This is a genomic window from Streptomyces sp. AMJ-169 (genome assembly GCF_055597585.1).
Map to the genome: position 1 here is coordinate 115,344 of NZ_JBVLTJ010000001.1, position 230,686 is coordinate 346,029.

Genomic DNA, 230,686 nt, shown 5'->3' on the forward strand with positions numbered 1-230,686 from the left:
GCGCGGCCCTCCTCGGCGCCGACCTCCTCGACGCCTTCGCCCGCCCCGGCGGCGACGCCCTGCGCGCCTGGGCGCGGACCCTGCGCGGGGCGTTCCGCCGCGAGTTCTGGGCCGACGACCTCGGCGGCGGTCGCCCCCTCGCCGCCCGCCTGCCCGACGGCCACCCCGTGGCGCACCTCGGCGCCGGCGCCGTGCACCTCCTGGACACCGGGCTGCTCGGCGGCGGTCGGCTCGCGGACGGGCTGCTCGACCGGGTGCAGACCGAGCACCTCGCGCGGCTGCTCGGCGGGCCCGCCATGGACTGCGGCTGGGGGCTGCGCGGACTGGGCGCGAAAGAGGCCGGGTACAACCCGTTCGGGCACCGCGGCGGGGCCGTGCGGGTCCACGAGAGTGCGATCGCCGTCGCCGGGCTCGCCGCCGCCGGGTACGAGAAGGAGGCCGGCGCCCTGCTGCGCGGCGTCCTCGGCGCCGCCGAGGCGTTCGGGTACCGGCTGCCCGAGATGTACGCCGGGGAGCAGCGCACCGACGGCGGCGCGCCCCTGCCCCACCCCGCCGCCTGCCGCCCCGCCGCGGGCTCCGCCGCCGCCGGAGTCCTGCTGCTGACCGCCCTCGCCGGCATCCGCCCCGACGCCCCGGCCGGGACGGTCACCCTGCGCCCCGTGCACAGCGCGCCCCTCGGCGAGATCGGCCTGAGCGGACTGCGCGTCGCGGGCGAGCCGTTCTCCGTCCGCGTCACCAGACTCGGCCTCGCCATGGTCGAGGAGGCCGCCCAAGGACTTCAGCTAGGGGTGTGAGAGCCGGTGCGCAGAACGACCAGAGGTGACCGTACGACATCGATGTCCGGCCGAAGCCGATCGGCCGGCGCCCGGTCCCGCGAAGGGAGTGTTTATCGTCAGGGAGACGACTAAGATCGCCGCCATGCCCTACGACCCGTCAGCCTTCCCGCCCTTCGCCGTCACCGTTGACCTGGTCGTACTGACCGTGCGCCGGCACGCCCTGTGCGCGCTCGCGGTCCGCAGGGGCGAACCCCCGTTCCAGGGTCGGTGGGCGCTGCCCGGCGGGTTCGTGCGGGACGACGAGGACCTCGCGCAGGCCGCGGGCCGCGAACTGACCGAGGAGACCGGACTGCGGGCCCACGACCCGGCCGCCCCCGTCCAGGACAACGGCGCCCACCTCGAACAGCTCGCCACCTACGGCGACCCCGGCCGCGACCCCCGGATGCGTGTCGTCAGCGTCGCCCACCTCGCCCTCGCCCCCGACCTGCCCGCGCCCCGCGCCGGCGGCGACGCGAGCAACGCGCGCTGGGCCCCCGTCGAGGAACTGCTCCAGCACAGCGGCTACGGCCGCGAAGGCGACCCCGTCGCGCCCCTCGCCTTCGACCACGCGCAGATCCTCTCCGACGGCGTCGAACGCGCCCGCTCGAAGATCGAGTACTCCTCGCTGGCCACCGCGTTCTGTCCCGCCGAGTTCACCGTCGGAGAGCTGCGCCGCGTCTACGAGGCCGTCTGGGGCGTGGCGCTCGACCCGCGCAACTTCCACCGCAAGGTGACCGGCACCCCCGGCTTCCTCGTCCCCGCCGGCGGCACCACCACCCGCCAGGGCGGCCGTCCCGCCCAGCTGTTCCGCGCGGGCGGCGCCACTCTGCTCAACCCGCCCATGCTGCGCCCCGAGGTCTGACCTCCGCGCGCCGCCGACTCCGCTGTCGCGCGCGGAGGTTGGATCACCCCCCCCATAGCGGTCCGCGCGGTACTCCGGTCGGCCGCGCGATGTCCCAAAAGCCCTAAATGGGGCGCTATCTTGCTGTGGGTGATCCAGGCCTTCGGACTGACCAGCATCCCCCGCAAGGACCTCCCGCCCGCCCTCGACGACGTCTCCTTCGAGGCCCGCGCCGGGCAGGTCACCGCGCTGCTCGGGGCGGCCGGCGCGGGCAAGACCACGGCGCTGCGCCTCATGCTCGAACTCCAGCGCGGCCGTGGCGTCACCTACTTCAGAGGCCGCCCCCTGCACCGCGTCGCCCACCCCTCGCGCGAGGTCGGCGTCCTCCTCGGCGACGTGCCCGGACACCCCTGGCGCACCGTCCGCGGCCATCTGCGGATGCTCTGCGCGGCGGCCGGCGTCCCCGCGCGGCGCGCCGACGAGGTCCTCGAAGCCGTCGGCCTCGTCAGCCTCCGCGAGGAACGCCTCGGCACCCTCTCGCGCGGCATGGACCGCCGCCTCGGCCTCGCCTGCGCCCTCCTGCCCGACCCGCACACCCTCGTCCTCGACGACCCCGCCGCCGGCCTCTCCCCGCGCGAGAGCCGCTGGCTGCACGACATGCTCAAGGCGCACGCCGGGCACGGCGGGACGGTCCTGCTGACCACCGCCGACCCCAAGGAGGCCGCCCGCGAGGCCGGCCACGTCGTCACCCTGGACGCCGGCCGCCTCGTCGCCGACCAGCACGCCCCCGACTTCGCCCGCACCCGCCTGCGCCCCCGCGTCGCCGTCCGCACCCCCCACACCGCCCGCCTCGCCGCCGCCCTCACCCAGGAGGCCCGCGAGACCCGCCGCTCGGTCGAGGTCGTCCAGGAGGACGGCAACCGCCTCTCCGTCTACGGCGGCACCTGCGCCGGCATCGGCGAGACCGCCTTCCGCCACGGCATCCTCGTCCACCAACTCGCCGACGAGACCGGCGACATGGGACCGGGGGCCACTGACCGGGACACCCCGCTGCACGTCGCTCCGCCCGCGCGCGGGGACGGCGCACATCCGGCCGACGGCACCGACGGCGTCGTCACCCAAGAGCCGCCCGGGCCAGGGGAGTTGTGCCCGCAGGCGCCCTCCCCGAAAGCGGCCCTCCAGAGCAACGGCCCGCGCCTGAAAGGCCCTTCACCCCTCCCACCCCCCATCTCCGTCCGCCCCGCCCCCTCGCCGCTGCGCCCCCTTCGGTACGAGATCCGGCGGGCCGCCGGGATCAGTACCGGATTCCTCGTCGGGGCCGGGGCGTTGGCCGTCTCCGTGGTCATCTCGCTGCTGCTCGCCCGGGTCGGGCACTCCTCGCAGGCGCGGTTGCTGGCCGGCTGGCCCGTCCAGTCGCCGCTGCCCCCGGCCGGGGTCGGGGCCGGGCTGCTCGGCGCGCTGGCGTTCGGCGACGAGTTCCGCCACCCCGCGCTGGCGGCGGACCGCGGCACCGTGCCCCGTCGGCTGGGGCTGCTGGCCGCCAAGCTCCTCGTCACCGCGGGCGCCGCGCTGGCGCTGGCCCTCCTCGCGATCGGCTGCGACGCCGAGGCGCTCTACCTCCTCTACGGACGGGAGCTCGTGAAAGTTCCCGCCGACTGGATGGCGCTCGGCGCGAGTTGGGCCGCGCTGGTCGTGGGGTGCGGCTGGGCCGGGGTGCTGGCCGCCGGGGTGTTCCGGTCCACGACGGCGGGGCTCGCCGCCGTCGTCGCCGTACCCGTCGGCGTCGTACCGCTCGTGCACAAGATGGTGTCGGGCACATCCGTGCGGACGGCGGCCGGGATGCCCGCGCGCGTGCGCGAGGCGTTCCTGCCGCGCTGGCCCTTCGGCGGTGAGCGCTACCTCGACGCGGCGGCCCGCGTCGTCGCCCAACCCGTGGGCGGCGCACTGGCGTTGTCGCTGGCCACGCTGTTGTGCGCGTATCTCCTGACGACGCTGCGCAGCAGAGTCAGATGACTACCGTCCGTGCTCATCGAGGCGGCGCTGGCCACAACTCCCCGTAGAAAGCCCATTTCTTTCCGATAAGGCGTCAATTGCGACGGGGTGAGCGATCACCCTTTCGTGTGCTTTTCACCAAAGCCCTCAAGGGAGTTGGGGACGGCGCCGACACAAAAGGCGTGAGTACCCTTGCGCACACCATGATGACCGCCGCCCGCTCCGCCGACTCCGGTCTGGCCGGCCCGGGTGAACTCGACCGTTACCCCTATGCCGATGGCCCCGCCGACCGTGTCGGCATTCCCGCGTGGGAGGGCGCCGACCCCGAGCTCGGCCGCGTGGGCCGGCGTGCCGCGGGTAGCCGTGGCCGCGGGCTGCACGGCCAACTCGTCCAGCAGCTCGGGCAGATGATCGTCTCGGGCGACCTGGGTGCCGACCGCCCCCTGGTGCCCGAGGAGATCGGCCAGCGCTTCGAGGTCTCCCGCACCGTCGTGCGCGAGTCGCTGCGCGTGCTGGAGGCCAAGGGACTGGTCAGCGCCCGGCCGAACGTCGGCACGCGCGTGCGGCCCGTCAGCGACTGGAACCTGCTCGACCCGGACATCATCGAATGGCGTGCCTTCGGTCCGCAGCGCGACGACCAGCGTCGCGAGCTGACCGAGCTGCGCTGGACGATCGAGCCGCTCGCCGCTCGCCTCGCCGCGGGCCATGGCCGTGACGACGTCCAGCAGCGGCTGTCCGACATGGTCGAGATCATGGGCCACGCGATGGCGCAGGGTGACGCGCTGACGTACTCCCGCGCGGACGCCGAGTTCCACACCCTGCTCATCCAGGTCGCCGGCAACCGCATGCTGGAGCACCTCTCCGGGATCGTCTCGGCGGCCCTCCAGGTCTCCGGCGGTCCGGTCACCGCGTGCGACCGGCCGAACGACGCCTCCCTCGCGCACCACGGCCGGATCGTCGACGCGCTCGCCGCGGGCGACGGCTCGGGCGCCGAGGCGGCCATGCGGCAGCTGCTCACCGTCCACCCCGAGGTGGAGCGCGTGGTGCCCGCGCCCCGCGAGCACTGACCCCTCCCGCCCGTCGTCCCGGTCCCGGCGCAGCGCCCGTCGACCGCCTCCGCGGGCGGCGTCCGCCGGGGATGCCTTCCCCTCCCGCGTCATCCTCCGGCCGGCCCGCCCACCCCCGGACCCCGCAGGGCCCCGCCCCGGTCCTGCGGGGTCCGGCGGCGCGGCGCGGCCCTCCGGTTCCTCGGTGCGCTCCCGTGCGTCCTGGCGCGCCCCGGCGGCCCGTCTTCCTGGCTTCCCGGCCGGTGCGGTCCGGCGGCCGTTTCGGCCTCTTCGGCCGCTTCTGCCCCCACGGCGATCATGGCCGACCTCGTCTGACCGTATCTGACCGTTTTTGAGCGCTTACGGGGTGTGACCCGGGCCACGCAGATTGGGCGTAACGCTCGCGGGAACAACGCGATGACCTAAGAGGTGACAGCCGAGGAAGGAATACGGACGCCGTTCAAGGCGCTGTGCATCTTCCCGGCCCCCGCCCGCACCGTCGGCCCAATCCCCAGGCCGGTGGTCGGCTCCTGTCCGCACCCGGACGGGGCCGGAAGCCGTTTTCCAACGTTCCGAGAGGTTGTTCGTGTCGGCCAGCACATCCCGTACGCTCCCGCCTGAGATCGCCGAGTCCGTCTCTGTCATGGCGCTCATTGAGCGGGGAAAGGCTGAGGGGCAGATCGCCGGCGACGATGTGCGTCGGGCCTTCGAAGCTGACCAGATTCCGGCCACTCAGTGGAAGAACGTACTGCGCAGCCTCAATCAGATCCTTGAGGAAGAGGGTGTGACGCTGATGGTCAGTGCCGCAGAGCCCAAGCGCACCCGAAAGAGCGTCGCAGCGAAGAGTCCGGCCAAGCGCACCGCCACCAAGACGGTCGCGGCGAAGACGGTGACCACCAGGAAGGCCACCGCCACCACAGCCGCGCCGAGCGCCACCGCGGCGGACGACGCCGAGGAGACGTCCGCCAGGAAGGCCGCCGCCAAGAAGGCCGCCCCCGCCAAGAAGGCGGCCGTCGCGAAAAAGGCGGCCCCCGCCAAGAAGACGGCGGCCAAGAAGACCGCCGCCAAGAAGGGCGACGACGTCGAGCTCCTTGAGGACGAGGTCCTTGAGGACAGCAAGCCCGGCGACGAGCCCGAGGGCGCCGAGAGCGCCGGTTTCGTCCTGTCCGACGAGGACGAGGACGACGCGCCCGCGCAGCAGGTCGCCGCCGCCGGTGCCACCGCCGACCCGGTCAAGGACTACCTCAAGCAGATCGGCAAGGTCCCCCTCCTCAACGCCGAGCAGGAGGTCGAGCTCGCCAAGCGCATCGAGGCGGGTCTGTTCGCCGAGGACAAGCTGTCCAACGCCGACAAGCTGGCCCCGAAGCTCAAGCGCGAGCTGGAGATCATCGCCGAGGACGGCCGCCGCGCCAAGAACCACCTGCTGGAGGCCAACCTCCGCCTCGTGGTCTCCCTGGCCAAGCGCTACACCGGCCGCGGCATGCTCTTCCTGGACCTCATCCAGGAGGGCAACCTCGGTCTCATCCGCGCGGTGGAGAAGTTCGACTACACCAAGGGCTACAAGTTCTCCACGTACGCCACCTGGTGGATCCGTCAGGCCATCACCCGCGCGATGGCCGACCAGGCCCGCACCATCCGTATCCCGGTGCACATGGTCGAGGTCATCAACAAGCTCGCGCGCGTGCAGCGCCAGATGCTCCAGGACCTGGGCCGCGAGCCCACCCCGGAGGAGCTGGCCAAGGAACTCGACATGACCCCCGAGAAGGTCATCGAGGTCCAGAAGTACGGCCGCGAGCCCATCTCCCTGCACACCCCGCTGGGCGAGGACGGCGACAGCGAGTTCGGTGACCTCATCGAGGACTCTGAGGCCGTCGTCCCGGCCGACGCCGTCAGCTTCACGCTCCTCCAGGAGCAGCTGCACTCGGTCCTCGACACCCTGTCCGAGCGCGAGGCGGGCGTCGTCTCCATGCGCTTCGGTCTCACCGACGGTCAGCCGAAGACCCTCGACGAGATCGGCAAGGTCTACGGCGTCACGCGCGAGCGCATCCGCCAGATCGAGTCGAAGACCATGTCCAAGCTGCGCCACCCGTCGCGCTCCCAGGTGCTGCGCGACTACCTGGACTAGCGGTTCCCGTCTCACCGCGCGGAAGGCCCGGTTCCCCCTGAGGGGCCGGGCCTTCCGCGTCCCGCGCGCGTGCGAGGCGGGCGGTGCTGGATCACTCTGGGTTTTCCACGTTCACCCCAGTGTGAGGAGCATGCATGCGTCGTCCCCTGGTCCGGGTCCTGGCCCGGCCGTTGGCGCTGGTGACCGCCGCGGTCGCCATACCGCTGCTGTCGGCCGCCCCCGCCGCCCCGGCGGTCCCCGACAGCGTCATCGTCGGCGGGTTCCCCGTCGACGTCTCCCAGGCCCCCTGGACGGTCGCGCTCTCCAGCCGTGACCGGTTCGGCGCAACGCGGTCCGGGCAGTTCTGCGGCGGCGTCGCGGTCGCCCCGACCATGGTGCTCACCGCGGCCCACTGCGTCGGCGAGGACGTCCTGGGCGGGGCGCGCGACTTCAAGGTGATCACCGGGCGCACCGACCTCTACACGAAGGCCGGCCAGGAGATCGCCGTACGCGACACCTGGGTCAACCCCGAGTACGACCCCGCCACCAACTCCGGGGACTTCGCCGTCCTCACCCTCGCCGAACCGGTGCCGTCCGCGTCGCTCGTCGCCACGGCCGGGGCGGGCGACCCCGCCTACGCGGCGGACACGGAGGCCGAGGTCTACGGCTGGGGCGACGTCACCGGGTACGGCGAGTACGCGCACAGCCTGCGGGCCGCGCGCGTGCACGTCCTGGCGGACTCGCGCTGCGAACGGGCCTATCCCGGGAACGCCGAAGGCACCTACATCGCGCGGACGATGGTCTGCGCCGGGGAGGTGCGGGGCGGCAAGGACGCCTGCCAGGGCGACAGCGGGGGACCGCTCGTCGCCCAGGGGAAGCTGATCGGCCTCGTGTCGTGGGGGAGCGGCTGCGGTCGGCCGGGGAGTCCCGGGGTGTACACGCGGGTCTCGGACGTCGTGCGGGTGCTCACGGCGAACGGGGCGCCGGACGCGGGCCGGCAGAGTCCCGGCACGGGTCCGGGCGGCCCGGGTGCGGCCTCAGGAGGGCCCGTCTAAGGGGTCTGGCGGGCGCTGAGGGGCTCGACAGGGTGGAACCGGCCGGGAGGGTCGGAAGCCCCGGCGGGGGCGCCTGGCAGGCCGTCAGGGGCCTTCGCGGGGTCCGGCGGGTGTCCGGGCCGCGGTGTACGAGTGCGGGCGGGCCGCCCCTGTTTCGGGGGCGGCCCGCCCGCTGACCGGGCTCATGCCGGTACCGGCTCGTCGTCGAAGGGCGAAAGGTCAGCGCTCTTCTTCGTCGGTGGACGCGGGAACGGCCGTCAGCCGCTCCGACTCATCCTGTATTTCAGCGGCGATCTTCTTGAGTTCCGGCTCGAACTTGCGGCCGTGGTGGGCGCAGAAGAGCAGTTCTCCGCCGCTGACCAGGACAACGCGCACGTATGCCTGGGCGCCGCAGCGGTCGCAGCGATCGGCGGCCGTCAGCGGGCTCGCGGGGGTCAGAACAGTAGTCACGTCGCCTCTTCTCTAGCTCGACGAGCTGTCGTACCAGGGTCAACATCCAACCAGCCCCAAACGTTCCCGCTCGTGGCTTTTCCTCGAAAAAATCTTTCGAGGCGGCTGTCTGCTGCCGGGTTGGCGGCGAATGTGCCGTATTGCGTGTCGCGCTGCTTACGGTTTCGCTCGGTCGGTCATCGGGTCGGTCCTCCCGGCAGGTCGCCGGTTTGTTCTTGAGGACGTGCCCGGAGCCTAAATGGTTCATGCCTCGAAGGGAACGTGATATGTGCATCACCCCATCGGGGGATCGAACACGCATGCGACTCTGGACTAGTCTGACTTCAGACGAGGGTGGCGTGACAACGGCTCTACCAGGCCTCGGTACCCTCTTGACGGCGACCGAAGCCGTGCCCTTTACCCAGAAGGGCCCCACCTGAAATTCAGCGAGGAGCGAACCGCGTGACCGCCGACACGTCCGTGCCGTCCACTGCGCTGCTGGCAGGAGCAGACCGGGACGGCTCCAACTACACCGCGCGGCACCTGCTCGTCCTCGAAGGACTAGAGGCCGTACGCAAGCGCCCCGGAATGTACATCGGATCGACCGACAGCCGCGGTCTGATGCACTGCCTGTGGGAGATCATCGACAACTCCGTCGACGAAGCGCTGGGCAACTACTGCGACCACATCGAGGTGATCCTCCACGACGACGCGTCCGTGGAGGTCCGCGACAACGGCCGGGGCATCCCGGTCGACGTCGAACCCAAGACCGGCCTGTCCGGCGTCGAGGTCGTCATGACCAAGCTGCACGCCGGCGGCAAGTTCGGCGGCGGCTCCTACGCCGCCTCCGGCGGTCTGCACGGCGTGGGCGCCTCCGTCGTCAACGCCCTCTCCGCCCGCCTCGACGTGGAGGTCGACCGCGGCGGCAGCACGCACGCGATCAGCTTCCGCCGCGGCGTCCCCGGCGCCTTCGCGGCGACCGGGCCCGACGCCAAGTTCGAGCCGGGCGGGCTGCGCAAGACCAAGCGGGTCCCCAAGACCCGTACCGGCACGCGCGTGCGCTACTGGGCCGACCGCCAGATCTTCCTCAAGGACGCCAAGCTCTCCCTGGAGACGCTCCACCAGCGCGCGCGCCAGACCGCGTTCCTCGTCCCCGGCCTGACCATCGTCGTACGCGACGAGTTCGGTCTCGGCGAGGGCGGCAGCAAGGGCGAGGAGTCCTTCCGCTTCGACGGCGGCATCAGCGAGTTCTGCGAGTACCTGGCCGCCGACCGGCCGGTCTGCGACGTCCAGCGCCTCACCGGCCAGGGCACCTTCCGCGAGACGGTCCCGGTCCTCGACGAGCACGGCCAGATGACCCCCACCCAGGTCACCCGCGAACTCGGCGTCGACGTCGCCCTGCGCTGGGGCACGGGGTACGACACCACGCTCAAGTCGTTCGTGAACATCATCGCCACCCCCAAGGGCGGCACCCATGTCGCCGGCTTCGAGCAGGCCGTGACGGCCACGATGAACGAGGTGCTGCGCGCCAAGAAGATGCTGCGCGTCGCCGAGGACGACATCGTCAAGGACGACGCCCTCGAAGGCCTCACCGCCGTCGTCACCGTCCGCCTCGCCGAGCCGCAGTTCGAGGGCCAGACCAAGGAGGTCCTCGGCACCTCCGCGGCCCGCCGCATCGTCAGCCAGGTGATCGCCAAGGAACTCAAGGCGTTCCTGACCTCCAGCAAGCGCGACGCCGCGGCCCAGGCCCGGGTCGTCATGGAGAAGGCGGTCGCCGCCGCGCGCACCCGCATCGCGGCCCGCCAGCACAAGGACGCCCAGCGCCGCAAGACGGCCCTGGAGTCCTCCTCGCTGCCCGCCAAGCTCGCCGACTGCCGCAGCGACGACGTCGACCGCAGCGAACTCTTCATCGTCGAGGGCGACTCCGCGCTCGGTACGGCCAAGCTCGCCCGCAACTCCGAGTTCCAGGCGCTGCTGCCGATCCGCGGCAAGATCCTCAACGTCCAGAAGTCGTCCGTGACCGACATGCTGAAGAACGCCGAGTGCGGCGCGATCATCCAGGTCATAGGAGCGGGCTCCGGGCGGACCTTCGACCTCGACGCGGCACGCTACGGCAAGATCATCATGATGACCGACGCCGATGTGGACGGCTCCCACATCCGCTGCCTGCTGCTGACGCTGTTCCAGCGCTACATGCGGCCCATGGTCGAGGCCGGCCGCGTCTTCGCCGCCGTGCCCCCGCTGCACCGCATCGAGCTGGTCCAGCCGAAGAAGGGCCAGGACAAGTACGTCTACACGTACTCCGACCGCGAACTGCGCGACAAGCTCATGGAGTTCCAGACCAAGGGCGTGCGCTACAAGGACTCCATCCAGCGCTACAAGGGCCTCGGAGAGATGGACGCCGACCAGCTCGCGGAGACCACGATGGACCCGCGCCACCGCACGCTGCGCCGCATCAACCTCTCCGACCTGGACTCCGCGGAGTCCGTGTTCGACCTGCTGATGGGCAACGACGTGGCGCCGCGCAAGGAGTTCATCTCCAGCTCGGCAGCGACGCTGGACCGCTCCCGCATCGACGCGTAGCCACCGCGCCGGGCCTGGGCCGTGCCGGTTCGTGGGGTACGGCTCGGGCGTGCTCGGGCCGCGGGCTCCGCTGTGGTCTCCACCCCCGGGTGGAGACCACAGCCGCAGGAATCCACCCCTGATCCACCCCCACGCCGATCTCCCGGACCCCGGATCTCCGTAGCGTCGTAGGTGTCGGCGGCGCCCGTCGCCGGCTTCCCTTCCCGCTCGCGGAGGCAGTGATGTCCGGGCTCGTCAACATCTTGGTGACCGTGACCGTGATCGCCGTGCTGGTCGTACGCCAGTTCCGTACGGCCAAGGTCGACGCGGACCGCCGCTGGTGGCTGCTGCCGGGGATCCTCGCCGTCATAGCGCTGCGCAAGCCCGATCTGCTCGACCCCGCGCACCACATCGCCTCCGGCGTGCTGCTCGCCGTCGAGGTGCTGGTCGGCCTGGCGGCCGGCGCCGGCTGGGCGTGGACGACGAAGATGTGGACCGAGGCGGACGGCGCCGTCTGGAGCAAGAGCTCCAAGGCCAGCGCGGGCGTCTGGATCGGCAGCTTCGCCCTGAGGGGCGTCCTCTACGCCGTGGGCGCGGCGTTCGGGATCCACCAGCACAGTGCGGCCATGATGCTCTCGCTGGCGGCCATGCTCCTGGCCCGCTCCGGGATCGTCGCCTACCGGGCCCAGCGCCTCGCGGGCGACCCGGCGCTCTCCGCGCCGTACGGTGACAGGGTGCCCCGGTACTCGAAGGAGCGCGTGTGACGGAGACCTCGTGGACCCGCTGGCCCTCCAGGGAGGCCCTCTCCCGGGAGGGCGTCTCCTCACCCCGGCGGGCGCTGGCCTGGGCCGTACGGCTCCTGGTGATCGGCGTCCTGCTGTGGAGCACCCTGCACGACAACGCGGCCCACGGCTGGACCCTGGCGGCCGGCGCCGGGATGCTCGCCGCCGCGGGCGCTCTGGCCTGGACGTACTTCCGCACCACCCTCGCCCACCGGCTGGTGCCCTCGCTGCTGATCCTGACGCTGCTGCTGGGGATCGCCATGACGGCCGTCGCACTGGGGTTCCACGGACCCGGCATCGTCCTGTGGTGCGCATGCGCCGTGACCGCCCTCGAACGCCTCCCGCTGGGCGCGGCGCTGCCCGTCGCGGCGGTCAGCCTGAGCGCGTTCGCCGCCGTCAACGAGGACATGTGGCTGACCACGGCGGCCACGCTCGGCGCGCTGGCCCTCGCCGGCTACACGCTGCGCCTGGACGCCGAGGCCCGTGGCAACGCCGAGCGGCTGCTCGCCCAGGAGCGGGCCGCGCGGGCCGCCGAGGCGGAGTCCGCCGCGCTGACCGAGCGGGCCCGGATCGCCCGGGAGATCCACGATGTGCTGGCCCACAGCCTCTCGGCCCAGCTCGTGCACCTGGAGGCGGCGCGGCTGCTCATCGAGCGGGGCGCGGACCGGCAGCAGATCCTCGAACGGGTCGTCGCGGCACGGGGGATGGCCCGGGACGGCCTGGAGGAGACCCGCCAGGCGCTCTCCGCGCTGCGCGGCGACCTCACCCCTCTGGAGGAATTCCTCACCGGCCTGGTCGCCGCTGCGGACGGCGCGGAGGTCACCGTAGGGGGTGAACGCAAACCCCTGCCCGCCGAGGCCTCCCAGGCCGTCCGCAGAGTCGCCCAGGAAGCCCTCACCAACGCCCGCAAGCACGCCCCGGGCGCGAAAGTCCGCCTCCGGCTGGAGTACGGGCCCCACGAAGTGACCCTGGACGTACGGGACTCGGGCGGCTCACCGGGTGAACTCGCGGGCTCCGGGGGCGGATACGGTCTGCTGGGTATGCGGGAGCGTGCCGAACTGCTCGGCGGCTCCCTGGAGGCGGGGCCGGACGAGGAGGGGTTCGTGGTGAGGCTGAGGGTGCCTGTATGACCGAGGGAAGCCAGGGGGGTCAGGAGACCGAGGAGCCGAGAACGGCGCGGGTGGTGGTGGCCGACGACCAGACCGTCGTACGGGAAGGCATCGTGATGCTGCTCGGGCTGCTGCCCGGGATCGAGGTGGTCGGGGCCGCGGCCGACGGGGAGGAGGCGGTGCGGCTGGTGGCCGAACTCCGGCCGGACGTCGTGCTGATGGACCTGCGGATGCCGCGCTGCGACGGCGTCGAGGCGACCCGGCGGATCAGGGCGGAGCATCCGGGAACCCAGGTCGTGGTGCTCACGACGTTCGCGGACGACGACTCCCTCTTCCCGGCGCTCAAGGCCGGCGCCCGGGGCTATCTCACCAAGGACGCGGGCGGGGAGGAGATCGTCAGGGCCGTGCACAACGTGCTGTCCGGGGAGGCGGGCCTGTCGCCGGGCATCCAACTGCGGCTGCTGCAACGGCTGTCGGAGCCCGAGCCGGAACCCGAGGCGCCCCCCGGGCCGCCGGACGGGCTGACCGCGAGGGAGGCGCAGGTCCTGACGCTGATCGGCGAAGGACTCGACAACCAGCAGATCGCCCGCGCGCTGCACGTCTCCGCGGCCACGGTGAAGACCCACATCAACAACTTGTTCACCAAGACAGGGCTCAAGGACCGTGCGGGAGCCGTGCGTTACGCATATCGGAAAGGACTCGTACGACCACCAAATGTATAAATGGGAAATTTGGAAAAGTCCGCCTATTGTCACTTGATGGGGTGAAGAATACGGGAAAAAGAGTAGGCGATCTTTCCGTTCTGTCCATCATTGAGTATGCAGTTGAGCAACGACCGTGCCCGCAGTGCCGGAGGCGGTCCCGAGAGAGCACGCGAGCACCAAGAGGTGCCGCCCCCGGTCTCCGAGGAGACCGCGGCGGGCGTGCGGTACGACGACCCCTGGTACGACGCACCGGCCGCGGACTGGACCGGCCCGGTGCCCGCGGACACGGCCAAGGCGGTGGTGCCGGTGCCCCGGCCGGAGCCGGACGCGCAGGCCATGGCCCGGATCTATCTGGACGTGCAGCGCAGCGCCGCCTTCCAGGAGGTCCGCAGCAGATACCGGCGGTTCGTGATCCCGGCCTGCATCGGATTCTTCCTCTGGTACGTGGCCTATGTGGTGGCCGCCACCGTCGCCCCCGGCTTCATGGCCCAGCCCGTCTGGGGCGCCGTGAACGTGGCGCTCGTCGCGGGCCTCGGCCAGTTCCTCACCACGTTCCTGCTCGCCTGGGCCTACGCCCGGCACGCCCGGCTGCGCCGCGACCGGGCCGCGCTGGACCTGCGCTGGGACACCCAGGAACTGACCCGCGGCGCGAAGGGCGGTGCGGCGTGAGCGGCAACCATCAGACGCTGGCACTCGTCCTGTTCAGCGCGTTCATCGCGGTCACCCTCGGCATCACGACCTTGGTCAGCCGCAACCGGCACGGCTCGGCGGAGGAGTTCTACGCCGGCGGCAGGCTCTTCTCCCCGATGGAGAACGGCTTCGCGATCGCCGGCGACTACATGTCGGCCGCCTCCTTCCTCGGCATCTCCGGCATCATCGCGCTCTTCGGCTACGACGGCCTGCTGTACTCGGTGGGCTTCCTCGTCGCCTGGCTCGTGGTCCTCCTGCTCGTCGCCGAACTCGTGCGCAACTGCGGCCGGTTCACCCTCGCCGACGTCGTGGCCGCCCGGATGGCCGAGCGCCCGGTCCGGATCGCGACCGGCGCCTCCTCGGTCACCGTCTCCGTCTTCTACCTCGTCGCCCAGATGGTCGGCGCGGGCAGCCTCGTCGCGCTCCTGCTGGGCCGCAGCGGCGCGGCGGCCCAGATCTGGGCCGTCATCGGCGTCGGCGTCCTCATGGTGATCTACGTGTCGCTCGGCGGCATGCGGGCCACCACGTGGATCCAGATCGTCAAGGCCGTCATGCTGCTCGGCGGCACCATCGCGCTGACCGTCCTCGTCCTCGTCCGCTTCCACGGCGACTTCAACCGGATGCTGCTCACCGCGGCCGACCGCAGCGGCCACGGCCTGTCGTTCCTCGCGCCCGGCCTGAAGTACGGCGCGGACTGGACGTCCCGCTTCGACTTCATGAGCCTCGGCCTCGCCCTCGTCCTCGGCACCGCGGGCCTGCCGCACATCCTGTCCCGCTTCTACACCGTCCCCACCGCGCGCGCCGCCCGCCGTTCGGTGGTCTGGTCGATCGGGCTCATCGGCAGCTTCTACCTGATGACGATCGTCCTCGGCTTCGGCGCCGCCGCCATCGTCGGCCCCGAAGCCGTACGGCAGTCCAACGCGGCCGGCAACACCGCGGTCCCCCTGCTCGCCCTCGACCTCGGCGGCGGCGCCGACTCCACGGGCGGCACGGTCCTGTTCGCGGTCGTCGCCTCGGTCGCCTTCGCCACGATCCTCGCGGTGGTCGCCGGCATCACCCTCGCCTCCTCGGCGTCCGTCGCCCACGACCTGTACGCCTCACTGCGCCGCAAGCACGCCAGGCAGCGCAGCGAGGTCGCCGTCGCGCGGGTCGCCGCCGTCGGCATCGGCATCGTCGCCATCGCCCTCGGCATCCTGGCCCGGGAACTCAACGTCGCGTTCCTCGTCGGCCTCGCCTTCGCCGTCGCCGCCTCCGCCAACCTCCCCGTCCTGCTCTACTCGCTGTTCTGGCGCTCCTTCACCACCCGCGGCGCGGTGTGGTCGGTCTACGGCGGGCTCGTCCCCGCGCTGCTCCTCGTCGTGCTGTCCCCGGTCGTCTCCGGCAGCCCCGAATCGCTCATCCCGGGCGTCGACTTCCAGTTCTTCCCGCTACAGAACCCCGGCATCGTCTCCATCCCGCTGGGCTTCCTCGCCGGCTGGCTCGGCACGGTCACCTCCCGCGAGGTCGCCGACGAGGCCAAGCACGCCGAGACGGAGGTGCGTTCACTGACCGGAGCGGGAGCCGTGTGACGCGGCTGCGACGGCGTCGTACGGCGGAAGGCGGTCGTACGGCTCATCCGCCGGGCCCGGGTCATGGCGCGACCCAGGCGTAGCGGTGTTCCGGGCGGCCGGTGTCGCCGTAGCGCAGGGACAGGCGCAGTCGGCCCGCCTGTTCCAGGTGGCGCAGGTAGCGCTGGGCCGTGGAGCGGCTCAGGCCGGTCTCGGCGGCGATGTCCTGGGCGGACAGCGGGTGGCGGGCGCGGTGCAGGACGGCGCAGATGAGGTCGCTGGTGGGCTCGGAGTGGCCGCTCGGCAGACCGGGGGCGGCGGGCGCGGGGGAGGTGCGCAGCGCGCCGAAGATCCGGTCGACCTGCTCCTGCCCCGCGATGCCGTGGCCGCCGACCCGGTCGACGGTGCGGCGCAGCGCGGCGTACGACTCCAGACGGGCGCGCAGCGCGGCGAAGGTGAACGGTTTCACCAGGTAGTGCAGCGCGCCCAGGCGCATCGCGGAACGCACGGTGGTGATGTCGCCCGCCGCGGTGATCATGATGACGTCGGTGCCGTGGCCCTGCTCCCGCATCCGGTGGATCAGCGTCAGGCCCGTCTCGTCGGGCAGATAGTGGTCGAGCAGGACGAGATCGATGCCGCCCGCGCTGTCGGTGCCTGCACGGTGGGTGCCGGCGCTGTTGGTGTTGGTGTCGGCGCGTTCTACGGCGGCCAGGGCCTGGGCGGCGCTGTGGGCGCGGGCGGCGACCCGGAAGCCGGGAACCTTTCCCACGTAGGCGGCGTTTATCTCAGCGACGCGGAAGTCGTCGTCCACGACCAGGACGTCAATCATCGGGCCTCATTCCGTCAAGGCCTGGCGGGCGGGTTACACGCGCGTTTCGGCTCCGTGTGTTGTAGCGCGCGCAAAACGAGCACAACAGCCTTCAGTGAGCAAAAGAAGCGCATGTGCCCGTAAGACTGCTGCTGTGGCGCGGGTCACCTCTACCGTCCCCGGCCATGAGCGCAGACAACAGCCCCGCCATCGAGCTGCGGGGCGCGAGCAAGGTCTTCCGGACCCCTTCGGGTGCGGCGCACACGGCCGTGCGGGATCTCGATCTCACCGTCGGGCGCGGTGAGTTCGTCGCCGTCGTCGGGCCCACCGGCTGTGGCAAGTCGACCACGCTGACGCTGGTCAGCGGGCTGGAGGAGCCCAGCGGGGGAGAGGTCCTGGTCGGCGGGGAGCCGGTGCGGGGCGTCGGCGACAAGGTCGGCTTCGTCTTCCAGCAGGACGCCACCTTCCCCTGGCGGACCGTGCTGTCCAACGTCATGGCCGGGCCGCGCTTTCGCGGGGTGCCCAAGGCGGAGGCGAAGAGCCGGGCGCGCGACTGGCTCGGACGGGTCGGGCTCACGGCCTTCGAGGACCGCTATCCGCATCAGCTCTCCGGCGGCCAGCGCAAGCGCGTCGCGCTCGCCGCGACCTTCGTCAACGACCCCGAGATCCTGCTGATGGACGAGCCGTTCTCGGCGCTCGACGTCCAGACCCGGGCGCTGATGTCGGACGAGCTGCTGGAGCTGTGGGAGGGCACGGGCGCCTCCGTCGTCTTCGTCACCCACGACCTGGAGGAGTCCATCGCGCTCGCCGACAAGGTCGTCGTGATGACCGCCGGGCCCGCCACCGTCAAACACGTCTTCGACATCGACCTGCCGCGTCCGCGCAAGGTCGAATCCGTGCGCCTGGAGCCGCGGTTCATCGAGATCTACCGCGAGATCTGGGAGTCCCTCGGCGAAGAGGTCCGCATCACGCGGGAAAGAGGTGCAGTCAATGTCGCCTGAGGTCGTCGGTACAGGTGATACACCTGTCGTCAATACGGTCAATACCGTCAATGTAAGCAATGTGGTCAATGTGGATGGTGCGGTAAAGGCGCCGGATCATGCTCAGACGCGTGCGCTGGCCGCCCGCCGGCGCAAGATTGTGGTCGGGGTGTCCCGGGTGCTGCTCCTGGTCGTCGTCCTCGGGCTGTGGGAGGTGCTCTCCCGCGCCAAGGTCATCGACCCGTTCAACTTCTCGATGCCGTCGAAGATCTGGGACCAGATCATCACGTGGATCAACCATGGCACCGCGCTTGGCTCCCTGGGCGAACAGATCTGGTACACGCTGTACGAGGCGCTGCTCGGGTGGGTCTTCGGGGTGATCGCCGGTGTGGTGTGCGGGATCGCGCTGGGGCGGATCACCTTCCTCGCCGACATCGTTGGTCCATACATCAAGGTGCTCAACTCGATCCCCCGGATCGTCCTGGCGCCCATCTTCGTGATCTGGTTCGGCCTCGGACCGGCCTCCAAGGTCGCCTCGGCCGTCGTCCTGGTCTTCTTCCCGGTGTTCTTCAACGCCTTCCAGGGCGCCCGCGAGGTCGACCGCAACCTGGTCGCCAATGCCCGCATCCTCGGTGCGAGCGACCGCCGGGTGACCTTCCAGGTGGTCATCCCGTCGGCGACCTCCTGGATCTTCACCAGCCTCCACGTCAGCTTCGGTTTCGCTCTCATCGGCGCGATCGTCGGTGAGTACATCGGCGCGACCAAGGGCATCGGGCTGCTCGTCGCGCAGTCCCAGGGGACCTTCAACGCGGCTGGGGTGTATGCCGCGATGGTCATCCTGGCTGTGGTCGCGCTCGTCGCCGAGGGGCTGCTGACCTTCGCCGAGCGGCGGATTTTCCGCTGGAAGGCGACGGGGGCGGACGGCTGATCCGTTTGTGGGGACGGCCGGTTCGTTCGCCGGAGCGGGCGGTTCGTCTGTTGGGACGGCTGATCCGTCTGCCTGGGTGGCCGGTTCGTCTGCCGGGTGGCTGATCCCTCCGCCGGGGCGGCCGGTCCGTCTGTGGGGCGGTCGGTTCGTCCGCCGGGGGCGGCTGGTCCGCCTTCTTCTTCCTCTCCTTCCTCCACTTGTCCCGCCTGCTCACAAGGACGTGAAACCGCATGCGTACAGCCGCTCGACACGCCGCTCTGGCCGCCGCCGGCCTGCTCGCCCTCTCCTCGCTCACCGCCTGCGCCAACGACGCGGCCGGCACCGCCGCGGCGAGCGGCGGAGGCGGCAAGGGCACCAAGGTCAAGATCATGGTGGGCGGCCTCGACAAGGTCATCTACCTGCCCGCGATGCTCACCCAGCGGCTCGGCTACTTCGACTCCGAGGGCCTCGACGTGGAACTCCTCACCGAGCCCGCCGGCGTGCAGGCCGGGACCGCGCTCGTGGCCGGGCAGGTCCAGGGCGCGGTCGGCTTCTACGACCACACGCTCGACCTCCAGGTGAAGGGCAAGGAGGTCGAGTCCGTCGTGCAGTTCGCGCGGGCGCCCGGCGAGGTCGAGATCGTCTCCACGAAGAAGGCCGCCGACATCACCTCGCCCAAGGACTTCAAGGGCAGAAAGCTCGGCGTCACCGGGCTCGGCTCCTCCACCGACTTCCTCACCAAGTACCTCGCCGTCAAGAACGGCGTGAAGGTCAGCGAGTTCACCCCGGTGGCCGTCGGCGCCGGACCCACGTTCGTCTCCGCGCTGCAACAGGGCTCCATCGACGGCGGTATGACGACCGATCCGACTGTCGCGACCGTCCTGGCCAGGGGTGCGGGCAAGATCCTCGTCGACATGCGGACGCCGGAGGGGTCGCAGGCGGCGCTCGGCGGACCGTACCCGTCGTCAAGTCTGTACATGCAGACGTCATGGGTGAACGGGCATAAGGACACCGTCCAGAAGTTGGTCAATGCATTCGTCAAGGCGCTCAAGTGGATGTCCACCCATAGCGCCACCGACATCGCCGCGCAGATGCCGGCCGACTACGCGCAGGGGGACAAGGCGCTCTACGCGGAGGCCATCAAGAGTTCGCTGCCGATGTTCACCAGTGACGGGGTGATGCCGCAGAACGGGCCGGAGACCGTGGAGAAGGTGCTCAAGGCGTTCAATCCGGTGATCCAGAACGCGGATGTGGATCTGGCGAAGACGTACACCACGGAGTTCGTCAAGAACGCGGGGTGAGGCTTCTTGTGTGTGGGGCTCTCTTGCGGGGGTTCTTGCTGGAGGCTCCCCTTGCCGGACGGGCTCCCTTGGCCGGACGGGCCGGGGCTTCAGATGCGGGTCACCCACACGTAGCGGTGTTCCGGGCGGCCCGCGTCACCGTACTTGAGGGTGAGGCGGGCGCGGCCGGTGCGCTCCAGGAGCTTCAGGTAGCGCTGGGCGGTCTGGCGGCTCACCCCAGTGCGGTCGGCGATCTCCTGGGCCGACAGCGGGCCGTCGTCCTGCATCAGGGACTGCCGTACGAGCTCGGCGGTGGTGGGGGAGTGCCCTTTGGGCAGGCCGGGCTCCGAGGGGGCGGACAGGGCGCCGAAGATGCGGTCCACGTCCGCCTGTTCGGCCTCGCCGCCGCCGTCCAGGGTGCGCCGCAGCTCGGCGTACGCCTCCAGCTTCGCGCGCAGGCCCGCGAACGCGAACGGTTTCACCAGGTATTGCAGGGCGCCTTGGCGCATCGCCGCCTGCACCGTCGTGACGTCCCGCGCGGCCGTCACCATGATCACGTCGCTCTGGTGGCCGCGCCGGCGCATCTCCTGGACGACCTCCAGGCCCGTCTCGTCGGGCAGGTAGTGGTCCAGCAGGACCAGGTCGAGCCCGGGCAGCAGCTCCAGGCGGCGCAGCGCCTCGGCCGCGCTGTGCGCCTCGGCGACGACACGGAAGCCGGGGACCTTCTCGACGTAGGCGGCGTTGACCCGGGCGACTCTCGTGTCGTCGTCCACGACCAGGACCTCGATCATCGCGACTCCTCCTCGGAGCGGGCGGCGCGGGGGTCGGGGGCGGGCGAGGACGGGGGCTGAGGGGCCGTCAGGGGGGTTGTGCGGGGCGCGGGGACGGCGGTGGGGACGTCGGCGGGGTCCGGTGTGTCCTGCGGGCCTCTCGCGGCTTCTGCGCCCGCTGGGGCACCGATGCCGGCCGGGCTCGCCGTGCCGTCGGCGCCCGCCGTGTCCGCCGGGCTCTCGGAGAGCGCCTCGGGCAGCACCACCGTGAACTCCGCGCCGCCGCCCTCGGCCTCCCCGACCGACGCGTGCCCTCCCTGCCGCTCCGCGAGCCGCCGCACCAGCGGCAGCCCTATGCCACGCCGCCCGTGCGCGGGAGGCTTCTTCGTGGACCACCCCTCGGTGAATACCGCCTCACGATGCGCCGCCGGGACCCCGGGACCGGTGTCCCGCACGCGCAGGACGGCGGTACGGCCCTCTGTGCGCAACTCGACCTCCACGCGCGCGTGCGGGGTGCCCGCGACGGCGTCGAGCGCGTTGTCGACCAGGTTGCCCACGGCCGTCACCAGACCCCGGGGGTCGACGAGCCGGTCCGGGAGCCAGGTGAGGTCGGACACCCACAGGGCGACGCCCCGCTCGGCCGCGACCGTCGCCTTGCCGACCAGCAGGGCCGCCAGCAAAGGGTCCTGGATCTTCTCCGTGACCTGCTCGGCGGTCGCCCGGTGGTCGCCGACCACCTCGCCGACGAACTCGACGGCGTCCTCGTACATCTCCAGTTCGAGCAGGCCGAGGAGCGTGTGCATGCGGTTGGCGTGTTCGTGGTCCTGCGCGCGCAGGGCGTCGATCAGCCCGCGCGTGGAGTCCAGTTCCCGGCCGAGCTGCTCTAGTTCGGTGCGGTCGCGCAGGGTGGCGACGGCGCCGCCGTCGTCCGTGGGCATGCGGTTGGCGACCAGCACGCGCGGGCCGCGCACGGTGAGCAGGTCGGTGCCGGTGACCCGGCCAGCCAGGACGTCGGCCGTACGGCCCCCGCCGAGGGCGTCGTCCGGGGAGCGGCCCACCGCCTCGTCGCCGATGCCCAGGAGGCGCTGCGCCTCGTCGTTGAGCAGCCGCACGCGGCCCGCGCGGTCCAGGGCCACGACGCCCTCACGGATGCCGTGCAGCATCGCCTCACGCTCCGCGAGCAGCGCCGAGATGTCCGAGAAGGCCAGGTCCCGGGTCTGCCGCTGGACCCGGCGGGAGATCAGCCAGGCCGCCAGCGCGCCCACCGCGAGCGCGCCGCCCGCGTACGCGAACAGCCCCGGTATCGCGTGGATCAGCCGGGCCCGCACGCTGTCGTACTCGATGCCCACCGACACCGCGCCCACGATCCGCCCGTCCGCGTCCCGCAGGGGCACCTTCCCGCGCGCGGAGCGGCCCAGGGTGCCCTCGTCGATCTCCATCACGTCCTCGCCGGCCAGCGCCTTGCGGGGGTCGGTGGAGACGACGGCTCCTATCTCGCCGGGGTCCGCGTGCGACCATCGGACCCCGGCCGTGTTCATGATGACCACGTACTCGGCGCCGCTGGCCTTGCGGATACGTTCCGCCTCCCGCTGGACCGGCCCGTCGGCGGAGGGCTCGCTGTCCTGGAGGTCCCGCGCGATCTGCGGCACGGCCGCCGTCGTCTGGGCGATCGCCAGCGCGCGGCGCATCGCCTGGTCGTCGAGCTGATCGCTCAGCGGTGCCAGGAACAGTCCCGTCGCGAGCACCACGACGCCCGCCGCGATCGACAACTGCATCAGCAGGACCTGCGAGAACACCTTGCGGGGCAGGCCCAGGCGCAGGCGGCGGGCAGGGGGAGCGGGCGTCATACCCTGACGGTACGTCGAGGTGGCGGCGCCGCTACAGGGGTGTGGTGGGGATCTCTTGACTGGACGTTGGGATATGGATGGGGTGGATCAGGTTGATCAACTATTGATCGACTTGATCAGCTCGCCAGCGCAGTCCCCGCCGGAATCAACTCCCGCACCTCCACGACGTCCATGCGGGCCGGTGACCCTAGGACCGACGCCCCGCAGCTCTCCGGGCGGGGTGGCAGAGAAGCGGTTTGGGCGACCGTCACCCGCCAGTGCCGCCCGTCGACATGGGCGACGGTCACCTCCCAGCGGGGCGCCTCCCCGGCCGTACGGACGATCCAGAGCGACTCCGCGGCGTATTCGCCGACCGCCGAACGGACGGCCAGCTCGGCGGCCTGGCCCGGCCGCTCCCAGGCGGAGCACCCGCGGCAGCCGTCGAGAGCGATCCGGCCCTCCCGGGCGGCGTGGAGGGCGGCCTCGACGGTGCGGGCCTCGGCGCGGCCGTAGGCGTAGCCGTACGGCAGGACGAGGACCGTGGGGGAGAAGCGATGACCACCCAGATGAGTGACCTCCCAGACACCCGGAACGCCCGAGGTGGCGAGTTCGGCGGCCAGGGGGCGGCCCAGGAGGGCGCAGCAGCGGTCGCGCTTGCCGTTGGTGCACACCAGGGCGAGCGGGTCGGTGTGGGCGCGGGCGCGCAACGTGGTGTCGAAGCCGCGGTGGTCGCCGCGGCCCAGAGCCGCGAAGTCCAGGCCGAGCAGCTGCCCGGGGTCGTGGGTCGCCGCGCCGCGCAGCCACACCCGGCCGGGCACGGTGTGGGCGGCGAAGACCCGGCGCAGCGGCTGCGTGCCGAAGTCGGCGTGGCGTCCGGGGCGCCGGATGAGCGCGATCCGTACGCCGGTGCCCTTGGCGGCGCGTTCCAGGGCGCGGCCGAGGGCCGGGTCGAGGTGGCTCGCGGTGAGCGCCTTGGCGCCCCAGGGGCCCGGCTGCTCCAGCAGGAGCCAGGTAGTCGCCGTGGCCGCGGTCCCGGAAACAGGCTCGTCGGAGTCCCGCGAGACGGTCGTGCACGTACTCACAGAGGTGAGCCTAACCTGACTTGGCGCAGGGTGACTTACCGAAGGTGATGTGTCCCGGTTAGGTGCGCTTCGCGCGCGCGGGTGCGCCGCCGGTCAGGCTCACTTCCTCACTCAGAGTGCGTGCTCGATGCGTGTCCGTGGTCCGTCGGCAGCGGCTGGGGCGGCCTCGGGCCGACGTACAGGCCGCTCGGGCGCATCCGTAGGGGGCGTTCGCCGTACTCCTCCAGAGCGTGCGCGATCCAGCCCGCCGTACGGGCGACGGCGAAGATCGTCTCGCCGGCCGTGGGGCGCATCCCGAAGGAGTGGCTGAGGACGGCCAGGGCGAGGTCGACGTTGGCGTGCAGGGGCGTGTGCCGCGCGGTCGTCTCCACCACGTGACGGGCCGCGGCGAGCGCGGGGTACGCCTCAGGAATGTCCTCCAGAAGGGTGAACAGCACTCGCGCGCGCGGGTCCTCACCCTGGTACAGCCTGTGCCCCAGGCCTGGGATACGCCGTCCCGCGCGCAGTTCCTCGGCGATCACAGGGCCCGCGTCGCCGCGCTCCAGGATCTCGTCCAGCAGCCGGTGGGCGAGCCCGCTCGCCGCGCCGTGCAGGGGACCCTCGAAGACGCCCAGGCCCGCCGAGACGGCCGCGTACGCGTGCGCGCGCGCCGACGCGGCGACCCGCACGGCGAGCGTCGAGGCGGCCAGGTCGTGGTCGGCCAGCAGACCGAGCGCCACGTCCAGGACGCGCAGCATCGCGTCGTCCGGGGGCCGCTGAGTCAGCCGCGGCCACAGCCGCCGGGCCAGCGGGCCCGTCTCGCGCGGGCGGCGGCGCGACGGCAGGGCGGCGACCAGGGTGGGGATGAGGGCGCGCGCGGTGCCGAGGACGGCCTCCTCGGAAAGGTCGAAGCGCAGCGGGTCCGCGACGGACGCGGCGACGGCCGCCACCCTCAGCCGGTCGGCGGGACCGGCGTGCTCCGGCAGCGCGTCGACCGCGCGGCGGGCGGCCTCCACGGCGGCCTGGGGTGCGGTGAACGTCGCCCCGGCGTGCAGCCGGCCCGTCCACAGCCACTCCGCGACCTCCTCGTAGGAGTGGCTGAGGGCGAGCTCGGTCGCGCTCACGCCCCGGAAGTAGTACCGGTCCCCTTCGATCAGGGTCAGCCGGGTGCGCACGGCCTGCTCGCCGCCCGCCCCCGGACTCCCCGCGCTCTCCCGTCTGCTGCGCCGGGCCAGCGCCTCCACCTCCTCGGCGGCGAACGTGCTGCTCCGGCTGCCGGGTACGCGGCGGCTGTTGAGCTGGCCGCGGCTGACGTACGCGTAGACGGTCTCCGGCTTCACGCCGAGCAGTTCGGCGGCCTCCTTGGTGCTCAGTCGCCGATCGAGATCGAGGTGGCCGGGGGTGGGTTCCTGGTCGCGCATGGGGGTCACCGTATCCGGGTTGACGACATATTGATTCAATCAATATTGACAGGGATTGAGTCAATAGTGGACAGTCGAAATCAAGTTCAGGGAGGCACATTCATGTCTGTCAACAGGTCCAGCGCCCCACGGGTCGACGTCCCGCGCGGACTCGCCGGCGTCGTCGTCACCGACACCCAGGTCGGCGACGTACGCGGCCTCGAAGGCTTCTACCGCTACCGCCAGTACTCGGCCGTCGACCTCGCGCAGACCCGCGGCTTCGAGGACGTCTGGCACCTCCTCGTCCACGGTGAACTCCCCGGCCCCGAGCGGTCCGAGGCCTTCGCCGCCGAGACCGCCGCGCTGCGCCGGCTGCCCGCCGAGGTGGCGGCCGTGCTCCCCGCCGTGGCCGCGGCCGGCGGCGGCCCGCTCGCCGGGATGCGGACCGGGCTGTCCCTGCTGGGAGCGGTCAAGGGGTTCCGGCCCGTGTACGACATCGACGCCGAACGGCGCCGCGCGGACACCGTCGTGGCGGCCGCCGCCGTCCCCACACTGCTCACCGCGCTGTACCGGCTGGGGCAGGGGCTCCAGCCGGTCGAGCCCCGGGAGGACCTGTCGTACGCCGCGAACTACCTGTACATGTTGACCGGAGAGGAGCCTGATCAACGTAAAGCGCGAGCCGTCGAGCAATACTTGATCTCAACCATTGATCACGGATTCAATGCATCAACCTTCACCGCGCGCGTCATCGCCTCCACCGGCGCCGACGTCGCGGCCTGCCTCGTCGGAGCCGTCGGCGCCCTCTCCGGCCCGCTGCACGGCGGAGCCCCCAGCCGTGCCCTGGACACCCTCGACGCCATCGGCACCCCCGACCGCATCGACCCCTGGATCAGGGAACACGTCCTCGCCGGCGAGCGCATCATGGGCTTCGGTCACGCCGTCTACCGCACCGAGGACCCCCGGTCCCGCATGCTCCGCGAGACCGCCCAGAGCTTCGGCGGCGCCCGCGTCGAGTTCGCCGTAGAGGTCGAGCGCCAGGTCGAGGCGATCCTCGCCGAGCTCAAGCCCGGCCGCGAGCTCCACACCAATGTCGAGTTCTACGCCGGCGTCGTCATGGAACTCTGCGGTCTGCCCCGCGAGATGTTCACGCCCACCTTTACCGCCGCGCGTACCGTCGGCTGGAGCGCCAACATCCTTGAGCAGGCGGAGGATTCGAAAATCATCCGTCCGTCGGCGCGGTACGTGGGGCCTGTGGCGCCGGTTGCGGTGCCGCTCGCGAGCTGAGTCCGGTTGAGTCGAACTGGGCTGAGCCGGAGGGCGGGGGCGGGCAGGCAGGGCCGGGGTGAGGCCGACTGAAGCAGCCCGAGGGCGGCTGAACCAGGCCGAGTTCCGGCTGGACCCGGCCGAGCCTCGCTGAACCGGGCCGAGCCAAGCCCAGGCGAGCCGGTCCAGCTAGGCCAAGTCCGGCTGAACCAAGTCCAGCTGGGCCAAGCTGAACTGAGCGATCGTCAACTGCACTCACGGGCACGGACGTTCGGGCCGCAACCCCGCCCAGCCGCCCCCACCGGCCCCGTCAAGCCCTTCGCCCAAACCTCACCCGTTCGCCGACCGCATTCGCCCCACCCCGCTCCGGCCCAGTGGATATCTTGGCCTCGCCCGCTCCGGGCGCTCCGGCGACCACCCTTGCGCGCGGAGAGCGCACTCCGACGCACCACCACGAACCACCGCGGCCGACATCGGAGGGCAGTCCATCCCTCTGATCCACAAGGCGGTATCCATCCGTGAAGATCGTGCGACGTGTCGGGGCGTCCCCCCGGGAGCGCGGCAGCACCACCGGGCAGACCTGCCCCGATATCTTCGAGCTCAGCAACGGCGACTTCGCCGTCATCGGGCGTGAGGCGACCGAGGAACTCGACCCCGGGCTGCCGTCGGACGCCGCACGAGCGGACTACGAGCGGATCGTCGTCATCACGCGCGAGACCCTGCTGCGCGCCAAGCAGGACATCCCGGACGCCTGAACCGGCGCTCCGCTGCCTGAACCGGCGTCTCGCCAGGCTGACGCTCCGCCGCCCTAACGCCTGAACCGCTGCCCCGGCTGACACCCGGGGCACAAGGCCAAGCACCGCCCGCCCAGCGCCACTTGAAGCTCCAGTTCACCCGGGCTCACTTCAGCTCCCGGCCCACCCGGAGTTCACTTCGGCTCCTCGGGCGGCGCCCCCAACTCCTCGGGCGGCGCCCCCACCACCCACCACTCATCCCCGTCAACATCGTCCATATCCCGAATCAACCCATCCGTCATCCGCCCCAGAAGAAACTCCTCCGACGCCTCAGGAAGACTCTTCCGGTGATGCCGGGTCGCCTCCCAGTACTCACGGAACACCTGGTTGCGGCACAGCACCCGCAGATGCCCGTACAGCTCCGCGCGGTTGAGCGCGCCGATCCGATAGAAGTACAGGTTGTTGACGTAGAGCGCGTTGGCGAAGAGGAACTGGCGCTGTTTGTCGGGCGGGACGTCGGACTCGTAGGTGTCCAGGACCTCCGCCAGCCGGGGATCGTCCATCGCCTTGCACAGCAGGTCGAAGGAGAGCCGGTGCTGCTCGGTCAGGGCGGCCCGGCGGCGCCGGCCGGCGCGCGGCAGCCCGAGGGCGGCCGTGAGTCTCACCCGCGCGGCCGATGCGAACCCGCGTACCCGTGCGCGATGTGCGGCCATGTCAACCCCCGGTCCAGGCGGCCGTGCGCCGGTCGGCGGGGCGGGGGCGGTGTGACGGGACCGGCGGGCGGTGGGCGGCACCCCCGCATCCCAGGGTGCCGAGCGGCTCCGGCCCCCGGGGAGGCGGAGAGGCGGCGCACAGAAGGAAGCGAGGGTCGCACACTCCGGCGCTCACACCCGGCGCCCACGCTCACGCCTGGCACCCAAGCCCACGTCCAGCGCCCACGCTCACACCTGGTGCCTACGCCCATGCCGGCACCCAAGCCCCCGTCCAGCACCCATGCCGCCGCCCAAGCCCCCGCCCAGCGCCCATACCCCCGCTCACCGTCCCCGCCCAGCACTCACACCCCCACCCCGGCAGCCACGCCCCGCGCGGACACTCCCCGGCGCCCACGCCCGACGCCCGCCCGCCGCCGCCCACCTCACCGCGCCCCGCCCCGCCCGCCACAGCCCCCTCACCCCACCCCGACCCGCCGCCCCCTAGCCCCCTCCCCCTGACCCCCCGCCCGTATCCTGGGCCGCGTTCAGATCCCCGTCCGTGCCCGGCCCCTGAACCGGCGTACGCGTAGGCGTGAAAGAGGTCGTACGGTGCCGCAGGGCCGTCCTTTGCAGCAGATCCCCGTCGTCGTGCTCGCCGGATTCCTCGGCTCGGGCAAGACGACGTTGCTCAACCATCTGCTGCACCGCAGCGGCGGCAGCCGGATCGGCGCGATCGTCAACGACTTCGGGGCCGTCGAGATCGACGCCATGGCGGTGGCCGGCGCGCTCGGCGACTCCACGGTCTCCCTCGGCAACGGCTGCCTGTGCTGCGCGGTGGACGCGAGCGAACTCGACACGTACCTGGAGCGGCTCGCGGCCCCCGAGGTCGGCATCGACGTCATCGTCATCGAGGCCAGCGGTCTCGCCGAGCCCGGCGAACTCGTCCGGATGGTCCTGGCGAGCGAGCACCCGGCCATCGTCTACGGCGGTCTCGTCGAGGTCGTCGACGCGGCCGAGTTCGACGCCACGCGCGTGAAGCACCCCGAGATCGACCGCCACCTCGGCCTCGCCGACCTGGTCGTCGTCAACAAGCTCGACCGCGCGGCCGACCGGGAACGAAGCCTCGCGCTCGTTCGTTCCCTGGCCGGGAGTGCGGCCGTCGTACCGGCCACCTACGGCCGCGTCGACCCGGAGTTCCTCTTCGACTGCCGCCCGAGCGAAGAGCGCGTGGGCCAGCTGTCGTTCGACGATCTGCACCGCCACGACGAGGACCACGCGGACCATCTGCACACCGCCTACGACAGCCTCTCCCACGTCACCTGCACCCCGCTGGACCCCCGCCGCCTCATGGACTTCCTCGACCGCCGCTCCGAGGGGCTGTACCGGATCAAGGGGTACGTCGACTTCGGTCCGTACGACGTCCGCAACCGCTACGAGGTGCACGCCGTCGGCCGCTTCCTGCGCTTCGTCCCGCAGCCCTGGGCGCCAGGGGAGGACCGCCTCACCCAGCTCGTGCTGATCGGCTCCGGCATCGACCGCCAGGCCCTGGACAAGGCCCTCCAGGCGTGCGAGGACGCCGCCCTGGAGGCCGACGAGCGCGGCATGTGGGGGGTCCTGCGGTACGTCCGCGACCCGGAGGAGCCCGAAGCGCCCGAAGACCCCGTGTACGACGAAGAGGCCGACCCCGGGGAGGAGTTCCCCGGAGCCGGCCTCCCTGAGGACGCCGACGAGGCATAGAGCCCCCTGAGGCTCCCTTAGATCGGCCCCGCCATCACCGCCACCGTCTTCGCCAGCGAGACCCCCGACCCGTCCCGGCGCGGATCCATCTCCGGCAGCTCGGCGGGCAGCCCGTTCTTCTGCGCCGCCCGCGCGGGAGTCGCCCCGGCCCAGGCGAACGACAGGCAGTCCTCGCCCTTCAGGTACCGCTGGCAGCGCACCCCGCCGGTGGCCCGCCCCTTGCGCGGGTACTGGTCGAACGGCGTCAGCTTGGCCGTCGTCTGCACGGAGTCGTCCAGGGTGCCGCGCGAGCCCGCGACGGTGAACACCACCGCGTCCACGGCCGGGTCGACCGCGGTGAACGAGATGACCTTCGCGCCGTCCGTCAGCTTGATGCCCGCCATACCGCCCGCGGGACGGCCCTGGGGACGCACCTGGGAGGCCTGGTAGCGCAGCAACTGCGCGTCGTCCGTGATGAAGACCAGGTCCTCCTCGCCCGTGCGCAGCTCGATCGCGCCGACGATCCGGTCGCCCTCCTTGAGGGTGATGACCTCCAACTCCTCCTTGTTGGTGGGGTAGTCGGGCACCACCCGTTTGACGACGCCCTGTTCGGTGCCGATCGCGAGCCCCGGGGAGGACTCGTCGAGCGTGATCAGGCAGACGACGCTCTCGCCGTCCGTCAGCGACACGAACTCCGTCAGCGGCGCCCCGCCCGCGAGGGTGGGCGCGGCGGCCGTCTCGGGCAGCTGGGGCAGGTCGACCACGTTGATCCGCAGCAGCCGCCCCAGGGACGTCACCGCGCCGATCTCGCCGCGCGCGGTGGCGGGCACCGCGGAGACGACCACGTCGTGCTTCGCGCGCGGGGCGTCGTCCACGGCGAACGGACCGCCGTTGGCCGTCCGCGCGAGCAGCCCTGTGGACGACAGGAGCACCCGGCAGGGGTCGTCGGCGACCTGGAGCGGTACGGCGGACGCGGTGGCGCCGGAGGCCTCCAGAAGGACCGTGCGCCGCTCGGTGCCGAACTTCTTGGCGACCGCGGCGAGTTCGTTCGAGACCAGCTTGCGCAGCTCGGAGTCGGACTCCAGGATGCGGGTCAGCTCGGCGATCTCCGCGTTGAGCCGCTCCTTCTCGGCCTCCAGCTCGATCCGGTCGAACCGGGTGAGGCGGCGCAGCGGGGTGTCCAGGATGTACTGGGTCTGGATCTCCGACAGCGAGAAGCGCTCCATCAGGCGCTCCTTGGCCTGCGCGCTGTTGTCGCTGGAGCGGATCAGCCGGATGACCTCGTCGATGTCGACGAGCGCGGTGAGCAGGCCCTCCACCAGGTGCAGCCGGTCACGGCGCTTGGTGCGGCGGTACTCGCTGCGGCGGCGCACGACCGTGAAGCGGTGGTCGAGGTAGACCTCCAGGAGCTCCTTCAGGCCCAGCGTGAGCGGCTGGCCGTCCACCAGCGCCACGTTGTTGATGCCGAAGGACTCCTCCATGGGCGTCAGCTTGTAGAGCTGCTCCAGGACCGCCTCGGGCACGAAGCCGTTCTTGATCTCGATGACCAGACGCAGGCCGTGCGCACGGTCCGTCAGGTCCTTGACGTCGGCGATGCCCTGGATCTTCTTGGACCCCACCAGGTCCTTGATCTTGGCGATGACCTTCTCGGGGCCGACGGCGAAGGGCAGTTCGGTGACGACGAGGCCCTTGCGGCGGGCCGTGACGGTGTCGACCGAGACGGTGGCCCGGATCCTGAACGTGCCGCGGCCCGACTCGTAGGCGTCCCGGACACCGCCGAGGCCGACGATGCGCCCGCCCGTGGGCAGATCGGGGCCCGGGACGAACTTCATCAGGGTGTCCAGGTCCGCGTTCGGAAAGCGGATCAGATGCCGCGCGGCGGCGACGACTTCGCCCAGGTTGTGCGGCGGCATGTTCGTCGCCATGCCGACCGCGATGCCCGAGGAGCCGTTGACCAGGAGGTTGGGGAAGGCGGCGGGCAGCGCCACCGGCTCCTGCTCCTGGCCGTCGTAGTTGGGCGCGAAGTCGACCGTGTCCTCGTCGATCGACTCCGTCATCAGGCTCGTCGCCTCGGCCTGGCGGCACTCCGTGTACCGCATCGCGGCGGGCGGGTCGTCGTTGCCCAGCGAACCGAAGTTGCCATGGCCGTCGACGAGAGGCACGCGCATGGAGAACGGCTGCGCCATGCGCACCAGGGCGTCGTAGATCGACGAGTCGCCATGGGGGTGCAGCTTGCCCATGACCTCGCCCACCACGCGGGCGCACTTGACGTAGCCGCGGTCGGGGCGCAGGCCCATCTCGTTCATCTGGTAGACGATGCGGCGGTGCACCGGCTTCAGGCCGTCGCGGGCGTCGGGCAGGGCGCGGGAGTAGATGACCGAGTAGGCGTACTCAAGGAAGGAGCCCTGCATCTCGTCGACGACGTCGATGTCGAGGATGCGCTCCTCGAAGTCGTCGGGCGGTGGGGTCTTCGTACTGCGGCGGGCCATCGCTGCCGGCTCCTCATTTCTGGTCGCTCGGGGTCGGGCGCTGACGGATCTTAGAGTTCAGACGCTGACCATTGTGGACCGCGGCACTGACAACGCGGCCGAGGCCCGGCATCGGCGGGCCCGGCCCGACGGGAGTGAACAGCCCGTCCGCGGCTGCCCGCAGGCTACGCGATCCGCTCTCGGCGTACGCGAACCGGGAACTTCGACCGCCCCGCGCACGCTTGCATACAGTGACAGGACCGGTTACAGACATCGCGGTTCGACGACCGCGTCCGCGAGCGAAGGGACGTACATGCCCATGGGTCACACGGCCACAGCCCAGGCAGGCTCCGGGGGCCTGACAGCGACCGAGCACCGCTTGGCCAACGGCCTGCGCGTGGTGCTCTCCGAGGACCATCTGACCCCCGTCGCGGCGGTGTGCCTGTGGTACGACGTCGGCTCGCGCCACGAAGTCAAGGGCCGTACGGGTCTGGCTCACCTTTTCGAGCACCTGATGTTCCAGGGCTCCGCCCAGGTGAAGGGCAACGGCCACTTCGAGCTGGTGCAGGGCGCGGGCGGTTCGCTCAACGGCACGACGAGCTTCGAGCGCACCAACTACTTCGAGACCATGCCCGCCCACCAGTTGGAGCTCGCGCTCTGGCTGGAGGCCGACCGTATGGGCTCCCTCCTCACCGCCCTGGACGAGGAGTCGATGGAGAACCAGCGCGACGTCGTCAAGAACGAACGCCGCCAGCGCTACGACAACGTCCCCTACGGCACCTCCTTCGAGCGCCTGGCCGCCCTCGCCTACCCGGGCGACCACCCCTACCACCACACGCCCATCGGCTCGATGGCCGACCTGGACGCGGCGACCCTGGAGGACGCGCGCGCGTTCTTCCGGACGTACTACGCGCCGGGCAACGCGGTGCTGTCCGTGGTCGGCGACATCGACCCCGCGCAGACCCTCGCGTGGGTGGAGAAGTACTTCGGCTCCATCCCGGCGCACGACGGCAAGCCCGCCCCGCGCGACGGCTCGCTGCCGGAGACCATGGGCGGGCAGCTGCGCGAGGTCGTCGAGGAGGAGGTCCCCGCGCGGGCGCTGATGGCCGCCTACCGCCTCCCCGAGGACGGCACCCGCGCGGGCGACGCCGCCGACCTGGCGCTCACCGTCCTGGGCGGCGGCGAGTCCTCCCGCCTGTACAACCGCCTGGTGCGGCGCGACCGTACGGCCGTCGCGGCCGGCTTCGGGCTGCTGCGGCTGGCCGGGGCGCCGTCCCTGGGCTGGCTGGACGTCAAGGCGTCCGGCGACGTGGAGATCCCGGCCGTCGAGGCCGCCATCGACGAGGAGCTGGCCCGCTTCGCCGAAGAGGGCCCCACCGCCGAGGAGATGGAGCGCGCCCAGGCGCAGCTGGAGCGCGAGTGGCTGGACCGGCTCGGCACGGTCGCGGGCCGCGCGGACGAACTGTGCCGCTTCGCCGTCCTGTTCGGCGACCCGCAGCTCGCCCTGACCGCCGTACAGCGTGTCCTGGACATCACCCCCGAGGAGGTGCGGGAGGTCGCCCAGGCCCGCCTGCGCCCCGACAACCGCGCGGTGCTCGTCTACGAACCCCTCGCCCCCGAGCGGGCCGAGGACGCCGACGTGCCCGAAGACCCCGAGGCCGAGGCGACCGTGACGGCCGGCGGCGCCACCGACGAGAACGAGGAGGCGGCCAAGTGAGCGAGACGGCCACCATGGACTTCCACCCCCAGCCGCAGGCCGGCGAGGCCAGGCCCTGGGCGTTCCCCGCCCCCGGACGCGCCGCGCTGGACAACGGCCTGACGGTCCTGCACTGCCACCGCCCCGGCCAGCAGGTCGTCGCCGTGGAGATCCTCCTGGACGCGCCTTTGGACGCCGAGCCGGCCGGTCTGGACGGTGTCGCCACGATCATGGCGCGCGCCTTCTCCGAGGGCACCGACCGGCACTCCGCCGAGGAGTTCGCCGCCGAGCTGGAGCGCGCGGGCGCCACCCTCGACGCGCACGCCGACCACCCCGGGGTCCGGCTCAGCCTGGAGGTCCCCGCCTCCCGGCTCGCCAAGGGCCTCGGCCTGCTCGCCGACGCCCTGCGCGCGCCCGCGTTCGAGGCCGGCGAGATCGAGCGGCTCGTGGGCAACCGGCTCGACGAGATCCCGCACGAGCTCGCCAACCCCTCCCGGCGCGCCGCCAAGGAGCTCTCCAAGGAGCTGTTCCCGGCCGGCTCGCGCATGTCGCGCCCGCGCCAGGGCACCGAGGAGACCGTCGCCAAGATCGACGCGGCGGCCGTACGCGCCTTCTACGACCGGCACGTGCGCCCCTCGACGGCCACCGCGGTCGTCGTCGGCGACCTGACCGGCATCGACCTCGCGGCGCTGCTCGGCGAGACCCTGGGCGCCTGGACGGGCACCCCGGGCGAGCCCCGCCCCGTGCCGCCGGTCACCGCGGACGACACCGGGCGCGTCGTCATCGTCGACCGCCCCGGAGCCGTCCAGACACAGCTGCTGATCGGCCGGATCGGGCCCGACCGGCACGACCGCGTGTGGTCGGCCCAGGTGCTCGGCACGTACTGCCTGGGCGGCACGCTCACCTCCCGGCTGGACGCCGTCCTGCGGGAGGAGAAGGGCTACACCTACGGGGTGCGCGCCTTCGGGCAGGTCATGCGCTCCGCCCCGGACGGCTCGGGCGCGTCCATGCTCGCCATCAGCGGCTCCGTCGACACCCCGAACACCGGGCCCGCGCTGGGCGACCTGTGGACCGTGCTGCGCACCCTGGCCGAGGGCGGACTGACCGACGCCGAGCGGGACTTCGCGGTGCAGAACCTCGTCGGCGTCGCCCCGCTGAAGTACGAGACGGCCGCCGCCGTCGCGGGCACGCTCGCCGACCAGGTCGAGCAGTACCTGCCCGACGACTACCAGGCGACCCTCTACCGCCAGCTGGCGGCCACCGGCACCGTGGAGGCCACCGCCGCGGCCGTCGCCGCCTTCCCGGTCGACCGCCTGGTGACCGTCCTCGTGGGCGACGCCGCCCAGATCCGCGAGGAGGTCGAGGCCCTGGGCATCGGCCCGGTGAAGGTCGTACCGGCGGAGTAGGCGTACGAGGGCACGCGCGCGTGGGTGAGCCTTTGGGGGTTCACCCGCGCGCGCGTTCCCGCACGGCGGCTCCCTTTACAGATGTCCGTATTGGTGTGAACCCTGCCCCTCTGCCCTGTGGCATGTTTAACAAATCCCGGTGTCCGCTTGGGGAACCGAGGGGCCCCGCTCTAGCGTCGTCCGGGCTGTTCGTCAGGCAGTGCGCCGCAGCCGCGGCACCGGACAGCGATCGCCGAGTCCCCCTACGGCGCGAGCCAGGGGAGCCGGGGACCCACCGTCCCTGGGGTGAATCGGGCGCCCTCCCAAGGGGAGCCCGTAGGAGACCTTCCTGCTCCGAACCCGTCAGCTAACCCGGTAGGCGAGAGGGAAGGAAAGGACGAACACGACCCTATGGCGTTCACCTGCGCCACCACCGGGAAGCACCGCAGGCCCGGCCGGATGCAGCGCACGACCGCCCGCGCGGCGGGCATAGCGGCGCTCACCACCAGCGGCGTCATGGCGAGCGTGGCCTCCCCGGCCCTCGCCGCCGACACCTCCCTCGAACACACCGGCCTGATCCCCGTGGTCACCGTCGGGGACGACGTCGCCGAGCAGATCGACGACCAGGCCGCCGCGCAGAAGCAGGCCGCCCAGGAGGAGGCCGCGCGGCAGCGGGCCGCCGCCGAGGCGAAGGCCGCGCGCGAGGCCGAGGCCCGCGCCGCCCGCGAGGCCGAGCGCGCCCGCCTGAACGCCTTCGTCATCCCCGTCACCGGCTCCTACGTGTCGACCGGCTACCGCGCGAGCAGCTCCCTGTGGTCGTCCGGCAGCCACACCGGCATCGACTTCCACGCGGCGACCGGGACGACCGTCCACGCGGTGGGCTACGGCACGGTCGTCGAGGCCGGCTGGGGCGGCTCCTACGGCAACCAGATCGTCCTGCGCATGAACGACGGCACGTACACCCAGTACGGCCACCTGTCGTCGATCACGGTGTCCGTCGGCCAGAGCGTCACCCCGGGGCAGCGGATCGGCCTCTCGGGCGCCACCGGCAACGTCACCGGACCGCACCTGCACTTCGAGGCCCGCACGAGCCCCGAGTACGGCTCGGACATCGACCCGGTCGCGTACTTGCGCGGCCACGGCGTCACCGTCTGACGTTCTGCGCGAAACCGTCCAGCCCCGGCCCTTCCGGCCGGGGCTTTCGGCGTTTCGGGCGCCCGCTGTCCAAAAAATATCCATGGATTCCGGCTCGCCATCGGAAATTCCCGCTGATTGCAATAGAGTCACGGAACAGACGTCGAATGGACGGCGTTTCACGGGGTTAATGCGGAGGTCGGTCATGCGTATTCCGGCGCACTCGGTGTGCACGGCCATCCGGGACGACATCGTCGCGGGTGTCTACGAGCGCGGCAGCCGTCTCACCGAGGAACTCCTCGCCCGCCGCTACGGCGTCAGCCGCGTCCCCGTGCGCGAGGCGCTGCGCACCCTGGAGGCCGAGGGCTTCGTCGTGACCCGCCGCCACGCGGGCGCGTGCGTGGCCGAGCCGACCGAGCAGGAGGCCGCCGACCTCCTGGAGATGCGGCTGCTCCTGGAGCCCCTCGGGGCCGCGCGGGCCGCCCAGCGGCGCACGGAGGCCCACCTGAAGGTGCTGCGCGGGCTCGTCCGGCTGGGCCAGGAGCGCGCCAGGAGGGGCAACAGCGAGGATCTGCGCTCCCTGGGCGGCTGGTTCCACGAGACGCTCGCCCAGGCCTGCGCCAGCCACACCCTGACCGCGACGCTGACCCAGCTGCGCCACAAGATCGCCTGGATGTACGCCGTGGAGGCGCCCGTGAGCCCCGTGGAGGCCTGGGCGGAGCACGGCGCGATCGTGGACGCCGTCGCGCGCGGGGACGCCGAGCGGGCCCGCGCGATCACCGCGCTGCACACCGAGCGCTCGACCGCCGCGCACCGGCTGCGGTTGCCCGGGGCCGACGGCCGTGTGAGGACTTCGCAACACGCCGTAAACATGTCCGGCCTGCGTCATTAACACGGGCGCCGTATACAAAGAAGAGATATTCGGCGGAGGTGTATTTCCGTCGGCCTTTTCGGTGCGCGCCGTGAATTCATCGGGTGCGCTCCTGCGGTGTGCTTCCGCGCACTCCGAATCCTTTGCGGGGCAAATCATCCGGGAAAGGGTCCGGGAGGTTTCGTGAAGCTCGGGGAAACGGCGAAGCCGCGCCGCCCGGACGGGCTGACGCGGCTTCACGCACGCACGCGCGGGCTGAACGCCTCCCGCGCGGGTGATGGCTCACACGGTCTCGGGAAGCTCCTCAAGACCCTCGGCGACCAGCTTGGCCAGCCGGTCCAGCGCCGCGTCCGCGCCCTCGGCGTCGGAGGCCAGGACGACCTCTTCGCCACCCTGGGCGCCGAGGCCGAGGACGGCCAGCATGGAGGCGGCGTTGACCGGGTTGCCGCCCGCCTTGGCGATCGTCACCGGGACGCCTGAGGCCGTGGCGGCCCGGACGAAGAGGGAGGCGGGGCGGGCGTGAAGGCCCTCCGCCCAGCCGATGTTGACGCGGCGCTCAGCCATGTGTTGCTGCCCTTCAGTGTCTCAGGGTTGTCTAGACCATTTTTCCACACGTGAGACGTCCCCGGAGGATCGACAGACCCTTCCGGGACGGCTGCCGGGCCGCGGCCTCGGACCGGCTCCACCGTGTGACGTCCTTCCCCAGACTGCCTCGCGCCGTTGTCGGACGCGAGCCGTACGCTGGGCCCCATGCGAAGCGCCGAGGAGCGGCACGAGTACCCCGCCCACTGGGAAGCCGACGTGGTGCTGCGCGACGGCGGCACCGCGCGCGTACGGCCCATCACCGTCGACGACGCGACCCGCCTGGTCAGCTTCTACGAGCAGGTGTCGGACGAGTCGAAGTACTACCGCTTCTTCGCGCCCTACCCGCGCCTGTCGGCCAAGGACGTCCACCGCTTCACGCACCACGACTTCGTGGACCGGGTGGGACTCGCCGCCACCGTCGGCGGAGAGTTCATCGCAACCGTACGCTACGACCGCATCGGCCCCGACGGCATGCCCGCCTCGGCCCCCGCCGACGAGGCCGAGGTCGCCTTCCTCGTCCAGGACGCCCACCAGGGCCGCGGCGTCGCCTCCGCCCTCCTGGAGCACATCGCGGCCGTCGCCCGCGAGCGCGGCATCCGCCGCTTCGCCGCCGAGGTGCTCCCCGCCAACAGCAAGATGATCAAGGTGTTCACGGACGCCGGGTACACCCAGAAGCGCAGCTTCGAGGACGGTGTCGTCCGCCTGGAGTTCGGCCTCGAACCCACCGAACGCTCCCTCGCCGTCCAGCGCGCCCGCGAACAGCGCGCCGAGGCCCGCTCCGTGCGCCGCCTGCTCGCGCCCGGCTCCGTCGCTGTCATCGGCGCCGGACGCGCCCCCGGAGGCGTCGGCCGCGCCGTCCTCGGCAACCTGCGCGCCGCGGGCTTCCAGGGCGCCCTGCACGCCGTCAACAAGGCCTTCCCCGACGACCTCAAGGAGCTCGACGGCGTCCCGGCCCACCGCTCCGTGCGCGACATCGAGGGCCCCGTCGACCTCGCCGTCGTCGCCGTCCCCGCCGACGACGTCCCCGAGGCCGTCACCGAGTGCGGCGAACACGGCGTGCAGGGACTGGTCGTCGTCTCCGCCGGGTACGCCGAGAGCGGGCCCGAAGGGCGCGAGCGCCAGCGGGAACTCGTGCGCCACGCGCGCGCGTACGGGATGCGCATCATCGGCCCCAACGCGTTCGGCGTCATCAACACCTCACCCGAGGTACGGCTCAACGCCTCCCTCGCCCCCGAGACGCCCCGCCACGGCCGCATCGGCCTGTTCGCCCAGTCCGGCGCCATCGGCGTCGCCCTCCTGTCCCGGCTGCACCGCCGGGGCGGCGGCGTCACCGGGGTGACAGGGGTGTCCACCTTCGTCTCCTCAGGCAACCGCGCGGACGTCTCCGGCAACGACGTCCTCCAGTACTGGTACGACGACCCCGACACCGACGTCGTCCTCATGTACCTGGAGTCCATCGGCAACCCCCGCAAGTTCACCCGCCTCGCCCGGCGGACCGCGGCGGCCAAGCCCCTGGTCGTCGTCCAGAGCGCCGGATCGGCCCCCCAAGGGCACGCCGTGCGCGCCACCCGGCTGCCGCCGGCCACCGTCTCCGCGCTGCTGCGCCAGGCCGGCGTCCTGCGCGTGGGCACCATCACCGAACTCGTCGACACCGGCCTCCTGCTCGCCCGCCAGCCCCTGCCCGCGGGCCCGCGCGTGGCCATCGTCGGCAACTCCGAGTCCCTGGGCCTGCTCACCTACGACGCCTGCCTCGCCGAGGGCCTGCGCCCGGCGCCCCCGCTCGACCTGACGACCGCCGCGAGCGCCGAGGACTTCCGCCGAGCCCTCACGCGCGTGCTGGCCGACGAAAGCTGCGACGCCGTTGTCGTCACCGCCATCCCGGCCATCGGCGAGACCTCCACCGGTGACGCCGAACTCGCCGAGGCCCTCAGCTCCGCGGCGGCGGCCGCCCCGGCCAAGCCCGTCCTCGTCGTCCACGTCGAACTCGGCGGCCTCGCCGAAGCCTTGTCCGCCGCCACCAGCACCGCCCCCGCGCGCGCGACGGCCCCCGAGGCCGCCGTACCGCCCCACGCGCGAGTGGAGGACGCCCCCGCGCGGGACGCCGTCCGGCTCATCCCCGCCTACCCCGCCGCCGAACGCGCCGTACGCGCGCTGGCCGAGGCCGTCACCTACGCGCGCTGGCGCCGGGAGGCCGCCGACCCCGGGAAGGTGCCCGAGTACGAGGACATCGACGAGAAGGGCGCCGCCAGGATGATCGGCACACTCCTCGCGCGCGGGCAGGGCCTCACCCTCGGCACCGAGGAGACCTGCGACCTGCTCGGCCGCTACGGCATCACCGTGCGCCGCGCGCTGCCCGCCCCCACCCCCGAGGACGCCGTACGGGCCGCGCACACCCTGGGCTACCCCGTCGCCCTCAAGGCGACCGCCCCGCACCTCAGACACCGCGCCGACCTCGGCGGCGTCCGCCTCGACCTCACGGACGAGGAACAACTCAGGCGCGCCTACGGCGAGTTGACCGACCTGTTCGGGACGCCGCTGGAACTGCGCCCCGTCGTCCAGGCGATGGCCCCGCGCGGGGTCGACACCGTCGTCCGCGCGGGCTACGACCCGGCCGCCGGAGCCGTGCTCTCCTTCGGCCTCGCCGGAGCCGCCTCCCAGCTCCTCGGCGACATGGCGCACCGCCTGATACCCGTCACGGACCGGGACGCCACCTCCCTGGTCCGCTCGATCCGCACCGCCCCCCTGCTGTTCGGCTGGCGCGGCTCCACCCCCGTCGACACCCCGGCGCTGGAGGAACTCCTGCTGCGCGTCTCCCGGCTGGCCGACGACCACCCCGAGATCGTCGCCATCACCCTGGAACCCGTCGTCGTCGCCCCGCACGGCCTCAGCGTCCTCGGCGCCTCCGTCCGCCTCGCCCCGCCGCCCGCCCGCGACGACCTCGGCCCGCGCACCCTGCCCGCCTACTGAGCGTCCTCCCGGCCTCACCCATCGGGTGCCTCGCTGTCAGTGGGCCCCCGTAAGATGAGGGCATGGCCAAGACCAGTACGACGACCCAGGGGCTGCGCGCGGCGATCGAGCGCAGCGGCTACTACCCGGCCCTCGTTGCCGAGGCGGTGGAGGCCGCGGTGGGCGGCGAGCCGATCCGGTCGTACCTGGTCCACCAGGAGACCACGTTCGACCAGAACGAGGTGCGCCGGCACGTCACGGTCCTGGTGCTCACCGGCAACCGCTTCATCGTCAGCCACACCGACGAGCAGGCCGCCGACTCCACCTCGCCCACCCCGTACGCCACGACCTCCACCGAGTCCGTGAAGCTCGGCCGGATCTCCTCCGTCGTCGTCAGCCGGGTCGTCGCCAACCCCGAGTCGTACGCGCCCGGCACGCTCCCGCGCGAGGTCGTCCTCACCATCGGCTGGGGCGCCGTCTCCCGCATCGACCTGGAGCCCGCCGCCTGCGGAGACCCCAACTGCGACGCCGACCACGGCTACACGGGCAACTCGACCGCCGACGACCTCAGCCTGCGCGTCAGCGAGGCGGGCGACGGCCCCGAGACCGTGCGCCAGGCGCTCGCCTTCGCGCAGTCCCTCTCCGAGGCGACCGCGGCCCTCTGATGTCTCAGCTCGCCCCGTGGGACCACCCCGAGCCCCTGCCCCTCGACACCGCCCCCGTCCCGCGCTACGGCACGGGCTCCCTCGCCGACCTGCTGCCCACCCTGGCCGCCGGACTCGGCGTCCCGGGCCTTGACGCCACGATCCCCGAACTCGCCCCGGCCGACCGCGTGTGCGTCTTCCTGGTCGACGGCCTGGGCTGGGAGCAGATCAAGGACCACCGCGACGAGGCGCCCTACCTGCACAGCCTGCTGGCGTCCTCGCGCGGGGGCAGCGGCCGGCCGATCACCGCGGGTTTCCCGGCGACCACCGCGACCTCCCTGGCCTCCGTCGGCACCGGACTGCCCCCGGGCGCCCACGGCCTGCCCGGGTACACCGTGCGCGACCCCGGCACCGGCGAGCTGATGAACCAGCTGCGCTGGCAGCCCTGGACCGACCCGCACGCCTGGCAGCCGTACCCGACGGTCTTCCAGCGGGCCGACGCCGCGGGCGTGCACACCGCGCAGGTCTCCTCGCCCGCCTTCCAGCAGACCCCGCTGACCAAGATCGCGCTCAGCGGCGGGACGTTCCACGGCCGGCTCTCCGCCGACGAGCGCATGGACCTCGCCGCCGCCGAACTGGCCGCCGGGGACCGCGCGTTGGTCTACACGTACTACGCCGAGCTCGACGGCGCCGGCCACCGCTACGGCGTCGCCTCCGACACCTGGCGCGGCCAGCTCATGCACGTCGACCGCCTCGTCCAGCGCCTCGCCGAGCAACTCCCGCCGCGCAGCGCCCTGTACGTCACCGCCGACCACGGCATGGTCGACATCCCCTTCGACGAACAGCACCGCATCGACTTCGACGAGGACTGGGAGCTGCGCGCGGGCGTCGCCCTCCTCGGCGGCGAGGGCCGCGCGCGGCACGTCTACGCGGTGCCCGGCGCCGAGAACGACGTCCTCACCTGCTGGCGCGAGGTCCTGGGCGAGCAGTTCTGGATCGCCTCGCGCGAAGAGGCGATCGCCGCGGGCTGGTTCGGCCCCGACGTCGACGCGCGCGTGCGCGGGAGGCTCGGCGACGTCATCGCGGCGGCGCGGGACGACGTCCTGATCATCGCCTCGGAGCGGGAGCCCAAGGAGTCCGCGATGGTCGGCAACCACGGCTCGATGACCCCGGCCGAGCAGCTCGTCCCTCTGCTCGAAGTACGCTCCTGACCGTTCCTGTCTGCTCGTGACCGTTCCTTCGGCCTTGTCCGCTGACCGTTCCCGACCGTTCCTCCCGCCGAAAGGTGCTCTCCTCCCCATGCCCGAGCTGGTGTTCTTCTCCGGAACCATGGACTGCGGGAAGTCGACCCTGGCGCTCCAGATAGAGCACAACCGCTCGGCCCGCGGCCTCACCGGCCTGATCTTCAGCCGCGACGACCGCGCGGGCAGCGGCAAGCTGTCCTCGCGCCTCGGCCTCGTCACCGACGCCGTCGAGGTCGTCGACGGCCAGGACCTGTACGCCTATCTGGTCGACCACCTCTCCCAGGGCGCCCGCGCCGACTACGTCATCGCCGACGAGGCGCAGTTCCTCGCCGAGGAGCAGATCGACCAGCTCGCGCGCGTGGTCGACGACCTGGGCCTCGACGTCTACGCCTTCGGCATCACCACCGACTTCCGCTCCAAGCTCTTCCCCGGCTCCCAGCGCCTCGTCGAACTCGCCGACCGCGTCGAGGTCCTCCAGGTCGAGGCCCTGTGCTGGTGCGGCGCCCGCGCCACCCACAACGCCCGCACCGTCGGCGGCGTCATGGTCGTCGAGGGCGCCCAGGTCGTCGTCGGCGACGTCAACCAGGCCGACACCGTCGGCTACGAGGTCCTGTGCCGCCGCCATCATCGCCGCCGCATGACCGCGGCCACGGCGAAGGCGGCGCCCCTCTCCCCGGACGTGCTGCCCGTCCAGCCCGTCTGACGCCTCAGACGGCCCGCTGCTGGAGCAGCGCGAACCGGGCGCCCTCCGGGTCCGCCGCGGTCGCCGTACGGCCCTGAGGGGCCTCGCGGGGCAGCGTGAGCGTGTGCCCGCCGAGCGCGTTGACCCGCTCCAGGGCCGCGTCGACGTCCGCGACCGCGAAGTACGTCAGCCAGTGCGGACCCCGGTCCCGGGGCAGCGCCGAGCCCAGGCCGTGCAGCGCGGCCACCGGACGGCCGTCCAGCCGCAGCGTCACCACGTCGCCCGCGGGCTCGGGCGTGTAGCCGAACAGCGTCTCGTAGAACTTGACCACGCCCTCCGTGTCGTAGGTCAGCAGCTCGTACCAGACCGGGGTGCCCGGCACCCCGCTGACCGCGATGCCCAGATGGGCGTCCGCCTGCCACAGCCCCAGGACCGCCCCCGACGGGTCGGAGCCGATCGCGAGCCGCCCGGCGTCGGCGGCGTCCAGGGGACCCACCCCGACGGTCCCGCCGCAGTGGCGCACCGACCCCGCGGTCTCGTCCACGTCGTCCGCGGCGAAGTACGGCGTCCAGGCGACGGGCAGATGACGGTCCGCCGGGAGCTGTCCGACGCCGGCGACCTCCCGGCCGTCGAGCAACGCGCGCGCGTAGGGGCCCAGTTGCCGCGGGCCGGGCCGGAACTCCCAGCCGAACAGCTCGCTGTAGAACTCCTGGGTCGCGTCCAGCCCGTGCACCATCAGGCTCACCCAGCAGGGCGTCCCGGGCGCGTACCGTCCGCGTGTCCCGCCGTCCCGGTCGGCGAAACCCCGTGCCTCGGTCATCGTCACTCTCTCCTCGGCCCGCCATGGTGGGCCGCGTCGCTTCCGCCCTGAACCCCCGTGCCGATGCTCGCACCCCCCGCGCGGCCACGCGCCCCGGGCGCGCCGCCGCGCGCGGGCCGTGACCGGCCGGAGCCGGAGCCGCGGTTGCCTGTCCGTTTCGCCATGATTGCCGTCGTGTGCCGACCTGGTGTACGCGGTGTGTCCGCCCCCGTACACCTGGTGATCAGGCCTGTCCGGCGGAGGACATTAGCCGGACCGGGCCTGGGCGGCCACCCTGTGCGCGAGGATGGGCGCCATGAACGCCATCATTTCCGCACCCGCCCTCGCGCGTGAACTGGCCGGAAACCGCCCGCCGGTGGTCCTCGACGTCCGCTGGCAGCTCAGCGTCCCGGGCTCCGGGCAGCCGCGTTTCGACGGCCGCGCGGCGCACGCCGAAGGGCACGTCCCGGGCGCCGTCTTCGTCGACCTCGACCGGGAGCTGGCAGGCGCCGCGGGCGCGGCCGGCCGCCATCCCCTGCCCGACCTCGGGGAGTTCGGCGCGGCCATGCGCAAGGCGGGCGTCTCGGCGGACGTCCCCGTGGTCGTGTACGACGGCGGCCAGGGCTGGGCCGCCGCGCGCGCGTGGTGGCTGCTGCGCTGGACGGGTCACCCGGACGTGCGGGTCCTCGACGGCGGGTTGCCGTCCTGGGAGGGGGAGATCTCGGCCGACGTACCCGCGCCCGCGGAAGGCGACTTCACGCCGGTCCCCGGGGCGGCCGGCCTGCTCGACGCGGACGGGGCCGCCGCCCTCGCCCGCTCCGGAGTGCTCTTCGACGCGCGCGCGGGGGAGCGCTACCGGGGTGACGTCGAGCCCATCGACCGGGTCGGCGGCCACATCCCCGGCGCGGTCTCGGCGCCCACCACGGAGACCGTCGGACCCGACGGCCGCTTCCTGCCCGCGCAGACCCTCCAGGGCCGCTTCAAGACCCTGGGCGCCGCTGAGGGCACCGAGGTCGGGGTGTACTGCGGTTCGGGCGTCTCCGGGGCGCACGAGGTCCTGGCCCTGGCGGTCGCGGGCATCGACGCGGCGCTGTACGTGGGCTCCTGGTCGGAGTGGTCCTCGGACCCGTCCCGTCCGGTGGCGGTGGGGGCGGAGCCGCAGTAGGACGGGGCTGTTTGCGGACTCCGGCGCGTGCGCGGCTCTCACCAGGGGCGCCGCGCACGGCTGTTGACGCGGTGCTCGCCGTCGGCCACGCGCGCGGGCGTCCCGGCGCCGCATCCACGCGCGCGGGGTGCCCCCGGATCGCATCTACGCGCGCGGGCGCCTCGTACCGCCCTGCTACTCCTGCTTCTTGCGCCGCGTCCCGAAGACGATCTCGTCCCAGCTGGGTACGGCCGCGCGGCGGCCGGGGCGGACGCCGTCGGCCTCGGCCTGGCGGTCGGTGGCGCCGGTGAGGCGGTCGCGGTGGCTGCCGACGGAGCGCGGCATGAGCACGTCGGCGTAGGCGGAGCCGGCGGACGCGGCGGGCGCCGGGGGCTCCTCGGCCTCGGCCTCCTGCTCGCCCTCCTCGACGCCGTCCTCCGCCACCCGCTCGGGGACGACCATGTCGCCCCGGAAGCTCGGCACGGCCTCCAGCAGGCTGGTCAGCGAGTCCCGTTCGCCCGCCTCCTCGGTCTCCTCGTCCGGCCGGTCGGCGGGCGCGGGGCGCTCGCGGTCCAGCGGCCGGTCGCGGGGCAGCCGCGCGATACGGGGCACGAACGGGAAACTGGGCTCGGGCGCGGCCAGGTCGTCGGACTCGCCGATCAGGGAGCGCGCCTCCGCGTCGACGGCCTGGACGAGCCGCCGGGGCGGGTCGTACGTCCAGCTCGCCGCGTGCGGCTCACCGGCGACCCGGTAGACCAGCATGACCTCCCAGGTGCCGTCGTCACGGCGCCAGGAGTCCCACTGGACGGTGTCCTTCTCGGCGCCGCGCAGCAGCAGCCGCTCCTGGACGGCCTCGCCGAGCTGGGGGCCCGCGTTCTCACCGGGGCGGCGTACAGGGGTCTTGCGGGCGCGCTCGGCCATGAAGGCGCGCTCGGCGAGGACAGGGCCCTCGAAGCGGCGGACCCGGTCGACGGGGATGCCCGCGAGCTGCGCGACCTCTTCCGCCGTGGCACCCGCGCGTATGCGCGCCTGGATGTCGCGGGGCCGCAGATGGCTCTCGACCTCGATCTCGATCTGGCCGAGGCGGGGGCGGTCGCCGCGCACGGCGGCACGCAGCCGCTCGTCGATGGGGAGGGTGTACTCCGTCGCGTCGGCAGCTTTGAGCACCAGCCGTGTACCGTCATTCGAGACGGCCACGACACGCAGTTCGGGCATGGGGACCTCCCGGGTGGTGCCTGCCGACGTCACGTGCGTCGCTGCTTCCGCTAGACGAGTGTGGCCTGCCCGGGTGCAGCCTGCCACAACCTTGCCGAGTTGCCCGGCGTGTCGGGCACGGGCCCTGGATCGCCGTTATGGCACGGTTACCTATTCGCCACGCTAAGTGACTGAGCCTGTCACCCTGTGCAACTAGTTCCCCTCCTGGCGGTCCAGCAAGGCCCCGGACACCCCGAAGGGAGGCCGGGCCCAGGGCTCGCAACAGTACTCCATTTGGGCCACGTGCGTGGATTGCCGCGCCTCTAACTTCCGACGAGATGGGGGAGTTGGTCGCCGATTCCCGCAATCCGGGGATCTTGAAGGTGGCGTACTTCACGCATCACCCGTAATCGGAACTATCGGTTTCATCCCGACGTCACCTTGATGTGTGGAACACGGATCAATAGATCGGTAACCCGTCAACTGTTGATCATGTACGGGAAAGGCAGGCAAGGTTCCGGGATGCGCGAAAGGCCCGATGTCGTCGACGTGTTGAACGATTCCGAGGAGGTGAAGAAGAGGAAGCGGCCCGACCTCAGCGTCCCCCAGGTCGCCGGCAGCGCGCTGGCCGCCGTGGTCGCCGCCAAACTCGCCTCGTCCTTCGGGGTGTACGGCACCATCCTGGGCGCCGGTGTCGTCAGCGTGATCGCCACCTGCGGCGGCTCGCTCCTCCAGCACTTCTTCAGCCGCACCGGCGAGCAGCTGCGCGAGTCGAGCGTCCCGCCGGCCGCCCCGGTGGCCGCCGCGCCCCGGCCGCACGCTCCGGCGGACCCGCCGCCCGCGCCGGGGGAGTACTCGGCGGGCACGGTCCACCGCGCGCGGGGCATCCGCTGGAGGCGCCCGCTGATCGCCGCCGCCCTCGTCTTCGGCGTCACCATGGGCGGCATCACGACCTACGAACTGGCCTCCGGCACCGCCTTCAGCGGCGGTTCCGGCACGACCGTCAGCGACGCGGTCAAGGGCGGCGGCACCTCGTCCACCCCGTCGTCCCCCAGGCCCTCGGCGCCCGGCGGGGGCGGCCAGGGCGCCGCACCCTCGCAGGAGGGCTCCCCGGCGGCGGACGGCGGCGGTACGGCGGACACGGGCGGCACGGCGGGTACGGCGGCCCCCGGCGCGACCCCGTCGCCCTCCCCGAGCGGCACCCCGGCCGGGAGCGGCACGGCCGCGGGGAGCGGGGCCGGGGAGAGTGCGGCCCCCTCGCCAGGCACGTCCGCTACTGACCCAGCACCCTCCGCAGATAGTCGTTCTGGAACAGCCGGCCCGGGTCCAACCGGTCCCGCAGCGCCGTGAACTCGCCGAAGCGCGGGTACACGCGCGCGAAGTACTCCGCGTCCCGCGTGTGCACCTTCCCCCAGTGCGGGCGCCCCTCGTACGCGGTGAAGATCCGCTCGGCGGCCGTGAAGTACCCCTGGTAGGCCGTGCCGCGCACCATGTGGGCGGCGACGTAGGCGCTGTCGCGGCCGGACGCGGTGGACAGCGCGATGTCGTCCGCCGGGGCCGTGCGCACCTCCACGGGGAAGCTGACGCGCAGTCCGGAGCGGTCGACCACTGCCTTCAGCTCGCGCAGCACCTCGGTGACGGCCTCGCGCGGGACGGCGTACTCCATCTCCACGAACCGCACCCGGCGCGGGGAGGTGAACACGCGGAAGGGGATGTCCGTGTAGCTGCGCGCGGACAGGGCCCTGCTGGAGACCTGGGCGATCGCCGGGACCGTCGCGGGCACCGCCTGGCCGACCCACTGGGCCGCCTGGAAGACGCCGTTGGAGAGGAACTCGTCGTCCAGCCAGGCCCTCGCCCGGCCGACCGGCCGGCGCGGGCCCGCGCTGCGGTTGTTGCGCTTGGTGTTGGTGTTCCCGGTGTGCGGGAACCAGTAGAACTCGAAGTGCTCGTTCTCCGCCCAGAGCTGGTCGAAGTCGGCGAGGACCTTCTCCAGCGGCATGGGCTCCTCGCGCGCGCTGAGCAGGAAGAGCGGCTCCACGGCGAACGTGATCGCCGTGACGACGCCCAGGGCGCCCAGGCCGATCCGGGCGGCGGCGAAGACGTCCGCGTTGCGCTCCGCGGAGCAGGTCAGAACCGAGCCGTCGGCCGTGACCAGCTCAAGTCCCTTGATCTGGGCGGCGATCGAGGCCGACTCGCGGCCCGTGCCGTGCGTGCCGGTGCTGGTGGCGCCGGAGACGGTCTGCTCCATGATGTCGCCCATGTTGGTGAGCGACAGGCCCTCGCGCGCGAGAGCCATGTTGAGTCTCTTGAGCGGAGTGCCGGCCTCAACAGTGACAGTCATGGCATCGCGGTCAATATTGCGTATACCGGTCAACAGTTGAGGGCGTATCAATACTCCGTCGGTCGCCGCGATCGACGTGAAGGAGTGCCCCGATCCGACGGCCTTCACCTTCAGGCCGTCCTCCGCGGCCTGCCGCAGCGCCGCCGCCAGCTCCTCCACGGACGCGGGCTCCACCTCCCGCGCGGGACGGGCGACGACATTCCCGCCCCAGTTACGCCACGTGCCGCTCTTCCCGCTCAGTGTGCTGCTCAACGGTGCCTCCCCGACCCGTAGCCGGCCTGCTGAGCCGGCGGTACCCCAGGAAACCGACCGCGACCGCGACGGCCCCGGCGACCGCAGGGACCCCGTACCCGGCGCGGGCCCCGGCGGCGTCGATCACCCAGCCGGCCACCGAGGAGCCGAGCGCGACCCCGACCGCGAGCCCGGTGCTGATCCAGGTCATGCCCTCGGTCAACTGCGCGCGTGGTACGTGCTCTTCGATGAGGTACATCGTCGTGATCATCGTGGGTGCGATGGACAGGCCCGCGACGAAGAGCGCCACGGCCAGAAACGGCAAGTTCCCGACCAGTAGGAGGGGGATCATACTCACGGCCATCGCGCATATGCCCAGCAGCCAACGCCTTTGCGGGGCACCGGAGAAGCGCATCAGCCCGAAGACCAGACCGGCCACACAGGAGCCGGCCGCGTACACCGCGAGGACGACACTGGCCGCGCTCTTGTGGCCCTGCTCGTCCGCGAACGCCACGGTCACCACGTCCACCGCCCCGAAGATCGTCCCGGTCGCCACGAACGTGCTCACCAGGACCCGCAGTCCGCGCGAGCGCAGTGCCGTCCCCCCGCCGCTTCGCGCGCGCGGGTGCGGCGCCGGCTCGGTGGCCTTCTGCGCGGTCAGCCAGAAGACGCCGACCGCGAGGAAACAGGCCGCCAGCAGCGGCCCCGCCTCCGGGAACCAGGCCGTGGACAGGCCGATGGAGATGATCGGCCCGAAGATGAAGCACATCTCGTCCACCACGGACTCGAAGGAGTACGCGGTGTGCAGCTGCGGCGTGCCCCGGTACAGCGCGGCCCACCGCGCGCGGATCATCGCGCCCAGGCTCGGCACCGCGCCGATGCCCGCCGCGCACACGAACAGCGTCCAGTCCGGCCAGCGGAAGTGCGCGGCCAGCAGCATCCCGGCCGACGCGACGAGCGCGACCAGGGTCGCCGGGCGCAGCACCCTGCGCTGGCCGTGCCGGTCCACCAGCCGGGAGACCTGGGGCCCCAGGAGCGCGACGGCCAGCGCGATGGTCGCCGACAGGGCGCCCGCGAGGCCGTAGCGGCCGGTCAGCTGGGAGATCATCGTGACCACGCCGATGCCCATCATCGACAGCGGCATCCGGCCGAGGAACCCCGCGGCGGCGAAGCCCTTGGTGCCGGGGGCGGCGAACAGGGCGCGGTAGGGGCTGGGCAAGGCGGGCTCCGGTCAGGGACGGGGCCGCACGCGCGCGGGTCGGCTCGGCGCGGTGCGGACGGTGCGGCTCTTCGGGGGGCGGGGCTCGAAGCGGTGTCCAGGGTGGCGCGCCAGAGGGGTCCTGACGGCGCCGTGCGGTCTCCGGACGGCCCCACGGGGAGGGTCGTACGAAGATCGTAAGGTGCGATTGGGGCCTATACAGCTTACGAGCCGGTTCACCCGGACGCACCCCTGTTCCTTGTCGCGGAAACCCCGTCCTCCAAGCGCGGGAACCTTCCCGGACACCCCGCCGTTTCCCGGGTGTCAGTGGCGGGTGGCAGGATCGAGACATGCCAGACGCGCTCGATGCCACCCCCTACGACGCCCTGCTCCTGCTGTCCTTCGGCGGCCCCGAAGGACCGGACGACGTGGTCCCGTTCCTGGAGAACGTGACGCGTGGGCGAGGCATCCCCACCGAACGCCTCAAGGAAGTCGGGCAGCACTACTTCCTCTTCGGCGGGGTCAGCCCCATCAACGACCAGAACCGCGCCCTCCTGGACGCCCTGCGCAAGGACTTCGCCGAGCACGGCGTGGACCTGCCGATCTACTGGGGCAACCGCAACTGGGCCCCGTACCTGACGGACACCCTGCGCGAGATGACCGCCGACGGCCGCCGCCGCGTCCTCGTCCTCGCCACCAGCGCCTACGCCTCCTACTCCGGCTGCCGCCAGTACCGCGAGAACCTCGCCGAGTCGCTGGCCGCCCTGGAGGCCGAGGGCCTGGACCTCCCCCGAGTCGACAAGCTGCGGCACTACTTCAACCACCCGGGCTTCCTGGAGCCGATGGTCGACGGCGTCCTGGAATCGCTCGCCGAACTCCCCGAGGACGTCCGCGCGGGCGCCCACATCGCCTTCTCGACCCACTCCATCCCGACCGCCTCCGCCGACACCTCGGGCCCCGTCGAGGACCACGGCGAGGGCGGCGCGTACGTCGAGCAGCACCTGGAGGTCGCGCAGCTGATCGCCGACGCGGTCCGCGAGCGCACCGGCGACGACCACCCCTGGCAGCTCGTCTACCAGTCCCGCTCCGGCGCCCCGCACATCCCCTGGCTGGAACCGGACATCTGCGACCACCTGGAGGAGCTCCACGCGGCGGACGCCCCCGCGGTCGTCATCGCCCCCATCGGGTTCGTCTCGGACCACATGGAGGTCCTGTACGACCTCGACACCGAGGCCAAGGCCAAGGCCGAGGAGCTGGGCCTGCCGATGCGCCGCTCGGCGACCGTCGGCGCCGACCCGCGCTTCGCCGCCGGCGTCCGCGACCTCGTCCTGGAGCGCGCCGCCGCCGAACGCGGCCAGGAGGTCACCCCCTGCGTCCTCGGCGGCCTCGGCGCGAGCGCGAACCTCTGTCCGGTCGGCTGCTGCCCCGCCCGCGCCCCCAAGCCGGCCGCCGCGGGCGCCGACAGCCCCTACGCGTGAGGAACCCCATGACCGACCTGTACGACGACCTGCTCCGGATCGCCCAGGAGGCCGCCTCGCGCGCGGGCGCGCTGCTGCGCGACGGCCGCCCGGCCGACCTCGCCGTCGCCCACACCAAGTCGAGCCCCATCGACGTGGTCACGGAGATGGACATCGCCGCCGAGAAGCTGATCACCGGCCTGATAACCGAGCAGCGCCCGCACGACGGACTGCTCGGCGAGGAGGGCGCCTCCGACGCGGGCACCAGCGGGGTGCGCTGGATCATCGACCCCCTGGACGGCACGGTGAACTACCTCTACGGGCTGCCGAGCTGGGCCGTGTCCATCGCGGCCGAGCAGGACGGCGAGACCGTCGTCGGCGTCGTCCACGCACCGCTGCGCGGCGAGACCTACCAGGCCGTGCGCGGCCGGGGCGCCTGGGTCACCGGTGCCGGGGGGAGCGAGCGGCCCCTGGCCGTCCGTCCCGCGCCGCCCCTGGCGCAGGCGCTGGTCTCGACCGGGTTCGGCTACCTCGCCGAGCGCAAGGCCGCCCAGGCCGCCGTCGCGGCCCGGGTGATCCCCCTCGTGCGCGACATCCGGCGGGGCGGCTCGGCCGCGATCGACCTGTGCGACGTCGCCGCGGGCCGCCTCGACGGCTACTACGAGCGCGGTCTGAACCCCTGGGACTACGCGGCGGGCGACCTCATCGCCCGGGAAGCGGGCGCCCTGACCGGTGGACGGCCCTCTGAGCGCCTTTCGGGCGAGCTGGCGATCGCCGCCGCCCCGGGCGTCTTCGAGCCCCTCCAGGGCCTCCTGGAGGACTTCGGCGCCTGGCACGACTGAGCGCGGCAGGACCGCACGACGACACGAGGGTGCCCCCGGCGCTGGACCCGCCGGGGGCACCCTCATCTCTTCGGCTCACCGTCCTCGCCGGCTACGCGCCGATCTGCACGCCGTGCTCCGCCGCCAGGCGGCGCAGGTCGTCGAGTTCCGCCTGCTCGACCTCGGCGAGGTAGTCGTCGCCCTCGTCGCGCGCGCGGGTCAGGTCGGACTCGGTCGTCCTTATGCGCTGGAGCAGTACTGAGGTGAAAGCGTCCATGCTGCGCCCCCTCGTCCTGGGTCGTGGGTCGATGGCACGGGGGTGTGCCCTTCGGGGGGCGATCACGTCTGCGACAGATGCCCGGCGCACCACCCACCGGGCGGCGACGGTGCCAGGCACCCACGCGCGCGCTCCGGCGAGACCAACAGCGGCACCGTGCCGCATGGTGGTACGGCACGAGCAGAGCGTGATCGCGGGGTGTAATGCGTCCTCCCCCCGCTCCCGTCCGGGGAAACCTCGCCCGGACGAGAAAATCCGGCGTTCGCGGGCCCCACACCTCCGCTTCATCCCGCTCTCACCCGTCTTACAGCCGACTTATGGCCGAAAAGGGCAGGATGGAGCCCACATACCATCGAGCCCCCGCCCCCGGCGCGCTCACCGAAGCGGTCGCGGGCGGACACAGGAAGGACAGCGACGTGCGCGTACTCGTCGTCGAGGACGAGCAGCTGCTCGCCGATGCGGTGGCCACCGGACTGCGCCGGGAGGCCATGGCCGTCGACGTCGTGTACGACGGCGCCGCGGCCCTCGAACGCATCGGCGTCAACGACTACGACGTGGTCGTCCTCGACCGCGACCTCCCGCTCGTCCACGGGGACGACGTCTGCCGCAAGATCGTCGAACTCGGCATGCCCACGCGCGTGTTGATGCTCACGGCCGCCGGGGACGTCAGCGACCGCGTCGAGGGCCTGGAGATCGGCGCCGACGACTACCTGCCCAAGCCCTTCGCCTTCAGCGAGCTCATCGCGCGCGTGCGGGCCCTGGGACGGCGTACGAGCGTGCCGCTGCCGCCCGTCCTGGAGCGCGCCGGGATCAAGCTCGACCCCAACCGCCGCGAGGTCTTCCGCGACGGCCGTGAGGTGCAGCTGGCGCCCAAGGAGTTCGCCGTCCTGGAGGTGCTGATGCGCTCCGAGGGCGCCGTGGTCTCCGCGGAGCAGCTCCTGGAGAAGGCCTGGGACGAGAACACCGACCCGTTCACCAACGTCGTCCGCGTCACCGTGATGACCCTGCGCCGCAAACTGGGCGAGCCGCCCGTCATCGTCACCGTCCCCGGCTCCGGCTACCGGATCTGATCCACCGTGGCCTCGACCCCCGCGCCCCCTCAGGCGCCCCCGAAGCCCACCTGGGACCCCCGGCGCCCCGAGGTGCCCTTCCCCTGGCTGCGCCCGACCATCCGCATACGGCTCACCCTGCTGTACGGCGGCATGTTCCTGATCGCCGGCATCCTGCTGCTGTCGATCATCTACCTGCTGGCCGCCCAGGCGATCAACACGGGCAACCGCCCGCCGTTCAAGATCGTCGGCGGGGACCAGATCAACGTCTCCAGCGCGTACTGCCCGGCCATCAACAACGCCTCGGGGCTGTCCCTGTCGACGTTCAACACGGCGATCAGCGACTGCATCGACCACCGCCGCCAGGCCGCCCTGGACAACCTCCTCAGCCGCTCCCTGCTGGCCCTGCTCGGCCTCGCGGTGATCGCGTTCGCCTTCGGGTACGCGATGGCCGGCCGGGTGCTCACCCCGCTCGGGCGGATCACCCGCACCGCGCGCGCGGTGGCCGGCTCGGACCTGTCCCGCCGTATCGAGCTGGACGGCCCGGACGACGAGCTGAAGGAGCTCGCCGACACCCTCGACGACATGCTGGAGCGCCTCCAGAGGGCGTTCACGGCCCAGCAGCGCTTCGTCGGCAACGCCTCGCACGAGCTGCGCACCCCGCTGGCGATCAACCGGACGCTGCTGGAGGTGCACCTCTCGGACCCGAACGCGCCCGTGGAGCTCCAGCAGCTCGGCAAGACGCTGCTGGCGACCAACGAGCGCAGCGAGCAGCTCGTGGAGGGCCTGCTGCTGCTCGCCCGCAGCGACAACCAGATCGTGGAGCGCAAACCGGTCGACCTCGCGGAGGTCGCCGGGCAGGCGATCGACCAGGCGCACGCCGAGGCGGAGGCCAAGGGCGTCGAGATCCGCGGCGAGCGGGTCAGTGCCGTCGTCCAGGGCAACGGCGTGCTGCTGGAGCGGATCGCGCTGAACCTGGTGCAGAACGCGGTGCGCTACAACGTGCCCGAGGACGGCTGGGTCGAGGTCACCACCGAGGTGCAGCACGGGCAGGCGGTGCTGGTGGTGTCCAACACCGGTCCCGTGGTTCCCGCGTACGAGATCGACAACCTCTTCGAGCCGTTCCGGCGGCTGCGCACGGAGCGCACCGGCAGCGACAAGGGGGTGGGGCTCGGGCTGTCGATCGTACGATCGGTGGCGCGGGCCCACGGCGGGCATGTCACGGCCCAGCCGCGTGAGGGAGGGGGCCTGGTGATGCGGTTTACCCTGCCGCTCTGAGATCATGATCGCGACACACGCGGGAGTGTTCGCTTCGCGCGGAATTTTCGGGGCCCCGGCTCCGCTCCCGTGTGTGTGATCGATCACAAAGGCGAATTTCCGGCCATCTACCTACTGTGATCATGCCGACCGCTGTATGGCCCGGAAAATCCGGGTTTTCAGGGGTCCTGATCACGGGAAGTACAGGGTGGGACGCCTTTGGAGTGCGACATTCGGACCGTGTACGGTCCCGATCGCCATCCAACCCGATCACCCGTGAGGAGTCCGGTTGGGTGTCGATTGAGTAACAGACCTTGATGTGAGGCAAAATCTCCGCCTCGAGGCGGGCACAAGTCCGGCCTCTCACGCGTTACGTGCGCTGGAGACACCGCATTCACCCAGAGGGGGAGAGGCGAAATGGCAACCGATTACGACACCCCACGCAAGACCGACGACGACGTCGACTCCGACAGTCTCGAAGAGCTGAAGGCCCGGCGTAACGACAAGTCGGCGTCAGCCGTCGATGTCGACGAGTTCGAGGCCGCAGAAGGCCTGGAGCTGCCCGGGGCCGATCTCTCGAACGAGGAGTTGGCCGTCCGGGTGCTGCCGAAGCAGCAGGACGAGTTCACGTGCATGAGCTGCTTCCTGGTGCATCACCGCAGCCAGCTGGCCCGAGAGAAGAACGGCCAGCCGATCTGCCGCGACTGCGACTGAGGCGGGGTCGGCCGTGACTGGCTCGACCCCACCTCGGAAGCGCCGTCTCCTGCCGAGGAGGGCAAGAGAGGCGGACAACGGGCCCTACGGCGGCCCGCACGGCGTGCGTGACGACGAGCGAGGCTCCTCCGGCACGGGAGCGGTCCCTGAGGGACCGGCCTCGCTCGGACCCGCGGGCGACGGGAGCGATCTCCCGGCGCCGGCACAGAACACCGCGGCCGTCGCCCGGCGGCGGTCCGCGGTGATCGGTACGAGGGCCCGGCAGTTCGCGCGAGGAGGCGTCCGCAAGGGCGCCGACCGGGCCAGGGCGGGCCTCGGGTACCTCGCCGACCGGATCATCGACAACGCCCCCAGAATCCCCGTACGCGACCTCAGGACGCTTCGCGCGCAGTTCCCCGGGCTCGGACCCGAGGAACTCGCCGACAAGCTCGTGGCGGGCGCCTCGAAGGCCACCGCGACCGTCGGGGCGGGCGTCGGGGCGGCCGCCATGCTGCCCGTGCCGCCCGCGATGCCCACGGAGCTCGCGGCGGAGATCACCGGCGTCGCCGCGATCGAGCTCAAGCTGATCGCGGAACTCCACGAGGTCTACGGGCTGCGGCCCCCTGGCGGCCTCAAGGACCGCAGTACGGCCTATCTGCGCTCATGGTCGGGCGAGCGCGGCGTCGACGTGATGAAGCCGTCCTCGGTGAACTCCGCGCTCGGCGGTCAGATGAAACGCGAACTGCGCCAGCAGATCATGAAACGCATGGTGCGGGATCTGCCCAACCTGATCCCCTTCATGGTGGGCGCCGCCGTCGGTGCCGTCATGAACCGGCGTGACACCAGAAAAATCGCCGCGAAGATCCGCGCGGACCTCCGCAAGCACCAGATCCCCTGGGACGCGCTGCCTTCTCTCCCGCCCCTGGAACATCCCAAGGACCCGCTCGCGATCGGCGACGGAACGAAAGAAACAGGGCACTGAGAGGTCGTACTGCGAAACCGCTGCTTCGGGAATGCGCACAACGTGCACGGAACGCGGTGCCTTAAGGGCGACGTTTTCGGACAGATTTGAACGCCGCCCTTTACCGTACGGAAGTTTTTGTACGGAACGGGGGAAAGCTTTGCCGCCGCCCCTGCTCGGGCCTCAGCGGCTTCCGCTCAGGCCTCGGCGGCTTCCCGGGCCTCCTTGAGGGCCTGGGCCAGCCGCTCCGGCTCACGCGTCGACAGGTACAGGTACGGCGTCGGGTCGTCCGGGTCCGTGACCATCACGCGCAACGCGCGCGGGACGTACGCCCGCAGCATCAGGAACGCGCGCGTGTCCGCCTTGTACGTACGCCACGCACGCGCCTCCTCCGGGTCCAGCACCTCGGCCTCGCCGAGCGCCGTCACCGGGATCTTCGCGTCCCCCGCGACGAGGAAACCGCCCACCACGCGCAGGCGCGGGGAGCCGTACGCGCTCACGACCACCGATGCGACCGCCGTACCGCCGGCGAGACCGCCCAGCAGCGGCAGGGTGCCGAACGGCAGCATCACCAGGGCGGTCGAGACGCCGATCAGGAAGGCCATGAACCACCAGGAGCGCGGGGCGGTGAGACGTTCTTCGTACGGGGTCGCGGAGAGCTGCATGGGGCCAAGCTTGGCACGGTGTCCTGGATGTGCGGACGCGCGGGTAAGGTCTGCGGCTGTGAGTGGTACTTCCGCAGCTCCTCAGCCTCCGGCGGACGCCGGGACACCGGTGCGGCACCCCGATGCGCCCGCACCCGCTGCGCCGGCCCGGAACGACCCCGCCCAGATCATGCGCGCCCGCGCCTTCGAGGTGAACCCGTGAGCCGTCAACCCCTGGACGTGCTGATCAAGCGCGTCCACCCCGGCGTACCGCTGCCGCAGTACGCGCAGCCCGGTGACGCCGGGGCCGATCTGCGGACCACCGAGAGCTGCGAACTCCAGCCCGGCGAGCGGGCCGTGCTGCCCACCGGGGTGTCCATCGCCCTCCCCGAGGGGTACGCGGCCTTCGTGCACCCCCGCTCCGGCCTCGCGGCCCGCTGTGGCATCGCCCTCGTGAATGCCCCCGGGACGGTTGATGCCGGGTACCGTGGGGAGATCAAGGTGATCGTGGTGAATCTCGATCCGCGCGAGGCGGTGCGGTTCGAGCGCTTCGACCGGATTGCCCAACTGGTCGTCCAGCAGGTCGAGAGGGTCCGCTTCCAGGAGGTCGCGGAACTTCCCGGGTCGGCTCGGGGCGAGGGGGGCTTCGGGTCCACCGGCGGACATGCCGCCGTGGCGGGCCCGGACAGCACAAGCGGTGACGCCGCCGAGGGCGGCACAACGGGTGGGAATCGATACGCTTCGGTCGTATCCGACCGGGAAGGACAGTGACGTGTTCGGACGTCGCAAGAAGAAGGGTGCCGCCGAGGACGCGGCCGGCGAGGCCGAGCAGGTCGTCGACAGTGTCGACACTGAGGCGGACGACGAAGGCGGCCCGCGCGAGCGCGTGAGGCTCGAACCCGAGCCGCGCCCCGACGGCCCCTGGGACAGCACCGAGGTGGGCGACCCCGCAGAGGGCCGCGTCGACCTGGGCGGACTCTTCGTGCCCGGCGTCGACGGCATGGAACTGCGGGTCGAGGTCGCGGGCGACGCGATCGTCGCGGCGACCGTCGTGCTGCGCGACAGCGCCATCCAGCTCCAGGCCTTCGCCGCCCCCAAGCGCGAGGGCATCTGGGGCGAGGTCCGCGAGGAGATCGGCTCCGGGATCACTCAGCAGGGCGGCATCATCGACGAGGTCGAGGGGCCGCTGGGCTGGGAGCTGCGGGCACAGGTGCCCGTGCAGCTGCCGGACGGCACGAGCGGGTTCCACGTCGTGCGCTTCGTCGGCGTCGACGGGCCGCGCTGGTTCCTGCGGGGCGTCATCTCCGGGCAGGGCGCGGTGCAGCCGCAGGCCGCCGGGCTGCTGGAGCAGATCTTCCGGGACACGGTCGTCGTCCGCGGCGAGGGTCCCATGGCGCCCCGCGACCCGATCGTCCTGAAGCTGCCCAACGACGCCCAGATGGTGCCGGAGGGGGTTCAGCAGCAGGAGGCGGAGGGCTCGCGGTTCTCCGGCGGCATGGGCCAGTTGCAGCGGGGGCCGGAGATCACCGAGGTGCGCTGAGAGGTTTCGGCCGCGTGGGTTTTCGAGGACCGCGTCCCGGTGGGGCGCGGTCCTTCGCCGTTTCCGCGGGGGTTGTGTGAGGGGCCGCGGCAGGGTTCGTGCGGGCGCCGCGGCGGGGGTTCGTGCCGGTGGCGGTGGGGATGCTGAAAAAAATCCGCGAAGTGTGAACCGGGGCGGGGGGCTCGTGCGATGAGGCTGGTGTAGGGCCTTTCGGGGCGGGAAGCGAGCAGCAGGCGGAGCGTCGAGGGCTCCGCACCGGTCGCCGGTACGGGCGGCGGGTGCGGGGGTACGCGGGGAGAAAAAGGGGAGGGCGCATGAGCGGAACTGCCGAGGTGACGATCACCGAGACGATGGTGCGCGTCGAAGAGGTCCACAAGTCGTACGGGCACGGGGCCGCGGCCGTGCACGCCCTGCGCGGCGTCTCGTTCGAGATCCCGCGCGGGGAACTGGTCGCCCTGAAGGGGCGCTCGGGTTCGGGGAAGACCACGCTGCTGAACATCGTGGGCGGGCTCGACACCCCCGACCGGGGGCAGGTCGTCGTCGACGGCCTCGAGCTGGCGGGGCTGGCCGAGGAGGGGCTGCTCGGGCTGCGCCGGGACCGCATCGGCTTCGTCTTCCAGTCCTTCGGCCTGATCCCGATCCTCACGGCGGCGGAGAACGTGGGCGTCCCGATGCGGCTGCGGCGCACCGACCCCGGCGAGCGCGAGGAGCGGGTCCGTCTCCTGCTCTCCCTGGTCGGCCTCGCCGACCACGCCGACCGGCGCCCCGGCGAACTCTCCGGCGGCCAGCAGCAGCGCGTCGCCCTCGCCCGCGCCCTCGCCAACAGCCCCTCCCTCCTCATCGCCGACGAGCCCACCGGCCGGCTCGACGCGGAGACGGGACACGCGGTGATGCGGCTCCTGAAGGCGGTGGTCCGCAGCGAGAACGTGACGGCGCTGGTCGCCACACATGACGCGACACTGCTGGACCTGGCGGACCGGGTGCTGGAGCTGGGGGACGGGGGGATACGGGAGGCGTGAGGGGGGCTCCGCCGGGAGGAGGGGGAGTCGGATCTCGGGCGGGGAGGGGGCCGGAGTTCGGGGCTGGGGCCGGAGGGTCTGGCCAGGGGTCGGCCGGCTGGGCTGAGCGGTGGTCCGGTCGAGCTGAGCGGGGCTGGGTCGGGCTGAGCGGCGGTCGGGTCGGGCTGAGCGGGGCTGGGGCCGGCTGAGTAGCGGTCGGGTCGGGCCGAGTGGGATTGGGTCGGTGAGCCCGTGAGCCCGTGAGCCCGTGAGTTCGTGGCTGGTGAGTCCGTGGCTGGTGAGCTGGAGGTTCTGGAGTGAGGCCCCCCGGGGCCGGAGTGTCAGGGGTGTGTCAAAGGTGGGGGAGGTGTTCGGATCTTGTCCGGTTTGTCCGGGGTGGGGGTCGTAGGGTCGTCGATGGGTGGGTTGGAGCCGGCGGAAGACAATGGGGCTATGGGACGCGGGAAGCTTCGGATCTATCTGGGGGCGGCGCCTGGAGTCGGGAAGACGTACAACATGCTTTCCGAGGCGCATCGGCGGATCGAGCGGGGGACGGACTGTGTGGTGGCGTTCGTCGAGCATCATGGGCGACCGCGTACCGAGGTGATGCTGCACGGGCTGGAGCAGGTGGAGCGGCGGGCCCTGGAGTACCGGGGGGCCGGGTTCGAGGAGATGGACGTCGACGCCGTGCTGCGGCGGGCGCCCGCCGTCGCTCTGGTGGACGAACTGGCCCACACCAATGTGCCGGGGTCGCGCAATCCCAAGCGGTGGCAGGACGTGGAGGAGCTGCTGGCGGCCGGGATCGACGTGGTGTCGACCGTCAACATCCAGCATCTGGAGTCCCTGGGCGACGTCGTCGAGTCGATCACCGGGGTGCGCCAGCGGGAGACGGTCCCGGACGAGTTCGTCCGGCGGGCCGATCAGATCGAGCTGGTCGACATGTCCCCGGAGGCGCTGCGGCGGCGGATGGCGCACGGGAACATCTACCGCTCGGAGAAGGTCGACGCGGCGCTGTCGAACTACTTCCGGCCGGGGAACCTCACGGCGCTGCGGGAGCTGGCGCTGCTGTGGGTGGCGGACCGGGTCGACGAGTATCTGAACCGGTACCGCAGCGAGCATCAGGTCTCGGCGATCTGGGGCTCGCGGGAGCGGATCGTCGTCGGGCTCACCGGCGGTCCCGAGGGGCGGACGCTGATCCGGCGGGCGGCGCGGCTCGCGGAGAAGGGGGCCGGCGGCGAGGTGCTGGCGGTGTACATCTCCCGCAGCGACGGCCTGACCTCGGCCTCCCCGAAGGAGCTGGCCGTGCAGCGCACGCTGGTGGAGGACCTGGGCGGCACCTTCCACCACGTCGTGGGGGACGACATCCCGGTGGCGCTGCTGGACTTCGCGCGGGGGGCGAACGCGACGCAGATCGTGCTGGGCTCCTCGCGGCGCAAGGCGTGGCAGTACGTGCTCGGGCCCGGTGTCGGGGCGACCGTCGCCCGGGAGTCGGGGCCCGACCTGGACGTGCACATCGTCAATCACGAGGAGGCCGCCAAGGGCCGGGGGCTGCCCGTCGCGCGCGGGGCGCGGCTCGGGCGGGCGCGGGTCGTGGCGGGCTGGCTCGTCGGGGTCGGCGGCCCGGTGCTCCTCGCGCTGCTGCTGAACAGCGTGCCGCTGGGGCTCGCCAACGACATGCTGCTCTTCCTGGCGCTGACGGTCGCGGCGGCGCTGCTCGGCGGGCTGCTGCCGGCGCTGGCCTCGGCGGCGCTCGGCTCGCTGCTGCTGAACTACTACTACACCCCGCCGCTGCACCGGTTCACGATCGCGGACCCCAAGAACATCGTCGCCATCGTGATCTTCGTCGGGGTCGGCGTGGCCGTCGCCTCCGTCGTGGACCTCGCGGCCCGGCGTACGCATCAGGCGGCGCGGCTGCGGGCGGAGTCGGAGATCCTGTCGTTCCTCGCGGGGAGCGTGCTGCGCGGCGAGACCGGTCTGGAGGAGCTGCTGGAGCGGGTCCGCGAGACGTTCGGGATGGAGTCGGCGGCGCTGCTGGAGCGGGCGGGTGACGCCGAGCCGTGGACCAGCGCGGGCCGGGTCGGGCTCGGGCGGGCGGCGGAGCGGCCGGAGGAGGCCGACGTCGACGTGCCGGTCGGGGACCATATGGCGCTGGCGCTGACCGGGCGGGTGCTGCCGGCCGAGGACCGGCGGGTGCTGGCCGCGTTCGCCGCGCAGGCGGCCGTCGTCCTGGACCGCAGACGCCTCCAGGAGGAGGCCGACCGGTCGCGCGCCCTCGCCGAGGGCAACCGCATCCGTACGGCGCTGCTGGCCGCCGTCAGCCATGATCTGCGCACCCCCCTCGCCGGGATCAAGGCGGCCGTGTCCTCCCTGCGCTCGGACGACGTGGAGTGGTCCGAGGAGGACCGGGCGGAGCTGCTGGAGGGGATCGAGGAGGGCGCGGACCGGCTGGACCACCTCGTGGGCAACCTCCTCGACATGTCCCGGCTCCAGACCGGGACGGTCACGCCGATCATCCGGGAGACCGACCTCGACGAGGTCGTGCCGATGGCGCTCGGCGGGGTGCCGGAGGACAGCGTCGAGCTCGACGTCCCCGAGACGCTGCCGATGGTCTCCGTGGACGCCGGGCTGCTGGAGCGGGCGGTGGCCAACCTGGTGGAGAACGCCGTCAAGTACAGCCCCGGTGGCCAGACCGTCCTGGTGGCCGCGAGCGCCCTGTCGGACCGGGTCGAGGTGCGCGTCGTCGACCGGGGGCCCGGTGTGCCCGACGCGGCCAAGGAGCGCATCTTCGCCCCCTTCCAGCGCTACGGCGACGCCCCGCGCGGGGCGGGCGTGGGGCTCGGGCTCGCCGTGGCCCGCGGCTTCGCCGAGTCGATGGGCGGCACGCTGACCGCCGAGGACACTCCTGGCGGGGGGCTCACGATGGTGCTCACGCTGCGGGCGGCGGTGGGCGCCCCGCCCACCCCCGGCGCCCCCGGTGTCGTATCCGAAGAACGTCCGTCCGAAAGGCAGGCCTCATGATGAGCATGGCCGGGGGGAGTCCCCAGAGCCCCACTAGGGTGCTCGTGGTCGATGACGAGCCGCAGATCGTGCGGGCTCTGGTGATCAACCTCAAGGCGCGCAGGTACGAGGTCGACGCGGCGCACGACGGAGCGAGCGCGCTTCAGCTGGCGGCGGCGCGGCATCCCGATGTGGTGGTGCTGGATCTGGGGCTGCCGGACATGGACGGCGTCGAGGTGATCAAGGGGCTGCGGGGGTGGACGCGGGTGCCGATCCTGGTGCTGTCCGCGCGGCACTCCTCGGACGAGAAGGTGCAGGCGCTGGACGCCGGGGCCGACGACTACGTCACCAAGCCGTTCGGGATGGACGAGCTGCTGGCGCGGCTGCGGGCGGCCGTGCGGCGGGCCGAGCCGGCCGGGGGCGGGGAGGACGAGGTGCTGGTGGAGACCGAGGAGTTCACCGTCGACCTCGCCGCGAAGAAGGTGCACCGGGGCGGGCGGGACGTACGGCTCACGCCGACCGAGTGGCATCTGCTGGAGGTGCTGGTGCGGCACACCGGGCGGCTGGTCAGCCAGAAACAGCTGCTCCAGGAGGTGTGGGGGCCGTCGTACGGGACGGAGACCAACTATCTGCGGGTGTACATGGCCCAGCTGCGGCGGAAGCTGGAGGCCGACCCCTCGCATCCGAAGCACTTCATCACCGAGCCGGGCATGGGATATCGGTTCGAGAGGTGATGGGAGGTGGGAGGGGCGGGGGCGGTGTGGGCGCGGGTTCGGGGGTGTCGGTGGGGGCCGGTACGCTTTCCGGTATGAGTGCCGTACCGCGTTCCGAGAAGCCGGTGGGCCGGCTTCGGCGGATGTTCGACCGGCTCTCCTCGTCGCAGGAGGACCTGGAGTCCGAGGAACTGCGGGAGGACGCCGAGACCGCCGGCTGCACGCGCATCGGCGACTGCCACGACCGCCAGATCGTGACGGTTACTGGTACCTTGCGCACGGTCACGCTGCGCCCGCGGGCCGGAGTGCCGGCGCTGGAGGCGGAACTGTTCGACGGGTCCGCCGCGTTGGACGTGGTGTGGCTGGGGCGGCGCTCCATCGTCGGTATAGAACCGGGACGCAGGCTCATCGCGTCCGGGCGGGTCTCGATGAGCCGGGGCCGCCGTGTGCTGTTCAACCCCAAGTACGAACTGAGACCCCTTGGTAGGGAGTAGCCGGTGACGTCGCTCGACAAGCCGACCGAAGACACTCAGCAGGATGCCCGGGCGGTGACGGAGGCCGCGCTGTTCGAGGCGTTCGGCGGCGTCCGGGGCATGGTCGAGACGGTGCTGCCCGGCCTGCTGTTCGTCACGATCTATACGGTCAACCAGGATCTGCACTGGTCGGCCATCGCCGCGCTGGCGGTCTCGCTGGTGCTGGTCGCCGTGCGGCTGGTGCGGCGGGACACCGTCAAGCACGCGTTCAGCGGGGTCTTCGGGGTCGCCTTCGGTGTCGTCTTCGCGATGATGACCGGCAACGCCAAGGACTTCTATCTGCCGGGGATGCTGTACACGCTGGGGCTCGCGCTCGCGTACATCGTCACGACGCTGTGCGGGGTGCCGCTGATCGGGCTGATGCTCGGGCCGGTGTTCAAGGAGAACCTGTCCTGGCGGACGCGTAATCCCGGGCGCAAGAAGGCCTATTCCAAGGCGAGTTGGGCCTGGGGGCTGATTCTGCTGGGCAAGTGCGCGATCCTGTTCCCGCTGTACTGGTGGGCCAACACCGCCCAGCTGGGGTGGGTGCTGATCGCGCTGAAGATTCCGCCGTTCCTGCTCGCCGTCTGGCTGACCTGGGTGTTCCTCGCGAAGGCGCCCGCGCCGATCGACGTGTTCGCCGAGATGGAGGCCGAGGAGCGGGCGGAGGAGGAGCGCAAGGCCGCCCGGGCCGCCGCGGAGGGCTAGCCCCTACCGACCCGCATACCGAGAGGGCGCCCCATGCAGCATGGGGCGCCCTTCGCCGATCACGCGTCCGTGTCCTCCCGGCGCACCGACAGCAGATCCTCCAGCTGCTCCTCCCGCGCCTGCGCCGCCACGAACAGCAGCTCGTCGCCCGCCTCCAGGGAGTCGTCCGGGGTCGGGGTCAGGACGCGGGTGCCGCGGATGATCGTCACCAAGGACGTGTCCTCGGGCCATTCCACGTCGCCGACCTGCGTGCCGGCCAGGGCCGACTCCTCGGGGAGGGTCAGCTCCACCAGGTTCGCGTCGCCGTGGCTGAAGCGCAGCAGGCGGACCAGGTCGCCCACCGACACCGCTTCCTCCACCAGCGCCGACATCAGGCGCGGTGTCGAGACGGCCACGTCCACGCCCCAGGACTCGTTGAAGAGCCACTCGTTCTTGGGGTTGTTGACGCGGGCGACGACCCGGGGGACGCCGTACTCCGTCTTCGCGAGCAGGGAGACGACCAGGTTGACCTTGTCGTCGCCGGTCGCGGCGATGACGACGTTGCAGCGCTGGAGCGCCGCCTCGTCCAGGGACGTGATCTCGCAGGCGTCGGCCAGGAGCCACTCCGCCTGGGGGACCCGTTCGACCGAGATGGCGGTCGGGGCCTTGTCCACGAGGAGGACCTCATGGCCGTTCTCCAGCAGCTCGCCCGCGATCGAGCGGCCCACTGCGCCGGCGCCGGCGATGGCGACCCTCATCGGTGACCGCCTTCCTGCGGGCCCTCGGCGAACGCCGCCTCGACCTTCTCGACCTCGTCGGTGCGCATCATCACATGCACGAGGTCGCCCTCCTGGAGGACCGTCTGGGACGTCGGCAGGATCGCCTCGCCCAGCCGGGTGAGGAACGCCACACGGACGCCCGTCTCCTCCTGCAACGTACTGATCTTGTGGCCGATCCAGGACGGTGAGGTGTGCACCTCGGCGAGCTGGACGCCGCCGGTGGGATCGCGCCACAGCGGCTCGGCGCCGGACGGCAGCAGCCTGCGCAGCATCTGGTCGGCGGTCCAGCGGACCGTGGCGACCGTGGGGATGCCCAGGCGCTGGTAGACCTCGGCGCGCCGGGGGTCGTAGATCCGCGCCGCGACGTTCTCGATGCCGAACATCTCGCGGGCCACCCGGGCCGCGATGATGTTGGAGTTGTCACCGCTGGAGACGGCGGCGAAGGCGCCGGCCTCCTCGATGCCCGCCTCGCGCAGCGTGTCCTGGTCGAAGCCGACGCCGGTGACCCGGCGACCGCCGAAGGAGGAGCCGAGGCGCCGGAAGGCGGTCGGGTCCTGGTCGATCACCGCGACGGTGTGCCCCTGCTGCTCCAGGGTCTGCGCGAGGGCGGAGCCCACCCGGCCGCAGCCCATGATGACGATGTGCATGGCGTTACACCACCACGCTTTCCGCAGGCCCTCTGACCTGCGTCGATGTCGTGCTCATGTTCCTCTCTCGGCTCACTGGGCGGGGGCGTCGCGGCTGGTCGCCCTCCGGATCGCGGCTGGTCGCCCTCCGGATCACGGCTGGTTCCAACCGTCGCGAAGTAGACCATCATGCCCGCCGGGCACCCCATCATGCCGGTCGGTGCCCGCCTTGCCGTTGTCCGGGAGCCGAGACGCGCCTCACTTCTTTCAACGCGGCGCACGGCCCGTGAGTGCCCGTTCGGCGAGAAGCGGTACCGCAGGTGGCCGGGCGCCAGTTCGAAGGCATACGATTCCCTGTTGTGTCCAAACTGACCGACGTGCCCAAACGCATCCTGATCGGGCGCGCTCTGCGTAGTGACCGGCTCGGAGAAACGCTCCTGCCGAAGCGCATCGCCCTCCCCGTCTTCGCGTCCGACCCGCTGTCCTCCGTGGCCTACGCGCCGGGGGAGGTGCTGCTGGTCCTGTCCATCGCGGGCGTGTCGGCGTACCACTTCTCGCCCTGGATCGCGCTCGCGGTGGTCGTGCTCATGTTCACCGTGGTGGCCTCCTACCGCCAGAACGTGCACGCCTACCCCAGCGGCGGCGGCGACTACGAGGTGGCGACCACCAACCTCGGCCCCAAGGCCGGGCTGACCGTCGCGAGCGCGCTGCTCGTCGACTACGTCCTCACCGTCGCCGTCTCGATCTCCTCCGGCATCGAGAACCTCGGCTCCGCGGTCCCCTTCGTCGTCGAGCACAAGACGGCGTGCGCGGTCGCCGTCATCGTGCTGCTGACCTTGATGAACCTGCGCGGTGTGAAGGAGTCCGGGAAGCTCTTCGCGATCCCGACGTACGTCTTCGTCGCCGGCGTCTTCATCATGATCGTGTGGGGCGCGTTCCGGGGTCTGGTGCTCGGGGACGACATGCGGGCGCCGACGGCCGGCTTCACGATCAGAGCCGAGCACCAGGGGCTGGCCGGCTTCGCGCTGGTCTTCCTGCTGCTGCGGGCGTTCTCCTCCGGCTGCGCGGCGCTGACCGGCGTCGAGGCGATCTCCAACGGCGTGCCCGCCTTCCGCAAGCCGAAGTCGAAGAACGCCGCGACGACCCTCCTCGCGATGGGCCTGCTGGCCGTGACGATGTTCTGCGGGATCATCGTCCTGGCCCTGGTCACGGACGTGCGGATGGCCGAGAACCCGGCGACGGACCTGCTGAGGAACGGGGTCGGGATCGGGTCCGGATATGTCCAGAACCCGGTCATCACCCAGGTCGCCGAGGCCGTCTTCGGCAAGGGCAGCTTCCTGTTCGTCGTCCTCGCGGCGGCCACCGCGCTGGTGCTGTTCCTCGCGGCGAACACCGCCTACAACGGCTTCCCCGTCCTCGGCTCGATCCTGGCCCAGGACCGCTATCTGCCGCGCCAGCTGCACACCCGCGGCGACCGGCTCGCCTTCTCCAACGGCATCGTCCTGCTCGCGGGCGCGGCGACCTTCCTGGTGTGGATCTACGGCGCCGACTCCACGCGGCTGATCCAGCTGTACATCGTCGGCGTGTTCGTCTCCTTCACGCTCAGCCAGACCGGCATGGTCCGGCACTGGAACCGCCACCTCGCGACCGAGACCGACCCCGCCAAGCGGCGGCACATGGTCCGCTCCCGCGCGATCAACGCGTTCGGCGCGTTCTTCACCGGGCTCGTCCTGGTCGTCGTACTCGTCACCAAGTTCACCCACGGCGCCTGGGTCGCGCTGCTCGGGATGGTCATCTTCTTCGCGACGATGACCGCGATCCGGCGGCACTACGACGGGGTCGCCGAGGAGCTGACGGCGACCGAGGAGGCGGGGGACGACATCGTGCGGCCCTCGCGGGTGCACTCCGTGCTGCTGATCTCGAAGATCCACCGGCCGACCCTGCGGGCGCTGGCCTTCGCCAAGCTGATGCGGTCCGACAGCCTCGAGGCGCTCACCGTCAACGTCGACCCGGCCGAGACCAAGCTGCTGCGCGAGGAGTGGGAGCGGCGCGGGATCGACGTACCGCTGAAGGTCCTCGACTCGCCCTACCGGGAGGTCACCCGGCCGGTCATCGAGTACGTCAAGAGCCTGCGCCGGGAATCGCCGCGCGACGCGGTGTCGGTGATCATCCCGGAGTACGTGGTCGGGCACTGGTACGAGCACCTGCTGCACAACCAGAGCGCGCTGCGGCTGAAGGGGCGGCTGCTGTTCACGCCCGGTGTGATGGTCACGTCGGTGCCGTATCAGCTCCAGTCCTCGGAGGCGGCGAAGCGGCGGGCCCGGCGACGGCAGGAGTGGTCCGCGCCGGGGTCGGTGCGGCGGGGGCCGATCGCGGAGAGGGAGTCCCGGGAGCCTCGGGAGGAGGGGGCGGGGAAGTAGCGGGCGGTTCTTGCCTACGACGGTCCCGGCGGCCGGGGTCCCTCACAGGGCCTAGACTGGACGGCTGTCGTCCCGTGAGCGTGTCGTACGGCGGCTGCCCGGTGTGCGCGGCTCTGTCGGCCGCCGCCGGGACCCGTGAGACCGTTCCCCACCTTTCCCGTCTGGAGTCACCCCGCCATGCAGGCAGAACCGAAGAAACCGCAGGCGGGGGAGGCCCTTACGGAGGCCCTCACCGAGGCCCTCACGGAGGCTCCCGCGGACTCTCTCGTGGGGCGGGAGTTCGAGGTCGAGGTGGGGCCGGTCGCGCACGGCGGGCACTGCGTCGCGCGGACCGAGGACGGGCAGGTGCTGTTCGTGCGGCACGCGCTGCCCGGTGAGCGGGTCGTCGCGCGGGTGACCGAGGACGGGGCGCGGTTCCTGCGCGCCGACGCCGTCGAGGTGCTGACGGCGTCCAAGGACCGGGTCGCGGCGCCCTGCCCCTACGCCGGGCCCGGCAAGTGCGGCGGCTGCGACTGGCAGCACGCCAAGCCGGGGGCGCAGCGGCGGCTCAAGGGCGAGGTGATCGCCGAGCAGCTGAAGCGGCTCGCCGGGCTCACGCCCGAGGAGGCCGGCTGGGACGGCACGGTCATGCCGGCCGACGGCGACAAGCTGCCCGCCGGGGAGGTGCCGCAGTGGCGTACGCGCGTCCAGTACGCGGTCGACGCCGACGGGCGCGTGGGGCTGCGCCGGCACCGCTCGCACGAGGTCGAGGTCGTCGACCACTGCATGATCGCGGCGCCCGGGGTCAGTGAGCTGGGGGTCGAGAAGCGGGACTGGGCCGGGATGGCGTCCATCGAGGCGATCGCGGCGACCGGTTCGCAGGACCGGCAGGTCATCCTCACGCCCCGGCCGGGGGCGCGGCTGCCGATCGTCGAGCTGGACAAGCCGGTGTCCGTGATGCGGGTCGAGGAGAAGGACGGCGGCGTCCACCGCGTCCACGGGCGGCCGTTCGTGCGGGAGCGCGCCGACGGGCGTACGCACCGGGTCGGCAGCGGCGGGTTCTGGCAGGTGCACCCTCAGGCCGCGGACACGCTGGTCACGGCCGTCATGCAGGGGCTGCTGCCGCGCAAGGGGGAGATGGCGCTCGATCTGTACTGCGGGGTCGGGCTGTTCGCGGGGGCGCTCGCGGACCGGCTCGGGGAGAAGGGGGCCGTGCTCGGGATCGAGTCCGGGAAGCGGGCCGTCGAGGACGCGCGGCACAATCTCGCCGAGTTTCCGCGGGTGCGGGTGGAGCAGGGGAAGGTCGAGGCGGTGCTGCCGCGGACCGGGATCACCGAGGTCGACCTGATCGTCCTCGATCCGCCGCGGGCGGGGGCGGGACGGGGGACCGTCGCGCAGCTGGCGGCCCTCGGGGCGCGGCGGATCGCCTATGTGGCTTGCGATCCGGCGGCTCTGGCCCGGGATCTGGGGTATTTCCGGGAGGGGGGGTATCGGGTGCGGTCGCTTCGGGCGTTCGATCTGTTTCCGATGACTCATCATGTGGAGTGTGTGGCGGTGCTTGAGCCTGCTTCCAAGGGGGCTTGAACGTTGGGGAGTTGGGGGCGTTCGTTTCACTGATCGGGGTGTGTGGCCCCGAGCTTTTCGCTTCGGGGCCACACAGATCCGTTGTGTTGTTACTGAGTGATGTTTCCTTGAGAGGGACCTGGGTCCGTGTCGGGGTTCACGGCGTACAGGGGTCGCTCCTGCACTCCGAGCACCCGCATCAGCTCAGTCGTCGGAATGCGGTACCGACCGCCGACAAGGAGCACGGTGCAGGGGAAGGTACCTTCCTGGACCAGCCGGTACGCGGTCGCTGATGAGATGCTGAAAGCGCGGGCGGCGGTTTTCACATCCACCGCGGTCGGCAGTTCGAACATCTCGGTGAAGCTGAGCGGACCGCGTGCTGTGTTCTTCATGGTCTCCTTGTGGACTGACGGAGAGGCAGGGAACCGATCTTCTGGCGCCGCCGTAGGGGCCCGTTGCCGTGACTCGCTTTGCTCGCCTCGTGTTCGTCGATGAGCTCGGTGAGCGCTTCGTGCCGGATCTGATCAGCGCGGACACGGAAACGCAGTGGAGCGTACGGTCCGTCCGGACCGTCAGGTCGGGCGACCTCGATCTCCAAGATCTCTGACGGGTCGAGGTGGTCGGCCGTTTCATCCGATGCCGGCCATAGGCTGTCCCGCCCGATGTTCTCCAGATGCATCGAGGGAATCTCCTGCAGACCTGCGCGGGCAAAGAGCCACCCGCTGCTGCGCGCCTTTTTGATCAGGGTCTGAGGGGAGAGCGGGTCCGTCAGATCTGTGTTCTGCAGCCCTTCCAGAAGGGCCAGGATCATCTCTGCCTCCACATCGGCGTGGTCGGCGCGGAGGCGTCGGCGGATGAGGTGTGCTGTCCTGACCAGCTGTGGCATGGCCAGCCAGATCACCAGGAGCTTCGCGGAGCCGTCAGCGGTCTGCTCGGCTTGGGCGTCGTGAAGTGCCGCCCTCCAGATCGCCGCGATGAACTCGGGAGTGGAGGAGTCCGCCCCGTGCACCGCCTGCCATACCTCGTCGGCGGTCAAGCGGATTGTTTCTCCGCTGTCTACATCTGTGGTGACCGTCAGATGCGTCGAGTCCTTGGTGCGCGGGTTCTCGAAATGGCGCCTGACCATGGCGAATGCGTTTGAGGGAGGGGGATATGCCATGCAGTCGTCCTCTCCCGGCGCCGGCAGAGGACCGGCGCCGGATGGGATGGAGTGAAGCGCGGAGGGATTGACCACTCCCGAATAAGCGAACAAATCGGGCGCAATTCTCACGGGGTCTCACTTGTCCGTGAATGCGTGAGATGTTCGATGTGGCGTACCCGGATTTACCGTCGCGGCTCCTAGGTGCTCAAGTCGCCAGCAGGAGCGGGAACTTGAGTCTTGAGCGGATACACCGCGAGGCCGTCGGGAGTGTGAAGGGGGGTGCCCGCCCGTAGGAGGGCACCCGGTGACGCATCCGGATCCGGATGCGTCCGCTCAGATCGTCTCGGACGGCTTGGTGTCCGGCGTCTCGACCGGCGCCACGGGGTTCTTCACCTCCGTCTGCTCGGGCGTACGGCGGCGGCGCTGGCTCGGCGGGTAGTCGGGGGAGTTGCGCAGGCGGCTCGCCCGGCTGCGTCGGCGCTTGTTCATGAAGTGAGTTCTCCTTCTTGGCTGGCTGTGCCGGCATCGCGTTGTCGCGAGCGGCTGAAGCCATCGTGCCCAGTCGGCTCGGATCGTCGTAGCTCGAAATCTGAGGGCAATCTGAGTTCGGTCTGAGCGTGAGAAGGCGAACGGGTGTGAAGAGGGGGGCCCTTGTGCATAGATGTAGGAGCGCCGTTCGGGGGCCGGCCGCCGTCGTCGATCTTTGGAAGGAGGAAGGTGCTGAACGGCTGCGTGTTGGGCCCGATCAAGGTCGAAGTGCCTGGTGGCAAGGGGTTTTCTGGTACTCATCGGGCGGCTTCCCTGTTCGCTCTGCTGGCTACATCGCCAGGGGGGCAATGCACTAATGAGGAAGCCATGGAGTGGCTTTGGGAGGGGGAGAGCGGCGTGGCCCAGCGCTTGTATGAAGCTCGAACGGTTCTGCGTCGCGCGTTGGGTAAAGATATTTTTCCTGGCGGCAAGAAAGGGTATTGCGTGATCGACTTCCCGCCAGGGAGTATCGACCTTCTGCGGTTCCGCGAGAAGCGGGAGAAGGCGCGTCGTCTGCGTGGGATGGAGAAGGTTGAGCAGATCGATGAGGCCTTGGAGGAATGGTCTGGCGGCGAGCTGTTGAAGGGGTTGACCGGACGCAGGGCCCAGGTGCGGAGGGAGGAACTGCAGGCAGAGTTGATGGGAGCCGTCTGCGATCAGTTGGAGACGGCATGGAGCGCGGATGAAGAGAAGTGGCTCCGCGAAGCGACGGAGAAGTGGCACAAACGTTTTCCGGACGACTCCCGGATCTTCCGCTACTACTTGTTCGCCCACGGCCGGGAGCTGCCGCCCGCGAAGCTGAACAAGCTGATCAGGCGATGGGCGAAAGACAACGGACCGCTGGATGCCGAGCTGAAGGACGCCCTCGACCAGGTGAGAGGGAAGCCTTCTCGCACTCGTGGGACCATCCCTTACATCCCGAACCAACTGCCTAGGCCGGAGCATTGGCCCATCGGCAGGGACGGACTGATGCGTTCCCTCAGTGACACAGTGCTGGAGCGGCAGGCCTATGGAGCTAGCACGTTGGTCGTTTTCAGCGGTATGGCTGGTGTCGGGAAGAGCACCATTGCCCGTCAGCTGGCATGGCAGCTGAAGGACCGGTTTCCGGACGGAGTCCTGTACCACGAGCTCCAAGGGTTCGCGGACGGTGTAGAGCCTGTCGATCCGGAGCAGGTTCTGGACTCGTTCCTGGCGGAGTTGCTGCCCAAATCCAAAGCGGTCGGGGTGAGCGGTAAGAGCGCGGCGCTGCGTTCGGTCCTGGCTCGTCGGTCCGTCCTCATCCTGCTTGACGACGCGGTCAGCGCCCAGCAGGTGCTGCCAATGCTTCCCGCGACCGGTACCAGCGTAGTGATCATCACCAGCCGCAATGCTCTGGACGGTTTGCGTGACCAGAAGGGCGTGCAGTTCTGCACGGTGGAGCTGCTGGGAGACGAAGCGGCCATGGAACTGCTCCAGGAGAAGGTCGCTGTGGAGGACCGCCGGAAGCATGACCGCGCGTTTTTCCGGATCGTGGAGTTGTGTGGCGGTCTGACTCTCGCTCTTGCCGCGGTGGCCCGGCGCTTGCAGGACCGCCGCCGTCCGATGAGCAGCGTTCCTGACCTCGCACGGGAGTTGGAAGAAGAGCGGGACAGGTTGACGGCGCTGCACCTTCCCTCAGAGCAACTGTCCGTTCGAGTGGCCCTGAACTGCTCGGTGCGGGCTCTCTCGGGGGAAGCAAGGCGTCTGCTGTGGCAGCTAGCGGTGCACCCTGGCCCCAGTATCGGCTGGAGCGCCGTGTTAGATCTCGGCCTGGCGGGCGAGGAGATGCGCGCGGACCGGGCTGTGGAGGAACTCGCCGTAGCGAATCTCGTGGAACTCCGCTCCGAACGTTACTGCCTCCACGACCTGGTGCGGGCCTTCGCCCGGTACTGCATGGAATCTGTAGTGCAAGGAGACCTGCGCGACTTCGAGCAGGCGACCGTGCGGCAGGTGCTGGAGCATCAGTTGCAGAACGTCCGTGCTTGTGACCGGTTGCTCGACCGCCAGCGTCACCTGCCCGTCGGTGAGCCGGACGGGGTCACGGTCGCAGAACTGACAAGGGTGGAAGAGGCGACAGAGCTACTGGACACCGAATATGAAGCTGTCCAGCGTGGCATTCAACTCGCGGTCAGACAGGACCTCGGACGTTACGTGTGGCTGCTGCCGATGGCTCTGGTCACTTACCAATGGCATCGTCGGCGCCTCCGCGACGCGAAACTAGGGCTTCGGCGTGCTGCCGAATCTGCGGAGGCTTTCGCTTCTCCGGCCGACCACGCGATGGTCTACCGGATGTTGGCGGGGACCGAATGGCGGATGGAGGAGTTCAATCTCGCCGTTGTGCACCTGAAGCGAGCCGTCCTGTTGAGTGAGGGAGACAGCAGCGATGCCGGCCTGCTCAGTCTCGCCCGTTCCCTTCACGCACTCGCGATCACTTTGCGCAAGCAGGAAGACGCGGCAGGAGCCGAGGAACACCTGATGCGGGCCCTGGGGCTGTGGCGTCAGTTGCTCGACCCGGTGGGAGAAGCGGCCACCCTGAACTGTATCGGCATGCTGTACCACGACCGGGGCGAGCACGACGAGGCCCTCCGCTGGTGCGCGGACGCGTTCTACGCGATCAACAGGACGGCAGAACAAAACGGCCGCGCTGATGTGTTGTTCACCCTCGCCAAGATCCACTTCGCTCGCTCCGAACGGGACGTTGCCATCCCTCTCTACCGGCAGGCCGCTCAGATCTTCCAGGAACAGGAGTACTGGCCCAACGAGGAAAAGGTGCGCCGGCTCTTCGCGGATGTCCTCATGACCGCTGAATGCCGGTCTGAAGCAGTGGCGGAACTGGAGCGGGTTCTGGAATTGCGAGAGCTGATGGGAGGAGCAGGGGTTCAGGAGATCCGGGACCGTTTGGAGGGATTGAGGTGAGGGGCCGGTGCCCGCTTCACAGCGCTGGAGCGTGGGTGCGGTAGTACTCCGCCGGGTCGGGCTTCAAGGGCTTCAGTGGTTGTGAGGAGCTGAGAACGGGCAGGTACCGGCGGATCTGTTCGAACACTTCCCGTACGTCGGCCGGGCGCTTCTCGGCCTCCCACTCGACCATGCGGAGCGCGAGAGACTTGAACTCGGCGGGGAGTTCCGCGAGACGGTCGGGTGGCAGCACAGGACATTGTCGGGTGGGGCGTTCATCCATGCTTGTGATATAGGGCAGTTGCAGGACTGTCATCTCGATCAGAATGCAGCCCAACGCGAAGATATCTGCTTGCCCGGTCAGCCCAGCAGAGTTGTGGTCCCACTGCTCAGGAGAGGCGTAACCGAGTGTGCCTACCTCCCCCAATGTTTTTTCTCCCGTCCGGGAAGCGTGGCCCATGTCGATCAGGCGGAGTCTTCCGTCCGGCTCCACGATGATGTTCTCGGGCTTAACGTCGGCGTGCACCAGATCTGCTTGGTGCACGCTGTGAAGGATCTCGCAAAGCTGACCGATGATAGAGGCGACAGAGCCTACATCTCTGACTGGCCGCCTTTTCAATAGGAGGTCCTGCAACTGTACTCCTTCGATGAATTCCATGATGAGGCATCGGCGGTTTCTGTACTGTCCTGTGCTGAATACTTCGGGGATCCCTTTTACTCCGGACAGTAGATGCCGGTGGCCTTCCTTGACGAGATGCTCCCCAGCTGAATCAAATCGCCCCCAAGACTGGAGCCCCCACGGCTTCTGGACCTTGAGTGCCACAGTGCGGCCGCTCCTCCGGTCGCGGGCAGCGAAAAGATCACCCTGGCCGCCGTCACCGTGTAGCTGCATCACCTCGTAACGCCCCTCTACGTTGCCGATTTCCTCAAGCTGTTCCATGGCTTCCTCCCGATCCTTCAGAGAAGGGAAAGTGGATTGACTCAGACGTGGCTGCCCCCGGACGGGGTCCGTCGTGCATCGAAGGTCATCAAGGTATCTGTCGGGATGTTCAAAGGAGGTGAATTCCGCTGCCCTGCCGCAGATTCGCTCAAAGCTCGGGGCTACAAACCCGATGGGCCCGTGTCACGGCGCTATGAGGAGCTGGAGAACTTTTCCTTCGGACCTTTCATGGCCGCCTGTGATGCCCGCAACGCACGCCCGGGCAGCCGACCACGCAGTGCGCTCCTCCATGACGGCCTGCGGAACTGGTCGGAGCACGCCGTGGCGATGTATGACAGTGCCTTCCCTCCCGACCCTGACTGTCCGCTCGCCGAGGTACCGGTCCCATGGGTCTACCGTCACCAGCCGCCGGACAAAGATCCGCGAGCCGCGGAGGAGTACCGGCTCACGGTATGGGGCCGTTGCCTGGCATCCGCCGACGGGACGATGCGGGAACTCCGCCTGCCGGTGAACCGTCTGAACCGGAAGTCGCCGCCTGATGGCTTCATCGCGGCGGCGGCTCTGGTGCTGGCCGAGGGCGTCCCGGGGCCGCTTCCGGAGCGAGTGCGGATCGTGGAGTTCGCGCTGCTCGACGGCAAGGTACGTCCGCTCTTCGACGGCACCCGGGCGGAGGCGCTCTCGCACTACCGCACGCACGGGCGCGACGCGTTGACTGCCGTACTGGACAGTCAGGAGTACCGGCCGGGCGCTTCGTGCGCGGACTGCGCCTATGTATCTGTCTGTCCGGCTCTCGGCAAGGCACCAGGCTTGCTGGGAGTCGACACACCGGGGCGCCCACGACGTACCTGGTCCGTCACCAATGGGCGCAACTATCGCGTCTGTCCGGCCCGTGACCACTTGCGCCGGCTGCACCTGCCCGCCGCGGATGCCGTCGAGCGTGATCCGACGGCCGAACGTGGTCGCGCGCTGCACGCGTACCTCGCCGAACGCCATGGGTACGGTTCGCCACGACCGTGCACCGTGGACGTGCCGGAGCAGTGGGTACCCGACGGCTTCGATCTGCCCGAGAACGAACGTGCCCTCGGTACCCGGCTGCTGCGGCGGCACGCCGCGGTCTGCCCGATGCGATGCGTACGGGACGGAACCGACGTACGGACCGAGCCGCGCGTCGTACGCCATGACACCGCTGCCGATGTGATCGTGATCGCCGCACCCGATCTGCTCTACCGGGACGGGGACTCGTGGGTATGGCGGGAGACCAAGACTTCGGTCGTCGATCGGAGATCGAGGCGTTCGCTGCTGGAGCGCTATCCGCAGCTGGCTCTGGCAGTCCTGCTGGTCGCCCGTGGCGATCTGGGCGGTACGCAGGCGCGCGCCCGAGTCGAACTGGAGGTGCTTCGTCCGGACGGCGCCGACCTCGAGATCATCGACCCCTTCATCCCCGTCAACAGGGCCGAAGCGGAGCGGATACTGCGGGAGATGGCGGCCGGATGGCACGGCGACGACCATTTCCGAGCCACCCCTGGACGTCCCTGCACCCGCTGTGAGATGGCGCGCTGGTGTTCCGATTCGGCTGCCGGAAAGGCGTCCGCATGAGGGCCCGGGTGCCAAGATCCCGGGCAGCCGGGCTCAGGGAAACCCCTGCGCTCGGCGACGAGGGAACGAAGATGTTTCATCAACTGGCCCTGGCGGTCGCCGTACTGGCAGAGCACGAGAGTCTCCGTTCGTTCACTCTGCCCTACCCGCCTTATGCCCAGCGCGTGCTGGATCACATGGTGCTGCACTGCCTGGAGTCGGGGGAGACACCGCCGAACAGTCTCCCGGAGCTTCTGGAATGGTGCCGCTGGCGGCCCGCCGGTGACCGGCTCTTTCAGGTTCCGGCCTCCTTGGTCACTTCTGAGGCGACGCTGGTGGACAAGGTCGGGCTGATGCCTACCCGGACCTGCCTCGAACTGGCTTCCCACGGGCCGGAAGGCGTGGAACAGGAAGCCCGAGCGCTTTTGGCGGACCTGGCGGCGAGATGCGGCGCCCCCGACCGGTTCGGCCGATGCCGGCAGTTCCTCGTACGTCATCCAGTGATCCTGCAGCGGGACCGCTTCCAAGGGGGATGGAGCACGAGCGTCTGGACACGTGTCAAACACCTCTACCGTCCTTTGCCGCAGTCTTTCTGGAGCGATGACGTCTTCCTCCGCTGTCTCGCATGCGGACTCCCCGCTCTGCTGCGGGACCGGAAGAAACCTGTTCAGGGGCCACCGGTCTTCGGACCGGATGCTTGGTGCGAAGGCGAGATGTGCCCACGCGGCGACGACCTCGACCTGATCCGCGACCCGAACCAGGTATGGCTGCTTCGGCGCCCGCTGCGTGCTTTTCTCGCGCTGCCTAGGCGGACAGAGGAAGCGGCCCTGGACGAGCTCGACCGGGCAGGGATCAGTCACACGCCCGTCCCGGAGGACTTGTGTGCCCACCACCTGCCGGACACGGGCGCGGGAACCGTGGGCATCAAGGTGTACGACCGACTGCAGCCCGCGCTTCTGGCCGCCCGTTGCGCGGATACGGCCATGCCGCTCTGGGATCTGACCTTGGTGGTCGTGCCGCAAGGACTGGCCGAACGCGACGACTACGGCGCGAACTTCACCGCGGCCCTGCCTGCCGCGCTGCGTACGCGGCTGTCACTCACCACCCCCCAAGACCTCGTACGCCACCTCCGCGTGCTCCGTGGCTCCGAAGCGGAGGGACGGAACCCGGACCAGAAACGAAAGGAAGACGATGCGTAGTCTGATGCCGCCTTTGAACGACGTCCTCTCCGAACTCCGGACGTTCGTCGGGCCGCGTGTGCCCAAGCCCGTGCTGGAGATGTTCTGTCAGGTCGAACTCGGCCTGCTCCTCCAGCAGAAGCTGATGCCGGGCACTCCCGCCGGAGAGGCGTGGGTACTGTTCAGCGGGTACGGGTTCGCGGAGGCGCACGGCGTGCCGCTCCCGCCTGATGCCAACAGGACGCTTCGCGTCGCCCGGTATTCGCTGTGGACTCTGCGCCGGCCCAGGGCATGGCGCGAAGAGCTCGAGCGGTACCAGCAGTTCGACCCGCTGCTGCGAGGCTATGACGTACCGGAGACCGAACGTCCGGCCATCCGCCAGGAGACCTCTGTCGGGGCCGATCGCTGGCACGTCTACGACGACCTGCTGCGAGTCGCTCCGCCGCTGGCGGGAAGGAGCCTTCCGGTCGCGGGCCCGGGCCTGCATGCTTTCCCCGTCAGCCGGTCCATGGCGGTGGTCGACCTGCCGGAGGTATCCCCCGCGGCCCTGGTCGCCCACGATCTGGGGCTGCCCCCGGCCGGTGGCGGTGAACCGCTCGTTTTCTCCAGGGAAAAGCTGGAGAGAACCGCCGCGGAGATGGACGCGTTGCACACACTGGACGATGCCCGCGGTACACCTCAGTGGCTGCACCGGCTCCAGACCTTCGAGGTGTCCGTCAAGAGGGCCGGAGGATTCCGCAAGGAACACGACTACAGGTTCACAGTGGACGGGATCCAGCATCTGCTCGGCATCGTCGGGGCGGGTAAAAGCACTCTGCGTGACATCATCGCCGTCCAGCTCGCGAAACTCGGCAAGCGCACGACGGTCGTCGTCTCCGACGTCGCGGAGGTGCTGAAGCTGGTCGAGCAGTACAACTTCTACACCGATGGTGCCGCTGCCCCGGTACTCGGAGCTTCGGGTCGTGAGCGGCACGCGCAACGGATGCACCGCAGGCTGGCGGGACGTGGTGAACACCGGTTGCTGGCCCACGACGATAAGGCTTTCACCTATCTCGGCACCTCCTGCGTGCTGAACGTCCTTCGCACAGGTGCTCCGCCGCCTGAGCCGCTGGCCTTCGGAGAAGCCCCGTGCACGCGGCTGCATCCGCCGGCCGACCCGAAGCGCAGGACAGGCAAACAGGGGTCCGAGTGGCAGAAGCAGCGGATGAGCTGTCCGTACTGGCCCGTGTGCCCCCGGCACCACAGCTCCCGTGCCCTGGTCGATGCCCTCATCTGGGTGACGACGCCACAAGGGCTGATCGACTCCGCCCCGCCCCAGCCGCAGAACGGTGAGCGCATCCGCTATCTCGAACTCGCCTGCCGCCGCAGCGATCTCGTGATCGTCGACGAGGCCGACCGCGTCCAGATGCAGCTCGACCGTACCTTCGCACCCGCAGTGGTGCTCGCCAGCGAGGAGGACAAGGGACTCATCGACCAGTTGACCCGGCACAAGATCCGGGAACTTGCGGCGAGCGGGCGTACCCAGCTCTCCGACCGGGACGTGGAGAACTTCTCCGCAGCCCTCAACACCGCGGGAGCCGCGACGGACCGTCTGTACGCGATGCTCGTCGCCCACCATTCCCTGCGCAGATGGGTACGGACCGGCTACTTCAGTGCCTGGACTCTGCAGCTCGGCCTGCTCGACGAACGTTATCCGCTGCCCGATGACAGTGGGCCGGGTCATGAGAACCGCGAGCCCAGGGAAGCGCTCGGCAAGTTGCTCGACGCGTTCCGCGACAATCCGTTCGGAGACCGTCGCCGACGGACCGACCAGGACTTCACACACCTGACAGGGCTGCTCAACGAACTTCTGCACACAGGGAATCCGGACAATACCCGGCATCACCTGGTGACTGTCATGACGGATGCCTTCGGAATCGACGAGGCCTTCATGGCGAAGAAGCAGGAGGTTTACGAGGATGAGCTGGCCAAGTGGCGGCAGAAGAAGGAGGAACAGCAACGGAGGAAGCGGAAAGGAGGACGGGAACGCAAGGAGTTGCCACCGCCCCAGACGCCCGAGAAATGGCGTGAAGAACTCGCCAAGCGCTTCGAGTTCACGCTGCTGCTGAGTGCTCTGGAACCACGGCTCGCGATGATCAATGCCATGTGGCCCCGCGTCGATGCCGCGCTCAGCCTGGGCTACAACGAGATGTACCGTCGGCCGCTCGACTACGGGCCGATGGTGCCTGAGGCGCCGATGGGCAATGTGCTCGGCTTCCAGTTCCGCGTCCACGGCGAGGACGAAGAAGGCGTCCGCAGCGGGGAGCTGACCTTCTTCCGCTGCAGCGGCGTCGGCCGGGAACTGCTGCGCACCATGCCTCATCTGGCTTCCGTGGACGATCGGCCCGGCGCGCACCTGCTGCTCATGTCCGGCAGCAGCTGGGCGGGCGACTCAGGCCGCTATCACGTTCAGGTGCCCGTCGGCCTGGTCATCGAGCCCCTGGAAGAAGTGACTGAGCGGATCGCCGCCGAGAGCCATATGCGCTTCGAGTTCATCGACGACGGTGACGGGAAGATGCGGGTCTCCGGAACCGATCCGGACGATCGGCCCGAGAAGCTCCGCCGTATCGCCATCTGGCTCGGTGCGGGAGAGTACGAGGCGGAGAACGGCGGCCCGCTCGAGCGGGAATTCGTGTCGCTTTCACAAGGGCGCGACCAGATTCTGCTGCTGGTCGGCAGCTATGAAGAGGCGCGCGTGGTGGCCGACACTCTGCACAACCTCAATTCCCGCTGGCGGGACCGGGTGCTGTGTCTGGTGTCGGACGACGAGGAACTGGACGCGGAGGATGAGACCCCGCCCGCCTACCGGGCTCGGTCCTTGCGCCGTGGGGATGTCGAACACCTCAAGGATCTCAATGCGGACATCCTCGTGGCGCCTCTGCTGGCTGTGGAACGCGGCCACAACATCCTCAACACCGCCAACGAGGCCGCCATCGGCACGGTCTATTTCCTCGTCCGCCCGAATCCGCACCCCGACGATCTGTCCATGGCGGTTCACGCCATCAACGACTGGGTCGTACGCGCGCTCGTAGACGGGGAGTTCGCTTCCTGGGTGCAGAGCGGGGACACCGTGGAGAAAGGAGCGGAGGAAGTCCGTCGGCGTGCCCGGTCCCGTTGGTACGAAGTACTGCAGCGGTCCATGGCATGGAGTCGGCTCGGCGACGAACGGGAGCGGGTCACCTGGGACATCTTGGTGCTGATGTGGCAGGTGATCGGGCGGCTGGTGCGTGGTGGCGTGCCGGCACGAGTGGTGCTCGTCGATGCCGCCTTCGCCCCGAACCAGGCGGCGTCCTCACCGTCTCCCGACAATCCGGAATCCAGTCTGTTGCACAGCATCCTCGACGTGCTGAACCCCTACTTCGACGGTGGCATGAAGCCCGCGGAGGAGCAGTTCATCGTCAGTGCCCTCTACGCCCCGCTGCGGAGCATGCTCGCCCGCTGCCTGGCACAGACCCCGCCCGCGGTTCAGCAGGCAGAGCTGCACCCGATTCCTTAGGAGGTATGCGTGTACCACGCGATCCGCTCGACGGCCTATGAACCGGACCCCCAGCACGGGCCGTGGCAGGAAGAACTTCACGTGCTGCGGCTCGGTGAGGAGCTGCTCACCGAACTCACCCGCCGCCACACCGAGAAGAAAGGCGGCACCGACTGCTTCATCCAGCTTCCGGTGCGCCGGCTCAACTCACTGCTCCAAGCCATGGCGCCGGGAGTGCTCGCCACCGGTCGCGGCGCAGGGACGGACGGTCGGCTGCCGTGGCTGTACGCACGGGAGACCGTGCCCCGTGAGGTTCTCGCGCCGTTGATCGGCACCTGGGCGTCCGGACTCTTCCGTACGGATGACGAGGACGGCGAAGGCGAAGACCTCGACCTGGAGGAGCAACTGCTCACCGATGACCCGGACACCGCGGTGCGGCTCCCGGTCTGGGAGTCCGAGCCGGTAGACCTCACAGAGACCGCGATGTCGGCCGGTGGTACGGCTGAGCCTCTTCGGCGGCTCTACAGCCTCCTTCCGGAGACCGTCGCTTTCCGCCTGGCGGCGCGTCCGTTCCGTACCGGCGGCGCCACGCTCCACTTCCGCGTCGTGAGCACACCGAACGGTGCCGAACTCGTCTCCTGGCCGCCCCAGCGGTACGAACACCGGAAGCAGACCTGGTACTACTCGGCGCTGGTGACCATCACCGTTCACACGGTGCCCTTCTCCCCCCGGTTCCGTGTGCATGTGTCGACCGGGGTGCGCCGGTGGGCCACCCGGATGGATGTGCTCCCGCACAAACTGAGCGGAGCGACCGTCTTGCTCGACGCTCCTCTGCCGTGGCCGGAAGGCCCGGACCGCGGGTACCGGCTGGCGATGAACACGCTGGGATACGACCGCCGGAGCAAAGAGCTCGCCTGGCGTCGTCACAGCCCCATCCTGCTGCTGCCCGAACTCGACATCGTGCGGGGCTACCCGGAGGCCACGGAACTGTTCACGGCCCCGGAAAAATGGATCAGCGGACGAGGAGATGTGGCCGCCGGGATCGTGTACCACCCGGCTGTCGGCCCGCATGAAGTGGGTACCGGGCTGATGCCCCGTGAACGAACTGAACTGGATGCCTGGGTCGAGGAAGGGCTGCGGCCGGTGCTGCGCCGGGTCGCGGACCGCACGAGGGCCACCCGGAGCAATACTCCTTTCCTGCTGTCGGCCACGGCCAAGAAGACCGCCCCCGGTGTCAGGGAGGCCCGGCTGTCCCTCCGAAGGCGTGCGGCGCTGGCCCGTGTGCTGAACGGTCGCCCTTTGGAGGTCGAGATCTTCTGGCAGTCTCCGCAGACCAGGGATGCCCTGCTCACGGAACTGCCGAAGCTCGTAGGCCTTCCCGTCGGGAGCGGGACTGAACCGGACGGCGACACCTGGTCCTGGCAGGCCGACGGTATCGAGATCAAGGTACGGACTCGGCCCGCCGGCCCTCTCGCGGGTGCTCTGTCTGTCTCCCGGGACCGCAGGCGCCGACGAGACGTCCGGCTCGCCACAGCGATCGCCGACCGTTGCGCGCTCGTGGCCGAGCAACTGGACCCGCCTCGAGGTGGTACAGGTGTCGTCGTCGCGGAGATCGCGGGGAAGGACCGTTTTACCGCCGCCCCGGACACGGATCCCAAGCATGCACTGCGTATCGCCACGGCGAAACGGGGGTGGCTCAGCCAGTTCGTCAATCCACCTGATGACACCGATGGCACCCTGACGCACCGGGCCCGCTCGACATGGCTGGACGTGCTTCGGCAGCTCGGCGCGATCAGCCCGCCCGCTCACCGGGTCGGCACGGCGATCCCGAGCGATCTTCAGTACGCCGCGCTCTGGATGGTGCGCTACACACGGAAGGGACCCACGCGGCGTCCGGCCCAGCGTCTGGTCGCGGTACGTGTCCGCCCGGGTGACGGCCTCCACACCGTCGAGGGCTGGGACAGTGAACGGGCTGAGTGGGTGCCGTATGCGCAGTTGCTGCTTCTGCTCTCCAGGAGCACCGAGACGGTCGCCGAGACTGACGGTGACGGTGACGGGGACAGCCGGGCTACGGGACAGCGGCAGAGCGCCCACCGTGCCGGTGTGCGGCAGCGGTGGCAGCAGGAGACTGAGCGGCAGATCCGGGCCCTTCTTTTCCAGCTCCGGGACCGCCCCACGCTGTTGCTGGCCGACGCGGGCAATCTGCGTCAATGCTGGCCTCGGTTGAGCAACGGCTCGCTGGCCCGGGACTCACTCGGCTTCGGTACCGAGCCGGACCAGCGGCTCACGGCCTACGGGCACGAGCTTCGAGTGGTACTCGTGCGGGACGGAAACGGACGGGACGAAGTACCGGAGTGGTACGCGCACGATACTCACGGGAAGATCGGTTTCGCCGAAGGCGTGTGGGAGACATCCGAGCCGGACAACAGGGTTTTCACCAGCACGGCGAGTACTCCGCACACAGCGGCGAACCTGCCGAGAGGGCTCATGAAGCTGGTGCCGACCACGAAGGGCCGCAAAGCACCTGGAAAAACCGCATGGAACCCCATGCAGCTCGAGATGACCGTGCTCGGTTGCCTGTCGGAGAAAGCGTTGGCGGACTCGGGACGGGAAGGCGAGTCGCCCGATCGTCCTGCCGAGTGGGCGACTTTGGTGCATCAGCTGCGCTACCACGACGACTACTCGCCTGTCTCCCGCCCGCTTCCACTGCGCCTTGCGGCTCTGGCCGGGCAGTACGTGCTTCCCCTCGCCGCAACTGAACAGAACGGCGACCCTGGGACGCCTCGGCGGCAACCGCCGGGAACTGCCGCACGTCTGACAGCGTCACCACGCTTGTCTGGGCCGCTATGAATGGGACTGGATCGTCAACATGCGTTGTGGCCCCTGCCTGTCCAGCGAGAGGCCACGACGCTCGTTCTGGCGGTGACAGGGTCAGGCCGCCGTACCCCCCGCGTAGTCGCTCGCGAACGTCGTCTCGATCGTCGACGCCACCGACTGGGCCACTCCGGTGCCCGTCAGGATGATGCCCAGCTCCCGGTTGTTGGAGAGGGAGTTGGAGCTGAGGTTCATCGAGCCGGCCTCCACCTCCTGGGTGGAGAGGCCGTAGTCGGCGACGATCGCCTTGGCGTGGATGTAGAAGCCGTTCGGGTCGGAGTAGCCGACGACCGTGCCGCCCGCGGACTCGATCTCCGAGACCTCGGTGGCGTAGCTGGAGGGGCTCTCCAGGACCACGCGGACCTTGACGCCCGCCTGGGCGCGGGCGGCGATCGCGTCGATGACCGCGCTGTCGCTGAACTCCAGTTCCTCCACGTCCAGCGTCGTCGTCGCGCTGTTGACGACGGACAGGAGCCGGCTGCGGGAGTCGGTCGGGGACCACAGGAGGTGGTCGCCGTCGCCGGGGGTCACCGCGGTGCCCGCGTAGTCGGCGGCGAAGACCTTCTCGATCGCGGCGACGTCACGGCTGTCGTCCGTGAACACCCCGTAGTCGCGGCCCGTCGCGTAGTACTGCGACGTCAAGTTCCCGGTCAGGACGAGGGACTTGGCGGCGTCGACCGTGATGGTCTTCTGGTGCGTGTAGACGTACGAGGCCGACGACCACACCACGCCCACGCCCGCGTTCGTGAGCGCCGTGTACGCCGCGTTGTTCGCCGACTTGTGCTGGCGGTCGAGGATCACCCGTACCGTCACGCCCTTGTTCTCCAGGGCGATCAGGTCGCTCACGGCGGTGGTGTCCTCCAGCTCGTACATCGTCATGTCGAGCGAGCTGGTGGCCGAGTTGATGAAGTCGTAGACCGCGGGCTGGCCGCCGCTCTGCGAGAAGGCGAACGCGGAGTAGGTGGCGGCGTTCGCGGGGACCGCCGCGGCGACGACGGCGGCGCCGGCCGCCAGGGTGACACTCGCGCGTCCGAAGACCTTCCACAACATACGTGACTCCTGGTCGAGTTGGGGCCCGCCAGGGTGGGGCTCGGCGGGCGGTGAGCAGGACACCACGCGCGTAGAACGCGACAGAAGAGGCGTGCGGTTAACTCGTGGTTACCAGACGGTAGTTGGGGCCGGGCAAAGCGGACTCGGCGCAGCTCAGGGGTGGTTCATGGGCTTCCCGTGAGCGCGCAAAGAGTTCCCTTTGGGGGGTGGGTGGTTGGGGAAAACCGGCTCCAGGGCGGCTAGTTGAGGCTGACGGAGTCCTCCCCCGAGAGGTCCGGCAACAGCCCGCACATCGCCTTCAGTTCACGCGGGCCCATGAACCGCGCCAGCGCCTCCCGCACCGTTTCCGCGAGGGCCGCCGAGGAGTCCTGGAGGAGGGCGCGGGCCTTGTCCGTGAGGGTCACCGTGATGCCCCGTCTGTCGCCGCACGTCGAGGCCCGGGTCGCCAGGCCCGCGTGCTGGAGGCAGGCGATCTGGTAGGTCAGGCGGGTTTTCGGGCGGCCCAGGAGTTCGGCGATGCGGGTCATGCGCAGGCCCGTCGGATGGTCGGCCAGTAGGCAGAGGATCAGGAACTCGTCGTGCGAGACCCCCAGCCGCTCCTTCACCGCCGTGTGCAGCCGCTGCTCCGCCGACCCCGTCGCCGCCAGCAGCAGCACCCAGCCGCGCAGCTCGGGCGGGAGGGTGCCGCCCTGCCCGGCGGAGGGGCATTCAGGCAGGTGGGCGGGGGTCTCGTCGTGCTCGGCCATGGATTCGAGTGTATCGGGGGTGATGTGTGTGGCCCTCTTGGTTGTCCAGATTTGGATAACCCGCTAGCCTGCACTCATCCAAATTTGGACTACCAAGCTCGTGCGCATCCTCTCACCTGGAGTTCTGACATGACCGCCGCCGTGGAAACCGGGCTCTGGCAGCTCGACCCGACCGCCTCCGCCGTCGCCCTGAAGCACAAGACGTTCTGGGGTCTGGTCACCGTCAAGGGCGCTTTCAAGGGCGTCACCGGCGGCGGCGAGGTCACCGCGGGCGCGAGCGCCACCGGCACCGTCACCCTGGACGCCGCGTCCCTCGACACGGGCAACGCCAAGCGGGACGTCCACCTGCGCTCGGCGGACTTCTTCGACGCCGGTCAGCACCCCGAGATCACCTACACGGTCCGCTCGGCGGAGCTGCGGGACGGCGCCGTGCATGTCACCGGTCAGCTGACCGTGCGCGGCGTCAGCCGGCCGCACAGCCTCACCGCGACCCTCACCGGGACGGACGCCACCGGGCTCACCCTGAGCACCGAATTCACCGTCGAGCGCGGGGAGTTCGGGATGGAGTGGAATCAGATGGGGATGCTGCGCGGGGGTGCGGTCATCAGTGCCGAGCTGCGGTTCGTGCGGGCCTAGAAGGGGCTGGCGGGGGCCTGTCTAGGGCTTGCCGCTCCGCAACTCAGGCTCACCCAAAGCAACATGACGACCCGTCAACTCCCGTGCCCCATCCACAACTTGACCGGCACATCCTGACTGGACAGCGTCTGCGGACCGTCTGTGAAGGCCCGCAGCCGTACCCGTACGTTCCGTTCGGCCGAGGGCAGGGTGAACGGGCCGTCCGGCGGCCGGAGTTCGTAGCGTGCCGTCGCGTGCGCGGCCAGCGTCGCCGGGCCCGAGACGACCGTCCAGTACTTGGACATGCCCTGCCCCGTCGTCACCATGAAGTGCGGTGCGAGCGCGGTCCCTTCGGTGTTGCGGACCTCGGCGACGACCCGCGTCACGCTCAGCGGCCTCGGCATCCGCAGCGCCGTCACCGTCATCCGCAGCGGCGGTGAGCCCGTCGCCGCCAGCAGGGAAGCGCCCAGCGCCGGGAGCAGGACGACCACCGCCGCCGCGAGCCGGGCCGTACGCCGTTCGGGGCCCGCGAGGAAGCGGGGTCTCGGCTGCCAGGCGCGGGCGAACTCCGGGAGCGGCGCGGTCACCGCCGACAGCAGCCACAGCGGCGTCATCAGCAGGTAGTAGCCGTCCTGCGAGCGGGTCGCGACGTAGAAGGCGAGCCACGGCAGGACCGTCGCCGCCGGGCCCAGGCGGCGCGCGAACAGGACGAAGACCGCCAGCAGTCCTGCCGCCAGCAGCATGCTCGCGTGCGAGTACCAGGACAGGCGGTCGCTGCCGTCCGTGAGGTACAGGGCGACGCCCACCAGGCCCTGCCCGTGCAGGACCGCGCCCTGCGTCAGCGGCAGCGCGATACCGCCCAGCCAGGTGCGCGGCTCGTGGACGATGAAGTACGCGTTGATCAGCAGCCACGTCAGCGCCGTCGCGCCCGCGAAGCGCGCCAGCACCAGACCGCCCGCCCGCCGGCCCAGCTCGCCCCGGCGCACCGCGTAGAGGCCGGCGAGGAGGAACGGCGTGACGAACCAAGGCAGTTGCTGCGCCGCGCAGGCCGCGCCCAGGCAGACGGCGCGGGCGATGCCGGGGGCGCCGAGGCGTCCGCCCCGGCCGATGCGGGGCCAGCCCGCCACCACCGGCATCAGCAGCGACAGCGCCAGGATCGCCGGGTAGCCCTGCCGGCCGTACATCGTCAGGAAGCCGAAGCCCAGGCAGGCCATCGTCACGGCGGAGCGCCAGCGCGGGGGGACCAGGCGCCAGGTCAGAGCCGTGGAGATGACCAGCGCGGCCGTCGCCATCGCCGTCGCGGGCATGCCGCCGTGCCCCAGCCACAGGAAGGGGGCCGTCAGCAGCGGGGAGAGCGGGGGGTAGCCGTATGTGTAGTCGTAGCCGCCGGAGAAGGTCTGGGTCAGGGCGATGCCCGGCTTGAACAGCTGGGGCCAGGGCTGGCCGTAGATCGCGTGGCCCTTGAGGAGTTCGTGGGCGGCCTGGGTGGTGAGGGTCGCCTCGTCGCCGCCGTCGTGCGCGACCGCCCAGGCCGCCAGGGCCAGGGTGACGCCCGTGATCAGTACGGCGAGGTCGACCCGGGCGAGGGCGCGGGTGCCACGGACCGTCGTCGCCAGCACCCCGCAGACCAGGATCGCCGCATAGCAGAGCGAGATCGCCGCCGCGAGCGTCAGGTGGTGGGTCGCCGCCTGGGTCCAGATGGTGCGGGTGTTGATGAAGAGGCTCACCGCGGCGAGCAGGGTCAGGACGCGGTGCCACTGAGCAGGAGCGTCGAGGGAGGAAGGGTCCGGGGCGGCGGACACCGCCGACTGTGTCCGCCGGCCGGATGCCACCGGCTGCGTTTCTGCCAAGTGCACGGGACCGGACGCTAACGGGCCCCGATGAACAGGGCGTCGCCGGGCGTGAAGAGCCAGGTGTGGGGGCGGTAAGAAGGGCCGAAAACGTTTTCCCGCCGGTCGCCGTACGTGTCGCTGTTGGGCCGAACGGGTGACTTGGCGTAAGAATTGGCTGGTGCAGGCATGGAACGCGAGTCAGTTCGGGGGGAACCGGTGAACCGATACGACGTCACCGACGAGCAGTGGGAGGGGCTCGCCCAGGTGGTGCCGCTGCGGGGGCGCGACGCCTGGCCGTCGGCGGTGGACCACCGTACGCTGCCCGACTCGGAGACCGAGGAGCGGCGCCGGTTCGTCGTCCTGCGCGTCAACGTGTTCGCCGACGCGCGCGAGGTCGCCGAGACGCTGATGGCCGGCATCCCCGTCCTCCTCGACCTCACCAGCGCGGAGTCGGAGGTCGCCAAGCGGGTTCTCGACTTCTCCACGGGCGTGGTGTTCGGGCTGGCCAGCGGGATGCACCGGGTGGACCGGAACGTGTTTCTGCTCACGCCGCCGGGGACGGAGGTCAGTGGGCTGATGGAGGGGGCGGGGGTCTGAGGGGTCTCTTGGGGTGCCCCTAGGGGGTTTCACAGGGTGTCCCTAGGGCTCCTCGGGGTCCCTCGTGTGAGTTACGGGGTTTCCCTTAAGGGGCCGCGTACGGTCCCCCGATCGTAGGAAGCCCCGTCCGCCGGAACGGTTCGCCCGGCGTACGCCCCCCTACGGTCCCCGTATGACCGTCACCCACCCCCCGTCGGCAGCCGCTTCGGCAGCCCCTTCGACAGCCGCCGAGCCGCTCCCGTACGACACCCCCCGGCCGCCGCTGCGCCCCTGCCTCACCGAACTGCGCCTCTCCGCGTTCGCGGGGCATCTGCGCGGGGTCTACCCGCTGGGGCCGGTCACGCTCTTCGCCGGGCGCAGCGGGAGCGGGAAGAGCAGCGCGCTGCGGGCGTACGAGGCGCTGGCGCGGCTGGCCGGCGGGGAGCCGCTGCGGGAGGCGTTCCCGGACCCGGCCGGGTGCGTGCCGCGCCGCTCGCGGCCCGACGCGCGCCGGCGGCGGGGGTTTCGGATCGGGTGCACGGCTGACGGGCCCGCGGGGCCGGTGCGGCTCGACGTCGCGGTGCAGGCCGAGCCCCGGCTGCGGGTCGTGGGGGAGCGGCTGAGCACCGGCGGGACGGTCCTGCTGGAGACGGCGCTGCTCGATCCGCGCCGCACGACGCTCGCGGCGACCCTGTACAACGGCGGCGCGTCCGTCGTACGCGGCTCCTTCCCCGACGACCGGCTCGGGACCGCGCTGCTGCCGCTCAGGGTCGGGGGGCGGACCGACGGGCAGCGGACGGTGCTGGCGGCGGCCGAGCAGATGGTCGTCGCGCTGCGGTCGGTCTTCGTCTGTGATCCGCGGCCGGAGCGGATGCGGACGCCCGTGGCGCCCGGCGGGGGGCGGCTCGCGCGGGGCTGCGACAACGTCGCCGACGTCCTGCACCGCACCCGCGCGGAGTGCGCGGTCCGCCACTCCGCCCTGGTCACCGCGGCGCGCGCCGGGTGCGCGGGGACGGTCGCGGAGCTGCGCGCCGAGTCCCTGTACGACGGCCGGCTGCGCGCGGTGCTCGACCGCGGGGACGGTACCGCCACCGCGCTCGGTGATCTCGGGGACGGTGAACTGCGGTATCTGGCGCTCGCGTTGGTGTTGCTGACCGGGCCGGGGGTGCTGGAGATGGACGGGCCAGGGGAGGTGCCGGCGGCGATGTGCGCGCTGACCGTGCTCGCCGACAACTTCGCCCGCGATCTCGATGTGCGGCAGCGGCGGGAACTGCTGGAGCTGGCCGTGCGGATGGGGCGGCGGGGGCATGTGCGGTGTGTGGGGGCGGTGAGCGACGCCTCCTGGGTGGGCGGGGTGAGTGGGGTCACGGTGGTAGATCTGGGGGTGTGACAGCACAGAACGAATCACCTGATGTGTACGAACTCCAGCGGCGGCTGGCCGAGTTCGCCGCGGCGCGGGAGTGGCAGCGGTTTCACACGCCGAAGAACCTCGTCTCCGCGTTGGGGGTGGAGGCGGCTGAACTCATGGAGATCTTCCAGTGGTTGACGCCGGAGGAGTCGGAGGGGGTGATGGGGGATCCTGCGGTGGCGCATCGGGTCAATGACGAGGTGGCCGATGTTCTTGCCTATCTTCTTCAGTTCTGTTCGGTGGTGGGGGTGGATCCGCTGGGGGCGTTGGCGGCGAAGATCGAGCGGAATGAGGGGAGGTTTCCGGTTGCGGGGGGTGGGGCTTCGCCGGGTGTTGAGGGGGGACCGGCGGGTGTGGGGGATGGACCGGCGGGTGTGAGAGGTGGGCTGGAGTGAGGGGGGAGGTGGGTCGGAGTGTGGGGGAGGTGGGCCGGAGTGTGGGGGAGGTGGGCCGGCGGTCGGGAAACGACTTCTGGGAGCGGAAGGGGGCGCAACCGGAACGCGGGTAGACCCGGAGTGATCTCATCCGGTATCGCTCTGAGTAATCGTTCAGCCGTCCGAAACCGATTTGTTGTCCACAGATTTCCGTCTTCCTCTGGCTTTTGGTCTCACATTCCCTCACTCTGGGTAGTGAATAGGGGAGTTAATGGGAGGCGTGCGGAGCGCGTCGGAGACGGACGGGGGTGGCCCATGGAAGCGGTGCGGCTCATCCTGGCGAGCAGGTGGGCTCTGGCGCAGGGTGGTGATCAGGCGCAGGTTCTCGAAGAGGTCTGGCAGGCGCAGGCCCTCGCCCAGGCGATCGGCAGCCGCCTCGCGGTCTCGGGGCCGCCTGAACTGCGGGGTGAGGCGCTGGGGTTGACGGAGTTGGCGGGGCGGGGGTGCGGGGTGCTGGACACGCCGGATCTCGATCCCAAGGATCTGCGGGCGGCTCAGCTCACCGAGTTGGACGACGCGAGGCAGGCGTTGCTCTGTCTCGGGGGGCTGCTCGGGGAGGTCGGGATCACTCTTGTGGGGCTTGCCAGTGCGGCGGCTGATGAGGCGACGTATTGGCAGTGCATGGAGGCCATTGACGCGGCCGATGAGTCCAGGGACCGGGTCATGGAGATGCTGCGCAAGCTTGCGGCTCGGGAGGAGGCTTTGCCGGAGAGGTGAGGGGGGAGGGGGGTGTTGTTTGGGGTGCGGTTCTTTCGGGGGTGGGGTCTCTTCGGGGGTGCGGCTCTTTTTTGGGGCTGTGCTTCTTGGTTGGGGTTGCTCCTGGGGGGCTTGTTCGGGCGGTGCTTCCAGGGGGGCTGGTGCCAGGGGTGGAGTTGGTGGTGGGGAGCCTGGCGGTGGACAGTGCTGGCGGTCTGCGTGGACCGGTGCCTGGAGGTGCGGGTGAGGGTGAGGGGGAGGGTGAGGGTGACGGCAAGGGCGAGGGGTGTCGGGGAAGGTGTCGGGGTCGGTCCGGTGGTTGCCGGTGGGCCGGTGGGCCGGGGAGGCCGGGCCCCGGCATGCTCTCAGTCGGGCTCTTCGAGCATGCGGTGCTTCCTGGGGTTGCCGTCGGGCAGGAGTTGCGCCCGGCCGCCGATGCCCTCAGCTTCCGGTTGGGAGGTAGGGCTGCGCCGGCTGCCGCAGGAGCCTGATGCCCGGCGTCCCCTCCGCCTCGCGGGCGACGGCGCGCACGGCATACCGCTCGCGTCTGCGGGAGGGGCGGCGCAACTTTTCGGGGGGGGCTGCTCCGCTGACCCGGCGTCGGTCAGGCGCACTTGCCCCCGGCCTGATCCGCCGGACCGACATCGACTGAGCCCGCTCCTCTGCCGGACCGGGATTCGCTGGACCGGCGTCGGCCGAGCGCGCCTGTCTTCCAGTGCGGTCCGCAGGACAGGGCCCCGGCCGAGTGCGCCTTCCGGGCCCGATCCGCTTGACCGGCGCGGGCCGGACCCGTTCCGATCCTGGCCCCCAGCCCGATCCGCCGGACTGGCACCGGCCGGGTCTGCCCCCTCCCGAGCCGATTCGCCGAAGCCGACGCCGACCGAGTCCACCCCCTCCGGCCTATCCCGGCCCGATCCGCCGGACCGGCATCAGCCGACCCCCGCCCCCGCCCAGCCCCCTGCCGCCCCGCCGGACCAGCAGCGCCGACCGGCCAGCTCCCCCGCCCCTCCGGACCGGCACCGGCCAAATCCACCCCCTCCAGCCTCCCCCACCCCCCTCCATCCCGATCCGCCCTAGCCGACCCCGCCCTCCTCAACCCCCGCCGGCTGGGCGGAAGTCGTCGGCTGGATGGGCGCTGGCTGAGAGGAAGCCGTCGGCTGGGCAGGCGGCGTCGGTTGAGGGGCAACCGTCGGCCGGGCAGGCGCCGTCGGTTGAAGGGAGGCCGTCGGCTGGATCGGGGCCGTCAGTTGGGAGGAAACCGTCGGCTGGACAGGTGCCGTCGGATCTGTGGAAGCGGTCGATGCAAAGTCTGCGTCCAGTGCGGAGAGATCCGCGTTCAACGCCGCCATCAGCTCCTCCATCTGCTGAAGCAACCCCTTCGGCTGCCCGGTGGAGCTCATGGTTTCCTCGGACATGACGGCCTCCTACGGCCAACCGGCCCCGCTCAAGGAGGGCCGGCACGGCTGACGCGCCGGCAGGTGTGGCGCGGGCGCCGGGCGGTCCGGCTCCGAGGGGCCAACGATCATCGAGAAGGGCGGTCACTGGCCCGCCGCGCCCGGCACCCCGTTTTTCACCCGACAGGGGATCCCCCGGCCCCTCGTGACCAGCGGGGTTGACGTTCGCACACCCGTCCGGGATGCAAGCATGGACCTATGGAACTCCGTATCTTCACCGAGCCCCAGCAGGGCGCGAGCTACGACACCCTCCTCACCGTCGCCAAGGCCACCGAAGAACTCGCCTTCGACGCGTTCTTCCGCTCCGACCACTACCTCAAGATGGGCGGCGCCGACGGCCTCCCCGGCCCCACCGACGCCTGGCTCACCCTCGCCGGACTCGCCCGCGAGACCAAGCGCATCCGCCTCGGCACCCTGATGACCGCGGCCACCTTCCGCCTCCCCGGTGTCCTCGCCATCCAGGTCGCCCAGGTCGACCAGATGTCCGGCGGCCGGGTCGAACTCGGCCTGGGCGCGGGCTGGTTCGAGGAGGAGCACCACGCGTACGGCATCCCCTTCCCGAAGGAGAAGTTCGGCCGCCTGGAGGAGCAGCTGGAGATCGTCACCGGCCTGTGGTCGACCCCGCCCGGCGGGACGTACGACTTCAAGGGCACCCACTACACCCTCACCGACTCGCCCGCGCTGCCCAAGCCGGTCCAGCCGAAGATCCCCGTCCTCATCGGCGGCGGCGGCCCCAAGCGCACCCCGCGTCTGACGGCCCGCTACGCCGACGAGTTCAACATGCCGTTCGCCTCGATCGCCGACACCGAGGCCCAGTTCGCCCGCGTCCGCGCGGCCGTCGCGGAGGCGGGCCGCGCGGCGGACGAACTGACCTACTCCACCGCCCTCGTGGCCTGCGTCGGCAAGAGCGACGAGGAGATCGCCCGCCGCGCCGCCGCGATCGGCCGCGAGGTGGACGAGTTGAAGGCCAACGGCCTCGCCGGCTCCCCGGCGGAGGTCGTCGACAAGATCGGCCGGTACGCCGAGACCGGCGCCACCCGCTTCTACCTCCAGATCCTCGACCTCGCCGACCTGGACCACCTGGAGCTGATCTCCGCCGAGGTGCAGTCCCAACTCGGCTGAGCCCAGGGGTAGTTACCGGGACCTGTGACACGGCTGTGACCGGAGGCGTGGCTTCCGTCACGGTCGTACGGCGCCGTTCCTGGTGAGGTGGGCGGATGCGCCTCCTCCCCGTCCCGGTCCTCGCCGTCGTCCTGCTGACCGCCGCCTGCGGGAACCAGGGGGCGGCCGGGGCGGGGGCGCCGTCTCCCTCGCCCGTCGCCGATCCCGGCATCGACGGCGCCCGGGTCACCTCGGTCACCCACTCGCGGGGGACGTCCGCCGCGTACGAGGTCGTCAACAAGGCCGCCGCGCCCATGAGATACACGTTCCTGGTCGAGTTCACCATGAGCGGCGCGTCGGTGGACCGGCAGGAGGTCGTCGTCGACGTCCCGCCCGGCCGCCCGGTCACCGGGACCGCCCAACTCGACGCCCTGCGAGGCGAGTCGGCCACCACCAAGGTCACCACCAAGGTCACCGCCAAGGTCTCCCGCGTCACCAAAGTCCCCCTCGCCGAGGCCCCCTCCGAGGGCGGCGCCTGTCCGGCCTCCGGGCTGCATGTCTACGCCGACGACGGCGACGCCGCCATGGGGCTGCGGGCCGTCGGCGTCCACCTCGTGAACTGCGGCGACAGGGACTACACGCTCGACGGTTTCCCCCAACTCGCCCTGCTCGACGGCGAGTACGAGCCCATGACCGGCGTCGACGTCCAGACCGGACCCGGCTCTCCCGCCACCGCCGTCGGCCATCCCGCCGAACCTGAGCCGCTCACCCTGGCCCCCGGTGCCGCCGCCGTCTCGGTGATCGTGTGGCGCAACACCACGGAGCTGGGGGAGCCGGCCGTGAACGTGCCCTACGTCCGGATCCGCGCCAAGTCCGGTGCCGCGCCCGTGATGCTCACCCCGCGACTGGACCTCGGCACGACCGGGAAACTGGGCGTCAGCCCCTGGGAGCCGGCCGACCCGAACGCCGGCGCCGAACGGCCCGGACAGCGCCCGCGATGACCAAAGGCGCCGCCCCCGCGATAACCAAAGGCGCCGGTCGCGACAGGTGTGCGAAGGTGATCCGAGATCCTTTGCACCACCTTCGCCCACCCCTTCGTACACGGCCGGAGAGGCCCATGTTCCTGACCGTCACCACCACCGGCACCCCCGAACGCCCCGCGACCGACCTCGGCCATCTGCTGCACAAGCACCCCGGCAAGGCGCAGGCGTTCTCCACCTCCTACGGCACGGCGCACGTCCTCTACCCCGAGGCCGGGCCCGACCGCTGCACGGCGGCGCTGCTGCTGGAGGTCGACGCGGTGGCGCTGGTGCGGCGCGGCAAGGGCAAGGGCCGTGGCGGCGCCCCCGACGCGGCGCTCGCCCAGTACGTCAACGACCGCCCGTACGCGGCCTCTTCGCTCCTCGCGGTCGCCCTCAGCGCCGTCTTCTCCACCGCGATGAAGGGCGTCTGCGCGGCCCGCCCCGAACTCCCCGGCCAGGCCCGGGAGTTGCGCATCGAGGTGCCCGCGCTCCCGGCCCGCGGCGGCCCCGATCTCGTCCGCGCCCTCTTCACCCCCCTCGGCTGGAACGTCACCGCCGAACCGGTCGCGCTCGACGCCGGGTTCCCCGAGTGGGGCGACTCGCGCTACGTCCGACTCACCCTGGAATCCCAGGAGTTGACGCTCGCCGAGGCGCTGCGCCACCTGTACGTGCTGCTGCCGGTCCTGGACGACGCCAAGCACTACTGGGTCGCCGCCGACGAGGTCGACAAGCTGCTGCGCGCCGGGGAGGGCTGGCTGCCCGCGCATCCGGAGCAGAAGCTCATCACCAGCCGCTATCTGTCCCGGCGTTGGTCGCTGACCCGGGAGGCGCAGGAGCGGCTGGAGTTGCAGCGGCTGGCGGAGAGCGACGACAGCGAGGTCGAGGAGATCGACAACGCGGTCGCGGACACCCCGGGCGACGACGCCGAAGCCACCGACGCCCCTGAAGCCGCCAGTACCGAACTCACCGGCGCCCCCGGAGAAGCCGCCGCAACTGAAGCCGCCGGCACCGAAGTTACCGGCACCCCCGCCAAACCCGTCCCCCTAGCCGTACAGCGCCGCGAAGCCATCCTCACCGCCCTCCACACCTCCACCTCCACCCGAGTCCTCGATCTCGGCTGCGGACAGGGCGAGTTGGTGAAGGAACTCCTCAAGGACCCCCGCTTCACCGAGATCGTAGGCCTCGACGTCTCGATGCGCGCCCTCACCATCGCCGCCCGCCGCCTCAAGCTCGACCGCATGGGCGAGCGCCAGGCCTCCCGGGTCAGCCTCCTCCAGGGCTCGCTGACCTACACCGACAACCGGCTCAAGGGCTACGACGCGGCCGTGCTCAGCGAGGTGATCGAACACCTCGACCTGCCCCGGCTGCCCGCCCTGGAGTACGCGGTGTTCGGCGCGGCCCGCCCCCGCACGGTCCTCGTGACCACCCCGAACGTCGAGTACAACGTCCGCTGGGAAACCCTGCCCGCCGGACACGCCCGCCACGGCGACCACCGCTTCGAGTGGACCCGCGAGGAGTTCCGGGACTGGGCGCGCAAGGTGGGCGAACAGTACGGCTACGAAGCCGAGTTCACCCCGGTCGGCCCGGACGACCCCGAGGTCGGACCGCCCACCCAGATGGCGGTCTTCACCCAGCGGCCGGCACAGGAAAAGACCCCGCACACAGCACAGGACAAGAAGGAGGCGCGGGCAGCATGACCGAACAGCAGACAGCACAGCCCCCCAAGCCCCGCGAACTCCCCGTCACCGACCTCTCCCTGGTCGTCCTCATCGGCGCCTCCGGCTCCGGCAAGTCCACCTTCGCCAGGCGCCACTTCAAGCCCACCGAGGTCATCTCCTCCGACTTCTGCCGGGGCCTGGTCTCCGACGACGAGAACGACCAGAGCGCGACCCGGGACGCCTTCGACGTCCTGCACTACATCGCCGGCAAGCGCCTCGCCGCCGGCCGCCGCACGGTCGTCGACGCCACCAGCGTCCAGCCCGAGGCCCGCCGTCAACTGGTCGAGCTGGCGCGGCAGTTCGACGTGCTGCCGATCGCGATCGTGCTGGACGTGCCCGAGGAGGTGTGCGCGGCGCGCAACGCGGACCGCGCCGACCGGGCCGATATGCCGCGCCGGGTCGTCAGGCGGCACGTCGGTGAACTCCGACGCTCCCTGCGGCACTTGGAGCGCGAGGGGTTCCGCAAGGTGCACGTGCTGCGCGGTGAGGCTGAGATCGAGGCCGCGAGCGTCCGCACCGAGAAGCGGTTCAACGACCTCACCCACCTCACCGGACCGTTCGACATCATCGGCGACATCCACGGCTGCGCGAGCGAACTCGAAACGCTGCTGGGCGAGTTGGGGTACGCCGACGGCGTCCACCCGCAGGGCCGCACCGCCGTCTTCGTCGGGGACCTCGTCGACCGGGGCCCGGACAGCCCCGGTGTGCTGCGCCGCGTGATGGCCATGGTGAAGTCGGGCGCCGCGCTGTGCGTGCCCGGCAACCACGAGAACAAGTACGGGCGGCACCTGAAGGGCCGCAAGGTCCAGCACACCCACGGACTCGCCGAGACCGTCGAGCAGATGGCGGGGGAGAGCGAGGAATTCCGGTCCGAGGTAAGGGAGTTCATCGACGGGCTCGTCAGCCACTACGTCCTCGACGGCGGGAAGCTCGTCGTCTGCCACGCCGGACTGCCCGAGCGCTACCACGGCCGCACCTCAGGACGGGTCCGCTCGCACGCCCTGTACGGCGAGACCACCGGTGAGACCGACGAGTTCGGGCTGCCGGTGCGGTATCCGTGGGCGGAGGAGTACCGGGGCCGCGCGGCCGTCGTGTACGGGCACACGCCGGTTCCAGAAGCCAGCTGGCTGAACAACACCATCTGCCTCGACACCGGCGCGGTCTTCGGCGGCAAGCTGACCGCGCTGCGCTGGCCGGAGCGGGAGCTGGTCGGCGTACCGGCCGAGCGGGTCTGGTACGAGCCGGCCCGGCCGCTGCACTCCGCCGCGCCCGGCGGCCAGGACGGCCGGCCGCTGGACCTGGCCGACGTGCACGGCCGCAGGGCCGTCAGCACCCGGTACGAGGGCGCCGCGCGGATCTCGGTGCGGGAGGAGAACGCGGCGGCGGCCCTGGAGGTCATGAGCCGGTTCGCGATCGACCCGAGGCTGCTGCCGTACCTGCCGCCGACCATGGCGCCCACGGCAACTTCCCAGCAGGACGGCTATCTTGAGCACCCGTTGGAGGCGTTCGCGCAGTACGCCGAGGACGGGGTCGCGCGGGTCGTGTGCGAGGAGAAGCACATGGGCTCGCGGGCCGTGGCCCTGGTGTGCCGGGACGCGGCGGCGGCGCGCGAGAGGTTCGGCGTCGAAGGGCCCACGGGCTCGCTCTACACCCGCACCGGACGCCCCTTCTTCGACGACCTGACGGTCACCGAAGAGATCCTGGGCCGGGTCCGCGCAGCCGCCGACGCGGCCGGGCTGTGGGACGAACTCGCCACCGACTGGCTGCTGTTGGACGCCGAACTGCTGCCCTGGTCGCTCAAGGCGGCCGGGCTGCTGCGCAGTCAGTACGCGGCGGTCGGCGCGGCCTCCGGCGCGGTGTTCCCCGGCGCCCTCGACGCGCTCGCCAAGGCAGCCGAACGCGGCGTGGAAGTCGGCGAGTTGCTGACCCGGCAGCGCGAACGCGCCCAGGACGCCGCCGCGTTCACCGAGGCGTACCGCCGCTACTGCTGGCCGACCGAGGGCCTGGACGGCGTACGCCTGGCGCCCTTCCAGCTGCTCGCCGTCCAGGGGCGCAGCCTCGCCGGGCTGCCGCACGACGACCAACTAGCCCTGCTCGACCGGCTGGTGGAGCACGACCCGACAGGGCTGCTGCACACCACGCGGCGGCTCCACGTCGACACCGGCGACCCCGAGTCCGTGCGGGCCGGCGTCGACTGGTGGCTGGAGCTGACCGGGCGCGGCGGTGAGGGCATGGTCGTCAAACCGCTCGGCGCGCTCGTGCGCGGGGCGGACGGGCGGCTGGTGCAGCCCGGGGTGAAGTGCCGGGGGCGGGAGTATCTGCGGATCGTCTACGGTCCGGAGTACACCCGGCCGGAGCACCTGGCGAAGCTGCGCCACCGGTCGCTGCACCACAAGCGGTCGCTGGCCCTGCGCGAGTACGTCCTCGGCCTGGAGGCCCTGGACCGGCTGGCCGAGGGCGAGCCGCTGTGGCGGGTGCACGAGGCGGTGTTCGGGGTGCTGGCCCTGGAGTCGGAGCCGGTGGACCCGCGCCTCTAGTTCCCCTTTGCCGGAATCGGGGGCCAAGCTTTCATGATCTTGGCCCCCGGAAACCGGGTGAACCGCCGCTTCTGCGGTCAGGATGGAGGCATGGGATTCCACGTCGACTCCGAGGCCGGGCGGCTGCGCCGCGTCATCCTGCACCGGCCGGACCTAGAGCTCAAAAGGCTCACCCCCAGCAACAAGGACGCCCTCCTCTTCGACGACCTGCTCTGGGTGCGCCGGGCGCGCGCCGAGCACGACGGTTTCGCGGACGTCCTGCGCGACCGGGGCGTCGCCGTCCACCTCTTCGGCGATCTGCTCACCGAGGCCCTGGAGATCCCGGTGGCCCGCTCCCTCGTCCTGGACCGCGTCTTCGACGAGAAGGAGTACGGCGTCCTCGCCACCGACCACCTCAGAGCCGCGTTCGAGAACCTGCCCTCGCCGCAGCTCGCCGAAGCCCTGGTCGGCGGCATGACCAAGCGCGAGTTCCTGGAGGCGCACCCGGAGCCCACCTCCGTCCGCTTCCACGTCATGGACCTCGACGACTTCCTCCTGGCCCCGCTCCCCAACCACCTCTTCACCCGCGACACCTCCGCCTGGATCTACGACGGCGTCGCCGTCAACGCCATGCGCTGGCCCGCCCGCCAGCGCGAGACGATCCACTTCGAGGCGATCTACCGCCACCACCCCCTCTTCCGCGACGAGCGCTTCCGCGTCTGGTCGGAGGGCCAGGCCGACTACCCGTCCACGATCGAGGGCGGTGACGTGCTGGTCATCGGCAACGGCGCGGTCCTGATCGGCATGAGCGAGCGCACCACCCCGCAGGCCGTCGAGATGCTCGCGCACAAGCTCTTCGCGGCCGGCTCCGCCGAGACGATCGTGGCCCTCGACCTGCCCAAGCGGCGGGCCTTCATGCACCTCGACACCGTGATGACGATGGTCGACGGCGACACCTTCACCCAGTACGCCGGCCTCGGCATGCTCCGCTCGTACACCATCGAACCGGGCGTCGCCGACAAGGAGTTGAAGGTCACCGACCATCCGCCGGAGCACATGCACCGCGCGATCGCCGCCGCCCTCGGGCTCAGCGAGATCCGGGTGCTGACCGCGACGCAGGACGTCCACGCCGCCGAGCGGGAGCAGTGGGACGACGGCTGCAACGTGCTCGCCGTCGAGCCCGGCGTGGTCGTCGCCTATGAGCGCAACGCCACCACCAACACCTATCTGCGCCGGCAGGGCGTCGAGGTCATCGAGATCCCGGGCAGCGAGCTGGGGCGGGGGAGGGGCGGGCCGCGCTGCATGAGCTGTCCGGTGCAGCGGGACGCCGTGTAGCCGGACCCGGGGTCGCACATAGGGCCGTATATAAATTCTGAGAGTCGTATAGACTTCCAAGGGTCCTTGTGTTCACGTACCCCTGGAGCGCCCCCATGGCGACAGTCCCGACCGCCCTCGCCGGCCGCCACTTCCTCAAGGAGCTGGACTTCAGCGCCGAGGAGCTGCGCGGTCTGCTCGGGCTGGCCGCCGAGCTGAAGGCCGCGAAGAAGGCGGGTACGGAGACACGGCACCTGGCGGGCAAGAACCTGGCGCTGATCTTCGAGAAGACCTCGACGCGCACCCGCTGCGCGTTCGAGGTCGCCGCCGCCGACCAGGGCGCCTCGACGACGTACCTCGACCCGTCGGGCTCGCAGCTCGGGCACAAGGAGTCCGTGAAGGACACCGCGCGCGTGCTCGGGCGGATGTACGACGGGATCGAGTACCGGGGCGACAGCCAGGCCAAGGTCGAGGAGATGGCCGTCCACGCGGGCGTGCCCGTCTTCAACGGGCTCACCGACGACTGGCACCCGACGCAGATGCTCGCCGACCTGCTCACCATGACCGAGCACTGCGCGAAGCCGCTGACCGGGATCTCCTTCGCCTACCTCGGCGACGCCCGCTTCAACATGGGCAACTCCTACCTGGTCACGGCCGCGCTGCTCGGCATGGACGTACGGATCGTCGCGCCCGAGCGGTACTGGCCGGCCCCGGAGATCGTCGGCCGGGCCCGGGAACTCGCCGTCCGCAGCGGCGCCCGGATCACGCTCACGGAGGATCTCGCCGAGGGCGTCGCGGGCGTGGACTTCGTCGCGACCGACGTCTGGGTCTCCATGGGCGAGCCCAAGGAGGTGTGGGCCGAGCGGATCGCCGCGCTCGCGCCGTACGCCGTGACCATGGACGTCCTGCGCGCCACCGGCAACCCGGACGTCAAGTTCCTGCACTGCCTGCCCGCCTTCCACGACCTGGGCACCAAGGTCGGCCAGGAGATCTTCGAGACGTACGGTCTCGCGTCGCTCGAAGTCACCGACGAGGTCTTCGAGTCGGCCCACTCGGTCGTCTTCGACGAGGCGGAGAACCGGCTGCACACGATCAAGGCGGTGCTGGTCGCGACGATGGCCTGAGCCACAGGAAAGCAGGGCCGGCCCGCGGAGACGGGCCGGATGAGCAACACCAGAAACGAGCACCACCCGCATGTCCCGCATCAAGTCCCCGGCTCTCCTGGTCGCCGAATCCGGCGCCGACCGGGCCGGTCACGGTCTCAGAAGGACCATGGGCCGCTTCCAGCTGATCTGCTTCGGCGTCGGCGCGATCGTCGGCACCGGCATCTTCGTCGGCCTCTCCGACTCCGTCGCCCAGGCCGGCCCCGCCGTCGTCGTCTCCTTCGTCCTCGCCGCCGTGACCTGCGCCGTCACCGCGCTCGCCTTCGCCGAGCTGGGCGGCGCGATCCCGGTCTCCGGGTCGTCGTACTCCTTCGCCTACGCGAGCCTCGGCGAGACGCCCGCGTTCCTCGTCGGGTGGTGTCTGCTGCTGGAGTACGGGATCTCCGTGTCGGCGGTCGCGGTCGGCTGGAGCCAGTACGTCAACGAGCTGCTGGACAGCGTCGTCGGACACCAGCTGCCGCACATGCTGTCGGCGGGGCCCGCCGACGGGGGCGTCGTCAATCTGCCGGCCGTGCTCGTCATCGCGATGGCGGCGGCGCTGCTGGTGCGCGGGGTGCGGGAGAGCGCGACGGCGACGGCGGCCATGGCGGTGCTGAAGATCGCGATCCTGGTGGCGTTCTGCGTGATCGGGTTCAGCGCGTTCCGCGACGGCAACCTCACCCCCTTCGCGCCGGCCGGGCTCGGCGGGATCGGCGCCGGGACGACGGCCGCGTTCTTCTCGTACATCGGCTTCGACGCGATCACGACGGCCGGCGAGGAGGCCAAGAACCCGCGCCGGGACATCCCCGTCGCCATCATGGTCTGCCTCGGCGTGGTCACACTGCTGTACTGCGCGGTCGCGCTCGCGGCGATCGGGGCCGTCGGCGCGGACCAGGTCGGCGGGCGGCCGGCGGCGCTGTCGTACGTGGTGAACGCGGTGACGGGGTCGGCGGTCGGCGGCGGGATCGTCGCGTTCGGGGCGGTCGTCGCCATCGCGTCGGTCGTCCTCGCCGTCACCTACGGCCAGACCCGCATCCTCATGTCCATGTCCCGCGACGGGCTGATCCCGGCCGTCTTCGGGAAGGTCTCGCCGCGTACGTCGACCCCGGTGGCCGGTACGGTCATCGTCGCCGCCGTCTTCGCGGTCCCGGCCGCCTTCGCCTCGCTCGACGTGGTCATGAACCTGTGCACCATCGGCACCCTCGCGATCATGGCCGTCGTCAACGTCTCGGTGATCGCCCTGCGCCGCCGCGAACCGGAGCTGGCCCGCACCTTCCGCGTCCCGCTGTTCCCCGCGCTGCCGCTGCTGGGCATCGGGTTCTGCCTGTATCTGATGTACGAGACCGGGTTCGCGACGTGGGTCCAGTTCGCCGCCTTCCTGGCCGCCGGGCTCGCGCTGTACGCCGGGTACGGGCGCCGGGGCTCGCGGCTCGCGGCGGCGGAGGCTACGCAGGCCGCCAGTGCGGCGGAACCGCTGCGAGTCTGAACCACACCGCCTTGCCGGTCTCGGTGAGGCGGTGCCCGCAGGACGAGCTGAGCGCGCGGATCAGCAGCAGCCCGCGGCCGTGCTCCTGCCAGGGGTCGGGCGCCTTGCCCAGGGGCCGGGTCAGCTCGCCGGGCGGCGCCGGGTCCGGATCGTGCACCTCGACCTGGCAGCCGGTCGGCAGCAGCCGTACGACCAGCTCTATCGGGTCCTCGCCGGCCGTGTGCTCGACGGCGTTCGCGACCAGCTCGGCCGTCAGCAGCTCCGCGGTGTCGCTGTCCGCGCCGTGCTCGACCTCCGCCAGCGCGGTCCGGACCAGGGCACGGGCCACCGGGACGGCGGCGGCTGAGTGCGGCAGCGCGATGCGCCAGGAGGCGGAGGCCGGTCGTTCGTGCAAGGTGAGTCCGTTCTGGGCGCAGGTTCCCGTGTTCGACATCAGGCAGTCCTGCTTTCAACTTTCTGGAATGGTACGGCGGCCTCCGGCTCAGACGCACCAGGGGCGCCGTGCGGGATCTCCGGTCCCGCCACCGAGGGCTTACCCGTTCCAACGGCCCCACCCGACCCGCCCGTTCCGTTGTTACCGCGTTATTGACGGGCGGTGACGATGCCGTCGACCGGCGTATGCCGCACTCGTGACGACAGTCATACTTCGGTGATAACTTCGAGGCGTGAGCCCCTTCACCGGATCCGCCCCGCGCACCCCGCGCTGGGAACACCTCCGCGTCGAGCGCGCCGACGGGGTCGCGGTCGTCACCCTGTCCCGGCCCGCCCGGCTCAACGCCCTCACCTTCGGCGCCTACGCCGACCTGCGCGACCTGCTCGCCGAGCTGTCCCGGGAACGGGCCGTGCGGGCGCTGGTCCTCGGCGGCGACGGCGACGGCTTCTGCTCCGGCGGCGACGTCGACGAGATCATCGGCGCCACGCTGGAGATGGACACCGCCCAGCTCCTCGACTTCAACCGGATGACCGGGCAGGTCGTGCGGGCGGTGCGGGAGGCGCCGTTCCCGGTGGTCGCCGCCGTGCACGGGGTGGCGGCGGGCGCGGGGGCCGTGCTCGCGCTGGCCGCCGACTTCCGGGTCGCCGATCCGACCGCCCGGTTCGCTTTCCTCTTCACGCGGGTCGGGCTGTCCGGCGGGGACATGGGGGCGGCCTATCTGCTGCCCCGGGTCGTCGGGCTCGGGCACGCGACGCGGCTGCTGATGCTGGGGGAGGCGGTGCGGGCGGCCGAGGCCGAACGGATCGGGCTCATCAGCGAGTTGGCGGAGGCGGGGCGGGCCGACGAGGCCGCGCTGGCGCTGGCGCGGCGGCTCGCCGGGGGGCCCGCGCTGGCTTACGCGCAGACCAAGGCTCTGCTGAGCGCGGAGTTGGACATGCCGCTGGCCGCTGCGGTCGAACTCGACGCGGCTACGCAGGCGTTGCTGATGAACGGGGCGGATTATCGGGAGTTCCACGCGGCGTTCGTGGCGAAGCGGGCGCCGAAGTGGCAGGGGCGGTGAGGGGGTTGGGGGCGCCGGATGGGCGGGGACCGGGCGGGTCGGCCATGCGGGTGGCGGTCGTAGGTGGTGGTCCCGGCGGTCTGTACGCGGCCGCGCTCCTCAAACGGCTGCGCCCCGAGCGGGAGATCACCGTCTGGGAGCGCAACGCCCCTGACGACACCTTCGGGTTCGGCGTGGTCCTCTCCGACGAGACCCTGGGCGGCATCGAGCACGCGGACCCGGTCATCTACGCCGCCCTGCGCAAGGAGTTCGTCCGCTGGGACGACATCGAGATCGCGCACCGGGGCCTGACCCACACCTCCGGCGGCCACGGCTTCGCCGCCCTCGGCCGCCGCAAGCTGCTGGACATCCTCCAGAAACGCTGCCAGGACCTGGGCGTCGACGTCCGCTTCCACACCGAGGCGCCGTATCCGGAGTGGCTGGCCGAGACACACGACCTGGTCGTGGCGGCCGACGGGGTGCACAGCCCGACCAGGGAGACGTTCGCGACGGTCTTCCGCCCTTCGCTGACCCCGCACCGCTGCCGCTACATCTGGCTGGCCACCGACTTCGCCCTGGACGCGTTCCGCTTCGAGATCGCGGAGACGGAGTTCGGGGTCATGCAGCTGCACGGCTATCCGTACTCCTCGGACGCGTCGACCGTGATCGTGGAGATGCGCGAGGAGGTGTGGCGGGCGGCGGGTTTCGAGGGCACGGACGACGCTGGTGTCCGCCTGGCTGAGATGTTCCCCGGCACCCTGCGCGGCCACCCCCTGTACTCCAACAACTCGGCCTGGACGACGTTCCGTACGGTCGTCAACGACCGCTGGTCGTACGGCAATGTCGTCCTCCTCGGCGACGCCGCCCACACCGCCCACTTCTCCATCGGCTCCGGCACCAAGCTCGCCGTCGAGGACGCCCTCGCGCTGGCCGGCTGCCTGGACGAACAGCCCGATCTGGCAACGGCGTTGACGGCGTACGAGGAGGAGCGCAAACCGGTCGTCGCCTCGACGCAGCGTGCCGCGCGGGCCAGTCTCGAATGGTTCGAGAACCTCGCCGCCTACACCGGCCAGCCGCCCCGCCGGTTCGCCTTCAACCTGCTCACCCGCAGCCGCCGCGTCACCCACGACAACCTCCGGCTGCGCGACGCCGGGTTCACCGCGTCCGTGGAACGGGAGTTCGGCTGCCCGCCCGGGACCCCGCCCATGTTCACACCGTTCCGGCTGGGCGAACTGACCTTGCGGAACAGGGTGGTTGTGTCGCCGATGGACATGTACTCGGCGGTCGACGGGGTGCCGGGTGACTTTCATCTGGTCCACCTCGGCGCCCGGGCGCTCGGCGGGGCGGGGCTGGTGATGACCGAGATGGTGTGCGTCAGCGCGGAGGGGCGGATCACGCCGGGCTGCACCGGCCTCTACTCGGACGTCCAGGCGGTCTCCTGGCGCCGGATCACCGATTTCGTCCACGCGCGGAGCCCCGGTACGGCGATCGGCGTCCAGCTCGGGCACTCCGGCCGCAAAGGGTCGACGCGGCTGATGTGGGAGGGGATGGACGAGCCGCTGGAGGAGGGCAACTGGCCTTTGGCGGCGGCTTCTTCGCTGCCGTACCAGCGGGGGAGCCAGGTGCCGCGCGAACTGTCCGTGGCCGAACTCGCCGATGTCCGCGAGCAGTTCACGGCCGCCGCCCGCCGCGCCGCCGACGCCGGCTTCGACCTCCTCGAACTGCACTGCGCGCACGGGTACTTGCTGTCGGGCTTCCTCTCGCCGCTGACCAACCGGCGGACGGATGCCTATGGCGGTTCACTGGACCGGCGGCTGCGGTTCCCGCTGGAGGTCTTCGACGCGGTACGGGAGGTGTGGCCGGCGGGGCGCCCCATGACGGTACGGATCTCGGCGACCGACTGGGCCGAGGGGGGTACGGGGGTGGCGGACGCGGTGGAGATCGCCCGTGCGTTCGCCGCGCACGGGGCTGATGCGATCGACGTCTCGACGGGGCAGGTCGTCTCCGACGAGCGCCCGGATTTCGGCCGCTCGTACCAGACCCCGTTCGCCGACCGGATCCGCAACGAGGTGGGGGTGCCGGTGATCGCGGTGGGCGCGATCTCGTCGTGGGACGACGTCAACTCGCTGATCCTGGCGGGGCGGACGGATCTGTGCGCCTTGGGGAGGCCGCATCTGTACGACGCCCAGTGGACGTTGCACGCGGCGGCGGAGCAGGGGTATGAGGGGGCGGGGGTGGGGTGGCCGGTGCAGTACGGGGCGGGGAGCCGGGCGCCGAGGACAGGGAGAGGAGACGGGGTCAAGGGGAGGGGGAGGAGCTGAGCTTTCGGAGCTGGGCCGGGAGGCCGGGCTGACTTGGCGCCGTCCCTTTGCCGGGGCTCAGCTCCTTGGCGCCGCCCCTCTCAGCCCCCCAACTCCACCATCCCCGCCGTCAACGTCGTCCCGTCCGCCGCGTCGAGCAGCAGGAACGCCCCCGTCCGCCGGGACGTCGCGTAATCGTCCACGGGAACCGGCTCGGCCGTGCGCAGCGTCACGCGGCCCAAGTCGTTCGTCGTCAACTCCGCCGGTCCGCCCAGGTCGTCGACGATCGCCTTCACCGTCCGCGTCGTGTGCTTCAGCAGCACCCGATCGCCCACCCGCAGCGGGCGGTCCGCCAGATGGCAGACGGAGGCCCGGATCTCCCGTGTGAGCGTGGGGACTTCGGGGCCCGCCGTCAGCATGTCCCCCCGGGATACGTCGAGTTGGTCGGTCAGGCGGACGGCGATCGACTGCGGGGCGTGGGCTTCCTGGGCGGCGTGGCCCAGGGCGTCCAGTGCGGCCACCGTCGACACCGCGCCGGACGGGTGGACCGTCACCCGGTCGCCGACCCGGAGTGTCCCGGACGCCAACTGGCCCGCGTACGCGCGGAGTTCGCCGTGCCGGATGACGTACTGGACGGGGAAGCGGACGGGGGCGTCGGCGGGGTCGGCGGCTACGGGGACCGTCTCCAGGAACTCCAGCAGGGGCGGTCCGTCGTACCAAGGCGTGTGGGGTGAGCGGGTCACCACGTTGTCGCCGGTCAGGGCCGAGACCGGGATCGCCGTGACGTTCTCCAGAGCCGTCTCGGCCTTGAACTGCCCGGTTATCTCGGCGAAGACGGGCTCGCTGTAGCCGACGAGGTCCATCTTGTTCACGGCCAGGACGAGGTGCGGGACGCGCAGCAGGGACGCCACCGCCGCGTGCCTGCTGGTCTGTTCGACCACCCCGTTGCGGGCGTCCACCAGGATGATCGCCAGCTCGGCGGTGGAGGCGCCGGTGACCATGTTGCGGGTGTACTGCACATGGCCCGGGGTGTCGGCGAGGATGAACCGCCGCTTGGGGGTGGCGAAGTAGCGGTACGCGACGTCGATCGTGATGCCCTGTTCGCGTTCGGCGCGCAGGCCGTCCGTCAACAGGGCCAGATCGGGGGCGAGTTGACCCCGGCTCTCGGACACCCTTGCCACGGCTTCGAGTTGGTCGGTGAGGACCGACTTGGAGTCGTGCAGCAGCCGTCCGACGAGGGTCGACTTGCCGTCGTCCACGGAACCGGCCGTCGCGAAGCGCAGCGTGTCGATCGTCATGACTAGAAGTACCCCTCGCGCTTGCGGTCTTCCATCGCCGCTTCGGACAGCTTGTCGTCGGCGCGGGTCGCCCCGCGCTCGGTCAGCCGGGACGCGGCGATCTCCGTGATCACCTGCTCCAGTGTCACCGCGTCGGAGTCGACGGCGCCCGTGCAGGACATGTCCCCGACGGTCCGGTACCGCACTTGTCGTTTCTCGACAGTCTCCGACGCCTTCGGCCCGCCCCACTCCCCGGCGGTCAGCCACATGCCGCCCCGCCGGAAGACCTCGCGGTAGTGGGCGAAGTAGATCTCCGGCAGCTCGATGCCCTCGCGGGCGATGTACTGCCAGACGTCGAGTTCCGTCCAGTTGCTGAGCGGGAAGACGCGTACGTGCTCACCCGGCGCGTGCCGGCCGTTGTACAGGTTCCACAACTCCGGGCGCTGCCTGCGCGGGTCCCACTGCGAGAACTCGTCCCGCAGCGAGAACACCCGCTCCTTCGCCCGCGCCTTCTCCTCGTCGCGGCGGCCACCCCCGAACACCGCGTCGAAGAGCTCCTTCTGGATCTTCTCGGTCAGCGGGAGGGTCTGGAGGGGGTTGCGGGTGCCGTCGGGGCGCTCGCGCAGCAGCCCCCGGTCGATGTACTCCTGGACGGACGCGACGTGCAGCCGCAGCGCGTGCTTCTTGACCACCCGGTCGCGGTACTCGATGACTTCGGGGAAGTTGTGCCCGGTGTCGACGTGCAGCAGGGAGAAGGGGACCGCCGCCGGGGTGAACGCCTTCAGCGCGAGGTGCAGCATGACGATGGAGTCCTTGCCGCCGGAGAACAGCAGCACCGGGTTCTCGAACTCCCCTGCCACTTCACGGAAGATGTGCACGGACTCGGACTCGAGCGCGTCCAGGTGGGACAGCGCGAAACCGCTCGGGCTCACACCAGCCCCCGCCCCGCCAGCAGCGCGAACACCGCGTCCGCCGACTCTTCCGGTGTCTGCTCCCGGGTCGTCAGCGCCAACTCCGGGTCCACCGGCGGCTCGTACGGATCGTCGACCCCCGTCAGCCCCTTCAGCCGGCCCGCCGCCTGCCGCGCGTACAGCCCCTTCACGTCCCGAACCGCGCACACCTCCACCGGAGTTGCGATGTGCACCTCCAGATACGGCGTCCCGCTCTTCTCGTGCCGCAGCCGGACCGCCTCGCGGCTGTCGGCGTAGGGGGCGATGACGGGGACGACGGCCAGCACGCCGTTGCGGGCGAGGACTTCGGCGACGAGGCCGATGCGCTGCACGTTGGTGTCGCGGTCCGCGCGGGAGAAGCCGAGCCCGGCGGAGAGGAAGCGGCGGACCTCGTCGCCGTCGAGGACCTCCACCCGGCGGCCCGCCGACTTCAGCCGCGCGGACAGGAGTTGGGCGATCGTCGTCTTCCCGGCGCTGGGCAGGCCGGTGAGCCAGACCGTGGCTCCTTGGGGCCTGGTCGTGCTGGTCATGCGTAAGGTCCTTTCGCGGCAGCCGAGTTGGGGCTCGCGCGGCCGGAGGTGCGGGGGAGTCAGGCGTGTTGTCGCTGAAGGCGGTTCAGGCCGCGTATCCCCAGGAGCGGCAGGTCGGCTTCAGGTCGGTGTGGATCTCGTCGTCGCCGGGGAGTTCGCGGCCCGGCTGGACCGTGCCGGTGCGGATGTTGTCCCGCCAGTCACCGAGGCCCCGGCGCAGTTCGGCGTCGCCCTTGCGGCCGTACTCGATCATCTCGGGCTCGTAGGCCAGGTCCAGGAAGTCGCAGACGCGGCGCATCTCCTTCTCCGGGTCGGCGGTGATGTCCTCGTAGCGCACGGTGTGGCCGTCGGCGAGGCGGGCGCGGGCCGCGTCGACGGCCTCGACGTGGCGCCGGGTGTCCTCGACGGCCTTCTCGTACGGCCGCTTGACGGGGTCGGACTCGTGCCAGGAGCGCGCGATGGACTCGGGGTGGCGCAGCAGGAAGAGGAAGCGGGCGTCCGGCCAGGAGTCGCGGATGCGTTCGTGGCAGAAGACGTTGCCGGGGGTCTTCTCGACGATGAACTCCTTGCCGGAGCGCAGCAGTTCGCGGTGGAGCACGCGGTCCCACAGCAGGTGCTCCAAGTCCCCGCGCGCCAGGCCGAGGTTCTGCATCGCGTACTCGGAGACGCTGCTGCCGTAGCCCACTTCGAGCCGGGAGATGTGCAGTTCGTGCGGGGCGCGCAGCCGGGAGTGGGTGTCCAGCATCATGCGCAGCAGCGTCGAGCCGGAGCGGACCGAGGAGATGATGAACACCGGGCGGCGCAGCAGCCGGTCGACCGGCAGTTCCTCGGCCGAGGGGCGGCGGTACGCCGGGGCGGCGGGCTTCGCCGCGGGCTTCTGGGGGGTGGACCGGGGCGCCCGCCGGACCTGGAGGCCGGTGGTGGCGGTGAGCGCCCGGTTCAGGCTGCGCTTGAGGCTCATGACCCGCAAACCTAGGTAAGGAGTCTGAGAGGAACTGTTAAGAAGGCTGAGGATCCGCTGAGGGGGAGGGGGCGTCGATTAATTTCACATGATGTTCATGCGGGGCCCTCTGGGGCCGGAGGGAGCGCGGGGGTCACGAAGGGGTCGGCGGGGATCACGAACTCCGCCCCCGCGTCCCGCAGCCGCCCGTGCAGTGCCCGGAACACCTCCGCCGAGCGCACCCCGGGCCAGTCCGGGGGCAGCAGCGCGGGCGGCAGGCCGGGGTCGGTGTACGGCAGCCGCCGCCAGGAGTCCAGCGCGAGCAGATAGTCCCGGTACGCCTCCTCCGCCGGGGTGTCCGCCCGCCGCCGCCAGGCCCGCAGCACCGGCTCGTGGGCGTCGAGGAACGCCCCGTGCTCCTTGGCGATCGCCGTCAGGTCCCACCAGCGGGTGACGGTCAGTGCGGTGGGCGCGAACCCGAGGTGCTCGCCGCGGAACAGGTCGACGTACGCGTCGAGGCCGAGCCGCTCCAGGGTGTGCCGGGTCTCGTCGTGCAGCCGGGCCGGCGCGATCCACACGCCGGGCGCGGCCGTGCCGAAGCCGAGGCCCGCCAGCCGGGAGCGCAGGACGTGTCGTTTCTGCCGCTCCGACTCGGGCACGGAGAACACGGCGAGCACCCAGCCCTCGTCGGCCGGCGGCGCGCTCGCGTAGATGCGGCGGTCGCCGTCGTCCATCAACTGCCGGGCCTCGGCGGACAGTTCGTAGCCCGCGGCGCCGCGTGCGGTGCGCGCGGGCAGCAGCAGGCCGCGCCGTTTCAGCCGGGAGACCGACGACCGTACGGAGGGCGCGTCGACGCCGACCGCGGCGAGCAGCCGGATCAGTTCGGAGACGGGTACGGGACCGGGGATGGAGCGGCCGTAGGCGCCGTAGAGCGTCACGATGAGAGACCGCGGTGCATGCTGGTCGGACACGTTGATCATCTTAGGTCTTCGGCATCAGCGCTGGTCACCTCCGGTGTCGTCAGGAAAACGCAGCCGGAACCGCTGGAGTTTCCCGGTCGCCGTGCGCGGCAGCGCGGCCGTGAAGCGGATCTCGCGCGGGCACTTGTACGGCGCCAGTTCCTGCTTCACGAACCCGCGCAGGGCTTCCGCGTCCCGCCGCGCGCCGGCCCGCAGGACGACGTACGCGACGGCGATCTGCCCGCGCTCGGCGTCGAGTTGACCCACGACCGCCGCCTCCAGCACGTCCGGATGGCGCAGCAGCGCGTCCTCGACCTCGGGCCCCGCGATGTTGTACCCGGCCGAGATGATCATGTCGTCGGCGCGGGCGACGTACCTGAAGTACCCGTCGGACTCCCGGACATACGTGTCCCCGGTGATGTTCCAGCCGTCGCGTACGTACTCCCGCTGCCGGGGGTCGGCGAGATACCGGCAGCCGACCGGGCCGCGCACGGCGAGCAGCCCGGGTGTGCCGTCCGGGACCGGCCGCCCGTCCGCGTCCTGCACCCGCGCCCGCCAGCCGGGCACGGGCAGCCCGGTCGTGCCCGGCCGGACCAGGTCGTCGGCGGCGGAGATGAAGATGTGCAACAGCTCTGTCGCGCCTATGCCGTTGATGACGCGCAGGCCCGTGCGCGCGTGCCACTCCCGCCAGGTCGCCGCCGGCAGGTTCTCGCCGGCCGAGACGCAGCGGCGCAGCGAGGACACGTCGTGCCCGGCGAGCCCGGCGAGCATCGCCCGGTACGCGGTCGGCGCGGTGAACAGCACACTCACGCGGTGCCGCCCGATCGCGGGCAACAGCTGTCTGGGGCCCGCCTGTTCGAGCAGCAGCGCACTCGCCCCGAACCGCAGCGGAAAGACGACGAGCCCGCCGAGCCCGAAGGTGAACCCCAGCGGGGGGCTCCCCGCGAACACGTCGTCGGCCGTGGGCCGCAGCACGTGCCGCGCGAAGGTGTCCGCGATGGCCAGCACGTCCCGGTGGAAGTGCACACACCCCTTCGGCCGCCCGGTGGTCCCCGACGTGAACGCGATCAACGCCACGTCGTCGGCGGCGGTTTGAACGGCTTCGTACGGTCCCGCAGGCGCCGTCCGCCGCAGCAGGTCGTCCGGCGCGTCCCCGCCGTACGGGGTGATCCGCAGCCCCGGCACCTCCGCCTTGACGAGATCGTCCAACACCCTTGCGTCGCACAGCGCGTGACTCACCTGCGCGATCTCACAGATGGCCTTCAGCTCATGCGCCCGCTGCTGCGCCAGCACGGTCACCACGACCCCGCCCGCCTTCAGCACCGCCAGCCAACAGGCCACCGTCCAGGGGGTGTTGGGCCCGCGCAGCAGCACTCTGTTGCCGGGTACGACGCCCAGGGGGCCGCTGAGGAGGTGCGCCAACCGGTCGACGTGGGCGCGGAGTCGGCCGTAGGTCCAGGTGGTCTCCGGGGTGTGGAAGGCGGGGCGGTCGTCGGGCTGTCCGGTCAGGAGGGTGGCCGCGCAGTTCAGGTGCTCCGGGTAGGCCAACTCCGGGAGGTCGAAGTGGAGTTCGGGCCACTGGTCCGGTGGGGGGAGGTGGTCGCGCGCGAAGGTGTCGAGATGTGCGGAGTGATCCATGACGGTTCCCCCCTTGCCTTGGCCGGCCTCGTGGTGGGGTCGCGGTTCGAGCGTAGCGGGTTGGTGACGATGGTCACCAGGGCGCGATAGTCTCGTGCGGGGGCTTCATGTCGGCGTGCGTGGAGAGGGGTTGTGCGATGTCGCTCGGACTCGACCGGGAACAGGTCGCCTGGAGCGCGGAGTTGAGAGAACTGGCGGCCGGTCGGCTGCGCCCGCTGGCGGAGAAGGGGGAACCGGGCCGCGTCAACCGCCCGTTGGTCGCGCACCTCGGCGAACTGGGCCTGCTGCGGCGGCTGTTCACCTCCGGTGCGCTCGAACTGTGCCTGATGCGCGAGTCCTTGGCCCACGGCTGCACGGAGGCGGAGACCGCACTGGCGCTCCAGGGGCTCGGCGCGTATCCCGTGCACGCGTACGGGAGTTCGGGGCAGCGGGGGCGCTGGATCGAGTTGGTGGCTGAGGGCCGGGCGGTGGCCGCGTTCGCGCTGAGCGAGCCGGGGGCGGGGTCCGACGCGGCTGCGCTGGAGCTGCGCGCGGAGCCTGATGGGGGTGGGGGGTGGCGGCTGAGCGGGGAGAAGAGCTGGATCTCGAATGCGCCGGAGGCTGATTTTTATACGGTGTTCGCGCGGACGGGGGAGGGGGGCGCTGGAGGCGGCCCGGCGGTGGCCGGTGCCGGAAGCCGTGCGGGCCGCAAGGGTGCCCGCGCGCGTGGCATCACCGCCTTCCTCCTCCCCGCCGGCCGCCCCGGGCTCACCGGGCGCCCCCTCGACATGCTCGCCCCGCACGCCATCGGCACCCTGTCCTTCGACGCCGTACCGGTCACCCCCGACGACGTCCTCGGTGAACCCGGCCACGGCTTCCGCGTCGCCATGGGCACCCTCGACCGGTTCCGCCCCAGCGTCGGCGCCTTCGCCGTCGGCATGGCCCAGGCCGCCCTCGACGCCACCCTCGACTGGACCTCCCGGCGCGACGCGTTCGGCGGCAAGCTGAAGGATCTCCAGGCCGTCGCCCACCAGGTCGCCGAGATGGCCGTACGCACCGAGGCGGCCCGCCTCATGGTTCACGCGGCGGCCCGCGCGTACGACGCCGGCGATCCGGACGTACCCCGCCGCTCGGCGATGGCCAAACTCCTCGCGACCGAGACCGCCCAGTACGTCGTCGACCGCGCGGTACAGCTGCACGGGGCGCGGGCGCTCCAGCGCGGGCACCTGCTGGAGCAGCTGTACCGGGAGGTGCGGGCGCCGCGGATCTATGAGGGGGCGAGCGAGGTGCAACGGGGGATCATCGCGCGGGAGTTGTACAGGGGGTTCGATGCGGGGAGGGGTGGGCCGGGTGAGCGTTGAGCGCCAGGAAGGGTGTCTTCGGTGAGCCTCGAACGCGTCAACCCCGGCGAACTCTCGCCCCCCACCGGCTTCTCCCACGCGGTCGTCGCCACCGGCACCCGGCTGGTGTTCCTCGCCGGCCAGACGGCCCTCGACGGTGACGGCAAGGTCGTGGGGGAGACGCTGCCGGAGCAGTTCGGGCGGGCGCTGGGGAACCTGCTGGCCGCGCTGGCGGCGGCGGGAGGCACGGCCGCGGAGCTGGCGCGGATGACGGTGTACGTCACCGACGTGGCCGCCTACCGGGCCGCCGCGCCGCAGCTGGGGCGGATCTGGCGGGAGCTGGCGGGGCGGGAGTACCCGGCGATGGCGGTCGTCGGGATCGTCCGGCTGTGGGACGAGCGGGCGGTGGTCGAGCTGGAGGGGGTCGCGGTGCTGGGGTGAGGGGGGCCGGGGGCCGGGGCGCGGATCAGGTACCGGGGTCGCAGGTCAGGCGGCCGGCAACCGGCCGCACCCGTGGTCACACCGCGACCAGCCGCACCGCAGGCGCGACCACCCTGCCGTCGGGCAGCAGCTCCCCGCAGTCGTCGAAGACCACGCGGCCGTCGCTCAGCAGGCTCCAGCCCTGCTCCGGGTGGGCGGCGACGACGTGTGCGTGCCGGGTGCCTGCGGGGCCGGGCTCGGAAAAGGGGTGGGAACTCATGGCGCACCTCCGCGTCTGGGGGAACGGTCCCCGCGGACCCTCCCGCATGTACAGACCATGCCCCTCCCACTAACGCATCGGAACAGATCCGCCGCGAGTGTGACAACTCCAGGACAACTCCGGGACGGACCCCCTATGTGCGGGGGCGCGGGGCCGGCGCGGCCGTTCAGTCGTACGACCATCCAGTCGCACCACCGTCCTTCGATGGTGTGGAACCCACGGGGTGCGGTTGACGCGCGGGGCGGTCGCGGGGCAGGCCGCCGGTACGAACCCCCGACCCTGGAGGCCCCCTCATGTCCCTGCGCCCCGCTCTCGGTGCGGCCGCCGCCGCGCTGCTGCTGTCGGCCGCCCCGGTGCCGGCCCTGGCCGCCCCCGGTGAGACCGTGACCGTCGACTCCGTCGGACAGGTCACCGCCGACGGCACCGTCACCCTCTCCGGCACCTACCGCTGCCTCCCCGGCACGGGCCCCGTCTTCGTCTCCTCCTCCATCAGCCAGGACTCACCGAACGTCCGCTACGGCATCGGCGGCGTCGCGGCCGTGTGCGACGGGGCCGAGCACGTGTGGCGCAACACCGGGAAACCGTCGCCCGTCGTCCTGCACGCCGGTCCGGCGAGCGTCGAGGGCACCGTGATGGAGCTGAGGGCGCAGGGAGGGCTGCCGCTGCCGTACTTCCATGCGAGGGCGGCGGCGCGGACGGTCACGTTGACGGCGAGCTGACCTGACCGTACGGCTCGGACGCTCTCGCGCGCAGCAGCCGCGGCGCCCACCGCCGCGCGAGCAGCATGCACGCGATGGCGCAGGCGGCGCCCAGGAGGAGGCCGGCCGCCGCGTCGTGCGGGTAGTGGACGCCCACCCAGACGCGGGAGACGGCCATCGCCAGGGCCGCGAGGACGGCCAGGGCGCCCAGCGCGCGGGAGACGAAGAGCAGGGCGACGGCGGCGGCCGCCGCGATCGTCGCGTGGTTGCTCGGGAACGACCAGTCGGTGCGCGCGGGGCAGGCGTCCAGCGTCACGGTGTGCAGGGTCCGGCAGGGCCGCACCTCCCGCACCGCGAGCTTCACCACCGAGGAGACCGCGAAGGCCGCGACCACGGCGACCGGCACGGCCATCGCGAGCAGCCCCGCCTCGGCGCCCGTACGCCGCGCGCGCCACCACGCGAGGACGGCGAGCAGCGCGAACAGGGCGAGGCCGAAGGACGACCAGGCCGACACCAGGCTGTCCAGCCACCCGGGGGAGCGCCCCGCGAGGTCCACGACGTCCCGGTAGACCCCGCCGTCGATCCCGGCGCCGTCGAGCGCGAGCGTCATCCGCGCGCCTCCCTGGGGGCGGCGGGCTGCGACCATGGGAGCGGAGATGCGGTCATAGGCGTACGTTCCTTTCCTGCGGACCTTGCGGGTCTTGCGCGCGGACGGACACCTGACGGGCCCGGCCACCGACTGACTACAATTCTGTAGACGGTCTACGACAATGTAGACGATCGCAGGGTGAGGATCGTTCCCATGAGAGACACCACCGACGAACGCCGCCCCCCAGGCGAGCTGGAAGCCGCCGTCCTGGCCGCGCTGTGGGCCGCCGGCGTGCCGCTCACGCCGTCCCAGGTCCAGTTCGAACTCGGCACCGGACTGGCCCGCACCACGGTGACGACGATCCTCACGCGGCTGCACGAGAAGGGCAGCCTGGAGCGCGAGCGCAACGGCCGAGGCTACGCCTACCGGCCCGCCCAGGACGCCCACGGACTCACCGCGCGGCGCATGCACACCGAACTGGACCGCGACGCCGACCGCGAGACCGTCCTCGCCCGCTTCGTCGCCCAGCTCAGCCCGGACGACGAGCAGGTGCTGCGCCGGCTGCTGGAGGAGGGGGACGTGCCCCGGTGATCGTCACATTCCTGCTGCTGCTCTCCCTGGCCCTGCCCTGGGCCGCGCCCCCGCTCGCCCGCCGCGTCCTGGACCGCTGCCGCCCCGGCGCCGCCCTGTGGACGCTCACCGCCTCCGCACTGCTCCTCGCGGGCGCGACGCTCGCCGCGCTGGGCACCCTCGCGCTGACGGGCCTGCTCGGGCTCCCGCCGTTCGCCGCCCTGGGCGAGCTGATCCACCCGCTGCGCGCCCCCTCGGGGCCCCTCACGTACCCCCTCGCCGCCGCCGCGACCGCCCTCCTGGCCTGCGCCGCCGCGCGGGTGTGCCGCACCGCCCTGAGGCAGACCGCCGCCCTGCGAGCAGCCCGCGCGCGGGCCGACGGCGCCGCCGCCGCGGGTGACCTGCGCGTGGTCGACGACCCGGCCCCCGACGCGTACGCGCTGCCCGGACGGCCGCCCCGGATCGTCGTCACCAGCGCGATGCTGCGCACGCTCTCCGCGCGCGAGCGCGAGGTGCTGTTCGCCCATGAGCGCGCCCACAACGCCGGCGGCCACCACTGGTTCCTCGCCCTGGCCGAACTGTGCGCGCCCGTCCACCCCGCCCTCGGCGCCCTGTGCGACACCGTCCGGCTGGCCGCCGAGCGCGTCGCCGACGAGGAGGCCGCCGCCGTCGTCGGCGACCGCAGGCTCACCGCCCGCGCCATCGCCCGCGCGGCCCTGGCCTCCGGTACGGGCCCGCGCCCGGTCGTCACGCCCGCCATGGCCACCGGCCCGGTCCCGCACCGCGTCACCGCCCTGCTCGGCCCCGTACGCCGCCCCACCCGCTGGCTCGCCGCCGCCCTCACCGCCTGCGCCCTGCTGACCTGCGCCACGGCCGCCACCTGTGCGGTCCGGGTGCATCAGAACATCGAGGTCGCGCAGGGGGAGAGGGGGCGCTGAGCCGGGCCCTGCGAGGCTGCCGGGCTGTCTCTCCGGCGGCCGCCGGAGAGCCCGTTCGGGTCACCTCGCCGGGTGCGGGAACTTTCCGGAACCCCGGACCGTCTACAGTGTCGTAGACCGTCTACAGGTTTGTAGTCGTCTGGAGGGTCCGGGCGGCCGCAGGGAAGGGACTCGTTTCGATGACCTCACTCGTGGGAGCCGCGTCGCAGCTCGCGGTGAACCCGCTCGACGCCCGGTCGCTGCTGGCCGCGTTCGGCGTCGTGGGCGTGGGCGTGGTGATGTTCGCCGAGACAGGGCTGCTCATCGGCTTCTTCCTCCCCGGCGACTCCCTGCTCTTCACGGCGGGCCTCCTGTGCACCGGCAGCGGACAGTACGGCGTACGGCTCTCCCTCGGCCCGCTGCTCGTCTCCGCCGCCCTCGGCGCGCTCCTGGGCGCCCAGTTCGGCTACCTGATCGGCCGCCGCGCGGGAGGCGCCCTCCTCGCCCGCTCCCGCTCCGCGCGGCTGCACGAGGGGGCGAAGCGCGCCGAAGAGCTCCTCTCGCGCTACGGGCACGCCAAGGCCGTCGTCCTGGCCCGGTTCGTCCCCGTCGTGCGCACCGTCCTCAACCCCCTCGCCGGCACCCTGGGCGTGCCCCTGAAGGTCTTCACCCTCTGGCAGGTCATCGGCGGCCTCGTCTGGAGCCTCGGCCTCACCCTCGCCGGGTACGCGCTCGGCTCCTCGATCCCCAACGTCGACCGCTACCTGCTGCCGATCGTCGCCGTGATCGTCGCCGTGTCCCTCCTGCCGCTCGCCGCCGAGCTGTACCGGGGGCGCAAGCAGGCGCGGGGGTGAGGGGGCGGTGACCCAAGGAGAGGTGGAGGAGCGTGCTGTGGACCGGGACGATGCCGCGCGGAAGGCCGCCGACGGCTCCGGCGGACGCCCGGTGAACCGCAAGGACCTCACCGAGCTGGCCGGCAGCGTCGGGCTCGGCGCGTGCGCGGGGTTCGCGATCCTCGCCTTCTTCGTCGAGGACGCCGCAGGCCCCCTCTCGCCCGACCAGGGCCTGTACGACTGGTCCGTCGCCCACCGGCCCGCGTTCGCCCTCGCGCTGGCCCGCGCGGTGACCGCCACGGGTACGGGCGCCGTTCCGTACGTCCTCGTCGTGCTCGCCGCCCTGATCGCCGGCCGGAGCCTGCGCGGGCGGCTGCTCGCGGCCGTGCTCGGCGCACTCTGCCTCGGCGCCGGGCAGGCCGCGCGCTACGGCGTCATGGAGTTCGCCCACCGGGACCGGCCGCCCCAGGCGGGCTGGGCGACCGGCGCGAGCGGCTGGGCGTTCCCCTCCGGGCACACCACCACATCCGCGATCGCCGCCGGCCTCCTCATCGGCGCCCTCACCCTGCGGGCCCCGCGCGCGGTCACCCCCCTGCGGATCGCCGTCGGCGCCTGGGCGGTCCTGGTCGGGCTGAGCCGGATCTATCTCGGTGTGCACTGGTTCACCGACGTCGTCGGGGGGTGGCTCTTCGCGACCGGGTGGCTGGCGTTGTGTCTGTACGGGGGCGCGCACCTCATCGGCGGGGGCGCGCAGCTCATACGGCTCACCGGTCCCGATACGCCACCTTCTCCGCCATCCGCGCCAGCCGATCACCCCAGCCTGCCGCCAAAGGAGCCTCCTCCAGGGCGACTTGAGAAGTGACGACCAGGCCGTCGATCTGGCGCTCCACCTCCTCGCGCACCCCCGACGCGTGCACGGCGGCGAGGAGGGCGGCCGGGTCCCAGGCACCCGCGCGGGCCTCGCCGACCAGGCGGGCGACCTCCGGGTCCCGGTCGGCGGCCAGGGCGAGCAGCAGGGTCATCTTGTGCTCGCTCACGTCGAGCCCGGCCGGCTTCCCCGTCGCCGCCGCGTCCCCGAACGCGTCCAGGAGGTCGTCCCGCAGCTGGAACGCCTCGCCCGCCGCCACCCCGTACCGCTCGAACACCCCGTGCAGATCGGGCCGTCCGGCGAGGGCGGCGCCCAGGGCGAGCGGGCGGTGGATCGTATAGCGGCCCGACTTGCAGACGGCGACCCAGCGCGCGAGGGCGGGGTCCGGGACGAACTCGGCGGCCAGCGTGATGTCGAGATGCTGGCCGATGATCATCTCGTTGACGAGGTCCGTCCAGATCTCCAGGGCGGGCCCGGGCAGCCCCGCGACGAGCCGGCCCGCGTACCCGAGCGCCAGGTCGCCCGCGAGGATGCCGACGCCCTCCCCGAAGCGGCGGTGCTCGCCGGCCCAGCCGCGCTCGGCATGCAGGGCGGCATGCTTGGCGTGCGCGGTCGGAACTCCGCGCCGGGTGGGGGAGTTGTCCATCACGTCGTCGTGCAGCAGCGCGAACGCGTGCAGCAGCTCCAGCCCCGCCGCAGCGGCGACCACCGCGTCCTCGTCCGGCTTCCGCGCCGTCCCGCCCGCCGCGAGATAGCCGCTGACGCAGAACGCCGGCCGCAGCCGCTTCCCGCCCGCCGCGACCAGCTCCGCGACGGCCTCCACCGGCACCGCGACCCGCGCGTCCACCGCGCCCCAGCGGGCGGCCTCGGCGCTCAGGAGGTCGTCTATACGGGCGCTCGCGCGGGCGAGGAGGCGGGTGAGGGTTTCGTCGGTGCTGGTCGGTTGCGCGGGGATCTTCGCGGCGGGCTCCTCCGGCTCTCCTTCCGCAGCAGCCCCCGCACCGCCCAACTCCCGTACCTCCCCCGCCCGTTCCAGCCCCGAAGGCATCCTGAACACCACGTCCTCCACCGCCGTCACCTCCGTCTCCACCTCCGTGAACCCCAGCCCGGACAGCCGTTCCAGGACCTGTTCCACCAGGATCTCCGGCACGCTCGCCCCCGCGCTCAGCCCGACCGTGCCGACGCCGGACAGCCACGCCGGGTCCAAGTGGCCCGCGTCGGGCAGGAGTCGGGAGCGCGTACCGGCGGCCCGCGCGACCTCGACCATGCGGACCGAGTTGCTGGAGTTGGGCGAGCCGACGACCAGGACGAGGTCGCTGCGCCCGGCGATCGCCTTCACCGCGTTCTGCCGGTTCTGGCTGGCGTAGCAGATGTCGTCCCCGGCGGGCCCCGCGAGCGCGGGGAACCGCTCGCGCAGCACGGCGACGATCTCGGCGGTGTCGTCGACGGACAGCGTGGTCTGCGTGAGGTACGCCGCCGAGGTCCCCGGCGCGAGTTGGAGCCGCCGCGCCCCCTCGACGTCCTCGACGACGACCGTCCGGTCCGGCGCCTCCCCGTACGTCCCCTCGATCTCCTCGTGGTCGGCGTGCCCGATGAGGATCAGGGTGTGATGGTCGCGCGCGAACCGGCGGGCCTCCTGGTGGACCTTGGCGACGAGCGGACAGGTCGCGTCGATGACGGTCAGTCCACGCCGAACCGCGTTGTCCCGCACCTGAGGTGACACACCGTGAGCCGAGAACACGCACACGGCGCCCTCGGGCACATCGCCCTCCGGCTCGACGAACCGGGCGCCGAGCGCCTCCAGTTGGTGCACCACGTACTCGTTGTGCACGATCTGCTTGCGGACGTACACGGGGGCGCCGTGGATCTCCAGCGCGCGCTCCACGACGGCGATGGCCCGGCGCACACCGGCGCACGAACCGCGCGGTTCGGCGAGGAGGACGCGGCGTGGGGTGGGCGGCATGGTTTCCTCTCGATGACTCGGAATGGTTCGAACGGGCGTCAGGTGAACCGGAGTTGGCGTGCCCGGCGTGAACAGGCGGCGCGGCGGGCCGAGTCGGCCGAGAGACTCCGGCCCCCTCACCCACCCCCCAGCGGATCGATCCCCATCTCCTCCGCGATCCGCATGGCCTCCTCGATCAGCGTCTCCACGATCTTCGACTCGGGCACCGTCCTGACGACCTTCCCCCGCACGAAGATCTGCCCCTTGCCGTTCCCGGAGGCCACCCCGAGGTCGGCCTCGCGGGCCTCGCCGGGCCCGTTGACGACGCAGCCCATGACGGCGACCCGCAGCGGCGCGGGGAAACCCGAGAGAGCCGCGTCGACCTCGTCGGCGAGCTTGTAGACGTCGACCTGGGCGCGCCCGCAGGACGGGCAGGACACGATCTCCAGGCCCCGCTCGCGCAGCCCCAGCGACTCCAGGATCTGAAGGCCCACCTTGACCTCCTCGGCGGGCGGCGCCGACAGGGACACGCGGATCGTGTCGCCGATGCCCTCCGCGAGCAACGCACCAAAGGCGACAGCCGACTTGACGGTCCCCTGGAACGCGGGCCCCGCCTCGGTCACCCCCAGATGCAGCGGATAGTCGCAGCGCGCGGCGAGCATCCGGTAGGCGCCCACCATGACGACCGGGTCGTTGTGCTTGACGGAGATCTTCAGATCCGTGAACCCGTGCTCCTCGAACAGCGAGCACTCCCACAACGCCGACTCCACCAGCGCCTCGGGCGTCGCCCGCCCGTACTTCTGGAGTAAACGCCGGTCCAGGGAACCGGCGTTGACCCCGATCCGGATCGGCGTCCGCGCCGCCTGCGCCGCCGCCGCGATCTCCTTGACCCGGTCGTCGAACTTCTTGATGTTCCCCGGATTGACGCGTACGGCGGCGCAGCCCGCGTCGATCGCGGCGAACACGTACTTGGGCTGGAAGTGGATGTCGGCGATCACCGGTATCCGCGCCTTGGCGACGATCCGCGGCAGCGCCTCCGCGTCGTCCTGGGTGGGCACGGCCACGCGGACGATCTGGCAGCCGGCGGCGGTGAGTTCGGCGATCTGCTGGAGGGTGGCGTCGACGTCGGACGTACGCGTCGTCGTCATCGACTGCACCGAGACGGGATGGTCCCCGCCGACGCCCACGGACCCCACCTGGAGCGGCCGGGTCCGGCGCCGCCTGGCCAGCGGGAGCTGAGGTGTTCCGAGGTCAACGTTCGGCACGGACGGCGCTCCTCGTGAGATGGCTTATGGAAAGGGCGAGTTGAGGGGCCGTCAGGCCCAGTTCGGCCAGGATCTCGGCGCGGTCGGCGTGCTCCAGGAACTCCTGGGGGATGCCGAACGTCCGTACCGGCACGGTGACTTCGGCGTCCCCCAGCGCGCGGGCCACGGCGTCGCCGACGGCGCCGACATGGCCGTTGTCCTCGATGACCACGACCCGGCCGTACGCCCGCGCCGCCGCGACCAGCGCGGGGTCCAGCGGCTTGACCCAGCGGGGGTCAACGACCGTGATGCCTATGCCCTGTTCGGCGAGGAGCCGGCCCGCCTCCAGGCAGACGGCGGCCATGGCGCCGACGCCGATCAGGAGGACGTCCGGCGGGCCCTCGTCCAACAGGACGTCACAGGAGCCGAGTTGGCCGACCGCCTCGATGCCGGGGCCGACCGGACCCTTCGGGAAACGCAGTGCCGTCGGGCCGTCGGTCACGTCCAGGGCCTCGCGCAGCAGCTCCCGCAGCCGGGCCCCGTCGCGCGGGGCGGCCAGCCGCAGGCCCGGGACCAGGTGGAGGATCGACAGGTCCCACATGCCGTTGTGGGAGGGGCCGTCGTTGCCGGTGACGCCCGCCCGGTCCAGGACGAAGGTGACGGGCAGCCGGTGCAGCGCGACGTCCAACAGCACTTGGTCGAAAGCCCTGTTGAGGAAAGTCGCGTACACCGCGAGCACCGGGTGCAGACCGCCCATGGCGAGGCCCGCCGCCGACGCCGCCGCGTGCTGCTCGGCGATCCCGACGTCGAACAGCCGCTCCGGATAGGCCTCGGCGAAGCCCGCGAGTCCGGTCGGGTGCAGCATCGCGGCGGTCAGCGCCACCACGTCCTCGCGCTCCGCCCCGATCCGCACCAGCTCCGACCCGAACACCGAACTCCAGGACTCAGACGGCTTGTTGAGCGGCTCGCCGGTCAACGGGTCGAAGGCGCCCGGCCCGTGGAAGCAGTCCTCCGTGTCCCGCACCGCCGGCGGATAGCCGTGCCCCTTCTCGGTGACGCAGTGCACGATCACCGGCCGCCCGAAGTCCCGTGCCGCGCGCAGGGATTCCTCGACCCGGCGCACATCATGGCCGTCGACCGGACCGACGTACTTCAGCCCCAGGTCCTCGAACATCGCCTGCGGCGCGAACGCGTCCTTGAGGCCCTTCTTCAGCGCGTGCAGCGCCTCGTACACGGCCGCCCCCGCGACCGGCGCCCGCGGCATGACGCGCTTCACGAACCCCAGCGCGCTCTCGTAGCCCGGGTCCAGCCGCAGCGCCGCCAGATGCGCGGCGAGTCCCCCGATCGTCGGCGAGTAGGAGCGGCCGTTGTCGTTGACGACGATCACCACCGGGCGGTCCTCGCCGGCCGCGATGTTGTTCAGCGCCTCCCACGCCATGCCCCCGGTCAGCGCCCCGTCCCCGACCACCGCCACCACCCGGCCGTCCAGACCGCGCAGCTGATGCGCCTTCGCCAGCCCGTCCGCGTACGAAAGGGCCGTCGACGCGTGCGAGTTCTCGATCACGTCGTGCTCCGACTCGGCGCGGCTCGGATAACCGGAGAGCCCGCCTTTCATCCGCAGCCGGTCGAATCCCGTGCGGCGGCCGGTCAGCAGTTTATGGACGTACGCCTGATGACCGGTGTCGAAAAGCAACCGGTCCCGGGGGGAATCGAATACCCGGTGCAGGGCGATGGTCAGTTCGACCACTCCCAGATTCGGTCCGATATGGCCTCCGGTACGGGACACCGAGGTCACCAGGAAGTCGCGGATCTCGGCGGCGAGTTCCGGCAGGAGGCCGGGTTCGAGCGCCCGTACGTCGGCCGGACCGTGCATCTTCTCTAGAATTCCCATGAGGATATGGCTCTTCCGTCGGGACTGCCGGGCTGCGGCCCCCACCATCGGCGGCGGGACTTGCCCCGGACTGCGCGGCGGATTGGTTTCGGCTTGGCGCCGGACGTACCGGGAGCGAAAGCCGGTCCGGCCCGCTGCGTTCGCGCCGCGCACCGCCGGTCACAGCCGCAAAGCGGAACGGAAGCGCCCCAGATAGCCGGGGGAGAACCCCCTTGACGGGCGCTGTCCGTCTCGGTGAATCTCTCCCTTGGAACGTGTCCCGACGTTCCGTGAACGGGGGGCGTGAATACACGCCATAGGGGGAACGGTGACAAGTCACCAGCCATGCCGAGCCGCACCGTGCCGCAATACGAGAAACGGAAGAAGAACACCAGAGAACGACGGCGGCTCCGGGTGATCCGGAGGACCGCCCGGAAGAGCAATACGGCCGCCGTCTCGTCGGCCGGGCTCTTGACGGCCCCGCCGCGAAGAGTCTATGAATAAGCTCGTCGCCCACGAGTGCGTCTCCTCGCGGACAGCGTTCTCCCCCTGAGAACCGTCCGCCGGAGCACAACCCCCTCGTCTTCAGGGCGACTTCACGCAGGAGCCCCCGTCCCCGCGGGCGCCGCTCCTGCTTCCCCCGGCGCCCGGGCCTGCCCGGCGCGCGCCCGCGCGCTTCCCCGCAGCGCGACAACTCCCCCTGTACCAGGGGCCTTTCACGGCCCGCACCGACCGCCGCGACCGGCTTTCGGCCGAACGGCAGCGCACAGGAAGTGAGTCGTATGAGCGGCCTCATCGTCCCGCCCGGTCAAGGGCGCAAACTGGTCACCCGCGCCCAGGAGGTGACCTTCAAGGTCACCGGCGCCGCCGGGTCGGCCATGTCCTGCTTCGAAGTCGTCGTCCCGCCCGGCTTCGACGTCGGCGCCCACACCCACGCCCGCGCACAGGAGTTCTTCTACGTCCTGGAGGGCCGGCTGGACCTCCTCGCCTTCGAACCCGTCGAGCGCACCCCCGACACCTGGCACGACTGGCACTCGCCCGACGGCGAACGGGCCGTCCAAGTCGCCGCCGGCGGCTGCATGTTCGTCCCCCCGGGCACCCCGCACGCCTTCCGCAACGCCACCGCGCGCCCCGTCCGCATGCTCTTCCAGAGCCTTCCCTCGCCCGACCACGAGCACTACTTCGAGGAGATCGCCGAACTGTTCTCCGCGCACACCGGCGTCGACCCCGAGGCGGTGCTGAAGATGCGCGAGCGCTACGACGTCCACCAGATCACCCCGCTGCGTTACACCCCGCCGACCCTCCAGCAGAGCGGAGCCTGACCCCTCATGGAACCGATCCCACTGGTCCACGCGAGCCTCGGCGAACGCGAACTCGCCGCCGTCGCCGAGGTGTTCGCCTCCGGCTGGCCGGCCGGACAGGGCCCGCGCGGCAAGCTCCTGGAGACCCGCCTCGCCGAGCGCTACGGCGCCGCCGACGCCGTCGCCCTCAGCAACTGCGGCGCCGCCCTGCACCTCGCGATGCTCGCCCTCGGCGTCCAGCCGGGCGACGAGGTCATCGTCGCCGACTACACCTTCCCCGCCCCCGCCCACGCCGTGCGCTACGCCGACGCCGTCCCCGTCTTCGCCGACGTCCGCGCCGACACCGGCACCGTCGACCCGCGAGCCGTCGCCGACCTCATCGGACCGCGCACCGTCGGCATCATCGCCGTCGACACCGTCGGCCTCCCCGCCGACTACGCCGAACTGCGCCAACTCGCCGACCACCACGGCCTGTTCCTCGTCGAGGACGCCGCCTGCGCGGTCGGCGCCAGCTATCAGGGCCGCGAGGCGGGCGCGCTCGCCCCTGTCGCCTGCCTCTCCTTCCACGGCCGCAAAGGCGCCACCAGCGGCGAGGGCGGCGCCCTCGTCACCACCGACCCGGCCATCGGCGCCGACGCCCGGCTGCGCTCCTCCTTCGGCATCGGCAGCATCTTCGACCAGGCCCAGATCGTCGGCCTCCCGATCCCCGTCTTCACCGAGATCGGCCACAACTACAAACTCTCCGACATCGCCGCCGCGATCCTCACCGTCCAGCTCGACCGCGTCGGCGAACTCCTCGCCCGCAGGCGGACGGTGGCCGACCGGTACGCCGAACTCCTCGCCGAAGAAGAGCTGCTGACCCTGCCGCACGTCCCCGAGGACCGCACCCACGCCTGGCAGTCGTACCTGGTCACCCTCGACCCCTCCGTCAACAGGGCAGCCCTGGCAGCCGACTTGAGGGCCCAGGGCATCGGCTGCGGCCACGGCACCTGGGCCAGCCATCTGCAACCGGTGTACGAGTCCCGGCAGACCTGCCCGGTCTCCGCCGACCTCTTCCGCCGCAACCTCGCGATACCCATGCACGCCGAACTCACCCCGGACCAGACCGAACGCGTCGTCCGCACCCTCCGCACGGCGCTGCGGGCCCACGCCGGCGTTCGGGTGTGACGGTCCGCTGAGACGGGGCGAGGGCGGCGGCTTGTGCGGCGATACTCGAGCCGGCGCGGCACCGCCACCCTCGTCTGACCACCAACTCCCCTTCAGCGACCGGAACTTGACTCGACGTCAGAGACCGTGCAACCCACCTTGAGGAGTGTGCAGGTGCTTACCGTCTGTCTTGTCGGCGCCGGACCTCGGGGCCTCGCCGTCCTGGAACGGCTCTGCGCGGCCGAACGCAAGTCCCCGTCCCACCCGGCGGTGACCGTCCACGTCGTCGAGCCGTACGAACCCGGCGCCGGCCGCGTATGGCGCACCGAGCAGCCTCGCCGGCTGCTCATGAACACGGTGTCCTCGCAGGTCACCGCCTACACCGACGACAGCGTCCGGATGGCGGGCCCCGTCGAGCCGGGCCCCGGCCTGTACGAGTGGGCCGCCCGCCTCACCCGGCACCCCGACCCCGCCACCCTCGCCGAGGCCCGCCGCCTCGGCCCCGACGACTACTCCAGCCGCGCCTTCTACGGCGCCTACCTCGCGGACGCCTACCGCACGGTCGTCGCGAACGCGCCCGGCCATGTGACGGTCGTTCACCACCGCAGCCATGCAGTGGAGTTGACCGGCGGAGGAGGACCGCAGCACGTCGCACTCGCCGACGGCACCCGGCTCACCGGCCTGGACGCCGTCGTCCTCGCCCTCGGCCATGTGCCCACCGAACTCACCGGCAAGGAACAGGAGTTGGCCGACAGCGCCGCCGTGCGCGGGCTGACGTACCTTGCGCCCGCCAACCCCGCCAACCCCGCCGACACCGATCTCACCCGGATAGCGCCCGGCGAGACCGTCTTCGTGCGCGGGCTCGGGCTGAACTTCTTCGACGTGGTCGCGCTGCTCACCGAGGAGCGCGGCGGCGGCTTCGAACGGGACGGGGACCGGCTGCGCTACCGCCCTTCCGGCCGCGAACCCCGTATCGTCGCGGGCTCCCGGCGCGGAGTGCCCTACCACGCGCGCGGCGAGAACCAGAAAGGCCCCTACGGGCGGTACGAGCCGCAGTTGCTCACGCTCGACGCGGTCGCCCGGCTGCACCGCCGGGCCGAGGACGGCGAACGGCTGCACTTCCGCACGGACTTGTGGCCGCTGATCGCTAAAGAGGTCGAAAGTGTCTATTACGGGGGCTTGTTGGCTGCGCGGGGACATCAACGCGAGCCGTTCGTACGACAGTTCTTCGCCGCTCAGGGCCACGCCGAAGAGGCTCGCCTCTTGACCGCCGTAGGCATCGAGCCCGCCGACCGCTGGGACTGGGAGAAGCTGCAACGCCCGTACCCGCAGGCCGCCTTGAGCGGTTCCGTCGCCTGGCGGGACTGGCTGTGCGGCCATCTCGCGGCGGACGTGCGCGCGGCGCGGGACGGCAATGTCGGCAGCCCGCTCAAGGCCGCCCTGGACGTGCTGCGCGACCTGCGCAACGAGATCCGCGCGGCCGTCGACCACGGCCGCCTCGAAGGCAACTCCTACCGCGACGACCTCCAGGCCTGGTACACCCCGCTCAACGCCTTCCTCTCCATCGGCCCGCCCGCCGCACGGACCGCCGAACTGCTCGCGCTGATCGAGGCGGGCGTGGTCGAGATCATCGGCCCGAAGCCGCGCGTGCGGTTCTCGGCCGACGGCTTCACGGTCACCTCGAACGCCGTACCGGGCCCGGCGGTTCACGCGACGGCGCTGATCGAGGCGCGCCTCCCCGAACCGGACCTGCCGCGCACCGCCGACCCCTTGCTGCGCGGCCTCCTCCGGCGCGGCGAGGCCGCCCGCCACCGCATCCCGGGCACCTGCGGCACCGAGTACGAGACCCGGGGCCTGGCCGTCACCGAACGCCCCTACCGCCTGCTGGACACCACCGGCCGCCCGCATCCCCGCCGCTTCGCCTACGGCGTCCCCACCGAGTCCGTCCACTGGGTCACCGCCGCGGGCATCCGTCCGGGCGTCAACTCGGTGACGCTCGCGGATGCGGACGCGATCGCGCGGGCGGTGCTCGGGTTGTCAACGGCGGTACAGGACGGCGCTGTTGCCGTGTCGACTTCTGTGGAGGTGCGCGTATGACGAGCGAACTCGGGGGAGTTGCCGGGGAAGCCGGGCGAACTCCCGTCAAGGCGAAGGGGATTCCGGCGGGCGGGGTGCCAGCGGGAGCCAACTCCGGTGCCGGGCAGGCCCGAACTCCCGCCCCGGCCGCAGCAGTTCCCCCAGAACGCCGAGCCGCCCCCGACGCCGCCCTCCTCTCCCCCGTCCGCGCCGGTACCCCCGCCGAAGCGGCCACCTCCGACGCCGCCTGGCTGCAAGCCATGCTGGACGCCGAGGCGGCGCTCGCGCGGGCGCAGGCCAGGGTCGGGGCCGTGCCCGCCGGGGCGGCCGAGGTCATCACGCGGGTCGCCCGCGCCGAACTCCTCGACGTGCGTCAACTCGCCCTGGAAGCAAGGGAGACCGCCAATCCGGTGGTCGGGCTGGTGCGGGCGTTCACGCGGGTCGTGGCCGTCGAGTCCCCGGAGGCCGCCGAGTTCGTGCACCACGGGTCGACCAGCCAGGACATCCTCGACACCGGCGCGATGCTGGTCGCCGACCGCACCCTGCGGCTGATCCAGGCCGATCTCCGGCGCGCGGCAGACGAGTTGGGCGCGCTCGCCGCCCGCCACCGCGACACGGTGATGGCCGGCCGCACCCTCGCCCTGCACGCCGTCCCGACCACCTTCGGCCTGAAGGCGGCCGGCTGGCGCCGCCTCCTCCTGGACGCGCACACCCGCGTGACGGCCCTGCTCGCCGGCGGCCTGCCCGTCTCCCTGGGCGGCGCGGCCGGAACCCTCGCCGGCTACCTGGAGTTCGGTACCTACAACGACGCGGGCGACTACGCCGACCGGCTGCTGGACGCCTTCGCGGCCGAAACCGGCCTGGCCCGGCCGCCGTTGCCGTGGCACGCGCTGCGCACGCCGGTCGCGGACCTCGCCTCGGCGCTGGCGTTCGTCACCGGCGCGCTCGGCAAACTCGCCGTGGACGTGCAGTCGTTGACCCGCACCGAGGTCGGCGAGGTCACCGAACCCCCGGTCGAGGGGCGGGGCGCGTCCTCGGCGATGCCGCACAAACGCAACCCGGTCCTGGCGACCCTGCTGCGCAGCGCCGCGCTCCAAGTGCCGGTGCTGGCCGCCGGGTTGACCCAATGCCTCGTCACCGAGGACGAACGGTCGGCCGGGGTGTGGCACGCCGAGTGGCTGCTGCTGCGGGAGTGCCTGCGGCTGGCCGGAGGAGCGGCGCACACGGCCGTGGAACTCGCCGAGGGGCTCGTCGTACAGCCCGAACGGATGCGGGCCAACCTGGAGTTGACCGGCTGGCAGGTCGTGTCGGAGCGGATGTCGGCCGTGCTCGCACCCCGGGTGGGGAAGGCGCGGGCCAAGGAGCTGCTGACGCTCGCTTCGGCGGAGGGCGGTTCTTTGGGGGAGGTGCTGGCTCAACTTCCCGAGGTGGCCGAGCAGTTGCCGCCCGAGTGTGTCGACGCGCTGCTCGATCCGGCCGGGTACACCGGCGCTGCCGCCGCCCTGGTCGACCGTGAGTTGGAGCAACGGCCCTGATGAGCAAAGGACATGAGAAATGCGGCTCCCTCTTTCATGGAGGGAGCCGCGTCATCGGTCGACTCGGTGTCGAGCGCTGCCTACTTGGCGAAGATCAGCGTCGTAGGCGAAGGCGTCTCCCGGAACACCACGTCCTCGAACCCGCTCTCGTTCAGCCACTGTTGATAGTCGGCGCGCCGCCACGTGCTGCCGTGCCGGCTCTTCAGCAGCATCTCGGCGGCGAAGGTGAGGGCGAACGGCGGGCCGGAGCGGTCGTCGTCGACGACGTAGTCCGAGACGACCAGCGTGCCCCCGGGCCGCAGCGCCGCCCGCGCCTTCGCGAAGACCGCCAAGTTCTCCTGCGGGCCCTCCTGGTGGGCGATGTTGGAGTACATGACGAGGTCGTGGACGGCCGTGCCGAAGCCGGTGGTGTGGAAGTCGCCGTCCACGAAGGCGACTCGGCCGGCCACCCCCTTCTCCGCCAGCAGCCGGCGTGCGATCGCGTTGATCGGCGCCCAGTCCAACTGGGTCGATCGGGCAACGGGGTTGAGGCCGAGCCAGACCGCCGAGCAGACCCCGGAGCCGCCGCCGACGTCGAGCACGGAGATCTCGCCCGCGTCCGCCAACTTCAGCTCCTCGGCGACGAGTTGGGCCACCGGAACCGCCTGTGCGGCGAGCGCCTGCACCAGGTTCTCCCAGTGCGGGTTGTCGGCGACCTCGACGACCGCGTCACTCAGCGGTCCCCCGGCCCGTACGACGTCCGGGAGCCCGCCGAGCGCCGCCATGTGGCCCGCCTTGACCTGGGCGAACCCGGTCAGCGAGGTGGGCTTGCCGTCGACCAGGAAGGCGGCGGCCTCCGGGGTGTTGCGGTAGCGGACGCCGTCCGTCGTGAGCAGGCCGAGGCCCGTCAGCCCGTCGAGCAGGGCCCGCGCGCCCCGCTCGGCGATCCGCGCGCGGGCCGCCAACTCGGCTGCGTCCAGGGGGTGTTCGTCGAGGTGGGTGAAGACCTGGAGCCGTGCGGCCGTGCCCAGCAGGCCAGTTGCCCAATAGCCGTTGATCAGCCGCATGATCCGGTCCGACGCCGGAGGGAAGTCGTTCATGCTGTCCGTCCCAGGGAGGAGGTCGACGCGGTGACCCGCGCCCCGTCGGTGGTCCAACTGCCCAGCGCCATCTCGGCGGTGATGCCAGGGCCGAAGCCGGCGATCAGTCCCCGCGCGCCCTCGGTGAGCTCAGGCTCCTCCTCGAACTGGCGGCGCAGCGCCTCCAGGACGACGGCGCTGGCGATGTTGCCGTACTCGGCGAGCGTCGCCCAGCTGTGCCGGAACACCATCCGGTCGACGTCGAGGAACTTCGCGAGGTCGTCGAGGATCCGCGGACCGCCCGCGTGGACGACGTAGAAGTCGAGGCCGCCCGCGTCCCAGCCGTAGCCGGCGGCCAGGTCCCGCAGCACCGGCGCGAGCGGTTCCATCGTGCCCGGCACCCTGCGGTCCAGCCGGAAGTGGAACCCGGTGTCACGCACCTCGTAGGAGATCCAGTCCTCGGTGTGCGGAATCAGATAGGAGGCGTTGCGTTCCAGCCGCACCCCGGTGCCGCCGCTGCCGCGTACGACGGCCGCGGCGACCGCGTCGCCGAACAGGCCGTCGGACAGCAGCGAGCCGATGCCGTCGTCGTCCGGCTGGTAGCACAGCGAGCACAGCTCGCAGGAGACGATCAGGACGTTGCTTTCCGGGTGCGCCACGCAGAAGTCATGGGCGCGGTTGATCGCCGCGCCGCCCGCCGCGCAGCCCAGTTGGGAGATCGGCAATTGACGGGTGTCAGGGCGGAAGCCCATCGTGTTGATGAGCCACGCGGTCAGGGACGGCATGAGAAATCCCGTGCACGACACATAGATGATGGCGTCGATTTCGGCGGCCGTCACACGGGCGTTCGCCAGTGCCTTTTCGATGACCTCGGGGCAGCGTTTCTTCGATTCCAGTTCATAGATCCGGTTGCGTTCCTCGAAACCGGGGTGGCGGAGTGTCTCCGCGATGGGCCGCACGATGTGCCGCTTGCGCACTCCTGTGTTCTGTATCAGCCGAAGCGCCAGCGGGAGCTGCGGTTTTCCCGCGTGGGCGCGCTCGGCAAAAGCCAGGGTTTCCTCGACCGTGATGATGTTTTCCGGCACGCTCACCGATGGCTTGCACAGAGTCGGCATACCCGGCGTCCGCCTCTCAGGGATAGAGAATGCTCCATCGCCCACACGGCGTGGGCATTCCCCAATATCGCGCCGCGCACTTGCCACGGGCTTGGTGCCGGCTTGGTTCACCGAACCGAAGAAAAAAGGAGCGAAATGCATAAGATTTCCGAACTCACGGAACGCGAACCACGCGCCGCCGAACCCCGCCGCATCGCCGAACTCGAACGCGAGGTACGGGAACTGCGCCGCACCAACCAGGCGTTGAAGCTGTACTTCGCCAAGGCGCTCGAACTCGACCTCCCGCTCCCCGAGGAGACCGCGCAGCCGCCCGCCCCGCGTACGGCCGCCGCCGAACCGCCGTGCCCCACAGTCGAGTTCAGGGTCCTCGGCCCGGTCGAGGCGAGCGTCGGCGGCCGGCGGGTCGACCTCGGCGCGCCCAAACAGCGCGCCGCCCTCGCCCTCCTCGTCAGCCAGGTCGGCCGCCCGGTCTCGGTGGACGTCCTGCTGGAGGAGCTGTGGGACGGCCGCCCGCCGCCCTCGGCGATGACGTCGCTGCACGCGTACGTCGCCAACCTGCGCCGCGCGCTGGAGCCGGAGCGGGCGCCCCGCAAACCGGCGACCGTGCTGCGCACCCGGGGCCGCGGCTACCTCCTGGACCGGCGGGCCGCCGAGGTCGACGTGCACCGCTTCGCCGCGCGGGCCACCGCCGGCTGGCAGGCCCTGGACCGGCAGGAGCCCCAGCGGGCGCTCGCCGAGTTCGAGGCGGGCCTCGCGCTGTGGCGGGGCCAGGCCTACCCGGAGGTCGCCGACGCCGTCCATGTGGCGCCGGAGGTGGCCCGCCTGGAGGAGCTGCGGCTGTCGGTGACCGAGGGGCGCTGCGCCACGCTGATCGCGGTCGGCGCCCATGAGGTCGCCGTGGCCGAGCTGGCGGCCTTCACGCAGGCCCATCCCCTGCGCGAGTACGGCTGCGAGCTGATGGGGCTCGCGCTGTACCGCGCGGGGCGTCAGGCCGACGCGCTGACGGTGCTGCGCGCCCATCACCGGCGCATGGCGGAGGAGCTGGGCATCGACCCCAGCCCCGGCCTCCAGCGCCTGGAACGGGAGATCCTGCACCAGGCCCCGGCCCTCGGCTGACGGCCCGGCCGGAGACCGCCCCACGTGACCAACGGGAGAGGCCACGTGAACCGGACCCCGGCACACCGAAGGCCGTACGCCCCACCGGGACGTACGGCCTTCGGATGGTTCTTAAAGCGCTTGAACCCGTGGGTTCTTAAAGCGCTTTAACCCGCCTCGGCTCGGGCTCCCTGTCCGCCACCCCCGTGGGGGACAGGGAGTCGTCCGCGCGGTGGAACAGTCGGCTCGGCCACCACATCCAGCGGCCGACGTCCAGGGTCAGCGCGGTGACGAGGACCGAGCGGACGACCAGGGTGTCGAGAAGGACCCCGAAGGCGACGGCGAAGCCGAGCTCGGCGGCGAACACCAGGGGCAGCGAGCCCATCGCGGCGAACGTCCCGGCGAGGACGAGCCCCGCGGAGGTGATGACGCCGCCCGTCGCGGACAGCCCCGTCAAGGCGCCCTTCCTGGTGCCCTGTTCGGCGGTCAGCTCGCGCACGCGCGTGACGAGGAAGATGTTGTAGTCGATGCCGAGCGCGACCAGGAACACGAACGCCAGCAGCGGGAACGACGCCTCGGCGCCCGCGAAGTGGAAGACGTGGTCGAAGACCAGGCTGCTCACGCCCATCGCCGCCCCGAAGGACAGCACCACGGTCGCCATCAGCAGCAGCGGCGCGACGACCGCCCGCAGCAGCAGCGCGAGGATCAGGAAGACCACCGCCAGCACGATCGGGATGATCACCTTGGAGTCCCGGGCCGCCGCGTCGTTCGTGTCCAGCAGCACCGCCGCGTTGCCGCCGACCTCCGCCTCGGCGCCCTGCACGGCGTGTACGGCGCTTCGCGCGCGGGCGACGGTGTCCATGGCGGCCGTACTGCTCGGATCGTCCTTGAGGACGCCCAGGAGCAGCGCCTCGCCGTCCTTGACGACCGGCGCCGACACGGACGCGATGCCGTCGACGCCGGCCAGCGCCGCCCTGACCTGATCGGCCGAGGCCGCCTTGGAGACGACGTACACCGGATCGCCGGAGCCCACGGGGAAGTGCGCGGCCTGGATCTCCTCGCCGGTCGCCGACTGGGGCTTGTTCGTGAACTGGTCACTGCTGGCGAGCCCGTCCGCCTTGAGACCGAGGGAGCCGAGCGCCATGGCGGCCAGGACCAGCGCGGTGCCGATCCACACCACGCGCGGGCGCGCGGAGACAGCCGTACCGACCCGCGTCCACACGCTCTCCTTGGCCGCCGCCTCGGAGCCGTACGACGGTTTCACCGGCCAGAAGATCCACCGGCCGCAGATCACCAGGAGGGCCGGCATCAGCGTGACCATGGCGAGCAGGCCCACCAGGATGCCGACCGCGCAGGCCGGACCCATGCCCTGGGTGGAGCCCAGGGTGGCGAGCATCAGCAGCATCAGGCTGACGGCGACGGTCGCGGCGCTGGCGACGATCGCCGGGCCCGAGCGGCGCAGGGCCACCGCCATCGCCTCGTGCCGGTCCTCATGGCGGCGCAGCTCGTCCCGGTAGCGCGAGGTCAGCAGCATCGCGTAGTCCGTCGCGGCGCCGAAGACCAGGACGGTGAGGATGAAACTCGTCTGCTTGTTGACGACCAGCCCCGCGTGTTTCGCCAGCAGGTAGATGACGGCCTCGGAGGTCATCAGCGCGGTGCCGACCGTGACCAGCGGCAACAGGGGCAGCCAGGGACTGCGGTAGGTCACCAGGAGCATGATCACCACGACCGCCGCCGTGATCATCGTCAGCCCGCCGCCCTGGCTGAACCCCTTGATCGAGTCGGACGCGGTCCCGGCCGGCCCCGCCACATGGAACCCGAGCCCGTCGGCGCCCGCCTTCCCGACATCGGTCATCTTGTCGACGACCTTGCCGATCCCCTCCCAGCCGGTCTTGTCCTTGTGGACCTGGACGACGGTCTGGATCGCCTTGCCGTCCGCGGACCGCACCGGCCCCTGGGGCTGCCCGACGACCCCGCCGAGCGACTGGAACGCCTTGGCGTCGGCCGCGGCCTTCGCCAGGTCGGCGCCGGTGACCCCGCCCGGACGGTCGTAGACGACGATCGCGGGAACGGTGTCCGAGGGCAGGAACTTCTCCGCCCGCTGCACGATCTTCGTGGACTCGGCATTGCCCGGGAGCCAGGCCGAGTTGTCGTTCTGCTCGGCGTCCCCCAGCTTCCCGGCGAGCATGAGCGCCGGGACGAGGACGACGGCCCAGACGGCGAGGACGACCCACTTCGCCACCCTCCCGCCGGGCACGGAAGCCAGTTTGCGCAACACGTTCGTTTCCTTACGTTTCACTTGACGCGGGCGAGCTTGTCGGGGTTGGTGACGGTGTAGATCCCGCACACCCGGTCGCCGTCCGGCGTGAGGTCGAGCACCAGCACGGCGAAGGGCGTGTCACCGGTGAGCAGCAGCGCCGACGGATCGCCGTTGACGCTGCGGTAGGCGACGTCCAGACCCTTGCCGGGGGCGACCGACGACAGCAGCCTGGCGACCCTCTCGCGGCCCTGTACGGGCCGCAGACCGGCCGTACGGACCAGACCGCCCCCGTCGCCCCACAACGTCACGTCGGGCGCCAGGAGCCGCATCAGGGCGTCCAGGTCGCCGCCGAGCGCGGCGGCCAGAAAGCGTTCGGTGACCTGGCGGCGTACGCGCGGGTCGGGCTCGTAACGCGGCCTGCGGGCGTGGACGTGCTCCCGCGCGCGGTGCGCGAGCTGGCGGACGGCGGCCGGGGTGCGGTCGAGGATCTCGGCGATCTCGCTGTGCGGGTAGCCGAACACCTCGTGCAGCACGAACACACCGCGCTCCAGGGGCGTCAGCGTCTCCAGGACCACCAGCAGCGCCATGGACACCGACTCCGCGCGGACGGCCGCGTCGTCCGGGACCGGCGGGTCGCCCAGCGGGCTCACCAGCGGCTCGGGCAGCCAGGGGCCGACGTAGGCCTCCCTGCGGCGGCTGACGGTCGCCTGCTGGGCGAGGGCCCGGTTCACGGCGATCCGCACGAGGTACGCGCGCGGGTTCGCGACCGGCACCGCGCCCGGCGCCCGGTGCCGCGCCGCCCAGGACAGCCAGGTCTCCTGGAGCACGTCCTCGGTGTCGGCGACGTTCCCGAGCGTGTTGTAGACGATGGAGAACAGCAGCTCACGGTGGCGCTTGAACACCTGTGTCGCGGTGTGCGCCGCCTGATCGGACACCGCCGGGCCGCCTTCCGGCAAGGCTCCCCGTGAATCCGGCGGAGGGTGGGACATCGTAGGACCTCCCGTTGCGGATGCTTACGACAGGCTGAGAGCGGTCCGAGGCCCCGGAGTGTGACATCGGACCCGGTGAATGTGACCCAGGTCTCATTTCTGGCGGACTTCTTGGCGGGCTCCCTGGCGGGCTCCCTGGCGGGCTCCTTGGTGAGCTTCTTGGCGTACGCCGCCGGCGGGCTGGCCGCTCACCACACGCGCGCGCAGGTGACCGAACGCCAGCAGCACCGGCGCGTCCGTCAGCACCGGGAAGTGGTAGTCGAACGGGCGCGGACCGACCATGTCCGGCGGCCCGCTGTAGCCGCCGTCCGCGTCCTGGTGGTCCAGCAGCCAGGCCGCGGCCCGCCCGATCGCGCCCAGGTCGGCGCCGTAGCACAGCGAGATCAGCCCGTACGCGGTGCTGATGTCGTCGCTCGGGTCACCGGGCCGCATGCCCCAGCCGCCGTCGCCGTTCTGCGTCTCGCGCACGGTCCGCTCGATCCGTGCGGCCATCTCCGAGGTGCGGGCGTCGCGGGGGTCGGCCGTGCAGGCCGCCAGCCGGGCCCTGAACAGCGTGTGCAGCCGGCTGCGGGACCAGCCCGGCTCGAACCCCCCGTCGGCCCCCTGGCGGTCCGCCAGGAACCCCAGCGCCCGCTCACGCGCCGGAGCCGTCGCCGGATGCGGCGCCAGCGCGCCGACCGCCGCCGCCGTCATGCACGGTTCCGACGACGCCCCCGCGACGTACGTCGGGAAACCGCCGTTCGCGCCCTGCACGGCGAGCAGCGCGTCGACGCCCCGCCGCACCGGACCGCCGAACGCCACCGGGTCCACCCGCTGAAGGAACTCCAGCGCGCACGAGGTGTCGTCCACGTCGTTCTGGGCCACCGCCGGGGACATCGACCAGCCGCCGCTGAGCGTCGCCCCGCGCGCGAGGGACGGCGGCGGGGTGCCTTCCTGGTGAGCGGTGCTTCCCTGGTGTGCCGCGATGAACCCCGCCATGCGGCGCACCACGCGCGCGGGAGCGCCCGCCGCCGTCAGGGCGATTCCCGCGGTGGCCGTGCACCAGTTGTCCATCTCCATCACGAACGGGAAGCCCCCGTCCGCCCGTTGGCACGTCAGCAGCGTCGTGAGCGCTCTCCGCGCGGTGTCGCGTTCACCAGGGACGCCGGCCAGGGCGTGCAGCGTCAGGATGTGCATCAGGGTGTAGCCCTCCCAGACCCTGGTCTCGGGCTCGGTGGCCTTCAGGGTGCGCAGGGCGGCTTCGGTGGCCGAGGTGGGCCGGTCGGCCAGGATCAGCGTGATCGCGGCCTGCTGCACGGCCGCCCAGGAGTGGATCGGGTCGGTCGGGGGCGGCCCGGAGTCCGCCGGGACCGCGTCCGCCGGCAGCGGGCAGCCCAGCACCTTCAGGACCGCGCCCACCATCTTGCGCCGGCGCGCCGAGATGAAGCCGGGGGCGGCGCCCAGGACGCTCTCCGTGAGCTTCGCCGCGAGCGCGGGATCGGCCGTGGGGGCGGCGGGAGCTGCGCCGGCCCGGCGTATCGCGAGCCCGGCCAGCACGCGGTCCAGCCGGTGCGGCGAGTCCAGGTGCGGGGTCAGGAAGCCGAGCAGGCGGTCACGCCCCGGGGCGACGTACCCGAGGCGGTCCATCAGCGCCAGCGCCAGCGCCGACTCCAGCACGCGGCTCTCGCAGCGGTCGCGGATCGCGCCGTCGGGGGCGGTCTGGGAGGTGATGTGCCGGATCAGCCGGGAGGTGGCCCGGCGCACGCGCGCGCGGTCGACGTCCGGGGGCCAGGACAGAGGGGTGGAGTACAGGGAGTCGGGTACGCGCATGAGGTTCTCCGCAGGTCAGGAAGAGTGTCGAGAAGAGGCTTAAAGCGCTTTAAAAAGGGCCGCCGAGGGCTCGTGGAACCCTCGACGGCCCTGCGGACACGGCGGACCCGGTGCGTCAGCGGATGCTCTGCGCGAACCGGAACAGCCCGTGCCGGTCGTACTCCCGCTTCACCCGCACCAGCCGCCCGTAGTTCTCGGCGTAGTACGACCGCTTCCAGTCCGGCAGCCGCGGATCGATGAAGTTCTGGTACGTCTCCCCGTTCGAGTACGGATCGACCGCCTTGAACCCGGCGTCCACGAACCGCCCGGCGGCGGCCCTCGCCTCGGCCGCGACCGGCGCGGACGCGTTGGAGGTGAGGAAGCTGACCGAGTAGAGGCTGTCGCGGTGGACGTACGCGGTCTCGGTGCGCGACAGCGTGTTGACGGCCCCGCCGAGCGCGGAGATCTGCAACTGCCGCGCCTGGCCCGCGAGTCGGTCGGCGTCCATGACGTCGAGCGCCTTGGCCCACCCCTCGCGCGGCATGGCCGCACCGAACAGCCGGCTGCGCCACACCCCGAACGCAGGACGCGGCAACTGCCCGCCGTCGTCCACGCGATGACACTGCGCCGCCGACAGATCCGCGCACCGGTACAGCGACATCAGCACCGACCGGTACGGCGCGGTGAACCCCTGCCGGAACGCGGGCTGACGACCGACCAGCGAGATCAGCCGCTCGACCTCGGCCGCGAACGCCGGGCCGGTGTCGACCGACCCGAGGAACACGGTCGTCGCCGGCACCTTCCCCGGCGCCGCGTCCTCCAGCGTCACGTTCATCCCGCTGCCGATCGACACCGGCGCGTCCGCCAGCCACCGCGTCCAGCCGTCCAGCATGTCCTGCGCCTGGTCGTAGGGCCACGACAGATTGACGGCCGCGATATTCGTCAGCGCGGTCGGCGTGAACGTGTACGACGTGACGATCCCGAAGTTGCCGCCCCCGCCGCCGCGCAGCGCCCAGAACAGGTCCGGGTGCTCCTTCGGCGAGGCCGTCACGACCCGCCCGTCGGCCAGTACGACCTGCGCGGACGTCACCTTGTCCGAGGCCATCCCGATGCTGCGGGTGAACAGGCCCATGCCGCCGCCCAGCAGGAACCCGCCCGCCGCGACCGTCGGACAGTAACCGCCCGACACCGCGAGCCCCTTCGGCGCCAACGCCTCCAGCAGATCGACGAGTTGGGCGCCGGGGCCGATCACCGCGCCGCCGCTGCCGACGCCGATCGAGTCCAGCCCCGACACGTCGACCACGAGCCCCGGCGTCGTCGAGTACCCGCCCGCGCTGTGCCCGCCGCTGCGCGCGGCGACCGGCAGGGCGTGGTCCTGGGCGAACTTCAGGCACAGCGCGACATCGGCGGCCGACGTGCAGTACGCGACCCCGCGCGGCGAGGTGTCGTCGAACTGGATCTGGTACAGCTGCTTGGCAGTTGAGTAACCGCTGTCGGCGGGCAGCACCAGCCGCCCCTGGAGATGCCGGCGCAACTGGCCCCAGCTGCCCGGGGAGTTGGCGCGAGCGGCGGCCGACGGCAGTACGACGCCGGCCAGCGCGGCCCCGCCCGCACCGGCGAGGAAAGCTCTGCGGTTGAGCATGTTGGGAGGTCTCTTTCGTGGTTCGGGATGGGTGAAAGGTGGTGCGCCGACCGGCCGTTGGGGCGTCAGCCCTCGGACCGGTCCAGCAACTGCCCCAGCACGGCGCCCAGTTCGGCCGCCGGATCGGCCACCGCGCCGGCGCTGCGCCAGGCGACGTGGTTGTCCGGGCGGACCAGCAGCGCGCCCTCCTCGCCGATGCCGGCGACCTCGCCCCAAGTGCCGTCGGCCGGGATGTAGTTGTCGCCTATACGGGCCGTGGCCAGCGGCACCGACAGCTTCTCGGCGACCTGCGCGGCGGCTTCCGTCCAGGCGGTGCCCTGGGCGCCGGTGAGCAGGGCGAAACCGGTTCCCGCGAGGTCGTGCGTGGACAGGCGGCGCCCGCCGTGGTCCAGCCAGGCGTGCGGGAGGCGGTGACCGGGGCGGCCCGTCGGCTCGTACACGTCGCCCAGGGGCGCGCGGGCCGGCGGGGCGGTGCCGTCCGGGACGACGGCGCCCTGCGCGTAGGCGTAGCCCAGCTCGACGTCGTGCGCCTGGCACTCGGCGCGGTGCGTCGCGAAGATCTCCGCCGCGCGCGCCCGTTGGGCCGCCCCGGTCGGCGCGGGCGCGAAGTACCCGAAGAACACCGGGGTCCGGCGCTCCGGCGGGACGTGCGCGCCGAGGCCGACGGCCGCATCGATGACGACCTGGTGGTGCGAGGCCGCGCCCATCGCCCAGCCGAGGTTGAACTGCCCGACCGGCCTGCGCTCGGCCTCGTAGGTGTCCAACAGGTCTTCCGTGGCACGCCCGTTGAGGATGGCGGCCAGCTTCCAGGCGAGGTTGTGGGCGTCCTGGACGCCGGTGTTGAGACCGAGCCCGACGGCCGGCGGCTGGCGGTGCGCGGCGTCACCGGCGAGCAGGACACGGCCGTACCGGTAGCGCTCGGCGAGCACCGCCTCCACCGTCCAGCTCGTCACCTCGTGCAGCGTCAACTCCAGCTCGGGCAGGCCGAGTACCTCGCGGACGCGGGCGGTGACCGCCTGTCCGTCGGTGCGGTCGACGCCCGTGAGGGAGACGTGAAGTCCCCACTCCTCGCAGTGTTTTCCCCATGTCGGGCCCATCTCGATGAGCGCGCTGGAGAGGTCCTGGCGGTAGGGGTTGAGGAACCAGGTGATGATCGAGCCCTCGGTCCACCACGGCGACAGGTCCGCCGAGAAGTAGACGGTCGTCGCGTCGAACAGGGCGGGCAGGCCCTGCATTTGGACGCCCAGCGCGGGTCCGACGGTCCGGCCGCCGTCGGCCGCGACGACGTACCGCGCGTGGACGGTCGTCGTCCCGCCGCTCGCCGTGTCCCGGAGCTCGGCGGTCACCCGCTCGCCCTCGTCGGTCAGCGACAGCAGCTCCGTCCCGAACCGCACACCGCCCGGATTCTGTTGCTCCGCATGGCGTTTGAGGATCGGCTCAAGCCGCACCTGCGGCAGCTTGGCCGGCAGCTCGGGCCCCGCCGCCGTGTACCGCTCGCGCAGCGCGCCGCCGCCGAAGCCGTCGAGTTCATGGATGACGCGCCGGTCCAGCGGGCCCGCCCCGGTGAGCGTCGTCTGCCAGCGGACCGTGCCGAACTCCTCGGGCGGGGCGGCGACTTGGGCCACGGAATCGGCGATGCCGTGCTGGCGGAAGATCTCCGCCGTGCGCTGGTTGAGATAGTGCGCCTTCGGCAGGGCCGATGTCTCCGCCCGCCGCTCCACCAGCAGATGACCGACCCCGTGATCCGACAGGAACACCGAGGCGGACAGACCGCACCCGCCCCCGCCGACGATCAGAACCGGGACGTCGAGAGTTCCCATGACTGTCCTTTCTCCTGGAACAGGGTTCACACCGGATTCGCGAGCGCGCCGTCGGACAATTGCATGATGTCCATGACCTCGTCCCGCCATCGGTAATAGGACTGGAGCTTGTAGTACTCGCCGTCGGGAAGAGAAGCGACCGCGTACACGAATTTCGGCTGCGGGGTGGACCGCATCACGTGCGCGACGAAACGCTCCACCTTCGGATCGAGGGCGACGGGAAGTTCCGCCGGATTCGCGGTCGCCACGGCGAAACAGATCCGCTCCACCTCCGGCTCGTCCCAATTCAGCGTCACATACACCCCGAACGCCTTTTCCCCGAGCGCCAGCATCTGCGCGCTCGGCGCCGCCTGCCCGGTCTCGCCCAGCACCGCCCGCGTCACCTCCGGCGCGACGCCGGCCGCCGGGAGTTCGCCGAAGTAGATGTTCACCGTGCGGCTGCGGTAGTCGATCCCCAGCAGCCCGGCCGAGTCACCCAGCGCGTACCGCCCGAAGAAGCCGAGGCTCTCCTTCAGCGCCCGGGGCATCGAGGGCAGCTCCGCGAGTTCCGTGAGCGGCTGGAGCGCGTCCCTGGGGAAAACCACCCAGATCTTCTTGAATCCGCCGACGACACCGAAGTCGATTCCGTAACCGTCGACGGGGAAACGCTCACCGATCTCCGCGAGCAGTTTCCCGGCGGGGTGCTCGGTCTCTTCGATCAGGCCATTCCGTACGGCGGTCTCATAAGGGTCGGTGGACGTCGGGACGGTGAACCGGCAGTCGAGTTCTCCCGCCCCGCGCGTCCCGGTGGAGACCCGGAACGCTATAACGGCGTCGGCGAGCCCTTCGCCATACACCCGGAGAAGGGGCAGGACTTTCTTCCGCTCGCACGGGACGTCCAGCAGTGCGGCCGATTCCTCGACCGCCGCATAAAGCAGTTCCACCGAATCCTCCATCGCGCTGCCTTCCACTCGACGCTCCATACGGAAAGGCTGGGGGAGGGGGCTTGGGGGTGACTTGCCGTCGGCTTGGCGGGAGTTGGGGGAGGGGGCGGCAAGTTGGGCTGAGGGAAGGGGAGTTGGTGGCGGGCGACAAACAGGGCTGAGGCGAGGGGAGTTGGGGGAGGCGGAGGCAAGCAGGGCTGAGGGAAGGGGAGTTGGGCTCGTAGTCATTTGCCGCGTGGCGAGGGGGCGGGCATGCCGACGACGGACGGGAGCCGCCGGCCACGGCCCCCGCCCGTCATCTCCCCGAACCACCGGCCACGGCCCCCGCCCGCCATCTCCCCGAATCAGACGCCCGCCCGCCCTCCGGCTCCCCCTGGATCTCCCGCCGGCGTCCGCCGACCGAGGCGTGAACTCCCCCCACCCCAGCCCTAGTTGCTCAAGAAGCCGCCGCCCCCTCCGCCAACCGCCGCGACAACTCCACCCGCCGCGTCTTCAGCGTCGCCGTCCGAGGCAGCTCCGCCAGTGGTATCTGGACCGGCTCGCCCAGCTGCGGATACCCGGCGACGGCCGCGCGCCAGCGGTCGAGGTCCAGCGGCCGGTCCCCGACCGTACAGACGACCGGCACCCCCTCCCCCTCCGGCCCCCGTACGACGACCAGTTCGGCCAGTTCCGCCAGCCGGTCCAGAACGAGATCCTCGATCTCCAGACTGCTGCCGACCCCGGGGATGACGTCGAACTCCCGGTCCAGCATGTGCAGACAGCCGAACCGGGTCCGGTACCCGACATCACCGGTGCGCCACCAGCCGTCGTGCACGTTCTCGTCGTACCGCTCCTGCTCGCCGTGGTACGACTTGGCGATGCCGTCCCAACGGGCCTCTATCGCACCGGGGTTGGCCGGGGACGGGCGTCTGCCGTTCTGGCTGACCAGGCGGACGCGGGCGCTGCCGGGCAGCGGGTAGCCGACGCAGCGGCCGTCCATCCGGCCCATGTGGCGCCGGAAATAAGGGCGTCCGACGGCGGGACCGACCTCGCTCTGGCCGTAGATCTGGAAGAACTGCGGCGAGCGGCGCCGGGAGGCGTCGAGGAGGCGGCGCATGGTCCGCGGGTGGATCGCGTCGAACGTGCTGCTGAAGTACTTGACCGAGGCGAACGGCTCGCGCGGGTCGTCGGCCAGACTCTCCCACGCCAGAAAGGAGTTGGGCAGCGCCTCGATCAGCCCGGGCCGGTGCCGGGCGAAGAACTCGGCGACGTCGTCGGGGGCGCCCTTGTTGACCAGCAGCACCGGCAGCCTCTTCGCGAGGCACAGGGACATCGCCGCGAACATCCGGGAGTGGCCGAACGCGATGTGGATGGCGACGGTCTCCTTCCGCCGCGGCAGCGCCAGCAGGAAGAGCTGCGGGCGCAGCCGGGCCCGCATGGTGCGCGGGGTGTGCACGACCAGCTTGGGCAGTCCCGTCGTACCGGAGGTGTGGGTGATCATCGCGGGTTCGTCGAGACCCTGGAACACGGGCCTGATCACAGGGGAGTTGAGCAGGTCGCGCAGTGAGGTCACCCCGGGTCCGGCCGCGTCGACGCTGAGCACGCTCGCGGTGAGGCCGGCGAGCGGGACGCCGGAGAGTTCCGTCAACTTGCCTGCGTCCGTGAGGAGATGGGGTTTGTCCAGACGCTCGAGCAGGGCGGCGATCGTCGCCGGGTCCAGCGCGTGCGACAGCATCACCGGCACCGCGCCGGCCCGCGCGATCGCCGTCGCCAGCAGCCATACGTCGAAGTTGGCGCCCTTGTGCACGACGACCCGTTCCCCGGGACGCACCCCGGCGGCGGCGATCCGGTTCGCCAACTCGGCGACGTACCAAGCGAGTTCACCGACGGTCAGCCGCCGCCCGGCGTCCGGCAGCACATCCAGGTCATGGTCCAGAGTGAGCGGTACAGAGCCGTCCCGCGCCGCCGCCCGCTCCGGCACGACCCCGAGATACAGCCCACGCTTGTCCAGCGGATCGCGCCTCATAAGACCTCCGTCCGGCCCCCACCCCTCCCGAAGCGAGGGCCCCCTTCTTCCCGATGCCGTGCGGCGCGGCCAGCATTGGGTGGGGGGCTTGGGCTTGAGTGGCGGGGGAGTTGGCGAGGGCTTGGCGCGAACCTCGGCGTGAACCTCAGCGCGAACCCCAGCGCGAACCTCAGCGAAAACCCCGGCGCGCTTCCGAGCGCGGGCGGCGAAACGGGCGGGACCCCGGAAAGAGGCCCCGCCCGCGACGGACAACTCAACCACCCCCAGCGGGAGTTGGCTCAGATATCCCGAAAGATCTCGATCTGCGCCCCGATCGAATTCAACCGCTCCGCCAGATCCTCGTACCCCCGATTGATGACATACACATTCCGCAGCACCGACGTCCCGTCCGCCGCCATCATCGCGAGCAGGACCACGACGGCCGGCCGCAGAGCCGGTGGGCACATCATCTCGGCGGCCCGCCAGCGGGTCGGGCCCTCGACCAACACCCGGTGGGGGTCGAGGAGTTGGAGGCGTCCGCCGAGGCGGTTGAGGTCGGTGAGGTAGATCGCGCGGTTGTCGTAGACCCAGTCGTGGATGAGGGTCTTGCCCTGCGCGACGGCCGCGATGGCCGCGAAGAAGGGCACGTTGTCGATGTTGAGGCCGGGGAACGGCATCGGGTGGATCTTGTCGATCGGCGCCTCCAGCTTGGAGGGGCGGACGGTCAGGTCCACCAGGCGCGTACGGCCGTTGTCGGCGACGTACTCGGGGCTGCGGTCGTGGTCCAGCCCCATCTCCTCCAGGACCGCCAGCTCGATCTCCAGGAACTCGATGGGTACCCGGCGGACCGTGAGCTCGGACTCCGTGACGACGGCGGCGGCCAGCAGGCTCATCGCCTCGACCGGGTCCTCGGAGGGGGAGTAGTCGACGTCGACGTCGATGGTCGGGACGCCGTGCACGGTCAGGGTCGTCGTACCGATCCCGTCGACCCGCACGCCCAGCGCCTCCAGGAAGAAGCACAGGTCCTGGACCATGTAATTGGAGGAGGCGTTGCGGATGACGGTCACGCCGTCGTGGCGGGCGGCGGCGAGGAGGGCGTTCTCGGTGACCGTGTCCCCGCGCTCGGTCAGCACGATCGGCCGGTCGGGGCGCACCCCCCGGTCGACCTGCGCGTGGTACTGCCCCTCGGTCGCCGCGACGTCGAGGCCGAAGCGGCGCAGCGCGATCATGTGCGGCTCGATCGTGCGGGTGCCGAGGTCGCAGCCGCCGGCGTACGGCAGCTTGAAGCGGTCCATCTCGTGCAGCAGCGGGCCGAGGAACATGATGATCGAGCGGGTGCGTACGGCGGCGTCCGCGTCGATCGCCGCCATGTCCAGCTCGGCCGGGGGGATCAGTTCGAGGTCGACGCCTTCGCTGATCCAGCGGGTGCGGACGCCGATGGACTGGAGGACCTCCAGGAGCCGGTAGACCTCCTCGATGCGCGCGACCCGGCGCAGCACCGTACGGCCCTGGTTGAGCAGCGAGGCGCACAGCAGCGCCACGCACGCGTTCTTGCTCGTCTTCACGTCGATCGCGCCGGAGAGGCGGCGGCCGCCGACGACGCGCAGGTGCATCGGGCCGGCGTAGCCCAGCGACACGATCTCGCTGTCCAGCGCTTCACCGATTCGGGCGATCATCTCAAGGCTGATGTTCTGGTTGCCCCGCTCGATCCGGTTGACGGCGCTCTGGCTGGTGCCGAGGGCTTCGGCCAGCTGAGCCTGTGTCCAGCCACGGTGTTGCCGGGCGTCACGGATGAGCTTGCCGATGCGTACGAGGTAATCGTCTGCCATGAGGCCGAGGTTATCTCAGATATGAGATGCCGCATCCCGAGTGGCCTGTCCGGGTCACGACTTTGACGGACCATCAATGAAACAGCATGAAAAATCCGTCAAATCCCGCCAATTAGTACGCCTGCTTCGGGCTCTCCGCCACCTCGGTACCCCCTTACGGGTGATTCCGTCCCGAGGGGCCGACCGGGTGGCTGGGGCTCAGCGCGGTGTGAGTCGGGCGACCGTTCCGATCTCCAGGGCTGTCCAGATCGCGCCGTCCGGGCCCAGGGTGATGCCGTGTGGTTCGGAGGCCGGGCTGGGGAGGTCGTGTTCGTCGATCCGGCCGTCGGGGGTGATCCGGCCGATGCGGTTGGCTCCCCATTCGGTGAACCAGCAGTTTCCGTCGGCCCCGGCCGTGATGGCGTGCGGGCGGGACGCGGGGTCGGGCAGGGCGAATTCGTCGATCTTTCCGTCGAGCGTGATCCGTCCGATCCGACCGGCGCCGATCTCGACGAACCACATGGCTCCATCGGCGCCGGCGGTGATGCCGACCGGGGCTGCGGCCGGTGTGGGCAGAGGGTGGACGGCGACGTGACCGTCGAGTCCGATGGCGCCGATCGCGTTCGCCTGGTTCATCGTGAACCACAGTCGGCTGTCCGGGCCGGTGGCGATGGCGGACGGGAAGGCTCCCGAGAGCGGGAGGGGGAACTCGGTGACGTCACCGTCGAGTGTGACGCGGCCGATGCGGTCGGCGCTCGCTTCGGTGAACCACAGTGCCCTGTCGGGGCCCGCGGTGATGCCGAACGGCCCGGCGTCCGGCGTCGGCAGCGGGAACGAGCTGATGTCTCCGGCCGTGGTGATGCGGCCGATCCGGTGGCCGCGGAATTCGGTGAACCACAGCGCGTCGTCGGGTCCTGCGGTGATGATCGACGGTCCGCCGGAGGCGGGTTCGAGCTGGTAGGAGGTGGTGTCGCCGTCGGTGGTGACCCGGCCGATCCGTCCGTGGTGGACCATGGTGAACCACAGCGCGTTGTCGGGGCCGCAGGTGATTCCGTAGGGGCCGGCGTCGCTGCCGGACACGGGGAATTCTGCGATCGGATGGGCCGGACGGCGCGGCATAGGGCGGGTTCCTTCGTCGGCGGGCGGGGTGGAGTTCGGGGTCCGCGGATGCTATCCAGAGCGCTCCCGTGGCCGCCTCTGGTTAATGCCGGGGTGCTTGGGTGGCGGGTGCGGTCTCAGTCGGTCTGGTTCGGCTCTGGGGATGCAGGTCGGCGATGCAGGGTTCCGCATCGCGCGCTCCATCGTGGCGAATCGGTGCCGAGCGAATCGGACTCGTTCACCTGAGGCCGGCGTCGGTGGAGGAGCAGGGCACGGATGGTCGCGCTCCCGGACCGGGCGGTCTCGCGGATATGGAGGGCCGGTTCAGGGCGGTCGGCCGGACGCGCGTTCACCGGCCGGCTTGTCGAACAGCAGGTAGAGCGTGCGCTGCGAGGGCGCCTCGATGCCCTCCGCGTCTTTCGCCGGCGAAAGACGAACGGCTGCGAAGCGATCCCCGCGACCCCGGGACCGAAGTCCGTCAGCACCGATGACAGCGGTCACCCCCACCCGGGCATGACCAATCACCCCCCATGTACTAGAGTTATCTCGACATCGAGATATCTGCCGAGGCGCACCGCGAGCCGCCCCCCGTAGTAAGGGTTACCTAACTTAGCCCTACCTTAGCGGATCGGCCAAGTAGGTGTGGCGGCAGGATGCGGTGGTACGCGCACATCAATGAAGGAGACTGTCGTGTCGGCGAACAGCTTCGACGCCCGCTCCACGCTCAGCGTGGGCGACGAGTCGTACGAGATCTTCCGGCTGGACAAGGTGGAAGGCTCGGCTCGCCTTCCGTACAGCCTGAAGGTCCTGCTGGAGAACCTGCTCCGCACGGAGGACGGCGCGAACATCACCGCCGACCACATCCGCGCCCTCGGCGGCTGGGACTCGCAGGCCCAGCCCAGCCAGGAGATCCAGTTCACGCCGGCCCGCGTGATCATGCAGGACTTCACCGGCGTCCCCTGCGTCGTGGACCTCGCCACCATGCGTGAGGCCGTCGCGGCGCTCGGCGGCGACCCGGCGAAGATCAACCCGCTCTCCCCGGCCGAGATGGTCATCGACCACTCCGTCATCGCCGACAAGTTCGGCACCAACGACGCGTTCAAGCAGAACGTCGACCTGGAGTACGGCCGCAACAAGGAGCGCTACCAGTTCCTGCGCTGGGGCCAGACCGCGTTCGACGACTTCAAGGTCGTCCCCCCGGGCACCGGCATCGTCCACCAGGTCAACATCGAGCACCTCGCCCGGACCGTCATGGTCCGTAACGGCCAGGCGTACCCGGACACGCTGGTCGGCACCGACTCGCACACCACCATGGTCAACGGCCTCGGCGTGCTCGGCTGGGGCGTCGGCGGCATCGAGGCCGAGGCCGCGATGCTCGGCCAGCCGGTCTCGATGCTCATCCCGCGCGTCGTCGGCTTCAAGCTGACCGGCGAGCTGCCCACCGGCACCACCGCCACCGACCTCGTGCTCACGATCACCGAGATGCTGCGCAAGCACGGCGTCGTCGGCAAGTTCGTCGAGTTCTACGGCGAGGGCGTCGCCGCCACGAGCCTCGCCAACCGCGCCACCATCGGCAACATGTCCCCGGAGTTCGGCTCCACCGCCGCGATCTTCCCGATCGACGACGAGACGCTGAACTACCTGCGCCTGACCGGCCGTTCGGCTCAGCAGGTCGCCCTCGTCGAGGCGTACGCCAAGGAGCAGGGCCTCTGGCTGGACCCGAAGGCCGAGCCCGACTTCTCCGAGAAGCTGGAGCTGGACCTCTCGACGGTCGTCCCGTCGATCGCCGGTCCGAAGCGCCCGCAGGACCGCATCGTCCTTGCCAACGCCGCTCAGCAGTTCGCGCTCGACGTGCGCAACTACGTCGACAGCGCCGACGAGTCGGGCAAGGAGTCCTTCCCGGCCTCCGACTCCCCGGCCGGCGCCAACGGCGTCCCGTCCAACCCGGTCACCGTGACGGCCCCCGACGGCTCGACGTACGAGATCGACCACGGCGCGGTCACCGTCGCGGCGATCACGTCCTGCACCAACACCTCCAACCCGTACGTCATGGTCGCCGCCGCGCTCGTCGCGAAGAAGGCCGTGGAGAAGGGCCTGACCCGCAAGCCCTGGGTCAAGACCACCCTCGCCCCGGGCTCCAAGGTCGTCACCGACTACTTCGACAAGGCGGGGCTCACCCCCTACCTCGACAAGGTCGGCTTCAACCTCGTCGGTTACGGCTGCACCACCTGCATCGGCAACTCAGGACCGCTGCCGGAAGAGGTCTCCAAGGCCGTCAACGACCATGACCTCGCGGTGACTTCGGTCCTCTCCGGCAACCGGAACTTCGAGGGCCGCATCAACCCCGACGTCAAGATGAACTACCTCGCCTCCCCGCCGCTGGTCGTCGCGTACGCCCTCGCCGGCTCGATGAAGGTGGACATCACCAAGGACGCCCTCGGCACCGACCAGGACGGCAAGCCGGTCTTCCTCGCCGACATCTGGCCCTCCGAGGCCGAGGTCAACGACGTCGTCGCGAGCGCGATCGGCGAGGACATGTTCGCCAAGTCCTACTCCGACGTCTTCGCCGGCGACCTCCAGTGGCAGTCCCTGCCCGTCCCGACCGGCAACACCTTCGAGTGGGACGCCGAGTCGACCTACGTCCGCAAGCCCCCGTACTTCGAGGGCATGGAGCTGGAGCCCGCGCCGGTCAGCGACATCGCCGGCGCCCGCGTCCTCGCCAAGCTCGGCGACTCGGTCACCACCGACCACATCTCCCCGGCCGGCGCCATCAAGGCCGACACCCCGGCCGGCAAGTACCTCACGGAGCACGGCGTCGAGCGCCGCGACTTCAACAGCTACGGCTCGCGCCGCGGCAACCACGAGGTCATGATCCGCGGCACGTTCGCCAACATCCGCCTGCGCAACCAGATCGCGCCGGGCACCGAGGGCGGCTACACCCGCGACTTCACCCAGCCGGACGCGCCCGTGTCGTTCATCTACGACGCCTCGCGCAACTACATCGACCAGGGCATCCCGCTGGTCATCCTGGGCGGCAAGGAGTACGGCTCCGGCTCGTCCCGCGACTGGGCCGCCAAGGGCACCGCGCTCCTCGGCGTCAAGGCCGTCATCACCGAGTCCTACGAGCGCATCCACCGCTCCAACCTCATCGGCATGGGCGTCCTCCCGCTCCAGTTCCCGGCCGGCCAGAACGCCGAGTCCCTCGGCCTCACCGGCGAGGAGACCTTCTCCTTCACCGGCGTCGAGGAGCTCAACAACGGCACCACCCCGAGCACGGTGAAGGTCACCACCGACACCGGCGTCGCGTTCGACGCGGTCGTCCGCATCGACACCCCCGGCGAGGCGGACTACTACCGCAACGGCGGCATCATGCAGTACGTCCTGCGCAGCCTGCTCCGCAAGTAGCAAGCAAGGCTCACCAGTTGAGGGCCGCATCCCGGGTGACCGGGGTGCGGCCCTTCGCCGTTTTCGCCCCGTTACATCGGCCCGCCTCAGGCTGAACACAGGATTCCCCCAGCCGATCGGGACACGATCGGGACATGAGCCTCCGACCACGGCCCGGCCCGCGCGCACCAAGGGGAGCCGGCTCCCGCCCCCGCGCCGCCGCACCGCCCCCGGGGGCACCGACAGCCAGACAGGGCACCCGACTTCGCCCCTGCGTACGACCCACCCCGCCCGCCCGCCGCCCCCCGGACCGCCTGGCGAAGCTCATGAAACACCTGCGCACCGGCCTCCTCCTCCCGATCCTCCTCACCCTCGCGACCCTCTGCACGGCGACCGCCCTCACCACCGCCCTCCTCCAACGCGCCTACCTCCTCGACGAGTTGGACGACCAGGTCGCCACCGCCGCCCAACTCGGCCTGGCCGCAGCCCAGTCCCGCCCCGGCAACCCCGCCTTCCTCCCCGACTCGGGCCGTACACAAGGCCTCCTGGCCGCCCGCCCGGCAGCCGACGGCACCTTCCTGGCCGCAGCCGTCACAGGCCCCGGCGCCCTCCCCGCCTCCCTCACCCCCGCCCAGCGCACCGCCCTCACCGGCATCGCCCCCGACGGCACCCGCCACACCCGCACGGTCCCCGGCCTCGGCCCCTACCGCCTCACCGCCCTCGACCACCAAGGCGTACGCGTCCTCATCGGCCTCCCCCTGGCCGGCGTACACCGCACCATCCGCACCCTGATCCTCACGGAAGCGGCCGTGGCGGCGGCCGGCCTGACAGCGGCGGCCTGCGCCTGCGCCCTCCTCGTACGACGCCGGCTGCGCCCGCTGCTGGAGCGCGCCGAATCCGCCGACGCCGCCCGCCGCCGCGCCGAGGAGCGCATGCGCCGCTTCCTCGCCGACGCCAGCCACGAACTGCGCACCCCGCTCGCCTCGATCGCCGGGTACGCGGAACTCATGAACCGCGGCGCCGGACCCCTCGCCCCCGACCTCGCCTGGCGCCGCGTCACCGCCGAGTCCGCCCGGATGACCGGCCTCGTCGAAGACCTCCTCCTGCTCGCCCGCCTCGACGAGGGCCGCCCGCCGCAGCGCGCCGAGATCGACATGGCGGCGCTCGTCGCGGAGGCCGTCTGGAAGGCGCGTACGGCTCCCGAGGACGCCGAGGACCACGAGTGGCAGCTCGAACTCCACCTGGACACCGTCCCGTTGACCCTCGGCGACGAGACGGCGCTGCGCCGCGCGGTCGACAGCCTCCTCGCCAACGCCCGCCAGCACACCCCGGCCGGGACCAGGGTCACGGTCAGCCTCACGACGGACCGGGACAGCTGCGCGGTCCGGGTGCGCGACGACGGCCCCGGCATCCCCGGCGCCCTGCTGCCCACCGTCTTCGACCGCTTCACCCGCGCCGACACCGCCCGCACCCGCGCCCACGGCAGCCCCGCCGGATCCGGGCTCGGCCTCGCCGTCGCGAGCGCGATCGTCACCGCCCACGGCGGCGCCCTGACCGTCCGCAGCGAGCCCGGGCACACCGAGTTCACCATCGGGCTCCCGCTCGCGGAGGCGGCGCTCATGCCGGTGGCACAGGCGGGCCGGCAGCGGTAGGCAGACCCTGTTTACAACCACGCCGCACAGCGCTACCGTCCGCCACAGATGAGGTGGGAGCGCTCCCACCCGGTCGGTCGGACCGGAACCCGCCGGCACGCCGAGGGGCGCTCCCGCCTCACCCAGGCACACCCCGCACACCCCCCGACTCCCGTACGGCCGTACCGGAAAGGACGGAATCCTGTGCCATGTCGTACCTCTTCAAGCCTGGCATGATCACGCCAAAAAAGCGGAGCTTACGGCACCGCTCCCTCCTGCTCGTCCTCGTCTCCGTGCTCGCCCTCGTCCCCGCGCTGGGACTGATCCTCTCGACCGGCGGCAAGGCGGAGGCGCACGGCACCCCCATGAAACCCGCCAGCCGCACCTTCCTGTGCTGGCAGGACGCGCTGACCTCGACCGGTGAGATCAAGCCGGTCAACCCGGCCTGCCGCAACGCCCAGCAGGTCAGCGGGACCACGCCGTTCTACAACTGGTTCTCCGTGCTGCGCTCCGACGGCGCGGGCCGCACCAAGGGCTTCGTCCCGGACGGCCAGCTGTGCAGCGGCGGCAACACCAACTTCACCGGGTTCAACGCGGCCCGCGACGACTGGCCGGTCACGCACCTCACGGCGGGCCGCACGATCGACTTCTCCTACAACGCCTGGGCCGCGCACCCGGGTTGGTTCTATGTGTACGTCACCAAGGACGGCTTCGACCCGACGAAGACGCTCACCTGGAACGACATGGAGGACCAGCCCTTCCTGACCGTCGACCACCCGCCGCTGCACGGCAGTCCGGGCACGGTCGAGGCCAACTACTCCTGGTCCGGGCAGCTTCCGGCGAACAAGTCCGGCCGCCACATCATCTACATGGTCTGGCAGCGCTCGGACAGCACGGAGACCTTCTACTCCTGCTCCGACGTCGTCTTCGACGGCGGCAACGGCGAGGTCACCGGCATCCATGAGCCCGGCGACCCCAACCAGCCGGTCCCCGGCACCTGTTCGGCGACCCGCAAGACCACGGGCACCTGGAGCGGCGGCTACCAGACCGAGGTCACCGTCACCAACTCCGGTGACGTCCCCATGCTCGGCTGGATGGTCGACTGGTCCCTGCCGGACGGCCAGAAGGTCGACAGCCTGTGGAACGGCAACGCGACCTACAACGGCCAGGCGGTGATGGTCCACAACGCCGACTGGAACGGCTCCCTGAGTCCGGGCCAGACGGCGAGCTTCGGGTACGTCGTCACGGGCGGCGCCGGGGACAGTACGACGACCCTGCCGTGCCGGGTCGGCTGAGCCGCCGCTGAACTCCGGCCGGGCCGAGGGGGGTTGGGGCTTCGGGGGAGCCCCGACCGGTGCTCGGTGCGGGCCCGGTGGCATCGAGCCGTGTGTCACCGGGCCCGCGAGCCGGACGGTCCCAAGGGGGGAGCGGGACCGGCCGGGGAGGGTCCCCCGTCACCCGGATGGGACACAGGTGAGGGGGAGCCTGGGGGAGGACAACGCTGTGAGCGGGCAACGTTGTCTGGGGTCTATACCTGTACTGTACAGCGTCAACTGCCGTTGCCGTCAAATGAGTTGAGGCCCGCCGGGGCGCGGGAGGCACCGGCGGGCCGGACGGCCGCTACGCCTCCGAGGCCGGCTTGCGGCGCCGCACCGCGAACCAGACCGCCCCGGCGGCCAGCACCAGCGCCGCCCCGATCGCGGCCCAAGTCCCGCCGGACATACCGCTGTTGCCGTCCTTCTCGGCGGCGACCGGAGAAGCCTCGGGGGCGCTCGGCTCGGGGGAAGGCGTCGAACTCGGCGTCGGAGTCGGCGAGTTCAGAGCCGCGCCGGGCGCCGCCGCCGTCAGCTTCAGCACCGGCGCCGGGTTCCCCTCGTGACTGTGCCCGGCCTCCTCCTCCGCCGCCCCCGCCTTCTCCAGCTCGATCCAGCGGTCGACCTTGCCGTCGGCGTAGGTCTGGAGCGTCTTGAAGACCAGTTCCTTCGCGTCCGGCAACTGGCGTACGACGACCGAGACCTCGGCGTCCTCGCCGACCGGGAGGGCGGGGCCCTCGACGCTGTAGCCGTCCGAAGTCGCCTTCAGGGCCCAGCCCTTGGGGCCCTTGCCGTAGGTGACGTCGGCTGGGGCGATGCCCTCGGGGAGGACGACGCGGACGGCGGTGATGCCGGAGGTGGCCGACTCGGACTCGGCGTGGGTGGTGAGGGTGACGTTCTGGGCGAGCGCCTGGGCCTGGTCGGCCTCTACCTCGACGTGCGCGAACGCGGGGCTCGTGGTGAGGGCGACCAGGACGCAGGCGGTGAGGGTGGTGCGGCGGAAAGAGGGCATGGGTGTACGTCTCCAGGGCAGGGTGCGGCGCGGGCCGTGAGTGGTCGGAAAGGGGTGCGTGGGCTCTTCGGGGAGCCGTGTCACTTTCCGGCCGGTGGTCCCCTGCGGATCACCACGTCCGCCAGCAGCGTCCCGCCGGGCCGCCGCCGGGGCGGGTCGGCGTACCCCGAACAGGGCTGCGGCCACGGTGAGTTGACCGTCGTACGGCCGCCGAGCAGGGCCGCGACCGTCGCCGTCCGGGAGCGCAGGCTCGACGCGAAGCCCCGGGCCAGGGTCCAGCAGACCGCGTCCGCGCGCTGGAGGAGTGCCGCGACGAGCAGGGCCGCCAGCGCGTGGCCTGCGGTCATCGTCCAGGAACCGTGGGCGGCTTGGGCGGTGTGATGGGCGTGGCCCATCGGCAGCGTGCCCAGGTCGGCGGCGTGTTCCTGGCCCGCCGTGAGCCACAGGTGCAGTCCCGCCTGCGCGGCGGCGCACACCGGGGCCACGACCGGCAGCGACCTGGGCCGGCGCACACCGCGCAGGCCGATCGCGAACAGGACCGCCGCGCCCAGGGCAACGCGCCGCCAGTCCAGGGGAGTCGCCGAGGTGAGGTGGTGGGCGCTGGTGCCGAGAGCCGTGCCGGCCGCCGCGAAGACCGCCGCCCGCAGTGCGGGCAGCGGCGCGCGGCGCGGCGTACGGAACTCGGTCATGGTCCGCCCATTGTGGAGCACTTGGGAGTGTTCCTCAGGGATACGGCCGGTCCGGTCGGGCTGTTCAGGTGCCCAAGACCCCGTGCAGCCAGCGGAGTTGCCTCGCGGTCTGGACGGCGTCGCCGCCCTCGTGGCCGTTGAAGGGGTAGGCGTGGATCTCCTTGTCCGGCTCCGAACTCGCCAGCTCCGCATAGCGGTTGAAGGCGGCGAACGCTCCGCTGGGCGGGCAGACCGTGTCGCGCAGGCCGACGCCGAAGTGGGCCGGCGCCTGCGCGCGGCGGGCGAAGGAGACGCCCTCCATGTAGGAGAGCGTGCGGTAGGTCTGGTCCACCGCGTCCCGGTGCACGGACAGATAGGCGGCGATCTCGCCGTAGGGGCCCGCGTCGGTGAGGTCCAGGGCGCGCCGGACACCGCACAGCAGCGGGGCGGTGACGACGGCCGCCGCGAGGTCGGGCACCAGACCCGCCACGGCCAGCGCGAGCCCCCCGCCCTGGCTGTTGCCGACGGCCGCGACCCGGGAGCCGTCCACCCCGGGCAGCGCCCGCACCGCCGCCACCGCGCGCACGGCGTCGGTGATGAGCCGCCGGTAGTAGTACCGCACCGGGTCGAGCAGCCCGCGTACGACGACCCCGGGGCCGCCCTCGGCCGGGGGGTACGGGTCGGGGGTGGCGCCGCCGCCGTTGCCGTAGCTGTCGCCCTGGCCGCGGTTGTCCATCAGCAGGTGGGCGTAGCCGGCCGCCGGCCACGTCAGGCGCTCGTGCGGCAGGCCCCGGCCGCGGCCCCAGCCGGCGAACTCCACGACGGCGGGCAGGAGTTCGGGCATTCCGGCCGGGCGGGTGTACCAGGCGCGGACCGGGGCGCCGCCGAAGCCGCGGAACGTCACGTCCCAGGTCTCCGTCAGCTTCAGGCCGGTCGCCACGGGTTCGGCGGTGACCTTCAGGTCGGTCTCCGCCGCCGCCTTCAGCGTGCCCTCCCAGAAGTCGTCGAAGTCGTCGGGCTCCGCCAACTCGGGCCGGAACGCTTCCAGTTCACGCAGCGGCAGGTCGAACGCGGGCACCGGCTACACCTCGCAGGATTCGGTGGGGCAAGGGAAACTTGCGGAGCTGAACGGGGTCGGGCTCGGATGTTCTACCCGTCTTCCGGCCCTTCCAACGCGCCACGGCCGCCCCGGGAATCTCCCGCATGACCCATTGACAGCGCTTTCTGGATGCCCATAAGTTGCCGCGAAGTTACCGGTAAGCGCTCGAAAGTTTCGGTTCCGCGTTCCCCCGCCCGGAGGCCCGAGCATGAGCACGTCCATTCAGCCGGCGCCCCCACCCGGCACCCAAGAACCCTCGCCCGCCCGGTCCGCCGGCGGCCGGCCGCGTCCCAGCGCGCGCCGGAGCTGGCGGCGCGCGCTGCGCCGGGACTGGCAGCTGTACTCGCTGGCCCTGCTGCCGCTGCTGTTCTTCCTCGTCTTCCGCTATCTGCCGATGATCGGCAACGTCATCGCCTTCCGCCGCTTCGAACCGGGCGGCTCCCTCCTCGGTGAGCAGTGGGTCGGGCTGCGCTATGTGCGCATGTTCCTCAGCGACCCGACGTTCTGGCAGGTCTTCCGCAACACCCTGTGGCTGGGCCTGCTGACCCTCGTCTTCTGCTTCCCGGTCCCGATCGTGCTGGCGCTGCTCCTCAACGAGGTGCGGCGCGGCTCGCTGAAACGGTTCGTGCAGTCGGTCTCGTATCTGCCGCACTTCCTGTCGATCGTCATCGTCGCGGGCATCACGATGCAGATGCTCGCCACCGACGGACCCGTCAACCACCTCCTGGGCTGGTTCGGTCACGACCCGGTCAGATTCATCCAGGAACCCGACTGGTTCCGTACGGTGTATGTCGGTTCGGAGATCTGGCAGACGGCCGGCTGGGGCACGATCCTCTACCTCGCCGCGCTCACCACGATCGACGAGGACCTCTACGAGGCCGCCCGCATCGACGGCGCGAACCGCTGGCAGCAGACCTGGCACGTCACGCTGCCCGGCATCCGGCCCACGATGATCACGCTGCTGATCCTCAACATCGGCACGTTCATGGCGGTCGGCTTCGAGAAGATCCTCCTGCTGTACAACCCGCTGACCTACCCGACCGCCGACGTCGTCTCCACCTACCTCTACCGGGCCGGCGTGGAGTCCAACAGCTTCAGCTACGCGGCGGCGATCGGCCTCTTCGAGGCGGTCATCGGCCTGGTCCTGATCACCTCCGCGAACCAGCTCTCGCGGCGAGCCGTGGGGACGAGTCTGTGGTGAACGCGCCTGTTTCTCGCGGGACTTCGGTACACCGGCCCACGCGCGGCCACCGCGTCTTCCAGGGCGTGAACGGCGTGGTCCTGACCGGGGTCGTGGTCCTGACCCTCTACCCGTTCGTCAACATCGTCGCCCGCTCCTTCAGCGGCGAGCGCGAGATCCGCGCGGGCCAAGTCACCTTGTGGCCCAAGGGGTTCGACCTCACCACGTACAAGACCGTCTTCAACGACAGTGTCTTCTGGCGCAGTTACGGCAACACGGTGTTCTACACGGTCGTCGCGACGCTCATCGCCATGATTCTGACCACCTGTTACGCCTATGTCCTGTCGAAGAAGAACCTCAAGGGGCGCGGATTCCTCATCGGGGTCGCGGTGTTCACGATGTTCTTCTCCGGCGGGCTGATCCCGAACTACGTCCTCGTCACCAGCCTCGGCCTGAAGAACTCGGTGTGGGCGATCGCCCTGCCCAACGCGATCAGCGTGTTCAACCTGCTGGTGATGAAGGCGTTCTTCGAGAGCCTGCCGGCCGAACTGGAGGAGGCCGCCGAGATCGACGGGCTCAGCACGTACGGCATCCTCGCCCGGGTCGTGCTGCCGCTGTCCAAGGCGGTCGTCGCGACGATGATCCTGTTCTACTCGGTGTCCTTCTGGAACTCCTGGTTCCAGGCGTTCCTCTACCTGGACCGCACCGACCTCATGCCGGTCACCGTCTATCTGCGCAACATCATCGCGGGCGCCACCGGGGCCGCCAACGCGGGCGCCACCACCGAGCAGGGCACGCAGGTCGCGGCGAGCATCCAGGCCGTGACGATCGTGCTGACCTCGCTGCCGATCCTGTGCGTGTACCCGTTCGTCCAGCGCTACTTCGTCTCGGGCGTGATGCTCGGCGCGGTCAAGGGCTGACCCCGCCGCTTAGCTGAGGAGTATTCCGTGAAGAAGAACTCCCTTGGTAACACAGGACAGTTGTCACGCCGTCAACTCCTGGCCGCCGCAGGGTTCGTGGGCCTTGCCACCCTCACCGGCTGCGGCAGCGGTGACGACAGAGGCTCGAAGGACCTGTCGAAGAAGCAGAACGGCGCGATGCGGGACTACCACGCCGGGCAGCAGTTCAAGGCGTCGAAGGCACTGTCGTTCTCCCTGCTCCACAACGACAACCCGGCCTACCCCATGAAGAGCGGCTGGCTGTTCTGGAAGGAGCTGACCCGGCGCACCGGCGTCACCCTGAAACCGGTCTCCGTGCCGCTCAGCGACTACGAGAAGAAGCGCAGTCTCCTCATCGGCTCCGGCGACGCGCCCTTCCTGATCCCCAAGACGTACCACCCGGCGGAGGCCGCCTTCGTCTCCTCCGGCGCCATCCTCCCGGTCAGCGAGTACGTCCATCTCATGCCCAACTTCCAGGACAAGGTGAAGAGATGGCGGCTGGAGCCGGAGATCGACTCCATCCGCCAGTCCGACGGCAACTACTATCTGCTGCCCGGCCTGCACGAGAAGATCAAGTCCGGCTACTCGCTCGCCCTGCGCACCGACGTCCTGAAGAAGCTGGGCCTCGCCACCCCCACCACCTGGGACGAGGTCTACACCGTCTTCAAGGCGATCAAGGCCGCTTACCCCGACCGCTACCCCTTCTCCGACCGCTGGAACGTCAACACCCCTTTCCCGCCAGGGGCGTTCTTCGGCTACCTCGGCCAGGCCTACGGCGTCCAGGCCGGCTGGTCCTACGACAACCTCAGCTGGGACGCGGCGAAGAAGCAGTTCGTGTTCACCGGCGCCACCGACGCGTTCCGCCACATGCTGGCGTTCGTCGCCAAGCTGGTCGGCGAGAAGCTCATGGACCCCGAGAGCTTCACCCAGACCGACGACGACGCGCAGGCCAAGCTGCTCGGCGAGAAGTCCTTCGCGATCAGCGCCAACCCCCAGGCCCTCGTGCAGGATTACCGCTACAACCTCAGCAAGCAGGTCAAGGGCGCCACGATCGAGATGATCCCGGTCCCGCTCGGTCCGGCGGGCCCTGTGGTGCTGGGCGGCGGCCGGCTTGAGAACGGCGTGATGATCTCCAGCAAGGCCCTCAAGAGTGACGACTTCGTCGCCATGATGCAGTTCGTCGACTGGCTCTGGTACTCCGACGAGGGCCAGCGCTTCTCCAAGTGGGGTGTGGAGGGCACGACTTACACCTACAGCGGCGGCCAGTACAAACTGGCGCCCGGCATCTCCCTCATGGGCTCCGACCCCGGCGCCCCGAAGGACCTCCAGAAGGACTTCGGCTTCTTCAACGGCGTGTTCACCTACGGCGGCAGCTGGGCCCTCGTCTCCTCCTCCTTCAGCCCCGACGAGAAGAAGTTCCAGGACGTCATGTCCCAGCGCACCCAGCTGCCCGTCGCCCCCGCCCACCCGCTGGAGTCCTTCGAGCAGGAACAGGCGACCCTCTGGGACACCCCGCTCAAGGACCATGTCGGCCAGAACGCCCTCCAGTTCGCCCTCGGCAAGCGCCCGCTCTCCCAATGGGACGCCTACATAGCCGAGTTGAAGGCGAAGAACATGGATCAGCTGGTCGCTCTGCACAACAAGGCGTACGCGCGCTATCAGAAGGAGCACGGGTGACCGGCGCAGAAGGGGCAGGGGCGATCCGCGCAGAAGGAGCACGGGTGATCCGCGAAGAAGGGGCACGGGTGATCCGCGAAGAAGGGGCACGGGTGATCCGCGTCCCCGCCGACCCCGTCGGCCGCCTGACCGACGCCTGGCGGCGCTGCGTCGGCACCGGCCGCGCCGAACTCGCCCTGCGCCGCGACTACCAGGACTCCCTGACGGTCATCCAGCGCGAGATCGGCTTCCAACACATCAGAGGCCACGGCCTGTTCAGCGACGGCATGAGCGTCTACCGCCCCTACGACTGGCAGGGCACCCGCCGCGTCCACCACAGCTTCACCTACGTCGACCAGGTCATCGACGCCTACCTCGCCCACGGCATCCGCCCCTTCCTCGAACTCGGCTTCATGCCCGGGGAGTTGGCCTCCGGTGACCAGACGGTGTTCTGGTGGAAGGGCAACGTCACCCCGCCGCGCTCGTACCCCGAATGGGCCGACCTCGTCCGCGCCACCCTGGCCCATCTGGTCGACCGCTACGGCCTGGACGAGGTCCGCACCTGGCCGGTGGAGGTGTGGAACGAGCCGAACCTGACGATCTTCTGGGAGGGCGCCGACGAGGCGGCCTATCACCGGCTGTACGAGGTAACCGCCCATGCAGTGAAGGAAGTTGACGCCGGTCTCCAGGTGGGCGGTCCCGCCGTCTCGCCGGGGTCCGACGACTGGCTGCCGCGCTTCACCGAGTTCACCGACCGGCACGACGTCCCCGTCGACTTCGTCTCGCGGCACGCGTACACCTCCGGTCCGGCGCAGGAGGTGCCCTTCGGCACCTACCAGACGCTGGCGCCGGCGCGGGATCTGCTCCGGCAGTTCGCGCTGCCGAGGGAGCAGCTGAAGGGGACACGGTACGCGGAACTCCCGGTGCACATAACGGAGTTCAACTCCTCTTACCGTCCTGACAACCCCGTCCACGACACGGCTTTCAACGCCGCGTATCTCGCGCCGGTGCTGGCGGAGGGGGGTGAGGTGGCGGACTCGTTCTCGTACTGGACGTTCAGTGACGTGTTCGAGGAGGTGGGGGTGCCGACGGCGATATTCCACGGGGGGTTCGGGCTGCTGACGCATCGGCAGATCAAGAAGCCGACGTTTCATCTGTATGCGTTCATGGCGCGGATGGGGGCGGATGTGCTGGCGCGGGGGGAGCGGTGTCTGGTCACGCGGGACGGGGAGGGGCGGGTAACTGTCTTGGCGTGGGCGCCGGTTGATCCGACGGGGGAGACGGCCGGGGTCGCGGGGCATGAGGTGCGCTTGTCGGTTCCGGTCGCGGGGGAGGGGGTGTTCGTGCGCCGCTCGACGGTGGATGAGCATTCCGGCAACGCGTACGCGGCGTGGCGGGAGATGGGGAGTCCGCGTTCGCCGAAGCAGGGGCAACTGGATGTGCTGCACGAGGCGGCGGAGCCGGCCCGGAAGCATTACCGGCTGCCGGTGGAAGAGGGGCGCGTAGAGGTGCGGCTGGTGTTGGCCCGCCACGAAGTGACTCTCGTGGAGCTGACGCCTTTGGTGGACGAGACGCCGGAGTGGTGGGACGGGGCCAGGCTGCTGGGGAGGACAAGTGGCTCATAGCATCGAGCTAGGGGAGGGCGAGGTATCTCAGGGGGCTGTCAGCGGCTCCGTCGCAGGGCGCGCTCAGCCACACAACACCCGGGACTTCGGCAGTGGCCCCCTCTCCAAAGCCGCAGCTTTGACCCACACCCTCCTCATCACAGAAGCCCTACTCCTCCTGACCGCATCCCCCGGCCTGATCCCCCTCTTCCTGCTGGGCGCGGCCCCCGAAAACCTCCCCCTGGCGGCAGCCTGCCTCCTCCCCCTGGCCCCAGCCACCTCCGCCGCTCTCTACGCCCTCCACCACCGCGGCAAAGACCTCACCGACCTCCACCCGGCCCGCGCATACTTCAGGGGACTGCGCCTCAACACCCTCCCGGCGCTGAAGCTTTGGACCCCCCTCCTGGCCTGGCTGACGATCACCGCCGTCACCCTCACCCACTTCTCCGCCACAGCCCTCCCCACCTGGTGGGCGGCGGCAGTCGCCGCGACCGGGGCCGCGGCCCTCCTCTGGGGCGCCCAAGCCCTGCTCCTCACCTCCCTGTTCACCTTCCGCACCAGAGACACCGCCCGCCTGGCGGCCTACTTCCTCCTCCGCCACCCCAGGTCCACCCTCGGCACCCTCTCCCTCCTGATCCTCACCGCCGCGCTGACGGCCCTCCTCACCGAAGCCCTCCCCGCCCTGCTGGCAGCCCCGTTGCTCCTCTCCCTGCTGCACACCGCCCGCCCGGTGCTCACCGAGACCAAGGAGAACTTCACGGCATGACCGACAAGATCCGGTACGGCGGCGACTACAACCCCGAGCAGTGGCCCAAGGAGGTGTGGGACGACGACCACCGCCTCTTCGGCGCGGCCGGCATCGACACCCTCACGGTGGGCGTGTTCATCTGGTCCCTGACCCAACCCGCCGAGGACACCTACGACTTCACGGCCCTGGACGCGATCCTGGACCGCGCGGCGGCCGAGGGCGGCAGCGTCTGCCTGGCGACCGGAACCGCCGCCCTCCCGCCATGGCTGGCGAAGAAGTACCCGGAGGTCAACCGCACCGACTTCGAGGGCCGCCGCCACCGCTACGGCCAGCGCCACAACTTCTGCCCCAGCTCCCCGGCCTACCGCCGCCTCTCCACGGCCCTGGCCGCCCGCCTCGCCGAACGCTACGCGCACCACCCGGCGTTGCTCGCCTGGCACATCAACAACGAGTACGGCGGCGCCTGTTACTGCGAGCTGTGCGCCGAGGCGTTCCGGGACTGGCTGAAGGCCCGGCACGGCACCCTGGACCACCTCAACGACGCCTGGTGGACGACGTTTTGGTCGCACCGCTACACCGACTGGGCCGAGATCGAACCGCCGAGCGCGCTCACCGAGCACTGGCGCGGCCCCGACCACACCGCGTTCCAGGGCAGCACGCTCGACTACCAGCGCTTCATGACCGACGCCCTCCTCGGCTGCTTCACCGCCGAGAAGGAGGCGATCCGGGCCCACGACCAGGAAACGCCGGTCACCACCAACATGATGGGCGCCTACCGCCCGCTCGACTACCACCGCTGGGCCCCGCACCTCGACTTCGCCTCCTGGGACAACTACCCGGCCCTGGACGCCCCGCCGACCCGCCCGGCCCTCGCCCACGACCTCATGCGCGGACTGAAGGACGGCGCCCCCTTCTGGCTGATGGAGCAGACCCCGTCCACCACGGCCTGCCGCGACGTCAACCCCCTGCGCCGCCCCGGCGAACTCCGCCTCGCCACCTGGCAGGCCGTCGCCCACGGCGCCGACGCCGCCCTCTACTTCCAGCTGCGCGCCTCCCGGGGCGCCTGCGAGAAGTACCACGGCGCCGTCATCGGCCACGCCGGCCGCGCCGACACCCGCGTCTTCCGCGAAGTCGCCGAGATCGGCCGCGAGTTGACCGACCTGGGGCCGCTCACCCTGGGCGCCCGCACCCCCGCCCGCACCGCGCTCCTCTTCGACTGGGACAGCTGGTGGGCCCTGGAACTCTCCGACGGCCCCTCCCGCCTCGTCCGCTACCCGGACGTCGTCCACACCTACTACCGGGCGGCCCGGGAGGCGGGCGCGGACGTGGACGTCGTCCCCGTCACCGCCGACCTCACCGCGTACGACGTCGTCATCGCCCCCGCCCTCCACCTGGTCAAGGGCGATCTGGCCGGCCGTCTTGAAGAGGTGGCCGCACGAGGCGGGAGCGTGCTCACGACGTTCCTGTCCGCCCGCTGCGACGAGCACGACCGCGCCTTCCTCACCGACCTGCCCGGTCCGCTCGCGCCGCTGCTCGGTATCCGGATCGACGAATGGGACTCCAGGCCACCGGAGTTCACCCAGCCCATCCCCGAACTGGCCGCGCAGGCACGGCTGGTGTTCGAGATCGTGCAGCCGCAGGGCGCCGAACCGGTCGCCACCTACGGCACGGACTTCTACGCCGGCACCCCCGCCGTGACCCGCAACCGCTTCCGCGCGGGCGAGGGCTGGTACGTCGCGACAGCCCTGGACCAGCCCGGCGTCGACCAGGTCGTCCGCCGCGTCCTCACCCGCCACGGACTGCTCGGCCCCTACGCCGCCCACCCGCACATCGAGACCGCCCACCGCACCGCCCCCGACGGCACCCGCCTCCTCTTCCTCCTCAACCACACCGAGCAGTCGGCCGAGTTGACGGCCCACGCCGACGCCACCGACCTCCTCACCGGCGAACAGCTGGCCCAGGGCGAGGAGTTCACCCTGGACCCCCGTGGAGTGCTGGTCCTACAGCTTCAGTAGATGACCCGCCCCCGCCCGTCCCCGACCCCCGACTTCCGGAAGAAATAGCTGTTCACCTGATCCCGCCACTCCCGGGCGCCGCGCACCTGCTCCGCGAACCGCTCCTCCCCCCGCGCGAACCGCTCGGCGTCCACCACCCCCTTGAGGCCCGCCCACACCCGGCGGGCCTCCTCCGCCTCCTCGACCCCCTCGAAATGCGTGTCGTAGATGTGCTGGATCACCGTCTTCCCGCTCTTCAGCACATGCCCGTACGGCACATGGTGGAAGAACAGCAGCAACTCGTCCGGGCAGCTCTCCACCGACCCGTACACCGACGCCCAGGGCTCCCCGTACTGCCCGCTGAAACCGGTCCCCGAAACGCTGCTGCGGTCCACGCCGACCCCGTTCCGGTCGGCGAAGTGATACGTCCCCCAGGGGCTGTACTCGTACCCGTCGACGCTCGGCCCGTAATGGTGTCCGGGCTGCACCATGAACCCGACCCCGAGCGGCGCCGTGTACTTCTCGTACGTCGCCCAGGACCCGGCGAGCAGCCCGCGCAGCCCCTCCAACGGGACGTCCCCGAAGGTCAGTCGGAGCCATTCGTCCAGCACCGTGAGCGGATCGGCCGACGGCTCCCACGCCAGCCGGCCGAACGTGTACAGGTTGGCCTGCGCGAGCGGATGCCCGGTCCAGAACGGATCGTCCCCGGCGTTCGACACGGCCACCAGCTCCGCCGCCAACTCGCCTACGGGCGGCCCCTGTTCACCGTGCGGCCGGAAGCGCAGCACCTCGCTCCACATCGGCCCGAGCCAACAGGCGTGCCACTGCTGCCCGGTGTACTCCTGCGTCGCCTGCACCTCCACCGCGACCCGGGTGCGCGGCAGCGCCCCCAGCACCGGTGACACCGGCTCGCGGGTCTGGAAGTCCATCGGCCCGTGCTTCACCTGGAGCACCGCGCCGGCGGCGAACTCCCCGTCCAGCGGGGCGAAATGGTCGTACGCGGCCCGCGCCCGGTCCGTCGAGCGGTCGCGCCAGTCCTGGTGGTGGTCGTAGACGAACGCCCGCCAGTGCACGCTCCCGCCGTACGGCTCAAGCGCCGCCGCCAGCATGTTGGCGCCGTCCGCGTGCGAGCGGCCGTACGCGAACGGGCCCGGCTGGCCCTCGGAGTCGGCCTTCACCACGAAGCCGCCGAAGTCGGGGATCACCGCGTACACCCGGCGGACCGCCCCGGCCCACCACTCCCGCACCCCAGCGTCCAGCGGGTCCGAGGTCCCGAGCCCGCCCAGGACCATCGGCGCCGCGAACGTCACCGACAGATGCGTCCGTATCCCGTACGCCCGCAACTCCCCGGCGATCTCGGCGACTTCACCGATCCGGTCGGTCAGCAGCCGGGCCTCCGGGGCGTGCACGTTGACGTTGTTGACGGCGACCGCGTTGACCCCGCACGCCGCGAGCAGCCGCCCGTACGCCCGCACCCGGTCCAGTTCCCCGCGCGCCCGCCCGTCCCGCCAGAACAGCGACCCTCCCGCGTACCCGCGCTCGACCTGCCCCATCACGGGGTGCACAGCGACGTTGTCCCAGTGGTCCAGCATCCGCAACGGCAGCGCGGGGGAGTGGAGTTGACGCCGCACGGGCCCGCCGAACGCGCCCTCGCCGAGCCGTACGACGTGGAAGAGCCCGTACAGCAGCCCCGCCCCGCCCGCCGCCCGCACCGAGGCCCGGCCGCCCGCGAACTTGAACTCGAAGTCCTCGGCGCCGGAGCCGACTTGGCCGATCTCCAGCAGCAGGTCGTACGAGCGGTCGGTCACCAGCGCGCCGCCGAACCGCCCGCAGGCCGCGCGGACTTCGGCCCGTACGGTCTCCACCAGCGGCCCGGCGCCCCGCACCAGCGTCCGCCGCCCGCCCAGCGCCCGGAACGCCTCGGCGGGCAGCCAAGCGGGGTCCCACCCTGGCACCCCGTCCGGCCCGGCCTCGGGAACCTCTTCGAACGACGACATGGGCGGGACCCCCGACTCGGCGGCTCAGGCGAGCAGTTCGACCTCGGACAGCACCGCCTCGCCGGACAGCACCAGGCGGTACCTCCCGTACGTACCCGCCTGCCCCACGCTGAACGCACGTGTCTGCCTGCCCCAGGCGAAGGACTCACCGGAACGCGCGTCCAGCGTCTTCCAGTTCACCCCGTCCGCCGAGCCCTGGAGCGTCCAGGCACCCGGCGCCCGCGTCGGGTCGGCCGGTGAGGTCAGCGTGTACTGAAGGCCCTTGACCGGACCGGACACCGGCAGCTCGACCGACGTCACGGCCGCCTCCGTCGCCGACGTGTCGTCGAACAACGGCCCGCCGTTCTCCAGGACGTCCACGCGCGGAGTGGGCACCGCGTCCCCTTGAGTGATCGACACCGGGCCCGATCCGGACCCCCAGGAGGACGGCCGGGGTCCCATGTCGAACTCCAGCGTCCCGCCCTTCGCGAGCAGCGCGTGGGGCAGCGAAGTCGACGTCCAGGAACGGCCGTTGACCTTCAGGCCCTGCACGTACACGTTCCGCGCGCTGTTCTTCGGCGCGCTCACGACCAGCTCGCGCCCGTTGTCCATCCGGATCGTCGCCTTCGTGAACAGCGGTGACCCGACGGCGTATTCACCGCTGCCCATCACCAACGGGTAGAAGCCCAGCGCCGAGAAGAGGTACCAGGCCGACTGCTCGCCGTTGTCCTCGTCGCCCAGGTAGCCCTGGCCGATCGCGCTGCCCGTGTACAGCCGCGACAGCACCTCCCGCACCCGCGCCTGCGTCTTCCACGGCTGCCCGGCCGCGTCGTACATGTAAAGGGCGTGGTGCGCGGGCTGGTTGGAGTGGCCGTACATGCCCATCCGCACGTCACGGGCCTCCGTCATCTCGTGGATGACCCCGCCGTAGGAGCCCGCGAAGTCCGGGGAGGCCGTCTCCGGGGTCGACAGGTAGGCGTCCAGCTTCGACGCCAGGCCCGCCTTGCCGCCGTACAGGTTGGCCAGGCCCCGGCTGTCCTGCGGGGCCGTGAAGGCGTAGCCCCAGCCGTTGGTCTCGGTGTAGTCGTAGCCCCATACCCGGGGGTCGTAACTCGCCGCGTCCAGGCGCCAGTTGCCCTTCTCGTCGCGGCCCTGGAAGAAGCCGACCCGGGAGTCGAAGAGGTGGACGTACCCTTGCGCCCGGTTCAGGAAGTACTCCGACTCCTCCTTGTACCGCCGCTCGCCCGTGCGCCGGTACAGCTCCTGGCCCATGCGGGCGATGCCGTAGTCGTTGGCGTAGCCCTCCAGCGCCCAGGACAGGCCCTCGTCCGTGGAGGTCGGCGTGTAGCCGAGGAACGGTGAGACCGCCATGCCCTTGCGGCCCACGCCCGAGGCCGGCGGGACCGTCGTCGCGTTCTTCAGCGCCGCCTCGTAAGCCGTCCGGGCGTCAAAACGCACCCCCTTCACGAACGCGTCCGCGAACGCCACGTCCGACGACGTGCCCGTCATCAGATCCGCGTACCCCGGCGAAGACCAGCGCGAGACCCAGCCCCCGTCGCGGTACTGCCGCACGAACCCGTCGACCAGAGAGCCCGCTTGACGGGGCGTCAGGAATGAGTACGCGGGCCACGTCGTCCGATAGGTGTCCCAGAAACCGTTGTTGACGTACACCTTCCCGTCCACGACCTTCGCGCCGGTCCGCGTCGGTGTGTCCTGGCCCTCGGCCGGGGAGAACGGCGACGCGTACCGGTAGGCCGAACCGACCTTCTCGTAACCGGAGTTGGGGTACAGGTACAGCCGGTACAGGCTGGAGTACAGCGTCGTCAGCTGCTCCGGCGTCGCGCCCTCGACCGTGACCCGGCCCAGCAGCGCGTCCCACTGCGCCCGCGCGTCGTCGCGGACCTTCTCGAAGGCGGTGCCCGCCGGGATCTCCTGGCGCAGGTTGTCGCGTGCCTGGTCGAGCCCGATCAGCGAGGTCGCGAGCCGCAGCGTGACCGTCCGCCGCGCGAACCGCAGATACCCCTTCACCCCGTCGGCCGCCCCGTCCGTCGCCGGGGCGTCGAACTCCCCGTACACGAACAGCCTGGTCGCACCCGTCGAAAGCCCCGACCGGACGTCGCTGTACCCGCTGACGACCCCTTTCGCGGCGTCCAGCGTCAGCCCCGCCTTGTCGCTGACGTTGTCGAAGACGACACTCGCGTCGTCCCCGGGGAACGTGAACCGCAGCGCCGCCGCGTGATCGGTCGGCGCCATCTCGGCCGACAGCCCGTTCTCGAACCGGACTTGATAGAGATACGGCCGCGCGGTCTCGTTCTCGTGCCGGAACGCCAGCGCCCGCGCCGCCTTCCCGGTGTCCGGGACGCCCGCCTGCGCCGACGGCATCACCTGGAACGTCTGCCGGTCACCCATCCAGGGGCTCGGCTCATGGCTCGCGCTGAACGCCTGTATCCGGGGCAGGTTGCCGGCGTCGTTGCCCCGCGCGTAGTCGTACAGCCAGCTGGTGGAGGACGCGTTCGTCACCGGCGTCCAGAAGTTGAAACCGTGCGGCACGGCCGTCGCCGGGAAGTTGTTGCCCCGCGAGTAGGCGCCGCTGGAGTTCGTGCCCCGGGTCGTCAGCGCGTAGTCCGACAGGTGCGCCTTCGCCGGCTCGGGCGGGGCCGGGGCCAGCGACACGTCGTCCAGCCAGCCCCGGAACCGCGCGGGAGCGCCCTGGGCGTCGTACGCGAGGAGGATGCGGTCGACCGTCTTGCCGGCCGCCACCGAACCGATCCGGGCCTGGACGTCGTTCCACTGATTGACCGACAGGACCTTCGCCGCGCCCTGGCCCTGCGGCGAGAGCGCGAAGCCGTGCTGGTCGACGGCCCCGAGCCCGCTCAGGTACGTGCCGTCGGTGAAGGCCAGGTCCACGGCGACGTTCGTGGCCGCGTAGTCCAGCTCCCCGTCGGCCATGGCCGGAAAGATCCGGTACGCGAGCCGGGTGTCCCGCTCGACGCGCACGTCCACGTCGAAGACCTTGTTGTACGACCACGCGTGCCCGGTCGCCGTCTGCCGTCCGGCGTACCGCAGCGCGCGCAGACCGGTGAAGCCGGCGCGGGGTTTCGCGGTGGGGGAGGAGACCGGGCCCCGGTCCACGCCGGTCAGCATCACCGGGGGTACGGGGCCCTGTTCTCCGCCACCACCCGTACCGAACCGGACATCCGCCAACTGGACTATCCCCGCGCCGTGGTTGGCGGTGATGTCGAGCCGGAGGTGACGGAAACCGCTTGCGGCTCGGGCGCCTGTGAGGTCGTACACGTTCGTCTGGAAGCGCTTGGCGAAGGTCTCGCCCGAGCGGTGGTCCAGGGGTGTCCAGGTGTCGCCGTCCGGGGAGCCCGACAGGGTCCAGTCCGCCGGGTCCCGTTCGGGGGCGTCGTTCGCGGAGGTCAGCGCGTAGGAAATGACCGGAACCGGTTGCGCGAACGCGAACTCCAGTCGGCCGGCCGGCTCGAACGCCAGCCATTTGGTGCCGGGTTCGCCGTCCAGGAGGTTCTCCTTGACCTCGCCGCCCGCCGTGTTCTCGGCGCTCGCCTTCACGGACGTGACCTGGTCCGTCACGTCCCCGGGCAGGGCGCCGCCGTCGGTGAAGCCGCCGTCCACGCCGGACGCGCCGCGCCCCTCGTCGAGGGTGTCCGTCCAGTCGGGCGCGGGCTGTCCGGCCTCGAACGAGGAGGCGAAGCGCGCCCCGGCAGCCCCCAAAGCCCCAGCAGTCCCAGCCGCCCCGTTCGTCGGCAGCGCCACTCCCACACCCGGTGTCGCGAGGACCACCCCCGCCACCGAGACCACCACGATCGAGCGAATTCCCCGTAACCGCCTGGTCCGCCACCGCATGTGCGTAGCACCCTCCCTGCAATGAACCGGGAACATCCCGGACAACGTTGTCCCCCTCGTGACGCAGGAATCAGTAGGTGGTCAAGTGACAAGTGATGTCAAGGACGTTCACCGGGGAAAGCGCTTCCGGTGTCGTGAATTGTTCGGTCGGGGTCCGCGCGGGGCAGGAGGATTTCCGCGAGGTCTCAACTCGGAAAATCCCTGCGCGAACCTTGCATTCGATCTTGCTCCGCCGCCGGGAAGTGGACTATACCTGTCGGCGTTTCCTGCATGTCCCGGCTTGAAGGCGAGGACTTGAGCATGGGCTCCACTTCCGCGAACGGCCGGCCGATCGGTGTCGGCCGCCGCAACCTGATGAAGCGGTCCGCCGCGCTCGGACTCCTGTCCGTGCCGGCGATGAGTTTCCTCTCCGCGTGCGCCAGCAGTGGCGGCGGGGGAGAGACGAAAGCGAAGGCCGGAAAGAAAACGGCACAGAACCCACTGGGGGTGAACGACACCGCCCCGCTGGAGTTCGTCCTGTTCGACGGCGGTTTCGGCACCGCGTACGCCCAGGACGCCGTGAAGGTGTACGAGAAGCAGTTCCCCAAGGTCAAGGTGAAGTTCTCCGCGACCCAGAAGATCCAGACGACGCTCCAGCCCCGCTTCAACCAGGGCACCCCGCCCGACCTGATCGACAACTCGGGCGCCGAGCAGATGGACATGGGCGTCCTGTCCAGCAAGAACCAGCTCACCGACCTGACCCCGCTGCTCGACGCGCCCTCGTACGACGACCCCGGCAAGAAGGTGCGCGACACGCTGCGCCCCGGGATCGTCGAGATGGGCCAGCTCGACGGCAAGCAGGTCTGGATCCTGTACTACGCGTACACGGTCTACGGCGTCTGGTACTCGCAGAAGGCGCTGGACTCGCTCGACGCGGCCTACCCCGAGACGTGGGACGAGATGCTCGCGGTCTGCGCGAAGGCCAAGAAGAAGGGCATGGCGGGCTGGACGTACGCGGGCAAGTACCCGTACTACCTCCCCTTCTCGCTGTACCCGATGATCGGCAAGGTCGGCGGGCGCCAGGTGCTCGACGCGATCGACAACCTGGAGCCGAACGCCTGGAGGCACCCGGCCGTCAAGGCCTGTTTCGAGGCGTACTACGAGCTGTACAAGAAGGGGTACATCCTGCGCGGCACCCCCGGGCTCGACCACATCCAGTCGCAGACCGCGTGGGCCAAGGGCGAGGCGCTGTTCATCCCCAACGGCTCCTGGGTGGAGAACGAGTCGGCGAACGTCATCCCCGCCGGCTTCGACCTGGCCGTGTCGGCGCCCTCCGGGATCGACTCCTCCGACAAGATGCCCTTCGGCACGATGTGGGCCTCCGGCGGCGAGCCGTTCATCGTCCCGTCCAAGGCCGCGAACTCCGAGGGCGGCATGGAGCAGCTGCGCATCATGCTCTCCGAGGCGTCGTCGAAGAACTTCACCACCAAGGTCAAGTCGCTGTCCGCGTTCAACGGCGGCACCGAGGGCATCACCCTCACCCCGGGTCTCAAGTCCGGTGTCGCGGCGCTGAAGAAGGCCGGTGACAACGTCCTCAACCCGCGCCTCCAGGACTGGTACGTCAAGCTCCAGAAGGAGCAGATCGGCGTCTCGGGGCTCGGCGAGATGATGGCCGGGCGGCTCACCCCCGTCGAGGCGATCAACAAGATCCAGGCATTCGCCGACGCCACCGCGAAGGACACGTCCATCAAGCACTACAAGCACCAGTAAAGGCAGCGGTGGAGCGATGCAGCACGGCAAGTACCGGTTCATCGTGGGGTTTCTCGCGCTGCCCCTCGGGCTTTATGCCCTGTTCGTCCTGTGGCCGTTCGTCCAGTCCATCTATTACTCGTTCACGGACTGGACCGGGCTCAGCCCTGAATTCAAGATGGTCGGTCTCGACAATTACCGCAGGATGCTCGACGACGACATCTTCTGGAAATCGTTGCAGCACAGCCTGCTGTTCGCGCTCGTGCTGCCGCTCCTCACCCTCGGGCTCGCCCTCTTCCTCTCCTTCATGATCAATGTGGGCGGGCGGAGAAGAAAGGGCGGTCCGGCGGTCAGCGGGGTGCGCGGCTCCGCCTTCTACAAGATCGTGTATTTCTTTCCGCAGGTCCTCTCGATCGCCATCGTCGCGCTGCTGTTCGCCTTCGCCTACAACCCGGACAGCGGCGCGATCAACTCGTTCCTGCGCGGAATCGGCCTGAGCAGCATTCAGCCGCTGTGGCTCGGTGATCCGTCGCTCGCGCTGTGGTGCGTGATGGCGGTGCTGCTGTGGTCCAGCGTCGGTTTCTTCGTCGTGCTGTTCTCCGCCGGAATGGCCTCGATCCCGGCCGATCTGTACGAGGCGGCGCTGCTCGACGGGGCGGGGCGGGCGGCGACCTTCTTCCGGATCACCCTGCCGCTGCTGTGGGACACCGTGCAGTCCGGCTGGGTCTACATGGGCATCCTCGCCCTGGGCGCCGAGTCCTTCGCGGTCGTGCAGATCATGACCGCGGGGCCCGGCGGGCCCGACTACTCGACCACCGTCATGGTCCTGTACGTGTACCAGAAGGCGTTCCGTGACGGACAGGCCGCCTACGCCACCACCATCGGGGTCGCCCTGCTCGTCGTCACGCTCGCGTTCTCCGCGATCGTGATGCGGCTGGGGCGGCGGGAGCGGCTGGAGTACTGATGAAGACGACCGAATCGCCGGCGCCCGTCGTGCAAGCCGCCCGACAGCCGCCCGCGCCACGGAAGAAGAAAGAGGGCAATGTCCTCAACGTCTTCTCCCACGGAGTGCTCATCCTCTGGGCGGTCATGGTCGTCCTGCCCCTCCTCTGGGCGGTGATGACCTCTTTCAAGTCCGACTCGGCGATCTTCAGCTCGCCCTGGGCGCTGCCCGACCATCTGCACCTCGAGAACTGGGCGCGCGCCTGGACCCAGGCCAACATGAGCGACTACTTCCTCAACACCCTTGTGGTGGTGGGCGGTTCACTCATCGGGACGCTGGTCCTCGGTTCCATGGCGGCCTATGTCCTGGCCCGCTTCGACTTCCCCGGGAACCGTTTCATCTATTACCTCTTCGTCGGCGGCATGAGTTTCCCGATCATGCTGGCGCTGGTCCCGCTGTTCTATGTGGTGAACAACCTCGGCCTGCTCAACACCATCCACGGGCTGATCCTCGTCTACATCGCGTACTCGCTGCCGTTCACCGTGTTCTTCCTGACGGCGTTCTTCCGCACCCTGCCCGGCTCGGTCGCGGAGGCCGCGTTCGTCGACGGCGCCTCGCACGCGCGGACGTTCTTCCAGATCATGCTCCCGATGGCCCGGCCGGGCCTGATCAGCGTCGGCATCTTCAACTTCCTCGGCCAGTGGAACCAGTACATGCTGCCGACGGTCCTGAACACCGACCCCGACAAGCGGGTGCTGACCCAGGGCCTGGTCCAGCTCGCCGCCAGCCAGGGCTACAAGGGCGACTGGTCGGGGCTCTTCGCGGGCCTGGTCATGGCGATGCTGCCGGTGCTCGGCGCGTACATCGTCTTCCAGCGGCAGGTGGTCGCGGGACTCACCGCCGGCGCGCTCAAATGACACCGCGTACACCTCCGGAACGCGGACACCCCCGTATCGCGGGAAACTGTTCAACCTCTTGACGGGAGGCGACACGAACGGCTCAGCTTAGAGTTCACTAGTTGGACATGGTCGGGGCCCCGTCGACGCGGCCCCGCGCGCAGGAGGTCGTCGTGGAGACTCCGGGGTCGCAGTCGTCACTGCACCGAGCCAACCTGGAGCGGGTCGTACGGGCCGTGCGCCTCGCGGGGTCTCTCACCCAGGCGGAGATCGCCCGGACGACCGGGCTCTCCGCGGCCACCGTCTCCAACATCGTGCGGGAGCTCAAGGACGGCGGGACGGTCGAGGTCACGCCGACCTCGGCGGGCGGCCGGCGGGCCCGCAGCGTCAGCCTGAGCGGGGACGCGGGGATCGTCATCGGGGTCGACTTCGGGCACACCCACCTGCGGGTCGCCATCGGCAACCTCGCCCATCAGGTGCTCGCCGAGGAGGCCGAGCCGCTCGACGTCGACGCCTCCTCCGCGCAAGGCTTCGACCGGGCGGAACAGCTGGTCAGCCGGTTGCTGGCGGCCACCGGCGTGGACCGGGCCAAGATCGCCGGGGTGGGGCTCGGCGTGCCGGGCCCGATCGAACTGGAGTCCGGGACGCTGGGCTCCTCCGCGATCCTGCCCGGCTGGATCGGCACCCGTCCGGCCGAAGAGCTCAAAGGAAGACTCGGGGTCCCCGTGCACGTCGACAACGACGCCAACCTGGGGGCCTTGGGAGAGCTGGTCTGGGGCGCCGGACGAGGCGTTCGTGATCTTGCTTACATCAAGGTCGCGAGCGGTGTCGGCGCCGGTCTGGTGATCGACGGGAAGATCTACCGGGGCCCCGGCGGCACCGCTGGGGAAATCGGACATATTACTCTGGACGAGTCCGGCCCGGTCTGCCGCTGCGGCAACCGGGGCTGTCTGGAGACGTTCACGGCCGCCCGCTACGTGCTGCCGCTGCTCCAGCCCAGTCACGGCCCCGACCTCGACCTCGAGGGCGTCGTACGGCTCGCGCGGGACGGGGATCCGGGCTGCCGTCGGGTGATCGCCGACGTCGGCCGCCACATCGGCAGCGGAGTCGCCAACCTCTGCAACCTGCTGAACCCCAGCCGGGTCGTCCTCGGCGGTGATCTCGCCGAGGCCGGTGAACTCGTGCTAGGGCCGATCAGGGAGTCGGTCGGCCGGTACGCGATCCCTAGCGCCGCACGTCAACTCTCCGTCCTCCCGGGGGCGTTGGGGGGCCGTGCGGAGGTGCTCGGAGCACTCGCCCTCGCCCTCGGCGAGATGGGTGATTCGACGCTTTTGGACGGCACGCTGCCCACAGCGGCACCCGCCTTCACCTAGAGAACGCAAACCTCCGTTGCCATCTCGTTAAGTATTTACTTCTTGACGCCGAACGCACGGCCGAGTTGACTTCCAGCCACCTCGGCCGCAGCGTTGCGGCCCCGTCAGGGAGGCACACCCAATGAACGCGAACCTGCGTAGAGTTGCCGTCGGCGTCACCGCCGTGTCCATGGCGCTCACGATTGCCGCCTGCGGCAAGGCGGGCGACGACAAGAGCTCCTCTTCCTCCTCGTCCTCCAGCGGCTCCGGCGGGGGCGACAAGACCATCGGCCTGCTGCTCCCCGACAGCGTGACCGCCCGCTACGAGAAGTTCGACAAGCCGTACTTCGAGGCCAAGGTCAAGTCCCTCTGCGCGGACTGCAAGGTCGAGTACGCGAACGCCGCCGCCAACGCCACCACCCAGGCGCAGCAGGTCAGCACCATGATCACCAAGGGTGTGAAGGTCATCGCGATCTCCGCCCAGGACTCCGCCGCGATCAAGTCCTCGATCCAGTCCGCGGTCGACAAGGGCGTCAAGGTCATCGCGTACGACCGCCTCGCCCAGGGCCCCGTCTCGGGCTATGTCTCCTTCGACAACGTCAAGGTCGGCGAGCTCCAGGGCCAGGCCCTGCTCGACGCCCTCGGCGCCAAGGCCACCAAGGCCTCCAAGATCGTCATGATCAACGGTGACGACTCCGACCCGAACGCGGCGCAGTTCAAGGAAGGCGCCCACAAGGTCCTCGACGGCAAGGTCACCATCGCCTACGAGCAGTCGGGCCTGTGGAAGGACACCGTCGCCGCGCAGAAGATGGCCGCCGCCATCACGCAGCTCGGCGCGAAGAACATCGCCGGCGTCTACTCCGCGAACGACGGCATGGCGGGCGGCATCGCCAACACCCTCAAGGGCGCCGGCATCAGCGGCATCCCGCTGACCGGCCAGGACGCCGAGCTCGCCGGTATCCAGCGCATCGTCGCCGGCACCCAGTCCTCGACCGTGTACAAGGCGTTCAAGCCCGAGGCCGAGGCCGCCGCCGTCATGGCGGTCGACCTGCTCAACGGCAAGGACATCTCCTCCCTGGCCACCACCACCCTGACCAGCGGCTCCGGCAACAAGGTGCCCTCGCAGCTGCTCATCCCGGTGTCGGTCACCAAGGCCAACATCAAGGACACCGTCGTCAAGGACGGTCTGTACACGATCCAGCAGATCTGCTCGGGCGAGTACGCGGCGGCCTGCAAGACCGCCGGCCTCCAGTAGTCCGGCCGGTCCGACAGACTCGTCCGGCGCCCGCCCCACCTCGTACCCCGCTGCCGGGGCGGGCGCCGGACGCCCCCCTTGTTCACCTTGTAAATCCCGTGTGCCGAAGCCGTCCCCCGGGGGCGGATCAGGCACACCCCTTCCGCGCCTGATCCCCCCTCGCGCGGCAGCCCGCCGGTGAAGGCGGCGAAGGAGATGGTTCACGTGTCCGCTACGCCCGTGCTGGCGTTGCGCGGGGTCTCCAAGCGATTCGGTGCGGTCCAGGCCCTCACCGACGTCGACCTGGAGGTCCACGCCGGAGAAGTGGTCGCTTTGGTCGGCGACAACGGCGCAGGGAAGTCCACCCTGGTCAAGACGATCGCCGGGGTCCACCCCATCGACGAGGGCGTCATCGAGTGGGAGGGTCAGCCGGTCAGCATCAACAAGCCGCACGACGCCCAGGGCCTCGGTGTCGCCACCGTCTACCAGGACCTCGCGCTGTGCGACAACCTCGATGTCGTCGGCAACCTCTACCTCGGACGTGAGCTGCTGTACCGCGGCTTCATCGACGAGGTCACGATGGAGAAGAACGCGCGCGAGCTGCTCTCCACGCTCTCCATCCGGATCCCGAGCGTGCGCATCCCGATCGCGAGCCTCTCCGGCGGCCAGCGCCAGGTCGTCGCCATCGCGCGCGCCCTCATCGGCGACCCCAAGGTCGTCATCCTGGACGAGCCCACCGCCGCCCTCGGCGTCGAGCAGACCGCGCAGGTCCTCGACCTCGTCGAGCGGCTGCGCGAGCGCAATCTCGGCGTCATCCTGATCAGCCACAACATGGCCGACGTCAAGGCGGTCGCCGACACCGTCGCCGTCCTGCGCCTGGGCAAGAACAACGGCTCCTTCCCGGTGAAGGACACCAGCCACGAAGAGATCATCGCCGCGATCACGGGTGCCACGGACAACGCCGTGACCCGTCGTGCGGGGCGGCGCAGCACGGAGGCGGCGAAGTGAGCGAGACGCCTGAGAAGACGCAGAGCACCAAGGACGCGGACGTGGCCAAGGCCGCGCAGGCCGAGGCCGAGAGCGCCGCCAAGGCCGAGGCCGCGCAGGACACCGTCGCGCCCGCCGACGACCCGACCGCGGCCCCCGTCAGCGTCGTCGACCCCCGCCTCCTCGTCCGCGAGGAAGGCTTCAAGGGGTACTGGACGGAGTTCGTCCGCAAGGTCAAGGGCGGTGAGCTGGGCTCGATCCCGGTCGTCCTCGGCCTGATCATCATCTGGACCATCTTCCAGGTGAAGAACGACCGCTTCCTGAGCGCGGACAACCTCTCCAACATCAGCTACTTCCTCTCGGCCACCGGCATGCTCGCCATCGGCCTGGTGTTCGTGCTGCTGCTCGGCGAGATCGACCTGTCCGTCGGCTCGGTCAGCGGGCTCGCCTCGACCCTGTTCGCGGTGTTCGTGGTGAACCACTCCGTGAACCCATGGCTGTCGCTGCTCCTGACGATCGTCACCGGCGCCCTGATCGGCGCGCTGCACGGCTGGTTCTTCGCGAAGATCGGCGTCCCCGCGTTCGTCGTCACCCTGGCCGGCTTCCTCGGCTGGAACGGTCTGATGCTGTGGCTGCTGGGCTCCTCCGGCACCATCAACATCCCCTCGGACTCCGGCCCGGTGCACATCCTCGGCCAGAGCTCCTTCTTCATGGACCAGCAGATCATCGGCGCCTACCTGCTGGCGGGCCTCGCGGTCGTGCTCTCCCTGGTCGGCAACTTCGGTGAGCAGCGCCGCCGCAAGGCCGCCGGGGTCCCGTTCCGGCCCACCGCCGAGATCCTGATCCGCGTCGGCCTGCTCGCCGTGGCCTCGTTCGTCGCGGCGGCGGTCCTGAACAACTCCAACGGCGTCTCCAACGCGCTGGTGATCTTCCTCGCCGCGCTGGTGATCGTCGACTTCGTGCTGCGGCGCACCACGTACGGGCGCAAGGTCTTCGCGGTCGGCGGTGGCATCGAGGCGGCCCGGCGCGCCGGTATCAACGTGCCGATGGTCCGCATCACCGTGTTCGCGATCTCCGGCGGGTTCGCCGCGGTCGGCGGTATGTTCTTCGCCGGCCAGACCGCGTCCGCGACGCTCAACGCGGGCGGCGGCAACACGCTGATGCTCGCCATCGCCGCCGCCGTCATCGGCGGTACCTCGCTGTTCGGCGGCCGGGGCACGGTCTGGTCCGCGCTGCTGGGCATGCTCGTCATCCAGTCCATCCAGACCGGCCTGGACCTGCTCAACATGAACACGTCCATCCAGTACATGATCACCGGCGGGGTGCTGCTGGGCGCCGTCGTCATCGACTCCGTCTCGCGGCGCAGCCAGAAGGCGGCCGGCCGCGGCTGACCGAAGAATGTGATTCGACCGTGTGCCCGGTACATCACCCGTACCGGGCACACAGTCATGTCAGGCGGAACACTAGACTCGGCCGAGCCCGGCAACAGCTTGAACAGCTCTACTGCAAAGGAGGCACGGGTGCCGCTGCTGACCCGCATCAGGGGACCGCGCGATCTGGACCGGCTCAGCCTGGAGGAGCTGGACCAGCTGGCAGGGGAGATCCGCGCCTTCCTCGTCGACGCCGTCTCCAAGACCGGTGGCCACCTCGGCCCGAACCTCGGCGTGGTCGAGCTGACCATCGCCCTGCACCGCGTGTTCGAGTCCCCCAAGGACAAGGTCCTGTGGGACACCGGACACCAGTCCTACGTGCACAAGCTGCTCACCGGCCGCCAGGACTTCTCCCGGCTCAAACAGAAGGGCGGCCTCTCCGGCTACCCCTCGCAAGGCGAGTCCGAGCACGACGTCATCGAGAACAGCCACGCCTCCACCGTCCTCGGCTGGGCCGACGGCATCGCGAAGGCCAACGAGCTGAAGCGCCGCGACAGCCGGGTCGTGGCCGTCATCGGCGACGGCGCCCTCACCGGCGGCATGGCCTGGGAAGCCCTCAACAACATCGCCGACGCCAAGGACCGCCCGCTCGTCATCGTCGTCAACGACAACGAGCGCTCCTACTCGCCGACCATCGGCGGCCTCGCCAACCACCTCGCGACCCTGCGCACCACGGACGGCTACGAGCGTTTCCTCGCCCGCGGCAAGGACCTCCTGGAGCGCACCCCGGTCGTCGGCAAGCCCCTCTTCGACACCCTGCACGGCGCCAAGAAGGGCCTGAAGGACTTCATCGCGCCCCAGGGCATGTTCGAGGACCTGGGCCTCAAATACGTCGGCCCGATCGACGGCCACGACATCGAGGCCCTGGAGTCCGCCCTCTCGCGCGCCAAGCGCTTCGGCGGCCCGGTCATCGTCCACGTCATCACCGAGAAGGGCCGCGGCTACCAGCCCGCCCTCCAGGACGAGGCCGACCGCTTCCACGGCATCGGCCCCATCCACCCCGACACCGGCCTGCCCGTCAAGGCCTCCGGCGCCGACTGGACGTCCGTCTTCGGCGACGAGATGGTCCGCCTCGGCAAGGAGCGCGAGGACATCGTCGCGATCACCGCCGCGATGCTCCAGCCCGTCGGCCTGAAGAAGTTCGCCGACGCCTTCCCCGACCGGATCTACGACGTCGGCATCGCCGAGCAGCACGGCGCCGTCTCCGCCGCCGGCCTCGCGCACGCCGGCGTCCACCCCGTCTTCGCCGTCTACGCCACCTTCCTCAACCGCGCCTTCGACCAGGTCCTCATGGACGTCGCCCTGCACCGCTGCGGCGTGACGTTCGTCCTGGACCGGGCCGGCGTCACCGGCACCGACGGCGCCTCCCACAACGGCATGTGGGACATGTCGATCCTCCAGGTCGTCCCCGGTCTCAGGCTCGCCGCCCCGCGCGACGCCGACCAGGTCCGCGCCCAGCTCCGCGAGGCCGTCGAGGTCGAGGACGCGCCCACCGTCGTCCGCTTCTCCAAGGGCGCCGTCGGCCCCGCCGTACCCGCCGTCGGCCGCGTCGGCGGCATGGACGTGCTGCGCGAGCCGGGCACCGACCGGCCCGACGTCCTGCTCGTCTCCGTCGGCGCGCTCGCCCCGATGTGCCTGGAGATCGCCTCGCTGCTCGACAAGCAGGGCATCACCACCACCGTCGTCGACCCGCGCTGGGTCAAGCCCGTCGACGAGGCCATGGCACCGCTCGCCGAGCGGCACCGGGTCGTCGTCACCGTCGAGGACAACTCCCGCGTCGGCGGCGTCGGCTCGGCCGTCGCCCAGGCGCTGCGCGACGCCGGCGTCGACGTGCCGCTGCGCGACTTCGGCATCCCGCCGCGCTTCCTCGACCACGCCTCGCGCGCCGAGGTCATGGCCGAGATCGGGCTCACCGCCCCGGACGTCGCCCGCCAGGTCACCGGCCTCGTCGCCAAGCTCGACGGCAGGTACGCCGCCCCCGACCAGGTGAACGGCTCCGTGGAGCCCGCCCGCGACTGACCCTGCTCCCGCTTGCTTTCCCGCTTGCGACACGCCCGGATGGGCCGCTTCCGTCATGACAACGAGTGACGGGACCGGCCCATTTGCGTTACGTGACCTTCCGGCCGGGCATACGACCTACGCCCCTAGGCGTGGGAGGTACAGCCGCATGAACAACAGTCTCTTCCGGACGAAGAAGGTCGAGCAGTCCATCCGGGACACCGAGGAGCCCGCACATCAGCTGCGCCGCTCCCTGTCGGCGCTCGACCTCACGGTCTTCGGCGTCGGTGTCGTCATCGGCACCGGCATCTTCGTCCTCACCGGCACCGTCGCCAGGAACAACGCGGGCCCCGCCACCGCCCTCGCCTTCGTCGTCGCCGGCGTCGTCTGCGCGCTCGCCGCGCTCTGCTACGCCGAGTTCGCCTCCACCGTCCCGGTGGCCGGCTCCGCGTACACCTTCTCCTACGCCTCCCTCGGTGAACTGCCCGCCTGGATCATCGGCTGGGACCTCGTCCTGGAACTGGCGCTCGGCACGGCGGTCGTGGCCGTCGGCTGGTCCGGGTACATCTCCTCGCTGCTGTCCAACGCCGGCTGGCAGCTCCCGGAGGCGCTCGGCGGCCGGGACGGCGCCCACGGCTTCGGCTTCGACATCCTCGCCGCCGTCCTCGTCCTCGTCCTCACCGGCATCCTCGTCCTCGGCACCAAGCTCTCCGCACGCGTGACCTCCGTCGTCGTCGCGATCAAGGTGACCGTCGTGCTGGTCGTCATCATCGCGGGCGCGTTCTTCGTCAAGGGCGCCAACTACCACCCCTTCATCCCGAAGTCACAGCCCGTCGAGGCGGGCGGCGACCTCAAGGCGCCGCTGATCCAGCTCATGTTCGGCTGGGCGCCCTCCAACTTCGGCCTCCTCGGCATCTTCACCGCCGCCTCCGTCGTGTTCTTCGCCTTCATCGGCTTCGACGTCGTCGCCACCGCCGCCGAGGAGACCAAGAACCCGCAGCGTGACGTGCCGCGCGGCATCCTCGGCTCGCTGTTCATCTGCACCGTGCTCTACGTCGCCGTGTCCGTCGTCGTCACCGGCATGCAGCACTACACCGAGCTCTCCGTCAAAGCGCCGCTCGCCGACGCGTTCAAAGCGACCGGGCACCCCTGGTACGCGGGGTTCATCAGCTTCGGGGCGGCCGTCGGGCTCACCACCGTCTGCATGATCCTGCTGCTCGGCCAGACCCGCGTGTTCTTCGCGATGAGCCGGGACGGGCTGCTGCCGCGCACCTTCTCCGAGGTCCACCCGCGGTTCCAGACCCCGTACAAGCCGACCATCCTGCTCGGCGTGATCATCGCGATCGTCGCCGGCTTCACCCCGCTCAGCGAACTGGCCGAACTGGTCAACATCGGGACCCTGTTCGCGTTCATCGTCGTCGCGATCGGCGTGGTCCTCCTCAGGAACGCCCGCCCCGACCTCCCCCGCGCCTTCCGCACCCCCTGGGTCCCGGTCATCCCGATCCTGTCGGTGGGCGCGTCCCTGTGGCTGATGCTGAACCTGCCGGCGGAGACGTGGCTGAGGTTCGGGATCTGGATGGTGATCGGGTGCGCGGTGTACTTCCTGTACGGGAGGTCGCACAGCAGGCTGGGCAAAGAGGCGTGAGATTCAGGGCCGCACCGTGCGCGGCCCTGCCACCTCCGCCCCCAACTCACCTACCCTGCGCCGGAGTTCCCGGTCGGCGGTGACGACCAGACAGGCCCGCCCGCCGGCCCTCGCGACCAGCGCGACCATATGATCGTCCCCGCTCCCCGGCGCCGACTCCACCCGGACCCCCGGCACCGACTCCACCCCCCGAGCGGCCCCCTCCACCACCAGCACCACCTCGACGGGACCCGCGTACCCGGGAACCCCCCGCTCGGCCAGCTGATCGCGCAGCCGTTCGGCGGCCCCGCGCCGGTCCCGCCACCAGCCGTCCGGTACCGAACCGACCACATTGGCCCCGTCGACGATCACAAGCAGCGGCATCTCTTCCATACGGCCAGCGTCCCACGGAAGCGGGAGAGGGCCCCCGCGTCCTGCGCGAGGGCCCTCTTGACATACCTGGGGACTACGCCGGAACCGACGCCACCCCGGGCGCCAGGAACCGCTTCCCGTTCACCTTCTCCGACACGCCCGACCGGTCCAGGTACGGCGTGACCCCGCCGAGGTGGAAGGGCCAGCCGGCGCCGGTGAGCAGGCAGAGGTCGATGTCCTGGGCCTCGGCCACGACCCCCTCGTCGAGCATGAGCCCGATCTCCTGGGCGACCGCTTCGAGGACGCGCGCGAGGACCTGCTCCTCGGTGAGGACGGAGTCGCCCTGCTTGAGGAGCGCGGCGACCTCGGGGTCGAGCTCCGGCTTGAAGCCGTTCTCCGCCGCGTAGACGTAGAACCCGCGCTTGCCGGCCTTGACGACGGCCGCGAGGTTCTCGGAGACCGTGAACCGGTCCGGGAACGCGCGGTGCAGGGTCTCGGAGACGTGCAGCCCGATGGCCGGGCCGACCAGCTCCAGCAGGACCAGCGGGGACATCGGCAGCCCCAGCGGCTCCACCGCCTTCTCCGCGACCGCGACCGGCGTGCCCTCGTCGATGACGTTCTGCACCTCGCCCATGAACCGGGTGAGGACGCGGTTCACGACGAACGCGGGCGCGTCTTTGACGAGAACGGCCGTCTTCTTCAGCTTCTTGGCGACGGCGAACGCCGTGGCCAGCGAGGCGTCGTCGGTCAGCTCGCCGCGCACGATCTCGAGCAGCGGCAGGACGGCGACCGGGTTGAAGAAGTGGAAGCCGACGACCCGCTCGGGGTGCTTCAGCTTCGACGCCATCTCGGAGACGGAGAGCGAAGAGGTGTTGGTGGCGAGGATCGCGTGCGCCGGGGCGACCGCCTCGACCTCCGCGAACACCTGCTGCTTGACACCGATCTCCTCGAACACGGCCTCGATGATGAAGTCCGCGTCCGCGAACCCGTCGGCCTTGTCGAGGACCCCGCTGACCAGGGCCTTCAGCCGGTTGGCCTTGTCCTGGTTGATCCGGCCCTTGCCGAGCAGCTTCTCGATCTCGGCGTGGACGTACCCGACGCCCTTGTCGACGCGCTCCTGGTCGATGTCGGTCAGCACGACCGGCACCTCGAGGCGGCGCAGGAACAGCAGCGCGAGCTGGGAGGCCATCAGACCGGCGCCGACGACCCCGACCTTGCCGACCGGACGCGCCAGCGACTTGTCCGGGGCGCCGGCCGGCCGCTTGCCGCGCTTCTGCACCAGGTTGAACGCGTAGATGCCGGCCCGCAGTTCCCCGCCCATGATCAGGTCGGCGAGAGCGGTGTCCTCGGCGTCGTAGCCCTGCTGGAGGTCGCCGTTCTTCGCGGCGGCGACGATGTCCAGGGCGCGGTAGGCGGCCGGGGCCGCGCCGTGCACCTTGGAGTCCGCGAACGCGCGGCCCTTGGCGACGGCCTCGTCCCAGGCCGCGCCCCGGTCGACCGCCGGGCGCTCGACCTCGACGTCACCGTTGAGGACCCGCGCGGTCCAGATCAGCGACTGCTCCAGGAAGTCGGCGCCCTCGAAGAGCGCGTCGGCGATCCCGAGGTCGAAGACCTGCTGACCCTTGAGCTGCTTGTTCTGGTTCAGGCTGTTCTCGACGATCACCGAGACGGCCTTCTCGGCGCCGATCAGGTTCGGCAGCAGCGTGCAGCCGCCCCAGCCCGGGACGAGCCCGAGGAAGACCTCGGGCAGCGAGAACGCGGGGATCGCCTTGGAGACCGTGCGGTACGCGCAGTGCAGGCCGACCTCGACGCCACCGCCCATGGCGGCGCCGTTGTAGTACGCGAACGTCGGCACGGCCAGCGTCGCGAGCCGCTTGAAGACCTCGTGCCCGCCCTTGCCGATGGCCAGCGCGTGCTCGTGCTCCTTCAGCAGCTCGACGCCCTTGAGGTCGGCGCCGACGGCGAAGATGAACGGCTTGCCGGTGACGCCGGCGCCGACGATCTCACCGGCGGCGGCCTCCGCCTCGACCTGGTCGAGGGCGGCGTCCAGCTTCGCCAGCGACGCCGGGCCGAACGTCGTCGGCTTGGTGTGGTCCAGGCCGTTGTCCAGCGTGATCAGCGCGAAGCGGCCCGCGCCGAAGGGGAGGTCGAGGTGGCGTACGTGCGCCGACGTGACGACCTCGTCGGGGAACAGCTCGGCCGCGCCCTTCAACAGCTCAGCGGTGGTGCTCACTTGTCCCCCTCGAAGTGCGGGTTCTCCCAGATGACCGTCGCGCCCATGCCGAAGCCGACGCACATCGTGGTCAGGCCGTAGCGGACGTGCGGCTGGTCCTCGAACTGGCGGGCCAGCTGCGTCATCAGCCGGACGCCGGAGGAGGCCAGCGGGTGGCCGAACGCGATCGCGCCGCCGTACTGGTTGACGCGCGCGTCGTCGTCCGCGATGCCGTAGTGGTCCAGGAACGCCAGGACCTGCACGGCGAACGCCTCGTTGATCTCGAACAGGCCGATGTCCCCGATGGACAGGCCGGCCTGCGCGAGGGCCTTCTCGGTGGCCGGGATCGGGCCGTAGCCCATGACCTCCGGCTCCACGCCCGCGAAGGAGTAGGCGACCAGGCGCATCTTGACCGGCAGGCCGTTCTCGCGCGCGAAGTCCTCCGACGCGATCAGGGACGCGGTCGCGCCGTCGTTCAGACCCGCCGCGTTACCGGCGGTGACCCGGCCGTGGACGCGGAACGGCGTCTTCAGCCCGGCCAGGTTCTCCAGCGTCGTCCCCGGCCGCATCGGCTCGTCGGCGGTGACCAGGCCCCAGCCCGTCTCGCCGCCTTCAGGGTTGGTGCGCCGCACGGAGATCGGGACCAGGTCGGCCTGGATCTTGCCGTCCGCGTACGCCTTCGCGGCCTTCTCCTGCGAGCGCACCGCGTACTCGTCCGCGCGCAGCTTGCTGATCTGCGGGTAGCGGTCGTGCAGGTTCTCCGCGGTCATGCCCATGAACAGGGCCGACTCGTCCACCAGCTTCTCGGAGACGAACCGCGGGTTCGGGTCGACGCCCTCGCCCATCGGGTGGCGGCCCATGTGCTCGACACCGCCCGCGACGGCGATGTCGTACGCGCCGAACGCCACCGAACCGGCGACCGTGGTGACGGCCGTCAGGGCGCCGGCGCACATGCGGTCGATGGAGTAGCCCGGGACCGACTGGGGGAGCCCGGCGAGGATGCCCGCCGTGCGGCCGATGGTGAGGCCCTGGTCACCGATCTGCGTGGTCGCGGCGATGGCGACCTCGTCGATCTTCTTCGGGTCGAGACCCGGGTTGCGGCGCAGCAGCTCCCGGATCGCCTTCACGACCAGGTCGTCGGCGCGGGTCTCGTGGTAGATGCCCTTCGGGCCCGCCTTGCCGAACGGGGTGCGGACGCCGTCGACGAAGACGACGTCCCTGACGGTACGAGGCACGATGGCTCTCCTCCAGGTGCGGGACGGCACTGCTGCGCGGCGCTTCGCTACATCGCTGAGCGGGCGCTCAGGACCCATGCTACTTGCCGGTAACGTGACTGCACAGTCCTGGGGGTGGGAGCGGCGAAGGTCACACGGAAGTGACGTCCTTCAGCGGCGGCGCGGTGGACCCGCGGGGCGTCAGCACCGGGGTCGGCACCTGATGCGAGCCCTGGTCCTCGCCCAGGATCACCCCGAACAGCGTCCGGGCCGCCTCCGCCCCGAACCCGTGCACATCGTGCCGCATCGCCGACAGCGTCGGATGCGTCAGCCGGCACAACTGCGAGTCGTCCCACGCCAGCAGCGACACGTCCGCCGGCACCCGCACCCCCATCTCGGCGGCCACGGACAGCCCGGCGACCGCCATGATGTCGTTGTCGTACACGATCGCCGTAGGCCGGTCGGCGGGCGCCGCCGTCAGCAGCGACCGGGTGGCCCGGGCCCCCGCCTCCCCGGAGTAATCGGTCCCCACCTGCACCCCGAGAAGCCCCAACTCCCTTACGGTGGCGGCGAACGCGTCCCCCCGGATCGCGGTGTGCCCGAGTTCCGCCGCCCCCGCGACCCGCGCCACCCGCCGGTGCCCCAGCGCCCCGAGATACCGCACCGCCTCGGTCATCGCGGCGGCGTCGTCGGTCCACACGGCGGTGAGCGGCGCGGTCAGCGAGGGGTGCCCCACGGCGACGACGGGCAGCCCGAGCCGCGAGGCGACACCGACCCGGGGATCGCCGGCCCGGAAGTCCACCAGGATCGACCCCCCGATCTGCCGCCCCCGCCACCACTCCTCCAGCAGCCCGGCCTCCTCCTCGACACTCTTGACCAGCCGCAGCAGCAGCGAACAGGAGTGCCCGATGAGCACACTCTCCACCCCGGACACGAACTCCATGTAGAACGGCTCAAGCCCGAGCATCCGCGCGGGCCGGCAGATCGCGAGCCCCACGACGTCCACGCGCGCCCCCGCGAGCGACCGCGCCGTCAGGCTCGGCGCCCACCCCAGCTCCCGCGCGGCGGCGAAGATCCGGTCCCGGGTCGCCTCGGAGAGCCCCGGCTTGTGGTTGAACGCCAGCGACACGGCCCCCTTGGACACCCCGGCGCGCGCGGCGACGTCCCTTATGGTCACCCGGGGAACCGTCATCGAGCGGGCTCCTGGCAGTACAGCGCGGCCCGCGCGAGCACGGCGTCCGGGGCGTCCCAGTTCGCGACACCGATCGTGGCGCTCTCCCCGGGCAGCAGCGTCAACAGCCCCCGGTCCGCCCGGACTTCGGGCCCGATCCGGTCGGCCTGGAGCAGCAGGTCCCGGACGAGGGTCAGCGCGGTCACGGTCACCGCACCGGGGGCGACGGAGACCTCGAACTTCGGCTCGGGATAAGGGATCTCACGGTCGGCGACGGGAAAGTGCAGGGCGCGCAGCCCGTCGACGTCCGCGACGAGGAACTCCCGCGCACTGCCCGGGACCAGCTCGGAGGCGACCGGCAACTGGACAACGGCCCTTCTCCCGACGGCGAATCGGACCCTCTCCTCATCCATGACCACCCCGTCGACGGTCACCCGCCGCAGCCGTACGACCCCCCGCCACTCCTCGCCCCCCTGGTTGACGCACACCAACACCAGCCGCCCCTCCCGGAGTTGGAAGGTCGGCAGCCGGTCCGCGTACAGCCGCCGCAGCTCGTGGTAGAGCGGCTTCTCCCGCCCGTCCCCGTCGATCGCGGCCCAACTCGTCACCGGCCAGCAGTCGTTGAGCTGCCACACGACGGCCCCCGCACACACCGGCCAGTGCGACCGCCAGTGCTCGACCCCGGTGGCCACCGCCCGCGCCTGGTTGACCTGGGTCAGATAGTGCCAGCGGTCGAAGTCCCCTTCGGCGAGGGCGAAATGGGGTGCGAGCCCCCGCGCCAGCTTCCCGTTCCCGTCCTCGGCCTTCTGGTGGTGCAGCATCCCGGGGGAGTCCGGGGCGAGTTCTTCACCGGGCAGCGCCCGCCGCAGCGTCGCCCAGGCGGGCGGCGCCTGCCAGCCGAACTCGGCCACGAACCGGGGGACTTCATCCAGGTACGCGCTGTAGTCGGCCCGGTTCCACACCTCCCAGGAGTGATGGGTGCCGTGCGCGGGGTCGTTCGGGTGGTGCGCCCAGGACCCCGACCAGGGGCTGCCCGCCGTATAGAGCCGCGTAGGGTCCGACTCCGCGACGACACGCGGCAGCAGCCCCAGGTAGTACCCCTCCCCCCAGGAGTCCCCGCCCAGCCGGGCCTCCCACCCCCAGTCCCGGAACCCCCACAGGTTCTCGTTGTTGCCGTTCCACAGCACGAGCGAGGGATGCGGCATCAGCCGGACGACGTTCTCCCGGGCCTCCGCCTCCACCTCGCCCCGCAGCGGCTGCTCCTCCGGGTAGGCGGCGCACGCGAACGGGAAGTCCTGCCAGACCAGCAGCCCCAGTTCGTCGCAGGCGTCGTAGAAGTCCCCGCTCTCGTAGATCCCGCCACCCCACACGCGGACGAGGTCGACTCCCGCGTCGGCGGCCTGAGTCAGCCGCCGCCGGTAGCGCTCACGGGTCACCCGGGACGGGAACACGTCGTCCGGGATCCAGTTCACGCCCCGCGCGAAGATCCGCTCCCCGTTGACCGAGAGGGTGAACCCGCTGCCGTGCGCGTCGGCGGAGGTGTCCAGCCCGACGGTCCTGAACCCCACCCGCCGCCGCCACACGTCCAGCGCCTCCGCGCCGTGCAGCAACGTCAACTCGACGTCGTACAGGGCCTGTTCGCCGTACCCGCGCGGCCACCACAGCCGGGCGTCCGGTACCCGCAGGGTCACGGCGCCGCCGGTGCCGGCGACCGCCGCGCGGACGCGGACGTCCCCGACGCGGGCCTCCACCGCCAACTCGGCCTCGACGCGGGTGCGTTCGACCTCGATACGCAACTCGACGACTCCGGTGCCCTCTTGGACGGTGACGAGCGGGCGGACGCGGGCGAGGCGGGCCGTGGACCAGTGCTCGAGCCGGACCGGCCGCCAGATGCCGGCCGTGACGAGCGTCGGCCCCCAGTCCCAGCCGAACGAGCAGGCCATCTTGCGGAGGTACTGGTACGGCTCGGCGTACGCGGCCGGCCGTTCGCCCAACTTCCCTTGTACGGCCTCGGCTTCGGCGTAGGCGGACGCGAACCGTACGCTCAGCCGGCCGTGCGCGCCGGTCACATGGAAGCGGTGGGAGCGGTGCATGTTCCGTACCCGGCCCAGGAGTTGGCCGTCCAGGCGGATCTCGGCGGCGGTGTCCAGGCCCTCGAAGACGAGGTCGGTCTGCTCGTGGCCGTCGGTCTCGGGCAGCTCGGTCTCGTACGTCCACTCGCGCCGGCCGACCCACGCGACCTCGGTCTCGCTCCGGCCGAGGAAGGGGTCCGGGATGACCCCGGCGGCCAGCAGGTCCGTGTGCACGCAGCCCGGCACCACCGCCGGTAGCTCCGCGCCCTCGTGCCGCAGGGTCCAGCCGTCGTGCAGCGGTGTGGCCTGAAGCATGCGCTCTCCTAAACCGGTCCATCGGGAAGGGCGGGCGGCGTCCTCACATCCTTGGCGGGAATGGGACTTTACCGGTCGAGTCAGCACTGTCAGAGTGCCGAACCAGCCAACCCCGCACGTGCTCTTCCGTCCCCTTTCGAACGGAGCTGACGCACATGAACCGCCGTACCCTCCTCGCCCTCGCCGCGGGCGCCGCCCTCCTCGCCGCCGGCTGCACCTCCACCGGCGCCGCCTCCAAGGGCGCCGCCGCCGAGCCGCCGACCGACCCGGACCGGGTCTCCGGCACCATCACCGTCCTCACCCAGCGCACCGACCTGGTCCAGGACGGCACGATGAAGAAGTACGCCGCCGCGTTCAACCGGACGTACCCGAAGGTGAAGGTCGAGTTCCAGGCCCTCACCAACTACGAGTCCGAAGTCAAGATCCGCATGAACACGGAGAACTACGGCGACGTCCTGCTGATCCCCGCCGTCATCAAGAAGGCCGACTACCCCAAGTTCTTCGCCTCGCTGGGCGACGCCGACGCGTGGGGCGAGAAGTACCGCTTCGCGGACTTCACCACCGTCGGCGGCAAGGTCTACGGCCAGAGCCCCATCGGTGTGCTGCCCGGCTTCGTCTACAACAAGCGGATCTGGCGCGAGGCCGGCGTCACCGCATGGCCCGCCACCCCCGCCGAGTTCCTCACCGACCTCAAGGCCATCAAGGACAGAACCAAGGCCACGCCCTACTACACGAACTTCGCCGCCCAGTGGACCCTGACGTCCTGGACCTACGTCGACGGCGCCGTCCACTGCGACCCGAAGGCCACCGACAAGCTCGCGACCGGCGACCCCTGGGCCCAGGACGCGGACCTGCGCGTCGGCGACACCCTGCTCTACGACATCGTCAAGCAGGGCCTCGCCGAGAAGGACCCCACCACCACCAACTGGGAACTCTCGAAACCCCAGTTGGCGCGCGGCCAGATCGCCACCCAGTGGCTCGGCACCTGGGCGGTCATCCAGTTCCAGGACGCCGCGAAGAAGGCCGGCGCCGACCCCGACGACATCGGCTTCATGCCGTTCCCCGCGCAGAGCGGCGGAAAGTTCTGCGGCACGATCGGCCCCGACTACAACCAGGCCGTCAACGTCCACTCCAAGAACAAGCCCGCCGCCCGCGCCTGGCTCGACTGGTTCACCGACAAGTCCGGCTACGACAAGGACAACCTGGCGATCTCCCCCCTCAAGAACGCCCCCTTGCCGGCCGTGCTGAAGCCCTACGAGGACGCGGGCGTGAAGCTCATCGAGCTGGACGACTCGATGGGGGCCAGGGTCAAGGAGATCGACAGCGCGTCCGAGGTCGGCATCTACGCCCCCGACTACCGGCTCGACCTCGTCGACCTCGCCCGCGGCGCCCGTGGCGGCACCCTGGACGGCTTCCTCGGCGACCTCAGCAAGAAGTGGGCGGCGGCCCAGAAGAACGCGGGGTCCTGATGCGGCTGTGGCGCGGTGTCACCCCGTGGCTGTTCCTGATCGCCCCGCTCGCCCTGCTGATCACGTTCACCTACGTGCCGATCGTCAACATGGTCGGCTACAGCTTCACCGACTGGGACGGCGTCAGCCCCGATCTGCACTACACCGGCGCCGGGAACTACCGCGAACTCGTCACCCGGCCCGACCTGTTCGAGGTGTTCTTCGTCAGCGGCTACTACCTGGCCGCCTCCGCCGTGCAGATCGTGGCCGCGCTGTACTTCGCGACCGTGCTCAGCTTCAACGTCCGGTTCCGCAACTTCTTCAAGGGCGTGCTGTTCTTCCCGTACCTGATCAACGGGGTCGCGATCGGGTTCGTGTTCCTGTACTTCTTCCAGGACGGCGGCACCCTCGACTCGGTGCTCGCGCTGCTCGGCGTCCACACCGGCCACGCCTGGCTCGGCACCCCGGTCTCCGCGAACGTCTCCCTGGCCGGCGTCTCCGTCTGGCGCTACCTCGGCCTGAACTTCGTGCTGTTCCTCGGCGCGATCCAGTCCATCCCGGGCGAGCTGTACGAGGCGGCGGAGCTGGACGGCGCGAACCGCTGGCACCAGTTCCGGTACATCATCGCGCCGGGCATCAAGCCGGTGCTGACGCTGACGGTCATCCTGTCCGTCTCCGGCTCGCTGTCCGCCTTCGAGATCCCGTACATCATGACCGGCGGCGCGACCGGCACGGAGACCTTCGTCATCCAGACGGTGAAGCTGGCCTTCCAGTTCAACAAGACGGGCCTCGCCTCGGCCTGCGCGGTGGTGCTGCTGCTCATCGTCCTGCTGGTGACCTGGGTGCAGCGCAGGCTCGTCCCCGACGACAGGGTGGACCTCGTATGACCCGCCGCGGACTCGCCCGTACCCTGGTCTACTTGTCGCTGCTCCTCGCGAGCGCCGTCGTCCTGCTGCCGCTCGCGGTCGTCCTGCTGACGTCGCTGAAGACGGAGGACGAACTGACGCGCGGCGACCAGGCGCTGACCCTCCCCGACGACCTGCTCAACTTCCACAACTACGGGACGGCGTTCCGGGACGGCGGGATGCTCTCCGCGTTCGGGAACACGGCGGTCATCCTGGTCGTCTCGATCGCGGGGACCGTCCTGATCGGTTCGATGACCGCCTACGCCATCGACCGGTTCACGTTCCGCTTCCGGGGGCTGGTCGTGGCGCTGTTCCTGCTGGCCGCGCTCGTCCCCGGGGTCACCACGCAGGTCGCGACCTTCCAGATCGTCAACAGCTTCGGCATGTTCGACACCCTGTGGGCGCCGATCGCCCTCTACATGGGCACCGACATCGTCTCGATCTACATCTTCCTCCAGTTCATCCGGTCGATCCCGCTCTCCCTGGACGAGGCGGCCCGGCTGGACGGGGCGAACGCGTTCACCATCTACCGGCGGATCATCTTCCCGCTGCTCAGGCCCGCCGTCGCGACGGTCGTGATCGTGAAGGGGATCACCGTCTACAACGATTTCTACATCCCGTTCCTCTACCTGCCGTCACAAGATCTTGGCGTGATCTCGACGTCCCTGTTCCGCTTCAAAGGCCCTTTCGGGGCCCATTGGGAGACGATCTCGGCCGGGGCGATCCTGGTGATCCTCCCGACGCTGATCGTCTTCCTGAGCCTCCAGAAGTTCATCTACAACGGGTTCATGAGGGGGGCGACGCGGTGATCCGGCCCGCGCCGCCCGATTCCGGCTGATCCTCAGGAGGAAGCGTTTCCCCCGGAGACCGGTGCCTACGAGGAAGCGTTTCCCTTGGCGGTCAGCGCCTCCACCAGCACCGGCGCCACCAGCTCCACCTGCCAGGGCCGGGCCCCGTGCAGGGCGAGGACCTCGGCGACGGTCGCGGCGTCGGCGCCGGCCGGCGGCTCCCAGCAGACGCGGCGCACGGTGTCCGGCGTGATCAGGTTCTCCTGCGGCATGTTCAGCCGCTCGGCGAGCGCCGACACCGCCGCGCGCGCCGCGCTGAGCCGGGCCGCCGCCGCCGGGTCCTTGTCGGCCCAGGCGCGCGGCGGCGGCGGTCCGGTGACGGGCTGGCCGGGCAGCGGCAGCTGCGACTCGGTCAGCGCCTTGGCCCGGTCGACGGCCGCCTGCCACTGCTCCAGCTGCCGCCGGCCCATCCGGTGCCCGAACCCGCCGAGCGCCGCGAGGGCGTGCACGTTCACCGGCACCGCCAGGGCCGCCTCCACGATCGCCGCGTCGGAGAGGACCTTGCCCGGCGAAACGTCCCGCCGCTGCGCGATCCGGTCCCGGGTCTGCCACAGCTCCCGCACCACCGCCAACTGCCGCCGCCTGCGCACCTTGTGCATGCCCGACGTACGCCGCCAGGGGTCCTTGCGGGGTTCGGCGGGCGGCGCGGACGCGATCGCGTCGAACTCCTGGCGGGCCCACTCCAGCTTGCCCTGCCGGTCCAGCTCCTTCTCCAGCGCGTCGCGCAGGTCGACCAGGAGCTCGACGTCGAGGGCGGCGTAGCGCAGCCACGGCTCGGGCAGCGGGCGGGTGGACCAGTCGACCGCGGAGTGGCCCTTCTCCAGGACGTAGCCCAGGACGTTCTCGACCATCGCGCCGAGCCCGACGCGGGGGAACCCGGCGAGCCGGCCCGCGAGTTCGGTGTCGAACAGCCGGGCGGGGATCATGCCTATCTCGCGCAGGCAGGGCAGGTCCTGCGTCGCGGCGTGCAGCACCCACTCGGTGTCGGCGAGCGCGTCGCCGAGCGCGGAGAGGTCGGGGCAGGCGACGGGGTCGATGAGCGCGGTGCCCGCGCCGGCCCGGCGCAGCTGGACGAGATAGGCGCGCTGTCCGTAGCGGTAGCCGGAGGCGCGCTCGGCGTCGACGGCGACGGGTCCGGTGCCGGCCGCGAAGGCGGCGACGGCCCGGGCCAGGGCGGTTTCGTCGGCGATCACGGGCGGAATGCCCTCGCGCGGTTCGAGCAAAGGGGTGGGCTCAGGAGTCGGCGCCCCGGAAGCAGTAGATCCGCCGTCGTCCGGAGGGGCGCCTCCGGTGGTTCGCAGTGAACTGGCTGCTGCGGTTTCTTGGGCGTCGGTCACCTGTCAAGGGTATCCATGCTGGCCCCGAGCCCGCCGACGGAACGTTCCGTCGGCGGGCTCGGGAGGGTCGTATCCGGTCAGGTGTTTGTCATATGCCAGCCGGTATAGGGGCGGGTAGAGATCGGAAGTGATCGAAGTCGACCGGTTCGGGTCAGGTGTTGCGGGAAACAGGTCGGAACGGCTTGTTCCGCAGCGACCGGACGCGTCCGCGTGGCCGGGTGGAGGGTCAGTGGATGATCCCGGTACGCAGGGCGACGGCGACCATCCCGGCGCGGTCGCCCGTGCCGAGCTTGCGGGCGATACGGGCGAGGTGGCTCTTGACGGTCAGGGCGGAGAGGCCCATGGAGACGCCGATCGCCTTGTTGGACTGGCCTTCGGCGACGAGCCGCAGGACCTCCACCTCACGGCCCGACAGCTCGCGGTAGCCGCCCGGGTGGCTCGGGGCACCCGGGGGGCGGCGGTGCAGTCGGGCCGCCGCGGCGCCGATGGGGGCGGCGCCGGGACGGGTGGGCAGGCCCAGGCCGGCCCGGGTGCCGGTGACGACGTATCCCTTGACGCCGCCGGCGAGGGCGTTGCGCACGGCGCCGATGTCGTCGGCGGCGGACAGGGCGAGACCGTTGGGCCAGCCCGCGGCCCGGGTCTCGGACAGCAGGGTCAGGCCGGAGCCGTCGGGGAGGTGGACGTCGGCGACGCAGATGTCGCGGGGGTTGCCGATGCGGGGCCGGGCCTCCGCGACGGACGAGGCCTCGATGACGTCGCGGACGCCGAGGGCCCAGAGGTGACGAGTGACGGTGGAGCGCACGCGCGGGTCGGCCACGACCACCATGGCGGTGGGCTTGTTCGGGCGGTAGGCGACCAGGCTTGCGGGTTGCTCAAGGAGAACGGACACCAGGCCTCCTGGGTGCGGGACGGGGCCGGCTCAACTGAGGGGAAGAAGCCGGGACGAACCGTGCTTTCAAGGTCACAGTCGTCTTCGGCAGGGCGCCCGGCGTCCTTTAGAGAATGATCACGATCTAGTGAGTAACATTCCGTGCAATTCGGACACGCGATCGATCATCCGAAGATCGAGTCGGTTCGGTCGGGTGCGCTTGGGTGATGGAAAGTGGCCGTATCGACAAAGAGATGGCCAAGTGACGCCCGAACGGGGGAGGCGCGGCTGGATCAGCGTGACTGCGGTCCGCGACGCTGGGGGAGTGTGACGACGGACGCGTCCCCCGGACCCGCCGGCGGCAGCCCCGCCACCTGTGCCAGGAGGTCGCACCACGCCGCCAGATGAGCCGCCGCGTCCGGCGCCCCGCCAAGACCCTCACGCGGCGTCCAGGACGCCCTGATCTCGATCTGCGAGGTCGCCGGACGGGCCGAAAGACCCCCGAAGTAGTGCGAACCCGCCCGCGTCACCGTCCCGCTCGGCTCCCCGTACGTCAGCCCGCGCGCGTGCAGCGCCCCCGTCAGCCACGACCAGCACACGTCCGGCAGCAGCGGATCCACCGCCATCTCCGGCTCCAGCTCCGCCCGCACCAGCGTCACCAGCCGGAACGTGCCCCGCCACGCGTCGTGCCCCGCCGGGTCGTGCAGCAGCACCAGCCGCCCGTCCGCGAGATCCTGGTCGCCGTCCACGACGGTCGCCTCCAGCGCGTACGCGTACGGCGCGAGCCGCTGCGGCGCCGGTGCCGTCTCCACCTCGATCTGCGGGCGCGGCCGCGCCGACCGCAGCGCCTCCACGGCAGCCCGGAAAGCCGGCGGGGACTCCCGGTCCCCCCCGTTCGCGTCGTCCATCCCAGCGCCGTCCGACAGTCGTCCCTGAGCCGCAGCCATGCGGGGAAGAGTAAGGGGAACCGGCGCTTCGCGCAGGGCAAGACACCCGTGCACGGCCCGCGCGCGGGTGCGCGCTCGGCGAACACGCGCGTGGGGACGGCCTGCGGGGGACGCCCGTCGGGGCCGTCGGCGGGGCGTGCGAGACTTGCCGTCGTGAGTGCGAACGAGAGCCCCGCGGGCCAACCGCCGACAGCGACGTACGACAGCCCCTTCCTGAAGGCGTGCCGGCGTGAGCCCGTGCCGCACACGCCCGTGTGGTTCATGCGGCAGGCCGGCCGCTCCCTGCCCGAGTACCGCAAGGTGCGCGAAGGCATCCCCATGCTGGAGTCCTGCACCCGCCCCGAGCTGGTCACGGAGATCACCCTCCAGCCCGTGCGCCGGCACAACGTGGACGCGGCGATTTACTACAGCGACATCGTCGTGCCCCTCAAGGCCATCGGCGTCGACCTCGACATCAAGCCCGGCGTCGGACCCGTCGTCGAGCGCCCGATCCGCACCCGCGCGGACCTCGCGCAGCTGCGCGACCTCACCCCCGAGGACGTCACCTACGTCACCGAGGCCATCGGTCTGCTCACCGCCGAACTCGGCGCCACCCCCCTGATCGGCTTCGCCGGCGCCCCCTTCACCCTCGCGAGCTACCTCGTCGAGGGCGGCCCGTCGCGGACCTACGAGAACGCCAAGTCGATGATGTACGGCGACCCCGAGCTGTGGGCCGACCTCCTCGACCGGCTCGCCGACATCACGGCCGCGTTCCTCAAGGTCCAGATCGAGGCCGGCGCCTCCGCCGTGCAGCTCTTCGACTCCTGGGCCGGCGCCCTCTCGCCCGCCGACTACCGCCGCTCGGTCATGCGGGCCTCGGCGAAGGTCTTCGACGCCGTCGCCGGGTACGGCGTCCCGCGCATCCACTTCGGCGTCGGCACGGGCGAGCTGCTGCCCCTGCTCGGCGAGGCGGGCGCGGACGTCGTCGGCGTCGACTGGCGCGTCCCGCTCGACGAGGCCGCCCGCCGCGTCGGCCCCGGCAAGGCGCTCCAGGGCAACCTCGACCCGACCGTCCTGTTTGCCGGCACCGCCGCCGTCGAGGCCAAGACCCGCGAGGTCCTCGACAGCGCGGCCGGACTCGAAGGGCACGTCTTCAACCTCGGGCACGGGGTCATGCCGACGACCGACCCGGACGCGCTCAGCCGGCTCGCGGAGTACGTGCATACCCAGACGGCTCGTTGAGGGGTTAAAGCGTTTTAAGCGGGGGCGCGGTTCGGTTAAAGCGCTTTAAGTCGGGCTGAAGCGCTTTAAAGAGGCCGTCACCAGCTGTACCGGGTCCGTGCGCGTCTGCCGAACAGCAGGCCGCGCGGGTCCGGCGGCGGGGGAGTGCCCCGTTTCAGCGGCCACGCCAGCAGCATGCCGACGACGAACCCCACGACGTGCGCCGCGTACGCCACCGTCCCGGCCGCCGACACCCCGTCACCGGCCGAGTAGAACGCCTGGAGCGCGAACCAGGAGCCCAGCACCAGCCAGGCCGGCAGCCGCAGCGGCAGGAACACCAGGAACGGCACCAGCACCCATACGCGGGCCTTCGGATACAGCACCAGATAGGCGCCCAGCACCCCCGCGATCGCCCCGGACGCGCCGATCAGCGTCTCGGCGGAACGGGGGTTGGCCAGCGCGAAGCCGTACGCCGCCGCGTAGCCGCAGACCACGTAGAACAGCGCGAAGCGCACGTGCCCCATGCGGTCCTCGATGTTGTTGCCGAAGATCAGCAGGAACAGCATGTTGCCCAGCAGATGCAGCCAGCCGCCGTGCAGGAACATCGCCGTGAACACGCTCAGCTGCGGCGACTTGGTGTAGTGCGCGGGGCCGAGGAGACAGCCGCCCGCGCGGACCTCGCCGGTCGGCACCAGCGTGGGCATCTGGTGGTGGATCAGCTCGCGCGGGACGGCCGCCCAGTGTTCGAGGAAGGCGTGCAGGTGGCACGTCTGTGCCAGAGCGCTGTCGCCCTTCACCGTGCCTGCCAGACCCGGCATCCACAGGAAGACGAGCACGTTCGCCGCGATCAGCGCGTACGTCACCACCGGCGTGCGGCGCACCGGGTTCACGTCATGGACGGGGATGACCACACAGGACTAGTGCCCGCGACGGGCCGGACGAACCGGTGAACGCCCGTCCGCGCGCGTGCGTATGACTCGGCAACCGCCCGCGGCGTGGGGAAGGCGATCCGCGGGGACGACGTGAGGAACAGGCGATGAACGACCGAGTGACTCCCCCGATGCAGGCCCTGCCCGACGGGGAGGCCGAACTGTCGCTGGTGATCCGCCTCCCCTGGGAGGACGTGGCCAGGCTGGGCCAGGAGGCGGGGCGGCTCGCCTCGCAGATGCAGCGCCCGGTGACCCTCGACGAGGCGGCCAGCCACCGCCTGCGCACCCGCCCGATCCCGGCCGCGCACGCCAAGCCGGTCGAACAGGCGGCGGCGGTGTCGGCACTGCCGAGGCTGACGGGGACGGCCTGAGGATCTTCGGGGGTTCCGGGGGTCCCGGGGGCTCTGCGGAGGGGGCGTTCCGGGAGCTTCTGACGGGGCTTTCGACGGGGCTCACGGGGCTTTCGGCGGGGCTCACCCCACCGAGTAGCCGCCCGTCTTCACGGCCGCCTTGCGCGCCGCCACCAGCACCGGGTCCCACACCGGGCTGAACGGCGGCGCGTAGCCGAGGTCCAGGGTCGTCATCCGCTGGGCCGTCAGACCCGCCGTGAGGGCCACAGCGGCGATGTCGACCCGCTTGGCGGCCCCCTCCCGCCCGACGATCTGAACGCCCAGCAGATGGCCCGTCAGCGCCTCCACGAGCATCTTCACCGTCATCGGCGCGGCCCCCGGGTAGTACCCGGCCCGGCTCGTCGACTCCACCGTCACCGCCTCGTACGCCAGCCCCGCGCGCACCGCGTCCTTCTCCCGCAGGCCGGTGCGGGCGATCTCCAGGGCGCACACCTTGCTGACGGCCGTCCCGACCACCCCCGGGAACCGGGCCCGGCCCCCGGTGACGTTCGTCCCGATGATCTGCCCGTGCTTGTTGGCGTGCGTGCCCAGCGGCACGTACCGCTCCTGCCCGGAGACCAGGTCGTGCACCTCCACGCAGTCACCGCCGGCCCAGATGTCGTCGTACCCGCGCACGCGCATGCCCGTATCGGTCAGCAGCCCCTGGTGCTCGCCCAGGGGCAGGCCCGCCGCCTCGGCGAGGGTGGTCTCGGGGCGGACGCCGATGCCCAGGACGACGACGTCCGCCGGGTACTCGGTGTCCTTGGTGGCCACCGCGCGGACGTGGCCGTCGGCCCCGGTGCGCAGCGCGGTCACCTCGGCGCCGTTCACCATGGTGATGCCCAGCCCCTCCATGGCCGTGTGCACCAGCCGCCCCATGTCCGGGTCCAGGGTGGACATCGGCTCCGCGCCCCGGTTCACGACCGTCACCTCGAAACCCCGGTTGACCAGCGCCTCGGCCATCTCGACGCCGATGTACCCGGCCCCCACGACCACCGCCCGCCGCCCCCGCGCGCGGGAGAGCGTCCCGATCAGCGCCTCCCCGTCGTCCAGGGTCTGCACCCCGTGCACCCCGGGCGCGGAGATGCCCGGGATGTCGGGCCGCACGGGGCGGGCGCCGGTCGCGATGACGAGTTTGTCGTACGGCATCCAGTAGGTGTCCTGGGTGTCGCCCGGGGCGGCGGGTGCTGGATCGACGGCCCGCGCGCGTACGCGTCGTGCGGCCACGTCGATCTCCGTGACCTCGGTGCGCAGCCGCAGATCGATGCCCCGCGCGCGGTGTTCCTCCGGGGTGCGGGCGATGAGGTCGTCCCGCGCGGGGACGTCACCGCCGACCCAGTAGGGGATGCCGCACGCCGAGTACGAGGTGAAGTGCCCGCGCTCGAACACCACCACCTCCAGCTCGTCCGGCCCCTTCGCCCGACGGGCCTGGGACGCGGCCGACATGCCCGCCGCGTCCCCGCCGATCACGATCAGTCGCTCCCGCGCGCTGTTGCTCATAAGGGCAACGCTACGGGCGGGTGCGGGATGCGCGGTCGCGCGGCAGGCGCGGGCGGATCAGGCGGAGCCAGACCAGGGCGAGCAGGGCCGCCGTCGCCAGGAACGGCGCCGCCGCGGCCAGGGCGACCACGATCCAGCGCAGGGCGGACACGAAGACGTCCCAGCCGCCGGAGAGGGCGTCCAGGACCCCGGGGCCGTCGTCCTGCTCCGCCGCCTTGCGCGCGGGTGCCTCGGTGAGGGTCAGGGTGACCGTCGCCAGCGTGGTGCGGTCCTTCAGGGACGCCTGCTGGGCCAGCAGCGCCTCCAAGTCGGCCTCGCGGCGGCTCAGTTCGCTCTCCAGGCTGACGATGTCGCTCAGGCCGTCCGCCCGGTCCATCAGCGCACGTACGCGCGCGACGCTGGCGCGCTGGGTGCGTACGCGGCTGTCCACGTCGACGACCTGGCCGGTGACGTCCTCGGCCTTCGCGGTGCGCTCCAGGAGGGTGCCGGTGCCCTGGAGGGCGTTCAGGACGGCGTCGTAGCGCTCGACGGGGACGCGCAGGACGAGCTCGGTGTGCGGGGTGTCGTCCGCGTCGCGGGTGGTGGTCTCGTCGCCGACGTAGCCGCCCGCGCCGGAGGTCGCCGTACGGGCCGTGGCGAGGGCCTTGTCGACGTCCGTGACGCGGACGGTCAGGGCGGCGGTGCGGACGATGTTCGCGGCGGTCTTGGGAGGGGCGGTCGCCTTGGAGCCGGAGGTTCCGGAAGCGCCCGACGTCCCGGAGGTGCCGGAATCCGCAGTGTCCGAGCCCACGTCCTCCCGGGCGGTGCCCGCCGGGGCGTCGGCCCTGCTGCCGGTGGCCGCTTTCGAGGAGCCCTCGTCGGAGGAGCTGCATCCGGTGAGGGCGAGGGCGGTCGCGAACAGGAGCGCGGCCCAGGCGCGGTGGCGTGCGGGGCGGTGGCGTGCGGGGCGGTGCGACGTCATGGTGGGTCCCCCAACTCTGCGACGGCTGTCGCCACTTCGACACCGGACCCGCCCGGAACGTTGGCCCGGCCCGGGTCCCGATGCGGTCACGGTCCGGACTCACGCGGGCCACATGCCGCTCATGGCACTGTCAGTGGCGTCTGAGAGGGTGGAGGCATGAGCGCAGCAGGTACGGGCCGGGCGGCCCAGGTCGTTGTCGTCGGAGCCGGGATCGCGGGTCTCACCGCGGCCCACCGGCTGCTGGAGCGCGGAGCGCGCGTGACGGTCCTGGAGGCGGCGGGCAGGGTCGGCGGCAAGCTGCTGCCCGGCGAGATCGCCGGGGTGCGCACGGACTTCGGCGCCGAGTCGATGCTGGCCCGCCGCCCCGAAGCCGTCGCCCTCGCGCGCGAGGTGGGCCTCGCCGACCGCCTCCAGCCGCCCGCCACGGCCAGCGCCTCCCTGTGGACCCGAGGCGCCCTGCGCCCCATGCCCAAGGGCCACGTGATGGGCGTCCCCGGCACCGCCGACGCCCTCGCGGGCGTGCTGTCCGACGAAGGCCTCGCCCGCATCGGGCGCGACGCCGACCTGCCGCGCACCGAGGTCGGCGACGACGTCGCGGTCGGCGAGTACGTCGCCGAGCGCCTCGGCCGCGAGGTCGTCGACCGGGTCGTGGAGCCCCTGCTGAGCGGCGTCTACGCGGGCGACGTCTACCGCATCTCGATGCGCTCGGCCGTCCCCCAGCTCTTCCAGGTCGCCAAGAACCACACCTCGCTCACCGAAGGCGTCCGCGCGCTCCAGGCCAAGATGGCCGCCAACCAGCAGACCGGGCCCGTCTTCATGGGCATCCAGGGCGGCGTCGGCTCGCTGCCCCTCGCCGTCGCCGACGCGATCCGCGCGCGCGGGGGCGAGATCCGCACCGGCACCCCGGTCACCGCCCTGCGCAGGGACGCCGACGGCTGGCAGGTCACCGCGGGCGGGCAGGTCCTCGCCGCCGACGCGGTCGTCGTCGCCGTCCCCGCGCCCGTGGCCGCCGCCCTGCTCGCCGACGAGTCCCCCGAGGCCGCCGCCGGTCTGCGGGCCATCGAGTACGCGTCCATGGCCCTCGTCACCCTCGCCTACCGCCGCGTGGACGCCCGGTTGCCCGAGGGCAGCGGTTTCCTCGTCCCGCCGGTCGACGGGCACACCATCAAGGCGTCCACGTTCTCCTCCCAGAAGTGGGGCTGGGTCGCCGACGAGGACCCCGGCGTGCTGGTCCTGCGCACCTCCATGGGCCGCTACGGCGAGACGGAGATCCTCGGCCGCGACGACGCCGACCTGGTCGCCCTCTCCCGGTACGACCTCAAGGAGGCCACCGGCCTCGACGCCGCCCCCCTGGAGACCCGCGTGGTCCGCTGGACCGACGGCCTCCCGCAGTACCCGGTCGGCCACCACACGCGCGTGGCCCGCATCCGCGAACACATCGCCAAACTCCCCGGCCTCGCCGTCTGCGGCGCCCAGTACGACGGCGTCGGCATCCCCGCGTGCATCGCGAGCGCGAAAGCCGCCGTGGACCAGCTGGAGGGCGACCTGAGCGCGCTCCAGGAGCTGGCGGCGCACCCGGTGCAGAGCCTTCACGGCGGAGCGGGAGAATGAGAGCCATGAGTGACCACGCCCCCACCACCGAGCCCGGCAGGATCCCCAACAAGGGCAAGCTGGCCAAGGACCTCAACGAGGTCATCCGCTACACCCTCTGGTCCGTCTTCAAGCTGAAGGACGTCCTCCCCGAGGACCGCGCGGGCTTCGCCGACGAGGTCCAGGAGCTGTTCGACCAGCTCGCCGCCAAGGACGTCACCGTCCGCGGCACCTACGACGTGTCCGGGCTGCGCGCCGACGCCGACCTGATGATCTGGTGGCACGCCGAGGACAGCGACCAGCTCCAGGAGGCGTACAACCTCTTCCGCCGCACGAAGCTGGGCCGCGCCCTCACGCCCGTGTGGTCCAACATGGCGCTGCACCGCCCGGCCGAGTTCAACCGCTCGCACATCCCGGCGTTCCTCGCCGACGAGACGCCGCGCAACTACGTCAGCGTCTACCCCTTCGTGCGCTCCTACGAGTGGTACCTGCTGCCCGACGAGGACCGCCGCCGCATGCTCGCCGACCACGGCAAGATGGCCCGCGGCTTCCCCGACGTGCGCGCCAACACGGTCGCCTCGTTCTCCCTGGGCGACTACGAGTGGCTGCTCGCCTTCGAGGCCGACGAGCTGTACCGCATCGTCGACCTCATGCGTCACCTGCGCGCCTCCGAGGCCCGCCGGCACGTCCGCGAGGAGGTCCCGTTCTTCACGGGCCGCCGCAAGGACATCGCCGACCTGGTCGCCGGCCTCGCCTGAACCGGAGCCTGCAAGGCGCCCGCGAGGCCCCCGAAGCCTGCGGGCACCCGGCGCCCGCAAGGCCCCTGAAAGCCTCTCAGCGCCCCGCGCGGACCGTCCCCTCGGCGGGACGGTCCGCCACCGCCTCCGGCTCCCTGTGCGGCTTGCAGGACGCCTCCCGCGACGGCAGCCGCCCCGCCAGCAGATAGTCCTCCAGATAGCGGTGCACGCACGCGTTGGGCCCGCCCGCGATCCCGTGGGAGCCCGCGTCCCGCTCGGTCACCAGCACCGAACCCGCGAGCCTGCGGTGCAGCTCCAGCGCCCCCTGATAGGGCGCCGCCGCGTCCCGCTCGGCCGCCAGGATCAGCGTCGGCGCCACCTCGCCCGGACCGGTCCGCACGTCCAGGGGCCGCTGCCGGGGCCCCGCCCAGTACGCGCACGGCAGGTTCGCCCACACGTTGTCCCACGTCTCGAACGGCGCCACGCGCGCGAGGCGGGTGTTGTCCCGGTCCCACACCTGCCAGTCCGTCGGCCAGGGAGCGTCGTTGCACTCCACAGCCGTGTAGACGGCGTTGGAGTTCTCCGCCTCGGCGGCCGCCCCCGGCACCGGACCGGCCAGCGCGACCAGCTGTTCCGGCCGGCCCTTCAGGTACTCCGACAGCGCCCGCGCGCGGGGCGGCCAGTAGTCGTCGTAGTACGCGGCCATGAGGAACGCCCCCTGCAACTGGCGCGGCCCGACCTTGCCGCCCGCCGGCTCTGCCGCCAGCATCGCCCGCGCGCGCTCGTAACTGCCCTGCACGGCTCCCTCGGTGGCGCCGAGGCCGTACACGTCGTCATGGCGCGCGATCCACTCCCGCAGGTCCGTCCAGCGGCTCTCGAAGGCCATCGACTGGTCCAGGTTGTTGCGGTACCAGATCTGGGCCGGGTCCGGGTCGACGGGCGCGTCGAAGACCATGCGGCGCACATGGGAGGGGAACAGGCGGGCGTACAGGGCGCCGAAGTAGGTGCCGTAGGAGGCGCCCATGTAGGTCAGCCGTTCCTCGCCGAGCGCCGCGCGGATGACGTCCAGGTCGCGCGCGTTGTTCAGCGAGTGGTAGTGCCGCAGCTGTTCCCCGCCCCGCTCGGCGCACCCGCGCGCGTAGGCCTTCGCCTGCGTGATGCGCTCCTGCTTGTACGGCTCCGAGGGGTGCACCGGGGCGGGCTGCGGGCCCTTGGACGAGCGGCCCGGGTCCTGGCAGGACAGCGGCGCCGAACGGCCCACCCCGCGCGGGTCGTAGCCCACCAGGTCGTAGGCGGCGGCCAGGCGCTTCCACTTCGGGAGCAGGCCCACCAGCGGGAAGTACCGGCCCGAACCGCCGGGCCCGCCCGGGTTGTAGACCAGCGCGCCCTGGCGGGGCACCTTGCGCTTGCTGTCGCCGGGGTCCTTCTGCGTCGCCGCGACCCGGCTGACGGCCAGGGAGAGCTGCGGCCCATCGGGGCGGGCGTAGTCCAGGGGCACCTTCACCGTCCCGCACGTCATGCTGCCCGGCAGGTCCTTGGCGTCCGGGCAGGCGCCGAACACGACGCCCTCGGAAGCGGCCCGTACGGCCGCCTGAGCGGCCCCACGCGCCTCCGCGGCGCCCGGCAGGGACCCGGGCGCCCCGCCCGCCGGAACGGCCGCCAGAGCGGTCAGCAGCAGGGCTCCTGCGGCCGATTGGACGGCGACGGCTCTCATATGGGGTCCCTTCGGTGCGCGGCGGCGACAAAAGGGATGTTTGGTTCGGGGGCGGGGGAAGGCAAGCACCTAGGGGGGTGTCGGCGCCAATGCTTCCGATGCGCCCCCTGGGGCGGTCGGCGCACGCCGGGGCGGACAGCCTCCTATGGGGCGTGCGTCAAGAGATGCGCTCGTACCAGTGATGCCCGTCCCCATGGGCGAACGCCGCCCGCAGATCCGGCTCGTCGATGACCTGGATGCCCCGTAACGCCACGCACGCGAGATACGCGTGGTCGTCGTCCGGCCAGGGCTGAAGCGGCATGGCGTCGAGCAGCCGGCGCCCGGCGGGGGAGGCCCAGCGGGCGTACGCCGGGAGTTCGACGCGTACGGTCGCCAGGCAGCTCAGGGTGAGCGCCAGCGGCAGGCCGAACCAGAGGGCGACCAGCGGATCGGGCATCCCGCCCGGCGCGCTCGGAGTCAGCAGCGCGGCGCCGCCCAGCAGCAGCACGACCCCGGCGGCGGCCCACACCCGCCGCACCCCCGCCGTCACCGTCGTCCGCGCCCCGTCCGGCACCGCGAGCCCCGCGTCCAGCAGCCGGTCGGCCAGGGCGCGTACGGCGTCGGCGCGGGCCGCGCGGGCCCGTAACGGGGTGATCCTCAACTGCCCCTCCGGGCCGAGGGCGTTGAGCACCGCGCGCTCCAACTCGTCGCGCCCGCGCGGGTCGACGACGCTCGCCCAGCCGGTGTGCGCGAGCAGCAGCCGGTGCCCGCGCGCCATCGACACCAGCGTCAGATCGGCGACCCGCGCGGGGCCGCCGGCGAGGAACGCCGCCTCGTACAGCGTCAGTTCGGGTCCCGGGCGGTCGTGCGCCGCAGCCGCCCGGCCGTTCGCGCCCACGGCCGCCGCGTCGACGGTGGCAAGGTACAGCCGGGTGCTCGCCGCGCCCGCGACGGTCCAGGCCAGAAGGAGCAGAAGGACCCAGAACATGCCGCGTTTCTATGCCATTTGCCCCGAGAAACGCCACACCTTGTCCATAATCAGAACCGAGCGTTGTGGGTATGTGACATTCCGTTTCCCTCGGTCCGCTCAGGGGGCGTAACCAGGGGTGGCCGGCGGGGCGGAGGGCGGCGTGAGGGGCGGCGGGGACGCCACGGTCGTGTCCCGGGCCATCGCGTCGAAGTCGACGTACCCCGTGGCCTCCAGGACCTTGATGTGGTCCAGGACCGTGGTGTTGGCGTCGTCCGCCAGGTCGCGCACCAACGAGTTGCGGGTGCTCGCGCGGACCTGCGCCACGACCGAGAAGACCTTTCCGTGCGCCAGGCGCAGGATGTTGGCGAACTCCCAGTCGTACGTGGTCCCCTGAGCGATCGTCAACTCACCCAGCCACTGCTGCTGTTGGGCCGTCGGCTGGTCCGGCAGGGCGATGCCCAGGCGGGCGGCGACGCTGCGGACCCGCCCGTCCAGGAAGGTGTGCCCCTCGACCAGGTGCTCACCCGCCGTCCGTACGGCCGCCGTCGTGCCCTTCTGCTCCGCCTGCCGCCCAGCCGGCAGCTCCCACAGCCCCGCCAGTCTGACCTTCTCGACGAACTCCCGGTCCAGCGCCGACAGCGGCCCGAACTGGGTCGCCACCGTCTGGGCGCTGAGGGTGTCGGCCGGGCCGGCGGCGCCGGTGTTCGCGCGGTCCGCGTACGACCAGACCGGGAAGATCAGCGCCGCCAGCGTCGCGGCCAGGCCGACGATGATGACGCCGGTGCCGCTGAGGAGGTTCCTGCCCCAGCTCCGGTCCCGTTGGCGCGTTCGCATGGTGCCTCGTACGGGTTCGGTGTGCGTGCATTGAGTGGAAAGGGCAGTTTACTGCGGGAGTTGTGGAGCCGGGCGGCGGGTTCAGCGGCGGGCGAGGGAACGCCGTACGCGGTCGAGGCGCGACGGCCGCTTCCGGGGTGCGGGGCCCGAGCGGTCCAACCACCACTCCCGCACGGCGAGTTGGGTCCGACCGGTCAACTTCCCTGTCAGCAGCAGCTGTTCGGCGAAGTCGAGCGCATCTTGCCGGTAACCCCCGTGCATGGGCCGCTGCCCGGCGTAGTCGAGGAACGCGGTCCGGAACCGGTCCCCGAGGATCTCCGGCAGCTCCGGCGCCACCTTGGCCACGACTCCGGCCCGCTTCACGGCCAACGCCCGCGCCTGCACGCCGAGTCGGACCCGGTCGAACCCTTCGGGGGCGGGGGTGCCGGCGACGAGGGCGGAGAGGAGGGCGGTCTGGGCGAGGGCCAGGCGTTGGCGGGGGGAGTCGCCTCCCGCTTCGACTTCGGCGCCGGTGTGCGGAGTCGGTGTGGAGGTGGCCGCGCCGCGAAGTGCCGTCCCGGAAGCCGGAGTTGCGCTCGCCTCCGGAGACGGGTCCGGCTGGAGGTGCGTGCTCGTACGCACCTGCACGGAGACCTCGGACAGGCCGGACCGTGCGAGTTCGGCGGTCCGTGTCCGCGAGGGGGCCTCAGGCAAGGCCCCGCCCGTCGGCACGGCGACCTCGGCGGGCGCCACGATCCTGGCCGACGCTTCAACACCGGCCTGTGCAGCGCCCCTTGCCTGCGCCGCGACCCCGGCTGGCGCCGCGACCCCGGCCCGTGCCGCGCCCCCGATCCGCGCCGCACCCCCCGTCCCAACCCCCGCCCAAACCAAGCCCCTTACCGCCGCCCCCTCCCGCACCGCCCCCCTGATCGCCGCCAACTCCCCCTCCAGTTCCCCCGGTTCCGGAAAGTTCTCGTCGCGTTCCAGGAGGATGCCGGGCGGTGTCACGCGGGACGTCAGGTCGGTGAGGATGTCCAGGACGGGGGCCGGGACCGGGTGGGCGTGGGAGTCGTGCCAGACGCCGTCCCGCTCGTAGCCGCCGGCCACGTGGACGTACGCGATGGCCTCCAGCGGGAGTTCGGACAGGGCCTGCGCCGGGTCCTCGCCCCGGTTGACGTGGTTCGTGTGGAGGTTGGCCACGTCGATGAGGAGGCGGACGCCGGTGCGGTCGGCGAGGTCGTAGAGGAACTGGCCCTCGGTCATCTCCTCGCCCGGCCACGAGAAGAGCGCGGCGATGTTCTCCACCGCCAGCGGCACCGGGAGCGCCGACTGGGCGATGCGCACGTTCTCGCAGAGGACGTCGAGCGCGTCCCGGGTGCGCGGGACCGGGAGCAGGTGCCCGGCCTCCAGCGCCGCCGTCGCCGTCAGCGCGCCGCCCGCGCGGACGAACGCGATGTGCTCGGTGACCAGCGGCGACCCCAGCGCCCCGGCCCGCTCCGCCAGCGCCGCGAGCCGCGCCGGATCGGGGCGGTCGGCGCCGCCGAGGCCCAGCGAGACGCCGTGCGGGACGACGGTGACGCCCCGCGCGCGCAGCCGCAGCAGGGACTCGGGGAGATGCCCCGGGCACAGGTTCTCCGCGACCGCCTCGACCCATTCGACCCCCGGCATCGCCTCGACGGCCCCGGCGATCTCGGGGCGCCAGCCGATGCCGATACCGAGGGGGCCGATGCCGAGGGGAGCGGGCCCGGAGACCCCTGCCCCCACAGCCCCGGCCCGGGACACCCCCGCCCCTGCGGCCCCGGCTCCGGACACCCCTGCCCCCGCAGCTCCGGCCCGAGCCGCTCCCGCCTCTGCCCTCCCAGCCCCGGCCCGGACCGCCCCCGCGCTCCCGGCCCGGGACACTCCTGCCCCCGCGGCCCCGGCTCCGGACACCCCTGCCCCCGCAGCCCCGGCCCGGACCTCCCCCGCCGCCCCAACTACCCCCGCCCCTACACGTACCCCCTCCATACCCATGCCCCCTCAGTAGATACGGCCCCCGTCGCGGGGTGACGGAGATATGACCCCGCTCACCCCGCCCCGAACCCCTACCACCCACCTTCAGAGCAACATTTGAGGTTCCCGCCCGCCCTGCCCGCCCCGCACCCCCGCGCGAAGCGCCCCCGCCCCCACGCGAAGCCCCCGCCCCCACCCGAACCCCCCTCACCGCTTCACCGCCACACCCCCGAAGCTGTCGACATCCCGCCGCCCCTCCCCCTCCCCGGCCCGCCACTCCGCCACCGGCACCAGACCCGGCTCCAGCAGCTCGAACCCCTCGAAGAACTCGGCGAGTTGCTCGGGCGAGCGGTTGGTGCGCGGATTGTCGCTCGCCTCGTTCCACCGCTCGACCATGGCCCGCATCTCCTCGGGGTGGAACACCTCGGTGCTGTCGCAGAAGACGAGGTGGCTGCCGGCCGGGAGGGCGTCCTTGAGCCGCTGGACGACGTCGTAGGCGCTGTCGTCGGGGATGTGCGCGGCGATGCCGAGCAGCATCAGGGCGATCGGCTGCCCGAAGTCCAGCGTCTCGCGGGCCGCCCGCAGGATGGAGCCGGGGTCGCGCAGATCGGCCTCGATGTAGTCGGTCGAGCCCTCGCGGGTGCCGGAGAGGAGGACGTGGGCGTGCTGGAGGACGACCGGGTCGTGGTCGACGTACACGATCCGCGCGTCGGGGGCGATGGACTGGGCGACCTCGTGGGTGTTGTCCAGGGTGGGCAGGCCGGTGCCGACGTCGAGGAACTGGCGCAGGCCCGCCTCGCCGGCGAGATAGCCGACCGCCCGCTTCAGGAACGCCCGCTGGGCGCGCGCGATGTCGACGATCTCCGGGTTCAACGACCGTATCTGGTCGCCGACTTGCCGGTCGATCTGATAGCAGTCCTTGCCGCCCAGCCAGTAGTTCCAGATGCGCGCCGAGTGCGGCACCTCGCTGTTGATCGACGGACGGTCCAGTGGCATGCCGACTCCCCGGTGCTGCGAACGGCCGTACGAGGGCCGTGTGTTTGGGGCACACGGTATCCGCACGGCCGGATTCCGCTAGCGCAGGGCCGGATGTTCCGCGACGACCGTGCAGGAACCGGGAGCGATCTCCGTGAACCCAGCATCCCGGACCAACGGCAGCCCGCTCGCGACGAGTTCGCTCCAGCGGTCCGGTTCGGCGGTGCGGACGGCGAGGGCGTAACCGGTGTCGCGCCAGGCCGCCCGTTCCTCGTCCGGCAGTTCCCACCAGGCGAGTTGGGCGCCGTGCCCGGCCTGCGCCATCGCCTTGCCGGCCGACATCTCCACCTCGGGATTCAGCCACAGGACCGCAGCCCCCTCCGGAGCCGGGCCCGGCGCCTCCGGATCGTCCAACTCGGTGCCGGACACCTGGAGTTTGACCAGGTCCTTCGGCCAGCCGTCGAGCGGCACCGGCGGGAACACCCGCACCTCGGCCGCCTTCCCGGTGACGGTGATCCCGTCGAGCCCCTGTGCCCGCCGCCACTCCGCGCCCCGCGCCCGCCGCACGACCTTCCGGATCCGCGCGTCCTGCCAGTCCCGCACCGCCTCGGCCCACTCCCCGTCCCCGGCCGCCCGCGCGTCGTCGAGCAGCGTCAGCACGGCCCGCGCCGCCGTCTCCAGCGCGTCGGTGCGCCCGGGCGGGTCCCCCCGCTCGATCCGCACCACCAGCGGCAGCACGAACTGCGGAGCCTCGTCACGGACGTCGGGTTCGGTACGGAAAGGGTTCTCGCTCACACTTCGCAGGCTACTGGACCACCGCGCGGACCAGCACCGATGCCCGGTCAGCGGGCGGCCGGTGACGCCCCGGGCCGTGAGGAGGCCTCCCGCGCCGCCCCGATCTGCTCCGACACCTTCACGAACCGGTAGCCCTGGCGCCGGAGTTCGGGGACGACCTTGCGCAGGGCCTGTTCGGTGGTGGGGGCGGCGCTGCGGGTGCAGTGCATGACGACGACCGAGCCGGGCTTGACGCCGTCCAGGACCTGGCGGGCCACCGCGTCGGCGTCCGTCGCGAAGGCGTCGCCGCTGACGACGTCCCACTGGACGGCCGTGACGCCGGTGCCGCTGATCGCGCGCAGGGCCGTCTTGTCGTAACAGCCGCCGGGGAAGCGGAAGTAGGGCATCGGGTGGGGGACGCCGGCCTTGTGGAAGGCGGTGTAGGCGGCCTCCACGTCGGTGCGCATCCTGGGCTGCGCGACCGTGGGCAGGCCGTAGCAGTCGGCGGTGAAGGCGTGGTGGCTGTAGGAGTGGTTGGCGACCTCGAAGAGCGGGTCGGTGCCGATCGAGCGGGCCTGGTCGGGGTACTCCTCGGCCCAGCGGCCCGTCATGAACACGGTCGCCGGGATCTTCAGCGAGCGCAGCGCCGCGATCAGGCCGGGGTTGTCGAAGTGCTCGCCGCCCGCGGCCCGTTCACCCTGGTCGGCGGTCATGTCCGCGTCGAAGGTGAGGGCGACCGTGCGGGCCGTGCGGGGGCCGTGCTCGAAGACCGGGGTCAGTCCGCCCGGGCCCGGGGTCAGGGTCGGGGGCCCGGAGGGGGTGGGGGCCGTCGTCGGGGGGTTCGGGCGGGGCTGGGCGGCGGGGGGCTGGTGGGCCTGCGTGGAGCCGCAGGCGGTCGCGGCGGCGGAGAGCGCGGCCAGGGCGCAGGCGGCGACGAAGCGTCGTACAGGAAGGGTCACTGTGTGACCGTATGGCGATACGACTTATGGCCTTCTGTTGTCCCGCGCGGCGCTCCGCGCGCTTCACTCGGGTGGGGTCACCGCCGGGGGCGGCTGCTGGGCCCGTTCCAGGAAGCGCAGCAGCTCCACCGGGAACGGCAGCACCAGGGTCGAGTTCTTCTCCGCCGCGACCTCGACGACCGTCTGGAGCAGCCGCAGCTGGAGCGCCGCGGGGGTGTCGGCCATCTGCTGGGCCGCCTCCGCGAGCTTCTTCGACGCCTGGAGCTCCCCGTCGGCGTTGATGACCCGGGCCCGGCGCTCCCGGTCGGCCTCGGCCTGCCGGGCCATCGAGCGCTTCATGGTGTCGGGCAGCGAGACGTCCTTGATCTCCACGCGGTCGATCTGGACGCCCCAGCCGATGGCCGGGCTGTCGATCATCAGCTCCAGGCCCTGGTTGAGCTTCTCGCGGTTGGACAGCAGGTCGTCCAGCTCGCTCTTGCCGATGATCGAGCGCAGCGAGGTCTGCGCCATCTGCGAGACGGCGAAGCGGTAGTCCTCGACGTTGACGATCGCCGCGACCGGCTCGACGACCCGGAAGTAGACGACCGCGTCCACCCGGACGGTCACGTTGTCCCGCGTGATCCCCTCCTGCGCCGGGATCGGCAGCGTGACGATCTGGAGGTTGACCTTCCGCAGCCGGTCCACGGCCGGTACGACCAGGGCGAACCCCGGTTCGCGCACCGTGCCCCTGACCCGGCCGAGCCGGAAGATCACCCCGCGTTCGTACTGCTTGACCACCCGGGCGCCGGCCACGACGTACGCGACCGCTCCGCCACCCAGGACGGCGAGCGCCGTCAGCAGCTCCTGGACCATGGCGACCTCCTCGGAGATCAGGTCCCTCCACGGTATGCCGGAAGACCGGTCCGCGGCCATGTCCCCACGGCGCGAACCGGTCTCCGGGTGCCGGCTAGACCGTCGACACCGCTGTCATGCGCACCGGTTCCGTACCGACCTCGCTGTGCCGTTCCGCCCAGTTCTCCAGGGCCTGCCGGCAGGCGTGGTCGAGGTGGTGCAGACCGGAGAGGTCCAGCTCCACCGGCCGGTCCTGGGGCAGCGCCTCCAGGCTGTCGAGGATCTTCGGCAGCCGCAGGAAGGTCGCGTTGCCCGACAGATACGCCTGCACGGGACCCGCGCCCTTGTCGACGACCTCCATCTTGATGTGCGAGGCCTCCCACGCCGTCTTGACGACGGCCAGCGCGAGACCGATGAGCACGCCCTCGAACATGGAGACCGCGACGATGGAGACGGCCGTGACGACGAGGATCAGCGCCTCGCCGCGGTGGCCGCGCCACAGCTCCCTGACCGCCCGCAGCGGGACCAGCTTGCCGCCCGCGTGGACGAGGATGCCGGCCAGCGCCGGGATCGGGATGTAGGCGAGCACGTCGGGCAGCAGCGCCGCGAACAGCAGCAGCCACACACCGTGCAGCACCCGGGACGCCTTGGTACGGGCGCCCGCCTGGACGTTGGCCGCGCTGCGCACGATCACCGCGGTCATCGGCAGCGCGCCCAGCATGCCGCTGATCGCGTTGCCCGCGCCCTGGGCGACCAGTTCCTTGTCGTACTCGGTGCGCGGACCGTCGTGCAGCCGGTCCACGGCCGCCGCGCTGAACAGGGACTCGGCGGACGCGATCAGGGTGAACGCGACGATCGTGCCGAGCAGTCCGACGTTCGCGAGCTCCCCGAAGGCGTCCAGGGACGGCGGCTGGATGGCGCCCAGCAGGCCCTGCACCTCGACGGTCGCGACGTTCAGGTTGAACACCAGCGCGGCGAGCGTCGCGAGCCCTACGGCGGCCAGCGGGCCGGGGACCGTACGGACCTTGGCCGGCATGTGCTTCCACAGGACCAGGATCGCGATGGTGCCCGCGCCGAGGGCCAGCGAGGACAACGCGGCGCTGGAGCTCGCCGCGTCCACGAACGCCCCGGGCAGCCCGGCGATCTTCCCCAGCCCCGACTCCGGGGCCTTCGTACCGATGACCGAATACAGCTGGCCGGCGATCAGCACCAGACCGATTCCGGCCAGCATGCCTTCGACGACGGAGACGGAGATGGCCCGGAAGTAGCGCCCCAGCTTCAGGGCGCCCATGGCGATCTGGAGGGCGCCCGACGCGAGGACGATGACCCCGAGGGCGGGCAGGCCGAACTCGCGCACGGCCTCGAAGACCAGGACGGTCAGCCCCGCGGCCGGACCGGAGACCTGGAGACTGCTGCCGCGCATCAGACCGGTGACGATGCCGCCGACGATGCCGGTGACCAGTCCGAGCTCGGCGGGGACCCCGGAGGCCACGGCCACGCCCACGCACAGCGGGAGCGCGACCAGGAAGACCACCAGGGAGGCCGCGAAGTCCTCCTTGAGATGGGGGAAACGGGATATTCGGGTGTGCTGCGAGGTCGTCACGGGGCCGCTCACAGAGCCTGGAAGCGGTCGGCGGCGGCGTCGTGCTCCTGCACGGCGCCGGTGTGCACCTCGTAGTACCAGCCGCGCACCCGCAGCCGGCCGTCGGCCAGCCGCTTCTCGACGCACGGGTAGGACCGCAGCCGCAGCAGCTGCGCGAGGACATGGTGCTGCACCGCGCGGGCGACCGTCGGGTCGGACGGCTCCTCCGAGTCGGGCTGGTCGGCGGCGTGCGCCAGCCAGTCCCGGACGGCCGGCACGCCGTCCAGGTCGTCGCCGCGGACCAGGGCGCCGACGGCGCCGCAGTGCGAATGGCCGCAGACGACGATGTCCTGTACGCCGAGGACCTCCACGGCGTACTCGATGGTGGCCGCCTCGCCGGAGGGCGAGCCGGTGCCGTAGGGCGGGACGATGTTGCCCGCGGTGCGCAGCTCGAAGAGCTCGCCGGGGCGGGCGCCCGTGATCAGCGCGGGGACGACCCGCGAGTCCGAGCAGGTGATGAACAGGACCTGGGGAGACTGGCCGTCGGCCAGCCTGGCGAACTCCTCAGGGCGCTGTCCGAAAACACGGGCGTTGTCGATGAGGGGCTGCATGATGTGGGTGACTCCTCCTGGCGCGTCGTGGGGGACGCGTCGGACGGGCAGGACAGGGTAGGGGGAACTGCTCTGTTCTGCTTGGCTCTCTCAGCAGCGGAAGACTTGGAGCGCCGAAGGAGAGTGGACCGCCGAGGATCTCGACGGCCGGCGGTCCGCAGCAGACTTCGTGAGCTGGTGCGTGGCCGCGGGTGCGAACGTCAGCAGGACGCGGTCGGGCTCCTGGGGAGCCGAGTCGGCGGTCATGGTGACGCGGTTGCGGTCGCGGGTGTGCAACGGACCCGCAGGACCCCCGGACCGGTCACAGTCGCGGGACGTGACGTATTCGTGACGCAGCGCTTTCCCGTGCGGGGTGACTCCGGCCTGAGCGTTGGCCTGTGTTTGACGGGGAGTGTGCGCGTGTGCGAACGAAGTAGAGACGGTGAAGAAAGGGAGCATGAGAAGGATGGCGGCGAGTGTGGCCCAGCCGGGCCGAGCCGTCTTACCTCGGAACATGTGCCCCCCTTCGACAAGTTCGCATCTCTAGTCAACGCCAACGATTGGTCAATGACTGGTCAAGAAACACATTAACCCTGCAAAGAGCTTTGCAGGGTTAACTCAACGTTTCGATGCGAAGACCGCCTCAAAAGCACGGTGCGGGTGGCTGGAACTGACTCTTGACAGCTGAGAGGTGAGGAGGTGTCACCTCTTGGTGAGGGGCTGCGCGTCACGCGCGAGAGCGGTGAGGCGGGAGATGGCACGGAAGTACTTCTTGCGGTACCCGCCCCCCAGCATCTCCTGGCTGAACAGCTGATCGAAGGGGAGCCCGGACGCCAGGACGGGCACCTCGCGGTCGTACAGACGGTCGGCGAGGACGACGAGGCGCAGGGCCGTCGACTGGTCCGGGACCGGTCCGACGTCCGTCAGACACACCGCCTTCAAGCCGTCCGTGAGCGCGCCGTAACGGCTCGGGTGGACCTTCTCCAGATGGGCCAGCAGATCGGGGAAGGCGTCCAGGGACGAACCGGGCGTCGCGTACGCCGTCTTCGCCACCGTCTCGTCCGAGTACGGCGCCGGCGCCTGCGGCAGCCCCCGGTGGCGGTAGTCGTCGCCGTCGATGCGCAGCGTGCGGAAGTGGGCCGACAGGCCCTGGATCTCGCGCAGGAAGTCCACCGCCGCGAACCGGCCCTCGCCGAGCTTGCCCGGCAGCGTGTTCGAGGTCGCCGCGAGCGCCACCCCGGCCGCGACCAGCTTGCCGAGCAGGGTGGAGACGAGGACGGTGTCGCCGGGGTCGTCCAGCTCGAACTCGTCGATGCACAGCAGACGGTGGCCGGAGAGGGTCTGCACGGTCTGCTGGAAGCCGAGGGCGCCGACCAGGTTGGTCAGCTCCACGAACGTCCCGAACGCCTTCAGGGCGGGCTCCGCGGGGGTCGCGTGCCACAGGGAGGCCAGCAGGTGGGTCTTGCCGACGCCGTAGCCGCCGTCCAGGTAGACGCCGCGCGGGCCCGCCGGAGCCTTGGCCTTGTTCCTGCCGAAGGCCCCGAAGAACCCTTTCTTTGCGGCGCTCGCCGCGTGCGCGCCGCCCAGGCCGCCCGCGAAGGGCTCCAGGACGCCCACCGCCTCGGTCTGGCTCGGCTGCTTGGGGTCCGGCACGTACGTCCCGAACCGCACCGAGTCGAACCTCGGTGGCGGGACCATCTCGGCGACCAGCCGGTCCGGCGGGACGTACGGCTCGCGCGCGCACAGCGACACGGGGACCGCGTCGGCCTCGGCTATAGGGGCGCCGCCGGCGGGTTCGCAAGGGCCGGACGGGTCGGTACCAGGGGTCGAAGAGGACACGGTTACCCATGCTAAAGGGCATGTAAGACTGCTCGATATGCGACGCCTGTTCCCTGTGACCGACCAGACAGCGGCGAGCGAGAGCGGGGAGGGGAACGATTCTGCGGCTTTCGCCGACCGGGAGTGGAGCCTCACCGAACTCGCCGACGCCTACGCCTACCCCCCGGCCGGGGGAACGCGCCCCTGGCTGCGCGCCAACATGGTGTCCTCCCTGGACGGCGCGGGCCACCACGACGGCCGCTCACAGCCCCTCTCCGGCGCGACCGACATGCGGATCTTCGGCGTCCTCAGGGCGCTCGCCGACGTCGTCGTCGTGGGCGCCGAGACCGTGCGGCGCGAGCAGTACCGGCCCGCCCGCGCGCGCGAGGAGTTCGCCGGGCGGCGGGCGGCGGCCGGACAGGGGCCCGCACCGGTGATCGCCGTGGTCAGCGCGGGCCTCGAACTCGACTTCACGCTGCCCCTGTTCACCTCGCCGCTCGTGCCCACGCTGGTCCTCACCGGCGCCGGGGCCGATCCCGCGCGCGTGCTGGCCGCCGAGCAGGCCGGCGCGCGCGTGGTCGTCGCCGGGGACGGCGCCGGCGTCGACGCGGACCGCGTCCCCGGGGCGCTCGCGCGGCTCGGGCTCACCCGGCAGCTCACCGAGGGCGGACCCCGGCTGCTCGGGCAGTTCGTCGCCGCCGATGTCCTGGACGAACTCTGTCTGACGCTCTCCCCGACGCTCACCGCGGGCGACGCCCAGCGGATCGCCGGGGGGCCCGCCGTCGCCGTTCCGAGGCGCCTCGAACTCGTGTCCCTTTTGGCGGAGGACGGGTTCCTCTTCGGGCGTTATCGCAGGAAGGACGGGGAGCGGGGGGCCTGAGGAGGGGCGGCGGGCGGGCGGCGCGCCACCCCCTTGGCCGTCAAAAAGCCGGAATGGGTCGTTCCGCTTAGCTTCGGGTGGGCAGACTAGGACTCGGCAGGACCCGTGCGAGCACGGGGAAGGATGGTTTCCGCAGGGCCACGGACGGCCTTCGGAGGAGTGAGGGCCACGGGGGTCCTCGGAGGAGAAGTGGGGCACTGGTGTTCACAAGCGTTCTGATGATCGAGAAGGCCCTGACGTCCGCCGACGTGGAGTTCGTCACCACCCTGCACGGCGACGACCCGGTCACCTTCCACGTACTGCTCCAGCCGCGCGGCGACCAGGCCGACCGGCTGCTGCGGGCCATCGACGACATCGCCCTCGGCGAACTGGAGGAGGCGGCGCGCGAACGGGAGACACCGCAAGGGGAGGCGGCCCGGGACATCGGCGCGCGGGCGCTGGAGGTGTCCCTGACCGCGCTGCGCGCCGCCGGCAGCGAGGCGGCCGGAACTCTGGTCGAGGACCATCCGTTGGACGCTCTGAAGGAGGTGGTGGAACAGGTGAGAGCCGACGAGGTGATCGTGCTGACCGATCCGCACTACGTGGAGGAGTTCTTCCACCGCGACTGGGCCTCCCGGGCCCGGCACAAGGTGGGAGTGCCCGTCCTGAAGCTGTTCTCGCACAGCGAGGCGTGAGCCGGACGCGAGCCGGCCCCCCGCTAGGGTGGGGCCGTTCTGTACCCCGTCCGCCGTTACCCGTACGACCCCTGGAGCACCCGCAATGACGCCCGGCCTTCCCGTCTCCCTGGACCGTCCGCACTTCATCGGGATCGGCGGGGCCGGGATGTCCGGGATCGCCAAGATCCTCGCCCAGCGCGGCGCGAAGGTCGCCGGCTCCGACGCGAAGGACTCCGGGACCGCGCAGGCCCTGCGGGCGCTCGGCGCGACCGTCCACATCGGCCACGCCGCCGGGCACCTCGCCGCCGACGCCAGCAGCGTCGTCGTGTCGTCGGCGATCCGCGCGGACAACCCCGAACTGGTCCGCGCGGCCGAGCTGGGCATCCCCGTGGTGCACCGCTCGGACGCGCTGGCCGCCCTCATGGACGGCCTGCGCCCCCTCGCCGTCGCCGGCACCCACGGCAAGACCACGACGACGTCCATGCTCGCCGTCTCCCTCACCGAACTGGGCCTGCACCCCTCCTACGCGATCGGCGGCGACCTCGACGCGCCCGGCTCCAACGCGCTGCACGGCGAGGGCGAGATCTTCGTCGCCGAGGCCGACGAGTCCGACCGCAGCTTCCACAAGTACGCCCCCGAGGTCGCGATCGTCCTCAACGTCGAACTGGACCACCACGCCAACTACGCCTCCATGGAGGAGATCTACGACTCCTTCGTCACCTTCGCCGGCCGGATCGTCCCCGGCGGCACGCTGGTGATCTCCGCCGACCAGGAGGGCGCCCGCGAGCTGGCGCGCCGGGTCGAGGGTGTGAAGGTCGTGACGTACGGCGAGGCCGCCGACGCCGACGTACGCGTCCTGTCGGTCGCAGCGCAGGGCCTCAAGAGCGAGGTCACCGTGGTGCTCGACGGGCGGGAGCTGACCTTCACGGTGTCGGTGCCCGGGCGGCACTACGCGCTGAACGCCGTCGCCGCGCTGACGGCCGGGGCGGCGCTCGGGGTGCCGGCGGCGGAACTCGCCGTCGCGCTCGGCGCGTACACCGGGGTCAAGCGGCGGCTCCAGCTGAAGGGGGAGGCCGCCGGGGTGCAGGTCGTCGACTCCTACGCGCACCACCCGACCGAGATGACCGCCGACCTGGAGGCGATGCGGGCCGCCGTCAACGGCGGTGCGGGGGACGGGACTTCGGACGGCTCCCGCATCCTGGTCCTCTTCCAGCCGCACCTCTTCTCCCGCACCCAGGAGCTGGGCAAGGAGATGGGTACGGCGCTGGCGCTGGCCGACGCCTCCGTCGTCCTCGACATCTACCCGGCCCGCGAGGACCCGCTCCCCGGGGTCACCAGCGAGCTGATCATCGAGGCGGCGCGGGCCGCGGGCGCGGAGGTGAGCGCCGTGCACGACAAGGCGGCGGCCCCGGCCGTCGTCGCGGGAATGGCGCGCCCCGGTGATCTCGTTCTCACCATGGGCGCGGGTGACGTGACGGACCTGGGCCCGCTCATCCTGGACCATCTGTCGCGGTAAGGGGCCCGTTTCATGTCGTACGAAGTCGAGAAGACCGACGAGGAGTGGCGCGCGGAGCTGGGGCCGGCGGAGTACGCGGTGCTGCGCCAGGCCGGGACCGAGCCCGCGTTCCGGGGCGAGTACACCGACACCAAGACCGCCGGCGTCTACTCCTGCCGCGCCTGCGGCGCCGAACTCTTCACCTCCACCACCAAGTTCGAGTCCCACTGCGGCTGGCCGTCCTTCTACGACCCGAAGGACACCGACGCGGTGGAACTCATCGAGGACCGCTCCCTCGGGATGCTCCGCACCGAGGTGCGGTGTGCTCGGTGCGGGTCGCATCTGGGGCATGTCTTCGAGGGGGAGGGGTACGCGACGCCGACCGATCAGCGGTACTGCATCAACTCGATCTCGTTGCGGCTGACGCCGGAGGGGTGAGCGGGGGGCCTCAAGGGGCCTTGCCCGCAAGGGAGTTCACAGCAGCTCTCGTTGGACCATCGCCGACATCACCAGCATCCCCGGCACCAGCGGTACCCACACCGTGAGGACGCGGTAGCCGAGGACGGTGGCGGTGGCCAGGGAGAGGGGGGCGCCGTAGCCGGCCAGGGTGAGGATCAGGGCGGCGTCCAGGGGGCCGATGCCGCCGGGGGCCGGGACGGCGCCCGCCGCCGTGCTGGCGGCCAGGTAGGCGAAGGCCAACTGGAGCCAGGACAGCGGGAGTTCCAGGGCCGTCCCCACCGAGGCGACCACGCCCGCCTGCATCAGCGGAGCGGCCAGCGCGCCGCCCCACAGCGGGAGGAAGCGGCTCGGGCGGGAGTGGATGCCCTTCACACCGGTCAGCGCCGTGCGGACGAACTCCTGCGTCGGCCGGCGCAGCGGGCGGATCGCCGCTAGCGCCAGCGCCGCGGCCGCCGGGATCAGCAGCAGGCCCGCCACCGCCGTCAGCAGCGCCTTGCCGTTCGGCAGCAGGGCGTCGGGGCGCACCGCGTTCGGCGCCAGGACGACGAACGCCAGCACCACCGGGGTCTTCGCCAGCGCCCTGACCAGCGAGTACAGGGCCAGTGACGCGGTCGCGCGGGGCAGCGCGACGCCCTGGCGCTGGAGGAAGCGCAGCGTCACCGCGTGGGCGCCCAGGCTCGCCGGGAGGACGTGGTTGGCCGCGCCCGCCGCGAACTGGGACGCCAGCAGGGGGCCCGGGGCGAGCCGGTCGTGCAGGGCGCCCTGGCGGATGAACGCCGCCGCGACACAGCCCATGAACGTGAAGCCGACGCCGGCCAGCAGCCACCAGGGGTTCGCGTCCGTCAGCCGCATCGCGCCGTCCCGCACGGCCGTCCAGTCCAGCGCCGCCCAGATGCCCAGGAGCAGGAGGGGGGCGAGGCTCATCGCGCGGCGGGCGTGACGGGTGAAGGCGCGGCCGGGAGGGGGCGATGAGGCTGAGGTGGCTGCCGGGGTCGGCGAGGCCGACGGGGCCGTGCGGTGCTGTTTCGTCGGCTGGGGCGGTATGTGCGGGAGCGTCCCGTCGGTCTTGGGCTGCGGCGGAATCGGCGAGGGGGTCTCGTCGTACAGCGTCTTCGTGGTCGGCAGTACGGTCACGGGGCGCGTCGTCCTTTCGCGGCGCCCCGGGGCCGCTTGGGGGGTGCGGGCGGGGCGGGCAGTGCCGGTCCGGGGAGCGGGGTGGGCCGGGACTGGGGGAGGGGATGGGAAGAAGCTTCCCCTCCGGTGTGACGGCGTGGTGTCCGGGAAGCTACGAGGTGCGGGCGGAGGGGCGACCCGGTGGTGGGCTGCGGTGCGTCAAGCGGATCGGACTGCTTACGGTCGTGAGGTGATGGTCGTAAGGGTCGGGGGAGTTCTGCCCAGGCTTGTCGGTTCTCATCCCCCTTGTGGGGGACGGGGGTTGCTCGACAGCTAGTACGGCTGTGCCCTCCTCGCGGTTCAGTCCGCGCGCAGCACCTCGGGGCCCTCCTGCGCGATCCGCTCCGCCACCTCGCGCGGCAGCCCGGTGTCCGTGACCACCGCGTCCAGCCGGTCGAGCCGGGTGACCGTGAACCGCTCCGTCGACCCCCACTTGGTACTGTCCGCGAGCAGCGCGACGGCCGCCGACGCCCGGACGACCGTCTGCTTCAGCAGCACCTTGTCGGTGGAGTGGCTGGTCACCCCGTGTACGAGGTCCCAGGCGCCGGCGCCCAGCAGGCACAGGTCGATGTTCAGCCCCTCGACCGCCCGCGCCGCCAGCGGACCGCCCCCGGCCGCGCTCGCCGGGTCGACCTCGCCGCCGGTGTGCACGATGTGGACGCCGGGCAGCTCGAAGAGGGCCAGCACGGCGTGGAAGTCGTTGGTGACGACGGTGAGCCCGGCCCGCCGCGCCAGGAACGGCACGACCGACTGGCACGTCGTCCCCGCGTCCAGGTAGATCACCATGCCGTCCGTCACCAGGTCCGCCGCGCGGCGCGCGATCGCCTGTTTGCGGGGGATCTCCAGGGCGGCGCGGGTCGTCCGCTCACGCGGCGGCGCGTGGCCGGCGCGGTCCGCCAGTCTGACCCCGCCCTGCACCGAGACGACCTGGCCTGTCTTCTCCAGCGCCGCGATGTCCCTGCGGACGGTCATGTGGGAGACGTCCAGGGCCGCCGTCAGGTCGTGGATGCTCAGGACGCCGCTCGCGCGCAGGAGGCGCAGCAGTTCCTGGTGGCGCTGCTCGGGGATCAGGGGGGTCTTGCCCGCTGGGCTCACTGGCTCTTCTTTTCTCGCGGCGACCTGGGTCGTGACACCGTGTGAATTCATGTTCTAGTGTGTGCGGCCATGGTAACGAAGTTTAAGGATCTGGAGTCGATCACCCGGACGGGTGCGCTGCTCATTGTCCGGCTCGACAGTGCCGAAGAGGCGCTCGCCGTTTCCGAGGCCGCGATCGAGGGGGGGATCAAGGCGCTGGAGATCACGCTGTCCGTGCCGGGGGCGTTGGGCGTGATCTCTACTCTTGCCGCTCGGTACGGGGAGGAAGTGCTGGTCGGGGCGGGGACCGTGCTCGATGCGCAGTCCGCGGTCAGCTGTGTGCAGGCCGGGGCTCGGCTGCTCGTCAGCCCTCACCTGGAGCCCGCCATGATCGCCGCCGCCAATCGGTATCAGGCGGTCACCGTCAGCGGCGCGTTCACGCCTACGGAGATCGTGCGGACGATGGAGGCCGGGGCCGACATCGTGAAGTTGTTTCCGGCTGAGTTCTCGGGTGGGCCCGCGTATGTGCGGACCGTTCGGGCGCCGTTGCCGCAGGCGCCGGTGATGCCTGCGGGTGGGGTGGCTCCGGAGAATGTCAAGGAGTGGTTCGATGCGGGGGTTGTCGCTGTGGGGGTGGGGAGTTTTGTGACGAAGGCGGCTCGGGGGGATGGGGATTATCGGCGGGTTACTGAGGCGGCTTCGGTGATGTTGCGAGCTATTGAAGGGGCCCGCGCGTAGGACTCCAGCTTCCCCATGGTGTTTCAAAGGAGTTGCTCCATGGTCCACAACTCTCTCCTCTCCCCCTCCTCAGAAAAGACCCCCACCCGCATCTCCCCCCTCCGCCTCCGCTGGCTCTTCGTTGTCCTCCTCGTCACCGGCGGTGTCGTCAACTACCTCGACCGGGCCACCCTCAGCGTCGCCAACACCACCGTCGCCGCTGAATTCGGGCTCAGCGCAACGGAGATGGGGCTGCTGCTGGCCGCGTTCTCCTGGCCGTACGCCATCGCCAATCTGCCCGCCGGGTATCTCGTCGACCGGTTCGGGCCGAAGAAGATGTACGCGTGGGCCGCCGGACTGTGGTCGCTGATGACGATGGTCACGGCCGCCGCGAGCACCTTCGGGATGCTGTACGCCGCCCGGGTCGCGCTCGGGATCGCGGAGTCGCCGTTCTTCACCGCGAGCCTGAAGGTCAACGAGCGCTGGTTCGGCAAGGAGGAGCGCGCGCTGCCGATCTCGGTGGTCAACACCGGTTCCCAGATAGCGAACGCGCTCGCGCCGCCGCTGCTCACCTCGCTGCTGATCGGGTTCGGCTGGCGGGGCATGTTCGTGGCGGTGGGCGCGCTCGGGGTCGTCGTCATGCTGGTGTGGCTGCGGGTGTACCGGGACCCGTCCTTGCGTGAACAGGCCCTGATCCGGGGCGAGGAGATCGCCGAGGCCGTCAAGGGGCAGCAGGAGAAGGCCAGTTGGGGTGCGCTGTTCAGGCGGCGCAACACCTGGTTCATGATCCTGGGCGCGTTCGGCATCTTCTACACCGTGTGGGTCTATCTCACCTGGCTGCCCAGCTACTTGGAGACCTCACGCGGCTTCAGCCTGGCCCAGACCGGGTGGCTCGCCTCGCTGCCCTACCTGTGCGGGATCGCCGGGGTGCTGTGCGGCGGGGTGCTGTCGGGGCGGCTGATCCGGCGCGGGCTGCCGACCGTCACGGCGCGCAAGGTGCCGATCGTCGGCGGGGCGGTCCTCGCCGCCGCCGCCGTGCTGCCGGTCGCGTACGTCGACAGCACGCCGCTCGCCATCGGGCTGCTGTCGCTCGGGTACTTCGCGGCGCAGGTGCCGATGGGGTGCCTGTGGACGCTCGCCTCCGATCTCGCCGCGCCGCATCAAGTCGCCTCGCTGGGGGCCATCCAGAACTTCGGGGGGTTCCTCGGGGCGGCGATGGCGCCGATCGTCACGGGCGCCATCCTCGACGCGACCGGGAACAGCTACAGCCTCGTGTTCCTTGTGGGCGGGGCGCTGTTGCTGGTCGGCGGGGCTTCTTATCTGTTCTTCGTGCGGGACGACAGCGCGCGGGGCGATCGCCAGGACAGCCGAGACGCCGCCGCCAACTCCGGTGACAGCGAAGGGAGTCCGGCATGAAGGCCTACTTCGTCATCGGCCCCGCCGGCTCCGGCAAGTCCAGCGTCGCCCGCCGGCTCGCCGCCCTGACCGGGGCCGCGCACCTCGACAAGGACACCGTGTGCACCCGGCTCACCGAAGCGCTGCTGGCCGCCGCCGGGACCGACCCCGACGAGCGGGACGGGAACGGCTACTACCTGTCCGCCGTACGGGAGTTGGAGTATCTGACGCTGCTCGATCTGGCCCGGGACAACCTCGCCGTGGGGCGGCCGGTCGTGCTCGACGCTCCGTTCGGGGCGTACTTCTCCCGGCCCGGGTATCCCGCCGAGGCGGCTGTGCGGCACGGGTGGCCGGAGGGGGTGGAGGCGGTCGTGGTGCAGGTCCGCGCCGACTCCGGGGTCGCCCGGGAGCGGGTCCGGGCGCGGGGGCTCGCCCGGGACGCGTCCAAGCTCGCCGACTGGGCCACCTTCTGGGGCAACTCCCTTGCCCAGCGGTGCTGTTGGGAGGGCGTGCGGCGGGTGGAGTTCGACAACAGCGCCGACGGGCTCGACACGGAGTCGCTGCGGAAGACCGTACATCCCTGAAACTCCCGTAACTCCCCCTACCGCAAAGGCAGTTCCACCACGAACACCGTCCGCCCCGCCCCCTCCTCCGCGAGCGCGATCGACCCCCCGTGCGCCCGCACCAGCGACCGCGCCACCGACAGCCCGAGCCCGCTCCCGCCCCGGTCCCGGCTGCGGGCCTTGTCGACGCGGTAGAAGCGGTCGAACACCCGCTCACGGTCGGCGGGCGGGACCCCGGGACCTTCGTCGATCACCCGCACCCGCGCGACAGTGCCGGCCCGGGACACCTCCACCGTCACCGGTGTCCCCGCCGGTGTGTGCACCGCCGCGTTGGTGAGGAGGTTGTCCAGTACCTGCCGGATGCGCTGCGCGTCGATGCGCAGGGTCAGTTCCGCGGGGCCCGGGGTGAGGGTGAGCGGCCGGCCGGGATGGCTCGCGCGGAAGGCGTCGGCGGCCTGGTCGACCAGCTCCACGAGGTCCGCCCCGGCGAGCCGCAACGGCGTCTCCACCTCCGCCGCGTCGAGACGGGCGAGCAGCAGGAGATCGTCCAGGAGGAACCCCATGCGGGCCGCCTCCGCGCGCAGCCGGGCCAGGTGGCGGTCGCGTTCCTCGGGGGCGTTGGCGGCGGCGTACTGGAAGAGGTCGGCGTAGCCGCGTACGGACATCAGCGGGGTGCGCAGCTCGTGCGAGGCGTCGGCGACGAAGCGGCGCAGGCGCTGTTCGGCCTCCGCGCGGACGGCCAGGGAGTCGTCGATGTGCTCCAGCATCGTGTTGAACGCGGTGCGCAGCTCCTCCACCTCGGGGCCGCCGCCGGGGCGGTCCGCGCGCAGCGGGAGGCGGGCGGCGGACTCCGTCAGATCGTGCGAGGCGATGCCGTGCGCCGTGTGCGCCATGTCGCTCAGCGGCTTCAGCCCGCGCCGCAGCATCGAGCGGCCGACGACGACCAGGGCGGCCAGCGCGAGGACGAAGACGATCACCTGGATCGTGATCAGCTGGCGCACGGTGTCGTCGATGCCGTCCAGCGGGGCCGCGCTGACCAGGACCACCCCGGGCTCGACCTCGCAGGCGCGCAGCCGGTAGTCGCCGGCGCCGGACAGGTGCTCGGTGCGCAGCAGCTCCTTGTGCGCGGTCGTCTGCGCGCGGGCCAGCGACGTGAAGTCACCGACGTCCTGCGGGAGATCGGCCGGGTCCTCGGGGACGCGCAGGGCGGGGGCGCCCGCCTTGACGTCGTACACGGCGTAGTACCAGCTGTAGTACTTCTTGCCCGACAGCGTGCCGTAGTCGGCGATGCTCTTGGACTGGGCGACCTGGGCCTGGGCGAGCTGGGTGTCGAGCTGGGCGGAGAGGTAGTCGCGCATGTAGGTCGTCAGGGCGGTGCCGACCACGGCGAAGACGCCGAGCGCGAGGACGCCGAGGCCCAGCGCGAGCCGGGTGCCCAGGCGCATCCGGCGGTAGGAGCGGCGCAGCCGGCCGATCATCCGGGCGCCTGCCGGCGGACGACGTAGCCGAACCCGCGCACGGTGTGGATCAGCGGCTCGCCCGTCGCGTCCAGCTTGCGGCGCAGGCGGCTGACGACCAGCTCGACGACGTTGGAGCGGCCCCCGAAGCCGTACTCCCACACGTGGTCCAGGATCTGCGCCTTCGTGAGCACGGTGGGGGACTTGCGCATCAGGTAGCGCAGGACCTCGTACTCGGTGGGTGTCAGGGTCAGCAGGGAGCCCGCGCGGCGGACCTCGCGGGTGTCCTCGTCCATCGTCAGGTCGGCGACCTGGAGGACCGAGCGCTGGAAGGAGGGGCCCGCCGAGCGGCGCAGGACCGTGCGCAGCCGGGCCATCAGCTCCTCCACCGCGAACGGCTTCACCAGATAGTCGTCACCACCGCGCGTGAGGCCCGCGACACGGTCCGCGACGCCGTCGCGCGCGGTGAGGAACACCACGGGGATCATCGCGCCGGAGCGGCGCAGCCCGTCCAGGACGCCGAAGCCGTCGATGTCGGGCAGCATCAGGTCGAGCACGACGATGTCGGGCCGGAACTCCCCGGCCAGCCGCAGCGCCTCCTGACCGGTGTACGCCGTGACCGCTTCCCAGCCCTCGTACCGGGCGACGGTCGCCACGAGGTCGGCGATCGGCGGGTCGTCGTCCACGACGAGGAGTCGTACTTTTTCCACCCGTTCATAGTGCGGTACGCCACTGACAACGCCAGGCCTCGGGCTCACACTCGTCCATATCGATAAACACTTGAAAGTGTTACGACAGGATATCGACAGCTCGCCACGGTGAAGCTCGTGTCTTGAGCACCGATCAAGGAGTTCCGCCCGTGACGACCCTCCAGTCTCCCCCCACACCCGCCACGGGGATACGGCCCAAAGTCGTGGCCCGCACCGGGCTCTACGCGCTGCTGGCCGCGAACCTCGCCGCCGTGACCTACTTCGCGGCGGACGCCGGTTTCGGCTCCAACGCGCTCGTCGTGCTGGGCCGCTTCACCGGCCTGTACGCCGGCCTGATCATGGCGTTCCAGCTGCTGCTGGTCGCCCGGCTGCCCTGGCTGGACCGCCGCATCGGCATGGACCGGCTGACCAACTGGCACCGCTGGACCGGCTTCGGCCTGCTGTGGACCCTCGTCGGCCATGTGGTCTTCATCACCTTCGGCTACGCCCGGCTGGCCGGCTCGATGGACCCCGTCAACCAGCTCGTCAACCTGGCCGAGACCACCGAAGGCGTGCTCCGCGCGGTTGTCGCCCTCGTCCTCATCCTGGTCGTCGGCGGCGTCTCCGCCCGCTGGGCCCGCCGCCGGCTCTCCTACGAGACGTGGCACTTCATCCACCTCTACACCTACGTCGCGGTCGTCCTCGCCTTCACCCACCAGGTCGCCATCGGTACGACGTTCACGGCGTCCGCCGCCGCCAAGGCGTACTGGTACGGCGTGTGGGCCGGCGCCCTCGGCTCGGTGCTCCTCGGCCGCGCGGTGCTGCCCCTGTGGCGCAACTGGCGCCACCAGCTGCGCGTCTCCGAGGTCGTCCACGAGGCCGACAACGTCGTCTCCGTGCACATCACCGGACGTGACCTCGACAAGATGCCCGCGCAGGCCGGCCAGTTCTTCCTGTGGCGGTTCCTGACCCGCGACCGCTGGTGGCAGGCCAACCCCTTCTCCCTGTCCGCCGCCCCCGACGGGCTGCGGCTGCGGCTGACCGCGAAGGCGGCCGGCGCGGGCTCGGCGGGCCTGCGCCACGTCAAGCCCGGCACCCGCGTCTTCGCCGAGGGCCCCTACGGCGCCTTCACCGCCATGCACCGCACCCGCACCGACGCCCTGCTCATCGCGGGCGGCGTCGGCGTCACCCCGATCCGCGCCCTCATGGAGGACCTGACCGGGCACGCGGTCGTCATCTACCGCGTCGGCTCCGACCGCGACGCCGTGCTCTACGACGAACTGCGCGAACTCGCCCACGCCAAGGGCGCGGAGCTGCACCTGGTCACCGGACCGCCGGTGCCCGACCGGCTCGCGCCGCGCGAACTCGCCGCGCTGGTACCGGACATCACCGAGCGGGACGTCTTCCTGTGCGGTCCGCCGCCCATGATGAACGCCGTCCTCGGCACCCTCAACGAGCTGCGAGTGCCCAAGCAGCAGGTCCACTTCGAGCGCTTCAGCCTGGCGGGATGAACCGATGAAACGAGCGATACCTGTCCTGGTCCTGTCCGTCGCCGGGCTGATCCCGGTCTGGCGGTACGAGCCGTCCACGGGGGCCTCCTCCTCTTCTTCCGCCTCTTCGGAGGCGTCGGTTGTCACCCCGTCGGCCTCGGCCGGGACCTCCGGGACCGTCTTCAGCGGGACGACGATCTCGACCGACAAGGGTGACGTCCAGGTCCAGATCACCTACGAGAGCGGCAAGATCACGGCTGTCTCGATGCTGAAGGCGCCGGATCACCCGCAGACGAAGAACGCGGTGCCGAAGCTCATCGCGGAGACCCTTGAGGCGCAGAGCGCGAAGATCGACACCGTCTCCGGTGCGACCATCACCAGTGACGGCTACAAGGAGTCGTTGCAGGCCGCGATCGACGCGAAGGGCTGAGCTGGTGCACAGGGTCGAGCACGTCATGGGGTTCCCGGTCTCGCTGCGGATCGACGACGAGAGCGTCCCCGCCGGGATCGCCGACGCCCTCTTCGGCTGGCTGCGCGAAGTCGACGAGCGGTTCAGCCCGTTCAAGCCCGGCAGTGAGGTATCGCGGTACGGGCGCGGCGAGTTGACCGAGACGGAGCTGAGCGCGGACCTGCGTGAGGTGCTCGCCCTGTGCGAGAGGTACCGGGTCGCGACCGGCGGCGCCTTCGAC

At 71.2% G+C, this 230,686-nt stretch carries 188 protein-coding genes, 1 pseudogene and 1 riboswitch (2 of these 190 only partly in view); of the genes and pseudogenes, 110 read left to right on the top strand and 79 right to left on the bottom strand.

Going from position 1 to position 230,686, the window contains the following annotated elements:
* From ACYUD3_RS00470 to ACYUD3_RS00495, 6 genes are all read left to right on the top strand, one after another.
* A protein-coding gene (locus tag ACYUD3_RS00470) for a glycogen debranching N-terminal domain-containing protein (RefSeq protein ID WP_470961599.1) crosses the window boundary here: on the top strand, positions 1 to 794 show its 3' end. It extends 1,261 nt beyond the left edge of the window; 794 of the gene's 2,055 nt are visible here — the last part of the coding sequence; the start codon falls outside the window, past its left edge; its stop codon occupies positions 792 to 794.
* A gap of 124 nt (positions 795 to 918) precedes the next feature.
* Positions 919 to 1,677 (top strand): NUDIX hydrolase, encoded by a 759-nt coding sequence (locus ACYUD3_RS00475; protein ID WP_470961602.1) that lies wholly within the window; start codon positions 919 to 921, stop codon positions 1,675 to 1,677.
* A gap of 129 nt (positions 1,678 to 1,806) precedes the next feature.
* On the top strand, positions 1,807 to 3,669 hold the full coding sequence (locus ACYUD3_RS00480) for an ATP-binding cassette domain-containing protein (protein ID WP_470961605.1): 1,863 nt from the start codon (positions 1,807 to 1,809) through the stop codon (positions 3,667 to 3,669).
* 161 nt (positions 3,670 to 3,830) lie between these two features.
* Entirely contained in the window at positions 3,831 to 4,715 is an 885-nt protein-coding gene (locus tag ACYUD3_RS00485) for a FadR/GntR family transcriptional regulator (RefSeq protein WP_470961608.1), read from the top strand.
* A gap of 565 nt (positions 4,716 to 5,280) precedes the next feature.
* Positions 5,281 to 6,819: an RNA polymerase sigma factor gene (locus tag ACYUD3_RS00490; protein WP_470961611.1), complete on the top strand. Its 1,539-nt coding sequence runs from the start codon at positions 5,281 to 5,283 to the stop codon at positions 6,817 to 6,819.
* A gap of 134 nt (positions 6,820 to 6,953) precedes the next feature.
* Positions 6,954 to 7,853, top strand: coding sequence for a S1 family peptidase (locus ACYUD3_RS00495; RefSeq protein ID WP_470961614.1), 900 nt, complete (start codon positions 6,954 to 6,956; stop codon positions 7,851 to 7,853).
* 219 nt (positions 7,854 to 8,072) lie between these two features.
* On the opposite strand, the gene ACYUD3_RS00500 is transcribed toward ACYUD3_RS00495, so the two are convergent.
* A complete protein-coding gene (locus tag ACYUD3_RS00500; protein WP_470961617.1) occupies positions 8,073 to 8,303 on the bottom strand; it encodes a DUF7455 domain-containing protein in 231 nt (76 codons plus the stop codon).
* 441 nt (positions 8,304 to 8,744) lie between these two features.
* On the opposite strand from ACYUD3_RS00500, the gene ACYUD3_RS00505 reads away from it, so the two are divergent.
* From ACYUD3_RS00505 to ACYUD3_RS00530, 6 genes are all read left to right on the top strand, one after another.
* The gene (locus ACYUD3_RS00505) at positions 8,745 to 10,865 is read left to right on the top strand and encodes a DNA gyrase/topoisomerase IV subunit B (protein ID WP_470961620.1); all 2,121 of its coding nucleotides are present in this window, start codon (positions 8,745 to 8,747) and stop codon (positions 10,863 to 10,865) included.
* Between the two features lie 221 nt (positions 10,866 to 11,086).
* Positions 11,087 to 11,608 (top strand): DUF1453 domain-containing protein, encoded by a 522-nt coding sequence (locus tag ACYUD3_RS00510; RefSeq protein WP_470961623.1) that lies wholly within the window; start codon positions 11,087 to 11,089, stop codon positions 11,606 to 11,608.
* Positions 11,605 to 12,756, top strand: a complete 1,152-nt coding sequence (locus tag ACYUD3_RS00515; RefSeq protein ID WP_470961626.1) for a sensor histidine kinase — start codon at positions 11,605 to 11,607, stop codon at positions 12,754 to 12,756. Before ACYUD3_RS00510 ends, ACYUD3_RS00515 begins: the two co-directional genes overlap by 4 nt.
* Positions 12,753 to 13,457 carry a response regulator transcription factor gene (locus tag ACYUD3_RS00520; RefSeq protein ID WP_470961629.1) on the top strand — a complete coding sequence of 235 codons (705 nt, stop codon included), beginning with the start codon at positions 12,753 to 12,755 and terminating at the stop codon, positions 13,455 to 13,457. The genes ACYUD3_RS00515 and ACYUD3_RS00520 overlap by 4 nt, the downstream gene beginning before the upstream one ends.
* 96 nt (positions 13,458 to 13,553) lie before the next feature.
* Positions 13,554 to 14,108, top strand: coding sequence for a DUF485 domain-containing protein (locus tag ACYUD3_RS00525; protein WP_470963860.1), 555 nt, complete (start codon positions 13,554 to 13,556; stop codon positions 14,106 to 14,108).
* On the top strand, positions 14,105 to 15,697 hold the full coding sequence (locus tag ACYUD3_RS00530; RefSeq protein ID WP_470961633.1) for a solute symporter family protein: 1,593 nt from the start codon (positions 14,105 to 14,107) through the stop codon (positions 15,695 to 15,697). Before ACYUD3_RS00525 ends, ACYUD3_RS00530 begins: the two co-directional genes overlap by 4 nt.
* A 61-nt stretch (positions 15,698 to 15,758) precedes the next feature.
* Here the strand turns inward: ACYUD3_RS00530 and ACYUD3_RS00535 are convergent, their stop codons facing one another.
* Entirely contained in the window at positions 15,759 to 16,505 is a 747-nt protein-coding gene (locus ACYUD3_RS00535; RefSeq protein ID WP_470961635.1) for a response regulator, read from the bottom strand.
* A 164-nt stretch (positions 16,506 to 16,669) separates the two neighbouring features.
* On the opposite strand from ACYUD3_RS00535, the gene ACYUD3_RS00540 reads away from it, so the two are divergent.
* The 3 genes from ACYUD3_RS00540 (at position 16,670) to ACYUD3_RS00550 (ending at position 19,672) form a co-directional block, all read left to right on the top strand.
* Positions 16,670 to 17,485: an ABC transporter ATP-binding protein gene (locus tag ACYUD3_RS00540; protein ID WP_470961638.1), complete on the top strand. Its 816-nt coding sequence runs from the start codon at positions 16,670 to 16,672 to the stop codon at positions 17,483 to 17,485.
* Complete coding sequence (locus tag ACYUD3_RS00545) at positions 17,475 to 18,392, top strand: ABC transporter permease (RefSeq protein ID WP_470961641.1); 918 nt, start codon at positions 17,475 to 17,477, stop codon at positions 18,390 to 18,392. Before ACYUD3_RS00540 ends, ACYUD3_RS00545 begins: the two co-directional genes overlap by 11 nt.
* Positions 18,393 to 18,622: 230 nt before the next feature.
* Positions 18,623 to 19,672 (top strand): ABC transporter substrate-binding protein, encoded by a 1,050-nt coding sequence (locus tag ACYUD3_RS00550; protein WP_470961643.1) that lies wholly within the window; start codon positions 18,623 to 18,625, stop codon positions 19,670 to 19,672.
* 89 nt (positions 19,673 to 19,761) lie between these two features.
* Here ACYUD3_RS00550 and ACYUD3_RS00555 read toward each other — a convergent pair whose 3' ends face one another.
* From ACYUD3_RS00555 to ACYUD3_RS00570, 4 genes are all read right to left on the bottom strand, one after another.
* Positions 19,762 to 20,442 carry a response regulator gene (locus ACYUD3_RS00555; RefSeq protein ID WP_470961647.1) on the bottom strand — a complete coding sequence of 227 codons (681 nt, stop codon included), beginning with the start codon at positions 20,440 to 20,442 and terminating at the stop codon, positions 19,762 to 19,764.
* Positions 20,439 to 22,268 carry a sensor histidine kinase gene (locus ACYUD3_RS00560; protein WP_470961650.1) on the bottom strand — a complete coding sequence of 610 codons (1,830 nt, stop codon included), beginning with the start codon at positions 22,266 to 22,268 and terminating at the stop codon, positions 20,439 to 20,441. The genes ACYUD3_RS00555 and ACYUD3_RS00560 overlap by 4 nt, the downstream gene beginning before the upstream one ends.
* A gap of 116 nt (positions 22,269 to 22,384) precedes the next feature.
* Positions 22,385 to 23,329, bottom strand: coding sequence for a sucrase ferredoxin (locus ACYUD3_RS00565; protein WP_470961652.1), 945 nt, complete (start codon positions 23,327 to 23,329; stop codon positions 22,385 to 22,387).
* 107 nt (positions 23,330 to 23,436) lie between these two features.
* Positions 23,437 to 24,729, bottom strand: a complete 1,293-nt coding sequence (locus ACYUD3_RS00570; protein WP_470961654.1) for a citrate synthase — start codon at positions 24,727 to 24,729, stop codon at positions 23,437 to 23,439.
* A 102-nt stretch (positions 24,730 to 24,831) separates the two neighbouring features.
* On the opposite strand from ACYUD3_RS00570, the gene ACYUD3_RS00575 reads away from it, so the two are divergent.
* On the top strand, positions 24,832 to 25,992 hold the full coding sequence (locus ACYUD3_RS00575) for a citrate synthase/methylcitrate synthase (RefSeq protein ID WP_470961658.1): 1,161 nt from the start codon (positions 24,832 to 24,834) through the stop codon (positions 25,990 to 25,992).
* A 497-nt stretch (positions 25,993 to 26,489) separates the two neighbouring features.
* A complete protein-coding gene (locus ACYUD3_RS00580) occupies positions 26,490 to 26,726 on the top strand; it encodes a hypothetical protein (protein WP_470961664.1) in 237 nt (78 codons plus the stop codon).
* Between the two features lie 173 nt (positions 26,727 to 26,899).
* On the opposite strand, the gene ACYUD3_RS00585 is transcribed toward ACYUD3_RS00580, so the two are convergent.
* Positions 26,900 to 27,418, bottom strand: a complete 519-nt coding sequence (locus tag ACYUD3_RS00585) for a DUF6082 family protein (RefSeq protein ID WP_470961670.1) — start codon at positions 27,416 to 27,418, stop codon at positions 26,900 to 26,902.
* A gap of 588 nt (positions 27,419 to 28,006) precedes the next feature.
* Between ACYUD3_RS00585 and ACYUD3_RS00590 the strand changes: the two genes are divergently transcribed.
* Positions 28,007 to 29,134 carry a CobW family GTP-binding protein gene (locus ACYUD3_RS00590; protein WP_470961674.1) on the top strand — a complete coding sequence of 376 codons (1,128 nt, stop codon included), beginning with the start codon at positions 28,007 to 28,009 and terminating at the stop codon, positions 29,132 to 29,134.
* A gap of 17 nt (positions 29,135 to 29,151) precedes the next feature.
* Here ACYUD3_RS00590 and ACYUD3_RS00595 read toward each other — a convergent pair whose 3' ends face one another.
* Positions 29,152 to 31,602 (bottom strand): DNA gyrase/topoisomerase IV subunit A, encoded by a 2,451-nt coding sequence (locus tag ACYUD3_RS00595; RefSeq protein WP_470961677.1) that lies wholly within the window; start codon positions 31,600 to 31,602, stop codon positions 29,152 to 29,154.
* 292 nt (positions 31,603 to 31,894) lie between these two features.
* Here ACYUD3_RS00595 and ACYUD3_RS00600 point away from each other — a divergent pair, with 292 nt between their 5' ends.
* The 4 genes from ACYUD3_RS00600 (at position 31,895) to ACYUD3_RS00615 (ending at position 36,688) form a co-directional block, all read left to right on the top strand.
* Positions 31,895 to 33,298, top strand: coding sequence for a M16 family metallopeptidase (locus tag ACYUD3_RS00600; RefSeq protein ID WP_470961680.1), 1,404 nt, complete (start codon positions 31,895 to 31,897; stop codon positions 33,296 to 33,298).
* Entirely contained in the window at positions 33,295 to 34,683 is a 1,389-nt protein-coding gene (locus ACYUD3_RS00605; protein ID WP_470961683.1) for a M16 family metallopeptidase, read from the top strand. The genes ACYUD3_RS00600 and ACYUD3_RS00605 overlap by 4 nt, the downstream gene beginning before the upstream one ends.
* Positions 34,684 to 34,903: 220 nt before the next feature.
* Positions 34,904 to 35,059: riboswitch (cyclic di-AMP (ydaO/yuaA leader) on the top strand.
* Between the two features lie 14 nt (positions 35,060 to 35,073).
* Positions 35,074 to 35,817 (top strand): M23 family metallopeptidase, encoded by a 744-nt coding sequence (locus ACYUD3_RS00610; RefSeq protein WP_470961686.1) that lies wholly within the window; start codon positions 35,074 to 35,076, stop codon positions 35,815 to 35,817.
* A 184-nt stretch (positions 35,818 to 36,001) separates the two neighbouring features.
* Positions 36,002 to 36,688 (top strand): GntR family transcriptional regulator, encoded by a 687-nt coding sequence (locus ACYUD3_RS00615; RefSeq protein ID WP_470961689.1) that lies wholly within the window; start codon positions 36,002 to 36,004, stop codon positions 36,686 to 36,688.
* Between the two features lie 261 nt (positions 36,689 to 36,949).
* Here ACYUD3_RS00615 and ACYUD3_RS00620 read toward each other — a convergent pair whose 3' ends face one another.
* Entirely contained in the window at positions 36,950 to 37,231 is a 282-nt protein-coding gene (locus tag ACYUD3_RS00620; protein WP_470961691.1) for an HPr family phosphocarrier protein, read from the bottom strand.
* A 186-nt stretch (positions 37,232 to 37,417) separates the two neighbouring features.
* Between ACYUD3_RS00620 and ACYUD3_RS00625 the strand changes: the two genes are divergently transcribed.
* The 4 genes from ACYUD3_RS00625 to ACYUD3_RS00640 all read left to right on the top strand — a co-directional run bounded on the left by ACYUD3_RS00625 (position 37,418) and on the right by ACYUD3_RS00640 (position 42,789).
* On the top strand, positions 37,418 to 40,219 hold the full coding sequence (locus ACYUD3_RS00625) for a bifunctional acetate--CoA ligase family protein/GNAT family N-acetyltransferase (RefSeq protein WP_470961694.1): 2,802 nt from the start codon (positions 37,418 to 37,420) through the stop codon (positions 40,217 to 40,219).
* A 62-nt stretch (positions 40,220 to 40,281) separates the two neighbouring features.
* Positions 40,282 to 40,863 (top strand): DUF5998 family protein, encoded by a 582-nt coding sequence (locus ACYUD3_RS00630; protein WP_470961697.1) that lies wholly within the window; start codon positions 40,282 to 40,284, stop codon positions 40,861 to 40,863.
* Positions 40,863 to 42,053, top strand: coding sequence for an alkaline phosphatase family protein (locus ACYUD3_RS00635; RefSeq protein ID WP_470961700.1), 1,191 nt, complete (start codon positions 40,863 to 40,865; stop codon positions 42,051 to 42,053). The genes ACYUD3_RS00630 and ACYUD3_RS00635 overlap by 1 nt, the downstream gene beginning before the upstream one ends.
* An 88-nt stretch (positions 42,054 to 42,141) precedes the next feature.
* Complete coding sequence (locus tag ACYUD3_RS00640) at positions 42,142 to 42,789, top strand: thymidine kinase (protein WP_470961703.1); 648 nt, start codon at positions 42,142 to 42,144, stop codon at positions 42,787 to 42,789.
* 4 nt (positions 42,790 to 42,793) lie between these two features.
* On the opposite strand, the gene ACYUD3_RS00645 is transcribed toward ACYUD3_RS00640, so the two are convergent.
* Positions 42,794 to 43,588, bottom strand: a complete 795-nt coding sequence (locus ACYUD3_RS00645) for a VOC family protein (RefSeq protein ID WP_470961706.1) — start codon at positions 43,586 to 43,588, stop codon at positions 42,794 to 42,796.
* A gap of 295 nt (positions 43,589 to 43,883) precedes the next feature.
* On the opposite strand from ACYUD3_RS00645, the gene ACYUD3_RS00650 reads away from it, so the two are divergent.
* The gene (locus ACYUD3_RS00650) at positions 43,884 to 44,732 is read left to right on the top strand and encodes a sulfurtransferase (RefSeq protein WP_470961710.1); all 849 of its coding nucleotides are present in this window, start codon (positions 43,884 to 43,886) and stop codon (positions 44,730 to 44,732) included.
* A 174-nt stretch (positions 44,733 to 44,906) separates the two neighbouring features.
* On the opposite strand, the gene sepH is transcribed toward ACYUD3_RS00650, so the two are convergent.
* Positions 44,907 to 45,926, bottom strand: a complete 1,020-nt coding sequence (gene sepH, locus ACYUD3_RS00655; protein ID WP_470961713.1) for a septation protein SepH — start codon at positions 45,924 to 45,926, stop codon at positions 44,907 to 44,909.
* Between the two features lie 501 nt (positions 45,927 to 46,427).
* On the opposite strand from sepH, the gene ACYUD3_RS00660 reads away from it, so the two are divergent.
* The gene (locus ACYUD3_RS00660) at positions 46,428 to 47,255 is read left to right on the top strand and encodes a hypothetical protein (protein ID WP_470961715.1); all 828 of its coding nucleotides are present in this window, start codon (positions 46,428 to 46,430) and stop codon (positions 47,253 to 47,255) included.
* On the opposite strand, the gene ACYUD3_RS00665 is transcribed toward ACYUD3_RS00660, so the two are convergent.
* Positions 47,179 to 48,498 (bottom strand): D-arabinono-1,4-lactone oxidase, encoded by a 1,320-nt coding sequence (locus ACYUD3_RS00665; RefSeq protein WP_470961718.1) that lies wholly within the window; start codon positions 48,496 to 48,498, stop codon positions 47,179 to 47,181. The two genes, ACYUD3_RS00660 and ACYUD3_RS00665, sit on opposite strands and share 77 nt — an antisense overlap.
* The gene (locus ACYUD3_RS00670) at positions 48,458 to 49,696 is read right to left on the bottom strand and encodes an MFS transporter (protein WP_470961721.1); all 1,239 of its coding nucleotides are present in this window, start codon (positions 49,694 to 49,696) and stop codon (positions 48,458 to 48,460) included. Before ACYUD3_RS00670 ends, ACYUD3_RS00665 begins: the two co-directional genes overlap by 41 nt.
* Before the next feature lie 329 nt (positions 49,697 to 50,025).
* Between ACYUD3_RS00670 and ACYUD3_RS00675 the strand changes: the two genes are divergently transcribed.
* A complete protein-coding gene (locus tag ACYUD3_RS00675) occupies positions 50,026 to 51,153 on the top strand; it encodes a ferrochelatase (RefSeq protein WP_470961724.1) in 1,128 nt (375 codons plus the stop codon).
* Between the two features lie 8 nt (positions 51,154 to 51,161).
* Positions 51,162 to 51,974, top strand: a complete 813-nt coding sequence (locus ACYUD3_RS00680) for an inositol monophosphatase family protein (RefSeq protein ID WP_470961728.1) — start codon at positions 51,162 to 51,164, stop codon at positions 51,972 to 51,974.
* Between the two features lie 91 nt (positions 51,975 to 52,065).
* On the opposite strand, the gene ACYUD3_RS00685 is transcribed toward ACYUD3_RS00680, so the two are convergent.
* Positions 52,066 to 52,230, bottom strand: coding sequence for a hypothetical protein (locus ACYUD3_RS00685; protein ID WP_470961731.1), 165 nt, complete (start codon positions 52,228 to 52,230; stop codon positions 52,066 to 52,068).
* Between the two features lie 416 nt (positions 52,231 to 52,646).
* Here ACYUD3_RS00685 and ACYUD3_RS00690 point away from each other — a divergent pair, with 416 nt between their 5' ends.
* From ACYUD3_RS00690 to ACYUD3_RS00705, 4 genes are all read left to right on the top strand, one after another.
* Complete coding sequence (locus ACYUD3_RS00690; protein WP_470961734.1) at positions 52,647 to 53,300, top strand: response regulator transcription factor; 654 nt, start codon at positions 52,647 to 52,649, stop codon at positions 53,298 to 53,300.
* Between the two features lie 6 nt (positions 53,301 to 53,306).
* Positions 53,307 to 54,557 (top strand): sensor histidine kinase, encoded by a 1,251-nt coding sequence (locus tag ACYUD3_RS00695; RefSeq protein WP_470961737.1) that lies wholly within the window; start codon positions 53,307 to 53,309, stop codon positions 54,555 to 54,557.
* A 396-nt stretch (positions 54,558 to 54,953) separates the two neighbouring features.
* Positions 54,954 to 55,250, top strand: coding sequence for a DUF4193 domain-containing protein (locus ACYUD3_RS00700; protein ID WP_003993510.1), 297 nt, complete (start codon positions 54,954 to 54,956; stop codon positions 55,248 to 55,250).
* Positions 55,251 to 55,263: 13 nt separating this feature from the next.
* Complete coding sequence (locus ACYUD3_RS00705) at positions 55,264 to 56,211, top strand: hypothetical protein (protein WP_470961741.1); 948 nt, start codon at positions 55,264 to 55,266, stop codon at positions 56,209 to 56,211.
* A 176-nt stretch (positions 56,212 to 56,387) separates the two neighbouring features.
* Here the strand turns inward: ACYUD3_RS00705 and ACYUD3_RS00710 are convergent, their stop codons facing one another.
* Complete coding sequence (locus ACYUD3_RS00710) at positions 56,388 to 56,855, bottom strand: DUF3093 domain-containing protein (RefSeq protein ID WP_470961744.1); 468 nt, start codon at positions 56,853 to 56,855, stop codon at positions 56,388 to 56,390.
* A 58-nt stretch (positions 56,856 to 56,913) separates the two neighbouring features.
* Between ACYUD3_RS00710 and ACYUD3_RS00715 the strand changes: the two are divergent.
* The 8 genes and pseudogenes from ACYUD3_RS00715 to ACYUD3_RS00750 form a co-directional block, all read left to right on the top strand.
* A pseudogene (locus ACYUD3_RS00715) lies at positions 56,914 to 57,000 on the top strand (PaaI family thioesterase); the annotation flags it as partial.
* Between the two features lie 53 nt (positions 57,001 to 57,053).
* Positions 57,054 to 57,605, top strand: coding sequence for a dUTP diphosphatase (gene dut / locus ACYUD3_RS00720; RefSeq protein ID WP_470961748.1), 552 nt, complete (start codon positions 57,054 to 57,056; stop codon positions 57,603 to 57,605).
* A gap of 1 nt (position 57,606) precedes the next feature.
* Positions 57,607 to 58,374, top strand: coding sequence for a DUF3710 domain-containing protein (locus tag ACYUD3_RS00725; protein ID WP_470961751.1), 768 nt, complete (start codon positions 57,607 to 57,609; stop codon positions 58,372 to 58,374).
* Positions 58,375 to 58,688: 314 nt separating this feature from the next.
* Positions 58,689 to 59,393: an ABC transporter ATP-binding protein gene (locus ACYUD3_RS00730; RefSeq protein WP_470961754.1), complete on the top strand. Its 705-nt coding sequence runs from the start codon at positions 58,689 to 58,691 to the stop codon at positions 59,391 to 59,393.
* Positions 59,394 to 59,825: 432 nt separating this feature from the next.
* Positions 59,826 to 62,390 carry a sensor histidine kinase gene (locus ACYUD3_RS00735; protein ID WP_470961757.1) on the top strand — a complete coding sequence of 855 codons (2,565 nt, stop codon included), beginning with the start codon at positions 59,826 to 59,828 and terminating at the stop codon, positions 62,388 to 62,390.
* Positions 62,387 to 63,103, top strand: coding sequence for a response regulator (locus ACYUD3_RS00740; protein WP_470961759.1), 717 nt, complete (start codon positions 62,387 to 62,389; stop codon positions 63,101 to 63,103). Before ACYUD3_RS00735 ends, ACYUD3_RS00740 begins: the two co-directional genes overlap by 4 nt.
* A gap of 74 nt (positions 63,104 to 63,177) precedes the next feature.
* Positions 63,178 to 63,576: an OB-fold nucleic acid binding domain-containing protein gene (locus ACYUD3_RS00745; protein WP_470961762.1), complete on the top strand. Its 399-nt coding sequence runs from the start codon at positions 63,178 to 63,180 to the stop codon at positions 63,574 to 63,576.
* A 3-nt stretch (positions 63,577 to 63,579) separates the two neighbouring features.
* Complete coding sequence (locus tag ACYUD3_RS00750; RefSeq protein ID WP_470961765.1) at positions 63,580 to 64,302, top strand: DUF3159 domain-containing protein; 723 nt, start codon at positions 63,580 to 63,582, stop codon at positions 64,300 to 64,302.
* 59 nt (positions 64,303 to 64,361) lie between these two features.
* On the opposite strand, the gene ACYUD3_RS00755 is transcribed toward ACYUD3_RS00750, so the two are convergent.
* Positions 64,362 to 65,039 carry a potassium channel family protein gene (locus ACYUD3_RS00755; RefSeq protein ID WP_470961768.1) on the bottom strand — a complete coding sequence of 226 codons (678 nt, stop codon included), beginning with the start codon at positions 65,037 to 65,039 and terminating at the stop codon, positions 64,362 to 64,364.
* On the bottom strand, positions 65,036 to 65,707 hold the full coding sequence (locus tag ACYUD3_RS00760) for a potassium channel family protein (protein ID WP_470961771.1): 672 nt from the start codon (positions 65,705 to 65,707) through the stop codon (positions 65,036 to 65,038). The genes ACYUD3_RS00755 and ACYUD3_RS00760 overlap by 4 nt, the downstream gene beginning before the upstream one ends.
* Positions 65,708 to 66,045: 338 nt before the next feature.
* Here ACYUD3_RS00760 and ACYUD3_RS00765 point away from each other — a divergent pair, with 338 nt between their 5' ends.
* Together ACYUD3_RS00765 and ACYUD3_RS00770 are read left to right on the top strand one after the other, a co-directional pair.
* Positions 66,046 to 68,106, top strand: coding sequence for an APC family permease (locus tag ACYUD3_RS00765; protein ID WP_470961774.1), 2,061 nt, complete (start codon positions 66,046 to 66,048; stop codon positions 68,104 to 68,106).
* Between the two features lie 177 nt (positions 68,107 to 68,283).
* Positions 68,284 to 69,669, top strand: coding sequence for a class I SAM-dependent RNA methyltransferase (locus ACYUD3_RS00770; RefSeq protein ID WP_470961777.1), 1,386 nt, complete (start codon positions 68,284 to 68,286; stop codon positions 69,667 to 69,669).
* An 89-nt stretch (positions 69,670 to 69,758) separates the two neighbouring features.
* Here ACYUD3_RS00770 and ACYUD3_RS00775 read toward each other — a convergent pair whose 3' ends face one another.
* The 3 genes from ACYUD3_RS00775 to ACYUD3_RS00785 form a co-directional block, all read right to left on the bottom strand.
* Entirely contained in the window at positions 69,759 to 70,040 is a 282-nt protein-coding gene (locus ACYUD3_RS00775; protein ID WP_470961780.1) for a helix-turn-helix domain-containing protein, read from the bottom strand.
* Positions 70,037 to 70,684: a hypothetical protein gene (locus tag ACYUD3_RS00780; RefSeq protein ID WP_470961783.1), complete on the bottom strand. Its 648-nt coding sequence runs from the start codon at positions 70,682 to 70,684 to the stop codon at positions 70,037 to 70,039. The genes ACYUD3_RS00775 and ACYUD3_RS00780 overlap by 4 nt, the downstream gene beginning before the upstream one ends.
* 438 nt (positions 70,685 to 71,122) lie before the next feature.
* Entirely contained in the window at positions 71,123 to 71,278 is a 156-nt protein-coding gene (locus tag ACYUD3_RS00785; RefSeq protein ID WP_470961786.1) for a hypothetical protein, read from the bottom strand.
* Between the two features lie 366 nt (positions 71,279 to 71,644).
* On the opposite strand from ACYUD3_RS00785, the gene ACYUD3_RS00790 reads away from it, so the two are divergent.
* Positions 71,645 to 74,251 carry a tetratricopeptide repeat protein gene (locus ACYUD3_RS00790; protein WP_470961789.1) on the top strand — a complete coding sequence of 869 codons (2,607 nt, stop codon included), beginning with the start codon at positions 71,645 to 71,647 and terminating at the stop codon, positions 74,249 to 74,251.
* A gap of 16 nt (positions 74,252 to 74,267) precedes the next feature.
* Here ACYUD3_RS00790 and ACYUD3_RS00795 read toward each other — a convergent pair whose 3' ends face one another.
* A complete protein-coding gene (locus ACYUD3_RS00795) occupies positions 74,268 to 75,170 on the bottom strand; it encodes a serine/threonine protein kinase (RefSeq protein ID WP_470961792.1) in 903 nt (300 codons plus the stop codon).
* 180 nt (positions 75,171 to 75,350) lie between these two features.
* Here ACYUD3_RS00795 and ACYUD3_RS00800 point away from each other — a divergent pair, with 180 nt between their 5' ends.
* The 4 genes from ACYUD3_RS00800 to ACYUD3_RS00815 all read left to right on the top strand — a co-directional run bounded on the left by ACYUD3_RS00800 (position 75,351) and on the right by ACYUD3_RS00815 (position 84,287).
* A complete protein-coding gene (locus tag ACYUD3_RS00800) occupies positions 75,351 to 76,766 on the top strand; it encodes a PD-(D/E)XK nuclease family protein (protein ID WP_470961795.1) in 1,416 nt (471 codons plus the stop codon).
* 71 nt (positions 76,767 to 76,837) lie between these two features.
* Positions 76,838 to 77,944, top strand: coding sequence for a pPIWI_RE_Y domain-containing protein (locus tag ACYUD3_RS00805; RefSeq protein WP_470961798.1), 1,107 nt, complete (start codon positions 76,838 to 76,840; stop codon positions 77,942 to 77,944).
* Positions 77,937 to 81,458, top strand: coding sequence for a pPIWI_RE_Z domain-containing protein (locus tag ACYUD3_RS00810; protein ID WP_470961801.1), 3,522 nt, complete (start codon positions 77,937 to 77,939; stop codon positions 81,456 to 81,458). The genes ACYUD3_RS00805 and ACYUD3_RS00810 overlap by 8 nt, the downstream gene beginning before the upstream one ends.
* A gap of 9 nt (positions 81,459 to 81,467) precedes the next feature.
* Positions 81,468 to 84,287, top strand: coding sequence for a pPIWI_RE module domain-containing protein (locus tag ACYUD3_RS00815; RefSeq protein WP_470961803.1), 2,820 nt, complete (start codon positions 81,468 to 81,470; stop codon positions 84,285 to 84,287).
* A gap of 81 nt (positions 84,288 to 84,368) precedes the next feature.
* On the opposite strand, the gene ACYUD3_RS00820 is transcribed toward ACYUD3_RS00815, so the two are convergent.
* Positions 84,369 to 85,361 (bottom strand): phospholipase D-like domain-containing protein, encoded by a 993-nt coding sequence (locus ACYUD3_RS00820; RefSeq protein WP_470961806.1) that lies wholly within the window; start codon positions 85,359 to 85,361, stop codon positions 84,369 to 84,371.
* 239 nt (positions 85,362 to 85,600) lie between these two features.
* Positions 85,601 to 86,107 carry a MarR family winged helix-turn-helix transcriptional regulator gene (locus ACYUD3_RS00825; RefSeq protein ID WP_470961809.1) on the bottom strand — a complete coding sequence of 169 codons (507 nt, stop codon included), beginning with the start codon at positions 86,105 to 86,107 and terminating at the stop codon, positions 85,601 to 85,603.
* A gap of 129 nt (positions 86,108 to 86,236) precedes the next feature.
* On the opposite strand from ACYUD3_RS00825, the gene ACYUD3_RS00830 reads away from it, so the two are divergent.
* Positions 86,237 to 86,743 (top strand): YceI family protein, encoded by a 507-nt coding sequence (locus ACYUD3_RS00830; protein ID WP_470961812.1) that lies wholly within the window; start codon positions 86,237 to 86,239, stop codon positions 86,741 to 86,743.
* Between the two features lie 74 nt (positions 86,744 to 86,817).
* Here the strand turns inward: ACYUD3_RS00830 and ACYUD3_RS00835 are convergent, their stop codons facing one another.
* Positions 86,818 to 88,524 carry a hypothetical protein gene (locus ACYUD3_RS00835; protein ID WP_470961815.1) on the bottom strand — a complete coding sequence of 569 codons (1,707 nt, stop codon included), beginning with the start codon at positions 88,522 to 88,524 and terminating at the stop codon, positions 86,818 to 86,820.
* A gap of 216 nt (positions 88,525 to 88,740) precedes the next feature.
* On the opposite strand from ACYUD3_RS00835, the gene ACYUD3_RS00840 reads away from it, so the two are divergent.
* The 4 genes from ACYUD3_RS00840 (at position 88,741) to ACYUD3_RS00855 (ending at position 91,689) form a co-directional block, all read left to right on the top strand.
* The gene (locus ACYUD3_RS00840) at positions 88,741 to 89,151 is read left to right on the top strand and encodes a cell division protein SepF (RefSeq protein WP_470961818.1); all 411 of its coding nucleotides are present in this window, start codon (positions 88,741 to 88,743) and stop codon (positions 89,149 to 89,151) included.
* A gap of 172 nt (positions 89,152 to 89,323) precedes the next feature.
* A complete protein-coding gene (locus tag ACYUD3_RS00845) occupies positions 89,324 to 90,520 on the top strand; it encodes an AAA family ATPase (RefSeq protein ID WP_470961821.1) in 1,197 nt (398 codons plus the stop codon).
* On the top strand, positions 90,517 to 90,933 hold the full coding sequence (locus ACYUD3_RS00850) for a nucleotide pyrophosphohydrolase (RefSeq protein ID WP_470961824.1): 417 nt from the start codon (positions 90,517 to 90,519) through the stop codon (positions 90,931 to 90,933). Before ACYUD3_RS00845 ends, ACYUD3_RS00850 begins: the two co-directional genes overlap by 4 nt.
* 294 nt (positions 90,934 to 91,227) lie before the next feature.
* Complete coding sequence (locus ACYUD3_RS00855; RefSeq protein WP_470961827.1) at positions 91,228 to 91,689, top strand: DUF6099 family protein; 462 nt, start codon at positions 91,228 to 91,230, stop codon at positions 91,687 to 91,689.
* 1,052 nt (positions 91,690 to 92,741) lie between these two features.
* Here the strand turns inward: ACYUD3_RS00855 and ACYUD3_RS00860 are convergent.
* Positions 92,742 to 93,083, bottom strand: a complete 342-nt coding sequence (locus tag ACYUD3_RS00860; RefSeq protein WP_470963990.1) for a hypothetical protein — start codon at positions 93,081 to 93,083, stop codon at positions 92,742 to 92,744.
* Between the two features lie 237 nt (positions 93,084 to 93,320).
* On the opposite strand from ACYUD3_RS00860, the gene ACYUD3_RS00865 reads away from it, so the two are divergent.
* The 7 genes from ACYUD3_RS00865 to ACYUD3_RS00895 all read left to right on the top strand — a co-directional run bounded on the left by ACYUD3_RS00865 (position 93,321) and on the right by ACYUD3_RS00895 (position 103,421).
* Complete coding sequence (locus ACYUD3_RS00865; RefSeq protein WP_470961830.1) at positions 93,321 to 94,244, top strand: LLM class F420-dependent oxidoreductase; 924 nt, start codon at positions 93,321 to 93,323, stop codon at positions 94,242 to 94,244.
* 95 nt (positions 94,245 to 94,339) lie between these two features.
* Positions 94,340 to 95,224 carry a DUF4232 domain-containing protein gene (locus ACYUD3_RS00870; RefSeq protein ID WP_470961833.1) on the top strand — a complete coding sequence of 295 codons (885 nt, stop codon included), beginning with the start codon at positions 94,340 to 94,342 and terminating at the stop codon, positions 95,222 to 95,224.
* 116 nt (positions 95,225 to 95,340) lie between these two features.
* Entirely contained in the window at positions 95,341 to 96,942 is a 1,602-nt protein-coding gene (locus tag ACYUD3_RS00875) for a 3' terminal RNA ribose 2'-O-methyltransferase Hen1 (protein WP_470961836.1), read from the top strand.
* The gene (locus tag ACYUD3_RS00880; protein WP_470961839.1) at positions 96,939 to 99,500 is read left to right on the top strand and encodes a polynucleotide kinase-phosphatase; all 2,562 of its coding nucleotides are present in this window, start codon (positions 96,939 to 96,941) and stop codon (positions 99,498 to 99,500) included. The genes ACYUD3_RS00875 and ACYUD3_RS00880 overlap by 4 nt, the downstream gene beginning before the upstream one ends.
* Positions 99,501 to 99,590: 90 nt before the next feature.
* The gene (locus ACYUD3_RS00885; protein WP_470961842.1) at positions 99,591 to 100,814 is read left to right on the top strand and encodes an arginine deiminase; all 1,224 of its coding nucleotides are present in this window, start codon (positions 99,591 to 99,593) and stop codon (positions 100,812 to 100,814) included.
* A 95-nt stretch (positions 100,815 to 100,909) separates the two neighbouring features.
* Positions 100,910 to 101,917, top strand: coding sequence for an ornithine carbamoyltransferase (argF, locus tag ACYUD3_RS00890; protein ID WP_470961845.1), 1,008 nt, complete (start codon positions 100,910 to 100,912; stop codon positions 101,915 to 101,917).
* 70 nt (positions 101,918 to 101,987) lie between these two features.
* A complete protein-coding gene (locus ACYUD3_RS00895) occupies positions 101,988 to 103,421 on the top strand; it encodes an amino acid permease (RefSeq protein WP_470961848.1) in 1,434 nt (477 codons plus the stop codon).
* Here ACYUD3_RS00895 and ACYUD3_RS00900 read toward each other — a convergent pair.
* Entirely contained in the window at positions 103,381 to 103,854 is a 474-nt protein-coding gene (locus ACYUD3_RS00900) for an ATP-binding protein (RefSeq protein WP_470961851.1), read from the bottom strand. The two genes, ACYUD3_RS00895 and ACYUD3_RS00900, sit on opposite strands and share 41 nt — an antisense overlap.
* 232 nt (positions 103,855 to 104,086) lie before the next feature.
* Between ACYUD3_RS00900 and ACYUD3_RS00905 the strand changes: the two genes are divergently transcribed.
* Positions 104,087 to 104,914 (top strand): enoyl-CoA hydratase family protein, encoded by an 828-nt coding sequence (locus tag ACYUD3_RS00905; protein ID WP_470961854.1) that lies wholly within the window; start codon positions 104,087 to 104,089, stop codon positions 104,912 to 104,914.
* 44 nt (positions 104,915 to 104,958) lie between these two features.
* Positions 104,959 to 107,214, top strand: coding sequence for a bifunctional salicylyl-CoA 5-hydroxylase/oxidoreductase (locus ACYUD3_RS00910; protein WP_470961857.1), 2,256 nt, complete (start codon positions 104,959 to 104,961; stop codon positions 107,212 to 107,214).
* A gap of 80 nt (positions 107,215 to 107,294) precedes the next feature.
* On the opposite strand, the gene ACYUD3_RS00915 is transcribed toward ACYUD3_RS00910, so the two are convergent.
* The 6 genes from ACYUD3_RS00915 to ACYUD3_RS00940 all read right to left on the bottom strand — a co-directional run bounded on the left by ACYUD3_RS00915 (position 107,295) and on the right by ACYUD3_RS00940 (position 113,487).
* Positions 107,295 to 108,491, bottom strand: a complete 1,197-nt coding sequence (locus tag ACYUD3_RS00915) for a sulfate adenylyltransferase subunit 1 (protein WP_470961860.1) — start codon at positions 108,489 to 108,491, stop codon at positions 107,295 to 107,297.
* Between the two features lie 2 nt (positions 108,492 to 108,493).
* Positions 108,494 to 109,402, bottom strand: a complete 909-nt coding sequence (gene cysD / locus ACYUD3_RS00920) for a sulfate adenylyltransferase subunit CysD (protein WP_470961863.1) — start codon at positions 109,400 to 109,402, stop codon at positions 108,494 to 108,496.
* Positions 109,399 to 109,950: an adenylyl-sulfate kinase gene (cysC, locus tag ACYUD3_RS00925; protein WP_470961866.1), complete on the bottom strand. Its 552-nt coding sequence runs from the start codon at positions 109,948 to 109,950 to the stop codon at positions 109,399 to 109,401. The genes cysD and cysC overlap by 4 nt, the downstream gene beginning before the upstream one ends.
* 85 nt (positions 109,951 to 110,035) lie before the next feature.
* The gene (locus ACYUD3_RS00930; RefSeq protein ID WP_470961868.1) at positions 110,036 to 110,911 is read right to left on the bottom strand and encodes a sulfotransferase family protein; all 876 of its coding nucleotides are present in this window, start codon (positions 110,909 to 110,911) and stop codon (positions 110,036 to 110,038) included.
* 95 nt (positions 110,912 to 111,006) lie between these two features.
* Positions 111,007 to 111,870 carry a PaaX family transcriptional regulator gene (locus ACYUD3_RS00935; RefSeq protein ID WP_470961870.1) on the bottom strand — a complete coding sequence of 288 codons (864 nt, stop codon included), beginning with the start codon at positions 111,868 to 111,870 and terminating at the stop codon, positions 111,007 to 111,009.
* 15 nt (positions 111,871 to 111,885) lie between these two features.
* Positions 111,886 to 113,487 carry an AMP-binding protein gene (locus ACYUD3_RS00940; RefSeq protein ID WP_470961872.1) on the bottom strand — a complete coding sequence of 534 codons (1,602 nt, stop codon included), beginning with the start codon at positions 113,485 to 113,487 and terminating at the stop codon, positions 111,886 to 111,888.
* A gap of 137 nt (positions 113,488 to 113,624) precedes the next feature.
* Between ACYUD3_RS00940 and ACYUD3_RS00945 the strand changes: the two genes are divergently transcribed.
* Entirely contained in the window at positions 113,625 to 114,827 is a 1,203-nt protein-coding gene (locus ACYUD3_RS00945) for an acyl-CoA dehydrogenase family protein (RefSeq protein WP_470961874.1), read from the top strand.
* 21 nt (positions 114,828 to 114,848) lie between these two features.
* Positions 114,849 to 115,247, top strand: coding sequence for a RidA family protein (locus ACYUD3_RS00950; protein ID WP_470961876.1), 399 nt, complete (start codon positions 114,849 to 114,851; stop codon positions 115,245 to 115,247).
* Positions 115,248 to 115,323: 76 nt separating this feature from the next.
* Here ACYUD3_RS00950 and ACYUD3_RS00955 read toward each other — a convergent pair whose 3' ends face one another.
* The gene (locus ACYUD3_RS00955; protein ID WP_470961879.1) at positions 115,324 to 115,506 is read right to left on the bottom strand and encodes a DUF5999 family protein; all 183 of its coding nucleotides are present in this window, start codon (positions 115,504 to 115,506) and stop codon (positions 115,324 to 115,326) included.
* Positions 115,507 to 115,799: 293 nt separating this feature from the next.
* Here ACYUD3_RS00955 and ACYUD3_RS00960 point away from each other — a divergent pair, with 293 nt between their 5' ends.
* Positions 115,800 to 116,225, top strand: coding sequence for a DUF6299 family protein (locus ACYUD3_RS00960; RefSeq protein ID WP_470961882.1), 426 nt, complete (start codon positions 115,800 to 115,802; stop codon positions 116,223 to 116,225).
* Here the strand turns inward: ACYUD3_RS00960 and ACYUD3_RS00965 are convergent.
* Positions 116,206 to 116,814 carry a phosphatase PAP2 family protein gene (locus ACYUD3_RS00965; protein ID WP_470961885.1) on the bottom strand — a complete coding sequence of 203 codons (609 nt, stop codon included), beginning with the start codon at positions 116,812 to 116,814 and terminating at the stop codon, positions 116,206 to 116,208. The genes ACYUD3_RS00960 and ACYUD3_RS00965 overlap by 20 nt on opposite strands.
* Before the next feature lie 192 nt (positions 116,815 to 117,006).
* Between ACYUD3_RS00965 and ACYUD3_RS00970 the strand changes: the two genes are divergently transcribed.
* The 4 genes from ACYUD3_RS00970 (at position 117,007) to ACYUD3_RS00985 (ending at position 119,975) form a co-directional block, all read left to right on the top strand.
* Entirely contained in the window at positions 117,007 to 117,384 is a 378-nt protein-coding gene (locus ACYUD3_RS00970; RefSeq protein ID WP_470961888.1) for a BlaI/MecI/CopY family transcriptional regulator, read from the top strand.
* Positions 117,381 to 118,301: a M56 family metallopeptidase gene (locus tag ACYUD3_RS00975; protein WP_470961892.1), complete on the top strand. Its 921-nt coding sequence runs from the start codon at positions 117,381 to 117,383 to the stop codon at positions 118,299 to 118,301. Before ACYUD3_RS00970 ends, ACYUD3_RS00975 begins: the two co-directional genes overlap by 4 nt.
* A gap of 179 nt (positions 118,302 to 118,480) precedes the next feature.
* A complete protein-coding gene (locus ACYUD3_RS00980; protein WP_470961895.1) occupies positions 118,481 to 119,134 on the top strand; it encodes a DedA family protein in 654 nt (217 codons plus the stop codon).
* Between the two features lie 37 nt (positions 119,135 to 119,171).
* Positions 119,172 to 119,975, top strand: a complete 804-nt coding sequence (locus ACYUD3_RS00985; protein WP_470961898.1) for a phosphatase PAP2 family protein — start codon at positions 119,172 to 119,174, stop codon at positions 119,973 to 119,975.
* On the opposite strand, the gene ispH is transcribed toward ACYUD3_RS00985, so the two are convergent.
* The 3 genes from ispH to dxs (ACYUD3_RS01000) form a co-directional block, all read right to left on the bottom strand.
* The gene (gene ispH / locus ACYUD3_RS00990; RefSeq protein ID WP_470961901.1) at positions 119,878 to 121,944 is read right to left on the bottom strand and encodes a 4-hydroxy-3-methylbut-2-enyl diphosphate reductase; all 2,067 of its coding nucleotides are present in this window, start codon (positions 121,942 to 121,944) and stop codon (positions 119,878 to 119,880) included. The two genes, ACYUD3_RS00985 and ispH, sit on opposite strands and share 98 nt — an antisense overlap.
* Positions 121,945 to 122,060: 116 nt before the next feature.
* Positions 122,061 to 123,188, bottom strand: a complete 1,128-nt coding sequence (ispG, locus tag ACYUD3_RS00995; RefSeq protein WP_470961904.1) for a flavodoxin-dependent (E)-4-hydroxy-3-methylbut-2-enyl-diphosphate synthase — start codon at positions 123,186 to 123,188, stop codon at positions 122,061 to 122,063.
* Positions 123,175 to 125,058: a 1-deoxy-D-xylulose-5-phosphate synthase gene (gene dxs, locus ACYUD3_RS01000; protein ID WP_470961907.1), complete on the bottom strand. Its 1,884-nt coding sequence runs from the start codon at positions 125,056 to 125,058 to the stop codon at positions 123,175 to 123,177. The genes ispG and dxs (ACYUD3_RS01000) overlap by 14 nt, the downstream gene beginning before the upstream one ends.
* 761 nt (positions 125,059 to 125,819) lie before the next feature.
* On the opposite strand from dxs (ACYUD3_RS01000), the gene ACYUD3_RS01005 reads away from it, so the two are divergent.
* The 4 genes from ACYUD3_RS01005 (at position 125,820) to ACYUD3_RS01020 (ending at position 131,095) form a co-directional block, all read left to right on the top strand.
* On the top strand, positions 125,820 to 126,359 hold the full coding sequence (locus ACYUD3_RS01005; RefSeq protein WP_470961910.1) for a cupin domain-containing protein: 540 nt from the start codon (positions 125,820 to 125,822) through the stop codon (positions 126,357 to 126,359).
* Between the two features lie 6 nt (positions 126,360 to 126,365).
* Positions 126,366 to 127,505 (top strand): DegT/DnrJ/EryC1/StrS family aminotransferase, encoded by a 1,140-nt coding sequence (locus tag ACYUD3_RS01010; RefSeq protein WP_470961913.1) that lies wholly within the window; start codon positions 126,366 to 126,368, stop codon positions 127,503 to 127,505.
* 153 nt (positions 127,506 to 127,658) lie between these two features.
* Positions 127,659 to 129,581 (top strand): FAD/NAD(P)-binding protein, encoded by a 1,923-nt coding sequence (locus tag ACYUD3_RS01015; RefSeq protein WP_470961916.1) that lies wholly within the window; start codon positions 127,659 to 127,661, stop codon positions 129,579 to 129,581.
* The gene (locus ACYUD3_RS01020; RefSeq protein WP_470961919.1) at positions 129,578 to 131,095 is read left to right on the top strand and encodes a nitrosuccinate lyase; all 1,518 of its coding nucleotides are present in this window, start codon (positions 129,578 to 129,580) and stop codon (positions 131,093 to 131,095) included. The genes ACYUD3_RS01015 and ACYUD3_RS01020 overlap by 4 nt, the downstream gene beginning before the upstream one ends.
* 80 nt (positions 131,096 to 131,175) lie before the next feature.
* Here ACYUD3_RS01020 and ACYUD3_RS01025 read toward each other — a convergent pair whose 3' ends face one another.
* On the bottom strand, positions 131,176 to 132,174 hold the full coding sequence (locus ACYUD3_RS01025; protein ID WP_470961922.1) for a class I SAM-dependent methyltransferase: 999 nt from the start codon (positions 132,172 to 132,174) through the stop codon (positions 131,176 to 131,178).
* On the bottom strand, positions 132,171 to 133,268 hold the full coding sequence (locus ACYUD3_RS01030; RefSeq protein ID WP_470961925.1) for a type III polyketide synthase: 1,098 nt from the start codon (positions 133,266 to 133,268) through the stop codon (positions 132,171 to 132,173). Before ACYUD3_RS01030 ends, ACYUD3_RS01025 begins: the two co-directional genes overlap by 4 nt.
* 135 nt (positions 133,269 to 133,403) lie before the next feature.
* Between ACYUD3_RS01030 and ACYUD3_RS01035 the strand changes: the two genes are divergently transcribed.
* Positions 133,404 to 134,384, top strand: a complete 981-nt coding sequence (locus tag ACYUD3_RS01035) for an AfsR/SARP family transcriptional regulator (RefSeq protein ID WP_470961928.1) — start codon at positions 133,404 to 133,406, stop codon at positions 134,382 to 134,384.
* 136 nt (positions 134,385 to 134,520) lie between these two features.
* On the opposite strand, the gene ACYUD3_RS01040 is transcribed toward ACYUD3_RS01035, so the two are convergent.
* From ACYUD3_RS01040 to ACYUD3_RS01080, 9 genes are all read right to left on the bottom strand, one after another.
* A complete protein-coding gene (locus ACYUD3_RS01040; RefSeq protein WP_470961931.1) occupies positions 134,521 to 136,641 on the bottom strand; it encodes an MMPL family transporter in 2,121 nt (706 codons plus the stop codon).
* A 17-nt stretch (positions 136,642 to 136,658) separates the two neighbouring features.
* Positions 136,659 to 137,558: an RNA polymerase sigma factor SigJ gene (gene sigJ / locus ACYUD3_RS01045; RefSeq protein WP_470961934.1), complete on the bottom strand. Its 900-nt coding sequence runs from the start codon at positions 137,556 to 137,558 to the stop codon at positions 136,659 to 136,661.
* 147 nt (positions 137,559 to 137,705) lie between these two features.
* A complete protein-coding gene (locus tag ACYUD3_RS01050; RefSeq protein WP_470961937.1) occupies positions 137,706 to 139,421 on the bottom strand; it encodes a prenyltransferase/squalene oxidase repeat-containing protein in 1,716 nt (571 codons plus the stop codon).
* Positions 139,422 to 139,536: 115 nt separating this feature from the next.
* Positions 139,537 to 141,042, bottom strand: a complete 1,506-nt coding sequence (locus ACYUD3_RS01055) for an FAD-binding oxidoreductase (RefSeq protein WP_470961940.1) — start codon at positions 141,040 to 141,042, stop codon at positions 139,537 to 139,539.
* A gap of 65 nt (positions 141,043 to 141,107) precedes the next feature.
* Positions 141,108 to 142,862, bottom strand: a complete 1,755-nt coding sequence (locus ACYUD3_RS01060) for an FAD-dependent monooxygenase (protein WP_470961943.1) — start codon at positions 142,860 to 142,862, stop codon at positions 141,108 to 141,110.
* A 26-nt stretch (positions 142,863 to 142,888) separates the two neighbouring features.
* Positions 142,889 to 143,824: an aromatic prenyltransferase gene (locus ACYUD3_RS01065; RefSeq protein ID WP_470961946.1), complete on the bottom strand. Its 936-nt coding sequence runs from the start codon at positions 143,822 to 143,824 to the stop codon at positions 142,889 to 142,891.
* A gap of 397 nt (positions 143,825 to 144,221) precedes the next feature.
* Positions 144,222 to 145,790, bottom strand: coding sequence for a class I adenylate-forming enzyme family protein (locus ACYUD3_RS01070; RefSeq protein WP_470961949.1), 1,569 nt, complete (start codon positions 145,788 to 145,790; stop codon positions 144,222 to 144,224).
* Positions 145,791 to 146,068: 278 nt separating this feature from the next.
* Complete coding sequence (locus ACYUD3_RS01075; protein WP_470961952.1) at positions 146,069 to 147,598, bottom strand: helix-turn-helix domain-containing protein; 1,530 nt, start codon at positions 147,596 to 147,598, stop codon at positions 146,069 to 146,071.
* A 198-nt stretch (positions 147,599 to 147,796) separates the two neighbouring features.
* Positions 147,797 to 148,696 carry a Vgb family protein gene (locus ACYUD3_RS01080; RefSeq protein WP_470961955.1) on the bottom strand — a complete coding sequence of 300 codons (900 nt, stop codon included), beginning with the start codon at positions 148,694 to 148,696 and terminating at the stop codon, positions 147,797 to 147,799.
* Positions 148,697 to 149,365: 669 nt separating this feature from the next.
* On the opposite strand from ACYUD3_RS01080, the gene acnA reads away from it, so the two are divergent.
* From acnA to ACYUD3_RS01095, 3 genes are all read left to right on the top strand, one after another.
* Positions 149,366 to 152,080 (top strand): aconitate hydratase AcnA, encoded by a 2,715-nt coding sequence (acnA, locus tag ACYUD3_RS01085; protein WP_470961958.1) that lies wholly within the window; start codon positions 149,366 to 149,368, stop codon positions 152,078 to 152,080.
* A 305-nt stretch (positions 152,081 to 152,385) separates the two neighbouring features.
* Positions 152,386 to 153,711, top strand: a complete 1,326-nt coding sequence (locus tag ACYUD3_RS01090) for a sensor histidine kinase (RefSeq protein ID WP_470961961.1) — start codon at positions 152,386 to 152,388, stop codon at positions 153,709 to 153,711.
* 188 nt (positions 153,712 to 153,899) lie between these two features.
* The gene (locus tag ACYUD3_RS01095) at positions 153,900 to 154,985 is read left to right on the top strand and encodes a lytic polysaccharide monooxygenase auxiliary activity family 9 protein (RefSeq protein ID WP_470961964.1); all 1,086 of its coding nucleotides are present in this window, start codon (positions 153,900 to 153,902) and stop codon (positions 154,983 to 154,985) included.
* 325 nt (positions 154,986 to 155,310) lie between these two features.
* Here ACYUD3_RS01095 and ACYUD3_RS01100 read toward each other — a convergent pair whose 3' ends face one another.
* From ACYUD3_RS01100 to ACYUD3_RS01110, 3 genes are all read right to left on the bottom strand, one after another.
* Entirely contained in the window at positions 155,311 to 156,015 is a 705-nt protein-coding gene (locus tag ACYUD3_RS01100) for a DUF1775 domain-containing protein (RefSeq protein WP_470961967.1), read from the bottom strand.
* 80 nt (positions 156,016 to 156,095) lie between these two features.
* Positions 156,096 to 156,704, bottom strand: a complete 609-nt coding sequence (locus ACYUD3_RS01105) for a hypothetical protein (protein WP_470961970.1) — start codon at positions 156,702 to 156,704, stop codon at positions 156,096 to 156,098.
* A gap of 64 nt (positions 156,705 to 156,768) precedes the next feature.
* Positions 156,769 to 157,761 (bottom strand): acetylxylan esterase, encoded by a 993-nt coding sequence (locus ACYUD3_RS01110; RefSeq protein WP_470961973.1) that lies wholly within the window; start codon positions 157,759 to 157,761, stop codon positions 156,769 to 156,771.
* A gap of 229 nt (positions 157,762 to 157,990) precedes the next feature.
* Here ACYUD3_RS01110 and ACYUD3_RS01115 point away from each other — a divergent pair, with 229 nt between their 5' ends.
* The 6 genes from ACYUD3_RS01115 (at position 157,991) to ACYUD3_RS01140 (ending at position 165,923) form a co-directional block, all read left to right on the top strand.
* Positions 157,991 to 158,983, top strand: coding sequence for an ABC transporter permease (locus tag ACYUD3_RS01115; RefSeq protein WP_470961976.1), 993 nt, complete (start codon positions 157,991 to 157,993; stop codon positions 158,981 to 158,983).
* A complete protein-coding gene (locus ACYUD3_RS01120) occupies positions 158,980 to 159,882 on the top strand; it encodes a carbohydrate ABC transporter permease (RefSeq protein ID WP_470963863.1) in 903 nt (300 codons plus the stop codon). The genes ACYUD3_RS01115 and ACYUD3_RS01120 overlap by 4 nt, the downstream gene beginning before the upstream one ends.
* 27 nt (positions 159,883 to 159,909) lie before the next feature.
* Complete coding sequence (locus tag ACYUD3_RS01125) at positions 159,910 to 161,577, top strand: ABC transporter substrate-binding protein (protein ID WP_470961979.1); 1,668 nt, start codon at positions 159,910 to 159,912, stop codon at positions 161,575 to 161,577.
* 92 nt (positions 161,578 to 161,669) lie between these two features.
* Positions 161,670 to 163,181 carry a GH39 family glycosyl hydrolase gene (locus ACYUD3_RS01130; protein ID WP_470963866.1) on the top strand — a complete coding sequence of 504 codons (1,512 nt, stop codon included), beginning with the start codon at positions 161,670 to 161,672 and terminating at the stop codon, positions 163,179 to 163,181.
* A gap of 118 nt (positions 163,182 to 163,299) precedes the next feature.
* Entirely contained in the window at positions 163,300 to 163,926 is a 627-nt protein-coding gene (locus ACYUD3_RS01135) for a hypothetical protein (RefSeq protein ID WP_470961982.1), read from the top strand.
* A complete protein-coding gene (locus ACYUD3_RS01140) occupies positions 163,923 to 165,923 on the top strand; it encodes a beta-galactosidase (protein WP_470961985.1) in 2,001 nt (666 codons plus the stop codon). Before ACYUD3_RS01135 ends, ACYUD3_RS01140 begins: the two co-directional genes overlap by 4 nt.
* On the opposite strand, the gene ACYUD3_RS01145 is transcribed toward ACYUD3_RS01140, so the two are convergent.
* Both ACYUD3_RS01145 and ACYUD3_RS01150 read right to left on the bottom strand, forming a co-directional pair.
* Positions 165,917 to 167,899, bottom strand: coding sequence for an alpha-glucuronidase (locus ACYUD3_RS01145; RefSeq protein ID WP_470961988.1), 1,983 nt, complete (start codon positions 167,897 to 167,899; stop codon positions 165,917 to 165,919). The two genes, ACYUD3_RS01140 and ACYUD3_RS01145, sit on opposite strands and share 7 nt — an antisense overlap.
* Before the next feature lie 24 nt (positions 167,900 to 167,923).
* On the bottom strand, positions 167,924 to 171,745 hold the full coding sequence (locus ACYUD3_RS01150) for a GH92 family glycosyl hydrolase (RefSeq protein ID WP_470961991.1): 3,822 nt from the start codon (positions 171,743 to 171,745) through the stop codon (positions 167,924 to 167,926).
* Between the two features lie 300 nt (positions 171,746 to 172,045).
* On the opposite strand from ACYUD3_RS01150, the gene ngcE reads away from it, so the two are divergent.
* The 9 genes from ngcE (at position 172,046) to ACYUD3_RS01195 (ending at position 183,958) form a co-directional block, all read left to right on the top strand.
* Complete coding sequence (ngcE, locus tag ACYUD3_RS01155; RefSeq protein WP_470961994.1) at positions 172,046 to 173,494, top strand: N-acetylglucosamine/diacetylchitobiose ABC transporter substrate-binding protein; 1,449 nt, start codon at positions 172,046 to 172,048, stop codon at positions 173,492 to 173,494.
* A gap of 16 nt (positions 173,495 to 173,510) precedes the next feature.
* Positions 173,511 to 174,437 (top strand): carbohydrate ABC transporter permease, encoded by a 927-nt coding sequence (locus ACYUD3_RS01160; RefSeq protein WP_470961997.1) that lies wholly within the window; start codon positions 173,511 to 173,513, stop codon positions 174,435 to 174,437.
* Positions 174,437 to 175,333 carry a carbohydrate ABC transporter permease gene (locus ACYUD3_RS01165; protein ID WP_470962000.1) on the top strand — a complete coding sequence of 299 codons (897 nt, stop codon included), beginning with the start codon at positions 174,437 to 174,439 and terminating at the stop codon, positions 175,331 to 175,333. Before ACYUD3_RS01160 ends, ACYUD3_RS01165 begins: the two co-directional genes overlap by 1 nt.
* Before the next feature lie 152 nt (positions 175,334 to 175,485).
* On the top strand, positions 175,486 to 176,685 hold the full coding sequence (locus ACYUD3_RS01170; protein ID WP_470963869.1) for an ROK family transcriptional regulator: 1,200 nt from the start codon (positions 175,486 to 175,488) through the stop codon (positions 176,683 to 176,685).
* A gap of 121 nt (positions 176,686 to 176,806) precedes the next feature.
* A complete protein-coding gene (locus ACYUD3_RS01175) occupies positions 176,807 to 177,919 on the top strand; it encodes a sugar ABC transporter substrate-binding protein (protein WP_470962003.1) in 1,113 nt (370 codons plus the stop codon).
* Between the two features lie 195 nt (positions 177,920 to 178,114).
* A complete protein-coding gene (locus ACYUD3_RS01180; RefSeq protein ID WP_470962006.1) occupies positions 178,115 to 178,906 on the top strand; it encodes an ATP-binding cassette domain-containing protein in 792 nt (263 codons plus the stop codon).
* A gap of 41 nt (positions 178,907 to 178,947) precedes the next feature.
* On the top strand, positions 178,948 to 180,276 hold the full coding sequence (locus ACYUD3_RS01185; RefSeq protein WP_470963872.1) for a sugar ABC transporter permease: 1,329 nt from the start codon (positions 178,948 to 178,950) through the stop codon (positions 180,274 to 180,276).
* Between the two features lie 129 nt (positions 180,277 to 180,405).
* Positions 180,406 to 182,334, top strand: coding sequence for a 1-deoxy-D-xylulose-5-phosphate synthase (gene dxs / locus ACYUD3_RS01190; protein ID WP_470962009.1), 1,929 nt, complete (start codon positions 180,406 to 180,408; stop codon positions 182,332 to 182,334).
* A gap of 148 nt (positions 182,335 to 182,482) precedes the next feature.
* A complete protein-coding gene (locus tag ACYUD3_RS01195; RefSeq protein ID WP_470962012.1) occupies positions 182,483 to 183,958 on the top strand; it encodes an amino acid permease in 1,476 nt (491 codons plus the stop codon).
* A gap of 3 nt (positions 183,959 to 183,961) precedes the next feature.
* On the opposite strand, the gene ACYUD3_RS01200 is transcribed toward ACYUD3_RS01195, so the two are convergent.
* The 5 genes from ACYUD3_RS01200 to ACYUD3_RS01220 form a co-directional block, all read right to left on the bottom strand.
* Positions 183,962 to 184,330 carry a PIN domain-containing protein gene (locus ACYUD3_RS01200; protein WP_470962016.1) on the bottom strand — a complete coding sequence of 123 codons (369 nt, stop codon included), beginning with the start codon at positions 184,328 to 184,330 and terminating at the stop codon, positions 183,962 to 183,964.
* Positions 184,331 to 184,403: 73 nt separating this feature from the next.
* Complete coding sequence (locus ACYUD3_RS01205; RefSeq protein ID WP_470962018.1) at positions 184,404 to 186,542, bottom strand: 3-hydroxyacyl-CoA dehydrogenase NAD-binding domain-containing protein; 2,139 nt, start codon at positions 186,540 to 186,542, stop codon at positions 184,404 to 184,406.
* A complete protein-coding gene (locus ACYUD3_RS01210; protein WP_470962021.1) occupies positions 186,539 to 187,756 on the bottom strand; it encodes a thiolase family protein in 1,218 nt (405 codons plus the stop codon). The genes ACYUD3_RS01205 and ACYUD3_RS01210 overlap by 4 nt, the downstream gene beginning before the upstream one ends.
* 130 nt (positions 187,757 to 187,886) lie before the next feature.
* Complete coding sequence (locus tag ACYUD3_RS01215) at positions 187,887 to 188,927, bottom strand: LacI family DNA-binding transcriptional regulator (RefSeq protein WP_470962024.1); 1,041 nt, start codon at positions 188,925 to 188,927, stop codon at positions 187,887 to 187,889.
* Positions 188,924 to 191,293: a glycoside hydrolase family 2 protein gene (locus ACYUD3_RS01220; RefSeq protein ID WP_470962027.1), complete on the bottom strand. Its 2,370-nt coding sequence runs from the start codon at positions 191,291 to 191,293 to the stop codon at positions 188,924 to 188,926. The genes ACYUD3_RS01215 and ACYUD3_RS01220 overlap by 4 nt, the downstream gene beginning before the upstream one ends.
* Positions 191,294 to 191,448: 155 nt before the next feature.
* On the opposite strand from ACYUD3_RS01220, the gene ACYUD3_RS01225 reads away from it, so the two are divergent.
* The 3 genes from ACYUD3_RS01225 to ACYUD3_RS01235 are packed head-to-tail and all read left to right on the top strand — an operon-like array spanning position 191,449 to position 194,455.
* Positions 191,449 to 192,762, top strand: a complete 1,314-nt coding sequence (locus ACYUD3_RS01225; protein ID WP_470962030.1) for an ABC transporter substrate-binding protein — start codon at positions 191,449 to 191,451, stop codon at positions 192,760 to 192,762.
* Entirely contained in the window at positions 192,762 to 193,628 is an 867-nt protein-coding gene (locus ACYUD3_RS01230) for a carbohydrate ABC transporter permease (protein WP_470962033.1), read from the top strand. The genes ACYUD3_RS01225 and ACYUD3_RS01230 overlap by 1 nt, the downstream gene beginning before the upstream one ends.
* A complete protein-coding gene (locus ACYUD3_RS01235; RefSeq protein ID WP_470962036.1) occupies positions 193,625 to 194,455 on the top strand; it encodes a carbohydrate ABC transporter permease in 831 nt (276 codons plus the stop codon). Before ACYUD3_RS01230 ends, ACYUD3_RS01235 begins: the two co-directional genes overlap by 4 nt.
* A 65-nt stretch (positions 194,456 to 194,520) precedes the next feature.
* Here the strand turns inward: ACYUD3_RS01235 and ACYUD3_RS01240 are convergent, their stop codons facing one another.
* From ACYUD3_RS01240 to ACYUD3_RS01250, 3 genes are all read right to left on the bottom strand, one after another.
* Positions 194,521 to 195,831 (bottom strand): ribonuclease D, encoded by a 1,311-nt coding sequence (locus ACYUD3_RS01240; RefSeq protein WP_470962039.1) that lies wholly within the window; start codon positions 195,829 to 195,831, stop codon positions 194,521 to 194,523.
* Positions 195,832 to 196,057: 226 nt separating this feature from the next.
* Complete coding sequence (locus tag ACYUD3_RS01245; protein WP_470962042.1) at positions 196,058 to 196,720, bottom strand: LuxR C-terminal-related transcriptional regulator; 663 nt, start codon at positions 196,718 to 196,720, stop codon at positions 196,058 to 196,060.
* A 272-nt stretch (positions 196,721 to 196,992) separates the two neighbouring features.
* Entirely contained in the window at positions 196,993 to 197,646 is a 654-nt protein-coding gene (locus ACYUD3_RS01250) for a DUF3000 domain-containing protein (RefSeq protein ID WP_470962045.1), read from the bottom strand.
* A gap of 153 nt (positions 197,647 to 197,799) precedes the next feature.
* Here ACYUD3_RS01250 and hemE point away from each other — a divergent pair, with 153 nt between their 5' ends.
* Positions 197,800 to 198,867 (top strand): uroporphyrinogen decarboxylase, encoded by a 1,068-nt coding sequence (gene hemE / locus ACYUD3_RS01255; RefSeq protein WP_470962048.1) that lies wholly within the window; start codon positions 197,800 to 197,802, stop codon positions 198,865 to 198,867.
* Positions 198,868 to 198,944: 77 nt separating this feature from the next.
* Here hemE and ACYUD3_RS01260 read toward each other — a convergent pair whose 3' ends face one another.
* Positions 198,945 to 199,757, bottom strand: coding sequence for a rhomboid family intramembrane serine protease (locus ACYUD3_RS01260; RefSeq protein WP_470962051.1), 813 nt, complete (start codon positions 199,755 to 199,757; stop codon positions 198,945 to 198,947).
* 125 nt (positions 199,758 to 199,882) lie between these two features.
* On the opposite strand from ACYUD3_RS01260, the gene ACYUD3_RS01265 reads away from it, so the two are divergent.
* Positions 199,883 to 200,146, top strand: a complete 264-nt coding sequence (locus tag ACYUD3_RS01265; RefSeq protein WP_470962054.1) for a hypothetical protein — start codon at positions 199,883 to 199,885, stop codon at positions 200,144 to 200,146.
* 102 nt (positions 200,147 to 200,248) lie between these two features.
* On the opposite strand, the gene ACYUD3_RS01270 is transcribed toward ACYUD3_RS01265, so the two are convergent.
* Together ACYUD3_RS01270 and ACYUD3_RS01275 are read right to left on the bottom strand one after the other, a co-directional pair.
* Positions 200,249 to 201,664, bottom strand: coding sequence for an FAD-dependent oxidoreductase (locus ACYUD3_RS01270; RefSeq protein WP_470962057.1), 1,416 nt, complete (start codon positions 201,662 to 201,664; stop codon positions 200,249 to 200,251).
* A gap of 10 nt (positions 201,665 to 201,674) precedes the next feature.
* Positions 201,675 to 202,625 (bottom strand): DUF4349 domain-containing protein, encoded by a 951-nt coding sequence (locus tag ACYUD3_RS01275; RefSeq protein WP_470962060.1) that lies wholly within the window; start codon positions 202,623 to 202,625, stop codon positions 201,675 to 201,677.
* 156 nt (positions 202,626 to 202,781) lie between these two features.
* On the opposite strand from ACYUD3_RS01275, the gene hemG reads away from it, so the two are divergent.
* Positions 202,782 to 204,236, top strand: coding sequence for a protoporphyrinogen oxidase (hemG, locus tag ACYUD3_RS01280; protein ID WP_470962063.1), 1,455 nt, complete (start codon positions 202,782 to 202,784; stop codon positions 204,234 to 204,236).
* Positions 204,237 to 204,241: 5 nt separating this feature from the next.
* Entirely contained in the window at positions 204,242 to 204,973 is a 732-nt protein-coding gene (hemQ, locus tag ACYUD3_RS01285) for a hydrogen peroxide-dependent heme synthase (protein WP_470962066.1), read from the top strand.
* A 76-nt stretch (positions 204,974 to 205,049) separates the two neighbouring features.
* On the opposite strand, the gene ACYUD3_RS01290 is transcribed toward hemQ, so the two are convergent.
* The 11 genes from ACYUD3_RS01290 to zapE form a co-directional block, all read right to left on the bottom strand.
* Positions 205,050 to 206,666 (bottom strand): alpha/beta hydrolase, encoded by a 1,617-nt coding sequence (locus ACYUD3_RS01290; RefSeq protein ID WP_470962069.1) that lies wholly within the window; start codon positions 206,664 to 206,666, stop codon positions 205,050 to 205,052.
* 157 nt (positions 206,667 to 206,823) lie between these two features.
* Positions 206,824 to 207,633: a TIGR04222 domain-containing membrane protein gene (locus tag ACYUD3_RS01295; RefSeq protein ID WP_470962072.1), complete on the bottom strand. Its 810-nt coding sequence runs from the start codon at positions 207,631 to 207,633 to the stop codon at positions 206,824 to 206,826.
* A gap of 99 nt (positions 207,634 to 207,732) precedes the next feature.
* The gene (locus ACYUD3_RS01300) at positions 207,733 to 208,449 is read right to left on the bottom strand and encodes a DUF4142 domain-containing protein (protein WP_470962075.1); all 717 of its coding nucleotides are present in this window, start codon (positions 208,447 to 208,449) and stop codon (positions 207,733 to 207,735) included.
* Positions 208,450 to 208,530: 81 nt separating this feature from the next.
* The gene (locus tag ACYUD3_RS01305; protein WP_470963875.1) at positions 208,531 to 210,096 is read right to left on the bottom strand and encodes an MbnB/TglH/ChrH family RiPP precursor modification enzyme; all 1,566 of its coding nucleotides are present in this window, start codon (positions 210,094 to 210,096) and stop codon (positions 208,531 to 208,533) included.
* A 531-nt stretch (positions 210,097 to 210,627) separates the two neighbouring features.
* On the bottom strand, positions 210,628 to 211,416 hold the full coding sequence (locus ACYUD3_RS01310; RefSeq protein WP_470962078.1) for an SAM-dependent methyltransferase: 789 nt from the start codon (positions 211,414 to 211,416) through the stop codon (positions 210,628 to 210,630).
* 78 nt (positions 211,417 to 211,494) lie between these two features.
* Positions 211,495 to 212,190: a peptidyl-tRNA hydrolase gene (locus tag ACYUD3_RS01315; protein ID WP_470962081.1), complete on the bottom strand. Its 696-nt coding sequence runs from the start codon at positions 212,188 to 212,190 to the stop codon at positions 211,495 to 211,497.
* Positions 212,191 to 212,237: 47 nt separating this feature from the next.
* Entirely contained in the window at positions 212,238 to 213,128 is an 891-nt protein-coding gene (locus tag ACYUD3_RS01320) for a polysaccharide deacetylase family protein (RefSeq protein ID WP_470962084.1), read from the bottom strand.
* Positions 213,129 to 213,191: 63 nt separating this feature from the next.
* Entirely contained in the window at positions 213,192 to 213,980 is a 789-nt protein-coding gene (locus ACYUD3_RS01325; protein ID WP_470962087.1) for a slipin family protein, read from the bottom strand.
* Between the two features lie 94 nt (positions 213,981 to 214,074).
* Positions 214,075 to 215,562 (bottom strand): SulP family inorganic anion transporter, encoded by a 1,488-nt coding sequence (locus ACYUD3_RS01330; protein ID WP_470962090.1) that lies wholly within the window; start codon positions 215,560 to 215,562, stop codon positions 214,075 to 214,077.
* 8 nt (positions 215,563 to 215,570) lie between these two features.
* A complete protein-coding gene (locus ACYUD3_RS01335; RefSeq protein WP_470962093.1) occupies positions 215,571 to 216,152 on the bottom strand; it encodes a carbonic anhydrase in 582 nt (193 codons plus the stop codon).
* Between the two features lie 681 nt (positions 216,153 to 216,833).
* On the bottom strand, positions 216,834 to 217,970 hold the full coding sequence (gene zapE / locus ACYUD3_RS01340) for a cell division protein ZapE (RefSeq protein WP_470962096.1): 1,137 nt from the start codon (positions 217,968 to 217,970) through the stop codon (positions 216,834 to 216,836).
* 37 nt (positions 217,971 to 218,007) lie between these two features.
* On the opposite strand from zapE, the gene ACYUD3_RS01345 reads away from it, so the two are divergent.
* The 4 genes from ACYUD3_RS01345 to msrB all read left to right on the top strand — a co-directional run bounded on the left by ACYUD3_RS01345 (position 218,008) and on the right by msrB (position 221,418).
* Positions 218,008 to 218,829, top strand: a complete 822-nt coding sequence (locus ACYUD3_RS01345) for a pyrimidine reductase family protein (RefSeq protein ID WP_470962099.1) — start codon at positions 218,008 to 218,010, stop codon at positions 218,827 to 218,829.
* A 218-nt stretch (positions 218,830 to 219,047) separates the two neighbouring features.
* Positions 219,048 to 219,503: an indole-3-glycerol phosphate synthase gene (locus ACYUD3_RS01350; RefSeq protein ID WP_470962102.1), complete on the top strand. Its 456-nt coding sequence runs from the start codon at positions 219,048 to 219,050 to the stop codon at positions 219,501 to 219,503.
* A gap of 85 nt (positions 219,504 to 219,588) precedes the next feature.
* Positions 219,589 to 221,001 carry a UDP-N-acetylmuramate--L-alanine ligase gene (gene murC / locus ACYUD3_RS01355; protein WP_470962105.1) on the top strand — a complete coding sequence of 471 codons (1,413 nt, stop codon included), beginning with the start codon at positions 219,589 to 219,591 and terminating at the stop codon, positions 220,999 to 221,001.
* Between the two features lie 12 nt (positions 221,002 to 221,013).
* Positions 221,014 to 221,418: a peptide-methionine (R)-S-oxide reductase MsrB gene (gene msrB / locus ACYUD3_RS01360; protein ID WP_470962108.1), complete on the top strand. Its 405-nt coding sequence runs from the start codon at positions 221,014 to 221,016 to the stop codon at positions 221,416 to 221,418.
* A 36-nt stretch (positions 221,419 to 221,454) separates the two neighbouring features.
* Here msrB and ACYUD3_RS01365 read toward each other — a convergent pair whose 3' ends face one another.
* Together ACYUD3_RS01365 and ACYUD3_RS01370 are read right to left on the bottom strand one after the other, a co-directional pair.
* A complete protein-coding gene (locus ACYUD3_RS01365) occupies positions 221,455 to 222,573 on the bottom strand; it encodes a lysylphosphatidylglycerol synthase transmembrane domain-containing protein (RefSeq protein WP_470962111.1) in 1,119 nt (372 codons plus the stop codon).
* 339 nt (positions 222,574 to 222,912) lie between these two features.
* Positions 222,913 to 223,707 (bottom strand): DeoR/GlpR family DNA-binding transcription regulator, encoded by a 795-nt coding sequence (locus ACYUD3_RS01370; protein ID WP_470962114.1) that lies wholly within the window; start codon positions 223,705 to 223,707, stop codon positions 222,913 to 222,915.
* Positions 223,708 to 223,776: 69 nt separating this feature from the next.
* On the opposite strand from ACYUD3_RS01370, the gene ACYUD3_RS01375 reads away from it, so the two are divergent.
* From ACYUD3_RS01375 to ACYUD3_RS01385, 3 genes are read left to right on the top strand one after another with little or no spacing between them, the layout of a single operon-like run.
* Positions 223,777 to 224,424 (top strand): bifunctional 4-hydroxy-2-oxoglutarate aldolase/2-dehydro-3-deoxy-phosphogluconate aldolase, encoded by a 648-nt coding sequence (locus ACYUD3_RS01375; RefSeq protein ID WP_470962117.1) that lies wholly within the window; start codon positions 223,777 to 223,779, stop codon positions 224,422 to 224,424.
* Positions 224,425 to 224,463: 39 nt separating this feature from the next.
* Entirely contained in the window at positions 224,464 to 225,819 is a 1,356-nt protein-coding gene (locus ACYUD3_RS01380) for an MFS transporter (RefSeq protein WP_470962120.1), read from the top strand.
* Positions 225,816 to 226,382 (top strand): P-loop nucleotide/nucleoside kinase family protein, encoded by a 567-nt coding sequence (locus ACYUD3_RS01385; RefSeq protein ID WP_470962123.1) that lies wholly within the window; start codon positions 225,816 to 225,818, stop codon positions 226,380 to 226,382. Before ACYUD3_RS01380 ends, ACYUD3_RS01385 begins: the two co-directional genes overlap by 4 nt.
* 17 nt (positions 226,383 to 226,399) lie before the next feature.
* On the opposite strand, the gene ACYUD3_RS01390 is transcribed toward ACYUD3_RS01385, so the two are convergent.
* A complete protein-coding gene (locus ACYUD3_RS01390; protein WP_470962126.1) occupies positions 226,400 to 227,839 on the bottom strand; it encodes a sensor histidine kinase in 1,440 nt (479 codons plus the stop codon).
* The gene (locus ACYUD3_RS01395) at positions 227,836 to 228,528 is read right to left on the bottom strand and encodes a response regulator transcription factor (RefSeq protein WP_470962129.1); all 693 of its coding nucleotides are present in this window, start codon (positions 228,526 to 228,528) and stop codon (positions 227,836 to 227,838) included. Before ACYUD3_RS01395 ends, ACYUD3_RS01390 begins: the two co-directional genes overlap by 4 nt.
* Before the next feature lie 149 nt (positions 228,529 to 228,677).
* On the opposite strand from ACYUD3_RS01395, the gene ACYUD3_RS01400 reads away from it, so the two are divergent.
* The 3 genes in view from ACYUD3_RS01400 to ACYUD3_RS01410 are tightly spaced (at most 4 nt apart) and all read left to right on the top strand, a layout consistent with a single transcriptional unit that may run on beyond the window.
* Positions 228,678 to 230,018 (top strand): ferredoxin reductase family protein, encoded by a 1,341-nt coding sequence (locus ACYUD3_RS01400; protein WP_470962132.1) that lies wholly within the window; start codon positions 228,678 to 228,680, stop codon positions 230,016 to 230,018.
* Positions 230,019 to 230,022: 4 nt separating this feature from the next.
* On the top strand, positions 230,023 to 230,427 hold the full coding sequence (locus ACYUD3_RS01405) for an FMN-binding protein (protein ID WP_470962135.1): 405 nt from the start codon (positions 230,023 to 230,025) through the stop codon (positions 230,425 to 230,427).
* 4 nt (positions 230,428 to 230,431) lie between these two features.
* A protein-coding gene (locus ACYUD3_RS01410) for an FAD:protein FMN transferase (RefSeq protein ID WP_470962138.1) crosses the window boundary here: on the top strand, positions 230,432 to 230,686 show its 5' portion. It continues 468 nt past the right edge of the window; the window shows 255 of its 723 coding nt (coding positions 1-255); the start codon lies at positions 230,432 to 230,434; its stop codon lies off the right edge, out of view.

Coding starts and splice junctions, on each gene's coding strand:
- ACYUD3_RS00475 (WP_470961602.1), top strand. CDS start 919: ATGCCCTACGACCCGTCAGCCTTCCCGCCCTTCGCCGTCACCGTTGAC.
- ACYUD3_RS00495 (WP_470961614.1), top strand. CDS start 6,954: ATGCGTCGTCCCCTGGTCCGGGTCCTGGCCCGGCCGTTGGCGCTGGTG.
- ACYUD3_RS00510 (WP_470961623.1), top strand. CDS start 11,087: ATGTCCGGGCTCGTCAACATCTTGGTGACCGTGACCGTGATCGCCGTG.
- ACYUD3_RS00520 (WP_470961629.1), top strand. CDS start 12,753: ATGACCGAGGGAAGCCAGGGGGGTCAGGAGACCGAGGAGCCGAGAACG.
- ACYUD3_RS00525 (WP_470963860.1), top strand. CDS start 13,554: ATGCAGTTGAGCAACGACCGTGCCCGCAGTGCCGGAGGCGGTCCCGAG.
- ACYUD3_RS00535 (WP_470961635.1), bottom strand. CDS start 16,505: ATGATTGACGTCCTGGTCGTGGACGACGACTTCCGCGTCGCTGAGATA.
- ACYUD3_RS00540 (WP_470961638.1), top strand. CDS start 16,670: ATGAGCGCAGACAACAGCCCCGCCATCGAGCTGCGGGGCGCGAGCAAG.
- ACYUD3_RS00545 (WP_470961641.1), top strand. CDS start 17,475: ATGTCGCCTGAGGTCGTCGGTACAGGTGATACACCTGTCGTCAATACG.
- ACYUD3_RS00550 (WP_470961643.1), top strand. CDS start 18,623: ATGCGTACAGCCGCTCGACACGCCGCTCTGGCCGCCGCCGGCCTGCTC.
- ACYUD3_RS00555 (WP_470961647.1), bottom strand. CDS start 20,442: ATGATCGAGGTCCTGGTCGTGGACGACGACACGAGAGTCGCCCGGGTC.
- ACYUD3_RS00560 (WP_470961650.1), bottom strand. CDS start 22,268: ATGACGCCCGCTCCCCCTGCCCGCCGCCTGCGCCTGGGCCTGCCCCGC.
- ACYUD3_RS00570 (WP_470961654.1), bottom strand. CDS start 24,729: ATGCGCGACCAGGAACCCACCCCCGGCCACCTCGATCTCGATCGGCGA.
- ACYUD3_RS00575 (WP_470961658.1), top strand. CDS start 24,832: ATGTCTGTCAACAGGTCCAGCGCCCCACGGGTCGACGTCCCGCGCGGA.
- ACYUD3_RS00585 (WP_470961670.1), bottom strand. CDS start 27,418: ATGGCCGCACATCGCGCACGGGTACGCGGGTTCGCATCGGCCGCGCGG.
- ACYUD3_RS00595 (WP_470961677.1), bottom strand. CDS start 31,602: ATGGCCCGCCGCAGTACGAAGACCCCACCGCCCGACGACTTCGAGGAG.
- ACYUD3_RS00600 (WP_470961680.1), top strand. CDS start 31,895: ATGCCCATGGGTCACACGGCCACAGCCCAGGCAGGCTCCGGGGGCCTG.
- ACYUD3_RS00610 (WP_470961686.1), top strand. CDS start 35,074: ATGGCGTTCACCTGCGCCACCACCGGGAAGCACCGCAGGCCCGGCCGG.
- ACYUD3_RS00615 (WP_470961689.1), top strand. CDS start 36,002: ATGCGTATTCCGGCGCACTCGGTGTGCACGGCCATCCGGGACGACATC.
- ACYUD3_RS00620 (WP_470961691.1), bottom strand. CDS start 37,231: ATGGCTGAGCGCCGCGTCAACATCGGCTGGGCGGAGGGCCTTCACGCC.
- ACYUD3_RS00625 (WP_470961694.1), top strand. CDS start 37,418: ATGCGAAGCGCCGAGGAGCGGCACGAGTACCCCGCCCACTGGGAAGCC.
- ACYUD3_RS00630 (WP_470961697.1), top strand. CDS start 40,282: ATGGCCAAGACCAGTACGACGACCCAGGGGCTGCGCGCGGCGATCGAG.
- ACYUD3_RS00635 (WP_470961700.1), top strand. CDS start 40,863: ATGTCTCAGCTCGCCCCGTGGGACCACCCCGAGCCCCTGCCCCTCGAC.
- ACYUD3_RS00640 (WP_470961703.1), top strand. CDS start 42,142: ATGCCCGAGCTGGTGTTCTTCTCCGGAACCATGGACTGCGGGAAGTCG.
- ACYUD3_RS00645 (WP_470961706.1), bottom strand. CDS start 43,588: ATGACCGAGGCACGGGGTTTCGCCGACCGGGACGGCGGGACACGCGGA.
- ACYUD3_RS00650 (WP_470961710.1), top strand. CDS start 43,884: ATGAACGCCATCATTTCCGCACCCGCCCTCGCGCGTGAACTGGCCGGA.
- sepH (WP_470961713.1), bottom strand. CDS start 45,926: ATGCCCGAACTGCGTGTCGTGGCCGTCTCGAATGACGGTACACGGCTG.
- ACYUD3_RS00660 (WP_470961715.1), top strand. CDS start 46,428: ATGCGCGAAAGGCCCGATGTCGTCGACGTGTTGAACGATTCCGAGGAG.
- ACYUD3_RS00675 (WP_470961724.1), top strand. CDS start 50,026: ATGCCAGACGCGCTCGATGCCACCCCCTACGACGCCCTGCTCCTGCTG.
- ACYUD3_RS00680 (WP_470961728.1), top strand. CDS start 51,162: ATGACCGACCTGTACGACGACCTGCTCCGGATCGCCCAGGAGGCCGCC.
- ACYUD3_RS00685 (WP_470961731.1), bottom strand. CDS start 52,230: ATGGACGCTTTCACCTCAGTACTGCTCCAGCGCATAAGGACGACCGAG.
- ACYUD3_RS00700 (WP_003993510.1), top strand. CDS start 54,954: ATGGCAACCGATTACGACACCCCACGCAAGACCGACGACGACGTCGAC.
- ACYUD3_RS00710 (WP_470961744.1), bottom strand. CDS start 56,855: ATGCAGCTCTCCGCGACCCCGTACGAAGAACGTCTCACCGCCCCGCGC.
- ACYUD3_RS00730 (WP_470961754.1), top strand. CDS start 58,689: ATGAGCGGAACTGCCGAGGTGACGATCACCGAGACGATGGTGCGCGTC.
- ACYUD3_RS00735 (WP_470961757.1), top strand. CDS start 59,826: ATGGGACGCGGGAAGCTTCGGATCTATCTGGGGGCGGCGCCTGGAGTC.
- ACYUD3_RS00740 (WP_470961759.1), top strand. CDS start 62,387: ATGATGAGCATGGCCGGGGGGAGTCCCCAGAGCCCCACTAGGGTGCTC.
- ACYUD3_RS00745 (WP_470961762.1), top strand. CDS start 63,178: ATGAGTGCCGTACCGCGTTCCGAGAAGCCGGTGGGCCGGCTTCGGCGG.
- ACYUD3_RS00755 (WP_470961768.1), bottom strand. CDS start 65,039: ATGAGGGTCGCCATCGCCGGCGCCGGCGCAGTGGGCCGCTCGATCGCG.
- ACYUD3_RS00760 (WP_470961771.1), bottom strand. CDS start 65,707: ATGCACATCGTCATCATGGGCTGCGGCCGGGTGGGCTCCGCCCTCGCG.
- ACYUD3_RS00770 (WP_470961777.1), top strand. CDS start 68,284: ATGCAGGCAGAACCGAAGAAACCGCAGGCGGGGGAGGCCCTTACGGAG.
- ACYUD3_RS00775 (WP_470961780.1), bottom strand. CDS start 70,040: ATGAAGAACACAGCACGCGGTCCGCTCAGCTTCACCGAGATGTTCGAA.
- ACYUD3_RS00785 (WP_470961786.1), bottom strand. CDS start 71,278: ATGAACAAGCGCCGACGCAGCCGGGCGAGCCGCCTGCGCAACTCCCCC.
- ACYUD3_RS00790 (WP_470961789.1), top strand. CDS start 71,645: ATGGAGTGGCTTTGGGAGGGGGAGAGCGGCGTGGCCCAGCGCTTGTAT.
- ACYUD3_RS00795 (WP_470961792.1), bottom strand. CDS start 75,170: ATGGAACAGCTTGAGGAAATCGGCAACGTAGAGGGGCGTTACGAGGTG.
- ACYUD3_RS00805 (WP_470961798.1), top strand. CDS start 76,838: ATGTTTCATCAACTGGCCCTGGCGGTCGCCGTACTGGCAGAGCACGAG.
- ACYUD3_RS00810 (WP_470961801.1), top strand. CDS start 77,937: ATGCGTAGTCTGATGCCGCCTTTGAACGACGTCCTCTCCGAACTCCGG.
- ACYUD3_RS00820 (WP_470961806.1), bottom strand. CDS start 85,361: ATGTTGTGGAAGGTCTTCGGACGCGCGAGTGTCACCCTGGCGGCCGGC.
- ACYUD3_RS00825 (WP_470961809.1), bottom strand. CDS start 86,107: ATGGCCGAGCACGACGAGACCCCCGCCCACCTGCCTGAATGCCCCTCC.
- ACYUD3_RS00830 (WP_470961812.1), top strand. CDS start 86,237: ATGACCGCCGCCGTGGAAACCGGGCTCTGGCAGCTCGACCCGACCGCC.
- ACYUD3_RS00840 (WP_470961818.1), top strand. CDS start 88,741: ATGGAACGCGAGTCAGTTCGGGGGGAACCGGTGAACCGATACGACGTC.
- ACYUD3_RS00845 (WP_470961821.1), top strand. CDS start 89,324: ATGACCGTCACCCACCCCCCGTCGGCAGCCGCTTCGGCAGCCCCTTCG.
- ACYUD3_RS00855 (WP_470961827.1), top strand. CDS start 91,228: ATGGAAGCGGTGCGGCTCATCCTGGCGAGCAGGTGGGCTCTGGCGCAG.
- ACYUD3_RS00860 (WP_470963990.1), bottom strand. CDS start 93,083: ATGTCCGAGGAAACCATGAGCTCCACCGGGCAGCCGAAGGGGTTGCTT.
- ACYUD3_RS00865 (WP_470961830.1), top strand. CDS start 93,321: ATGGAACTCCGTATCTTCACCGAGCCCCAGCAGGGCGCGAGCTACGAC.
- ACYUD3_RS00870 (WP_470961833.1), top strand. CDS start 94,340: ATGCGCCTCCTCCCCGTCCCGGTCCTCGCCGTCGTCCTGCTGACCGCC.
- ACYUD3_RS00875 (WP_470961836.1), top strand. CDS start 95,341: ATGTTCCTGACCGTCACCACCACCGGCACCCCCGAACGCCCCGCGACC.
- ACYUD3_RS00880 (WP_470961839.1), top strand. CDS start 96,939: ATGACCGAACAGCAGACAGCACAGCCCCCCAAGCCCCGCGAACTCCCC.
- ACYUD3_RS00885 (WP_470961842.1), top strand. CDS start 99,591: ATGGGATTCCACGTCGACTCCGAGGCCGGGCGGCTGCGCCGCGTCATC.
- argF (WP_470961845.1), top strand. CDS start 100,910: ATGGCGACAGTCCCGACCGCCCTCGCCGGCCGCCACTTCCTCAAGGAG.
- ACYUD3_RS00895 (WP_470961848.1), top strand. CDS start 101,988: ATGTCCCGCATCAAGTCCCCGGCTCTCCTGGTCGCCGAATCCGGCGCC.
- ACYUD3_RS00900 (WP_470961851.1), bottom strand. CDS start 103,854: ATGTCGAACACGGGAACCTGCGCCCAGAACGGACTCACCTTGCACGAA.
- ACYUD3_RS00910 (WP_470961857.1), top strand. CDS start 104,959: ATGCGGGTGGCGGTCGTAGGTGGTGGTCCCGGCGGTCTGTACGCGGCC.
- ACYUD3_RS00915 (WP_470961860.1), bottom strand. CDS start 108,491: ATGACGATCGACACGCTGCGCTTCGCGACGGCCGGTTCCGTGGACGAC.
- cysC (WP_470961866.1), bottom strand. CDS start 109,950: ATGACCAGCACGACCAGGCCCCAAGGAGCCACGGTCTGGCTCACCGGC.
- ACYUD3_RS00930 (WP_470961868.1), bottom strand. CDS start 110,911: ATGAGCCTCAAGCGCAGCCTGAACCGGGCGCTCACCGCCACCACCGGC.
- ACYUD3_RS00935 (WP_470961870.1), bottom strand. CDS start 111,870: ATGATCAACGTGTCCGACCAGCATGCACCGCGGTCTCTCATCGTGACG.
- ACYUD3_RS00940 (WP_470961872.1), bottom strand. CDS start 113,487: ATGGATCACTCCGCACATCTCGACACCTTCGCGCGCGACCACCTCCCC.
- ACYUD3_RS00945 (WP_470961874.1), top strand. CDS start 113,625: ATGTCGCTCGGACTCGACCGGGAACAGGTCGCCTGGAGCGCGGAGTTG.
- ACYUD3_RS00955 (WP_470961879.1), bottom strand. CDS start 115,506: ATGAGTTCCCACCCCTTTTCCGAGCCCGGCCCCGCAGGCACCCGGCAC.
- ACYUD3_RS00960 (WP_470961882.1), top strand. CDS start 115,800: ATGTCCCTGCGCCCCGCTCTCGGTGCGGCCGCCGCCGCGCTGCTGCTG.
- ACYUD3_RS00965 (WP_470961885.1), bottom strand. CDS start 116,814: ATGACGCTCGCGCTCGACGGCGCCGGGATCGACGGCGGGGTCTACCGG.
- ACYUD3_RS00970 (WP_470961888.1), top strand. CDS start 117,007: ATGAGAGACACCACCGACGAACGCCGCCCCCCAGGCGAGCTGGAAGCC.
- ACYUD3_RS00980 (WP_470961895.1), top strand. CDS start 118,481: ATGACCTCACTCGTGGGAGCCGCGTCGCAGCTCGCGGTGAACCCGCTC.
- ispH (WP_470961901.1), bottom strand. CDS start 121,944: ATGCCGCCCACCCCACGCCGCGTCCTCCTCGCCGAACCGCGCGGTTCG.
- dxs (WP_470961907.1), bottom strand. CDS start 125,058: ATGGGAATTCTAGAGAAGATGCACGGTCCGGCCGACGTACGGGCGCTC.
- ACYUD3_RS01005 (WP_470961910.1), top strand. CDS start 125,820: ATGAGCGGCCTCATCGTCCCGCCCGGTCAAGGGCGCAAACTGGTCACC.
- ACYUD3_RS01010 (WP_470961913.1), top strand. CDS start 126,366: ATGGAACCGATCCCACTGGTCCACGCGAGCCTCGGCGAACGCGAACTC.
- ACYUD3_RS01020 (WP_470961919.1), top strand. CDS start 129,578: ATGACGAGCGAACTCGGGGGAGTTGCCGGGGAAGCCGGGCGAACTCCC.
- ACYUD3_RS01025 (WP_470961922.1), bottom strand. CDS start 132,174: ATGAACGACTTCCCTCCGGCGTCGGACCGGATCATGCGGCTGATCAAC.
- ACYUD3_RS01030 (WP_470961925.1), bottom strand. CDS start 133,268: ATGCCGACTCTGTGCAAGCCATCGGTGAGCGTGCCGGAAAACATCATC.
- ACYUD3_RS01035 (WP_470961928.1), top strand. CDS start 133,404: ATGCATAAGATTTCCGAACTCACGGAACGCGAACCACGCGCCGCCGAA.
- ACYUD3_RS01050 (WP_470961937.1), bottom strand. CDS start 139,421: ATGCGCGTACCCGACTCCCTGTACTCCACCCCTCTGTCCTGGCCCCCG.
- ACYUD3_RS01055 (WP_470961940.1), bottom strand. CDS start 141,042: ATGCTCAACCGCAGAGCTTTCCTCGCCGGTGCGGGCGGGGCCGCGCTG.
- ACYUD3_RS01060 (WP_470961943.1), bottom strand. CDS start 142,862: ATGGGAACTCTCGACGTCCCGGTTCTGATCGTCGGCGGGGGCGGGTGC.
- ACYUD3_RS01065 (WP_470961946.1), bottom strand. CDS start 143,824: ATGGAGCGTCGAGTGGAAGGCAGCGCGATGGAGGATTCGGTGGAACTG.
- ACYUD3_RS01070 (WP_470961949.1), bottom strand. CDS start 145,790: ATGAGGCGCGATCCGCTGGACAAGCGTGGGCTGTATCTCGGGGTCGTG.
- ACYUD3_RS01075 (WP_470961952.1), bottom strand. CDS start 147,598: ATGGCAGACGATTACCTCGTACGCATCGGCAAGCTCATCCGTGACGCC.
- ACYUD3_RS01080 (WP_470961955.1), bottom strand. CDS start 148,696: ATGCCGCGCCGTCCGGCCCATCCGATCGCAGAATTCCCCGTGTCCGGC.
- ACYUD3_RS01090 (WP_470961961.1), top strand. CDS start 152,386: ATGAAACACCTGCGCACCGGCCTCCTCCTCCCGATCCTCCTCACCCTC.
- ACYUD3_RS01095 (WP_470961964.1), top strand. CDS start 153,900: ATGTCGTACCTCTTCAAGCCTGGCATGATCACGCCAAAAAAGCGGAGC.
- ACYUD3_RS01100 (WP_470961967.1), bottom strand. CDS start 156,015: ATGCCCTCTTTCCGCCGCACCACCCTCACCGCCTGCGTCCTGGTCGCC.
- ACYUD3_RS01105 (WP_470961970.1), bottom strand. CDS start 156,704: ATGACCGAGTTCCGTACGCCGCGCCGCGCGCCGCTGCCCGCACTGCGG.
- ACYUD3_RS01115 (WP_470961976.1), top strand. CDS start 157,991: ATGAGCACGTCCATTCAGCCGGCGCCCCCACCCGGCACCCAAGAACCC.
- ACYUD3_RS01140 (WP_470961985.1), top strand. CDS start 163,923: ATGACCGACAAGATCCGGTACGGCGGCGACTACAACCCCGAGCAGTGG.
- ACYUD3_RS01145 (WP_470961988.1), bottom strand. CDS start 167,899: ATGTCGTCGTTCGAAGAGGTTCCCGAGGCCGGGCCGGACGGGGTGCCA.
- ACYUD3_RS01150 (WP_470961991.1), bottom strand. CDS start 171,745: ATGCGGTGGCGGACCAGGCGGTTACGGGGAATTCGCTCGATCGTGGTG.
- ngcE (WP_470961994.1), top strand. CDS start 172,046: ATGGGCTCCACTTCCGCGAACGGCCGGCCGATCGGTGTCGGCCGCCGC.
- ACYUD3_RS01160 (WP_470961997.1), top strand. CDS start 173,511: ATGCAGCACGGCAAGTACCGGTTCATCGTGGGGTTTCTCGCGCTGCCC.
- ACYUD3_RS01165 (WP_470962000.1), top strand. CDS start 174,437: ATGAAGACGACCGAATCGCCGGCGCCCGTCGTGCAAGCCGCCCGACAG.
- ACYUD3_RS01175 (WP_470962003.1), top strand. CDS start 176,807: ATGAACGCGAACCTGCGTAGAGTTGCCGTCGGCGTCACCGCCGTGTCC.
- ACYUD3_RS01180 (WP_470962006.1), top strand. CDS start 178,115: ATGGTTCACGTGTCCGCTACGCCCGTGCTGGCGTTGCGCGGGGTCTCC.
- ACYUD3_RS01195 (WP_470962012.1), top strand. CDS start 182,483: ATGAACAACAGTCTCTTCCGGACGAAGAAGGTCGAGCAGTCCATCCGG.
- ACYUD3_RS01200 (WP_470962016.1), bottom strand. CDS start 184,330: ATGGAAGAGATGCCGCTGCTTGTGATCGTCGACGGGGCCAATGTGGTC.
- ACYUD3_RS01215 (WP_470962024.1), bottom strand. CDS start 188,927: ATGACGGTTCCCCGGGTGACCATAAGGGACGTCGCCGCGCGCGCCGGG.
- ACYUD3_RS01220 (WP_470962027.1), bottom strand. CDS start 191,293: ATGCTTCAGGCCACACCGCTGCACGACGGCTGGACCCTGCGGCACGAG.
- ACYUD3_RS01225 (WP_470962030.1), top strand. CDS start 191,449: ATGAACCGCCGTACCCTCCTCGCCCTCGCCGCGGGCGCCGCCCTCCTC.
- ACYUD3_RS01230 (WP_470962033.1), top strand. CDS start 192,762: ATGCGGCTGTGGCGCGGTGTCACCCCGTGGCTGTTCCTGATCGCCCCG.
- ACYUD3_RS01235 (WP_470962036.1), top strand. CDS start 193,625: ATGACCCGCCGCGGACTCGCCCGTACCCTGGTCTACTTGTCGCTGCTC.
- ACYUD3_RS01250 (WP_470962045.1), bottom strand. CDS start 197,646: ATGGCTGCGGCTCAGGGACGACTGTCGGACGGCGCTGGGATGGACGAC.
- ACYUD3_RS01265 (WP_470962054.1), top strand. CDS start 199,883: ATGAACGACCGAGTGACTCCCCCGATGCAGGCCCTGCCCGACGGGGAG.
- ACYUD3_RS01270 (WP_470962057.1), bottom strand. CDS start 201,664: ATGAGCAACAGCGCGCGGGAGCGACTGATCGTGATCGGCGGGGACGCG.
- ACYUD3_RS01275 (WP_470962060.1), bottom strand. CDS start 202,625: ATGACGTCGCACCGCCCCGCACGCCACCGCCCCGCACGCCACCGCGCC.
- hemG (WP_470962063.1), top strand. CDS start 202,782: ATGAGCGCAGCAGGTACGGGCCGGGCGGCCCAGGTCGTTGTCGTCGGA.
- hemQ (WP_470962066.1), top strand. CDS start 204,242: ATGAGTGACCACGCCCCCACCACCGAGCCCGGCAGGATCCCCAACAAG.
- ACYUD3_RS01290 (WP_470962069.1), bottom strand. CDS start 206,666: ATGAGAGCCGTCGCCGTCCAATCGGCCGCAGGAGCCCTGCTGCTGACC.
- ACYUD3_RS01295 (WP_470962072.1), bottom strand. CDS start 207,633: ATGTTCTGGGTCCTTCTGCTCCTTCTGGCCTGGACCGTCGCGGGCGCG.
- ACYUD3_RS01300 (WP_470962075.1), bottom strand. CDS start 208,449: ATGCGAACGCGCCAACGGGACCGGAGCTGGGGCAGGAACCTCCTCAGC.
- ACYUD3_RS01305 (WP_470963875.1), bottom strand. CDS start 210,096: ATGCCGGGGGTCGAATGGGTCGAGGCGGTCGCGGAGAACCTGTGCCCG.
- ACYUD3_RS01310 (WP_470962078.1), bottom strand. CDS start 211,416: ATGCCACTGGACCGTCCGTCGATCAACAGCGAGGTGCCGCACTCGGCG.
- ACYUD3_RS01325 (WP_470962087.1), bottom strand. CDS start 213,980: ATGGTCCAGGAGCTGCTGACGGCGCTCGCCGTCCTGGGTGGCGGAGCG.
- ACYUD3_RS01335 (WP_470962093.1), bottom strand. CDS start 216,152: ATGCAGCCCCTCATCGACAACGCCCGTGTTTTCGGACAGCGCCCTGAG.
- ACYUD3_RS01345 (WP_470962099.1), top strand. CDS start 218,008: ATGCGACGCCTGTTCCCTGTGACCGACCAGACAGCGGCGAGCGAGAGC.
- ACYUD3_RS01350 (WP_470962102.1), top strand. CDS start 219,048: ATGATCGAGAAGGCCCTGACGTCCGCCGACGTGGAGTTCGTCACCACC.
- murC (WP_470962105.1), top strand. CDS start 219,589: ATGACGCCCGGCCTTCCCGTCTCCCTGGACCGTCCGCACTTCATCGGG.
- msrB (WP_470962108.1), top strand. CDS start 221,014: ATGTCGTACGAAGTCGAGAAGACCGACGAGGAGTGGCGCGCGGAGCTG.
- ACYUD3_RS01375 (WP_470962117.1), top strand. CDS start 223,777: ATGGTAACGAAGTTTAAGGATCTGGAGTCGATCACCCGGACGGGTGCG.
- ACYUD3_RS01380 (WP_470962120.1), top strand. CDS start 224,464: ATGGTCCACAACTCTCTCCTCTCCCCCTCCTCAGAAAAGACCCCCACC.
- ACYUD3_RS01385 (WP_470962123.1), top strand. CDS start 225,816: ATGAAGGCCTACTTCGTCATCGGCCCCGCCGGCTCCGGCAAGTCCAGC.
- ACYUD3_RS01390 (WP_470962126.1), bottom strand. CDS start 227,839: ATGATCGGCCGGCTGCGCCGCTCCTACCGCCGGATGCGCCTGGGCACC.
- ACYUD3_RS01405 (WP_470962135.1), top strand. CDS start 230,023: ATGAAACGAGCGATACCTGTCCTGGTCCTGTCCGTCGCCGGGCTGATC.